The sequence below is a fragment of the Acinetobacter sp. AG3 genome (assembly GCF_022343575.1).
Taxonomy (GTDB): domain Bacteria; phylum Pseudomonadota; class Gammaproteobacteria; order Pseudomonadales; family Moraxellaceae; genus Acinetobacter; species Acinetobacter guillouiae.
This window is the reverse complement of record NZ_JAKQZD010000001.1, coordinates 2,594,092-2,824,777: the sequence shown is the minus strand read 5'-3', so window position 1 is coordinate 2,824,777 and position 230,686 is coordinate 2,594,092. Positions and strand designations below refer to the sequence as shown.

General features: G+C 37.3%; 210 protein-coding genes, 1 tRNA gene, 4 pseudogenes and 1 CRISPR repeat array (2 of these 216 running past the window's edge). Of the genes and pseudogenes, 140 read left to right on the top strand and 75 right to left on the bottom strand.

Going from position 1 to position 230,686, the window contains the following annotated elements; translation table 11 throughout:
• Window positions 1-1,014 carry the 3' portion of an MFS transporter gene (locus tag L3V46_RS13195; protein ID WP_239045935.1) on the top strand. It extends 195 nt beyond the left edge of the window, so 1,014 of the gene's 1,209 nt are visible here — the last part of the coding sequence; its start codon lies beyond the left edge, outside the window; its stop codon occupies window positions 1,012-1,014.
• Between the two features lie 25 nt (window positions 1,015-1,039).
• Here L3V46_RS13195 and L3V46_RS13190 read toward each other — a convergent pair whose 3' ends face one another.
• Complete coding sequence (locus tag L3V46_RS13190) at window positions 1,040-1,474, bottom strand: PaaI family thioesterase (protein WP_004820541.1); 435 nt, start codon at window positions 1,472-1,474, stop codon at window positions 1,040-1,042.
• A 329-nt stretch (window positions 1,475-1,803) separates the two neighbouring features.
• On the opposite strand from L3V46_RS13190, the gene L3V46_RS13185 reads away from it, so the two are divergent.
• Both L3V46_RS13185 and paaG read left to right on the top strand, forming a co-directional pair.
• Window positions 1,804-3,606, top strand: coding sequence for an acyl-CoA dehydrogenase C-terminal domain-containing protein (locus L3V46_RS13185; protein ID WP_239045934.1), 1,803 nt, complete (start codon window positions 1,804-1,806; stop codon window positions 3,604-3,606).
• Window positions 3,607-3,647: 41 nt separating this feature from the next.
• Complete coding sequence (gene paaG / locus L3V46_RS13180; protein ID WP_034614890.1) at window positions 3,648-4,436, top strand: 2-(1,2-epoxy-1,2-dihydrophenyl)acetyl-CoA isomerase PaaG; 789 nt, start codon at window positions 3,648-3,650, stop codon at window positions 4,434-4,436.
• Window positions 4,437-5,572: 1,136 nt separating this feature from the next.
• Here the strand turns inward: paaG and L3V46_RS13175 are convergent.
• From L3V46_RS13175 to L3V46_RS13165, 3 genes are all read right to left on the bottom strand, one after another.
• A complete protein-coding gene (locus L3V46_RS13175) occupies window positions 5,573-6,529 on the bottom strand; it encodes a 3-hydroxyacyl-CoA dehydrogenase NAD-binding domain-containing protein (RefSeq protein WP_234622947.1) in 957 nt (318 codons plus the stop codon).
• A 206-nt stretch (window positions 6,530-6,735) separates the two neighbouring features.
• Window positions 6,736-7,521 (bottom strand): 3-hydroxybutyrate dehydrogenase, encoded by a 786-nt coding sequence (locus tag L3V46_RS13170; protein ID WP_239045933.1) that lies wholly within the window; start codon window positions 7,519-7,521, stop codon window positions 6,736-6,738.
• A 33-nt stretch (window positions 7,522-7,554) separates the two neighbouring features.
• Window positions 7,555-8,979, bottom strand: coding sequence for a GntP family permease (locus L3V46_RS13165; protein ID WP_004820560.1), 1,425 nt, complete (start codon window positions 8,977-8,979; stop codon window positions 7,555-7,557).
• Between the two features lie 654 nt (window positions 8,980-9,633).
• Here L3V46_RS13165 and L3V46_RS13160 point away from each other — a divergent pair.
• The 4 genes from L3V46_RS13160 to L3V46_RS13145 all read left to right on the top strand — a co-directional run bounded on the left by L3V46_RS13160 (window position 9,634) and on the right by L3V46_RS13145 (window position 13,344).
• The gene (locus L3V46_RS13160; RefSeq protein WP_004820562.1) at window positions 9,634-10,515 is read left to right on the top strand and encodes a LysR family transcriptional regulator; all 882 of its coding nucleotides are present in this window, start codon (window positions 9,634-9,636) and stop codon (window positions 10,513-10,515) included.
• A 147-nt stretch (window positions 10,516-10,662) separates the two neighbouring features.
• A complete protein-coding gene (locus tag L3V46_RS13155) occupies window positions 10,663-11,364 on the top strand; it encodes a CoA transferase subunit A (protein WP_239045932.1) in 702 nt (233 codons plus the stop codon).
• Window positions 11,365-11,366: 2 nt separating this feature from the next.
• Window positions 11,367-12,014: a 3-oxoacid CoA-transferase subunit B gene (locus tag L3V46_RS13150; protein ID WP_239045931.1), complete on the top strand. Its 648-nt coding sequence runs from the start codon at window positions 11,367-11,369 to the stop codon at window positions 12,012-12,014.
• A gap of 151 nt (window positions 12,015-12,165) precedes the next feature.
• The gene (locus tag L3V46_RS13145) at window positions 12,166-13,344 is read left to right on the top strand and encodes a thiolase family protein (protein ID WP_151802693.1); all 1,179 of its coding nucleotides are present in this window, start codon (window positions 12,166-12,168) and stop codon (window positions 13,342-13,344) included.
• Between the two features lie 161 nt (window positions 13,345-13,505).
• Here L3V46_RS13145 and L3V46_RS13140 read toward each other — a convergent pair whose 3' ends face one another.
• The 9 genes from L3V46_RS13140 to sbnA all read right to left on the bottom strand — a co-directional run bounded on the left by L3V46_RS13140 (window position 13,506) and on the right by sbnA (window position 25,874).
• Window positions 13,506-13,820 carry a BrnA antitoxin family protein gene (locus L3V46_RS13140; RefSeq protein WP_004820566.1) on the bottom strand — a complete coding sequence of 105 codons (315 nt, stop codon included), beginning with the start codon at window positions 13,818-13,820 and terminating at the stop codon, window positions 13,506-13,508.
• On the bottom strand, window positions 13,783-14,094 hold the full coding sequence (locus L3V46_RS13135) for a BrnT family toxin (protein ID WP_004820567.1): 312 nt from the start codon (window positions 14,092-14,094) through the stop codon (window positions 13,783-13,785). Before L3V46_RS13135 ends, L3V46_RS13140 begins: the two co-directional genes overlap by 38 nt.
• 137 nt (window positions 14,095-14,231) lie before the next feature.
• On the bottom strand, window positions 14,232-16,460 hold the full coding sequence (locus tag L3V46_RS13130) for a TonB-dependent receptor (RefSeq protein ID WP_239045930.1): 2,229 nt from the start codon (window positions 16,458-16,460) through the stop codon (window positions 14,232-14,234).
• Between the two features lie 162 nt (window positions 16,461-16,622).
• Window positions 16,623-17,396, bottom strand: a complete 774-nt coding sequence (locus L3V46_RS13125) for an aldolase/citrate lyase family protein (protein ID WP_239045929.1) — start codon at window positions 17,394-17,396, stop codon at window positions 16,623-16,625.
• Window positions 17,389-20,916: an IucA/IucC family protein gene (locus L3V46_RS13120; protein WP_239045928.1), complete on the bottom strand. Its 3,528-nt coding sequence runs from the start codon at window positions 20,914-20,916 to the stop codon at window positions 17,389-17,391. Before L3V46_RS13120 ends, L3V46_RS13125 begins: the two co-directional genes overlap by 8 nt.
• Complete coding sequence (locus L3V46_RS13115; RefSeq protein WP_239045927.1) at window positions 20,913-22,118, bottom strand: MFS transporter; 1,206 nt, start codon at window positions 22,116-22,118, stop codon at window positions 20,913-20,915. The genes L3V46_RS13120 and L3V46_RS13115 overlap by 4 nt, the downstream gene beginning before the upstream one ends.
• Before the next feature lie 3 nt (window positions 22,119-22,121).
• Complete coding sequence (locus L3V46_RS13110) at window positions 22,122-23,816, bottom strand: IucA/IucC family protein (protein ID WP_239045926.1); 1,695 nt, start codon at window positions 23,814-23,816, stop codon at window positions 22,122-22,124.
• 17 nt (window positions 23,817-23,833) lie between these two features.
• A complete protein-coding gene (sbnB, locus tag L3V46_RS13105) occupies window positions 23,834-24,847 on the bottom strand; it encodes a 2,3-diaminopropionate biosynthesis protein SbnB (RefSeq protein WP_004820581.1) in 1,014 nt (337 codons plus the stop codon).
• Window positions 24,848-24,869: 22 nt separating this feature from the next.
• Window positions 24,870-25,874 carry a 2,3-diaminopropionate biosynthesis protein SbnA gene (gene sbnA, locus L3V46_RS13100; protein WP_239045925.1) on the bottom strand — a complete coding sequence of 335 codons (1,005 nt, stop codon included), beginning with the start codon at window positions 25,872-25,874 and terminating at the stop codon, window positions 24,870-24,872.
• A 701-nt stretch (window positions 25,875-26,575) separates the two neighbouring features.
• On the opposite strand from sbnA, the gene L3V46_RS13095 reads away from it, so the two are divergent.
• The 14 genes from L3V46_RS13095 to L3V46_RS13030 all read left to right on the top strand — a co-directional run bounded on the left by L3V46_RS13095 (window position 26,576) and on the right by L3V46_RS13030 (window position 44,219).
• Window positions 26,576-30,160, top strand: coding sequence for a type VI secretion system Vgr family protein (locus tag L3V46_RS13095; protein WP_239045924.1), 3,585 nt, complete (start codon window positions 26,576-26,578; stop codon window positions 30,158-30,160).
• A 69-nt stretch (window positions 30,161-30,229) separates the two neighbouring features.
• Window positions 30,230-35,098 carry an RHS repeat-associated core domain-containing protein gene (locus L3V46_RS13090; protein ID WP_239045923.1) on the top strand — a complete coding sequence of 1,623 codons (4,869 nt, stop codon included), beginning with the start codon at window positions 30,230-30,232 and terminating at the stop codon, window positions 35,096-35,098.
• A gap of 38 nt (window positions 35,099-35,136) precedes the next feature.
• Window positions 35,137-35,535 (top strand): hypothetical protein, encoded by a 399-nt coding sequence (locus L3V46_RS13085; protein ID WP_157762381.1) that lies wholly within the window; start codon window positions 35,137-35,139, stop codon window positions 35,533-35,535.
• Window positions 35,536-35,555: 20 nt separating this feature from the next.
• Window positions 35,556-35,930 (top strand): hypothetical protein, encoded by a 375-nt coding sequence (locus L3V46_RS13080; protein ID WP_004820590.1) that lies wholly within the window; start codon window positions 35,556-35,558, stop codon window positions 35,928-35,930.
• Window positions 35,931-36,084: 154 nt separating this feature from the next.
• Complete coding sequence (locus L3V46_RS13075; protein WP_004820591.1) at window positions 36,085-36,549, top strand: hypothetical protein; 465 nt, start codon at window positions 36,085-36,087, stop codon at window positions 36,547-36,549.
• 112 nt (window positions 36,550-36,661) lie between these two features.
• Window positions 36,662-37,813 carry a hypothetical protein gene (locus L3V46_RS13070; protein ID WP_239045922.1) on the top strand — a complete coding sequence of 384 codons (1,152 nt, stop codon included), beginning with the start codon at window positions 36,662-36,664 and terminating at the stop codon, window positions 37,811-37,813.
• A gap of 144 nt (window positions 37,814-37,957) precedes the next feature.
• Window positions 37,958-39,100: a tetratricopeptide repeat protein gene (locus tag L3V46_RS13065; protein WP_239045921.1), complete on the top strand. Its 1,143-nt coding sequence runs from the start codon at window positions 37,958-37,960 to the stop codon at window positions 39,098-39,100.
• A 350-nt stretch (window positions 39,101-39,450) separates the two neighbouring features.
• Complete coding sequence (locus L3V46_RS13060; protein ID WP_239045920.1) at window positions 39,451-39,918, top strand: hypothetical protein; 468 nt, start codon at window positions 39,451-39,453, stop codon at window positions 39,916-39,918.
• A gap of 77 nt (window positions 39,919-39,995) precedes the next feature.
• On the top strand, window positions 39,996-40,430 hold the full coding sequence (locus L3V46_RS13055) for a hypothetical protein (protein ID WP_239045919.1): 435 nt from the start codon (window positions 39,996-39,998) through the stop codon (window positions 40,428-40,430).
• Entirely contained in the window at window positions 40,427-40,924 is a 498-nt protein-coding gene (locus L3V46_RS13050; RefSeq protein WP_239045918.1) for a hypothetical protein, read from the top strand. The genes L3V46_RS13055 and L3V46_RS13050 overlap by 4 nt, the downstream gene beginning before the upstream one ends.
• A gap of 110 nt (window positions 40,925-41,034) precedes the next feature.
• Entirely contained in the window at window positions 41,035-41,511 is a 477-nt protein-coding gene (locus L3V46_RS13045; RefSeq protein ID WP_239045917.1) for a hypothetical protein, read from the top strand.
• Window positions 41,511-42,233 (top strand): tetratricopeptide repeat protein, encoded by a 723-nt coding sequence (locus tag L3V46_RS13040; protein WP_239045916.1) that lies wholly within the window; start codon window positions 41,511-41,513, stop codon window positions 42,231-42,233. Before L3V46_RS13045 ends, L3V46_RS13040 begins: the two co-directional genes overlap by 1 nt.
• An 18-nt stretch (window positions 42,234-42,251) precedes the next feature.
• Window positions 42,252-42,710: a hypothetical protein gene (locus L3V46_RS13035; protein WP_239045915.1), complete on the top strand. Its 459-nt coding sequence runs from the start codon at window positions 42,252-42,254 to the stop codon at window positions 42,708-42,710.
• 324 nt (window positions 42,711-43,034) lie between these two features.
• Window positions 43,035-44,219 (top strand): hypothetical protein, encoded by a 1,185-nt coding sequence (locus L3V46_RS13030; RefSeq protein ID WP_239045914.1) that lies wholly within the window; start codon window positions 43,035-43,037, stop codon window positions 44,217-44,219.
• Between the two features lie 112 nt (window positions 44,220-44,331).
• On the opposite strand, the gene L3V46_RS13025 is transcribed toward L3V46_RS13030, so the two are convergent.
• Together L3V46_RS13025 and L3V46_RS13020 are read right to left on the bottom strand one after the other, a co-directional pair.
• Window positions 44,332-45,165 carry a DMT family transporter gene (locus tag L3V46_RS13025; RefSeq protein WP_239045913.1) on the bottom strand — a complete coding sequence of 278 codons (834 nt, stop codon included), beginning with the start codon at window positions 45,163-45,165 and terminating at the stop codon, window positions 44,332-44,334.
• Between the two features lie 75 nt (window positions 45,166-45,240).
• Window positions 45,241-46,221 carry a LysR substrate-binding domain-containing protein gene (locus tag L3V46_RS13020; protein ID WP_151802786.1) on the bottom strand — a complete coding sequence of 327 codons (981 nt, stop codon included), beginning with the start codon at window positions 46,219-46,221 and terminating at the stop codon, window positions 45,241-45,243.
• A gap of 100 nt (window positions 46,222-46,321) precedes the next feature.
• Between L3V46_RS13020 and L3V46_RS13015 the strand changes: the two genes are divergently transcribed.
• The 6 genes from L3V46_RS13015 to cntB all read left to right on the top strand — a co-directional run bounded on the left by L3V46_RS13015 (window position 46,322) and on the right by cntB (window position 53,911).
• A complete protein-coding gene (locus L3V46_RS13015) occupies window positions 46,322-47,434 on the top strand; it encodes a tartrate dehydrogenase (RefSeq protein ID WP_004721382.1) in 1,113 nt (370 codons plus the stop codon).
• Between the two features lie 42 nt (window positions 47,435-47,476).
• Complete coding sequence (locus L3V46_RS13010) at window positions 47,477-49,132, top strand: BCCT family transporter (protein ID WP_016539053.1); 1,656 nt, start codon at window positions 47,477-47,479, stop codon at window positions 49,130-49,132.
• Window positions 49,129-50,082 (top strand): alpha/beta hydrolase, encoded by a 954-nt coding sequence (locus L3V46_RS13005; RefSeq protein WP_239045912.1) that lies wholly within the window; start codon window positions 49,129-49,131, stop codon window positions 50,080-50,082. The genes L3V46_RS13010 and L3V46_RS13005 overlap by 4 nt, the downstream gene beginning before the upstream one ends.
• A gap of 66 nt (window positions 50,083-50,148) precedes the next feature.
• Window positions 50,149-51,264 carry a carnitine monooxygenase subunit alpha gene (gene cntA / locus L3V46_RS13000; protein ID WP_004721375.1) on the top strand — a complete coding sequence of 372 codons (1,116 nt, stop codon included), beginning with the start codon at window positions 50,149-50,151 and terminating at the stop codon, window positions 51,262-51,264.
• Between the two features lie 127 nt (window positions 51,265-51,391).
• Window positions 51,392-52,843: an NAD-dependent succinate-semialdehyde dehydrogenase gene (locus L3V46_RS12995; protein ID WP_004721374.1), complete on the top strand. Its 1,452-nt coding sequence runs from the start codon at window positions 51,392-51,394 to the stop codon at window positions 52,841-52,843.
• 111 nt (window positions 52,844-52,954) lie between these two features.
• Window positions 52,955-53,911, top strand: a complete 957-nt coding sequence (gene cntB, locus L3V46_RS12990) for a carnitine monooxygenase, reductase subunit CntB (protein ID WP_239045911.1) — start codon at window positions 52,955-52,957, stop codon at window positions 53,909-53,911.
• Between the two features lie 191 nt (window positions 53,912-54,102).
• On the opposite strand, the gene L3V46_RS12985 is transcribed toward cntB, so the two are convergent.
• From L3V46_RS12985 to L3V46_RS12950, 8 genes are all read right to left on the bottom strand, one after another.
• Window positions 54,103-54,984: a transporter gene (locus tag L3V46_RS12985; protein WP_239045910.1), complete on the bottom strand. Its 882-nt coding sequence runs from the start codon at window positions 54,982-54,984 to the stop codon at window positions 54,103-54,105.
• Between the two features lie 74 nt (window positions 54,985-55,058).
• Window positions 55,059-55,979 (bottom strand): catechol 1,2-dioxygenase, encoded by a 921-nt coding sequence (gene catA / locus L3V46_RS12980; protein ID WP_239045909.1) that lies wholly within the window; start codon window positions 55,977-55,979, stop codon window positions 55,059-55,061.
• Window positions 55,980-56,103: 124 nt separating this feature from the next.
• Window positions 56,104-57,165 carry a phenol 2-monooxygenase domain-containing protein gene (locus L3V46_RS12975; RefSeq protein WP_224965292.1) on the bottom strand — a complete coding sequence of 354 codons (1,062 nt, stop codon included), beginning with the start codon at window positions 57,163-57,165 and terminating at the stop codon, window positions 56,104-56,106.
• 11 nt (window positions 57,166-57,176) lie between these two features.
• On the bottom strand, window positions 57,177-57,539 hold the full coding sequence (locus L3V46_RS12970) for a phenol hydroxylase subunit P4 (protein ID WP_004721365.1): 363 nt from the start codon (window positions 57,537-57,539) through the stop codon (window positions 57,177-57,179).
• A gap of 94 nt (window positions 57,540-57,633) precedes the next feature.
• Window positions 57,634-59,160, bottom strand: a complete 1,527-nt coding sequence (locus L3V46_RS12965; RefSeq protein ID WP_239045908.1) for an aromatic/alkene/methane monooxygenase hydroxylase/oxygenase subunit alpha — start codon at window positions 59,158-59,160, stop codon at window positions 57,634-57,636.
• A gap of 67 nt (window positions 59,161-59,227) precedes the next feature.
• Window positions 59,228-59,497, bottom strand: coding sequence for an MmoB/DmpM family protein (locus tag L3V46_RS12960; protein WP_004721361.1), 270 nt, complete (start codon window positions 59,495-59,497; stop codon window positions 59,228-59,230).
• Window positions 59,498-59,509: 12 nt separating this feature from the next.
• The gene (locus tag L3V46_RS12955) at window positions 59,510-60,511 is read right to left on the bottom strand and encodes an aromatic/alkene monooxygenase hydroxylase subunit beta (RefSeq protein WP_239045907.1); all 1,002 of its coding nucleotides are present in this window, start codon (window positions 60,509-60,511) and stop codon (window positions 59,510-59,512) included.
• 18 nt (window positions 60,512-60,529) lie between these two features.
• The gene (locus L3V46_RS12950; protein WP_056512494.1) at window positions 60,530-60,820 is read right to left on the bottom strand and encodes a phenol hydroxylase subunit; all 291 of its coding nucleotides are present in this window, start codon (window positions 60,818-60,820) and stop codon (window positions 60,530-60,532) included.
• 406 nt (window positions 60,821-61,226) lie between these two features.
• Here L3V46_RS12950 and mobR point away from each other — a divergent pair, with 406 nt between their 5' ends.
• Complete coding sequence (mobR, locus tag L3V46_RS12945; RefSeq protein WP_239045906.1) at window positions 61,227-62,909, top strand: phenol degradation transcriptional regulator MobR; 1,683 nt, start codon at window positions 61,227-61,229, stop codon at window positions 62,907-62,909.
• Between the two features lie 176 nt (window positions 62,910-63,085).
• On the opposite strand, the gene adeS is transcribed toward mobR, so the two are convergent.
• Both adeS and adeR read right to left on the bottom strand, forming a co-directional pair.
• Window positions 63,086-64,183 (bottom strand): two-component sensor histidine kinase AdeS, encoded by a 1,098-nt coding sequence (gene adeS / locus L3V46_RS12940; protein ID WP_239045905.1) that lies wholly within the window; start codon window positions 64,181-64,183, stop codon window positions 63,086-63,088.
• Complete coding sequence (adeR, locus tag L3V46_RS12935) at window positions 64,173-64,904, bottom strand: efflux system response regulator transcription factor AdeR (protein WP_004721351.1); 732 nt, start codon at window positions 64,902-64,904, stop codon at window positions 64,173-64,175. Before adeR ends, adeS begins: the two co-directional genes overlap by 11 nt.
• A 136-nt stretch (window positions 64,905-65,040) precedes the next feature.
• On the opposite strand from adeR, the gene L3V46_RS12930 reads away from it, so the two are divergent.
• The 11 genes from L3V46_RS12930 to L3V46_RS12880 all read left to right on the top strand — a co-directional run bounded on the left by L3V46_RS12930 (window position 65,041) and on the right by L3V46_RS12880 (window position 80,822).
• Window positions 65,041-66,285, top strand: coding sequence for an efflux RND transporter periplasmic adaptor subunit (locus L3V46_RS12930; RefSeq protein ID WP_081407388.1), 1,245 nt, complete (start codon window positions 65,041-65,043; stop codon window positions 66,283-66,285).
• Window positions 66,282-69,398, top strand: a complete 3,117-nt coding sequence (locus L3V46_RS12925) for an efflux RND transporter permease subunit (protein ID WP_096733836.1) — start codon at window positions 66,282-66,284, stop codon at window positions 69,396-69,398. Before L3V46_RS12930 ends, L3V46_RS12925 begins: the two co-directional genes overlap by 4 nt.
• 890 nt (window positions 69,399-70,288) lie before the next feature.
• Window positions 70,289-71,146 carry an energy transducer TonB gene (locus tag L3V46_RS12920; RefSeq protein WP_239045904.1) on the top strand — a complete coding sequence of 286 codons (858 nt, stop codon included), beginning with the start codon at window positions 70,289-70,291 and terminating at the stop codon, window positions 71,144-71,146.
• A 41-nt stretch (window positions 71,147-71,187) separates the two neighbouring features.
• On the top strand, window positions 71,188-71,784 hold the full coding sequence (locus L3V46_RS12915; RefSeq protein ID WP_239045903.1) for a biliverdin-producing heme oxygenase: 597 nt from the start codon (window positions 71,188-71,190) through the stop codon (window positions 71,782-71,784).
• A 31-nt stretch (window positions 71,785-71,815) separates the two neighbouring features.
• Window positions 71,816-72,241: a YbaN family protein gene (locus tag L3V46_RS12910; RefSeq protein ID WP_239045902.1), complete on the top strand. Its 426-nt coding sequence runs from the start codon at window positions 71,816-71,818 to the stop codon at window positions 72,239-72,241.
• Window positions 72,242-72,258: 17 nt separating this feature from the next.
• On the top strand, window positions 72,259-72,696 hold the full coding sequence (locus L3V46_RS12905) for a transcriptional repressor (RefSeq protein ID WP_004820653.1): 438 nt from the start codon (window positions 72,259-72,261) through the stop codon (window positions 72,694-72,696).
• A 276-nt stretch (window positions 72,697-72,972) separates the two neighbouring features.
• On the top strand, window positions 72,973-73,494 hold the full coding sequence (locus tag L3V46_RS12900) for a sigma-70 family RNA polymerase sigma factor (RefSeq protein WP_239045901.1): 522 nt from the start codon (window positions 72,973-72,975) through the stop codon (window positions 73,492-73,494).
• The gene (locus L3V46_RS12895; protein WP_239045900.1) at window positions 73,495-74,508 is read left to right on the top strand and encodes a FecR domain-containing protein; all 1,014 of its coding nucleotides are present in this window, start codon (window positions 73,495-73,497) and stop codon (window positions 74,506-74,508) included.
• A gap of 658 nt (window positions 74,509-75,166) precedes the next feature.
• Window positions 75,167-78,301 carry a TonB-dependent receptor gene (locus L3V46_RS12890; RefSeq protein ID WP_239045899.1) on the top strand — a complete coding sequence of 1,045 codons (3,135 nt, stop codon included), beginning with the start codon at window positions 75,167-75,169 and terminating at the stop codon, window positions 78,299-78,301.
• A gap of 202 nt (window positions 78,302-78,503) precedes the next feature.
• On the top strand, window positions 78,504-79,265 hold the full coding sequence (locus L3V46_RS12885; protein ID WP_004820661.1) for a Slam-dependent surface lipoprotein: 762 nt from the start codon (window positions 78,504-78,506) through the stop codon (window positions 79,263-79,265).
• 66 nt (window positions 79,266-79,331) lie between these two features.
• A complete protein-coding gene (locus L3V46_RS12880; protein WP_239045898.1) occupies window positions 79,332-80,822 on the top strand; it encodes a surface lipoprotein assembly modifier in 1,491 nt (496 codons plus the stop codon).
• Window positions 80,823-80,955: 133 nt separating this feature from the next.
• Here L3V46_RS12880 and L3V46_RS12875 read toward each other — a convergent pair whose 3' ends face one another.
• Entirely contained in the window at window positions 80,956-81,651 is a 696-nt protein-coding gene (locus L3V46_RS12875; RefSeq protein WP_239045897.1) for an alpha/beta hydrolase, read from the bottom strand.
• A 201-nt stretch (window positions 81,652-81,852) separates the two neighbouring features.
• Between L3V46_RS12875 and L3V46_RS12870 the strand changes: the two genes are divergently transcribed.
• On the top strand, window positions 81,853-82,749 hold the full coding sequence (locus L3V46_RS12870) for an AraC family transcriptional regulator (protein WP_239045896.1): 897 nt from the start codon (window positions 81,853-81,855) through the stop codon (window positions 82,747-82,749).
• A gap of 228 nt (window positions 82,750-82,977) precedes the next feature.
• Complete coding sequence (locus tag L3V46_RS12865; RefSeq protein WP_004820668.1) at window positions 82,978-83,355, top strand: hypothetical protein; 378 nt, start codon at window positions 82,978-82,980, stop codon at window positions 83,353-83,355.
• 98 nt (window positions 83,356-83,453) lie between these two features.
• Here the strand turns inward: L3V46_RS12865 and L3V46_RS12860 are convergent, their stop codons facing one another.
• Window positions 83,454-84,689: a pyridoxal phosphate-dependent aminotransferase gene (locus L3V46_RS12860; RefSeq protein WP_004721317.1), complete on the bottom strand. Its 1,236-nt coding sequence runs from the start codon at window positions 84,687-84,689 to the stop codon at window positions 83,454-83,456.
• 221 nt (window positions 84,690-84,910) lie between these two features.
• Here L3V46_RS12860 and L3V46_RS12855 point away from each other — a divergent pair, with 221 nt between their 5' ends.
• The gene (locus L3V46_RS12855) at window positions 84,911-85,090 is read left to right on the top strand and encodes a hypothetical protein (RefSeq protein ID WP_004721316.1); all 180 of its coding nucleotides are present in this window, start codon (window positions 84,911-84,913) and stop codon (window positions 85,088-85,090) included.
• Between the two features lie 101 nt (window positions 85,091-85,191).
• Here the strand turns inward: L3V46_RS12855 and L3V46_RS12850 are convergent, their stop codons facing one another.
• From L3V46_RS12850 to L3V46_RS12840, 3 genes are all read right to left on the bottom strand, one after another.
• A complete protein-coding gene (locus tag L3V46_RS12850) occupies window positions 85,192-86,643 on the bottom strand; it encodes a GGDEF domain-containing protein (protein WP_239045895.1) in 1,452 nt (483 codons plus the stop codon).
• A gap of 187 nt (window positions 86,644-86,830) precedes the next feature.
• A complete protein-coding gene (locus tag L3V46_RS12845) occupies window positions 86,831-88,234 on the bottom strand; it encodes a GGDEF domain-containing protein (RefSeq protein WP_239045894.1) in 1,404 nt (467 codons plus the stop codon).
• Between the two features lie 387 nt (window positions 88,235-88,621).
• The gene (locus tag L3V46_RS12840; RefSeq protein ID WP_239045893.1) at window positions 88,622-89,401 is read right to left on the bottom strand and encodes a hypothetical protein; all 780 of its coding nucleotides are present in this window, start codon (window positions 89,399-89,401) and stop codon (window positions 88,622-88,624) included.
• A 177-nt stretch (window positions 89,402-89,578) separates the two neighbouring features.
• Here L3V46_RS12840 and uvrB point away from each other — a divergent pair, with 177 nt between their 5' ends.
• The 8 genes from uvrB (at window position 89,579) to L3V46_RS12800 (ending at window position 99,195) form a co-directional block, all read left to right on the top strand.
• A complete protein-coding gene (gene uvrB, locus L3V46_RS12835) occupies window positions 89,579-91,600 on the top strand; it encodes an excinuclease ABC subunit UvrB (RefSeq protein ID WP_034613705.1) in 2,022 nt (673 codons plus the stop codon).
• A 137-nt stretch (window positions 91,601-91,737) separates the two neighbouring features.
• Window positions 91,738-92,328: a lipocalin family protein gene (locus L3V46_RS12830; RefSeq protein ID WP_239045892.1), complete on the top strand. Its 591-nt coding sequence runs from the start codon at window positions 91,738-91,740 to the stop codon at window positions 92,326-92,328.
• Window positions 92,329-92,472: 144 nt separating this feature from the next.
• Complete coding sequence (rarD, locus tag L3V46_RS12825) at window positions 92,473-93,402, top strand: EamA family transporter RarD (RefSeq protein WP_239045891.1); 930 nt, start codon at window positions 92,473-92,475, stop codon at window positions 93,400-93,402.
• Window positions 93,403-93,514: 112 nt separating this feature from the next.
• Window positions 93,515-95,215, top strand: a complete 1,701-nt coding sequence (locus L3V46_RS12820; RefSeq protein ID WP_239045890.1) for a hypothetical protein — start codon at window positions 93,515-93,517, stop codon at window positions 95,213-95,215.
• Window positions 95,216-95,569: 354 nt separating this feature from the next.
• Complete coding sequence (locus L3V46_RS12815; RefSeq protein ID WP_096733847.1) at window positions 95,570-97,027, top strand: glyceraldehyde-3-phosphate dehydrogenase; 1,458 nt, start codon at window positions 95,570-95,572, stop codon at window positions 97,025-97,027.
• A gap of 148 nt (window positions 97,028-97,175) precedes the next feature.
• Entirely contained in the window at window positions 97,176-97,637 is a 462-nt protein-coding gene (locus L3V46_RS12810; protein ID WP_239045889.1) for a hypothetical protein, read from the top strand.
• Between the two features lie 130 nt (window positions 97,638-97,767).
• A complete protein-coding gene (locus L3V46_RS12805; RefSeq protein WP_034613682.1) occupies window positions 97,768-98,502 on the top strand; it encodes a hypothetical protein in 735 nt (244 codons plus the stop codon).
• A 12-nt stretch (window positions 98,503-98,514) separates the two neighbouring features.
• A complete protein-coding gene (locus L3V46_RS12800; RefSeq protein WP_034613752.1) occupies window positions 98,515-99,195 on the top strand; it encodes a hypothetical protein in 681 nt (226 codons plus the stop codon).
• A gap of 60 nt (window positions 99,196-99,255) precedes the next feature.
• On the opposite strand, the gene L3V46_RS12795 is transcribed toward L3V46_RS12800, so the two are convergent.
• Window positions 99,256-100,107 (bottom strand): SDR family oxidoreductase, encoded by an 852-nt coding sequence (locus L3V46_RS12795; protein ID WP_239045888.1) that lies wholly within the window; start codon window positions 100,105-100,107, stop codon window positions 99,256-99,258.
• Window positions 100,108-100,233: 126 nt separating this feature from the next.
• On the opposite strand from L3V46_RS12795, the gene L3V46_RS12790 reads away from it, so the two are divergent.
• Window positions 100,234-100,608 (top strand): helix-turn-helix domain-containing protein, encoded by a 375-nt coding sequence (locus L3V46_RS12790; RefSeq protein ID WP_004721299.1) that lies wholly within the window; start codon window positions 100,234-100,236, stop codon window positions 100,606-100,608.
• 68 nt (window positions 100,609-100,676) lie between these two features.
• On the opposite strand, the gene L3V46_RS12785 is transcribed toward L3V46_RS12790, so the two are convergent.
• The 5 genes from L3V46_RS12785 to L3V46_RS12765 all read right to left on the bottom strand — a co-directional run bounded on the left by L3V46_RS12785 (window position 100,677) and on the right by L3V46_RS12765 (window position 105,256).
• Complete coding sequence (locus L3V46_RS12785) at window positions 100,677-101,321, bottom strand: DUF2238 domain-containing protein (protein WP_239045887.1); 645 nt, start codon at window positions 101,319-101,321, stop codon at window positions 100,677-100,679.
• A gap of 101 nt (window positions 101,322-101,422) precedes the next feature.
• Window positions 101,423-102,811 (bottom strand): adenylosuccinate lyase, encoded by a 1,389-nt coding sequence (gene purB, locus L3V46_RS12780; RefSeq protein ID WP_239045886.1) that lies wholly within the window; start codon window positions 102,809-102,811, stop codon window positions 101,423-101,425.
• Between the two features lie 56 nt (window positions 102,812-102,867).
• Complete coding sequence (hflD, locus tag L3V46_RS12775; protein WP_004820699.1) at window positions 102,868-103,599, bottom strand: high frequency lysogenization protein HflD; 732 nt, start codon at window positions 103,597-103,599, stop codon at window positions 102,868-102,870.
• Window positions 103,600-103,629: 30 nt separating this feature from the next.
• The gene (mnmA, locus tag L3V46_RS12770) at window positions 103,630-104,766 is read right to left on the bottom strand and encodes a tRNA 2-thiouridine(34) synthase MnmA (RefSeq protein ID WP_034613669.1); all 1,137 of its coding nucleotides are present in this window, start codon (window positions 104,764-104,766) and stop codon (window positions 103,630-103,632) included.
• A gap of 4 nt (window positions 104,767-104,770) precedes the next feature.
• Complete coding sequence (locus tag L3V46_RS12765; protein WP_004820704.1) at window positions 104,771-105,256, bottom strand: NUDIX hydrolase; 486 nt, start codon at window positions 105,254-105,256, stop codon at window positions 104,771-104,773.
• Window positions 105,257-105,863: 607 nt separating this feature from the next.
• Between L3V46_RS12765 and L3V46_RS12760 the strand changes: the two genes are divergently transcribed.
• A complete protein-coding gene (locus L3V46_RS12760; protein WP_004820707.1) occupies window positions 105,864-106,346 on the top strand; it encodes a hypothetical protein in 483 nt (160 codons plus the stop codon).
• Window positions 106,347-106,473: 127 nt separating this feature from the next.
• Here the strand turns inward: L3V46_RS12760 and L3V46_RS12755 are convergent, their stop codons facing one another.
• The 4 genes from L3V46_RS12755 to L3V46_RS12740 all read right to left on the bottom strand — a co-directional run bounded on the left by L3V46_RS12755 (window position 106,474) and on the right by L3V46_RS12740 (window position 109,364).
• A complete protein-coding gene (locus L3V46_RS12755) occupies window positions 106,474-107,016 on the bottom strand; it encodes a gamma carbonic anhydrase family protein (protein WP_239045885.1) in 543 nt (180 codons plus the stop codon).
• Between the two features lie 134 nt (window positions 107,017-107,150).
• Window positions 107,151-108,299 (bottom strand): D-alanyl-D-alanine carboxypeptidase PBP5/6, encoded by a 1,149-nt coding sequence (gene dacC / locus L3V46_RS12750; RefSeq protein WP_004820709.1) that lies wholly within the window; start codon window positions 108,297-108,299, stop codon window positions 107,151-107,153.
• A gap of 141 nt (window positions 108,300-108,440) precedes the next feature.
• Window positions 108,441-108,815 carry a hypothetical protein gene (locus tag L3V46_RS12745; RefSeq protein WP_239045884.1) on the bottom strand — a complete coding sequence of 125 codons (375 nt, stop codon included), beginning with the start codon at window positions 108,813-108,815 and terminating at the stop codon, window positions 108,441-108,443.
• 183 nt (window positions 108,816-108,998) lie between these two features.
• Entirely contained in the window at window positions 108,999-109,364 is a 366-nt protein-coding gene (locus tag L3V46_RS12740; protein WP_239045883.1) for a hypothetical protein, read from the bottom strand.
• A 116-nt stretch (window positions 109,365-109,480) separates the two neighbouring features.
• Here L3V46_RS12740 and surE point away from each other — a divergent pair, with 116 nt between their 5' ends.
• The 3 genes from surE to L3V46_RS12725 all read left to right on the top strand — a co-directional run bounded on the left by surE (window position 109,481) and on the right by L3V46_RS12725 (window position 112,237).
• Entirely contained in the window at window positions 109,481-110,266 is a 786-nt protein-coding gene (gene surE, locus L3V46_RS12735) for a 5'/3'-nucleotidase SurE (protein ID WP_239045882.1), read from the top strand.
• 106 nt (window positions 110,267-110,372) lie between these two features.
• Complete coding sequence (locus tag L3V46_RS12730; protein ID WP_004820715.1) at window positions 110,373-111,209, top strand: peptidoglycan DD-metalloendopeptidase family protein; 837 nt, start codon at window positions 110,373-110,375, stop codon at window positions 111,207-111,209.
• Window positions 111,210-111,304: 95 nt separating this feature from the next.
• Window positions 111,305-112,237, top strand: a complete 933-nt coding sequence (locus L3V46_RS12725; protein ID WP_004721269.1) for a LysR substrate-binding domain-containing protein — start codon at window positions 111,305-111,307, stop codon at window positions 112,235-112,237.
• Between the two features lie 131 nt (window positions 112,238-112,368).
• Here the strand turns inward: L3V46_RS12725 and L3V46_RS12720 are convergent, their stop codons facing one another.
• Window positions 112,369-113,580 carry an aspartate aminotransferase family protein gene (locus L3V46_RS12720; protein WP_239045881.1) on the bottom strand — a complete coding sequence of 404 codons (1,212 nt, stop codon included), beginning with the start codon at window positions 113,578-113,580 and terminating at the stop codon, window positions 112,369-112,371.
• 165 nt (window positions 113,581-113,745) lie between these two features.
• Between L3V46_RS12720 and grxD the strand changes: the two genes are divergently transcribed.
• Window positions 113,746-114,087, top strand: coding sequence for a Grx4 family monothiol glutaredoxin (gene grxD, locus L3V46_RS12715; RefSeq protein ID WP_239045880.1), 342 nt, complete (start codon window positions 113,746-113,748; stop codon window positions 114,085-114,087).
• A gap of 237 nt (window positions 114,088-114,324) precedes the next feature.
• Here grxD and L3V46_RS12710 read toward each other — a convergent pair whose 3' ends face one another.
• Entirely contained in the window at window positions 114,325-116,964 is a 2,640-nt protein-coding gene (locus tag L3V46_RS12710; RefSeq protein WP_004820722.1) for an ATP-binding protein, read from the bottom strand.
• Window positions 116,965-117,145: 181 nt separating this feature from the next.
• On the opposite strand from L3V46_RS12710, the gene L3V46_RS12705 reads away from it, so the two are divergent.
• From L3V46_RS12705 to rpmE, 4 genes are all read left to right on the top strand, one after another.
• Window positions 117,146-119,341, top strand: a complete 2,196-nt coding sequence (locus tag L3V46_RS12705) for an MFS transporter (RefSeq protein ID WP_239045879.1) — start codon at window positions 117,146-117,148, stop codon at window positions 119,339-119,341.
• 292 nt (window positions 119,342-119,633) lie between these two features.
• Window positions 119,634-120,035 carry a lactoylglutathione lyase gene (gloA, locus tag L3V46_RS12700; protein ID WP_056512413.1) on the top strand — a complete coding sequence of 134 codons (402 nt, stop codon included), beginning with the start codon at window positions 119,634-119,636 and terminating at the stop codon, window positions 120,033-120,035.
• A gap of 351 nt (window positions 120,036-120,386) precedes the next feature.
• Complete coding sequence (locus tag L3V46_RS12695) at window positions 120,387-121,367, top strand: bile acid:sodium symporter family protein (protein ID WP_239045878.1); 981 nt, start codon at window positions 120,387-120,389, stop codon at window positions 121,365-121,367.
• Window positions 121,368-121,605: 238 nt separating this feature from the next.
• The gene (gene rpmE, locus L3V46_RS12690; RefSeq protein ID WP_004721254.1) at window positions 121,606-121,830 is read left to right on the top strand and encodes a 50S ribosomal protein L31; all 225 of its coding nucleotides are present in this window, start codon (window positions 121,606-121,608) and stop codon (window positions 121,828-121,830) included.
• 146 nt (window positions 121,831-121,976) lie between these two features.
• Here the strand turns inward: rpmE and L3V46_RS12685 are convergent, their stop codons facing one another.
• The 3 genes from L3V46_RS12685 to epmB are packed head-to-tail and all read right to left on the bottom strand — an operon-like array spanning window position 121,977 to window position 126,978.
• Window positions 121,977-124,214: an EAL domain-containing protein gene (locus L3V46_RS12685; RefSeq protein ID WP_239045877.1), complete on the bottom strand. Its 2,238-nt coding sequence runs from the start codon at window positions 124,212-124,214 to the stop codon at window positions 121,977-121,979.
• Window positions 124,196-125,947, bottom strand: coding sequence for a hypothetical protein (locus L3V46_RS12680; protein WP_034612070.1), 1,752 nt, complete (start codon window positions 125,945-125,947; stop codon window positions 124,196-124,198). The genes L3V46_RS12685 and L3V46_RS12680 overlap by 19 nt, the downstream gene beginning before the upstream one ends.
• Before the next feature lie 14 nt (window positions 125,948-125,961).
• On the bottom strand, window positions 125,962-126,978 hold the full coding sequence (gene epmB, locus L3V46_RS12675) for an EF-P beta-lysylation protein EpmB (RefSeq protein ID WP_239045876.1): 1,017 nt from the start codon (window positions 126,976-126,978) through the stop codon (window positions 125,962-125,964).
• Window positions 126,979-127,318: 340 nt separating this feature from the next.
• On the opposite strand from epmB, the gene efp reads away from it, so the two are divergent.
• The 10 genes from efp to L3V46_RS12625 all read left to right on the top strand — a co-directional run bounded on the left by efp (window position 127,319) and on the right by L3V46_RS12625 (window position 138,186).
• On the top strand, window positions 127,319-127,888 hold the full coding sequence (gene efp / locus L3V46_RS12670; protein WP_004721246.1) for an elongation factor P: 570 nt from the start codon (window positions 127,319-127,321) through the stop codon (window positions 127,886-127,888).
• Between the two features lie 398 nt (window positions 127,889-128,286).
• On the top strand, window positions 128,287-130,386 hold the full coding sequence (locus L3V46_RS12665; protein WP_239045875.1) for a carbon starvation CstA family protein: 2,100 nt from the start codon (window positions 128,287-128,289) through the stop codon (window positions 130,384-130,386).
• A gap of 32 nt (window positions 130,387-130,418) precedes the next feature.
• Complete coding sequence (locus tag L3V46_RS12660; RefSeq protein WP_239045874.1) at window positions 130,419-130,721, top strand: YbdD/YjiX family protein; 303 nt, start codon at window positions 130,419-130,421, stop codon at window positions 130,719-130,721.
• 197 nt (window positions 130,722-130,918) lie between these two features.
• On the top strand, window positions 130,919-131,944 hold the full coding sequence (locus L3V46_RS12655) for a 2-dehydropantoate 2-reductase (RefSeq protein ID WP_239045873.1): 1,026 nt from the start codon (window positions 130,919-130,921) through the stop codon (window positions 131,942-131,944).
• 141 nt (window positions 131,945-132,085) lie between these two features.
• Window positions 132,086-133,045: an AAA family ATPase gene (locus L3V46_RS12650; RefSeq protein WP_004820738.1), complete on the top strand. Its 960-nt coding sequence runs from the start codon at window positions 132,086-132,088 to the stop codon at window positions 133,043-133,045.
• A gap of 12 nt (window positions 133,046-133,057) precedes the next feature.
• Window positions 133,058-133,966 (top strand): DUF58 domain-containing protein, encoded by a 909-nt coding sequence (locus L3V46_RS12645; protein WP_239045872.1) that lies wholly within the window; start codon window positions 133,058-133,060, stop codon window positions 133,964-133,966.
• A 9-nt stretch (window positions 133,967-133,975) separates the two neighbouring features.
• Window positions 133,976-135,991, top strand: a complete 2,016-nt coding sequence (locus L3V46_RS12640; RefSeq protein ID WP_239045871.1) for a DUF3488 and transglutaminase-like domain-containing protein — start codon at window positions 133,976-133,978, stop codon at window positions 135,989-135,991.
• Window positions 135,992-136,035: 44 nt separating this feature from the next.
• A tRNA-Val gene (locus tag L3V46_RS12635) sits at window positions 136,036-136,112 on the top strand.
• 219 nt (window positions 136,113-136,331) lie between these two features.
• Window positions 136,332-137,348 (top strand): site-specific integrase, encoded by a 1,017-nt coding sequence (locus L3V46_RS12630; protein ID WP_239045870.1) that lies wholly within the window; start codon window positions 136,332-136,334, stop codon window positions 137,346-137,348.
• Window positions 137,349-137,379: 31 nt separating this feature from the next.
• The gene (locus L3V46_RS12625) at window positions 137,380-138,186 is read left to right on the top strand and encodes a phospholipase D-like domain-containing protein (RefSeq protein WP_239045869.1); all 807 of its coding nucleotides are present in this window, start codon (window positions 137,380-137,382) and stop codon (window positions 138,184-138,186) included.
• A 19-nt stretch (window positions 138,187-138,205) separates the two neighbouring features.
• Here L3V46_RS12625 and L3V46_RS12620 read toward each other — a convergent pair whose 3' ends face one another.
• The 6 genes from L3V46_RS12620 to L3V46_RS12595 form a co-directional block, all read right to left on the bottom strand.
• The gene (locus L3V46_RS12620) at window positions 138,206-138,499 is read right to left on the bottom strand and encodes a hypothetical protein (RefSeq protein WP_239045868.1); all 294 of its coding nucleotides are present in this window, start codon (window positions 138,497-138,499) and stop codon (window positions 138,206-138,208) included.
• A gap of 120 nt (window positions 138,500-138,619) precedes the next feature.
• The gene (locus L3V46_RS12615) at window positions 138,620-139,696 is read right to left on the bottom strand and encodes an ATP-binding protein (protein ID WP_239045867.1); all 1,077 of its coding nucleotides are present in this window, start codon (window positions 139,694-139,696) and stop codon (window positions 138,620-138,622) included.
• A gap of 2 nt (window positions 139,697-139,698) precedes the next feature.
• Window positions 139,699-140,001 carry a hypothetical protein gene (locus L3V46_RS12610; protein ID WP_239045866.1) on the bottom strand — a complete coding sequence of 101 codons (303 nt, stop codon included), beginning with the start codon at window positions 139,999-140,001 and terminating at the stop codon, window positions 139,699-139,701.
• A complete protein-coding gene (locus L3V46_RS12605) occupies window positions 140,001-140,468 on the bottom strand; it encodes a hypothetical protein (RefSeq protein ID WP_239045865.1) in 468 nt (155 codons plus the stop codon). The genes L3V46_RS12610 and L3V46_RS12605 overlap by 1 nt, the downstream gene beginning before the upstream one ends.
• Before the next feature lie 215 nt (window positions 140,469-140,683).
• Complete coding sequence (locus tag L3V46_RS12600) at window positions 140,684-140,986, bottom strand: hypothetical protein (RefSeq protein WP_239045864.1); 303 nt, start codon at window positions 140,984-140,986, stop codon at window positions 140,684-140,686.
• Window positions 140,987-141,116: 130 nt separating this feature from the next.
• Window positions 141,117-141,842 (bottom strand): S24 family peptidase, encoded by a 726-nt coding sequence (locus tag L3V46_RS12595; protein ID WP_239045863.1) that lies wholly within the window; start codon window positions 141,840-141,842, stop codon window positions 141,117-141,119.
• A gap of 103 nt (window positions 141,843-141,945) precedes the next feature.
• Between L3V46_RS12595 and L3V46_RS12590 the strand changes: the two genes are divergently transcribed.
• From L3V46_RS12590 to L3V46_RS12515, 16 genes and pseudogenes are all read left to right on the top strand, one after another.
• Window positions 141,946-142,134, top strand: a complete 189-nt coding sequence (locus tag L3V46_RS12590; RefSeq protein ID WP_239045862.1) for a hypothetical protein — start codon at window positions 141,946-141,948, stop codon at window positions 142,132-142,134.
• Window positions 142,135-142,142: 8 nt separating this feature from the next.
• Window positions 142,143-142,415 carry a hypothetical protein gene (locus L3V46_RS12585; protein WP_105712906.1) on the top strand — a complete coding sequence of 91 codons (273 nt, stop codon included), beginning with the start codon at window positions 142,143-142,145 and terminating at the stop codon, window positions 142,413-142,415.
• A gap of 46 nt (window positions 142,416-142,461) precedes the next feature.
• Window positions 142,462-142,740 carry a hypothetical protein gene (locus L3V46_RS12580; protein WP_239045861.1) on the top strand — a complete coding sequence of 93 codons (279 nt, stop codon included), beginning with the start codon at window positions 142,462-142,464 and terminating at the stop codon, window positions 142,738-142,740.
• Window positions 142,737-143,033 (top strand): hypothetical protein, encoded by a 297-nt coding sequence (locus L3V46_RS12575; protein WP_239045860.1) that lies wholly within the window; start codon window positions 142,737-142,739, stop codon window positions 143,031-143,033. Before L3V46_RS12580 ends, L3V46_RS12575 begins: the two co-directional genes overlap by 4 nt.
• Window positions 143,030-144,004 (top strand): annotated as a pseudogene (locus L3V46_RS12570) (helix-turn-helix domain-containing protein). The gene L3V46_RS12575 and the pseudogene L3V46_RS12570 overlap by 4 nt, the downstream one beginning before the upstream one ends.
• Window positions 144,001-144,813, top strand: coding sequence for a hypothetical protein (locus L3V46_RS12565; protein WP_239045859.1), 813 nt, complete (start codon window positions 144,001-144,003; stop codon window positions 144,811-144,813). The pseudogene L3V46_RS12570 and the gene L3V46_RS12565 overlap by 4 nt, the downstream one beginning before the upstream one ends.
• Window positions 144,814-145,221: an endonuclease domain-containing protein gene (locus L3V46_RS12560; RefSeq protein ID WP_239045858.1), complete on the top strand. Its 408-nt coding sequence runs from the start codon at window positions 144,814-144,816 to the stop codon at window positions 145,219-145,221.
• Between the two features lie 4 nt (window positions 145,222-145,225).
• The gene (locus L3V46_RS12555; protein ID WP_239045857.1) at window positions 145,226-145,915 is read left to right on the top strand and encodes a hypothetical protein; all 690 of its coding nucleotides are present in this window, start codon (window positions 145,226-145,228) and stop codon (window positions 145,913-145,915) included.
• A gap of 140 nt (window positions 145,916-146,055) precedes the next feature.
• Window positions 146,056-146,763 (top strand): hypothetical protein, encoded by a 708-nt coding sequence (locus L3V46_RS12550; RefSeq protein WP_239045856.1) that lies wholly within the window; start codon window positions 146,056-146,058, stop codon window positions 146,761-146,763.
• Window positions 146,764-146,770: 7 nt separating this feature from the next.
• A complete protein-coding gene (locus tag L3V46_RS12545) occupies window positions 146,771-146,992 on the top strand; it encodes a hypothetical protein (RefSeq protein WP_239045855.1) in 222 nt (73 codons plus the stop codon).
• 461 nt (window positions 146,993-147,453) lie between these two features.
• Window positions 147,454-148,536, top strand: coding sequence for a hypothetical protein (locus L3V46_RS12540; protein ID WP_239045854.1), 1,083 nt, complete (start codon window positions 147,454-147,456; stop codon window positions 148,534-148,536).
• Between the two features lie 238 nt (window positions 148,537-148,774).
• Complete coding sequence (locus L3V46_RS12535; RefSeq protein ID WP_239045853.1) at window positions 148,775-149,272, top strand: DUF2280 domain-containing protein; 498 nt, start codon at window positions 148,775-148,777, stop codon at window positions 149,270-149,272.
• Window positions 149,269-150,927, top strand: coding sequence for a terminase (locus tag L3V46_RS12530; protein ID WP_239045852.1), 1,659 nt, complete (start codon window positions 149,269-149,271; stop codon window positions 150,925-150,927). The genes L3V46_RS12535 and L3V46_RS12530 overlap by 4 nt, the downstream gene beginning before the upstream one ends.
• A gap of 12 nt (window positions 150,928-150,939) precedes the next feature.
• A complete protein-coding gene (locus L3V46_RS12525; protein WP_239045851.1) occupies window positions 150,940-152,349 on the top strand; it encodes a DUF1073 domain-containing protein in 1,410 nt (469 codons plus the stop codon).
• A complete protein-coding gene (locus L3V46_RS12520) occupies window positions 152,321-153,019 on the top strand; it encodes a phage minor head protein (protein WP_239045850.1) in 699 nt (232 codons plus the stop codon). The genes L3V46_RS12525 and L3V46_RS12520 overlap by 29 nt, the downstream gene beginning before the upstream one ends.
• Window positions 153,020-153,067: 48 nt before the next feature.
• The gene (locus L3V46_RS12515; RefSeq protein ID WP_105712892.1) at window positions 153,068-153,256 is read left to right on the top strand and encodes a hypothetical protein; all 189 of its coding nucleotides are present in this window, start codon (window positions 153,068-153,070) and stop codon (window positions 153,254-153,256) included.
• On the opposite strand, the gene L3V46_RS12510 is transcribed toward L3V46_RS12515, so the two are convergent.
• Window positions 153,228-153,479, bottom strand: coding sequence for a WYL domain-containing protein (locus tag L3V46_RS12510; protein ID WP_239045849.1), 252 nt, complete (start codon window positions 153,477-153,479; stop codon window positions 153,228-153,230). The genes L3V46_RS12515 and L3V46_RS12510 overlap by 29 nt on opposite strands.
• 165 nt (window positions 153,480-153,644) lie before the next feature.
• Between L3V46_RS12510 and L3V46_RS12505 the strand changes: the two genes are divergently transcribed.
• From L3V46_RS12505 to L3V46_RS12450, 13 genes are all read left to right on the top strand, one after another.
• Window positions 153,645-154,964, top strand: coding sequence for a DUF2213 domain-containing protein (locus tag L3V46_RS12505; protein ID WP_239045848.1), 1,320 nt, complete (start codon window positions 153,645-153,647; stop codon window positions 154,962-154,964).
• Window positions 154,965-154,966: 2 nt separating this feature from the next.
• Complete coding sequence (locus tag L3V46_RS12500; RefSeq protein ID WP_239045847.1) at window positions 154,967-155,443, top strand: hypothetical protein; 477 nt, start codon at window positions 154,967-154,969, stop codon at window positions 155,441-155,443.
• Between the two features lie 64 nt (window positions 155,444-155,507).
• On the top strand, window positions 155,508-156,536 hold the full coding sequence (locus tag L3V46_RS12495; protein WP_239045846.1) for a DUF2184 domain-containing protein: 1,029 nt from the start codon (window positions 155,508-155,510) through the stop codon (window positions 156,534-156,536).
• A gap of 9 nt (window positions 156,537-156,545) precedes the next feature.
• Window positions 156,546-156,920 (top strand): hypothetical protein, encoded by a 375-nt coding sequence (locus tag L3V46_RS12490; protein ID WP_239045845.1) that lies wholly within the window; start codon window positions 156,546-156,548, stop codon window positions 156,918-156,920.
• 2 nt (window positions 156,921-156,922) lie between these two features.
• Complete coding sequence (locus L3V46_RS12485; protein WP_239045844.1) at window positions 156,923-157,327, top strand: DUF4054 domain-containing protein; 405 nt, start codon at window positions 156,923-156,925, stop codon at window positions 157,325-157,327.
• Window positions 157,324-157,821: a hypothetical protein gene (locus L3V46_RS12480; RefSeq protein ID WP_239045843.1), complete on the top strand. Its 498-nt coding sequence runs from the start codon at window positions 157,324-157,326 to the stop codon at window positions 157,819-157,821. Before L3V46_RS12485 ends, L3V46_RS12480 begins: the two co-directional genes overlap by 4 nt.
• On the top strand, window positions 157,814-158,182 hold the full coding sequence (locus L3V46_RS12475; protein ID WP_239045842.1) for a hypothetical protein: 369 nt from the start codon (window positions 157,814-157,816) through the stop codon (window positions 158,180-158,182). Before L3V46_RS12480 ends, L3V46_RS12475 begins: the two co-directional genes overlap by 8 nt.
• 2 nt (window positions 158,183-158,184) lie before the next feature.
• Complete coding sequence (locus L3V46_RS12470; protein WP_239045841.1) at window positions 158,185-158,721, top strand: hypothetical protein; 537 nt, start codon at window positions 158,185-158,187, stop codon at window positions 158,719-158,721.
• Between the two features lie 9 nt (window positions 158,722-158,730).
• Window positions 158,731-159,852, top strand: a complete 1,122-nt coding sequence (locus tag L3V46_RS12465) for a DUF3383 family protein (protein ID WP_239045840.1) — start codon at window positions 158,731-158,733, stop codon at window positions 159,850-159,852.
• A 9-nt stretch (window positions 159,853-159,861) separates the two neighbouring features.
• Window positions 159,862-160,305, top strand: a complete 444-nt coding sequence (locus tag L3V46_RS12460) for a phage protein (RefSeq protein WP_239045839.1) — start codon at window positions 159,862-159,864, stop codon at window positions 160,303-160,305.
• 13 nt (window positions 160,306-160,318) lie between these two features.
• The gene (locus tag L3V46_RS12455) at window positions 160,319-160,780 is read left to right on the top strand and encodes a phage tail assembly chaperone (protein ID WP_105712880.1); all 462 of its coding nucleotides are present in this window, start codon (window positions 160,319-160,321) and stop codon (window positions 160,778-160,780) included.
• 56 nt (window positions 160,781-160,836) lie between these two features.
• Entirely contained in the window at window positions 160,837-160,965 is a 129-nt protein-coding gene (locus L3V46_RS22850) for a hypothetical protein (RefSeq protein WP_265596885.1), read from the top strand.
• A gap of 16 nt (window positions 160,966-160,981) precedes the next feature.
• Window positions 160,982-163,423 carry a glucosaminidase domain-containing protein gene (locus L3V46_RS12450; protein ID WP_239045838.1) on the top strand — a complete coding sequence of 814 codons (2,442 nt, stop codon included), beginning with the start codon at window positions 160,982-160,984 and terminating at the stop codon, window positions 163,421-163,423.
• Here the strand turns inward: L3V46_RS12450 and L3V46_RS12445 are convergent.
• The 4 genes from L3V46_RS12445 to L3V46_RS12430 form a co-directional block, all read right to left on the bottom strand.
• On the bottom strand, window positions 163,420-163,773 hold the full coding sequence (locus L3V46_RS12445) for a hypothetical protein (RefSeq protein WP_239045837.1): 354 nt from the start codon (window positions 163,771-163,773) through the stop codon (window positions 163,420-163,422). The two genes, L3V46_RS12450 and L3V46_RS12445, sit on opposite strands and share 4 nt — an antisense overlap.
• Window positions 163,770-164,210 carry a hypothetical protein gene (locus L3V46_RS12440; protein WP_239045836.1) on the bottom strand — a complete coding sequence of 147 codons (441 nt, stop codon included), beginning with the start codon at window positions 164,208-164,210 and terminating at the stop codon, window positions 163,770-163,772. The genes L3V46_RS12445 and L3V46_RS12440 overlap by 4 nt, the downstream gene beginning before the upstream one ends.
• A 225-nt stretch (window positions 164,211-164,435) precedes the next feature.
• A complete protein-coding gene (locus tag L3V46_RS12435; protein WP_239045835.1) occupies window positions 164,436-164,789 on the bottom strand; it encodes a hypothetical protein in 354 nt (117 codons plus the stop codon).
• 61 nt (window positions 164,790-164,850) lie between these two features.
• Window positions 164,851-165,983 (bottom strand): IS3 family transposase gene (locus L3V46_RS12430; protein WP_223235881.1). Its coding sequence is split into 2 segments (ribosomal slippage): window positions 164,851-165,731 and window positions 165,731-165,983, totalling 1,134 coding nucleotides; the frame shifts between segments, so codons are not numbered across the junction.
• A gap of 304 nt (window positions 165,984-166,287) precedes the next feature.
• On the opposite strand from L3V46_RS12430, the gene L3V46_RS12425 reads away from it, so the two are divergent.
• The 13 genes from L3V46_RS12425 to L3V46_RS12365 all read left to right on the top strand — a co-directional run bounded on the left by L3V46_RS12425 (window position 166,288) and on the right by L3V46_RS12365 (window position 176,395).
• Window positions 166,288-167,148, top strand: coding sequence for a hypothetical protein (locus L3V46_RS12425; RefSeq protein WP_239045834.1), 861 nt, complete (start codon window positions 166,288-166,290; stop codon window positions 167,146-167,148).
• Window positions 167,106-167,516, top strand: a complete 411-nt coding sequence (locus L3V46_RS12420; protein ID WP_239045833.1) for a hypothetical protein — start codon at window positions 167,106-167,108, stop codon at window positions 167,514-167,516. The genes L3V46_RS12425 and L3V46_RS12420 overlap by 43 nt, the downstream gene beginning before the upstream one ends.
• Window positions 167,517-167,549: 33 nt before the next feature.
• Entirely contained in the window at window positions 167,550-168,179 is a 630-nt protein-coding gene (locus L3V46_RS12415; RefSeq protein ID WP_239045832.1) for a phage baseplate protein, read from the top strand.
• Window positions 168,180-168,181: 2 nt separating this feature from the next.
• Window positions 168,182-168,481 carry a hypothetical protein gene (locus tag L3V46_RS12410; protein WP_239045831.1) on the top strand — a complete coding sequence of 100 codons (300 nt, stop codon included), beginning with the start codon at window positions 168,182-168,184 and terminating at the stop codon, window positions 168,479-168,481.
• Window positions 168,478-169,473, top strand: coding sequence for a hypothetical protein (locus L3V46_RS12405; RefSeq protein ID WP_239045830.1), 996 nt, complete (start codon window positions 168,478-168,480; stop codon window positions 169,471-169,473). Before L3V46_RS12410 ends, L3V46_RS12405 begins: the two co-directional genes overlap by 4 nt.
• Before the next feature lie 3 nt (window positions 169,474-169,476).
• Window positions 169,477-170,154 (top strand): Gp138 family membrane-puncturing spike protein, encoded by a 678-nt coding sequence (locus L3V46_RS12400; protein WP_239045829.1) that lies wholly within the window; start codon window positions 169,477-169,479, stop codon window positions 170,152-170,154.
• Between the two features lie 37 nt (window positions 170,155-170,191).
• Window positions 170,192-170,548 (top strand): hypothetical protein, encoded by a 357-nt coding sequence (locus L3V46_RS12395; protein WP_004820911.1) that lies wholly within the window; start codon window positions 170,192-170,194, stop codon window positions 170,546-170,548.
• Window positions 170,548-171,729 (top strand): baseplate J/gp47 family protein, encoded by a 1,182-nt coding sequence (locus tag L3V46_RS12390; protein WP_239045828.1) that lies wholly within the window; start codon window positions 170,548-170,550, stop codon window positions 171,727-171,729. Before L3V46_RS12395 ends, L3V46_RS12390 begins: the two co-directional genes overlap by 1 nt.
• On the top strand, window positions 171,722-172,315 hold the full coding sequence (locus tag L3V46_RS12385; RefSeq protein WP_239045827.1) for a DUF2612 domain-containing protein: 594 nt from the start codon (window positions 171,722-171,724) through the stop codon (window positions 172,313-172,315). The genes L3V46_RS12390 and L3V46_RS12385 overlap by 8 nt, the downstream gene beginning before the upstream one ends.
• A 2-nt stretch (window positions 172,316-172,317) precedes the next feature.
• Window positions 172,318-175,029 carry a pyocin knob domain-containing protein gene (locus tag L3V46_RS12380; protein ID WP_239045826.1) on the top strand — a complete coding sequence of 904 codons (2,712 nt, stop codon included), beginning with the start codon at window positions 172,318-172,320 and terminating at the stop codon, window positions 175,027-175,029.
• Window positions 175,026-175,442 (top strand): hypothetical protein, encoded by a 417-nt coding sequence (locus L3V46_RS12375; protein WP_239045825.1) that lies wholly within the window; start codon window positions 175,026-175,028, stop codon window positions 175,440-175,442. The genes L3V46_RS12380 and L3V46_RS12375 overlap by 4 nt, the downstream gene beginning before the upstream one ends.
• Window positions 175,443-175,511: 69 nt before the next feature.
• Complete coding sequence (locus L3V46_RS12370) at window positions 175,512-175,883, top strand: hypothetical protein (protein WP_004820924.1); 372 nt, start codon at window positions 175,512-175,514, stop codon at window positions 175,881-175,883.
• A complete protein-coding gene (locus L3V46_RS12365; protein WP_239045824.1) occupies window positions 175,880-176,395 on the top strand; it encodes a glycosyl hydrolase 108 family protein in 516 nt (171 codons plus the stop codon). The genes L3V46_RS12370 and L3V46_RS12365 overlap by 4 nt, the downstream gene beginning before the upstream one ends.
• A gap of 181 nt (window positions 176,396-176,576) precedes the next feature.
• On the opposite strand, the gene L3V46_RS12360 is transcribed toward L3V46_RS12365, so the two are convergent.
• Window positions 176,577-176,987: a hypothetical protein gene (locus L3V46_RS12360; RefSeq protein WP_239045823.1), complete on the bottom strand. Its 411-nt coding sequence runs from the start codon at window positions 176,985-176,987 to the stop codon at window positions 176,577-176,579.
• A gap of 219 nt (window positions 176,988-177,206) precedes the next feature.
• Here L3V46_RS12360 and L3V46_RS12355 point away from each other — a divergent pair.
• Window positions 177,207-177,299: pseudogene (locus tag L3V46_RS12355) on the top strand (IS5/IS1182 family transposase); the annotation flags it as partial.
• Window positions 177,300-177,494: 195 nt separating this feature from the next.
• A protein-coding gene (locus L3V46_RS12350) for an IS3 family transposase (RefSeq protein ID WP_225367773.1) occupies window positions 177,495-178,627 on the top strand; the annotation gives its coding sequence in 2 pieces (ribosomal slippage) (window positions 177,495-177,747 and window positions 177,747-178,627; 1,134 coding nt in all).
• A 524-nt stretch (window positions 178,628-179,151) separates the two neighbouring features.
• On the opposite strand, the gene L3V46_RS12340 is transcribed toward L3V46_RS12350, so the two are convergent.
• Both L3V46_RS12340 and L3V46_RS12335 read right to left on the bottom strand, forming a co-directional pair.
• Window positions 179,152-179,595: a BLUF domain-containing protein gene (locus L3V46_RS12340; RefSeq protein WP_239045821.1), complete on the bottom strand. Its 444-nt coding sequence runs from the start codon at window positions 179,593-179,595 to the stop codon at window positions 179,152-179,154.
• A 479-nt stretch (window positions 179,596-180,074) separates the two neighbouring features.
• The gene (locus L3V46_RS12335; protein WP_239045820.1) at window positions 180,075-180,668 is read right to left on the bottom strand and encodes an NAD(P)H-dependent oxidoreductase; all 594 of its coding nucleotides are present in this window, start codon (window positions 180,666-180,668) and stop codon (window positions 180,075-180,077) included.
• Window positions 180,669-180,817: 149 nt separating this feature from the next.
• Between L3V46_RS12335 and L3V46_RS12330 the strand changes: the two genes are divergently transcribed.
• A complete protein-coding gene (locus tag L3V46_RS12330; RefSeq protein ID WP_239045819.1) occupies window positions 180,818-181,417 on the top strand; it encodes a TetR/AcrR family transcriptional regulator in 600 nt (199 codons plus the stop codon).
• A gap of 200 nt (window positions 181,418-181,617) precedes the next feature.
• Here L3V46_RS12330 and L3V46_RS12325 read toward each other — a convergent pair.
• A pseudogene (locus L3V46_RS12325) lies at window positions 181,618-181,932 on the bottom strand (transposase); the annotation flags it as partial.
• A 419-nt stretch (window positions 181,933-182,351) separates the two neighbouring features.
• Between L3V46_RS12325 and L3V46_RS12320 the strand changes: the two are divergent.
• A pseudogene (locus L3V46_RS12320) lies at window positions 182,352-183,361 on the top strand (site-specific integrase); the annotation flags it as partial.
• Window positions 183,362-184,289: 928 nt separating this feature from the next.
• Here the strand turns inward: L3V46_RS12320 and L3V46_RS12315 are convergent.
• Window positions 184,290-184,529 carry a DNA-binding protein gene (locus L3V46_RS12315; protein ID WP_239046773.1) on the bottom strand — a complete coding sequence of 80 codons (240 nt, stop codon included), beginning with the start codon at window positions 184,527-184,529 and terminating at the stop codon, window positions 184,290-184,292.
• 65 nt (window positions 184,530-184,594) lie between these two features.
• On the opposite strand from L3V46_RS12315, the gene L3V46_RS12310 reads away from it, so the two are divergent.
• Together L3V46_RS12310 and L3V46_RS12305 are read left to right on the top strand one after the other, a co-directional pair.
• A protein-coding gene (locus L3V46_RS12310; RefSeq protein WP_239045818.1) for an IS3 family transposase occupies window positions 184,595-185,673 on the top strand; the annotation gives its coding sequence in 2 pieces (ribosomal slippage) (window positions 184,595-184,847 and window positions 184,847-185,673; 1,080 coding nt in all).
• A gap of 158 nt (window positions 185,674-185,831) precedes the next feature.
• Window positions 185,832-186,092 carry a hypothetical protein gene (locus L3V46_RS12305; RefSeq protein WP_056512397.1) on the top strand — a complete coding sequence of 87 codons (261 nt, stop codon included), beginning with the start codon at window positions 185,832-185,834 and terminating at the stop codon, window positions 186,090-186,092.
• A 329-nt stretch (window positions 186,093-186,421) separates the two neighbouring features.
• On the opposite strand, the gene L3V46_RS12300 is transcribed toward L3V46_RS12305, so the two are convergent.
• Together L3V46_RS12300 and L3V46_RS12295 are read right to left on the bottom strand one after the other, a co-directional pair.
• Complete coding sequence (locus L3V46_RS12300) at window positions 186,422-186,889, bottom strand: BLUF domain-containing protein (protein ID WP_004820747.1); 468 nt, start codon at window positions 186,887-186,889, stop codon at window positions 186,422-186,424.
• 39 nt (window positions 186,890-186,928) lie between these two features.
• Window positions 186,929-187,378, bottom strand: coding sequence for a BLUF domain-containing protein (locus L3V46_RS12295; protein WP_004820748.1), 450 nt, complete (start codon window positions 187,376-187,378; stop codon window positions 186,929-186,931).
• A gap of 566 nt (window positions 187,379-187,944) precedes the next feature.
• Here L3V46_RS12295 and L3V46_RS12290 point away from each other — a divergent pair.
• The 6 genes from L3V46_RS12290 (at window position 187,945) to L3V46_RS12265 (ending at window position 191,994) form a co-directional block, all read left to right on the top strand.
• Complete coding sequence (locus L3V46_RS12290; protein WP_004820751.1) at window positions 187,945-188,289, top strand: hypothetical protein; 345 nt, start codon at window positions 187,945-187,947, stop codon at window positions 188,287-188,289.
• Window positions 188,290-188,477: 188 nt separating this feature from the next.
• Window positions 188,478-188,636 (top strand): DUF1328 domain-containing protein, encoded by a 159-nt coding sequence (locus L3V46_RS12285; protein WP_239045817.1) that lies wholly within the window; start codon window positions 188,478-188,480, stop codon window positions 188,634-188,636.
• 102 nt (window positions 188,637-188,738) lie between these two features.
• Window positions 188,739-189,008: a hypothetical protein gene (locus tag L3V46_RS12280; RefSeq protein ID WP_004721225.1), complete on the top strand. Its 270-nt coding sequence runs from the start codon at window positions 188,739-188,741 to the stop codon at window positions 189,006-189,008.
• A gap of 23 nt (window positions 189,009-189,031) precedes the next feature.
• Complete coding sequence (locus L3V46_RS12275; RefSeq protein WP_004820756.1) at window positions 189,032-189,232, top strand: hypothetical protein; 201 nt, start codon at window positions 189,032-189,034, stop codon at window positions 189,230-189,232.
• A gap of 585 nt (window positions 189,233-189,817) precedes the next feature.
• Window positions 189,818-190,429, top strand: a complete 612-nt coding sequence (locus L3V46_RS12270; RefSeq protein WP_239045816.1) for an NAD(P)-dependent oxidoreductase — start codon at window positions 189,818-189,820, stop codon at window positions 190,427-190,429.
• 1,307 nt (window positions 190,430-191,736) lie between these two features.
• A complete protein-coding gene (locus L3V46_RS12265) occupies window positions 191,737-191,994 on the top strand; it encodes a hypothetical protein (RefSeq protein ID WP_004820762.1) in 258 nt (85 codons plus the stop codon).
• 123 nt (window positions 191,995-192,117) lie between these two features.
• Here L3V46_RS12265 and L3V46_RS12260 read toward each other — a convergent pair whose 3' ends face one another.
• The gene (locus tag L3V46_RS12260; protein ID WP_239045815.1) at window positions 192,118-192,996 is read right to left on the bottom strand and encodes an ATP-grasp fold amidoligase family protein; all 879 of its coding nucleotides are present in this window, start codon (window positions 192,994-192,996) and stop codon (window positions 192,118-192,120) included.
• 1,522 nt (window positions 192,997-194,518) lie between these two features.
• Window positions 194,519-195,220 (bottom strand): IS1-like element ISPa14 family transposase, encoded by a 702-nt coding sequence (locus L3V46_RS12255; RefSeq protein ID WP_001223318.1) that lies wholly within the window; start codon window positions 195,218-195,220, stop codon window positions 194,519-194,521.
• Window positions 195,221-195,528: 308 nt separating this feature from the next.
• Between L3V46_RS12255 and L3V46_RS12250 the strand changes: the two genes are divergently transcribed.
• The 3 genes from L3V46_RS12250 (at window position 195,529) to L3V46_RS12240 (ending at window position 196,837) form a co-directional block, all read left to right on the top strand.
• Window positions 195,529-195,789: a hypothetical protein gene (locus L3V46_RS12250; RefSeq protein WP_239045814.1), complete on the top strand. Its 261-nt coding sequence runs from the start codon at window positions 195,529-195,531 to the stop codon at window positions 195,787-195,789.
• A gap of 355 nt (window positions 195,790-196,144) precedes the next feature.
• Window positions 196,145-196,348, top strand: a complete 204-nt coding sequence (locus tag L3V46_RS12245; RefSeq protein WP_035371157.1) for a hypothetical protein — start codon at window positions 196,145-196,147, stop codon at window positions 196,346-196,348.
• A 111-nt stretch (window positions 196,349-196,459) separates the two neighbouring features.
• A complete protein-coding gene (locus L3V46_RS12240; RefSeq protein ID WP_228128943.1) occupies window positions 196,460-196,837 on the top strand; it encodes a hypothetical protein in 378 nt (125 codons plus the stop codon).
• Window positions 196,838-197,072: 235 nt separating this feature from the next.
• On the opposite strand, the gene L3V46_RS12235 is transcribed toward L3V46_RS12240, so the two are convergent.
• A complete protein-coding gene (locus L3V46_RS12235) occupies window positions 197,073-197,624 on the bottom strand; it encodes a DUF2799 domain-containing protein (RefSeq protein ID WP_239045813.1) in 552 nt (183 codons plus the stop codon).
• Between the two features lie 1,129 nt (window positions 197,625-198,753).
• Here L3V46_RS12235 and L3V46_RS12230 point away from each other — a divergent pair.
• The 3 genes from L3V46_RS12230 to L3V46_RS12220 all read left to right on the top strand — a co-directional run bounded on the left by L3V46_RS12230 (window position 198,754) and on the right by L3V46_RS12220 (window position 202,114).
• On the top strand, window positions 198,754-199,110 hold the full coding sequence (locus tag L3V46_RS12230; protein ID WP_004721210.1) for a hypothetical protein: 357 nt from the start codon (window positions 198,754-198,756) through the stop codon (window positions 199,108-199,110).
• A 262-nt stretch (window positions 199,111-199,372) separates the two neighbouring features.
• A complete protein-coding gene (locus L3V46_RS12225; protein ID WP_004721206.1) occupies window positions 199,373-199,552 on the top strand; it encodes a ribbon-helix-helix protein, CopG family in 180 nt (59 codons plus the stop codon).
• Window positions 199,553-200,056: 504 nt separating this feature from the next.
• Window positions 200,057-202,114 (top strand): TonB-dependent receptor, encoded by a 2,058-nt coding sequence (locus L3V46_RS12220; RefSeq protein WP_239045812.1) that lies wholly within the window; start codon window positions 200,057-200,059, stop codon window positions 202,112-202,114.
• 328 nt (window positions 202,115-202,442) lie between these two features.
• Window positions 202,443-204,212: a CRISPR direct-repeat array (repeat unit 28 nt; unit sequence GTTCACTGCCATATAGGCAGCTTAGAAA).
• Window positions 204,213-204,555: 343 nt separating this feature from the next.
• Here L3V46_RS12220 and L3V46_RS12215 read toward each other — a convergent pair.
• The 3 genes from L3V46_RS12215 to L3V46_RS12205 form a co-directional block, all read right to left on the bottom strand.
• A complete protein-coding gene (locus tag L3V46_RS12215) occupies window positions 204,556-205,563 on the bottom strand; it encodes a hypothetical protein (RefSeq protein ID WP_051670995.1) in 1,008 nt (335 codons plus the stop codon).
• A gap of 422 nt (window positions 205,564-205,985) precedes the next feature.
• Window positions 205,986-208,202 carry a TonB-dependent siderophore receptor gene (locus tag L3V46_RS12210; RefSeq protein ID WP_034611927.1) on the bottom strand — a complete coding sequence of 739 codons (2,217 nt, stop codon included), beginning with the start codon at window positions 208,200-208,202 and terminating at the stop codon, window positions 205,986-205,988.
• Window positions 208,203-208,456: 254 nt separating this feature from the next.
• The gene (locus tag L3V46_RS12205) at window positions 208,457-208,978 is read right to left on the bottom strand and encodes an RNA polymerase sigma factor (RefSeq protein ID WP_004820783.1); all 522 of its coding nucleotides are present in this window, start codon (window positions 208,976-208,978) and stop codon (window positions 208,457-208,459) included.
• Between the two features lie 298 nt (window positions 208,979-209,276).
• Here L3V46_RS12205 and L3V46_RS12200 point away from each other — a divergent pair, with 298 nt between their 5' ends.
• The 7 genes from L3V46_RS12200 to L3V46_RS12170 all read left to right on the top strand — a co-directional run bounded on the left by L3V46_RS12200 (window position 209,277) and on the right by L3V46_RS12170 (window position 221,860).
• Window positions 209,277-210,485 (top strand): efflux RND transporter periplasmic adaptor subunit, encoded by a 1,209-nt coding sequence (locus tag L3V46_RS12200; RefSeq protein WP_239045811.1) that lies wholly within the window; start codon window positions 209,277-209,279, stop codon window positions 210,483-210,485.
• A gap of 3 nt (window positions 210,486-210,488) precedes the next feature.
• Window positions 210,489-213,602, top strand: a complete 3,114-nt coding sequence (locus L3V46_RS12195; protein WP_239045810.1) for a multidrug efflux RND transporter permease subunit — start codon at window positions 210,489-210,491, stop codon at window positions 213,600-213,602.
• A complete protein-coding gene (locus L3V46_RS12190; protein ID WP_239045809.1) occupies window positions 213,599-216,694 on the top strand; it encodes an efflux RND transporter permease subunit in 3,096 nt (1,031 codons plus the stop codon). The genes L3V46_RS12195 and L3V46_RS12190 overlap by 4 nt, the downstream gene beginning before the upstream one ends.
• Before the next feature lie 18 nt (window positions 216,695-216,712).
• Window positions 216,713-218,110, top strand: a complete 1,398-nt coding sequence (locus tag L3V46_RS12185; RefSeq protein ID WP_239045808.1) for an efflux transporter outer membrane subunit — start codon at window positions 216,713-216,715, stop codon at window positions 218,108-218,110.
• An 884-nt stretch (window positions 218,111-218,994) separates the two neighbouring features.
• Window positions 218,995-220,314, top strand: coding sequence for an NCS2 family permease (locus L3V46_RS12180; protein WP_239045807.1), 1,320 nt, complete (start codon window positions 218,995-218,997; stop codon window positions 220,312-220,314).
• A 121-nt stretch (window positions 220,315-220,435) separates the two neighbouring features.
• A complete protein-coding gene (locus L3V46_RS12175) occupies window positions 220,436-221,437 on the top strand; it encodes an adenosine deaminase (RefSeq protein ID WP_004721186.1) in 1,002 nt (333 codons plus the stop codon).
• 69 nt (window positions 221,438-221,506) lie between these two features.
• Entirely contained in the window at window positions 221,507-221,860 is a 354-nt protein-coding gene (locus L3V46_RS12170) for a hypothetical protein (protein ID WP_034611944.1), read from the top strand.
• Between the two features lie 99 nt (window positions 221,861-221,959).
• Here the strand turns inward: L3V46_RS12170 and L3V46_RS12165 are convergent, their stop codons facing one another.
• Complete coding sequence (locus L3V46_RS12165) at window positions 221,960-222,511, bottom strand: cytochrome b (RefSeq protein WP_004721181.1); 552 nt, start codon at window positions 222,509-222,511, stop codon at window positions 221,960-221,962.
• A gap of 224 nt (window positions 222,512-222,735) precedes the next feature.
• Here L3V46_RS12165 and L3V46_RS12160 point away from each other — a divergent pair, with 224 nt between their 5' ends.
• A complete protein-coding gene (locus L3V46_RS12160) occupies window positions 222,736-223,113 on the top strand; it encodes a hypothetical protein (RefSeq protein ID WP_004820799.1) in 378 nt (125 codons plus the stop codon).
• Between the two features lie 249 nt (window positions 223,114-223,362).
• Window positions 223,363-223,932, top strand: a complete 570-nt coding sequence (gene rnhB / locus L3V46_RS12155) for a ribonuclease HII (RefSeq protein WP_004820802.1) — start codon at window positions 223,363-223,365, stop codon at window positions 223,930-223,932.
• A gap of 78 nt (window positions 223,933-224,010) precedes the next feature.
• Here rnhB and csrA read toward each other — a convergent pair whose 3' ends face one another.
• From csrA to L3V46_RS12130, 5 genes are all read right to left on the bottom strand, one after another.
• Complete coding sequence (gene csrA / locus L3V46_RS12150) at window positions 224,011-224,262, bottom strand: carbon storage regulator CsrA (RefSeq protein ID WP_004721174.1); 252 nt, start codon at window positions 224,260-224,262, stop codon at window positions 224,011-224,013.
• Between the two features lie 242 nt (window positions 224,263-224,504).
• On the bottom strand, window positions 224,505-225,785 hold the full coding sequence (locus L3V46_RS12145) for an aspartate kinase (RefSeq protein ID WP_004721171.1): 1,281 nt from the start codon (window positions 225,783-225,785) through the stop codon (window positions 224,505-224,507).
• A gap of 63 nt (window positions 225,786-225,848) precedes the next feature.
• The gene (alaS, locus tag L3V46_RS12140) at window positions 225,849-228,542 is read right to left on the bottom strand and encodes an alanine--tRNA ligase (RefSeq protein WP_171500393.1); all 2,694 of its coding nucleotides are present in this window, start codon (window positions 228,540-228,542) and stop codon (window positions 225,849-225,851) included.
• Window positions 228,543-228,785: 243 nt separating this feature from the next.
• Window positions 228,786-229,562: a hypothetical protein gene (locus tag L3V46_RS12135; protein ID WP_239045806.1), complete on the bottom strand. Its 777-nt coding sequence runs from the start codon at window positions 229,560-229,562 to the stop codon at window positions 228,786-228,788.
• 29 nt (window positions 229,563-229,591) lie between these two features.
• Complete coding sequence (locus L3V46_RS12130; RefSeq protein WP_239045805.1) at window positions 229,592-230,395, bottom strand: hypothetical protein; 804 nt, start codon at window positions 230,393-230,395, stop codon at window positions 229,592-229,594.
• 136 nt (window positions 230,396-230,531) lie between these two features.
• Between L3V46_RS12130 and L3V46_RS12125 the strand changes: the two genes are divergently transcribed.
• Window positions 230,532-230,686, top strand: the start of a protein-coding gene (locus L3V46_RS12125; RefSeq protein WP_239045804.1) for a type I glyceraldehyde-3-phosphate dehydrogenase. It continues 868 nt past the right edge of the window; 155 of the gene's 1,023 nt are visible here — the first part of the coding sequence; it begins with the start codon at window positions 230,532-230,534; its stop codon lies off the right edge, out of view.

The window sequence follows — 230,686 nt, the reverse complement described above, 5'->3', positions numbered from 1 at the left end:
GTTGGTCTGTTTATCTTGGTGCCGCTCGGTGATTTTTTTGAAAAGCGTAGCTATATTTGTCTATTGATGTGCTGCACAGGTTTTGCCCAGATCGGGCTTTCTTTAAGTCAAAGTTTGCCTGTATTGTATGGTTTTACCTTTTTAGCCACCTTCTTTTCGATTACGACACAAGTCTTGGTGCCATTTGCTGCTGGTTTGGCGAGCCCTCAAAAAAGCCCGCAAATTGTCGGAACACTGATGAGTGGCTTGTTTTTAGGCATTCTCTTGGCCAGATCAATCGCAGGCTTACTTTCGACCGTTTGGTCATGGCATGCGGTGTATTTACTCAGTGGTATGGTGATTTTAGCTTTTGCAGTAGTGATGTGGCTTAAATTACCCGTTGCTCGAAAATCTCATCAATTAACAGTGCTGCAAATTTATCGTTCATTGTTTACATTGGCCGTTGATCAGCCACATTTAATTCGCCGTGGTCTGGCAGGTGGGATCGGCTTCGGTATATTGGCGTTGATCTTTACCACCATGACTTTTATTCTTGCCAATGCGCCTTATCATTTCAATGATTTCCAAATTGGTTTATTTGGCATAGTTGGTTTGGCGGGTGTTTTTGCAACCCCTTGGGCGGGAAAACAAATTGCCAAAGGATTGGAAAATAAAGTTGCACTGATTTGTATGTGGTTATTGGTACTTGCATGGATTCCACTGTTTTTTGCCCAACAGTCTTTGCTGGCTTATGCAGGAGGTGTGATTTTGGCTTATTTTGGTTTATCGGCCTTTCATGTACTTAACCAAAATCTGGTCTATCGAATTTCAGCACAAGCACGTTCTCGAATTAATTCTATTTATATGACACTGTATTTTGGTGGTGCTGCGCTGGGTTCTTTGGTTGCGGTCTACACGTGGAAACATTGGGGATGGAGTGTCTGTGTGGCTGTGGGTTTAGCCATGGCAATTCTAAGTTTTATAATTGATCGAATAGATTTTTATGCCATGAAGAAAACAGTGATAAAAGACTAAGCCGTAAAAGGGCTTAGTCTTTTTATTATTTTCGTATGATCATCAGTGTTGCCGTCGCAAACGCATAAATTTTGCCATTTTCATCCACAATTTTACCTTCTGTGGTAATGATATTACGTCCAGCATTAATCAGTTCAGCTTGCGCGTAGTAGGCGGTATCGATCTGCATTGGGCGAATCATTTTCACATTGAGATCAATCGTGCCATAACCCACGCCATGTTCCAGCAAGGTATGTGCTGCACTTCCCGTTGCAGTATCTAAAGCAGTCGCACAAAAACCGCCATGGATTGTTCCTTGTATATTTCGATGCGCTTGACTTGGCGTAACCTTATACGTCGCTTTGCCTTTAGAAACTTCGATTAACTGCATAGGAATGGTTTGCGCCATGGGCGACGCTGAAATTTCACCATTTTTTAAAGCAGTTAAGAATTCAAGACCTGTGTATTGAGGGTTATCCATAAATCATCCTTGGAGTGTTAAGCGATCTAATAACCATACTATAAAATTTAATTTTACGAAATAATATTTTGCTATACAAAATTATTTTTTAATCAAATATTATGCTTGAATTTTGATTTATTTAAATATTATTGTTCAAATACAGCTTGTTGTGTCGGTTTGTCATGTTTTTGACGGTATTTTTGAATAAATTTATCTAATAAAAATGAAAATAAATTTTGCAATAAGAAATTTATTTGATATTTTTAAGCAATCGTAAAATAAAATTGTCATCTAAGGGAAATCATCTCTATCTGCATCATCGGCAGAAGAACTGAAAGGGAAACACTATGCCTTTATACAAAGCACCACTGCGTGATATGCAATTTGTATTGCATGAAATGCTGCAAACAGAAGAAAACTACCAAAAATTACCCAAATATCAGGAAACGGTCAGTCGTGAATTGATCAATCAATATTTAGATGCCGCAGCAGACTTTTGTGAAAATGAGCTTGCACCCATCAATCAAAATGGTGATCAGGAAGGTTGTCATTTAAATCAGGGTGTTGTTACAACCCCAGCGGGATTTAAACAGGCTTATCATAAATATACTGAATTGGGTTTTACCTCACTGACGGCGGATCCTGAATATGGCGGTCAAGGTTTACCCACATTATTGCGTATTGCAATTTCAGAAATGCTGTGTGGTTCTAACTGGGCTTGGGCAATGTATCCAGGTTTATCGCATGGCGCAATGCGCACCATTGAACATCATGGCACAGCAGAACAGAAGCAACAATTTTTAAGCAAACTGATTAGTGGCGTGTGGACAGGGACAATGTGTCTAACTGAGTCACATGCAGGTTCAGATTTAGGTTTGATCCGCACCAAGGCCGAACCAAACCCAGATGGAAGTTATGCAATTACGGGCGAGAAAATCTTCATTTCTGCTGGGGAACATGACCTTTCAGAAAATATTATTCATATTGTTTTAGCCCGACTACCACAAGCACCAGCGGGGACCAAAGGGATTTCACTGTTTATCGTACCTAAATTTAACCTCGATGATGCAGGTGATTGTCAAGATCGAAATAATGTTATCTGTAGTGCGATTGAACACAAGATGGGGATTCATGGCAATGCAACCTGTGTTTTAAATTTTGATGGGGCCAAGGGCTATTTAATTGGCCCTGAAAATCGTGGGTTAAATTGTATGTTTACCTTTATGAACACAGCACGTATTGGAACAGCTGTACAAGGGTTGGCGGCTTCGGAGATTTCATTTCAAGGTGCATTGAGTTATGCCAAAGAACGTTTGGCGATGCGCGCTTTATCAGGTGCAAAATACCCAGATAAAAATGCTGATCCGATTATTGTGCATCCAGCTGTGCGTTCGATGTTAATGACGCAAAAAGCCTTTTCTGAAGGTGGTCGCGCATTGGCGTATTTTCTGGCTCAGCATGTTGATATTGTTGAAACATCCAATGATCCTGAACAACAGAAAATCTCAGATGAATTGTTGGCATTTTTAACCCCGATTGCCAAAGCTTTTTTAACTGAATCAGGCAATGAAGCTGCAAAACACGGCGTACAAATTTTTGGTGGGCATGGATTTATTGTTGAACATGGCATGGAGCAAATTGTTCGTGATGCCCGTATCTCAACCTTGTATGAGGGAACCACAGAGATTCAGTCTTTAGATTTGCTGGCACGTAAGGTGCTCAAGTCGGATGGCAAACTATTAAAAAATATGACTGATTTAATAGAACAGTTTATTGCAGCCAACCAATCAAACGCTGTATTGGCAGCTTATCTGGAAAAACTGACGGAGCTCAAGCAACAGTGGTTATCAATCACAGACAGTGTTGCCCAAAAAGCACAGCAAAACCCAGAAGAAATTGGCGCTGTTTCAGTTGATTATCTGTATTTCTCTAGCTATGTCGTGTTTGCTTATCTTTGGGCACGTATGGCGCAAGTAGCAGATGAAAAGTTAAGCCAAGCAACGCAGGACGAAAAATTTTATCAGGCTAAATTAACCACAGCGAAATTTTTCTTTCAAAAATTATTACACCGGACCCAAAGTCATGCGGCTGCTATTGCATCAGGTGCTGAAGCGGTAATGGAATTAGAACAAGATGACTTTGCTTTTTAAGCCGGGTCAGGATGTTTTTTATTTAAATGAGTAAAAAATAAATGGATTTTCAACATATTTTGATTCGTCAGGAAAATCGGGTGGGCTATTTAACCTTAAATCGTCCAGAGGTGCTGAATAGTTTTAATGAGCAAATGCATCGTGAAATTGCTGCAATTTTAGACCTGTGGGCGGTTTCTACTGAGATTAAAGCCATTGTAATCTCTGGTTCAGGCAAGGGCTTCTGTGCGGGTCAGGATTTAAGAGCCAGAAATAAAGTGGTGATAAGCGCAGCTGATTATGATGCAGGTGCTGCCTTAGAAAAATTTTATAATCCGTTAGTCGTTAAAATTTCCAATATGGCTAAACCTGTTGTGGCTGCGGTCAATGGCGTAGCGGCTGGTGCAGGGGCGAACTTGGCTTTGGCTTGCGATATTGTTGTGGCCAAGCAATCTGCTACGTTTATACAATCTTTTTGCAAAGTCGGTTTAATCCCAGATGCAGGTGGGACGTGGAATTTGCCACATCTGGTGGGGCTAGCCCGAGCCAAAGGTTTGACCATGTTCGGGGATAAGTTATCTGCCCAGAAAGCCTTGAATTGGGGGCTTATTTGGGAGGTCTATGAAGATGATGCTTTTGATCAGGGCGTAATTGAATTGGCAGAACGTTTGGCAGAGCAACCAAGCAGTTCGATTTCGCTAATTAAAAAAGCCTTAAATACTGCCTCGCAAAATACTTTGGCTGAACAGTTACAGTTGGAACGAGAGTTACAGCGTATTGCTGGACAATCAGACAATTATAAAGAGGGTGTTGCGGCCTTTATCGAAAAAAGGAAAGCTAATTTTACTTGATTGAATCTATACCTAATCATGTTTAACCAGTAAAAATTAACTCAAAAAGCACTCTCTTTAGAGAGTGCTTTATAATAAGTAATAAGAGGGTCTGTTTACAATTCGTCTATGCTTGCGACTACGTGTGTTTTTTAGGCGAGAAATACGAAATTTAGTCATTCTAAATGATGAGAAACACTGTTTCGCAAGGTAACGACGAAGCGACAAAAACACGCTAGTCCCCCCGCTGCGCCTTGCGCTGCAAACAAAGTAGTGCTTTGTTCTTGCTCAGGGTTGTGGTTAAAGTTATCTCAGCCTGCGTTATGAAACTTGAAAATAGTCTCGCTATTCTCTTCATTTCATGCCTTGCCTGCTCAATTTTAACCTACAACGCAAGCTATTTATGAAATGTCAACAGACCCTAGTTTTGATCGTTGTTTACATGATGGTTTTTAACCTTAGCAAGCTAAATAGAGCTTTTATTTTTATATATGACGTAAGTTGCGAGAAGAGAAGGAATACCAAAATTAAGTAAAAATATTAAGAATTCTTCTTTAACTGCATATCCTGCTTGTATGCCCATATACATATTCCAGCTCATTGCTACAAACCACATCAAGATGAACAGAATAAAAAATAATGTTGGATTAAAGCGACCACGTAATATTCGACTTATAAAAAGAATTACAAGGAGTAGCATTATACCGATGAGAATCGTATAGAAAGTTCGCATATTGGGTCACCATTTGAATTAGAGATTATTTATATTTTCATTCATCATATCGAAGTTGCTTTACCACATTTGTTTTAACTTTATTTTATTGTTGAGCATAATACTTCCCTTATTTGGGCGACTTAATGATTAAAGTAGCGGATAAGACAACGATAGCTGTTTTTAGTAGAACAATAATGATATGAAACTTGGCATGTCTATTCGAATTTTCGAACAATCTAAAAGCTAATGGGCATTTTTGATGTAATTCAAAAATAAGCAACAACCTTCAGTCTAAAATTGTTGCTCAATGTGCTTTGATCTATCAGTGGAATCTGGGGCGGGGAAGGCAATGATCCTGATTCCCTTGGCTAAATTTTTGAAGACTAAATTCTCCAGATGAAAATTCTGGAGAATTAATGAAGCTCACTTTTGTAAAATCCCATTAAGGCAAATCTAATTCTTTACGCATCTTTAAAGATCGCAGTAATGCCTGATCACGAAGTAATTGAAGATTCTTATCGCCTAGTTTTTTAACAAACTGCTGAGTTTCTTCATTCAGCATCTCAATTTTTTCTTCAGACAAGGTATAAGGGTGCATATCAGCCCACCATTCAGACATCGGTTCACCTAAATGATGCATAGCGGCTTTAAATCCGTGTTGATTGGCCAACTGCATATTTAAATAAGGTCCAAATATTGCCCAGCGTAATCCGGGGCCATTGGTGATGGCGATATCAATATCTTCTGCGCTACATACACCTTCAGAAACCAGATAAAACGCTTCTCTCCAAATTGCAGATTGTAAACGATTGGCGACATGGCCTTTGACTTCTTTCTGAATTAAAATCGGTTTTTTCCCCAATAATCTATAAAATTCAAAAGCATCATGGATATAGTTTGCTTGGGTTTTTTCTCCACCAATAATCTCAACCAAAGGTAATAAGTGTGGCGGATTAAAAGGATGACCCAGTACGATTCTTTCAGGATATAGACAATCATGTTGAATATCTGAGATTTTTAAGCCAGATGAACTTGAGGCGATAATGCTATCTTTGGGGCAGTTTTGAGTGAGCTGTGCATATAAGTCTTTTTTTAGATCAATTCGCTCAGGACCATTTTCTTGAATAAAATCGGCATCTTTTACCGCATCTGCTAGATTTTGATAAAAAGTAAGATTTTTTAAAGTGTCTGAAACATAATGATTAGAAGAGGTGGTTTGCTCTTCAGCCAATTCGAACAAATCAAGTAAATAGGTCTGAACTCTATTTTTTAAATTTAATTCTGCATCAGCTGCGGGATCAAAAGCACTCACCTGAAATCCTTTACTTAAATAGAATGCTGCCCAACTTGCACCAATAACACCAGTACCAATAATGGCAACTTTATTTATGGGTTTCATATATTCATTTTCCTTGAATAACCTGAGAACGTTGGATTGTCTCGTTATGACACATGACAAAGTGAGCCTTTCACTTTGATAAAAACTAAAGATAGAAAAACTAAAAAACAGTAGGGGAGAATCTCCCCTACAAATGAATGTTTAGTAAGCTTTATCGAATGATTTACATAGAGATAAATTCATGATCATTGCAATCATCAACTGTATTATTGAGCGGTATAACCACCATCCATAACCACTGCCTGACCCGTCACGCCCGCTGCTTTTTCACTCGCCAAGAAAACGGCATAATCTGCAATTTCTTCAACATTGAGTAAGCGCTTTTGTGGCACCATGGCTAAAATGACATCTTCAAGTGCACTTGTTTCGCTGACATTACGGGTTTTGGCTAAATCTTTAATTTGACCACGTACCAAAGGTGTGTCGACATAACCTGGGCATAATGCATTGACCGTGATTCCATCACGAGCAGATTCTAACGCTGCAACTTTAGTTAAACCAATCACCCCATGTTTGGCACTGTTATAACCCGCTTTTCCAGCAAAGCCGATTAAACCATTGATCGAAGCCATATTGATAATACGGCCATAGTTTTGTGCCTTCATGATTGGAAATGCATGTTTAATTCCAATAAAAGAACCCACCAGCATGACATTTAGTAGTTTTTGATAAATGGCAGTTGGAAACTCTTCGATGGCAGCAACATGCTGAAAACCAGCATTATTGATCAAAATATCCAAACGACCAAAGGTGCTATGTGCTAGACCAATAGCAGCAGCATAAGCCTCTTCATCTGAAACATCACAAGGTGCAGATAAGGCTTCAAATCCATCAGTTGTTAAGGCTAAAACTGCTTCATTACATTTGTCCGCATTCATATCCGAAATCACCACTTTTGCACCTTCAAGGGCAAATTTTTTGGCAATTTCAAGTCCAATACCACTTGCTGAACCTGTGATAAATGCAACTTTATCTTTGAGAAGTTGACTCATTATTGACTCCCTGTGTTCATTTTGAAGATAAACTTAGACGATACCAAACCATGTAAATGCAGCAATTGCGACAAATACTGCAACTGTTTTAATGATGGTAATGGCAAAAATGTCTTTATAAGATTGTTTATGTGTAAGTCCAGTGACAGCAAGTAGGGTAATTACGGCACCGTTATGCGGTAAGGTATCCATACCGCCAGATGCCATTGCAACAATACGATGCATGACTTCAGCAGGAATGCCCATTGCAGCAATAGCTGTATTGTATTGGTCAGCCATGGCACTGAGGGCAATACTCATACCGCCAGATGCTGAACCTGTAATCCCTGCCAAAACGGTTGTGGTGACTGCACCATTGACCAATGGATTGGTAAATGTATGCCCCAAAGCATGACTGATTACAGCAAAACCCGGTAAAGCGGCAATGATTGCACCAAAACCATACTCAGATGCAGTGTTCATCACAGCGAGTAGAGAACCACCTATACTTGCATTTACACCTTCTTTAAAGCTGGTTGAAACACGACGATAATCGAACATAATCGCAGTGACAATCCCAACGATTAAAGCCAAACCAACTGCCCAAATCGCTGACGTTTTTGCGACATCGACAGTGTAGTTTGCCAGTCCGAGTGCATTAAAATCAAAGCCATTTGGATACCATGTTTTAATTGCTGTAGATAAATATTTATTCATCACTGCAACTAAAATTAAGGGAACAAATGCCATGAATTGACGTAGACCAGAACCATTATCTTGTTGCTGAGATTGATTTTCGAATTGTTGAAGTTCGGCTTCTGTTAAAGTAATACCAGATGCAAAGCCATCTCCATTGCGAGCAGCAACACGACGACGCCATTCCAGATAAGTTAAACCAACACCTAAAACAAAGATTGCACCGATAATCCCTAAAAATGGCGCTGCATAAATATTGGTTCCAAAAAATGTAGTTGGAATAACGTTTTGAATCTGAGGCGTACCCGGTAAGGCATCCATGGTAAAGGAGAAAGCACCCAGTGCAATCGTGCCAGGAATCAAACGTTTAGGGATATTTGCTTGTCTAAATAATTGGTTTGCAAAAGGATAGACTGCAAAAACCACGACAAATAAACTGACGCCGCTATAGGTTAAAATTGCCCCTAGCAGAACAACGGTAAGCATTGCATTTTTAGAGCCAATTAATTTAACAATCGTTTTGGCAATGGATTCAGCAATACCAGACATTTCAACAACTTTACCAAAAATCGCACCCAGCAAAAACACCAAGAAATAATCTTTAATAAAGCCCACCATTTTTGGCATAAACACACCAGAATAAAATGGTAAAACGTTGGCAGGGTTAATCAGCAAGACGGCCAATAAGGCACAAATCGGTGCCATGAGAATTACAGAAAACCCTCTGTAGGCTGTGTACATCAACAAGCCAAGAGAAAGTAAAATTATACCCAGTTCCCACATATTTTTACTCCGTCCTTAAAGAATATATGTCAAAACCCACCTTGTTTTTATTTCAAATCACGACAAGGCTATCTCAATCATAAAAATGCATTAGTGAGTGAAACCAATAAAAATGGATATCTAGAGAAATTAATATTGATCAATAAATTTAGCTTTTATAAATCGTCCAGACTTATAAATTGGAATATCCATTTCCAAATGATGGATAAAACTATAATCCAAATTATTCGAGGCATTGTTTGAAAATATTTATGAGTCAATATGGAAAACTAATGAATAGAAATAAGTTTCATAAGATTTTTGCGCAATAGGTCATAGATAAGCAAAAGAAAAAAGCCAAATTGGAGATGCAGATGAATGAGTATATGTTGAGCATTTTAATTTTTATTTACAGCAGTGGTTTTATTGACAAGTATGTTGCTTGAAATACGTCTTATATCGATTTTGCTTTGATTTAAATGCATAGACATATTTTTTACAGATCACACAAATTAAAAACTTTCATTAAGACATCAATCTGAGCAAAAGCGAGATCAGCTAGCATGGATTGATATCTAATTCTATAAGCAAATCGATAGCTCAAATGACTCATTTTAGGATCAAAACTCGCTTGGTTTAGCGTATTATAGCGCTATAAATCAGTTAGGTTGCCGTATGACACTCAAACAGTTAAAAGCTTTTTTAGTTCTTGCTCGGACATTGAATTATGCCAATGCTGCCAATGAACTTTGCCTAAGTCAATCTGCTTTAAGCTTAAGTATCAAAAGTTTAGAGGATGAGTTGGGTGGCAAGCTGTTTAAGCGCAATACCCGCCGTGTGGATCTTACCGCTGAGGGAAATTCGTTGATTCCATTTGCTAAAAAACTTTTGGCAAATTGGGAAGACATGGAAAGAGATGTTAAACAGCGTTTTAAATTACATCGTGGCACATTGAATATTGCCTCGATGCCTTTCGCGACACATGCTGTTTTACCTGCTGTACTGCATGAATTTAATAAGAATCATCCCAATATCAATTTTTCAATCCATGATATTCCCAATGAAAAAATTATTGAAAAAGTCCAAGAGGGCATTTTTGAAATTGGGATTTGCTTTGAACCGCAACACAATGATCAATTAATATTTAAGCCATTTTTCAATGAAGATTTTTTAGCACTACTTCCCAAAGATCATCAGTTGGCGCAGCGTAAAAGTGTGACATGGCGTGAGCTGTATGCTTATCCTTTTATCACTTTACAGAAACCTTCGATCATTCGACACGTGGTGGAAGAGAAATGTTCACAAAATAATATGATCTTAGATTTAAAACTTGAGTGTCATCAGATTAGTTCATTGTCGCATTTTGTGGCTTTTGGTATGGGGGTCAGTGCGATTCCACGTCATTTTCAAAATTATATCGATAAAGAAAATAACGTCTTGGTTGAAATTGAAGAGGGCAATGTCAATCTTTCAGTTGGGATCATTTATAAAAAAGATTTTGAACTTTCTAATATTTCTTCGCAATTTATTGAAACGATATTGGCACATCAGTTTTAAGAGATTATCACCTCATCATAAAGCCCACTGTTTCAGGATGAGATCAGATTAATGAGTTTTACTCATTAGACATTTGAAAGAATCAATTTCTAAAATAATTTGCTCGATGTTAATAATAATAATTCTAAAGGACATAGAGTTAAAACGATGAACAAAGTTGTCGCGAATGCACATGAAGCTTTGGCTGATGTGGTTGCAAACAACCAGACTTTAGCAGTGGGTGGTTTTGGATTATGTGGTATTCCAGAAGCATTGATTGATGCCTTAAAAGAAATTGGCGTAACGGGTCTAACTTGTATTTCTAATAATGCAGGTGTAGACGATTTTGGTCTAGGCAAGCTTTTACAAACCAAACAAATTAAAAAAATGATTTCATCCTATGTCGGTGAAAACAAAGAATTTGAACGTCAATATTTAAATGGTGAGCTTGAAGTTGAGTTGACACCTCAAGGCACCTTGGCTGAAAAGTTACGTGCAGGTGGTGCAGGCATTCCAGCTTTCTTTACCCAAACAGGTGTAGGGACATTGATTGCCGAAGGCAAAGAAGTTCGCGAATTTGATGGTAAAGATTACATACTCGAACAAGCATTGGTTGCAGATATTGCTTTGGTAAAAGCCTATAAGGCAGATAAAGCTGGTAACTTAATTTTTCGTAAGACTGCACGAAACTTTAACCCAGAGTGTGCAATGGCTGGCAAATTGACCATTGTCGAAGTTGAAGAAATTGTTGAAATTGGTGAGTTAGATCCAGATTCAATTCATTTACCAGGCATTTATGTAAGTCGTATTGTTTTAAATGCGCAGCCTGAAAAACGAATTGAACAATTGACATTGAAGACGGAGATTTAATCATGGCTTGGACGCGTAATGAAATGGCTGAACGTGCAGCGCAAGAGCTTGAAGATGGCTTTTATGTCAATCTAGGCATTGGCTTACCCACCTTGGTTGCCAACTATATTCCTGAGAATATTAATGTCTGGCTTCAATCTGAAAATGGCTTATTGGGAATTGATGAATTTCCAACACAAGCTACTGTCGATGCAGATTTAATTAATGCGGGTAAACAAACTGTAACTGCACGTAAGGGTGCTGCGTTTTTCTCTAGTGCTGAATCTTTTGCCATGATTCGTGGTGGTAAGGTCAATATTGCCATTTTAGGATCGATGGAAGTTTCCGAAAAGGGAGATTTAGCCAACTGGATGATCCCAGGGAAAAAAGTAAAAGGCATGGGCGGTGCAATGGATTTGGTTGCTGGGGTACAAAAAGTCGTGGTGTTGATGGAACACTGTGCTAAAGATGGTAGTCCTAAAATCGTCGCTGAATGTTCATTACCGCTTACGGGTAGACTGGTCGTAAACCGTATAATTACGGATCTAGGAGTGATGGATATTACTCCCCAAGGTGTTGAGTTGATTGAATTGGCTAAAGATGTAAGCTTAGAACAAATTCAGGCGGCAACAGGGGTAGAACTGATCACCTCAAATCTCGCTGTGGCTTGATTGTGACAAAGCAAGCTTAAAATTATAATTTAACCAGCCAAGTTTAAATGCTAAGTCGCTTTGGCGGCTTAGACATGTTATCAATGGATATGCTATTTTCAAAAATACCCGCTTCAAAAGTATACGCATCTAAAATACAAGGTGAACTCGAATGGAAAAGATTGTCATCGTCGCTGCTCGTCGTACTGCAATGGGAAGTTTTCAAGGCAGTTTTGCAAGCTTATCTGCACCAGATTTGGGTGCAGTCGTCATTGAAAAAGTTGTTGAACAAGCCAATGTACCTGTTGCTGATATTGATGAAGTAATCATGGGCTGTGTATTACCTGCGGGTTTAAAACAAGGTCCAGCACGTCAAGCGATGCGAAAAGCGGGTTTACCAGATCATGTTGGCGCAACCACAATCAATAAAGTCTGTGGTTCTGGGATGAAAGCTGCAATGCAAGCCAGCGATGCCATTAAAGCAGGAAGTGCCAAAATTATTGTCGTCGGTGGTATGGAGTCTATGACCAATGCACCGTATTTATTACCTAAAGCACGTTCAGGTTATCGGATGGGGCATGGTCAAGTGATTGATCATATGTTCCTTGATGGTTTGGAAGATGCGGGTACGGGGCGTGCAATGGGAAGTTTTGCACAGGAAATGGCGGATAAAAAGGGCTATAGCCGTGAGCAAATGGATGAGTTTGCAATTCGCTCACTGACACGTGCAAAAAAAGCGATTGCAGAAGGTTATTTTAAAGACGAAATCACGCCTGTTAAAGTGGCGTTACGTCAGGGTGAGATCACTGTAGATGTGGACGAAAATCCTGAAAATGCCAAGATTGATAAAATCCCAAGCTTAAAACCTGCATTTGCTAAAGACGGTACGATTACTGCTGCAAACTCTAGTTCAATCAGTGATGGTGCATCTGCACTACTGATCACGTCGGCGTCAGAAGCGCAAAAGCGTGGTTTGACTGTGTTGGCTGAAATCAAAGGCTATACAACCAATTCCCAACATCCTGAAGAATTTACCATTGCACCCGTGGGCGCAATTGAAAAATTACTGAAAAATCTCGGTTGGTCTGTAGACGATGTTGATCTTTGGGAAATTAACGAAGCTTTTGCCATGGTCACTATGGCTGCAATTGATGCATTTAAACTTGATCCTGAAAAAGTCAATATTAATGGTGGCGCTTGTGCACTTGGTCATCCACTGGGTTCATCAGGTTCACGAATCATTGTGACCTTGATCCATGCTTTAAAACGTTTAGGTAAAACCAAAGGGATCGCAACACTTTGTATTGGTGGTGGTGAAGCTACAGCACTTGCAGTTGAATTAAGCGCGTAATTTATTGTTTATCGTAATAAATAGCTAAATAGTTTGTGATTCAAAATTAAAAAAGCCGGTCGTTTCAATACTGCCGGCTTTTTGCTGTTCTTTGTCATGTGAGTTTAGGTTGTATTTTGATTTTATTGGAATCGTTTAAAAATAAAATCTCGTTTGCATTTTCAAGGATTGTTCTTTAATTCTTGAAGCATAGCATCTCGAAGAATTTTGTTCATACGGGTCTGATAGCCCTTGCCTTGAGATTTTAGCCATTGCATAACATCTGAATCAATACGGACAGTAGTCACTTGCTTGGTGGGCTTGTAAAAGGGGTTTTGCACAGCATTTTTCCAAAATTTTTCATCAAGTTGAGGAATATCTGAAAAATCTATCTTGCTGTCTGGACGTTCAGCCAAAGTTTCAAACCTTGCTTTTTGTTCATCTGACAAGGTAGGTGGATTATTCAAATCCACTTTGTAAGTAACGGTTTTGCTCATACTGTTTCCTCTCTTTTTTCTCTGCCTGACGTGCCGAAATGATACGGATATGATCAATCCCATCATGATCCTTTACAGTATGGGCAACCAGTAAAACAGCCTGCCCATATACCAAACCTATCGCTTGCCAGCGATATTCACCATTTTCAAAGCGATCTTGATGGTATAAGGCATAAGCATCATAGAAAACCAGTACTGCGTCTTCAAAAGTTACACCATGCTTTTTTAAGTTTATTTCTGCTTTATGCTCATCCCATGAAAATTCAATTTCCATCACTGCATCGCTTTTTGTTAGTATAAAAATGTTAATACAAAAATGTAAAAAATGCAAAATTCAGCCAATTTCTTGACTAGACAATATAAAAAAACAACAAAGCCTTATAGATCTCTATAAGGCTTTATTATCAAATCTTACCATTTATGACTATAAGTCACTTTCAATGTTGCACCTGATGCAAGCAGATGGCTGGTGTTATTATTGTTACGGAGAAGTTGGCTGTATAAAGGATAGTATTTACGGTTAAACATATTCTCTAAGCCAATCGTAACGGTATCTTTTTTGTTGAGGGCAAAACTACTGATTAAATCTGCAGTTGTATATGATTTAACATCATAACGTCCAAAACTGTTGACACCGTTTAAGCGATAATCTTCTGAACCAAAATATGTCGCTTGTAAACGATTTGTCCATGTGTCTGTTGGGCTATAAGAAATGTATCCTGTTACTTTTAAAGGTGGGATACGATAACCCGTCATGTCTTGTTCTGTATTGGTGTTCTGTGGGGTTTCACGGCCTTTCATCCATGTAACACTTCCTCCAGTTCCCCATACTTTTGCATCATCAAGATAATCAAGAGTCGCTTCTACACCAGTCACTTTTTCTTTGGTACGCGTCAGTATCAAGCCATTGTTAAAGGATTGAACACCACCCAGATCTGACGTTGACTGAAACACCGCTAAGCTTGAGCTAAAATTATTAAAATGACCATTCCAACCGAGCTCGTAATTATCCACCTTAACCGGTTCAAGGAATGATGATGCTAAGTTAAATCCTGCTGTTGCATTACGGATCACCACCCCTACATCGGGCAATTGAAAACCTTGATTAAAAGATGCGTAAATCGAGTGCTGCTCTGTTGGCTTAAAGGTGATATTGGCATTATATAACCATGCATCGGCCGTCACTTTACCCCCCTTAACAGTATAAGGATTTGGTTTACCTAGTTGTGATAGTGGAACAAAGCTATCAATTTTTGCATAACTGTCTTCATAACGTGTACCAACTTCAGCAGACCATTGTTCATTAAAATTATGTTTTAATTGCGCAAAACCGCCGATACTTTGTGTGGTTAATTCAGGTAAATAGATCAGTTTTCCATTTTTAACAAATTCTAAACCACCAGATTGGTCATAAATTGTAGGATCAAACGTGTCTAGAGGCATTTCGCTTTTTTCACGGCTAAAATCGCCACCCCAAACAATTGACGTATCACCTAAAAATTCTAGTGGAGTGTTTACGGTTAGGCGACTGCCAAGAACATTATTGTTTTGATAAACCTGATCGATTTTTCCACCACGGGTACTGACTTGACGGGCATCAAATGGCGAGAAGCGAGTAAAAAAGTCTCGGTAATAGATTTGCGCGTCAACTTTGCTGCCAAATAAATCTTTATTGTTATAGGTCAAATTGTAGATTTGATTTTCATTTTTATTCTGGTCTTTTAATTTAAGTCCTTTGATTGCTTTCGCAGGTACGCTACCTGCAGGAAGTTTTGCTACACTTGGGTCAGAGGCATAGTCAGAGTCTTGTTCAGCGTTATAGTAATTTGCTGCAAATTGTAGATATTGGTTATCATCAATGTGATAGCCAAGTTTACCGCCTACGCTATATGCATCCGCATCAAATAAATCACCTTGACTTGGTTCTGGTGCAACACGATCGCCTCGGGCATCGTATGGACTACCAATACGTTGATAGCCAAAATCAAATGCATAGTCAAAGTTATTTAAGCTTCCAGAAAAATATTGATGAATATCTCCACTTAAAGCATCTGTACGAAAATTGGTCAAAGCGCTTTGTAGCCCAATCACAGTTTTTGCAGTCGGTTCACCGCCCGCCGCTTTGGTGGTGATTGAAATCGTTCCGCCAGCAGCACCACTTCCATAAATCGCATTACTGCCACGAATGACTTCTATACCTGTAATACTTTGAGGGTCGATTGATGAAAGACCTCTTGATGTATCACGTGTCAAATTCATGGGTACGCCGTCAACCAAGATCAAGGCATTACGTCCGCGTAAAGTTTGCCCATAATCGGTAATTGTACGACTTGAATCAGATAAGCCAGGCACAACTTTGGCTAAAACAGTGGCGATATTTCCAGAAGACGCATTTTTTTGAAATTCAATTTGTTTTTCATCTAATTTGGTCACTTGTTTTGCAGAAGAGGAGAATTCATCTGAGCGTGATGCGCTGACAGTAATGGTCGGAAGCACTGCAGCTTTGTTCTCTGTATCTGTAGCTTCTGTGGGTGAAATAGCAAAAGAGGATTGCGATAAAAAGATGAACCCACCAATTGATATAAGTGGAATGATTTTTTTTACATCAGACTTCTTATTAAAAATTTTGTTGCTTTTCATCTTGCTTCCTTTTATCTCACCCTGAGATTGCTTTAAATTGACGAAAGTATAATTGAGAATGATTGTAATTCACAGTAACAAATAAACAAACAATAAAACATTTATATTCAGCTTAAATTTAATTGAGTGGAATAGCTGATACACCACTCAAGGTTTAGAGATCTATACAATTTCTTTATATGAATCAATATGAATCTGATGTGCTCGACGGGTAATACTGCGATCATCACCGAGCACAAAAAGTTTTACAGACTGGTGTTTCCACAACGCAATATCTTCAGGCTGGCGCGGAATTGCGCAGAAATATTTACCCTGTTGCTGAGTTTTGCTATATATCTCTTGGATCTTTGCTTGAACTTGCGGATGGCGCGTTTCCCAAGGAACGCCCATAGACTGAGAAAGATCTGCCGCACCTTCAAGAATAATATCGATCCCATCAATAGCTAAAATTTCATCGATATTTGCTACACCAGCTAAACTTTCAATCATTGCGACGACAACTGTTTCTTTGTGTGCGTGTTGCACAAAATCAGTTAAGCTCTGCATGCCATAGCGATTTAACCGAGTTGAATTTAAGCCCCTTTCCCCTAGGGGCATGTAGTGGCAATAATTCACAGCTTCTTGGGCTTGTTGTGCATTTTCTATACGTGGTAATACAATTCCAGTCACGCCAGCATCGAGTAAAGGTAAGATCAAGTGATTGGCGGTTAAGGGGACTCGAACCAATACATCAAGCTGCATGGCTCTAGCGGCTAAAATCATGCTTTCAACTTGGGATGTACTAAATAAAGTATGTTCCAAGTCAATAATAATAAAGTCATAGCCAGCCAGCCCCAATTGCTCCACATGAATTGGCGAGGCAATAGAACAGAATATGCCATACAGTGACTCACCATTTTCCATGCGTTTTTTAAAGGGAACTGAAGTTTTATTCATATTCAATTTCCTTAATTAAACTCAACGGATTTGGGGTGGTTTGTACTCTTAATCGGATTTCAGGTAGGAAGCGACGACTTGCAAGTTGTTCAATATCGATGGTGTCATCTGTAAAGTTAAACAATTCATATCTTTGTGCAAATTCTGGATGCTTTTCTTTATGTTGATTGATGATCGATCTTAACATTGTCCAAAATTTGATTTCATCAAAATCATAATGCGTGTTTAAAAATATGGCCAATTCCGCTAGATTGACAAACCAAAGAGCATCTTGGGTAAAATCTCTTAACTCATTTGCTGCGTGTGTTTCTAAAAAAGAATTCGGGTTAATTTTGGCATGTTCTTTAGGTGCGTCTTGTAACTCGGGTAATAGCTCTGGATTTCTTAACAAATGACGACTAAAGCGAATACCATCATGGAAATCTTTTAGAGCAGCTTTAACAGGTAGACCATCTTTGTGAATTAACACCATATTTTGTGCATGAGATTCCAATGCTAAGCCGTGACACCATAAAATATGCATAATTGGCAGGTAGGCATTTTTTAATAATTTCTCTAACCAAAACTCGATCCCGTATTGTTTGATCCAGTGGTCTATCAGCGGTTTTTGGTCAGTATCAAGTTGCATTAGACCTGTAACTGGTGTTGCTGATTCACCTTCATTGAGATAATGATAAATACTTTCACGCCAAATACAGGCCAGTGCGCCATATTGAACAGCTAAGGCGATCGGCTGATTGATAGAAAGTCCAGCAATTTCTCTTAAAATAACGGGTTTACGTTGTTTTTCTAAAATATGGTCTTGCTCAACGATTTTATACAGCCAGTCACTCATTTTTGCAGCATTTTGCACAGTATGTAGTGCTAAAACACGAGAGGTCGACGTGTTAACTAAATTCATCGCTAATTTTAGTGATAACGCTGAAATATCCGTGATGTTTGATAATGTTCGGATTGATTGTTGCGGTAAATAAGTAGGTCCAGCGATTTTCAATGGAATGATCAGTTGATTGCTGATTGCATCTTGATAATACAATTCAATAATTTTATCCCATTGCCAAGGATGAATGGGGCTAAGAATATAATCATTGAAATCAACTTGATGTGCTGTCAATTCCTCACGGATTGCGTGAAGGTCTTTGTCTGAAAAATGCTGTTTATACAGTTGATTTAAGTTGATCGTTTCACTCAAAACCAATTTGCATAAGCTTTTATGAGTAGCAGCCCATTGAACAGAGAATCCTTGGGATAATTCAGGTGAGTATTTTTGATTTTCCTTAAGATCAAAGCCTATTCTAGATTTAAAACTTGGATGATAGAGATGTGCATTGTTTATACGGGCTTCTTGCTCAATATATGACAGTGTTCTTAATGGTTGGTTGGGTGATAGACCCAGTGTTTGTGCATGTTTGACATAGGTAAGATTGAGCTCATCATTAAAGCTTTGCCATTTGATTGGATCAGCATCAATAATATGTTTTAAATCAGCCAGTAATGCTTTTAAATTTGGACTGCTTGATGACTTTTGAACGGCATCATAACGGACTAAACTCGATGGATTTAATTTAATTCGGTTAAAACTAAAATGTTGTTTAGCGTCGCAGCTATAAAAAAGATCATCTGAAATAAAGAATTTAATTTGCCCATTTGATTTTTCGTAGTTAAATGCATTTTCAAAGATTAATGCTTCTAATAATTGCCCGATGACACGTCTTTCCGCTTGGACTTTATAATCAACTTGTTGCGTAGCTTGAAGTGGGGTTAGTGTTTGAGCGCCTCTGTATTTATAAATCGGATTTTCAATATCAATCCAAATCGGGTTACCACCACTGTGATATAAGGTGTTCATCATATTTGCCTTAATAGGTAAAGTGAGAGAGTTAAGCAAAAGGTTGCAGTAGTGCTGTGCTTTATCTGAGAAGTTTTCATCGATCAGGGTTTGTCTGGTGGTTTGCCAAAGTTCACTTTCTTCAATAATGCTTACTCTTGATATCGCACTAATCAGATGCGCAATATGATTGATGACTAAATAATATTGCAGAAAAATCCATGCATCCTTTTGAGAAAACCAAACAGTGCTATCTTCAGAGACTGAGGAATGATCATTGAGCATCTCAGAAACCACACTAATCCCTTCCATATCACGAATAATCAGTCGAGCAGGGAAGCCTTGTTTAAATTCCATCAAACTGTTTTGCATATGGGCTTCAACACTAATCCCTTTATTTGCAAACAATTCAATCAGTGGAACCAAGGAAACTTGAATATATTGTTTCCACCAATCAGCAAGAAAGGCTTTTGAGTGACTATTTGGAAGTCCTTGGGCTTGTGCGGCCTGATCAATAAACGCCATTAAGGGGATCTGATGATGCTCATTTTCTTCGACTAAACCACCTAGCATCCGAGTATTTTCAAGCGTTTCCGTAGCTAATCCTGCGCGATATATAATGCCAAAAGAACTTTCTAACTCAGGGATTTTGACAGTTTTGGCTGTAAGTTCTGGAAGAATAAGCATATTTTTATAGTGTTGATTGATCTGATGCTTAAGAATGATTTTACTGGCATCAATCGCTCTTTCCATTTCATCCATAGGATTGTTACGAATAAAACTAGTAATACGCACATCAATGGAGAGTTTTAAAAAAATATTAGATTGCGGTAACCAAACAGTTCGTACTGAAGATGTAGGCCAAACGGTTTGTCCTAAAGCACCTAAATATCGAACCTCATGATTTTCTAAATAGCGTTTTAAGGAAGGATGTAGGAGTAAAAAGTTTGCTTGCCACGGATGTGTAGGCAAAAGTTCATAATTTTCGAAGTCATCTTTAAGGCGCTGTCGTGCATGCTTCAAAACGTCTTCTTCAATCAGTTGATCAACATTGTTATCGCTGACAAGTTTTTGGATTAAGGATGAATGCACTGCGAAGTAGTGTAACTGAAACGTCGCACCTAGCTCTGGGCTATACTTTTTCATATCCTCTTTAGAAAAGCCTAGATTGGCTTTGGAGGTCACATGAAATGGATGTCCATATAACATGCCTTGTTCAGCAGATTGAAAACTAGAGGCCAGTTTAGGCTTTATTTGATCTACGCTGTTTTCTAAAAAGAATTTGGTATTTTCGATACTGTTTGCGATTTCTGCATAGAGATTCTGATTTTGCTTTTTATCTTTAAATCGCTGATTTAACTTTAACTCATCGGTTATCATTTTAACCAACACTTTAGGATCAGTCAGACTTTTGACAGTCTTATCCTCAGTATTGAATACACAAAAAGAGCGCTGGTAACGATGATAACCTGTGCTTGAGAAATGCTGTATCGCACCATAGATGACTGAGTTAGATGCAGTAAATGGGTATGAAAAATAGGATGAATTATTTGCGTCATGTATTGTTAAAGGTGAATCCTGTTCTGAGAGAATATGCTGTTCGAGTTGAACTTGAAGTTCACGAAAAAAAGTATTCAAGTATTGTTCAAAAAGCTTGTAAGACCATGCATCGGTGGTAATGATCGGGTTCATTCTTGTACCTCTTCTAAAATTGTATTGGTTAAAAATTTGTTTAAAGTCACGATTAATCCAGCACCAATAAAAAATAATGCAGTGCAAATTAACGCGGCAGTGATATTGAAAAATGAGTATGTGAGGGTGACCGCAATCGGCCCAAACAGTTGACCGAGAACAAAGGCACTGTTTGAAATACCAATCACTTTTCCTTGATTTCTTGCATCAGTTTTTAAAGAAATCGTATGAAAAATAGAGGGAATAAGTGCAGCGAAGCAGAAACCTTGTATGAGTCTTAAGAGCAGCACTAACCAAATATTAGTGGTCCATGTCAAAGCCAGAACCGTGATTCCACAGATCAGTGTTGCACTGACAAAATTATGAAATGAATCGCCTCTTGCATCGTTACGTTTCCCCCAATAGGTTGCAGCAAAAAATGCAGCACCCCATGAAAGTGCGTGGATTGTTCCTGTTAAACTCGCAATAGATAAGGGTGTAGTTATATTTCGACTGATTTCACTGATATATAAGATAAAACAGGACACTAAACCGAACCCGCCAGCTTGGACAAAGGTTCCCGCACTGAGCCAAGAAAAAATTGTTCGATCAAAGGATTGCAGTGTTGATGGTTTTTTATCGGGTTCAGTGACAGATGTCTGTACAGGTTGGCTCAATAAAATGGCAGCAACTAAGATTAAAACGATGACAATATATGCTGTGGCATTGAGTAAGGTTTCAACTTTCCAATGGTCCATAAATATGCCCCCGAGTACCGGACCACATAAACAGGCCAATGCGACACTGCTTTGGAGCTGTCCAAAGGCAAGACCTCTTTGTCGCTCGCTAGACAAGTAAGAGGTATAGGCATAAAGAATCACGGATAGACCGCAAAATCCTAATAGAATACGGGCAAAAATAAACACAAATAGATGCTGTGCTCCCGCCATTAAAAGTATAGAAATGCAGAAACCAGCCAAGGAAAGTAACAGTGCTTTTTTATGCCCAAATGTATCTGATAGATGACCAATAAGGGGGGCTGTAAATAGACTCCCTAGAGCTGGTGCTGACAGCGCTATACCTGCCCAAATGGCGGGTGTTGCCATTTGCGCCGTCAATTTTTCCATATATAGCGGCATGATCGGTATTAAGACCATCAAGCCAAAAGTCGAAAAAAATTGACACAGTAAAATAATCAAATGATCTAGGCGAGAGGAACGCATGATTTAGATATCCATGGTCTCATAGCAAGATTGGAATAAAGCATGGTAGGGATTTGACGTCATACCAATTTTACTTGGCATCCCTGTTGAATCACCTTGTTGGGCTAATAACGGGGTGAGTAATTGTTTGAATGGCCAATGGCTACTTTCAAAAACATATTTCTGAATACAGTTTTTTGATTGTTCAGAAAGCGCGGCATTTTCTATAAAGTTGACAATAATTTCTTGGATCATTTCCCAGAAATCAATTTCAGTATGATCGGTATATTTCAATGTTGCTAATGCGATAGGGTATAGGTTGATTTGTATCCCGAGGGTTATAAAATAATTAAATAAATCCTCATTTTTATTAAAAATAAGATTGTTTGGCGTACTGGTATCAATTTTATAGACTGGCGGAACAAAACCACTGTCCTGAATCGCAGGGGTGCATATTCTTAAGGTGTCATGGTCACGCAGAATAAAGCATTTAAATTGATTGTCTTGGTAACATACTAGGGTGTTTTGACCATGACACTCAGGCATAACACCAAAAGACCACAGTGTGAGAAAAGTGTGAATAAAATGGGTACTCAAATCTTTAAGTAAGTTCCATTTGTCACCTGTTATACCTAAAGCTTGCCATGAATCAATATAAGGACAACTTAAAGCAGACATGCTAATTGGTGCTATATTTTTTTCTTGGCAAAAATGAGGTAAATGCCTCACTTGACAGCCGATAACACCTAAATTTTGTACCAGCGGTTCTTGTTTTCCTAAGACCCACCAATGGGTTTCATTGCTTAAAAAGAGCTGATGTTTTAACGATGGTGTTTTGTCGATGACATCATTGAGAAAATCATATGCTGCATGACCGTTGGCTAAATATCGAGCAGGCATAGAGCGAATAGCACCCAAAGTTTTGGCATTGGTCGAGAGCTTTAAGTGCTGATTTGAATTTAAGTGATTGATTAAAGTTCGTAGCGAGGATGTTGGGCAACCAATTGCAGTGGCAAGGCCGAGGTCAATCCCTAGATATTTGTTTTCTTGAAATCTTAAATAGTCATGCTGTGTTTTAAGTACAGGTATTGCAAGGTATTCATTTGAGAGAGCCTGCATTTTTTCAATAATAAGATTTTTTTCCTCAGCAGGGAGAGCAAGTTCATCATGTGGAATGGATTCCATATTATTTATGACATCTGCTTTTTTAAATGCCCACCAATACACTTCAATTTCTTTTTGAGTAATGAGTGGACTGAGTTCACCTTTCGCATGTGCAAATGGATGAAATGCACGGTCAGCGACAAGCGAAAGTTGTTCACTCATTATGAGTGGCGAAGAAAAAGAAAGTGCGGATTGTAAGATTTGAGGAATTTTTTCAGCAGTAACTAAATTATCATGCCAATACGTAATGGCTTTTTGGTGGTTGATTGATGGCCACCATGAGGATTGAGTTAAATAATTGAAAACGTCAGCAATCGCGATCTCAGTGGTCTGTTGACTCAACGTGTTATGAAGTAAAACTTCTGCTTTTGTGATATAGAAAGGATTTACACTATTTACTTTTAAGCAGTTGAAATGTAGTTCCAACTCACTACTCAGATGTATTACAAGATAAGGCTTTTTATAGACAATATGGTTTCTGAACTCACCATAATTTTCCATATAGAGCGCATCTATAGTTTTCTGAAGTTGTGTTGTGTAAATCCGATCTAACATGTGCATTGTTCCTATAATTATAAAAGTGGCAAAACTGTGCCAATATTTTGTTTTTGTGCAGCATTGAAAAACCATTTCGCACAAACAATATCGTCGATCGCCATACCCATTGGGTTGAGTAAAATGATTTCATCATCATTTTCACGGCCATTTTTATGCCCAATAATGATGTCACCTAGTTCAGCATGTAGTTTTTCACGGCTAAATAAACCTTCTTCAACCAACACATTGATGACTTTCTTTTCTCTATTGGATTGATCCCAGTCGTCCACAATCACTTTGTCAACTTTGAGGAAAACTTCTGGTTCAATATCCATGATTGATATATTTGAAACGAAGCAACCTTTTTTAAGCCATTCAAACGGGATATAGGGTTTGTCAGATACTGTGCAAGTGATTAATACATCTGCCTGTTGGATCGCCGACTTGGCAGTTTCATGAATTTCGATTTGAAGATTTGGATATTCGCCAATAAATAAAGCTTTAAGTTTTTCTGCGGCTTCAGGGTTTAGATCAAATAAATGTATTTTTTTAACTTGTGGATATTGTTCTAAGACCGTTTTGATTTGCATTTGGGCAATCGGACCACAACCAATCACGCTGATATCTGAGAAGTCTTTTTTGGCGAGATATTGAATTGATACACCAGTAATTGCAGCTGTTCTCATCGCACTAATTAAACTGCCTTCCATGATTGCCACGGGGTAATTTGTTTCAGCGTCATTTAAAACAATTAAGGCACTGGCACGAGGAATATTAAATTTCTTAGGATTATGTTGGCGAGAGCCAATCCATTTGATCCCTGCAATAGGATCATTTCCAGCCAAATAACACGGCATGGCAATAATTCGGTCTGCAATATGGTCCGCACCTTGCCAACGTAAATAGGGTTTTAAGGGTTGTACAAACTGTTTATTTGCGTGAAGTGTGAGGCCTTCAGTAATTGCTTCGATAAACGAATTACTGTGATTTGCACCAAGATGGAGTAAATCTGATTGACTAAGGTAACGAAGGCTAGCCAAATTACTCATAAATATTTCCTAGAAGGTGGAGTTAAACAACGGATTGCAAAGTAAAATTTTCTTGATTGAGATGATTTTTATTGAAATATCTTCTCTTGATCATTTCGAACCATTCTTCGTCATAAACTAAATCTAAATAACGATCGCCTCTGTCTGCTAAAAGGGTTAAAACGCATGATCCAGACGGGATGGTCGGGATAAGTTTTTTTATTGCTGAAATAGATGAGCCGCTAGATCCACCCGCAAAAATGCCTTCATGTTCGAGGAGTTCTCGGCAACCTAAAGCTGACTCATAATCATCAACATAGATGACATCATCTATTTCATCTGGGGAGAGTAGGGCAGGAACGGTACTTGCGCCGATACCCGGAATTTCACGTGGGCCTGAGTGACCACCAAAGAGAACAGAACCGACGATATCGACTGCAATAACTTTTAAATGTGGGAATTTTTCTTTTAAGCGACGAGATACGCCCATGATTGTTCCAGAAGTACTTGCACCAACAACCAAGTAATCAATACTGCGATCGATTTGATTTATGATCTCTTCCGCTTCACCATAATAGTGGCTTTTCCAATTGTTGGGATTTGCATATTGGTTGATCCAAACAGCATTGGGCAATTGGCGGCAAAGTCGTTGTACTGTATCGATTCTTGTTTTTAAATAACCGCCGTTTTGATCTTTTTCAGAGACCATTTCGATATTGGCTTTATAGAGCTTCAACATTTGTAAGTTGGCTGAAGCAATTTTGGGGTCAATCACGGCAGTGAATTTTAGGCCGTAAATTTTGCATGCCATAGCAAGTGCAATTGCTAGATTTCCCGATGAACTTTCAACAATGTGGCTATCTTTATGAATGAGGCCAGATTTAAGCCCCTCTTGTAACATATACAATGCAGGTCGATCTTTGATACTGCCACCTGGATTGAGTAACTCCATTTTTGCGACAACGGTGATGGATTGATCGGTAAACATCCTTGAGAGTCTGATTAAAGGAGTTTTACCTATGCAATCGAGAATATTGTTATGGATCATCGTTAGAATTCTCTGGTTTTATCTGTTGTAAATGATAATCATTATTGGTTTTGTTATTATTAAAATTTACGTGAAATTTGTTGTGTTTTGTAATTTTATTGAAGAGTAAACTGTGAGAGTAAGTAATGATATTGTTTTATAAGTTTTTGATAAATATGGTTTATATTTAATTATTGGCTTAAATTATAGTGAAATTAGATGACCATTTGATTAAAATTGTTAATCAATCATTAGAAAAAATTTATAAAGTAGATCGCTATCACATTTATTTTTATTAAAGAGAATTGCCGCTATAAAACCATAGAGACCAAAAATCATAATAGAAAATCGTGGTTCATATTTATGATGCATTCTTAAAAAAGGGGAGATCTATTTCTAGGACTTTTGCAGATTGTAGTGGCATAAGATCAGTTCAAAGCTGTTTAGTTTACTCATACTGTTTAAAACACATTATGCCAATCGACCAAATCGAAATAAAGATAGTCAAACATCAGCTCAGTGTGATAATCGTTTTTAAGCAGGGGCGTATTTTTAAATAAATATTTGATAAAACAATGAGAAGTTTTTATCTATTATGCAGCTCAGAATAGAAATATATGTGTTTTTGTTTAAATGTTAAGCGCAATATAGACAGGTCTGTATAGACAAAGCCCTAATTTTTTTAGTACAATTGATCACAATTTAGAATTAAATAATAATGCATGTCTAACAATATTTACGCTGCTTTGGAGCAGCTTGGCTTATCAGCACAAAAACGTGCGATTCACGTACAATTTTCTAATTCGGTGTTGAGCCAGCAAGTATTCCTACAACGTATCGATGGAATACATCAAATCAATGAGGGTGTTCGGCTCCAACTCATCTGTCTTGCAACGTCAGCAACTATCCCTTTAAAAAGCTTTATTGGAACTCAAGCTGCGATTGATATCGTCACAGATAAATCTGAGTTAACCCGTATTTCAGGAATTGTGACCCAAGCCGATATTGGCGCATCTGATGGTTCTCTTACCATCTATCGTTTGACTGTAGAAGACCCAACAGCACTTTGGAAACACCGTAGAAACTCTCGAGTATTTATGAATAAGTCGGTTGTTGATGTGATCCAGACCGTATTCCAAGAATGGGCACAACGCAGTCCACTGTTTGCTTCAAGTCTGACATTGGACAAGAGTGGTTTAAGCAAAGACTATGATGTGCGCCCATTCATTATGCAGGCATCTGAAAGCGACTTTGACTTCCTGACCCGTTTGATGAGAAGTGAAGGGATTAACTGGCTGATCGATGAAGCACAACTTAAAGTGTCGAGTTCAACAGAACAAATCCAAGCACAAAAGCTTCGTTTAATTGATGATAATTCGCAATTCAGTGCTCTGGAACGCCGCAATATTCGCTTCCATAGAAGCAGCGCCGTAGAAAAAACTGATTCAATTACCAATTTTATTGGTCAGCGTTCCATTCAACCGACTTCGGTACATATCCAGCGTTGGCAAGCCGATGTATTGGATATTGATGAAGGCGCTGGCAGTGTCCAAAGTAAACACAGTCATAGTGAAAATTATGACAATGCCAGTCTAGCTTTAGAACAAGCATGGCACTTTAGCCCTGCATGGATTCAAGACTTGAATGGTGAAGATGGCGCAACGCCATCGGGCAACAGTCAGATTGAAAAATTTAACCAAAACCTCAGTAACTATTACGATTCACAAGCCAAACAATTTACAGCAACGTCAACTGTGCGCGATACACATGTTGGTTATTGGTTTGAACTAAATGAACACCCTGAGATTGACCAACACTCAGGTGCAGACAAAGAATTTTTAATCACGGCTAAAAGCTTTTATAACCAAAATAACTTACCCAAAGATCTCACTGATCAAGTCACCGCTTTAGTTCAACAAAGCAATTGGCAAACAAGTCAAATCACCAGCAACACGAGTGATGAACGTCAAGCCAGCAATTTAACCATTCAACGTCGTAACATCAGCACGGTTCCAGCCTATAACCCATTACAACACCGACCGATTGCATCACCACAACGGGCCAAAGTAGTGGGGCCAAGTGGAGAAGAAATTTATGTCGATGAATGGGGGCGTATCAAAGTTCGTTTCCTGTTTAGCCGTAATGAAGACAATACCCATGATGGCGGTGCGGGTTCCAATGACAATGACACAGATTCAGCTTGGGTCGATGTCCTGACCCCATGGGCAGGTGAAGGCTATGGTGCGCGATTCTTACCGAGAATAGGAGAGATTGTTGTTATTGATTTCTTTGATGGCAACATTGACCGTCCATTTGTGGTTGGGCGTATCCATGAAGCGCAACGTCATCCAAGCAAGTTTGATGACAAAGGCAAACTGCCTGATACCAAGAAACTGGCAGGAATCAAAAGTCGAGAGTATCAAGGCAGTGGCTACAATCAACTGAGGTTTGACGATACTACAGGCCAAATCAGCAGCCAGTTACAGAGTAGTCATGCCGCCAGCCAGCTCAACTTGGGCAAATTAAGTCATCCTAAAGACAAAGCGGAAAGTGATGATCGTGGTGAAGGCTTTGAGCTGAGAACAGACCAATGGGGAGCAGTTCGGGCAGGGCAAGGCTTACTACTTTCAACCTATAAACAAGACCAAGCTAAAGGTGATCACCTTGACTCAGAGCTTGCCAAAAAGCAACTTGAAGGCAGTCAGACCAACAGTAAAGCTTTAAGCGATATTGCCAAGAATCAAAAGACGGATGAAATTGAATCGATTGAGCAACTCAAAGCTTTTGCCGAAGAAATTGAAAAAGATGTTGCCAAGTATAAAAAAGCCATCATGTTACTCAGTTCTGTTGATGGGATTGCCTTAAGTACCCCTGAAGATATCCATCTTTCAGCCACAGGCATCATTAACCATACTGCGGGCGATAGTATTAACCTCAGTACCCAAAAGAATCTTTTGGGACAAGCTTTAGGCAAAGTGAGTCTATTTGCTGCTCAAGGTGGCATTAAAGCCATTGCAGCACAGAGTAAAGTCGAGATTCAAGCGCAGTCAGATGCTTTAGATGTATTTGCTAAACTGGGGATTACCATCTCATCTACAGAAGATCGGATAGAAATCAGTAGTCAAAAAGAAGTGTTGATTACAGGCGGTTCCTCACAGATTGCCCTAAATGGCTCAGGGATTTTCCCCAAAACAGGTGGGAAATTTGAGGTCAATGCAGGGCAGCACACATTTAAGCCAGGTGCCAGTGTGAGTAAATCAGCACAACTGCCGCCATCGAATCCACTTAAAGGCGCACTCGACTTATTAAAAAGCTATGGTGGGCAAGACTTCTTTAAACAAACCGGCTTTAAAGTGATTGATTCATTTGGCAAGCAAGTGTCTGGCAAGCTGGATGGCAATGGCTTTGCCCAAGTGACAGGTATTGCACCTGGCCCTGCCAAAGTTGAATTTGAAACTGATCCACGAAGTGCATGGGATAAAGCAAGTCATTTTAACCGTGATTATACTTGGTCAGAAGAAGTGGTCGGTGGTTCCACAAGCTTTGCACAAAATGCTTTAAATTCAGTGGGACAAAATATGATGTCTCAACTCAAAAACAATTTATTCTCTTTGAATGCTGACTCATTGAAAGATATGGGCAAAAACGCTTTAAAAGACTTAGGCACACAAAGCTTGGGACAATTTAAAGAACAATTTACTCAAAGTGCATTAGGTTCCGTCTCTTCAGCATTGAATTTAAATTTATCTCCGTCACAGATGATGAATGTGGGACAGATGATTGCCAATCCAAGTCAATCCCTACAAAACATTAAAGATCAAGGCATCGATTTCTTTAAAGACCAAGCCTCAGCATTGTTTGCTCAACAGACCAGTGGTTTAGTTTCTAATTTAACTGCTGGAACAGGATTTGGGTCGTCACTGGGTCAAGGTTTTGTTGCAGAGTCATTTGGCGCTGCTCAAAATGGGCTAGATGCCCCAGTGAAAGTAGTGGATGATTTTATTAAAAAAGATGAATATTTCTCTCGCTTCTTAACCTATAGCATTACCACTCGAAAAGGCGATGCATCAGTACCTACGATCCCACAAAATATTCCTCAACAAATCAGTCAGCCTGCGCCAATTTTGACTCAGCAGACTCCACAAGCGACAGCACCAGTCGACGTGAAAAAACCGCAGTCGATTTATGATATGGATAAGGATGTGGTACGGATGGATATGGAAGAGTCTCGTTATGTCACCAAACAAGTGACTGTGCGAAAAACGGCTGCTGAACAACCAGATGTATATAACGCGCGAAATAAATAATTGAACATTTTTTTGAATTTTAATTGATTGAAATTAAATTAAAAATTAGAACGTATTAAGGTTAAGCTTATGGCATTTATAGACAGTAAAAATCAGACCACAGGGTCAAATACACAGCAACAACCAGCCGCTAAAGAGACCAAGCCAGCGGTAGAATTGGCAGTATTTAATTTGGCCAGTCTGACGCATACAGAAGACCATAAGTTTATCGCGCATCAAATCCAAAACTATTTACAGGCTTGCGGAAATACCAGCCTAGAACAGATCAAAGCAAGCGCCAGTGTACCGACAGTCGCCAATATCTTTGCATTATCCGGCAGTGTTTTAGACCTTATTTTATTTGCCACTGAACCCAAGCAAGCCGAGGCAGGCGTACAACAATCGGCATTGTTAAGCATGAACTTAATCGGTTTATTTTTACAACCGAATACAGAAGCACATGTGCGTATGGCTTTACGTCCAATGCTGGGTTTAATGGCTGAATGTTTATACCCAGCCAATGGTAAAATCAAAGAAGCTGATTTACGTCGTATGCAGCTACACTTAAATGCGCAGATGGCAGGCGATTTAGAAAAATTCCTACAAGAAACACAAGGTAAATTATCAGGTTTATTGTCGAGTGCAACGACATTGGGGACTTCAATTCTGCAAGCCTTTAGCAGCAGCGCTGTAGCTGGATTACCCAGCGTTGCTTCAGCGGGAGCCACAGCTGAAAAACGTGATCCCAGCAAGCAGTTTAGCAACTGGGCACAGCCATTGATTGATTTGTTGGGTACACCTGCACAAGCTGACATGACCGCAAAGATGACCCCGAATATCGCAACACGATTAACAGAAGAAGTGCTTAAGGCGACACCACAACTTGCTACAGTGATTCAACAACAAAGCAATGCAGGAACTCAATATAGCCTTGCTTGGTTGATTCAAGAAACTCTAAAAGCCATCCAAACTCAAGGTAAAAAAGCCACAGCCAGTGTGCCGTTAAACCAAACAGGCGAACATGAGCAGCATATCAATGGTGATATTTTAGAGTTTGTCACTTTACAATCTGATGCACTAAATAATCCACCTTGTCCAGGGACGGATACACAAACAGGTCATAGTATCAGCTATTCAATTGGTGCAGAACGAGTTAATCATTCAGACTTTTACTTACCTAAAGTTGATTTTGCCTTTAGTCGTCAATATAACTCTCAAATGAATGAGTTTGACCACAGTATGATCGGCGCACGTTGGATGATGCCATTTTCCAATGTGATCATACAAAACCAAAATGGGTATTTATTTATTGACAGCAATGGACGTAAACATCAGCTGCCTGCTTCGATTGTGTATGCAACGTATCAGGTACCCTTTGAAGGTTTCACTGTAGCACCACATGACGATGGAGATTTATTGCTGAATTTTGGTTCAGACTGGAATTTCCATTTTCATAGTTTTAATGCTGGAAAACATTATCACCTCGTTCAACAATTTAATGATCAGACTGATGAAAAAGTAGTACTGACCTATTTATTGTTTGAACAATTTGCCTATTTACAAGCGATTGATTTTCAATTGAAGCGCGCTAAACATTTAGTTAAATTTGCTTTTAATGAACAAGCCAAAGTGATTGCCGCATTTGTCGATGAACAAACAGAAGCATTGGCACGTTATGAATACGATCAACAAGGCAATCTGATCAAAGCCATTGATCAAAATCGACATACACGCAGTTATGAATATAACCATGCACATCAATTGACCCGTTATACAGATCGTACTGGGCGTGGGCAAAATATTCGATATGACTCTACCGCACCCAAAGCCAAGGCGATTGAGGAATGGGCAGATGATGGTAGTTTTAAAACACGTTTAGAATGGCATCCACGTTTGCGTCAAGTGGCCGTCTATGATGCTTATGATGTTCCGACCTATTATTATTTTGATTTGGATGGTTTTACCTATCGTACCCGTTTAGCCGATGGTCGTGAAAAGTGGATATCACGAAATAGTCGAAAACGGATTACGCGCCAAATAGATTTTGCAGGCTTAGAAACAGAGCAAGTCTATAATGATCAAGATCAATTGGTGAAAATTGTACAGCCAAATGGTGGCATCATCCTATTTGCCTATGATGAAGCAAGGGACTTAACTGAAATCAAAGATCCTGAAGGTCATATTTGGAAAACTGAATATGATCAGGATGGTAATATCAGCAAAGAAATTAATCCTTTAGGACATACCACCCAGTATAAATATAATAATGACAATCAATTGGTTGAAGTGATTGATGCCAAAGGTGGCTTAAAGAAAATTCAATATAATGATCTTGGGCAGATGGTGTGGTATACCGACTGTTCCGGGAAAAGTAGTGCTTGGGAATATGATGAAGAAGGGACACTGACCGCACAAGCTGCTGCGGATGCACAACAAGTTCAGTATCTCTATAGTACTCAAGGTAAAGACAAGGGGCAACTTCAATCTGTTATTTATCCTGATGGATTAAAAGAACAATTTGAACATGATGAAGAAGGGCGTTTACTTAAGCATACCGATAGCAAAGGCTTAATCACCAAATATAAATACAATCAAGTTGGGCTATTAGAGGAACGGATCGATGCCAAGAGTTACCAAATCGGCTACCAGTGGGATAAACAAGGTCGTATTAAAAAGCTGATTAATCAAAACCATGCAGAATATTTATTCGACTATAACCGTTTCGGGCAATTGGTACGTGAACATACTTTTGATGGAGAAGAAAAACATTACAACTATAATGACAATGGGCAACTGTTTCACATTCGTCAACCAAATATTCTGACCCAATTTGGCTATCATACGGATGGTTCGATTGCGTCAAAAACATTTACTCATTTACAAACTCGACATCGTCAAGTTGAAGAATTTGAATACAACTTAAATAATCAACTCAGTAAAGCGACAAATACAGAAAGCCAAATTGATTTTTATCGCAATCAACTTGGACAATTGGTACGTGAGCATCAACACTATAAAATACCGAATCTAAACCCACTCACAGCAGTATTACGTTATGAGTACGATGAATTGGGTAACTTGACTCAAACCATTCGACCAGATGGACAAGTACAAGCCAATTTAAGCTATGGATCAGGGCATATTTATGGTATTGCTTTTAACCAACAAGATATGGTGGCATTCCAACGTGATGATTTACATCGTGAAACCACACGACTGCTGGCCAATGGTTTAGTGCAAACTAAGAATTATAATGTTGTGGGCTTACTCAGCTCACAAGTCATTCGCCCTGAACAAGAAATTACGGACAGGGTACAATTTCAAGTAGAACGTCATTATCACTATGATAACAACTATTTGCTGACTCAAGTCGATGATAGCCGTTTAGGTAAGTTAAATTACCAATATGATCCAATCGGGCGTCTAATCAAAACCCAAAATCCATTTAAATCGGAAAGCTTTAGTTTTGATCCTGCGGGGAACTTAATTGATCCAATAGCGACACAAGCTGCGCAAGTGAAAAATAACTTGATTAGCCAGTATCAAGGCAAACATTATAAATATGATGCGCAGGGCAATGTGATTGAAACCACTCAAGCAGGTCAGACCTTAAAGTTAACTTGGGATAACTTAAACCGCCTGATTCAAAGTGACAACAATGGTCAAATCACAGATTATGGTTATGATGTATTTGGTCGCCGATTATTTAAGAATAATCATCAAGACCAGAGTTTAACCTTATTTGGTTGGGATGGTGATCAGATGGTTTGGGAATCAGTGAAATCATCAAAAGTGCAAACTGATTATACCAAACACTATGTCTATGAACCGAATAGCTTTGTACCATTATTACAGACTGGTTATACAGGCTTTATCAAACTAATTGAAACACCTGACTATCGTCAATTCCAAAACGTACCTTATTCGATTTATAAAGATCCAGTATGGAAAACTGAAACCAGAAAGAACAAAGCTGAATTAGAACGTGTTGCCTTTTATCACTGTGACCAAGTCGGTACTCCACAAACTTTAAGTAATGAGTTAGGCGAGTGTGTTTGGGAAATCAAACAAGATACATGGGGCACAGCTTTAGAAATTAATACAACAAACCAAGACAATCCATTGCAACAAAGTAATATTCGTTTTCAGGGGCAATATTACGATAAAGAAACAGGCTTACACTATAACCGTTATCGTTATTACGATCCGTATAGTGCAAGATATATGAGTAAAGACCCCATAGATTTATACGCAGGATTGAATCACTACAGTTATGTAATTAATCCAACTTTGTGGGTAGATGCTTTGGGATTGCAAGTAACCTATGGTGGAGAATTTATCGGTTTAAGTCGTCAAGCTTCAGCAAATTTAGAATACGAAGGTTATCGAAATTATGACTGTTGGATGAAAACAGGTGATATTTGTCGGTTGCAAGGGCCTCCATTATTCGATTATGTTTATTGTTCGGGAGGGGTAGGCCCCTTTGCTTACGCAGAGATTACTAACCTACATAATGGTAAGGTATTTCAAGTAGGTGCATCATCAAGGCCAGATGTAAAAGGTGCTAAAGCGATAGGTAAGAATGCTGTGATGGTACTTGATGGAACTAAAAAACTAGGTGCTTCTGATCTTACAAAATTAAAAGGTAAGTTTTCGGCTAGTTGCATGGCAGGTTATATTTTTAATAAACCAGTAAAGGATAGTGATGCAAATAATACAGATGCATTTTTAACTGGTTTAGCAGGAAGTGCAAGTGGTGGTATATGGGGAGTACGTGCAGGTTTAGTATTACCTATTGATACAAGTTCTACATCGGTTAGTGAAAAAGTTAAAGCTTATTTTACATCTAAAACGATGAAAGGTTTTGAAATTGGGGTTGGTACTCCAGGTGCTGATTTTAATGTTGGATATGGTGTTGAAGGTCAAGGCCGCTCTCTTACAGAAAAAATTAGGGATTAAATATGAAATTTTGCAGTTTAAGTTTTTTAATATGTTCTATGATCACTTTAATAGGATGCAGTAGTAATAAAATTTATAATGAACCTTCAGATAAATACCCTTTTGATGAAAAAATGAAAACTGTTTTAGGTGAAAATTTGGACGTTATTGATTCATTACGAAGAGCAGAAGTACAAGTTTCATATTTTGATCTAAAGAGTTCTAATAATAGTCAGAAAATATTAGAAATAACAAATTTATTAGAAAAAGATGGATGGATGCTTAAAGGAAAAGGAGTAGGCGTTAATACATATTGTTTAGGTTTGAATAATCGTATCAATGTAGTAATTGTTGGGAATGGGGAACTTTATGATTTTAAAGGTGGAAAATTACCAAAAAATAATGTCGATGGTGTTTTGTATTCTTACAATAAATGGGGTGATGATCTTTGTAAATAATTACTGATTATGGTTATGATGTGTTTGGTCGCCGATTATTTAAGAATAATGCGAATGAAAATAGTCTGACATTATTTGGTTGGGATGGTGATTTAATGATATGGGAGTCATATCAAGCAAACCAAACTCAATCAAAACAGCAAGACTATACCAAACACTATGTTTATGAACCGAATAGCTTTGTACCGTTATTACAGACAGATTATGCAGGCTTTATTAAACTGATAGAAACACCTGACTATCGCCAATTCCAAAACGTACCTTATTCGATTTATAAAGATCCTGTATGGAAAACTGAAACCAGAAAGAACAAAGCTGAATTAGAACGTGTTGCCTTTTACCACTATGACCAAGTGGGCACACCACAAACTTTAAGTAATGAGTTAGGGGACTAGTAGGAACTCCACTTTTAGGAGTTGGATATAATAGAGTTAAACCTGTTGTACCGAAAGATAGTATGGTATATGGGGCTACAGCACATGAAGTTGTTGGTAGTAGTGGCATTAATGGAAATTTTGCAGGAATAGGGCTCGTATCAGGAGAAGAGTAATGGTAAAAATACTTCCTTTTTTTTTAATTATCTTATTAGTAGCTTGTGTGAAAGATAATAATATTGGTAGAGGACAAAGTAATGATCCTATAAATGAAGAGCTAAAACATGAAGCTAAAGAAATTTTTAAAAATAAGTTAGAAAATGAGGGAAGTTACAAATCATATTCTTCTAGTGATGTATTTTATGAAATCAGTTCTAATAATTTATCCATGCAACAATTCAATATTATCAAAAATAATTTGATTGAAGACAGGGGATGGGTTTTTTTAAAAAAGAAAGATCAAGCAAATATTTTTTGTCAAGGAACAAGACAATTAGAAGTTATTCCTCCACAGGAATTAGTAGGCAATAAAATTTTAGGTGGTGGAGATATAGGTAAGCAAATAGAAAATAAATGGAACATTATATTAAGTCATACAATTAATGGAACATTAAATAGATGTTATTTGCAAAGCAAATAAATTTATTATTCTTATTGGAAATAATTCATTAAAAATAATTGGGTAGGTCGAAATTTAATCTTGTTTAATTTACGGTAATCTAATTATTTGGAGTCTTTAGATAGGGCATTTGATGTATAATAGATTGATATTTAATTTTTCATTTGTGTTTTTGCTTGGCGGATGTACAAACTCAAAGATAAATACTATTGAGGATAAAAATCCAAATATAATTTCAATCCCATGTGAAATTGCAAATGAGTATGGCACGATCAAATGTGGACAGATCCCAATAAGTCTAAAAAATGAAGTCAATCAAAAATTGATACCAAATTGTCAAATAGACTTTGAAAATTTTAATGATAGTAGTAAAAAGTGCTTAGAACAGAATGATAAAAGACCTGCTGATGCCTATATCTTAGGAAATTTAAAATTTTATGGAGAGTTTTATGATAAAAATGAGGCAGAAGGATTAAAATATATCGAATATGCTGCAGAGCATCAGAATCCTCAAGCAAAATTCTGGTTAGCAAAAAAATATGAAGCAGATGGTAATATTAATTCCACAACTATATTAATAAAAGAAGCAGCTAATCTAGGAAATCCTCTGGCAATACATAGTTTAGGTGCAAGATATAGCAGAGGGATTGGTGTAAATAAAAATTTAGATCAAGCATCATTATTATTAAATCAATCGAAAGAATATATTCCTGCTTCTTTTTCAGAGATAGCTTTGATCGAATTCCAAAAAGGTAATGTTGAGGGGTTTGTTAAATATAATAATATTGCAATTGATAAAAAGTATTGGTTTTCTTATGCTGATTTAGCTGTTTTGTACTTGGGAGAAATGCCTAATCTTGAAGGTTATCGTGATTTGGATAAGGTTATTGATTTGTCAAATAAATTAATAGAACATAATGTTGCTGTAGGGTATGCATTGAAGGCTAGAGTATTACAATATAAATCAGATGGAGTTGCTAATCCTGAGATTTGTGATTTATATAAATTATCTTTTGATAAAGGTTATTTATCTGCTGGTTTAAGCGTTGGTTCTGAATATTTGTTAGGTAATAATTGTTCTAAAAATTATAAATTAGCATTAACTACTTTTAATTCACTATATAGCGAGTCCGATAAAGACATAAAAGTTGTAGCAGCCTCAAATTTAGGTTATATGTATCTAAATGGATTGGGAGTTAACCGTGATTTAAATAAATCAAAAGAATATCTAGAATATGCTAAAAACTATGGATTTCAGCCTGCTGTGGATATGTTGAAAAAATAAAATAATTTTATTATTTTTCTATTGTTTGAGATTTTTGATTTTGAACAATAGAAATTATATTTATTTAATAGGAAATTTAAAATTAGAATTTGACTAATACGATTTTGATTTCTGTAGATGAAAAATGTTTTATATAGAGGGTTTATGAAAGCTTTATTGTTAATCCAATTGTTTTTAATATTGGGAGGTTTAAATGGATGTATAAATTCTAATACTGAATCCAATCGTTTTGATGTTATAAAAGTTCCTTGTGAAATAACCAATGCAAATGGAGTAATAGGATGTGGTAAAGTACCTATTAGCATTAATGATGAGGTAAACAAAAAGCTTTATCCAAATTGCGGTATAGATTTTAATAATTTTACTGAAAATGAAAAGAAATGTTTAGAAGAAAACTATAATAGACCAGCTGATGCATATATTTTAGGGAATTTGAAATATTATGGTAAATATTTTGCTAAGAATGAAAGTGAAGGATTTAAACTTATAAAATTTTCTGCAGATAATAATAATCCTGAGGCGAATGCTTGGTTAGGAGATTATTTTTCAAAAAATGGTGATATTCAAGAGTCAATTAAATACATAAAAATAGCGGCAGATTTGGGTAGCCCTTTGGGAATGCATAATTTAGGTGCAAGGTATATTAGAGGGAGTGGTGTTGAAAAAAATACAGAAAAAGCATTATTTTTATTAAATCAATCAAAAGAATTTATTCCAGCCTCTTATTCAGAAATAGCATTACTAGATTTACAAAAAGGAGATGTTGATGGTTTTATTGAAAATAATAATATAGCAGTTGAAAAAAAATATTGGTTTGCACTTGTTGATTTAGCCTCTTTATATTTAGGTGAAATGCCAAACTTGGAAGATTATCGTGATCTAAAAAAAGCTGATTTATTGGCAAACAAACTAATTGAACATGATGTGATCGTTGGCGATTTTGTCAAAGCAAAAGTTTTTCATTATCAAAATTTAAGAATTCCTGAAATTTGTAAATTATATAAAAATTCTTTTGAAAATGGGTATATGCCTGCTGGTATAAATTTAGGTGCAGAATACTTAACAGGAGGAAATTGTGATAAAAACTATAGACAAGCTTTGGATATTTTTTTAATATTATTTAACTCTACAGATAAAGATATTAAAGTTGTTTCGGCATCAAACATAGGATATATGTATTTAAATGGTTTAGGTGTGCCAAAAAATAAAATTAAAGCTAAAGAGTTTTTGGAAATAGCTGCAAATGGAGGTTATGAGTTTGCTAAGGATATGTTAAAAGAACTATAGATCTTTTGAGATTGCTAGCTCATAAAAACCATTCTATATGTTTAGCATAATTATTGAAGTTGTGTTAGGTACATTTATATCTAATCTGAGAGCAGAGAATCATCCCTATTTTTTTAGCGGTCAATTATAATTATTTTAATGATGGTTATCTAATACGTTTTAATGAGCTAATATTTATTTTTAATAATACAAGCAATAGGAGTAAGAGTTTCATTAATTTTTCTTTTAATTTATTATTTGTTTCCTGATAAGAAAGATGAATTTTTTTTAAAATTGTTATTCTAATTAATTAGTCTATAAGCTATGATACAGGTTGTAAGTTGGAGGTTTTAAATAAAACTAGAGGTGTAATGAAAAAACTGGTTGTAATAATAATGTTGTGTACTTTATTTATTTCAGGTTGCATAATTAAAAAAAGTAATGTGCCAACTGATATCGTTTATAAAGAGGATTTTAATAAAGTTATAAATACTTATTTTGTTCAATATGAGCCAAAATCATTTAACCTTATTGATAAAGATGTCACGCAATATATGGCTATTGATATAAGTAAGAAAAAAATGGATTTTTATGAATTTCAACAAGTTCAAAAAAAATTAAATAGGAATGGATGGAAATTGGTTGATCATAATGATGGGTTGTTTAAATATTGTTTAAATGAATATCAGATTTTATCAATTCTATTTCCAAGTAAAAATAATCATTATGATTCCAAAGGTAATATATTTAAATATGATGATAAAAATAATTGGGCTCTAGAGTTATATTTTAATGCCTATGGTGTTGATTATTGTATGGGATATTATAATAAGCCATAAAATATTAGCAATATGTAGTGCTGCGTTTTTACATAAATTATTAAGGATGATGTGCTATCAAGAGGTTTATTTATCTAATGACTTTGATCTTGTTTTTGCAAGCTTGTAATGGCATACATAAAGATAGTTCTGAAAACAATGAAATTGAAGTTGAGAAAGAAGTTTTTTACTTGTTTGAAGGTCATAATTATGATTTAAAGGTAGGTATGCAACGAGGTTTTGCGAACTACTATAATGTTTTTATTCCTAAGTCTGATTTATCCTTGTCTGATTTTGAAATGATAAAAAGTAAAATAGAGAAAAAATGGAAGTTGGTTTATACATCTGAGGATCAGTATGTTTTTTGTTATAATAAGTATAATCAAATGACAATTATTTATCCAAGAAGAATGGAATACTATGATAAATTTGGTCAGAAGTTATACATAAAGTCTAGTTCTCTTGATAAGTGGGGGATAAGTATAAAGTATATAAAAGAAGGAACTTCATATTGTAAGGATGCTAAATTTTGAATGGTTTTTTATTGAGAAAACTAAAATCAACTTTGGATAAAATTTATGGATTTAAAATGTATAAAATATTCTTTTCTATACTAGGATTATTCTTTTTATTGGTGTCTTGTGTAAATAATAATCCAAATGAAAAAAGAGTTGATATTCAAGATTTTTTAAAAAATGTCTTTAAAGGATATCAATATAAATATGAGGCAGGAATAGTGAAGCCTAGTGCTGAAATTTCTAATATTGTAATATCTAAATCTGCTATGAGTCAGTCTACTTTTTTGGGTATTGAGGAAAAAATATTAAAAGAAGGATGGGTCAAGAAGTATGAGTATCAGGGATTTAATGTATATTGTTATGATATTTATAATAAGTTAGGAATTCTATATCCAGAAAGAAGTGAATATTTGGATAAGGATGGAGGTAGTATTAATATTAGTAATTTTGATAATAATTGGCTGATTTATTATGCATATAGTAGCTCTGGTGTAGATGGTTGTGAGTAATTTATACGGAGTTTTTATTTAAAATTATTTGGAGTGAATGAAAATTAAGATAGTATTTTCTTGTTTGAAGTGCTGATTAATTAATAGGGTTGAAAGTCGAAGGTTTTATAGTGTTGAAATATATATGTATTTTATTTGTTTTAATGGTGGGGTGTAGCTCAAATACAAATATGTATGAAAATAAAGATAGTTTAAATTTCTCTTTGGTAAGTGAAAAAATATTTTATGATGTTAAATATGATTTTGTTGAAGTTATAGTCAAGGATAAGGTCGAAAATTATAATGTTTTTGTTAGTAAAAAAGACATGAGTATTGACTTTTATAATAGCGCTGTAACAAAAAGAATTAAAGATATGGATTGGAAAAAAGTTAAATCAACCTATGAGAATCAAGATATATACTGTTATGATGAAAAAAATGAAATGGCAATCTTATATCCTACAAAACAAAATTATTCTTCGAAAGATGGCAAGAATGGGTTTAGTATAACAAAAAAGTACCTAGACTATTGGGTTGTATATTATAGATTTAAAGATGATGGTACGAATAATTGTAAATATTTAACACCGACATTAGGACAACGATAATGCTAAAGAAAACGCTCTTTATATTGTTAAGTAGTACAATTTTTACAGTACATGCAACTCCTGATTTTTTAAGCTATAAAAATTGCAGTCCACTAAATTTAAGTGATGCAAATTTTAGTCTTTCATCGAAAGAAGCCTTTCCTGAATATTCATACATTACTAAAAAATATAACTTTTTGACGTTACCGATTTCAGATCATGATCAACGTTACTGTTTAATTATCAATAATAAAAATAAAGTGATTGTTGATGCTATTCCGACAATGTTAAGTGGTATGTGTGCTGGAAAGTGGGATAAGCAAAAAGATCTACCTATTTGGGAGGCTGATGTAGGTGGGGGAAGAGGCGCAGTTGTTTATATGAATTATTCAACAAGCCAAAATTTAAAGAAATTGGAAAAGTCTGAGAAATTACAAATAGATGAAATAATCAAAAGCATAAATTGCCAATTGCCTGTATATAGCAAAAATGATGTTCTAGAGCTTAATGATTCTGCATTTTATTTATATAAATTAGGCTATTATAATGAATCTTTAAACATTTTAAACCATGTTGTAAAACTAGATCCAAGTAGAGCAGTAGTTTACTTAAATATAGCCGATATTTATGTCGCACAAAAAAATGAACCGCTCGCTAGGAAAAACTACGCTCTATATTATGCAGAGATGAAAAAATTAGGTCTTTTAAGCAAAGTGCCAAATAGAATTAAAAAATACTTATAATTAGGTTTTAGGATCGTTATGAAAAAAAATATTAAGTCTATCGTAACCTCATTTCTAGTGTTTTGGCTGGCCGCATGTTCAAATACAGATAAAGCAGAAATTATTCCTGATCGATTTAAGAATTTTATGAATATATATTTTCATGGTTATATTTATGAATATGAGGATATTAATGCTCGTGGTAATCATAATTATGGTGAGCAATATGCACTGTTTGAAATTAAAAAAATTGACTTAGATCAGGGTGAAATGAAAATGATATTTAATCAATTGGCTCAAAATGGCTGGCGTGTAATTGAATCTAATGATAAAAATTTTATAAGTTTTTGTTATGGCAATAATTTTAGTTTGGATATTTTATTTCCATTAAAAAAATATGAGGTAACACCTTCTGGAGTTCCAATTAAATTTAATGAGATGGATAATTGGAACATTTTTCTTTATAAAAGCACAACAACAATTGCAGCATGTAGTTAGATTTAAAGAATGAAATTAAACAGAACATCTACCATTGATTGCGTGCTTTATCATTATTATAAGTGAAAATTTATTTTAAGTTATTGATATTTATTTTTATATGAAACCCAGCCATTCTCTATAATAAATTTAAAAATTGATTTTAATTCCTCAATAAGCAAGCTTTTTCAATAAAACCTAAAAATCACAGTTTTTTACCTCCTTATCGTGATTGAATCAATCCGCATTAAACACAGTCTGTAAATTCCGACTTTATAGTTTGCCCATTGTTTGTTGTACATAAATTCTTCATTTTTATATGAGGTTAAACAAGGATGTACAACAATGAAGAAGTTATTTCTATTTATAGGTTCAATGGGGCTTTTGGTCAGCATGCCTAGTTTTGCAGCAGATTTAAGTATAGGTGACCCTAAAACAGAATCAGGTGAACTTAAACTTTCCGGCGCAATCCGTACCCGATATATGTACAAAGATTATATCGTTGAGGCAAATGAAGGTTCTAAAAATAAGGACTGGCAGCTTGCAGATATTAAAACAGTATTGAGTTATGAAAATCCAAATTGGATTGCCTCATTAGATCTACGCTGTTACCAATACAGCCGTTTATGTGATGGATTATTTTTAAAAGATGCTTGGGCTGGATATAAAATTTCAGACCAACAACGCTTTACCGTGGGCTTTCAGTCAGTTGATTTTGGATTTGGTCGACTGTGGGGCAACAGCTATTATGAAACCTTGCTAAATACCGTTGGCTTAGAAGATATTCAAAATCTAGGTGCGAAGTATCAGTTTAAAAATGATCAATACAATTTTATTTTAGGTTTTTATCCAACAGATGGTGGTAATTATACAGGAACGTCTAAAGACGCCAGCCGCTATAGTGGTAACTTTGTTCAAGCCGATGATTTAAGCCAAGGTACAGATATCGATGAAAAAAATATGTGGGTGACGCGCTTATCTAGAAAATTTGAGCTAGACCCAGCGCAAAAGTTTTCAACTGAGATAGGTGGTTCATTCTGGTACTCAGATCTGGAAAATAATCGCACGCAGCAAGATGGTCATCGAAGTACATGGAGTGTATTTAGCACAACCAATTATCAAGCATGGCAATGGCTCTTCCTTGCAGGTGAACAGAACATTAAAAATGCCGATAATCTTCTGCCAAATAGCTCAACCATCGGAGCATTTGATTATCCCTACCAAGTGGCCAATAAAGGCAAATTTATAGCCAATGAAATTAATTACACCTTGGCTCAACCCTTTTATCAGTTGGAAAATATTAAACCTTATCTGTCCTATAGCCGTTTCTTTAAAGATCAGAAGGGCTATCAAGATTCAGATCGTTTAATTGCTGGGGTGTATTTTAATTATAAAGCAGTAGGGATTCAGGGCGAATATATTTGGAGTCGTAATGATCCAATGACAGGCGGCAGTGCCAACGGTCTTGCACAAGGCGACAGTAATCAGTGGAATAAATTATTTTACTTATCACTTGGTTATTACTTCTAAAATTAACATTGAAGATCAACCAGCCTATTTTAAATAGACTGGTTTTTTCGATTCTGCCTACGCCAGCCATTCTTAGGAATAGTTGGTACTTAGGAATAAACGGCTGTTAGGGTTAGGCAGCTCTTAGGACCAATGCCCCGATTAAAATAATACATGACGAGACAATACGTATAACATTAACTTGTTCTTTAAGAATAAAAATCGAAATTAGCGTAGCAAATAAAATCGAGGTTTCACGCAGTGCGGCAACAATAGCAACTGGTGCAAGTGTCATCGCCCACAATGCGAGTCCATAAGAGAAAAATGAGCCAATCCCACCAATTAAACCGAAATGCCAATTATGACGAAAATAATCACCCATCTGTTGATATTGCATTTTCAAGGCAAACATAAAAAAGATCAGACCCGAGAGCACAAAGCTCCATAAGATATAAGAAATGGGTGATCCGGAGAGACGAATACCATGACCATCCACCAAGGTATAGCCAGCAATTAAAACTGCATTGAGCAAGGCTAAGCCAATTCCTTTTCGTCCTGTTTGAGAGGTTGCGAAGATCATAGATAAAATGCCGATGGAAATGGTAATGATCCCAAGCCAAGCATTGAGTTCTAATGTTTCATGCAGCAAGAATGTCCCTAAAACTGCCACAATAAGCGGTGCAGTACCACGCATAAGAGGATAGCTTAGTCCCATGTCCGCGACGCGATAAATTTTGGCAACCATGCCAAAATAGAGAATCTGTATTCCCGTTGAGGCTAAAATATAAGGCCAACTAGCGCGATGTGGTATCGGGAAAAAGGGCAGTAGTAGCGCTGCTAAAACTGCTGCTGATGCAGTCACCAGTACAGTGGTTAAAAATTTATTTGAGCCTGCTTTGACAATAGCATTCCATGTGGCGTGAAATGCCGCTGCGATTAAAATAAGGCCAAATATTGCCGTGCTCATATGCTGCCTGCATGTTCATGATTGAATTAATGTGCATGATGTTGTTAAAAAAAGAAAGCAGGCAGCTCATCTCGATTATAAAAATACCTTTTCAGTGTGTTGTGTTACCGATTCTACCGGTTGAATCAGTTGTCCACGTGATAGGTTCTGAACATGCTGCAATCGATTCTGTAATTCATTTTGGATAAACAGGATACAGGTCTGTAATTTAGACGAGCTTTTTAAACGTGACGGGTAGACTGCCCATACATCGGCATCTTGCCAGTATTCAGGCAAAATATGCTGTAACTGACCGCTAATCAACTCATCTGCAACATCCCAAATTGAACGTAAGATAATGCCATGACCTTCGACTGCCAATTGGTGAATAATTTCACCATTATTGGAAATAAAACGTGGGGTGACATGTACCGACATATCTTCTGAAGCGTGGCGTAATTTCCATAATACCGAGGATTGATCACGTTCACTGATGGTTAAGCAATCATGACTACGCAAATCGTCTAAACTTTCAGGCATTCCATTTTTTAGTAAATAGCTTGGTGCAGCACAAAAAATTCGGAAATTAGAAACCATTTTTTTGGCAATCATATTGGGTGCAATTTCATTACCAATCCGAATATCCAGATCAATACTGTGTTGAATTAAATCTTTCGTATTATCAATTGTATCAAACTGAATTTCTAATTTTGGATACATGGTCAGCAGTTTAGACAGGATCGGTGCAACATGTTTCCGTCCAAAACCAAAGCTACTGACAATATCCAGATGGCCTGTGGGGGTACTTAAAGGGTTATTGACCAACTCACTGATTTCATCAAATTCATCCAAAATATGAGCAACTCGCTCCAAAATCAGTTTGCCATCTTCAGTCAAACTGACATGACGGGTACTGCGATGAAACAATTTACAGTTTAAATTGTTTTCTAAAATGTTGATGCGTTTACTAATAAACGCAGGCGAAACACCCAGTTCCTCAGCAGAATCAACAAAACTTTTACGTTTTGCGACTGTGCAAAAAACCTTTAAATCCGATAGGTTAGGTAGATTATTCACGATCCGTGTCCATTGGGGTGATAGTTTTATTATTGATCATTTTTGCTGAAAATAGCATGTTTACAGCTAAGGATATTAACCAAAGGTGTAAGGGAGCGTTATGGCAAAAAAGTATAAAGTTGCGACGATTGCAGGCGATGGAATCGGGTTAGAAGTTCTACCAGAAGGGATCAAGGTTGTAAAGGCAGCTGCAGACAAATATGGCATAGCGCTACAGTTCGATGCGTTTGAGTGGGCAAGTTGTGATTACTATCTTGAACACGGAAAAATGATGCCCGACAACTGGTTTGAAATTTTACAGCAATACGATGCGATTTTCTTTGGTGCAGTGGGTTGGCCTGAAAAAGTGCCAGATCATATTTCTCTTTGGGGGTCATTGCTACAGTTCCGTCGTCGTTTTGACCAATATGTGAATTTACGTCCAGTACGTTTAATGCCAGGGGTGAAATGCCCACTTGCAGGTAAAAAACCGGGGGATATTGATTTCTACGTGGTACGTGAAAATAGCGAAGGTGAATACTCTGCGATTGGTGGTAAGGCTTTTGAAGGTACTGAGCGTGAGTTTGTTTTACAAGAAGCTGTGTTTACCCGTCATGGTGTAGACCGCATTTTGAAATATGCTTTTGAGTTTGCCAATCAACGCGATGCTAAAAAAGTTACCGCAGCAACCAAATCAAATGGTATTGCAGTCAGTATGCCGTACTGGGATGAACGTGTTGATGAGATGGCAAAACAATATCCGCAAATCAAGGCAGACAAACAGCATGTCGATATTTTGGCCGCGCGTTTTGTGTTACAGCCTGAACGTTTTGATGTCGTGGTTGCTTCAAACTTATTTGGTGATATTTTGTCGGATTTGGGACCTGCATGTACAGGAACGATTGGTTTAGCTGCTTCTGCAAACTTAAATCCAGAACGTAATTTCCCATCGTTGTTTGAACCTGTACATGGTTCTGCACCCGATATTTATGGTCAAAAAATTGCCAATCCAATTGCTGCAATCTGGTCTGGCGCAATGATGTTGGATTTCTTGGCAGATGGCGACGAACAGGTGGTTCAAGCAGGCCAAGAGATTATGCAGGCGATTGAACATGTATTGCTACATGGCCCGAAAACACCAGATGTGGGTGGAACAGCCAAAACGGACGATGTTGGAGATGCGATTGCAGCATTTGTAACACATCAAAAAATGGACTTATTCGCGATGGAGTAATCGCCCTTAGGGAATAAACAATCAGGATCCAAGATGGATTGAATGGATATGGATAATCAAAATACAAAACTTTATACAGATAAGACACTTGCAATAACCAGTCTTGCCGTTGTGTTTATTTCGGTGGCTGGTTTGGCAATTTACTCGACTGAATCTATACAGCTTGCTGCTCAATGGATGAAGTGGACAACATCTGTTTTTACTACACCAGTGCTTTTATTTGCATTTTTATCAATTATTTTTACCTTTGCTTTGGCGTTCAGTAAATATGGAAAAATCAAATTAGGTGAAGGCAAACCGCAATACAGTACCATGTCATGGATTTTCATGTTCATTTTATCGGGTATTGGTTCTTCGACCTTATATTGGGGCTTCTTAGACTGGGCTTATTATTATCAAACACCGGGTCTAAATTTAACTCCTGAATCTGCGGAAGCATTGAAATATAGCGTTGCTTACTCATTCTTTCATTCGGGATTGAGTGCTTGGTCGATCTATGCGCTGGCTTCAATTTCACTGTGTTATAGCTACCATGTCAGAAAGAATAAAGGCTTAAGTTTGGCGTCAATGATTGAAGCGGTCACTGGCTTTAAAGCAACTGGACCTGTTGGGCGCCTTGTCGATCTGATGTTCTTGTTGTGTATGTTCGGTGCTTTAACGATTTCTTTGGTGCTGACTGCGGTGACTTTTACCAATATTTTGTCGCAGCTGACAGGTATCCCCAATACCTTTATGACCAAAGTGGTGATTATTTTTGCAGTATCGATTTTATTCGCCCTGAGTTCTTATGTGGGGATGGATAAGGGCATGCAACGTCTCAGCCATATGGTGTGTTTAGGTGTGGTGTTGTTTGCGATTTATGTGCTGTGCTTTGGGCCGACCCAATTCATTATGAATAACTCGCTGATGAGCTTTGGCTTAATGGCAACCAATTTTGTCGATATGAGTTTATTTACCGACCCAATGGGCGATGGAAAGTTCACCCGTGAATGGACCGTATTTTATTGGTTATGGTGGATTTCTTATGCACCGGGTGTGGCGTTATTTGTAACGCGTGTTTCAAAGGGACGTACCATCAAAGAAGTGATTCTTGCCATGGTCATCGGCGGTAGCGTTGGTTTATGGTTCATCTTTGGGGTGTTTGAAAACTACAGTGTCTATAACTTTATTCACGGTATGGTCAATGTGCCACAAGTTTTAAGCCAACAAGGTGGTGAAGTTGCGATTAGCCAACTGCTTGGTTTATTGCCTGCTGGCAAGCTGATGATGTGGATTTTCCTTGGGATTATGGTGATTTTTCTTGCAGCACATATGGATGCTGTGGGCTATGCAGTGTCGGCAACTTGTACCCGTGGTTTACGTGAGGGGCAAGACCCATCACCAAATGCCCGTTTGTTCTGGTGTGTGATGCTAACCCTTGTCCCGATTGCGATGATTTTCTCTAAAGCACCTTTGGACACCATGAAGACCGCGACCATTGTGACTGCATTGCCATTCATTGTGATTATTTTGATACAGACCTATGGCTTGGTGAAATGGTTGATAGAGGATTATTCAAAGGTTCCATCCCATCTGATAGAGCAAATGAGTTTTAGTGAGTTGGAATCTTTAGATCAAACAGACGCAAATAAACATATGCACATTGATGTTGCAATTGAACCCACTGCGGATAAAACCAGTCAAAAGGAATTGTCATGACACAACAATCGAGCATGCACTATAGATTGAGTGAAGAAATGCAAAGTCTGGTGTATTGGAGCAGCATTTATTCACCTGCGGATGATGATATCGATTCTATTCGGGCTGCGTATGATGCGATGTGCTTACATTACACCTTACCACGTGATGGTACGGTCAATATTGAAGATAAAACTGTGCCGCAGCTCAATCATCCAGTCAATGTTCGGTTGTATTCACCATTGGGTGAAGCACCAGCGACAGGTTGGCCATGTATTTTATATCTTCATGGTGGTGGTTGGATGGTGGGGAATCTTGATTCGCATGAATTTATCACCCGCTATTTATGTCGTGATTTAAATGTTGCTGTGCTGAGTGTGGATTATCGCTTAACACCAGAACACCATTTTCCAGCTGCATATGAAGACTGTGAAACGGTATATCACTGGCTCTATCAACATGGCCTGCAATGGAAGATTAATCCAAATCAAATTGTTTTGATGGGGGACAGTGCGGGCGGTAATTTAGCGGCTGCACTTGCAGTGCAATTACAACATACAGGGGCTCAAGCCTGTGGTCTGGCAATGATTTATCCATGTTTGAGTAGTGGTTTTGATACGGCATCTTGTCAGCAGCAAGCAGATGCACCGTTACTGTCGCTAGCGGATATGCATGATTACTTGCAAGCCTATGCGCCAAATGCAAGTGACTGGCAGGACTTACGTTTATCACCACTGTTGGCACAGGATTTTTCTGATATGCCCCGTAGTTTTATTGCCGTTGCTGAGTATGACCCACTCAGTGATGATGGGCGTATTTTTGCTGACAAGTTAAAACAGGCCAATATTGCAACCGAATTTTATCTCGGTAAAGGATTACTACATGGCAGTTTACGTTTAGTACGTGACTGTCCTGTGGTGCAAGATTTATATCAGCGCATGCTGAGTTCGTTAAAGCCAATGTTCAATTGATTTGAACATCAGCCAATTTTAAACAAACGGTCGTTAGGACAAAAAAGAGTTTAATGGAGTAAAAACATGAATGCAGTTGAAAAATTACCAGAAGATTTCTGTTCAAACCCAGACGTTGCTTGGACATTTCCCAAAGTGTTCTATACATCGTCTCAAGTTTTCGAGCGTGAAAAAGAAGAAATTTTTGCAAAAAGCTGGATTTGCGTTGCACACGGCAGTGAAGTGGCACAAGCCAATGACTATATTACCCGTAAGGTCATTGGTGAAAATATTATTGTGATTCGCGGTAAAGACAGCGTCTTACGGGCTTTTTATAATGTCTGTCCGCATCGTGGGCATGAGTTGTTAAGTGGTAGTGGTAAAGCGAAAAATGTGATTACCTGTCCTTATCATGCATGGACATTTAAGCTAGACGGAAGTTTGGCGCTGGCACGTAACTGTGATCATGTTGAATCCTTTGATAAACAAAACTCAAGTATGGTGCCTGTAAAAGTTGAAGAGTATGCCGGTTTTATCTTTATCAATATGGATGAAAATGCCACTTGTGTTGAAGATCAATTGCCTGAGTTTGCACAAAAGCTCAATGAAACTTGTGCGGTCATCAAAGATTTAAAACTTGCAGCACGCTTTGTGACGGAAACACCAGCGAACTGGAAAGTGATTGTAGATAACTATATGGAATGTTATCACTGTGGTCCTGCGCATCCGGGCTTTGCTGATTCTGTTCAGGTGGATAAATATTGGCATACCACACATCAAAACTGGACCTTGCAATATGGTTATGCACGTTCTTCAGAAAAATCCTTCAAGCTGGATCCATCGGTACAAGATCCAACCTTTAGTGGTTTTTGGACATGGCCTTGCACCATGTTTAATGTGCCACCAGGCGGTAATTTTATGACCGTAATTTATGAGTTTCCTGTAGATGCTGAAACGACATTACAACATTATGATATTTACTTTACCAATGAAGAACTGACTCAAGACCAAAAAGATTTGATTGAATGGTATCGTAATGTCTTCCGCCCAGAAGATTTAAATCTGGTTGAAAGTGTGCAACGTGGCTTAAAGTCACGTGGTTATCGCGGTCAAGGGCGAATCATGACGGATAAGCAACGTTCGGGGATTAGTGAACACGGCATTGCTTATTTCCAAAACCTCGTTGCGCAATATCACAAATAATCATTTAAGGGAGCCTCTCAAAACATCACTGGGGTAAACAGCTCGATCATGTTTTTTTAGAGAAGCGCTCAAGTTAAAGGTACGGCAAATAAAGTCGTACCTTGCTTTCAAACCATAGGATCATGACATGTCAAGTTTGCAAGGTAGTCCGCTATTTCAACAACGCGGATGGGTAAATGGTCAGTGGATCAATGCACAATCCAATGCCACTGTACCCGTCACCAACCCAGCAACAGGTGAAGAGATTGGGCTTATTCCCAATATGGGGGCAGCAGAAGCAAGCCTCGCTGTTGATGCTGCATATCAAGCCTTAGCAACGTGGAAAGCCTTAACTGCACAAAAACGCGCAGATTTATTATTGGCTTGGTATCAGTTGGTATTGGCACATGCTGACGAACTGGCTCGTATCATGACCATTGAACAAGGCAAGCCTTTGGCTGAAGCCTTAGGTGAAGTGAAATATGCTGCTTCATTTATTCAATGGTTCGCAGAAGAAGGCAAGCGAGTTTATGGTGATGTGATTCCTACCACCAACAATCAACAGCGTTTTATCATTACCAAGGAACCTGTAGGTGTGGTTGCAGCGATCACGCCTTGGAATTTCCCAATTGCCATGATTACCCGTAAGGCTGCGCCAGCTTTAGCTGCGGGTTGTACGATTGTGATTAAACCTGCCAATGAAACGCCTTATTGCGCCTTGGCCATTGCCAAACTTGCAGAAATGGCAGGGATTCCTGCTGGGGTGATCAATGTTGTAACAGGTCAATCACAAGAAATTGGTGCGGTATTTACCAGTCATGAAAAAGTCAAAAAACTGACTTTTACTGGCTCAACACCTGTTGGTCGTTTATTGATGCAGCAATGTTCAGACACGATTAAAAAACTTGCGCTCGAACTCGGTGGAAATGCGCCATTGATTATTTTTGATGATGCAGATTTAGATAAAGCAGTACAAGGTGCAATTTTTGCCAAATTCCGTAATGCAGGGCAAACCTGTGTTTGTGCCAACCGTATTTATGTACATGACAAGGTTTATCAGGCATTTACTGAGAAGTTTGTGCAAGAAGTTGAAAAGTTTAAGATTGGCAATGGCCTTGAAGAAAATGTACAGATAGGGCCTTTAATCAATGAAAAAGCCGTCCTTAAGGCTCAACAGCTAATCGATGATGCACGTAAAAAAGGTGCACAAGTGGCTTGTGGTGGTAAACAGCATGCACTTGGACAGACTTTCTTTGAACCGACCGTGCTTACTGATGTGGATCAAAGCATGGAAATTGTCAAAGAAGAAATCTTTGGGCCAGTGGCACCGCTGATTCGATTTAGTGATGAAGCAGATGTGGTTGCTCAGGCCAATGACACCATCTTTGGTTTGGCAGCCTATGTGTATAGCGAAAGCATTTCACGGATCTGGCGTGTCGCAGAACAACTTGAATATGGCATGGTGGGGATGAACTCAACTGCAATTTCAAATGAAGTGGTCCCGTTTGGTGGCGTGAAGCAATCTGGGGTAGGCCGTGAAGGTTCTAAGTATGGCTTAGAAGAATTCATGACCATTAAATATATGTGTTTAGGGCTATAGGATAAAGGCGTGTTGGACATTCATTGATGATCATCCAACACGCTGCCCTCCAATGAGAAAGCGCTTGAATAAGTACTTAAAAAAGCAACATGTGGTAAAGAGGATTTAGACATGGCAAGTCATTATGAAATGTTTGCATCAGTGGTCACAGGGGTAGAGCAACTTACACCATTGATCAAACGGTTTACATTTAAACGTCAGGATGGACAAAATTTTCCTCAGTTTAATGGGGGCAGTCATATCATTGTTAAAATGAATGATCAGCTTTCCAATGCCTATTCACTGATGAGCTGTGCTCAGGATCTTAGCACTTACCAAGTATGCGTACGCAAAGATGTAGAAGGTAAAGGTGGCTCGGTCTATATGCATGAGCAATGCAATGAAGGCTGTGAAATTCTGATTTCAGAACCTAAAAATTTATTTCCACTGGCTGAAAATGGCGCAAAACATATTTTAATTGCAGGTGGGATTGGGATTACGCCTTTTGTGCCGCAAATGGATGAGTTGGCTGCACGTGGGGCAGATTACGAATTGCATTATGCCTATCGTTCGCCAGAGCATGCTGCACTGTTGCAAGAGCTTAAACAAAAACATGTTGAACATATTTTTAGTTATGTCGATTCAGATGGGAAATGCCTTGATCTCGATCAATTAATTTCCGCACAGCCAAAGGGCACACACGTTTATGTCTGTGGGCCAAAGCCAATGATTGATGCGGTGATTGATCGTTGTAATTTTCATCGTTATCGAGATGAATATATTCATTGGGAACAATTTGCTTCAACCGTACCTGAAGATGGTGAAGCATTTACTGTGGTTTTGGCGAAATCCAATCAGCAAGTCGAAGTTCAAGGCAACCAGACTATTTTACAGGCAATTGAAGCATTGAATATTGATGTTGAGTGTTTGTGTCGTGAAGGGGTGTGTGGTACTTGTGAAACTGCAATTCTAGACGGTGAGGCAGAGCACTTTGATCAGTATTTGAGTGATGATGAAAAGGCATCACAGCAATCGATGATGATCTGTGTATCTCGTGCCAAAGGCAAAAAATTGGTATTAGATTTATAAATAATCATTGGCGTAAACCGAAGTGATTTATGTTGATATATTGCAGCTTTACTTTAACCCGAATTGACAGTTTCTAAATTAACGCCGAATGAGTCTCATTCGGCGTTAATGACTGGTTAAGAGTATGATTTAACAACTACATTTGAGCATCAGCACAAAAACCAAATACTGTTGAATGCAAAGCATAGCCACTAAAAAGCCCAAACAAATTTTAATACACTGGTATGGCCTTCAGGGCGATTTTCAACATGAGTTTCTTTTAAATACTTTGCTTCAATTGACCAGTTTTTATCTTGATATTGTATGGCAGGACCAATTGCCAAAACTTGTCCACGCATCGCAATATTTTCACCCTGTTGCTTATCTGACTTGGTTTGCTTAAAAGCGTAGCCTTCAACAGCCACTTTAACCTGATCAGTAAGTTTATATCCAAGACTATAATCACCAGCAAAATATTCGCCAGATTTGTATTGGGTATCATCATTTTCAGTGTTAAAGCTATAAGAAATTTTAGTTGAAATATCTAAACCATTTTTTGACGCATAGCTGTAAGCAAAAATCGGTCGAACAGTATTGTAGTTTTTGCCAATATTGGCGACCAAAGGCTGTTGTGCTGTGGCCTTATCATATTGACCTGTGGCGAGTACTGTTTCTATCGCAGCAATCCAGTGATGATCTCCTTGATGCCAACCTAACATTGACCCCAACATTAAATCACCTAAGCCACTGTTATGATCTGACATCCCCGCTGCAGATAATCTGAGATCAACCATAGGCTGTATGGCATAGAAACCCAGTTGACCGCCGAGATAGTTTTGTTCTGTCATCCAGACCAAACGGGGGATAAAGGCATTTACATCTAAATGAAAATTCGCTGGGCCGTTGTCAAAACTTCCAGCATGGTAATTTTGATAATAGCTTAATAGATACACGCCAGCGGGTGGTAGTGCGCCCGCCATCATACCTTCTGCACCGAGGGCAAATGAGTCAGCCCCATTTTCTGTGGCACAGGCAATGCTACTGGTTAAACCGAGCATCAATGGAACTGAAAGTTTGAACATCAATTGTTTCATAGAAATTCCTTTTCAATGATATTTTTATTGTAGCTAGCTTTAGCTAAACGGGTTAAGCATCACTACATTTTTGATTAAGCGGCTACCCGACGACGATCAACCTTTGTAGAGGGGAGTTGATCAGCGTCCTTGACCAATTGGAAATTAAACTTGATGTGTTTAAAGGCTTTATCTAAATTGTATTGTTTAATTTTCGCGAGATCCGTTACATCCAGTGCAGTAGCAATCAGTCCATCACGAGTAGCAAAGGCAAAGTCATCCCAAAGGTATTTGTCACCTTCAATATTAAATTGGGTGGTCAGTTTGCGATAACCCGGCGCAGAGACAAAATAGTGAACATGCGAAGGGCGGTTACCATGTCGCCCCAACAAATTGAGTAAAGCTTGTGTTGTACCTTCAGGTGGGCAGCCATAACCGACAGGCATGGTGGTTTGAGCGATATATTGACCTTGTGTATCGGTGAAAATACTGCGGCGTAAATTAAATGCAGACTGAGATTTATCAAAGAATGAATAGTTGCCTAAACTGTTGGCGTGCCAGATTTCTACTTTTGCATTGGGAATAATCTGTCCAGCAGTGTCTGTGACAATGCCTTCAATGATTAAGGCATCGACATGCCCAGATTCAGAGCCATCATCCATACGAGCAAAGCCAACGGACTCAGGCGCACCTGCAACATAAAGCGGTCCTTCAATTGTTCGTGGTGTTCCACCTGTAATACCGGCTTTAGCATCTGCTTCATCTGCACGTAAATCTAAGTAATGTTCTAGCCCTAGACCTGCTGCCAAAAGTCCCAGTTCATTGGCTTGACCTGCATCTGTCAAATATTCTAAGCCTTTCCAAAGCTCGGTTTGAGACATATCTAAGTCTTCAATGGCTTGGAATAAATCACCAAGTAAACGAACAACGATTTGCTGAACACGCAGATTGACTTCACCTGTTGCTGTCGCGACATTCATTTGCTGAACGAGGCTATCGATTTGTTGTCTATTCATCATCATCTTCCTTTGATTGATATGAGTATTTGGCATGAGTATCTTGAGAGCGATCTGGAATCAGTGCAGATCACTCAAGCTGGTGTTGCTATATTGGATAATTTAAGGGTTCAACCACTCAACTTTAGATGTGTCTAAAAAGTGCCGAACGTGATTGCCCATTTGCACCATCTGCAGCACTTAAAAAGCGTTCGGTATGGATGTCTTTTTCAAATAAACGGCTTTGCATCAAGGTGGAGATGGCGGCATCAATCATCGGTGGCGGGCCACATAAATATGCCTTGTGCCCACTGCATTTATTTTCAAAATAATTGGCAACCGCTTCATGTACATAACCTGTAAACCCTGTCCATTGGTCTTCTGGTTTAGGCGCATTTAAAGCTGGGATGTATCTGAAATTTGGATATTCTTTGACAAGCTGTTCGAATTTTTCACGGTTATATAATTCAGCAACATCCCGTGCACCTTGGAACAAATAAATGATACGGGTGTCACCTTGTTCTAAAAGATCCAGAATCATCGATTGAGGGCTTGAAAGCCCTGAACCACCTGCAATGAAAATGACATTTTGCTGATCAGACTTACGCACAAAAAATTGTCCATAAGGTCCTGAAAGCACCATTTCTTCACCAACACTCAGTTCATCATGCACATAGCGTGTTGCTGCACCACCTTGCACTTTACGAATATGTAATTCGATCAGATTTGCTTCGCTCGGTGTATTGGCGATTGAAAATGCCCGAGTTCCTTCAATATTAGGGAGTTGGATATTGATGTATTGGCCTGCTTGAAACTGCATTGGTCGATCAAGTTGAAGTCGGACACCTTTAATCGTTGGCGATAAATCCGTTATTTCAATGACTTTGGCTTGGTAGTCTTGGACTAAATAGCCTAAGAAATCCTCGTCTTCATCCACGTCCGCTTCGATGACCATGTCAGATTCGGGCTTGCAACAACAAGCCAACACTTTATTTTCTTCACGTTCAATGTCCATAAGTGCAAAAGGCGAGGCTTCACCTACATCATAAAAACCGTCTGTGACTTGAACTTTACATGTACCACAAGTGCCATGTCCGCAAGCAAAGGGCAACCAAACACCTTGACGCAATGCTGCATCTAAAATGGTTTGATCCTCTTCAACTTGAATGATGGTTCCTGCTGGTTCAATCGTGACTTGATAGCTCATCTGTGTTCTCCTTAAACATGTGTACCTTGGTAACCTGCTAAATCAGGCGTTACAAAGCGCAGGAGAGATTTATGATCAAAACCCAAATCTTCTAGGGACTTAGAAAAATCAGCCTGTAAAAGATTGCGGTTTAAACGGAATTCAACTTTAGACCAATCAATATGTTTAAAATCGGGATGTTGCTCAAAACCCGCCTGAATTTGCCCATCAATCAAGGCTTGTAAGCTTTGTTTTGGTGAAACCACAAAAGCATGTGCCGAACAAAATAAGGTGTGATGATCCCAACCAATAAACAACAACATGTTTTCGCCGTAATTTTGTTGTAGATCTAGTGGTTCAAATTGATATTTTTCAACAATCGCTTGTACAGTCATGGTGTATTTCCTTAAACTTTTGAATAAATCCTTGAGCGGATGCTGTCGAGTTAGACAACATCCATTGCTTATTTTTTAATTTTTGGATGAGGGTTTAAGCTGCGTTGCCTTTCCATTTTTTCCAGCGCTGTTGGTCAGGTGAACCTTCAATATCGAGATTGTCTGCACCGACATTAAAGTTGTAGTAATCCCTTAAAATACTTTCTAAATCTGGACCACCACAGTTACCCTGCAAAATTTGATGTACAGGCAACCACGCTTGGATGTATTTCTCAGGTTCGCGTTCAAAAATGTCATGACAACCATCAGAGCAAGTGTGATAACGCTCATCTTTGTAAATTGAATCACGATAGCTAAATAGTGTTGGGTCGCCATCCATTTCTGTAAAGGTCATTGGAATTTGGCACACTTGGCACAATTGAGGTAAACCCGCGCTATAGAAGCGTTTACCTTCAGCTTCCATTTTTCGAGCAAGTTCCCAACGTGGGCGGTAGTATTTATCAAACGTGTCAGGGTATTTTTCTGAGAGCCAATCCATTTCCTCATCTGTTGGAATCCACGTATGGAAGCCTGCTGCATGACCGAAGTTATAGAAAATCCACCATGCTTGATGCGAAGCATGTTCTTTCTCTTTGCTAATCACTTCACTATATTTCGGCATACGAATCCCGTAGCGACTTAAGTCTTTAAACAACGCGCCACCTGCTTCTTCAAAATAAGTTTCCCAAGCTTCTTTCCATGACATGACTTTATTTGGCAACATGTAATCCATCATCATGCCGACGATGGACAGCAGGCGAGTTCCTCGCCAGAACCATTTATCAATCCATTCTTGTACGATTGGCACATTATCTTCGTGCTGTTCCAGTAAGAATTTTACGATTTCCAGTCCTAGCGTCATGTGGCGTGCTTCGTCTGATTGTGCACTAAAGCCAAATGTTACGGTCGCCATATCACCGTTGTAAGCTGCTCCCGACATGAAAGGAACGAACAATAAGTTAGTAAGGACATATTCAAAGGCAAAGCTGATTGCCAATAAAAACTCAAAAGGCCCCGCTGAACGTGCATCTTCAAAGAATGATTTAGGTACAGACAAGTACCAGACACGGTCATGCATATGTGCCCAGTCTTGGAAGCCATCAAAGAACTTGTTGTAATGGCTCATTGCATGAATCTGGGTTTGTACATGACGTAATTCATCAATGGATTGCATTTGCGAGGCGATACGTGCACCAATGCCACTGAACTGACGTCCAACATGGGCATAGCCTTGGTATGCTTGATACTCAAGCGGGGTTACCGCGGTTAAAAACAATTTAATCGCGTTGACATAACGTTCATTTGAAACATTCATTTGCCCATTGTTTTGTGCAAAAGCATCAAAAATGGCATATAGCTTCTTTTCTTTTTCTGCTTGGTATTTCCAATAGTTATCCATGGTTAAACGGAAAGGATCTTCCCATTTCGACCAGTCGGTAATTTTGATGCCTTCAAACTCTTCATACGGAAAGGCATCTTTACGATCTGCATAGGAAAAGTCCCAATCTAGATCACGGGTGAGTATCCGATAACGTTCTTTGGCATTGAGCTTTTTATTGTTTACTTTGGCTTGGCTATTCATTTTGATCATCCTTTAACTTACATGCAGCTGCCTGCTATTTATGCTTTAAATCTAGGGGAAGTGCGGCTTAGTTCCACTTCAAGGTAAAACTGTCATCATCTTCATCAACATTGCCACCCAAGGTAATCATGTTGAGTTGTAGTTCTTGGATATCCCAGTTTTGCCCAAGTTTTTCTGATACTGTTTCTGCACGTACCACCAGCTCGCCAGTGCTTTCGACCCGGATCATCGCGGGAAGATATTGAATTGTTGCTTCAGGATTGTCCTGTTCAATCGCTTCAATGATGTAGCGTGAGGTGTCATTGTCTTGCAATGCTAAATAAACTTTAGAGGTCATGATGGCAAATCCTTATGCTGCTAAATCGAGTAAAATGTTGCCGGCTTTTTTGCTACGTTCAGAGATCTTATTTAGACCTGAATCAATCCCAGAATCCGTCAGTGCAGTTTGTGCCCAAGCACTAAATGCTTGCTTAACTTGTGGTAGTAATTCCGTGATCCATGATTGAATCAGGGTTTTATTGTCTTCAGATTCTGAAATAGCAGTTTTTAAAACACTGTCTGACCACTTCGCTAAATCAGTTAAACAGTCCTTCATAAATTCAGTAAGAATGGCAATATCACGCCCGCCATTTTCAACCAGCCATTCATCCAGCTGTGCAAAAACCAGCTCTTGTAACATGCTGTCAATCAACAGATTTTGCAGAATGTAAAGTTTGAACCAGTCTTGTTCGGTTAGGCTTTGTTCACAAAGTTTACGTAAGGGTTGCCAAGTTTCATCATTTAGCCAAGCGTGTTTGGCTTGCTGTAATGATTCACCTGTATTGCCATCGAGGATTAAGCCAATACGTGAAATGTATTGCGCCATACCGAGACGATCCATTGCTGCAAAAATACATGCTTGGGTGATGACAGTGCCATAACCATAGGCACTGCCTGACATCATATGTAAGTTGGCCGTTTGTTCGACATAGCGAAAAGGTAATAAACACTGGATGATTTTTTGTTTCACTTCATCACTGAGATTATTGACCAACTGACGTTTTTCAAAAAAAGCATAATGACTTTCAGCGGTATCTTGCAGACGTGCACGATGTTGCACATAAGCACCGTAATAAAATTGGCGAGGGTCTTTAAATGCATACCAATCTTGCATTTGCAAAGCCGTATGGGTTTTATCATTTAAGGTTTTGTCTGGCTTCCACAAGGGGCGATAGTGAAAGTTTGTCGAAGCTTGAATATCAAAGCTGACTTCTTGGTAGCGTGTTGCGGGCTTGGCTCCAAAACGGCGTTCGATATACGCATAAGTCTGACGAATCGGTTGCAAATTGGATGTTTTAATTTCTAAAGTCATTAGCTTCTCCTTGTAGAATTAAGCCTGATCTTCTTGATCAGAATGTTGGCGAGCATGATTTAAAACAGTCGGTTCAATGCCATAACGCCATTTATCTTCCTGCGCATCGTTCCAAGCTTGTTGTTCTGCGGTCATTTCAATGACATGATTAATTTCACAAAAATGCTGGAAAGCCTGTTGGGGGAGAATCAGTTCAACAAAAAGCGTAGGATCTTGAATGGCAAAATCGAACTCGACAAATTTGGCATTCCGCTCACCAGTAATACGGATATATTTGACCAATGCGGTAGGCTGTTTAGCGTCAATCATGTGCTTATCCTTTTATCAACATCAAAACAATTTCGATGTAGAGCTTCATGCTCATGTGCTAGGTTTGCTCTAGATATTCCAAAAGTCGTGCCAACTTTAAAATTTAATTAAAATTCAATTATTTATTATTTTTTGCTCATGAGGATATGAAGTACGACAGCATTATTTTCATCAAATAATGAACCTAAAGAGATGCTGATTTCATCAAAAGATGAAACAGTGATTTTGATGGGGGAAGGTCGAGTTAATGTTTATAAAAACCAATAACGACTTGATATCGATTAAAATAAGAACAATATACCTTAAAGGTATGAAAATATAAGAAAAGGTAGTGAAGCTTTTGGGTCAGAATTAGGTAATATCAAGATTGCATTCACAAAGACATATAGCCAAGGATGGATATATCATGCCCCCAGCCAAAGATGTGAAGGTATATAAAAAAATACTGGAACAGAACAAAGATATTCAAGATTTACTCGATAAAATCGTTTTTGATGCTCAACACGGACAAATCTGGTTTGATGAAAATCGGATGTTATTAATGCATACCAGTATTCTGGGCTTTTTAAGAAAAGATCTCTATCAAATGCTGGGGCTTGAACGCACTAAACGCTTTTTTATTCGTTGTGGTTACCAAGCTGGCATGCGCGATGCAGAAGTAACCTCAAAACTACGACCAAATTTAAATGAAGCAGAAGCTTTTATGGCTGGACCGCAAATGCATGGCATCCGTGGCATGGTACAGGTTGACGTCAATGAGCTGCATTTAAGTCATGATTTAAAACAGTTTTATGCTGACTTTAATTGGCTTAATTCATTTGAGGCAGAGGTGCATTTAAGTGAATTTGGTGCTTCAGATCAACCTGCTTGTTGGATGTTATTGGGCTATGCCTGTGGCTATAGCAGCTTTGTCATGGGGCAGACCATTATCTATCAAGAGACACATTGCGTTGCTCAGGGTGATGAGCATTGTCGAATCATTGGAAAGCCGTTGAGTGAATGGGAAAATGCCGATGAGTTGATTCGCTTTATGTCACCCGATGCTGTCTCGGATGAAATCATTGCCTTACAGGCGGAACTCAATCAATTAAAGAAAAATATCTATACTGATGCTGAAAGTGATTACACCATGTTTAATGCGGTAGGCGAGTCGGTCGCCTATCGCAAAGTCTGTGATCTACTTAAAAAAGCAGCAGGGAGTAAAGTCGCAGTTTTATTACAAGGTGAAACAGGCGTTGGCAAAGAAGCATTTGCACGTGGTATTCATAATGGCAGTCAGCGCCAAGCGCAACCATTTGTGGCAGTGAATTGTGCCTGTATTCCTCCTGATCTGATTGAGTCAGAACTGTTTGGGGTGGAAAAAGGCGCATTTACTGGTGCGGTTCAATCTCGAATGGGAAAATTTGAACGTGCTCATGGCGGAACAATTTTTCTAGATGAAGTGGTTGAGCTTTCACCGCGTGCACAAGCTGCGTTATTACGAATGCTGCAAGAAGGTGAATTTGAACGGGTAGGAGATAGTCGCACCCGCCAAGTCGATGTCAGACTTGTTGCTGCGACCAATGAGGATTTAGAGCAGGCCGTTAAAGATGGAAAATTCCGTGCAGATTTATATTATCGCTTAAATATTTTTCCTGTGATTATTCCGCCGTTACGTGAGCGAAGAGAAGATATTCCCTTGCTGATTAATCACTTTTTGGCACGTTTTGAAAATATGTATAACAAAACTCTAAAAGGGCTTAGTGATAAAGCAAAAAACTTTATGATGAAATATGATTGGCCTGGCAATATTCGTGAGCTGGAAAACTTGTTGGAAAGAGCCACCTTACTGACCGATCATCAACAGGAAATTAAATTGGACAGTTTGTTTCCTCAACATAAAGATTTAGAAGCAGTGAGTGAAACGGCACAACCGGTGATCAATGTAGAAGATTTATTTAGCGAGAACTTCTCTTTAGATCAACTTGAACAAAATATTATTCGTAGCGCAATGGATAAAAGCCAGCAGAATGTCTCAGAAGCTGCCCGTATGCTTGGAATTAGTCGAGCAACATTGGATTACCGTTTAAAGAAAATTACGTTAGGTTAAAATCAAATTGGTCCCAATAAGCATAGACCAATAGCCATAGAAATGTGCTTGGATAGCGCTTTGATCAGCTTCAGGCCGCTATGTTATCTGTCTATAGTTGTTGATAGCTATCAATTTAAAACAGATGAGTTGAATGCTTGTTTCAATGAAGTCAATTTTATACTTGGATGTTGATCTCATATTTTATTTAAATTTAAATCGTCGGGCTTAAATAAAATACTAAAACAACTTCCTCCTAAAGCTTGTGACTTGGAATATTCAATCCGACCTTCATGTGCGATCATAATTGCATTGACAACAGATAGACCTAAACCACTGCCACCATTCTTTTTGCCTCTGGATTCTTCAAGTCGATAAAACGCATCAAATATAAAGGGAATATGCTGATCTGCGATACCGGGTCCTTGATCTTCAATGGTTAAAACCAAACCTTCTGATTTTTTTTGGGTGCTAATCCGTAAAATCCCTGCCTGTGCATAACGAATTTCATTTTCAAATAACGCAATTAAAATCTGTTCAAGCCGTTGTCGGTCAAAAAAGCAGGCTTGATCTGATAGATCGGTTTCGATGATTAATTTTGCTTGATCAAAACGGTCTTGAAGTAAATTTACAGATTGTGTAATGACGTCAGATAGACAAACTGACTCTAGGTTAAGTCGAAGTTGTTGATTATCCGCAAGACTTAGGGTTCTTAGATCTTCGATTAAAAATGACAGTTGCTCAACTTGATTGAGCAAGTTTTTTAATAGGGCTTTATCTGGGGTGAATATATCGTCAAGCACGCCTTGTAAGCGACCTTGTAAGATAGTCACAGGTGTTCTTAATTCATGTGCAATTGCGGCATTCCAAATAGATGCATTGTTGACTGAGATTTCTAGTTTTTCTGCCATACGATTAAAGTCATTGATCATCTTTGTGATTTCAGCGACAGAAGAGGGATTGTCCAATTGTGCTCTTACGGAAAGATTGTCCAAACTAATTTCTCTTGCTGCAATGGCTAAAGAATTTAGCGGGGCGATAAAGCGTTGCGCTAATTTTAATCCTAAATAAACAGAAGTTAGTGAACCGAATAAAGTCACCAATAAAATCCAAGTGAGATCAACAAAATTAAATGACCAGTCTTCGGAATTTAATTGTTCAAGTGAGACCAATTTAAACTCAATGGCGACAAAATAAGTTAAATAGCCAAAAATCAAGGAAAAACAAGTGGTCAATAAGCTCACTTTGGCCATGGTGATAATCAGCTGGCGGCTAATTCCGATATTATTTTTCATCATTTTGCCTTAAACGATAGCCAACACCACGGACATTGATCAGTAAGTCAGTTTGATGATGATCTTCCAGTTTTTTACGTAATTTACTGATGTGACTGTCTACAGTACGCTCTAAGGCATCACCATCAGGCAAGCAATGGTTCATTAATTCTGATCGGGTAAAAACCTTGTAGGGCGCTTGCGACATCAACGCAAGAATCTTAAATTCCGTTAAGGTAAGGTTTAACAGTGCTTTCGAATGTTCTTTGATAATGTATACACAAAGTGTTTCTGTATTAATTTCAATTGATTTAAAGCTAATGATTTGGGCTTTCGCCTGAGATGACATTGCACTTCTTCTCAATACTGCCTCAACTCTGGCAATAATTTCATTTGGATTAAATGGTTTTACCACAAAGTCATCAGCGCCGATTCTAAGTGCTGTGACTTTATCCACCTCTTGATCTAATGCGGTCAGCATAATCACAGGCGTTTGTTTGGATTGACGAATATGATTTAAAACTTCCCAACCATTTAAGATCGGCAATTTCACGTCAAGAATCACCAGATCAATCTGTTGTTGCGCATGTATTTCGATGGCTTGCTGTCCATTAAGTGCTCTAAGCACATTGAAGCCATTTTTTTTCAGATAATGCTCCACAATATCACCGATATCATAATCATCTTCAACGACTAAAATTTGTTTACTGGCTGGATCAGACGCAAAAGAAATATTGCCCATCGCTGGATACTTTAAAATGGATACAGCACCATCATAATTTATTTTTAGTGGTTATATCCACACAATCTCCACACTTTAGTGACGCTAAGTACACAAATATTGCCAATAATCGTCATATCTAGAACTCTGGGTGCAGATGATGCCTAAGCCTTATTTTTTTATTATTTTATTGGTTGTTTTAAGTGGGAGTGCGTTAACTGGATGTAATCGCTCAGGAAATGCTGAAGCAGAACAAGCACAGCAGGCTGCACCAGCCAAAGTCAGTATTTATACCGTTCAACAGCAAGATATTCATTTGATTGAAAACTTACCTGCACGTGTACAAGCCTATCGAATTTCAGAAATTCGCCCACAAGTTGGCGGAATTATTGAAAAGGTGCTGTTTACCCAAGGCAGTGAAGTTAAGGCTGGACAACCCTTATTTAAGATTAATTCGGAAATTCTTCAAGCCGATGTCAATAGTAATCAGGCTTTATTGGCAAAAGCACAGGCCGAAGTGGTGCGTTTAAAAACGCAACAGGAGCGATATCGACAACTGCTTCCTTCCAATGCCATTAGTAAACAGGAATTTAATAATACGGAAGCTGCTTATCAACAGGCTTTGGCCGAAGTTGCTCAAACCAAGGCAGCATTGGCACGACAAAATTTAAACTTACGCTATGCGACTGTACGCGCCCCGATTTCAGGTCAAATTGGTAAGTTGCTGGTAACCGAAGGTGCATTGGTCAGTACCAGCGATACCAATCCAATGGCTTTGGTGCATCAGTTAGATAAAGTCTATGTGGATGTTAAACAATCAATTTCTGAATATGAGCAATTGCAAGATCGTTTGAATGATGGTTCGTTATTACAACGTGGTGGTGCTGAGGTTAGCATATCCAATAGTCAGGGTAAATTGTATCCAGTCACAGGAAAGATTTTATTCTCAGATACCAGCGTGGATCCCAATACCGGTGACGTGACTATCCGTGTGGAAGTAAATAATCCTCAACGGAAATTATTGCCAGGGATGTATGTCAGAGTTGGTTTAAACAGAGCATCACAACCCAATGCCTTACTTGTACCTGAGCAAGCCGTGCAAAGAGATATTTCAGGTCAAGCACAACTGTTGATTGTAAAAGCAAATCAGACTGCAGAAACACGTCCAGTGAGTTTAGGACAGTTATATAAAGGTTTCTATGTGGTGAATAGTGGAATTAAAGCAGGTGAAAAAGTCATTGTTGAGGGGCATGATCGAATTCAACAGCCAGAACAGCCTTTAAAAATAACCCAGTGGAAGTCGCAATACACAACCGGTGTTGGGACTTTACAAACGCAAAATAAGGGCAGTGATCAAAGCACTGCAGGTCAGTCTTCTCCGAATACAGGAGAAAAATTATGATATCGCAGTTCTTTATTAAACGACCAATCTTTGCTTGGGTAATTGCACTCTTTATTATTCTGTTTGGTGTCTTAAGTATTCCAAAGTTGCCGATTTCTCGTTTTCCTTCAGTTGCACCACCTTCGATTAGTATCTATGCAACCTATCCGGGAGCAACACCAGAAACCTTGAATGATAGTGTTGTCACCTTGATTGAGAGAGAGTTATCGGGAGTAAAGAATTTACTTTATTACAGCGCCACCTCAGATGCCAGTGGTCAAGCGAGTATCACCGCCACATTTAAACCGGGGACTGATCCAGAGTTGGCTCAGGTAGATGTGCAAAATAAACTAAAGTCTATCGAACCGAGATTGCCACAATCGGTTAGACAGCAAGGCCTGATTGTTGAAGCGGCATCTTCTGGATTTCTGATGATGGTCGGAATCAACTCACCAAATGATCAATTTAAAGAAATTGATTTAAGTGATTATTTGGTTCGAAATGTGGTTGAAGAATTAAAACGGGTTGAAGGGGTAGGACGTATCCAATCCTTTGGATCTGAAAAGGCCATGCGTATTTGGATAGATCCAAACAAACTGGTGTCTTATCAGTTGTCGATTAAAGATGTCACAAATGCCATTCAAGCACAAAATACGCCGATATCTCCGGGAAGTGTCGGGAGTTTGCCTGCGGTCCAAGGACAGATGATTACACTGCCATTAACGGCTGAAGGGCAGTTAAGTACAGTTGAAGAATTTCAAAATATTACTTTGCGTGCCAACCAGAGTGGCGCACAAGTCACACTGAAAGATGTTGCACGAGTGGAGCTTGGGGCGCAAACCTATAGTTTTTCTATTTTAGAAAATGGAAAGCCAGCAACCGCTTTGGCGATTCAAATGAGCCCAGGCGGGAATGCAGTCAAGACCTCTGAAGCGGTCAAAGCAAAAGTTGAGGAGCTCAGTAAAGTTTTACCAAAGGGAATGCAATATTCGATTCCTTATGATACTGCACCGTTTGTTAAGATTTCGATTGAAAAAGTAATCATGACATTGCTGGAAGCAATGGTGTTGGTTTTCCTTGTTATGTATTTATTTTTACATAACATTCGTTACACCTTGATTCCTTCAATTGTTGCACCGATTGCACTTCTAGGCACATTTGCGGTGATGTTGATCAGTGGTTTTTCGGTCAATGTTTTAACCATGTTTGGTATGGTTTTAGCCATCGGTATTATTGTCGATGATGCGATTGTGGTGATTGAAAATGTGGAACGTATCATGGCAACGGAGGGTTTATCACCTGTTGATGCCACTTCTAAAGCAATGCAAGAAATTACCAGTCCAATCATCGGGATAACCTTGGTACTGGTGGCGGTATTTTTACCAATGGCCTTTGCCAGTGGTTCGGTCGGGATTATTTATAGACAATTTACCGTGACCATGGCGGTATCCATTGCATTCTCAGCATTTTTAGCACTGACCTTAACTCCTGCACTTTGTGCAACCTTGTTAAAACCGATTGAAGCCGATCATCAGAAAAAGGGCTTTTTTGCATGGTTTGATCGCTTTTTTGACCGCGTCAATAAAAAGTATGAAGCAATTTTAGTGAAATTGTTGAAACACATTTTTACTGTGATGATTGTATTTGTTGTTCTGACAGGTTTCTTATTATTTGCGTTTAAATCGATCCCAACCGCTTTTTTACCTGAAGAAGACCAAGGCTCATTTATCACCTCATTTCAATTGCCTGCAGATGCCAGTCAAGAGCGTACATTGACCATTGTAAAATCATTTGAGGAACATTTAAAAAGCAGAGAAAGTATTAAAGAAAATGTCTCTGTACTCGGGTTTGGCTTTAGTGGTTCTGGTAATAACACAGCCATTGCCTTTACAAATTTAAAAGATTTTAAAGACAGAAATACCTCAGCTGCAGATGAAGTTAACGCTGTAAATGCGGCCATGGCAGACAGTGCAGAAGGTACGATTATGTCTGTTTTACCGCCTGCAATTGAAGAAATGGGAACAACTTCGGGCTTTACTTTACGTTTACAAGATCGCGGTAATCTTGGAATGCAAGCTTTGAATGAGGCACAAGCACAGTTAATAGGTCTTGCAGCAACCAGTAAAAAACTGGCTTATGTTTATCCAGAGGGTTTACCGCCAGGTAGTAATGTCGATTTAAAAATTGATCGGAATAAGGCAGAAGCTTTAGGTGTGAATTTTGCTGATGTGACAGACACCATTTCATCTTCAATGGGCTCAATGTATGTCAATGATTTTCCAAATCAGGGACGAATGCAGCAAGTGATTGTTCAAGTCGATGCCGATTCACGGATGAAAGTTACTGATATTCTAAATTTGAATGTGGTTAATAAGACTGGAGCACTGGTTAAACTGTCTGAGATTGTAACACCTGTGTGGACACAGTCTCCGCAGCAATACAATCGCTATAATGGACGACCATCATTGAGTATTGCAGGGGCAGGCGCAGAAGGGGTTTCTTCAGGAGTAGTGATGAAGGAAATGGAGCGATTGATTGAGCAATTACCAAAAGGAATTGGTTATGAGTGGACAGGGCAATCCTTGGAGGAAAAACAGTCCGAAGCACAAACCAATTTTTTATTGGCATTGTCAATGTTAGTGGTTTTCCTCGTCCTTGCTGCCCTTTATGAAAGTTGGTCGATTCCATTGTCGGTGATGTTGGTTGTACCTTTAGGTATGATTGGTGCAGTGGTTGCGGTATGGATCCGAGGGATTCCCAATGATATTTTCTTTAAAGTGGGTTTAATTACCATCATTGGATTATCTGCAAAAAATGCCATTTTGATTGTTGAATTTGCCAAAATGCTAAAAGAAGAAGGAATGACTCTGATTGAAGCCACTGTTGCGGCTGCCAAACTTCGTTTAAGACCGATCTTGATGACATCCTTGGCTTTTACCGCTGGTGTGATTCCATTGGTGATTGCTACAGGCGCAAGTTCTGAAACTCAACATGCGATTGGTACAGGGGTTTTTGGTGGTATGGTCAGTGCGACGATACTTGCAATCTTTTTTGTGCCAGTATTTTTTGTGTTTATCCTCAGTGCTGTTGAGAAATTACGTGGCAAAGCTTTACCTGTACGTAAACTGCCTTAAGCGCTCTGCGTTAAGCTTTTAATTTTAAGTCTTGTGTTTTGTAGAGGATAAAGCATTTGTCCTCTACAATATTTCTAAGCCATCCATTGCATTCATTTATAGTCAACCTATCAAAAATCCGACCAAGAATATAATTTTTCTGAATTGATATATTTAATTAAATCAATTACATGTGAAACTAACTATATGATTATAAAAAAGCTTGCAATGCCGCAGCCTACATTCAAAGTTTAAATTACTTTGCGTAGGCGATGCCTCACTTTTCAGAGATGAAAAGATGACAAAAATCTTCCGTTGGGCGAGGGGTACGTCCTGTACCCCCGCCCAACAGCGACATCCATGTCGCCCCACGGTAGGATCACCATCTATGATTCAAAAACACAAAAATGAATTGATAACCAACAGTTTCTAAGAGTTCATACAAAAACATAAGCTTCATTTATGATCAATGACTTGATAGAAGTCACTTGTATGAATAATTAGGTGGTGTGACAATAAATGCCCTAATTATTCTTCCCATTATTTTTATCTCGTATTGTTTTCTTTAGATATACAGTTCAGTTGTTTTAACTGCATTATTTATATAAGTTTATTTTTTACATTTAAATAAATACGTTCAGTAGCCCACTGTTTTATCGTCAAATTATCCCCTCTAAACCATTCTTATTTACATTTAATTACATTTCTCATTAGGCATTTTTGCCTTCTCATTCGTCTATATAGATAAAGGCAGTGTTTTTTAAATTCACGGCAATTGATCTGATAGACGAAGCAGGAAGGATTCATGAACAGTACAACGCAATACAATAGATTGAGCAGGCAGGAAAAACACAGGATTTTATTCTGCACTCAGCAAATGCACTACATTTATTTGCGCTGTATCTAAGTCTATGTCTGCTGTAATTCTCGCTTCAAATGATAAGCAAAAATACTCTACGCTTTGTGGGGTAGTGATCAGTCATATATTGTTGTTATGGTCTTTGTCTTATTTAAAAACAGATGTTCGTATTGAATCACATTCACCTGAAAATGCGATTCAAATTCGTTTTATCAGCTTGAACAAAACCGATGTTGTACAACAAAGCAGTACAAAGCTGCAGACGGCATCAGAGCAAGCTGCAACGCAATCAAAAGCACAGCCTCAATCTACAGTAGCAACAGCGGTACAACATCAACAACAGGTCAAAGTGATACACAGTACTGAGTCAAAAAAGTTGAAGATGGATCAAACAACACAACAGACAACAAAAGCACAAGAAAAAAAACCAACCGATCAACAGACGGAAAGTAAATCTGAATCAAATCGTCAGTCAACGCAAACATTCACTGAAACAAAATCATCTACGAATACTGAACAGACTGCTACAGGTCAGTCAAATGAGATAGCCAAACGTGCAGGCGGTGAAGCAGGCAAAGACAATAAAAAAGAACAAAACGCTGCCTCTGCTTCTCAACCACAGCAACCGCTTCCCGTGAGTCGGGTCGATGTACTCAGCTTTGGCAAGTTTAATTACGATGATCGCGAATTGCAAAACCAGCAGCGCTTGTTGGTTCTCACCATCAAAATTAATCCACAAGGGCAGCCGATAGATGTCAGAGTAAAGCAAAGCTCAGGCATGAGTAGTTTGGATGAAAGAGCTATACAAGCTGCACAAAAAGCAAAATTTAAACCACATATTGTCAATGGTGAAGCATTGGCAATCGTGGTGGATTTTCCCATTCAGCTTAAGCTTGGTCGTAATCGCTGATTGGATCATTAAACAATGAAAGGGTTTATTTAGGAGTTTTTATGAACGCATCAACAGAAAAAGTGATCAGCAGTAGTTTAATGCAACGCTTGAAACAAGAAACACTGGCAGAGCATGAACGTATGGAAATCTTGATGCAGCAATCAGGCGCGTTTGAGAGTAAAGAAAATTATGCGCAATTCACCCTGTCGCAATATTATTTTCAGAAAGATGTTGAACATCTTTATCAAGATTCACAGGTTGAACAATTGATTCCCGATTTAGATGTGCGTGGGCGTTCCGATGCAGCTTTACAGGATTTAACTGATTTAGGTTTAACGCCTCAGCAGCAGGGTATTGCGACCGATGAAATTAGTTTTCCACAATCTTTGGGGTGGATTTATGTTTCAGAAGGTTCAACCTTAGGCGCAGCATTTTTACTCAAAGAGGCTCAGGTTAGATTCGGCTTTAATGCTGATTTTGCTGCACGTAACTTAGCGGCATATCCAGAGGGTCGTGGATTAGTATGGAAGCGTTTCAAGCAAACCCTAGATGATGCAAATTTTAGTTTAGAGGAACAGCAATTGATTATTGAGGGGGCTATGCAAGGCTTTCATCGTTTTGGTGAACTTTTAGCACAATTAAAAACACTGAAATAAATAATTGATGATGGATAAAGGAAATCAAGCAATGAAGCAAACAGGGTCAGAGACCAATCTAAATACCAGTATTTCTATGTCGGAGCCGAGACTGGCGAAGTCATGGTTGGTTCGCTGGATCTGTATTGCACTGGCAGGGTTATGTCTCGTCTTAGGGACGATCGGTTTGGTGGTTCCTGGTTTGCCTACGTTTGATTTTTATTTTCTTGCGACGTTATTTGCTGCAAAGGGTTCGCAGCGAATGCATCAGTGGATTGTCAATAATAAAGTCATTGCCCCAATTTTACAGCAATGGCAACTCAAACGAACTTTGCCCGTAAAAGTAAAACTGTTTTCTTTGGCCAGTATGAGTGTGGCTGCTGGCATTTTAATTTGGACTGTGCCTCATCCATGGGCAGTAGGGACCATTATTATAATGATGGTTTGTGTGCAATTATGGATGTGGTTAAAAGCATAAATGAGGATAATCTTAGGATGGAAATCTTTGAATATTATAAAAATACTGAAGAACTTAAACGCTTGCTGTTGCAAGCAAATTTAAAAGTAACTACAACACGATTAACTGTACTGAATATTTTAAGAAATGCACAACGAGAGCTGACAGCAGCCGAAATTTTGTATAGTCCAGATTTAAAAGTGAAAAAGTTATCTTTTGCTGGTGTCTATCAAACCCTGAAACAGCTTGTTAAAGCAGGATTGTTGGTTAAATTTAAGCTGGGCAGTGAACAAGCATTATATTCATTCAAGGGAAGTCAAACCAATATGAGAATATATTGTAAAAAGTGTAGTCAGTTGCAACAAATTAATGATGAGGCTTTAGAACAGCAAATTCGAGGACTTATTTTAGAACATGGTGCAAGTTCATACCATCTGGTTATAGAAAAACCCTCTTGTCCTTATTGTAGTCATTAAAACAACATGCAAAAGGGTAGATTATTTTATGATAAAAATATCCATAAATAATAAATCGGAATTTAAACTGAATGATAACCAAGATATTGAGGTTCAATGGGCATTAACTATTGATAATTTAGCTTTATTTTTAAGTATATTAAATGATCAAATAGAGCATAAGAATGTACATGAACTAAAAAATAATCATATATACGGGGATTTTCTCTCAGGGTGCCTTGACATTTAAATGATAATTATTATCATTTAATAGACCATCAAAGAGTTGATCCTATTGTGAACAAAAATCCTGCATTTGTAGATCAATTGTACCGTAATCACCAATCTTGGTTGCATCAATGGCTTAGAAAAAAAGTAGGCAATAGTGAGCAAGCCGCAGATTTGGTACAAGATACGTTTATTAAAATTCTGCAAACGCGTGATGAACTTTTTGGAGTAAAAGAACCTCGTGCATATCTGGTGACTATTGCCAGAAATTTAATGATTGATCAGGTGCGCCGTAAGCGCATAGAGCAAGCCTATCTGAATGAATTAAGTCAGATGGAATATATTCTGGATACAATTCCTTCACCAGAAGATCAGCTTCAGGTTGTTCAAGCGATTGACCAGATTTGTCAGGCTTTGATACGCGTCTCTGAAAAAGCACAACAAGCTTTTGTGCTCCATTATTTTGAAGGTTTAACCCATAAAGAAATTGCAGAAATCATTGGTGTTTCAACCAAGATGATTCAAAAATATCTAGCAACGTGCCTTGTGCAATGCTACGCATTGAAACAAGAGAAGGATTTGTTTGAGTAAATGATTGAAGAAGAGAAGAGTAAGCAAAAATTAATCGAAGAAGCAGCGGAATGGATTGTGCTGCTGAGTACCGATGATGACTTACTCAAAAGAACAGCGCAAACAGATTTTGATGCTTGGAAAAGCAAGAGTCCACAACGCCAAAAAATTGCTCAAGATATCGAGCAATACATTACTTCGATTCAAAAACTGGTGCAGAATCCACAACAACAGAAAATGACCCAATCTGTATTAAAAACAGGTTTGCATAGTGCCCGCAAGCAAAAAAATATGCGCTATGGTGGAATTTTGACGGTGATATTGTGTTGTGTAGGGGGTATTTATAGTTATTTTATTTATCATCCAGTGTCATATCTAACCGCTGATATTAAAAATCATGCGGGAGAATGGAAAACCCAAACCTTAGCAGATGGTTCACAACTTAAACTCAGTGGTCAGAGTGCGGTTAATCTAGACTTCTCAGCAAATCAGCGTGTTGTGGAGTTGGTTCAAGGGGAAATATTTGTAGACGTAGCCAAAGACAAAGCCCGTCCTTTTATTGTCAAAACCCAACATGGTCAAATTGAAGCATTGGGAACTGCATTTAGTGTTCAATATCAGCCAGACGCGACTGGGCTTAAAATGCTACATTCCAAAGTGAAAGTGCAGTCCTCGAAACAAGAGTTAGATCAAACCAAAGCATCTTCTGTGATTGTGACAGCAGGGCAAGAAGTCATACTTGATCGAAATGGTATACAACCTATACATACTTTTAATTTATACAATGAACAGCAGAAATGGAATCAACGGCATTTGATTGTTGAAAATATGTCTTTGTCAAAAGTGCTAAATGAGTTGAATCGAAACAGCAAAGAAAAAATTATATTTAACGCTGCAAAGTTAGAAAAAATTAAGGTCAATGCTGTATTGCCTTTAGATCATACCGAAAGTGCATTGCAATTATTAAGCAGTGTATTCCCTCAGCTAAATGTCTATCAAATCACCCCATATTTCACAGTTGTGACTTTGCAATAAACAGCATGATTTAAGCACTTGGTTTGAATCATGATGTTTAGCTTTAAATTAGGCCTAAATTTTAGGATAAAATATGATCAAACTGTCTAATTATTCATACAAGTGATTTGCATCAAGTCATTTATCCGAAATGAAGCTTATGTTTTGTATGAACTTTTAGAAACTGTTGGTTAACAATTCATTTTTTGTGCTTTTGAATCCTAGATGGTGATCTTACCGTGGGGCGACATGGATGTCGCCGTTTGGCGGGGGTATAGGACGTACCCCTCGCCAAACAAAAGATTTTTGTCATCTTTTCATCTCTGAAAAGTGAGGCATCGCCTACGCAAAGCTATTTAAACTTTGAATGTAAGTTGTGGCATTGCAAACAATTTATTTTTCCATGCAATTGATTTAATTAAAAATATTAATTAAGAGGAATTATATTCTTGTGTCTGACCTTTTGAAAGGTTGACTATATATATCGTTTTTAAAAATGATTGATAAATATGACAAATAATAATTTTGTTAAAATAAAAGATAGATCATTTAAATTTATTTTGAATAAACGGTTCCACTTTTTCATTTCTTGTACGTCATAGTAAGTAGAAGCAAATATTAAGAATACATTTAATTTAATATATTGAATGATTCTTATTTACATTTACTGGGGCGTAAAATGAGTGAAGCTGTTTGCGGTCAAAAGCATCCAAAATATTCTTTCAAAGTGACATCATTGGCATTGGCGATTCATCTCGTTTGTGTGGGTGTGGCAACAACAGTCGCGACACAAAGCAGTTATGCGCTCAGTACAGAAACGCAGTCATATCATATTCCAGCGGGTTCACTTGCCAGTGTTTTAAATACCTTTGCTGAGCAAGCGGGGACCTCGATTGCAATTGATGCAAATCAGCTCAAAGGTAAAAGTAGCTTAGGTTTAAGCGGACAATATAATTTAGAAAACGGCTTTCAACATATTTTAGCAGCAACCGAGTTTACTGTGGTGAAAGTAGGAAATGGCTATATATTGAAGCATGTGGATAAAGCTGAAATTAGACCCATACCAGTACAATCTCAGCCTATGACATCAGATCAAGAAAATGTCGTACAACTTAGCCCAATGACTGTTTTTGGTACAGTCAGTCGCGATACAAAAGGGCAGAATGATGTTTATGATCAAGATATTTCTAGCGTCTATGCCAGCAAAGAGCAAATAGAACGATATAAAGGTGCTCAGCCAGCAGACTTATTTAAGGGAATGGTCGGCGTATACAGTGGTGATGCCCGAAACAGTGGTGCTTTAGATCCAAGTATCCGTGGTGTTCAAGGACCAGGACGTGTTCCTGTCCTTATTGATGGGACAGAACAGGCACTCACTGTATGGCGTGGCTATAACGGTGCGAATAATCGGAGTTATATTGACCCTAATTTAATCGGTGGGCTACAAGTCATTAAGGGGCCTTCCATCACACGCAATGTAAATACAGGTGTGGGTGGTGCGGTCGTTATTCATACTCTAGCTGTAGATGATGTTTTAAAGGAAGGTAAAAATTTTGGTGGGGAGATAAAAGTAGAAACCAGCAGCAATGCAGTGAAACCTAGAGAACCACAACTATTAACTGGTCAAAGCATTTACGATAATCCAAATTATCCAGCTACAGGAACAGACTGGCAAGGCAATCCAGTGTTCGAGCCTTATTATGATCCATCCTTATTTAAAGTAGCACGACAAAATAAAGAAAATAATATTTATTCAGGCGATGATGTTGCAACACGTATTGCTTTGGCAGGACGTAGTGATAATTTTGAAGTTTTGGCTGCTTATGCTTATCGTAATAAAGGCAATCACTTTGCAGGGAAAAATGGCAGTGATTTTTATGATAAACCTGCCACAGGACGATTTAATTACGTTCCATACCTTGCCAAAGTTTACCCGGGAGGTACAGAAGTTCCCAATACATCCCTTGAAACAGAATCTTATTTGTTAAAAGCGGCGTGGAAACCCACAGATGAACAGCGTTTAGAGTTCGGTTATCGGGACAGTTCAATCATCAATGGAGAAATTTTACCTTCACGAATTGCTTGGGGTGAAGTCGTCAAAAATAAAGCAGGGGTACCACAATGGCCTTTAAGTCATATCGACTCTAAAGCCTATAACATGGAATACAAATATCAACCTCAAAACAATAATTTAGTCGATTTCTACGGCAATATTTGGCGGACTGATACTAAGAGTCATACCTATAGTTCAGGTGGATTTCCCAATGATACCAATGCAAACTTGGGTGTTTTTGTGAACAGTGCTACCGCAAACTCAGACAATACTCGCCAAGGAATGACCTTAAGTAATAAGTTTAAATTGCTGTCTAATCTGGGTTTAACTGTTGGGGGGAGTTTTCAAAAAGAAAAACTTAGTTCGGATGATATTTATAAAGACCCGAATATTAACGGAACAAATTCGGGTTATAGGATGTTACCGAGAGCAGGTCGTCGAGAAGAAAAAGAATTTAATTTTAACTTTGACTATCAACCTATCTCATGGCTGAATTTAAACGCAGGTGCAAGATATCAAAACTATTGGGCCTTTGATGATTTTCTTAATGAACGAGTCAATGCGGGTGATCCCCAGTTTAGCCTGATTAAAAAAGCCACGGCATTAAGTATGACTTATTTTACTAAACGCCCAAATATGACACCAGAACTTGAACAGCAAACACGAGAAAGTATTGAGGCTCTTGCTTTAGCGGAAGGTTGGACTGAGGAGCGCAAGCAGGCTCGAATTTTAAGTCGAATTTATCAGAAATCTAATAAAATTGATTACAAAATGGATAACCGTGGAAAATTAACCATTGCCAATAATCCCTTTTTAAATGGGACTTTAGTACAAGGTCGGGATTATGGATATTATTCTGGTAGTGGCATTCCTAGCGGTTATGAAGATATTGATTTAACCAAAACAGGTGTGCAAAAAAGCAAAGATCATGGTTGGACACCGACAGCGTCAGCAACGGTTAATTTTAGCCCCAATAGTCGAATGTATTTACGTTATAGCGAAGCTTATAGAATGCCAAGTATGTTTGAAAGCACGATTGGGTTTTCTGGAACCTTAAGTGGTTATAAGTTACAACCAGAGCATGCATCAAATTATGAACTTGCCTATGTTCATAATCTATCTGAGTTATTTAAAAACAGCAGTTATGCAGATATTAAATTGGCTTATTACTATAACAAAACTAAGAATGCGATTGAGCGTAGTCCAACTTTGGCATTTAGTAATGTCGATAGTCTTACTACAGAAGGGTTGGAACTGCAAAGTCGCTTTGACAATGGGCGTTTCTTTACTGACTTAAGTGCCAATTATCGTTTTAAAAATAAAGTTTGTGATGAAAACTCAGCGATGCTTTTAGGGGCGAGCCACCAGTTTTTATTAAATCGTTGTGTTGATGATGGATTTGTAGGCGGATATTTAGTCAGTATGGCAACCCCAAAATATTCAGTTAATTTAACACTTGGTGGACGATTCTTTGATCAAAAACTTGAAGTCGGAACTCGTGCGAGTTATCACCATAAGTATGAAAATCCTGAAACGAAAAACTATAACGATATAGAGATGAGTTATTACGCCAATACCCCTTTGGCATGGAACTCAATGACCATTGTGGATGCTTATATCAATTATCGACTTAAACAAGACACCTTATTTGAACTGGTGGGGACTAATCTCACTGACGAATTCTATATTGATCCATTAACTCGTTCGGCAATTGCAGCACCAGGTCGAACATTTAAGCTAAGCATTACCCATAAGTTTTAAGGAACTTAGAGGTAATTAACTAAATTTATTGCACTTGGTGTGCAATAAATGTGTGGAAAATAAGACACGTACTCCTTGATTTTACACTTGAATTTAAAAATTAAAATCAGTGCAGCACATGTTTTATTTTTAATGATAATCATTAAGACTTTTATTTTATTCTTAATGATAAAACTTTAAAACTCATATCGAGGAACTTAAAATGAAACTTCAATCTATCTCATTGGCTATTTTACTATCTGTTGGTTTAGTGGGTGTTGCACAAGCAGCTGTTGTAGGTGAATCAAGTGATATTGGTAACATTGTAGTTGGTTCTACAGGTTCACTTGGACCGACTCATCCAAACTCAGGTGTTGGTTTTGGTGTTAACACTCTTTATAACGGTGCAATTGTTGCATTCTCAGGTTTTAACGGCTATGCAGATGGGAATGGCGTTGTACGTCTAAGCCCGTACTTACCTGGGCTTCCAGCGTCTCATGCTGGGATTGGTTATGCTAACTATAAACAAGTGCCTACACAAGACGTTTGGTTTGGTGAGTGGAATGCCGAAGCCAAAGATGCCAGCGGTAAGCGTTTAGGTACGGTTGATCCAGCAACACACACTGTTTATTACAATGGTAAAGATGCGGATACCAGCGTACCGTCTACAGGTACTGCAAATTATAGTGTTCAAGGTGTCAATAATTATAATGGCTCTAATTTATTGTCAGGTACTTTTACTGCTAACTTTGCAACCAAACAGTTAACGGGTTCATTGAGCGATAGTTCACGTACCTTTAATTTGGGTACTGCAACAATTAATAACGACGCAACGATTAGTGGTTCAAATGCATCTTGGACGACTAATCCGTCAGCTGGTGCAGGGACAGTTTCAGGTCAATTCTATAATAGCCAAAGCAGCTTAGCTGGAATTGCAACATTTAACAATAATGTGCATGACGTTGCTTTTGGTGGAAAAAAATAATGTTTTAAATGAGAAAGGCTTACTTCGGTAAGTCTTTCTTTTTTATTCTATCTGGTGAGTTTATAGATGAAAAAAATAGTATTGCTTGGTGCCGTATTGCAGTGTGGACAATGTGTTTATGCAGCGGATGATACCAGTATCAGGTTAAATCAGGAAATTAGCCAACAGCAATATCAAAATGATAAGAAACTACTCAAATCAGAAGACCCTAAGAACACACAAGCATTACCGAATCTGATCATACAAGGTCAAGAATATGTGGTTAAGGATGAACCCGCAGAAGTTGCATATGCACTTTACTTGGCAGTGATGCAAAAACAATGGCAAGTGGCTTTAAGTTATCTTGAAAAATATAAAAAATTTCCAAATTATGATCAGGCTTTGACTGAGTTCGCTGAGGGTGTCATGGCACGAACACAGGGGAACTTAAGTTTAGCTGAGAGTAAACTTAAACATAGCCTAGAGATTCAATCCAATAATTTAATGACCCAACTTGAGCTGGCTCGTGTCTACACCGAACAACAAAAAAATCAGCAAGGTCAACAGTTATTTCAGCAGATTCAATCTCAACTTGCTCTGTCTACAGATCCCGCTGCCCACGGTATTGGTCAAACCGTAGAGATGTATCTCAAAGGGCTTAAACAACGAGATGAATGGCATGGTTCATTGGCGTTTGGTTCACGTTATGCCAGTAATGTTAATAATGCTTCCGATAAATACGACATCATTACGTATTATGGCATTGACCCTGAGACTAAGAAGGTCGTTCCTATTGAACAAGTAAAGCGTGGCACACCTGACGCGATCAGTGCGCAAGGTTTGGATTATGAAGCCACCTTAACTAAACGATGGTCGCTTTCTGGACAACATGGCATTGCATTGCGTGGATTATTCTATGGTCAAGTTTATCCAGAGCAGACTGATTATAATGAATTAACTTTTAATTTAAATGCGGGTTATAGTTATTACAACGAACGTAATCAAGTCTTGATTGCACCCGTATTTGAACATAAATACTATGCCCACGACCCGCTGTATAGTGCCTATGGGCTAAGGGGTGAGTGGATGCGTTTTATCTCCAACGACAAAGCTGTCAAGTTAGAAGCCGAAATGAAGGATATAAATTATTCCCAGTATAAAGGCCAAGATGGTTTGGAATATTCTGTCTATTCAACCTTTTGGAAAATTTTACCGAAAAACTGGACGCTATTTGGCGGGCTGGATTTTGTCGACCATAATACCCAAGAACAATATTTTACGGCTTATCAACAACAAGGCGTGCGTTTAGGCCTTTCCAAAAACTTTGACTCAGGTTTTAACGCAAATTTATTTAGTTCTTTCCGTTGGCGTCAATTTGATAAATTTACTCCAGTGTTGGAGGCTAGACGACATGATTTTGAACAAAATTATACTTTAATTCTAAGTGCACCACGCTGGGCTTTTTATGGTTTAACACCTAATCTCACTTATCAATATAATCAAAATAACAGCAATGTAGAGTGGCTATATTCTTATGATAAACACAATGTCAGTTTAAAGCTGGAGCATCGGTTTTAAAATATTGTAGAGGTTTTATTACTGAATTCTAATTTAGGCATTTATATAGCCAAGTTGAATTTCAATAAATCTAAGTTTTAAATGGGTCTAAGATATAGAGGAAATCCTTTGATTCCCTCTATTCATTCATCATTTATTGAGCCAGAAAACTGACAGCTTCCTCAATCAAGTCTGAAATTTCTTTTGGATGTGATGCCAAAGAAGCATGGCTTGCATCTAACGAAATCACTTTTTTTGCATTTAAGCGTGCCGACATGACTTTTTGATTTTCAGGGTGGATCATTCGATCTTGAGTCGAGATTTGATACCAAGATGGTTTCGTTTTCCATGCTGGCGTGGAAATCGTATCGGCAAATGTGCTTGCTACTGGCGCTTTTTGGGTGACACCCATTGCAAACCCTTCATCTTTGGTTAAATCCTGACAGAAACTTTCATGGAATTTATCTGCTTTAAGCCAGAGATAACCATCACTGTCTGGTTCTAAGTTTGGTGCAGCCTCAGGTAAATGTTGTTGAGTAATGCCACCAGGGCTTTCGTTTGAGTCCGGTGCAAAAGCAGCAATATAAACCAGACCTACGACATTTGCTTGATTGCCAACTTCAGTAATTACAGCACCACCATATGAGTGACCAACCAGAAGCACATCTCCTTTAACTTGCGCAATCATTTTTCTTGTTCGTTCAACATCTTCAGCCAGTGAGCTAAGCGGGAGTTCTACTGCACGTAATGATTCATATCCTCGGTGAGCCAGCTCAGTTACCACTTTACTCCAATGAGCAGCGCCTCCCCAAAATCCGTGTACGAATATAATTGTCGGTTTATTACTCATGTGTGTCTCCTAGCTAAATGCTATTGTATTTGTTGAGCTAAATGATTGAAGACTTTCTGTATAAAGATTGGATAGATATAGGATGTAATTTTTATACTCAAAAAAGCTTCTATAAACGATTATTCATGTTTAAATTCACTTTAACAATAACAGAAACACCAATGTTTTTGCAGAAACACTTTTTAGGAATTGTGACAAAAAATGAGAGATGAATATGCTGAAAAAAGTGCTTTAACGGATATATTCTTTGATATTTATCAGTTTGCAAAAATATCTGGTGAGATCTATGACTTCGCACGATTTACAGATCAACAACAGTTAAGCTTTAAACAGGATTACGCATATATCCATATCGTTCAGCAGGCGACATGCAGACTTAAAGTTGCATGCACTAATCTAGATCTGGTTTTAAAAGCAGGGGATATTATTGTTCTACCTTCGGCTGGAGAACACACGATTGAATTGCTGGATGCTGAAAACCAAGCAGCCGCTGTGATTAGCTGTATTTTTAAACTTAGTGGAATTTATGGCGAAGCCATAATCGAGGGGTTGCCTCACTATATCCATGTCCCATCGCACAATGATACTGATAAAATTGCAGAATGGGTGCCAATGACTGTTGCTGCGATAAAGCTTGAGCTTGAACATCCTAGCCTTGGTAGTCAAGTGATGCTTTCACGTATCATTGATCTTCTATTGGTGTGGTCAATACGGTTTTGGTTGGCAAAGGCAACCATTGAACATAAAAGCTGGATTGTTGCTTTACGTGATCCCACGATTAGTAAAGCATTATCTTTGCTGCATGATCGTCCTGCTTATGCATGGGATGTAGAAAATTTGGCTCAATCCACCCATCAATCACGTTCAAGTTTTGCTAAAAAATTTGTAGAACTGGTGGGAGTTTCACCAATTCAATATTTAAAAAATTGGCGGATGAGACTGGCAGGTCAGTTTCTAAAAGAGACAGACAAAAATATCTTTCAAATTGCTGAATTAGTAGGGTATAGCTCACAAGCAGCATTCACTCGTGCTTTTACACAAACATATGGATGCGCACCAAAAGTATTTAGAGCGTCATTGATACAAAGTGATCAATAAATACAAATGATCAAATTTAGTTTTTATGCTTTAAACGTGTTTTAACACTGAATCGTACTTAGCCAAACTGATCTGGAACAGCAATAAAATTTAAAGATTTAGGCTAGATTTCAGATTTTTATTAAAGACTTGCTTAGATTGGTTAATGTCATAAATGTAATTCCCAAGACCGTGAATTGTATAGTTTCGGCCTCTAGAATGAAATGATATCTCAATGGGAAGAATGACATGAAAACTTTAATCAGATTAGCTGTTATTGGTCTTTGTAGTGTTTCAAGTTTAAGTTTTGCATCACATCAAAATACGCAAGAAATACGCATTGATCACTTTGGTACAGGTAGCGATGGAGATAATACGTCAGGTCTTTTATTGAAAGAGCCAATAAAACTGGTGCCTTATTCAAAACTTGATCAAAATAAGGAGCCGAGAATTGAACATTATGGCACAGGCAATGATGGAGACAATACCACAGGATTATTATTAGTCGATCATGAAAAGTACTATGCGGCAAACACATCTACTGTGCAAGTTGATACTGTACGTATAGATCATTACGGTACTGGAAATGATGGAGACAATACCACGGGCTTGCTCCTCAAAGATTGATTTACAAAAAATATAGAAGCTTGTTGATAAGTAAGATCAACAAAGATAAAAAATGGGTGTAATTAATACACCCATTTTTTATTTAAACCAATCTCGTCTTATTGCGCTGCTTTTTCAGCTGCGATTGAAGCAATTGCTGCATCAACACCGTCAATAGAATCTGCAGCTTTTTTAATACGAGCAAGTGCATCAACAAGTACTTCATCAGCAGTTGCATAAGAAATACGCATATAGCCGCCTAAACCAAAAGCATCACCAGGAACAACAGCAACACCAGTTTCTTCCAACAACCATTCTGAGAATTCTGTGCAAGATTTTAAACCTTTTGCACGAATCAAAGGACGAATGTTGGCATAAGCATAGAATGCGCCATCAGCAGGTAAGCAGCTAATCCCTTGAATTTCATTCAAACCATTCACAACTAAATCATGACGACGTTTGAATGCCTCAATCATCGGTTGAAGTACATCCTGAGGACCATTCAATGCAGCTTCAGCAGCAACTTGTGAAATCGAAGTTGGATTTGAAGTTGATTGTGATTGGATTTTTTTCATTGCGCCAATCAATTTTGCAGGTCCTGCTGCATAGCCGATACGCCATCCAGTCATTGCATATGCTTTAGATACACCGTTAAGCACGATAACACGCTCATAAAGATCAGGCGCTACAGTCGCAATATTGTAGAACTCATCATCCCAACGGATCGGCTCATACATATCATCAGAAGCAACATAAACTTGAGGATATTTACGGAGCACTTCTGCTAAAGCTTCAAGCTCAGCTTTGCTGTAGATCATGCCTGTTGGGTTTGAAGGGCTATTTAAAACCACCAAACGTGTTTTGTCTGTAATCGCAGCTTCTAGTTGAGCAGGTGTAATCTTGAAACGTTGTTCTTCACCACATTTCACGATGACAGGAACACCTTCAGCAATGATCACCATATCTGGATAGCTTACCCAATATGGTGCTGGAATAATGACTTCATCACCTTTGTTTAACAAAGCAAGTGCTAAGTTAAAGAAAGACTGTTTACCACCACAAGACACTAAAATCTGATTTGCAGCATAGTCAAGATTGTTATCACGTTTTAGTTTCGCAATAATTGCTTTTTTAAGGCCTGGTGTACCATCAACAGCGGTATATTTGGTAAAACCGTTGTTAATCGCTGTAATAGCAGCATCTTTGATGTGTTGTGGGGTGTCAAAATCTGGTTCGCCAGCGCCCAATCCGATTACATTTTTACCCGCAGCTTTTAATTCAGCAGCTTTGTTGGTAACAGCAAGCGTTGGAGACGGTTTGATGGCATTTACACGATCAGAGAGACGTACGTCCACGGCATTATTCCTTCTTATAGGGATTAAAAAAATAAAAAGCACATTATCATAGCCTAATTTTTCATGTTTGGTCGTCTAATATCTATGCAAATTCAATAAATATTCATCAAAAGCAGAAATTAATGTATCAAGAGAATACAAATAAAAGCGAAAGTTTAAGAGCACTCGCATCAAAGCTGAAATTTACGTACAATATAGCCAGTTAAAATTGAGTGAATCACATGAGCACCCAAAATACTCCCAAAAAGAAGCCATTGGTGAATTTACCATTTCCAATGCCATCATCTTTAGAAAATGATGATGATGTTGCCCACAACAACGTCCGTCCTAAACCTGAGCAATATGCAGATCGTACTTGGATGCCACCTCGTGGTACACGCCGTTCGATGGGAAAACGCTAAGTGTTTGAGATATAAAAATAGGTGCTTGATGCACCTATTTTTATAATAAGAATTAAAAAGAATATTTTTATTAAGGTTATAACATTTATCCTTGTGGAATATTAAGCACTACCATTTAACATTTCCGTGACATATTCATAATAATTTTTTTTCTTTTGATACATCAATAAATCTGCACGTTTCAACATATTGTCTATACTTTCATTTGCAGATGTTGTTGCATAACCAATGGCAATACTAATAGGCTGTGACGAATAATATTGATTGTCGATATTGAGTAATTCTTCAATGGTCATAATCATTGATTCGACGGTCTGTTCATTTGCCGCTGGCATAAGAATCACAAACTCATCTCCACCAATACGGGAAGCAGTATAACTTGTATTGGCAATGGTACGAGTCAGGATATTGCCCATTCGTCGCAATAATTCATCACCAACATCATGACCTAACTGATCATTGATGGCTTTTAAACCGTTCATATCAATAAAAATGGCTGAAGTCGGACGCAATACACCACGTTCTAAACGATTAATTTCCTCTGTATAGAACGAACGATTGAATAATTTAGTCAGAACATCATGTTTACCCAGATATTCCAAATACGTTTCTGCTTTTTTCCGTGCAGTAATATCAGTCAATGCAACTTGCACTAGACTCCAGTCATGTTCATAGCCCGGGAAAACAGTAAATTGAAGTAATACATTTCGTACTGAACCATCCAGTGCATAATTTACAGCTTCACGTTGATGATGAATTTTACCATTCCAGAGTTCAATCAGTTGCTCACGGAAAGTTTGATACATCTCTTTTGCAAATACTTTGTTTAAGTTTTTAAACAGGGTTTCTTTGTCTTTGGCTTTAAATAAATCAAGGGTTGCTTGATTGACATCCAATAAGATGATGTCTTCTATACACTGGTTTACAAAGTCGGTATGCACATCTAAAAAGGTGCGAAAATCTTCGATACCAATTTCACGGAGTTGATCTATACGGAGTCTTACACGGCTAAAATCTTCAACCCACAATGAAGTCGGCGAGTAAATAAAGCGAGATTCTGCCAGTTGGCGATTTTTTTCTTCTAAACGGCGCGCATTCTGATAGTCAGTAATATCTTCAGTGGTGATTAAAACCCGGTCTAAACTGATTTCTGAACCTGGCATGATGATACCACGTAATTTGATATCTAATTTTTTCCCTGAAATCGTGTAATTGACTGTGGTATTTGAAAACTCAGCTTCTCCATTCCAAAGCGCTACCAGCTCTTTGATATGTGAGTGCAGCATTTCTTTCTGAAAAATAATATTTAAGTTCTGATACAGGTGTTGCTGATTTCTGGCTTCAAATAAATCTAAGGTTTTTTTATTGACATGAAGAATCTTAATTTTATGTGCGCAAGCCGTAATCTGATCTGGATTTTCTTCTAAAAAGCTTTGAAGATTTGTGATTCCTTGGCCTTTCCACTGATTAAATTGTTCTCTTACTTCGCTATAGTCCTCTATCCACATCGGGGTAGGTGATATATCAAAAATAGAAGAATCAGAAAATTCCATTATAAGATTCTCGTGTGTTGAGCGGTGATCTAGAATGTTTGAAATATATCCTAAAAAAGAGCGATATAAAATAATAAAATCTAAGTTATTTATTACTTATTGTATTTTATGATCGCTGGTTATCCTTTCATTGGATTTACTTTGATGTTGTTTATTTTTAATTAATTTCTTTAATTCTTAAAAGGCATTAATCCGTATTTAATAAATAATATGCTTGCTTATCTTGATACATAATTTGATCTGCTTTTTTTAATAACTCATCAATATTTTTATAATGGCTTGTTGTCGCATAACCAATCGCCACATGAATTGGATGTTGAGGATTGTTCACTCGATCTATCTCTAATTCTTGTTGAATGATCTTCAGTAATGTTTCTATATGCAGATGATTTGATTCAGGCATAAGAATCACAAATTCATCACCCCCAATGCGTGAAACAGAATAAGGTGTTTTGATGGTGGATTTTTTTAACAGGTGTGCAAAACGTTGAATCAATAAATCACCAACATGATGTCCCTGTAAATCATTCACTCTTTTTAAGCCATTGATATCTAGGTATATGCATGAAAGTGAATTAAATTTTTGAGATTGTAAACGTTGAATTTCACCGATAAAAAATGTTCGATTATATAACTGCGTTAATTGATCATGTTTACTGGCATGTTGCAGGTGATCTTCTAATTTTTTTCGTTCAGTTAAATCGGTAAAGGCAATTTGCACGGTATCCCAGTTATGTTTTGAATCTGGAAAAATAACAAACTGTTCGTGTACATGCAGCAAATCTCCATTGATTGACTGGTATTCACATTCTCGTTTAAGTTGATGATGATCATTCCATAAGTGTAATAATTGTTTATGAAAATTTTGTTGATAATTCTCTCTAAAAATATGATTTAAATGCTGATAAAAATGTTGTTCATTGTCGGCATTAAATAAGTCCAGTAAAGCTTGATTTACACCCACTGATCGGATGCTTTCAAAACAAAGAAATAGAAAATCTGGATTTTGCTGAATATATTGATCTAAGTCCGTGACATTATTCGCTACTAATTGATTAAATAATGATTTTATTTTGCTGTAGTCTTTGACCCAGAGGGCAGTGGGCGAATGCAAAAATAGGGATTCTGCAATCCGACGTGCATTTTGACACTGAGAGATATCTTCCGTGGTTAATAAAACTCGATCCCAGCTTTGTTTCGCATCCGTTAAAATATTGGCTCTGAGTTGGATATCAATTTTTTTGCCTTTGCAGCTAAGGTTGACCACTTGAATTGAGCAATCTGTTTCTTTATTCCAAAGCGCTGAAAAAAATTGGATATGTAATAGTTCAGTATTTTCTGTATGCATTTCTGGAAATTTTTCTAAAATCTCCGCTAAATCATGCGCTTCATATAAAACCAGTGTGCTTTTATTGATATGAATGGTACGAATCGCCGCCAAACAGGGTTTTAAACGGTTGGTATCTTCCAATAGATGTTGCTTAATATCGGAAATACCTTGCGCAGTCCATTCATCAAATATTTTTTTTATACCACTAAAATCTTGTAGCCACATGGCAATTGGAGACAAATCAAATATTGTTAAATCCATTTGCTCCATATATTTTCCAATTTCTCTTTTATTAATTTAGGGGCTGTTGACATTTCATAAATGGCTTGCGTTGTAGGCTAAAATTGAGCAGACAAGGCATGAAACGATGAGAATAGCGAGACTATTTTCGAGTGTCATAACGTAGGCTGAGATAATTTTAGCCACAACCCTTCGGGACTTGTGTGTTTTTTGCCGCTACGTGTTACCTTGCGAAACGATGTTTCTCATCATTTAGAATGACTAAATTTCGTATTTCGTGCCTAGTGTCGCCTAAAAAACACACGTAGTCGCAAACATAGACGAATTGTTAACAACCCCTGTTTAACTATATAACATAAGCAAAAACTTAACATAAATAGTTGTTCAATTAAAAATAATCAAAGCATTTTACTTTTTAGCCCGATGTTCTGCTTTTGGTGCAGCAATGGTACGCTGACCAGTCCATACTGCAATAAAGTCTGTTTCATTTAAATTATAAAGTTCTAAAAGCGCTAAAATAGCCCCTCCAAAAATCATTGAACCTTCTGAATTAGACTGAAATTCAAATATTTTTCCATTTAAATTGTGCAGTATATCTTGTATTTCAAAAATACGATCTCGACCATTACTGTCGTTAGGATACATTGGCGTATTGAGAATAATCGTAGCAAGGCTTTTTTCAGCTTCAGTTAAATCCAAGCTTTGAATCTTTTGCTCTATATCTGAACTAAAAATGACCTCATCAGTTAAAAAACTATGCAGTAATTTTTGCGTGAGCTTAGGCAAGGTTTTTTCTACAAATGGACGGAATGAAGCAGGGAAGATCACATTGCGTGAAATACCTTTAAACATCGGCGCGATTTCTTCGACTTTATAGCCTGCAACACCACAACCTACTGAAGTAATGAAATATTTCAACTTCGGGTGATTTTTTGTATAGATTTTAAAATCATCAATATAGTGTTGAATTTGTGAAAGTGGCATTTGTTGTAAATGTTCATTCATGGTCGGTATAGCAAAACTTTGTCCTGCCCAGCCACGTCCAACACCTTTGGTTGCGCCAAAATGTAAATGTGCTGTTTTTGCCGCACCGCCTTGATGAGTGCCCGCCATATTACTACCAAAAACAAACACAGTATCTTCTGGCAAAGTTTTGATTATGCTTTCATCATGATAGTGATATGTCATGTTTTTCAATCTTTTAATTGGCTTGTTTCCATGTTGCTATTGAAATAAAAAAGGGTCAAGGTATTTGTTGAATATTGTGTAAAAAGCCCCATCTAGAATAGGTGTCAATGTATGGGTTTAATTGGTTTCTGTTAAACTACTGTGGCTTCTTCCCGATTGGTTAAAGAGTGAATTATTGTGAGTGAACATCAACCTTTTGAACTTGTTACAAATTATCAACCTGCTGGGGATCAACCACAGGCAATAGCAAAATTAGTCGAAGGCATAAATAAAGGTTTTCACGACCAACTTCTACTCGGTGTAACGGGTTCAGGGAAAACCTATACCATGGCAAATGTGATTGCACAAACGCAACGTCCAACCATTGTCATGGCACATAACAAGACCCTCGCTGCACAATTATATGGCGAATTTAAAGCATTTTTTCCAAACAATGCAGTTGAATACTTCGTCAGTTATTATGACTATTATCAACCTGAAGCTTATGTACCATCTTCAGATACTTTTATTGAAAAAGATTCAGCAATCAATGATCACATTGACCAGATGCGTCTCTCCGCTACGCGTGCTTTATTAGAACGCCGTGATGCGATTATTGTCGCTTCAGTATCCGCGATCTATGGTTTGGGTGATCCCAATGCTTATATGAGTATGTTATTGCATATTGTACAAGGGGATAGAATTAGTCGTGATGACATTATTCGTAGACTTGTTGAAATGCAATATACCCGTAATGAGCTGGAATTTTTACGCGGTACCTATCGTATTCGTGGCGAAATTATCGATATTTTCCCTGCTGAATCGGACCAACATGCAGTTCGGGTTGAGTTGTTTGATGATGAAGTTGATTCAATTCGATGGTTTGATCCAATTACTGGGAAAATGGTCCGTAAAGCACCTCGTATAACAATCTACCCCAAAAGTCATTATGTAACGCCAAAAGACAATTTGCAGCGTGCAATTGGAACGATTCGTGATGAATTGGCTGATCGTTTAGTGTTCTTTAAAGAACATGAAAAACTCCTTGAAGCACAGCGGATCGAACAACGAACCCGTTATGATTTAGAAATGATGCAACAATTGGGTTATACCAATGGTATTGAAAATTACTCACGGCATTTATCTGGTCGTCCAGCGGGTGAAGCACCTCCGACATTATTTGACTATATCCCAGATGATGCGTTACTGATTATTGATGAATCGCATGTGACTGTTCCACAAATTGGGGCAATGTATAAAGGTGACCGTTCACGTAAAGAAAACTTGGTCAATTATGGTTTCCGTTTACCTAGTGCATTGGATAACCGTCCGATGAAATTTGAGGAATGGGAGCGTATTGTTCCAACCACCATTTATGTCAGTGCAACACCTGCGAAATACGAACTGGAAAAATCTGAACAAGTTGCAGAGCAGGTAGTACGTCCAACTGGATTAGTCGATCCAGAAATTGAAATACGTCCTGTATTGACTCAAGTGGATGATGTGCTTTCAGAAATTAATATCCGTAAAGAACTCGATGAACGTGTTTTAGTCACCACCTTAACCAAACGTATGGCAGAGGACTTAACTTCATATTTAAAAGAATATGGGGTGAAGGTGGCTTATTTACATTCAGATATTGATACCGTTGAGCGTGTCAAAATTATTCACGAATTACGAACAGGGGTACATGATGTTCTGGTCGGGATTAACTTGTTGCGTGAAGGTCTGGATATGCCAGAAGTATCGTTGGTTGCCATTCTTGACGCAGATAAAGAAGGTTTTCTTCGTTCTGAACGCTCATTGATCCAAACCATTGGTCGTGCTGCTCGTCATTTAAAAGGTAAGGCGATTCTATATGCTGACCGTATAACTGATTCGATGCAGAAAGCCATAGATGAAACTGATCGTCGTCGGGCCAAACAAATTCAATTTAATGAAGAGCATGGCATTATTCCGCGCAGTGCTGTACGTCAAGCAATTAAAGAAATTGATACTGGTGAAGTGATCAGTGATGATGAAATTGAAGCAGGTATAAGTGACCAGCATCAGGCGTTAACTGCGGATGAACGTCACATTTTATCTGATCCAAAACTCTTTACGAAGCACATTAGCAAGCTTGAAAAAGAAATGCTAAAAGCATCTAAAGAGTTACAATTTGAACAAGCTGCGCGATTACGTGACGAAATTGTGCGTTTAAAAACCAGAATGTTAAAGTAATTGTCTCTTTGTGGGATGATTACACTTTGGTACTTGCTGTAGCTTTAGTTTGAACAAGGATACATAAAGCTACAGTCTAAGTTTAAATTTCTGATTATTTTATAATAAATAGTAAAAAGTAATGCTGAGGGTATAAGGTGCAATTATTCAAAATATTACCCAATTCTTATGACTTTAAAAAATTAATAATCGTATTCGGGGTGGTTTTTTCCAGCTTTTTTTATCCAAAAGTCTATGCGGAAAATTCGACTTTAGCTGCGATTCCAAAATTGGAATTGGGTCAATATTTAGGGCTATGGTATGAAATCGCCCGTAAACCAATGTATTTTCAAAAAGATTGTAAGTCAGATGTGACTGCACGATATACCGTGAATGAATATGGCAATGTTGCAGTTGATAATCGATGTGTAGATCAAAATGGACAAGAATTACGTTCATTGGGTGAAGCATTTATCAGTAATGAGCCATTTAATTCAAAATTTAAAGTGAGTTTTATTCCAGAAGCGATTCGTTGGATGCCCGTGGGCCGTGGTGATTATTGGGTATTAAAAATTGATTCAAACTATCAAATGGCTTTGGTGGGAGAACCGAAGCGAAAATATTTGTGGTTGCTGTCTAGAGACCCTCATCCAGATGAAACAAAAGTAACTGAATTTCTTCGTTATGCACAGACTGTTGGTTTTAACTTAAAAGATCTGATACGAACCAAGCAGAACGCGCAAGAATAATCAGAAATTTAAGCCGATATATTTTGAATATTTCGATATTTGCAAATCTTGAGTTTGGAAAAATAATTGAATATTCAAATTAATTTTGGGTGAAGATGTTTATAATGCCTAAGAATTTATTTGAAAATCACCGTGAGGCGACAGATGTTTAAGGGCGTCGTATTGTCTGTATTGGCATCTGTAACATTTGGGGTTTTATACTTTTATACCAAATTGCTGGGCGATCTAGATAGTCAACAAACCTTTGGTTGGCGGATTATTGCCACTTTACCGTTCCTGACCTTATTTATGTTATTGAGCGGTGATTTTGTTCATGTCAAAACCATTTACCGTCGAATGGTCAAACAACCTGCTTTATTACTTTTATTGATCATCACTTCTATCTTGACCTGTTTCCAACTCTGGCTTTTCCTTTGGGGGCCGATGAATGGGCGGGGCTTACAAGTATCGCTTGGATATTTTCTTTTACCCTTGGTTCTCGTCCTTGCTGGTAGCATTTTTTATAAAGAGAAATTATCAAAATTTCAGATGGTTGCCGTTGCTTTTGCTGTTCTTGGGGTAGGGCACGAATTATGGCGTTTGGGCAGTATTGCATGGGAAACCCTCAGTGTTGCATTGGGCTATTCGCTTTATTTTCTGGTTCGAAAAACCATTAAAACCGATAATTTAGGTGGCTTTTGGTGGGATATTTTAATTTGTATTCCCATCGCAATTTATTTCACTCAAACCGGATTGGATGCATATAGCAAATTTGCTGATTCACCCGTTTTAATCGTTGTGGTTGCAGGGCTTGGAATACTGAGTGCGATTGGTTTAGGAAGCTATATTTTAGCGAGTCGTCATTTACCGATGGTTTTATTTGGATTGTTAAGTTATTTAGAACCTGTTTTGTTGGCCTTAGCGTCCTTGGCGTTGGGTGAATCTATTTCAGCAGATGAATGGTTTACCTATATTCCAATTTGGTGTGCTGTGGGGGTTTTGGTATTGGAAGGGATTTGGCATCTCTATCAACAAAACAATAAACGGAAAAACTTAGCCTTGAATATCGAGAAATTAGACGAAAGAATCGGTTAATCAAAAGAAAATAAATTGATAATTGTTGGACTATAATTTTTAAAAGTGTTAAATTTATCTCATTAATCCATGTTTTAATTTGGTTTTTAAGTAGAAAAACGCTGAATATATTATGAACACAACAATAATTCCCTATCAAACACGGGCAACCTTATTGCAATTAGAGCCTAGTACCGATTTAAACTGGGAACAGGTTTTGTGTGATGTTTTTGATGAAGCCAATATCGAAGTACGTGAAGAAATTGAACGTCAAATTTTAAGACCGAAAGAAATTCAATGGAACAAAGGCAATAACAGCTTCGAATTTAAAATCACAAATTCATTAGAAAATTTAAAATATAGCTTTGAAAATGAGCGAATGCGTTCCATTGCAACCAAATTGAGCAACTCAATCAATTGGTTAAAAAATATTACAGATAGTATTCAGATCGCAGACTATTTAGAAAATGCGTTGTATCAAATTGATTTGATTTCGGTGGATGATCATCTAAATTTGCAGCGAGAAAAATTACTGATTCGCCGTGTTTTTTTACAAGATGTGGCGAAATTGATCCGCACAATAAATATTGAAGCACCAGTAGGTATCCGCAACTTAACTTCTGATCAAATTAAATGTTTTATTATTGAAGTGTTTATTAAACAACAATTACTGGGCTATTGGTTTAAGCCATTATTGACCAAATCATCTGAATTAATGAAACGTCCTTTTTTTAAGTATTTTATTTTAAGAGAACAACGGATTCGTAAGTTTGATATTGTTAAAACCTCTGAATTTATCTATTTAATTGCACCGATTGAAAATTTTGAACAGAATCCTTATTCAATTCGACGCTTTCTGTTTGAAGAAAATATTGAATATAAAAATCAGGTCTATGTAACGGGTTTGGTACTCGATACCGATCAAATGAGTGAAAGTGAATATCGAGATAGCACGGATCTTTTAATTCAAAAAATGGTCACAATTCAGCATCAAGTTCATAGAGATGTGATTGAAATTGTACAAGAATTTGAGGATTTTACAGAAAATAAACTCTTGCCATTTTTAATGGAACCACTTGGAATGGTGGGGAAAAATAGTGATACTGTTGCACAAAATCATATCAAAACCATTGAACAGTTGCTCACGGCCAATATATTGATGCCGTTAAGAAATGCGGTTAAAAGCGATTTATCACATATTGAAGAATTTGAATATTTGTTTATGAGTGTGCATCGAATATTTTCTGAAATTTTATCGCATTATCGTGACTTTAAAGAACAACCCGCATTATTTTTTAATTCTCATGTTCAACTGTTTGAATATCGTTTGCTGGCTTATCTAAAGCTATTGGAAAAGCGTAAAGATGAAATTTTTATTCCAATGAGCCCGCGAGAATGGCAAGTGATGCATGAACGCTCTCAACAACCGATTAGAAAACTTCAAGAAATTATCGCTGAGCAAGTGAAAGATTATAGGGCTTTAGACAGCTATGTTAAGCAATTAAAGAATGAACAACATGAAGTAGAAGGCTCACTGTTAAAAAAAATGATCAAAGGCGGGAAAGTTGAAAAGGATATTGTTCAAGCAAACCATGCCGCAATGTTGATAAAAAAACAAACCTATTTAGAGGTATTAACTGTTCCTAAAGGTTTAGCAAAGTATAGTGTATTTATTGAGTTTGAAAGCCTGACTTCAATGAGTGAATTGGAGCGCCATTATGCATTTCCTTCAGGGGACAATGGCATTATTCGCTTTCCTTATTTAATGAAGCTGCCTGAAAATTTAGCTGATTTTGATTTGGAAGAATTTAATGCGTCGATTAATGATGATTAAAGCGCGTGTTAGGGGCTGAGTAGAAAGCTCAGACTGAGCGCGATAATGGGGTACTTAACGATGCAACATCAGCTTTATTTTTGTTTTTGTCTGGTTTAACTTTGTACTTATCTACTTTATTTTTCCTCTTCCTCTGGTAAAGTCAATATCAATACTAAAATTCTACATAGATGCAAAAAACTAAAATGGCTGAAATATTGTTTAGAGATCAAGGCATAATTTAAAATAAAATACCCAGTATGACAAAATATTATAAAAATGTATCACGATTTGATTTCAACTAAATGAGAATTACATTACAATTATGGGGTTTAAAAATCCATGTCTAGATATACATAAATAGAGGACGTATCTGTGAGCAAAGACACTATCATCGCCCTACATGCAGAGCACCAAGGTCGCTGGAAAAACCGTGAAGAAATCGCGGAACGTATGATTGCATTAATCGGTCAATTATACCGTGAAAAAAACATTGTGACTTCTGTGTACGGTCGTTCTTTAGTGAACCGTTCAGTAATTCAAATCCTTAAAGCGCACCGTCGTACACGTATGATGGATGTTGAGCTTTCTGTTGTACATACTTTCCCTATTTTAGAAGCTTTAGCGAAATTAGATAATATCGGTTCTGCTGAAGTTGATTTAGGTAAACTTGCAGTTGAATATAAAGAAAAGGGTGGCGATATTGATGCATTTGTTGCTCAAGCTGTTCAATCTTTAGATGGTCGTCCTGCGCAAGTTGAGCCTAAAGATGTTGTTCTTTATGGTTTTGGTCGTATTGGCCGTATTTTAGCGCGTTTAATCATTAGCCAATCAGGTCTTGGCCGTGGTTTAAGCCTTAAAGCGATCGTTGTACGTAAATCATCTGATGGTGATTTAGAAAAACGTGCTTCATTGTTACGTCGTGACTCAATTCATGGTCCATTTGCAGGAACAATTTCTGTTGATGAGCAAAATGAAGCAATCATTGCAAATGGTAACTTTATCAAAGTGATCTATGCGTCTAGCCCTGCTGAAGTTGATTACACAGCTTATGGTATCGACAATGCACTAGTGATTGATAACACAGGTAAATGGCGTGATATCGATGGTTTATCTCAACATCTTAAATGCCCTGGCGTAAGTCGTGTTGTGCTTACAGCGCCTGGTAAAGGTGACATGAAGAATGTCGTGTTTGGTGTTAACCAAGCGGACATCATTGATTCAGACAAAATCATTTCTGCTGCAAGCTGTACCACTAACGCGATCACACCAGTTTTAAAAGTGTTAGAAGACAAATATAAAGTGATCAATGGTCATGTGGAAACTGTTCACTCATTTACAAATGACCAGAACTTGATCGATAACTATCACAAAGCAGATCGTCGTGGCCGTGCTGCAACACTGAATATGGTTATTACAGAAACAGGTGCTGCAAAAGCTGTTGCGAAAGCATTACCTCAGTTACAAGGTAAATTAACAGGTAATTCAGTACGTGTTCCAACACCAAACGTTTCACTTGCTATTCTTAACTTAACACTTGAGAAAGAAGTAGATCGTGAAGAAGTGAACGAATATATTCGTCAAATCTCGATCAACTCTAACCTTCAAGGTCAAATTGGCTATACCAACTCTACAGAAGTTGTATCGTCTGACTTTATTGGTTCGCGTACAGCGGGTGTATTTGATGCACAAGCAACAATTACTTCTGGTAACCGTTTAACAGCTTACGTTTGGTACGATAACGAAGTTGGTTATAGCTGCCAAGTATTGCGTATTGCTGAGCAAGTATGTGGCGTAAGCTATCCGAAAGTACCGGCTGAAACAAATGCATAATTTGTAAGAGTCGTCGAAAAGGAGCTTCAAATGAAGCTCCTTTTTTTATATTCAAAATTGATGATATATGGTTAAATTCAAATGAAAATTACTATTTGTCTCAGCAATTGGACTAAAAACATTTGATTAAGAAATTAGAGAAAATAAAATGAAAACAAAAATCTTATGCATCATGATGTTATTTACTTGTTTTGCTACACATGCAAAATCCTTAGAATTACGTCCTTTATTAAAAGATCGTTTTGAACAAAACTGTGCAATTCGGCAGCAATATGATTTTCATAATGAAAATACAGAACTGATTGCACCACTTGAACACTATACGATTGATGTAAAATATGTGGATAAACAGGTTTATGACTCAACCACTTATAAATTAAAAAATGTCACTTATGCTGGCATTCCTATTCGCAAAATAGAATTTAGTTTTGGTCGTCCAGCGCAACAATACAATGAATATTTATATTTTGATCTGAGCACTACAGCAGCAAAGCAGCGATTTAAAACTCTAAAATTCAATCAAAATCATGAAAAAGGCGATGTGAGTGTTGAGTATAAAAATAATACAGCAATTGTGCAGTGCTATTGGTTAGCTGATTTTTCGAAATAATCCGTAGATTAGATATCAATTGTTTATTAATTAAACAAAATTCTTCGACTTTTATACATAAAAACGCATATTAATTCACATAAGTATTTAAAATAAAAAATAATTAAGGATAAAAATTAAGGACAGGATTTTGCAGTTGAAGCAAGTTATGGCAGGAGTTGCCTTTATTCTTATTGCTACAGTGTGTGGTGTATTGATTGCAATCTGGGTATTTAAACATTTTAATATTTATATTCCACTTGAAAATCAAGCTGTACGTATCGATTTAAAAGAGCCTTTACAAGCCAAAGTACAAATTCATGACGCATTAGATGTGGATGTCAAAGGAAAAGTGAAAGCTGAAATTCCTATTCATGAAAAGCTAAACTTACCGATTACACAAACCTTAACCCCACATGTGTATTTTGATAATGAAGTCCCAATTCAAACCACAATTCCTGTGAATGAAGTGATCAAAATCAATCAGGATATGCCGATTGATACCAAGGTTAAAGTCACTGTTTTAGGCAAAGATATTACTTTACCGTTAAAAGGGAACATCCCGATTCATATGGATGTGCCGATTAATTTACAAGTACCACTCAACCAAAATATTCATTTAAAGTTTGATGCCCCTGTAAAGGTCTTACTTAAAGAAAATTTACATGTGCCACTTGATGCGACATTAAAAACCAATATTCCAATTCAAGGCCACCTCAATGTTCCAATTAAATCAGCACTTCAAGCAACAGTAGATGTTCAAAACACATTACCAGTAAAAATTGAAAAAGGGCAGCTTAAAATTCCGCTCAATAGTTTAAGGCTATCACGTCGCGATCATCTGCCTGTAGAACCACAACAACCACAGTCCGAAGCTTTAAAATAGGGTGGTATGGAAATGTGGATCTTTAAATCTATACGAAATTTGTTGTTCACTTTTATCAGCGTCGTATTGCTCATTGCGCTGTGCGTTTGGTTATATTTGAATATTCATGCCTCAATGCAGGTTTCTGCACAAAGCGCACAAATTCAATTGTCGAAATCTTTACCGACAAAAATCCATGTGGGGAATTATTTACAAACACATGCACAAGGTGCTTTAGATACTGAGTTGACGATTGACCGTGAATTGGCTTTACCTTTAAAAGGCAAATATTTGGCTAATTTAAGTTTTGTTGTGACAACGCCGATTGAGGTTGAGCTTGATTATGAGACTGATATTCAGATTGAAACGCTAATGCCATTAGAAACAACTACGGACTTGGTTTATCAAAATAAACTGTTGCCTCAATTTCCTTTAAAAGTGGATATTCCGATTAAACTTTCGGTGCCATTTAAGTTAAAACGACGATATCAAGTCCCGATCAAGATTATGTTTGATGGACCGGTTTATTTAGAATTTGATGAAGTGATTCATTTATATGTTAAGCATAAACTTAAGCCAATACTGAATATTAATGATCCAATGACGATGAAAAAAATTGCGGTGTTCCGTGCAACCATGTACAACACAGAAAGGCAGTCCCTCGCAGATCTAGAGATGAATATCGATTTCCCTATCAAAAATATTCATCCTTAATTACTCAGTATAGCATGGGCTTAAATTTTGTATTTAAGCCCATGCTCATCTTTAAAATACCTAAAATAAAGCTTTAACCTGATCCTGAATATGCGTTGTTTTACGACCAATCAAATGTTCCAAGTCTTTACTTTCACTATACATTGCACCATTTACAGTCTGTACATCTGCATCAACAATAACCGTTACAAGTGCTTGGGGTAATCCTGCTGTGAGAAGCGCCTGAGTATAATCTTCTGGGCTGATATCTTGATACTGTACAGTTTTACCTGATGCCAAAGCGATATAAGAGGCTAAATCTGCAAGGGTAAAATGATTTGAACCTGCAAGCTCATAGGTTTTATTTTCATGTCCTGAGGAAGCAAGGACTTTGGCTGCAGCTTCAGCATAATCTAAACGAGAAGCTGAACTGATTTTTCCATTTTGAGCACTGCCGTAAAGCGTTCCTGTTTCCGCAGTATGCTTAACGTTACCAAGATAATTTTCGCTATACCAATTGTTGCGTAAAAACGTATATTTCAAACCACTTTGCAGAATAAGTTCTTCTGTTTCACGATGTTCTTGCGCTAAACCGAGTAGGTTATCTGTTGCATTGAGTAAGCTGGTATAGGCAATGTGTTCAACTTTGGCTGCGACTGCGGCATCTATAACTGCTTTATGTTGTGGGGTACGACGACCAATTTCATTGGCTGAAATTAAAAGTAATTTATCTACATTGTGTAAAGCAGGTATTAATGTTTCAGGTTGATCATAGTTAAATAGGCGAAGTTCAATCCCTTGTTGTTTGAGCGACTGTGCTTTATCTATATTTCGAACCAGCGCCACAATATTTTCAGCAGCAGTATGTTGAAGTAAGGCTTGGATCACCAATTGTCCAAGTTGACCCGTTGCGCCTGTAATTGCGATTTTCATAAATTCACCTTTAAATATGATTTAAATTGGATGTTTTTTAAACTTGATGTTATTATCATAATCATTAAACTTACTATATGTAAGTACGTACCTAAAAGTAAGCTAATTACTGTGTAGAGAGAATTTATGAGCATCTATGCTTCAAGTGATTTAATTGGTCAAGTTTTATCCAGTCAGTGCCCATCTAGAGAAATATTGGAGCATTTAACCAGCAAATGGTCTGTATTGGTTTTACGTTGTTTAAATGATGGTGTGCAACGTTTTAGTGAACTGCGCAATCGAATTGAGGGGATCAGCGAAAAAATGCTGGCACAGACATTAAAAGTGCTTGAGCAAGATGGCTTTATATTGAGAACGGTTTACCCTGAAGTACCACCGAAAGTAGAGTATCAATTGACGATTTTAGGTGCACAAGCGGCTGAAAAATTAAACTATTTGATTGGTTGGATCGAGCGCAGTTTGCCCGATATCTTAGAGAATAAACAAAGATTGCAAAAGTAAAACTCAGTTGATTTTATACTCACCAAGAACTTGATCGCTAAGTGAGTATATTGGAAGGGAGGAAGGTCTTATTGTTGAGGATGATTCCCTTTTGCCGCAGCTTTTAAAGAGACTAGTCCTGTCATGATTGCACCAATGGTGGCTAAGAACATATCCTTATGTGCATCCCATATATCACCTTGTTGCCCATTGTAGTTTTCAGCTTCTTCTGGAGATAGGCCAATGGCAATCCACCATTCAATCCATTCATAAAATAAACTGGTTGCCATAACAAATTGAATGACCAATAAAAATAAGGTTTTAGGCTTTAAGCTTGGTAACCAGACTTGGAAAATTCGGTAGAAAAATGGGTAAAGGAGTAAACCATAGAACAAGTGTACAAAGCGGTCAAACATGTTACGTGTCCAACCCATTGCTTGATTGAGATCAAAATGTAAGTATTTGATTGACCAATCATTATAAGGCACATAAGAATAAAGATAATGTGCTGCAATGACATGAATCACCAAGAAGAGGATATACAATAAAAATGATGAAAATGTCAGCCCTATTTTCTTTAGACAGAAAAACAGGGTAATCAGCATGAGCAAGGTGCCAATCTGATGCAGCATGTAGGATGGATATTCTAAAGGATTGATACTGGCAAGAATGATTGCGATTGCAAGAATAGCAAGAACAAGCCAATGTTTTTTTGTTAAGGCATGATAAATCATTATGATATTTTCTAAAAATTATTACTGCGCATTGTAATCAAAAAGCAAAAAAATGCGAAGCATTGGCTTCGCATTTTTAGGTCTTTTAGAAGATTAAAAGCTTAGATTTTATCAATCAAATCTTTAATTTGTTTGGCTTGATCCGCAGCATTACCCGTGTAAGTTGCAGGGGTCATTTCAGCCAAACGTGCACGATCAGCAGCAGGTACAGCTTCAAGTTCAGTGCCATTGACAAAATCAACCATCATGTCACGTGTCATCGCTTGACCACGAGTCAATGCTTTTAATTTTTCATATGGTTTTTCAACTGCATAACGGCGCATTACAGTTTGGATTGGTTCAGCCAATACTTCTTGAGCATGATCAAGGTCTTCAAGAATACGTGCTGCATTAAGTTCAAGTTTACCAATACCTTTTGAACATGCTTCAAAAGCAATTAAACTTTGTGCCAAGCCAACACCCATGTTACGTAATACAGTCGAGTCGGTAAGATCACGCTGCCAACGAGAAATTGGTAATTTTTCGCCTAAGTGCGCTAATACTGCATTGGCAATGCCCAAGTTACCTTCAGAGTTTTCAAAATCAATTGGATTGACTTTGTGAGGCATTGTAGAAGAACCGACTTCACCTTCTTTTAAACGTTGTTTAAAGAAGCCTAAAGAGATATAGCCCCAAACGTCACGGTTAAAGTCGATCAGAATTGTGTTAAAACGACGTAAAGCATCGAACAATTCAGCAATGTAATCGTGTGGTTCGATTTGAGTTGTGTAAGGGTTGAAGGTTAAACCGAGTGATTCAACAAATGCTTGCGAGTGAGCAGGCCAGTTGATTTCAGGATAAGCAGAGTAGTGCGCGTTGTAGTTACCTACCGCACCATTAATTTTGCCTAATAATTCAACTTGTTTAAACTGTTTGATTTGACGCGCTAAACGATATGCAACGTTGGCCATTTCTTTACCCAAAGTAGTTGGGCTCGCAGTTTGACCATGGGTGCGTGATAGCATTGGTTGTTCTGCATGTGTTTCAGCTAAAGCCACAATAGAATCAACAATTTGTTGCATAGCAACAACTAACACTTCACGACCATTTTTCAACATCAAAGCGTGAGAAAGGTTGTTGATGTCTTCTGAAGTACAAGCAAAGTGAATAAATTCGCCTGCATTTTTAAGCTCATCAATATGTGCAATTTTTTCTTTTAAGAAATATTCAACCGCTTTTACATCATGGTTAGTGGTGCGTTCAATCTCTTTAATGCGGTTGGCATCATCTTCAGAAAATTGAGTAACAATCGTATCTAAAGCGGTATTGGTTGCAGCAGAAAAAGCTGGAACTTCTGTGATTTCAGGACGATTTGCAAGCGCTTGTAACCAACGCACTTCAACAGTCACACGAGCATGGATTAGACCAAACTCAGAGAGGTAGGGGCGTAATGCATCACATTTGCTTGCATAGCGTCCATCTAGTGGAGAAAGTGCGGTTAAAGCGTTCATAAAGATTCCTTAAATTTTGGAATTAGAGCGAATGGCGTAACTCGAACAGTATCAAATTAAACAACCTGATATTGTAATCGAGCAAGATCTTGAATATCTTGAAGAAGTTTGCGTTTGCTAAAGATCATATTCCATGAGCTTCCACCTAATTGACGCCATAGGTGAGCCATTTGTAAGCCTGTGAATAAACTGGCACGGATACGATTGGTATGTGCAGAGTCTTTGAAGGCTTCTGCATTACCACGGACTAGAATTCGGGGGTTAATTTGACCAGCAGTGTCGACATAGGTCTGTGCTAAATTGGCAATGATACTTGGATGTAAGTAGTTATTATCAAAAAAAGACAGCTGTTTTAATATTTTTTGTTGAGATTGTTCAATAATTTCAACAAACTTTGGATTGCTATAAACTTTTTTTTCCAAGGCCAATAATGACATGGCATAAGTCATTGGCAGTTTTGCATTGGCAATTTTAGGAATTCTAGATTTCGGTGATGCTGAGAAAGGTTGTGTAATGCTACTTTCTAAAGTTTTTAAACCTAAGGAAATGTCTGCCAATTGATTGAAGAAGTCTAAAGTTTGACCTGATGAATTGGCAGTGGCGCGTATATTGAGGCTGGCTTTGATGAGCTGTTCAAAATAGAAATTACCACTTTCACCAATACTTTGACGCCCTGACATTGCAGTCATATGCGTCAGCTGTGTTGCTTGAAACACAGCTGCTAACGCCAAAGCTCGGTTTTGGCGTTGATTCAAAGTTTGAGGCTGTTGAAAGGGCAACTCAACCATGCCTAAATTCCTTTAAATAATTTTTAATCATTACTCAATAAAATCTGGTTTTGGTGCATTGGTATGATGAATCACACCCCCACCTAAACAGACTTCATCGACATAGAAAACAACACTTTGTCCCGGTGTTACGGCACGCTGTGCTTCATCAAATTCGACACGAACACCATTTGGCGTGTTTGCATCTTTATAAATTGTACATGCTTGATCAGGCTGACGGTAACGAGTTTTTGCCGTGCATCGGAAACCTGTGTCTGGAATTGCTTGTTCACCCGCAACCCAGTCAATTGTTTCAGACCATAAAATGGTACTCTGCATCAGTGGATGTTCATGACCTTGTCCAACCACAAGACGATTACCTTCAATGTCTTTATGTAGAACAAACCAAGCACCTTCTTCTGCGCCTTTGAGTCCACCTAAACCAATACCACCACGCTGACCGAGCGTATAGTACATTAAGCCGTGATGATCACCAACCTCTTTTCCTGTATCTAAGACAATTTTCCCAGGTTGAGCAGGTAAATATTGTTTTAAGAAGTCATTAAAACGGCGTTCACCAATAAAGCAAATCCCAGTGGAATCTTTTTTCTTGGCAGTGGCTAAACCCAGTTCTTCCGCAATTTTACGTACTTGTGGTTTTTCAATCTCACCAACAGGGAACAAGGTCTTATTGATTTCACGACCATGAACCGCGTGAAGAAAATAAGTTTGATCTTTGTTATTGTCTACACCACGTAATAAAGGCGCATATTGATCACCTTTTGAATTGGTGGTTGTTTCGCCACGACGACAATAATGTCCAGTTGCAATAAAATCCGCGCCTAAATTGACAGCATGATCTAAGAATGCACGGAATTTAATTTCTTTATTACACAAAATATCTGGGTTTGGTGTACGACCAGCGGCATATTCTGCTAAGAAATGTTCAAAAACGCGATCCCAATATTCCATTGCAAAATTTGCAGTATGGAGTTTGATCCCAATTTTGTCACACACCGCTTGTGCGTCAGCAAGGTCATCCATTGCGGTACAATATTCCGTGCCATCATCTTCTTCCCAGTTTTTCATGAAAAGCCCTTCAACTTGATATCCTTGTTGAAGTAAAAGTGCAGCAGAAACAGATGAATCTACACCACCCGACATACCGACGATGACACGTTGTTGCATAGGATTAGGCATCCAAATTTGAAATTAAAGGAGAGTTTTGGTGCTCATAGATGAGCGAAAGTGGGTATTTTTGCCCAGAAAGTGCATCTTGTACAGCTTTAATGACCAAAGGACTTCTGGCGCGAGCAGATTCAAGCAGTTCTTCAAGCGTCATCCATTGTGGACCAATGATATCTGTATCCAGTTGTGCGTCTGGAAAGTATTCAGTCACATGTGCTAAAAAGCAAAATCTAAAATAAGTGCGGTCTGGAAACATGGGTGGGGTATAGGTATAGATCCCCAGTAATGAATTGATTTCTACTGCATATCCTGTCTCTTCCATGGTTTCACGTAACGCAGCTTGAATAATAGTTTCACCACATTCAACATGCCCAGCGGGTTGATTGAACACAGTATGGCTTACACCTTCAGTATATTCTTCTACAAAAAGAAATTTTCCATCTTTTTCTACAACTGTCGCAACAGTAACGTGGGGTGTCCAAGCGGTCATGACCAGCACCAAGGGAGATAAAGCATTATTCTACAAAATTTAGCACGTGGTGGCTATGTTCATGCGGATTTTCTTTGATCATCCTAAGCGGACATGTATCGACAATATGCTCAAAATACTTCTGGGCAAGTTTGCTTATCTTGCATTTGGAGTTGAAATCTCAGCGCTTTAACTGATTAATCTATTATTTTATATCAGCTTGTTGTAGGTCAGAATATTTCACATAAAAATTACCATATAAACTGATGTATTTGGCTCTATCGATGCAGCTCAATATACTACTGGAATATTCATGTGCAGATGTGTTAAGTGTTATATGCGATATGTTTGTATGATTATTGGACTTAATATCCAACACAGAATTAAATACATTCGCTATTTACAGGTGTACACCACTCAAACATAAAAGACTTTATTTGTTTGAATCTACTGTATCGTCGAATGTTTTTTGGATAGAATTAAAAGACATTGGCTATAAAAGATAGTCAAATCAAAAAAGCTTGAATTGGGGCTTGATCAAGCAACGTTTTATACAGGTAAAGCCAGTTCTTGTTTTAAGATCGCTTAGCCATTCCAATTCTTGGGCATACAATAGGATTTAAAAAGTATGATAAAGAAATTATTATGTATACCTTTAGGTGTATTGCTGATCACTGGGTGTGCTTCAAATCCTAATGACGCCACTTCCAATGTAGGTACACAGGGATTATTAATTTGCCAGCCAAGTGAACTTTGTCCAATCGTCACTGTGGTGTGGAATGAGACACATAAAGACTTTTTAAAGGTAAAACTTAGCTTAAATAGCGCCTATACCAAATATAATATTGAAAAAGTTGTATTTAGTGATGGTGCAAAAAGTCACTCATTTAATGTGATTGGGCCAACTGAAATTGATTTTGCATTTAAAGCAAATCGTTCTCGTAACAGTGTGCTTATTCCAGTCAACCTAATGGGGGACTTCAAAGGCTCGCAAAATATCTTTATGGAAATACATACAGATCAAGGTGTGATTACCCGCTATATTTTAAAAGACAATGTCAAAGCACCAGTATTTGAAGAATTAACCAAATACTACAAGGTCTCTGAATAGCGGTTTGATCCAAAATGTAATGCCTAATTCCACTGTAGTTCAGTGGAATTAGATTTAGTTGAGCAACATGTATTCAAATAACAAATACGCTTTTAAGCATGCCTAGGTATTTGCTTTAATCCTATGGTTAATCGTTCGCTTCTAAATAATGATTTGCTACTTTGACATAGTGTCTTGCTGAATAAGGCAAAAATTCCTTTTCTTTGTCAGTTAAAGGGCGAACCTTTTGCACTGGGCTTCCTACATAGAGATAACCACTTTCTAAGCGCTTACGCGGTGGAACCAGTGAGCCTGCACCAATCATGACATCATCTTCAATCACCACATCATCTAGAACAATTGTATTAATTCCCACTAAAACCCGGTTGCCAATGGTACAACCATGTAAGGTGACATGATGTCCAATGGTCACATCTTCTCCAATCACTAAAGGTGAGCCATTGGGTTTAGCATCATTTTTATGACTGACATGTAAGATGCAATGGTCTTGTACATTAGAATAACGGCCAATTTTAATGTGATTGACATCCGCACGAATCACCGCAAAAGGCCAAACCGATACATTCTCCGCCAAAGTTACTTCACCGATTACAACCGAGAGATCATCGATATAACAGGTTGAATCAATTTTAGGATGATGGCCTAAATACGAACGAATATTTTTTTTCATGTTGGCTTCCATGTCAAAAGCAAAATTTAACCAGTGTATTTTTACCGAGTATAAATTAAAAAGGCATCCAAATCTGTGATCAGGATGCCTGTGCTTTAGTCTAATAAATTCAATATTAGGTTTAAGCGAATAACTTAGAACAAGTTGCTAAAGAACATTTTGATATGGTCGATCAAACGAGAGAAGAAGCCTGCTTCTTCTACAGCTTTTAACGCCACTAATGGTTTTTCAGCAATCACTTTACCATCTAAAGTTGCTGTTAATTTACCAACAACTTGACCTTGTTTTAATGGTGCATTTAAGTTGGGTTGAACAGTGACTTGTGTTTTGATGGCATTGGCTTGACCTTTAGGCATGGTCACATTGAAGTTTTCAGCTAAACCAATTTGTACATCATTTTCTTTACCAAAATAAACTTTTGCTTTAGCAAGCACTTGATTTGCAGGTTGAACACTGACTGTTTCAAAGTTTGAATAACCCCAAGCTAACAATGAGCGTGTTTGGCTGGCACGTTCATTCATCGATGGTGCACCAAAAATCACAGAAATCAAACGCATTGGGCCGCGTTTTGAAGATGTGGTTAAGCAATAACCTGCTTCATCGGTATGACCTGTTTTTAAGCCATCAACACTTGGGTCGGTATACAGTAAGGCATTACGGTTACCTTGTTTAATCCCGTTGAAGGTAAATTCTTTTTCAGAATAAATAGGATAATATTTTGAACTGTCATGAATGATATGTTTAGCAAGTACCGCCATATCTTTTGCAGTTGAGTAATGACCCTCAGCAGGCATACCCGTTGCATTGATAAAGTGTGTATTGACCATACCTACACGTTTGGCTTCTTGGTTCATTGCATAGGCAAATGAACCCTCATTACCTGAAATATGTTCAGCCATTGCTTTAGATGCATCATTACCCGACTGGATAATAATGCCTCGTAACATTTCTAAAACTGTTGCAGTACCATTTAACGGCACATACATACAAGATTCAGTACTGCTACCACGACACCATGCAGACTCATTCATACGAACTTTTTCACTTTCGGTCAGTTCGCCTTTAAGAAGTTTTTGCTCAATGATGTAACTCGTCATCATTTTCGTCATCGAAGCAGGTGCTAATTTTTCATTTTCATTCTTCGATGCAAGAATTTGACCTGTCTCATAGTCCATTAAGACATACGATTTATTATTTAATTCTGGCGGAGTGGTTAAGACGGTTGCTGCATAAGAAAATGAAGGTAAAAGTAATAATGCAGCAATGGCGCTTTTTCGAGTCATTCTAGGTCGTTCCAATCGTTATATGAGCACAAACAGGCTAGCATTTTAGGGCAAAGCAAAGCCGACTTCTATAAGGAAAGTCGGCTTATTTCTTACTTATTGTAACTAATTCAATATTTGTTGGATAAATTGCAGAAATCGTTATGACTGATAGTTACTAATGTCATTACAAATTGCTGTGTTTTCAGTATCACCCGCTTTTTTAGCATCACTTTTTGCTTCTTTTAAAGCTCTTTGGAAATCTTTTTGCTTGGAAAGTGATTTTAAGGTTGCTTTAGGATCTTTGTCATTTGGCATATAGTCTTTAAGCAAGTGATCAAAACCTTTATTAAATGCAGCATCTGTTTTGATTAGACTTGGGCAGATATCCGACAATACATAAATTGCAGCCAATTCTTCTTTAGAGACTTGTTGCTGGGTGACTTCGATTTTGTCAGATGCGGCAAAAGCATGGCTCATAAATAAACCACTTGCTGAAACAAGGCTTAATGTAAGCATTTTTAACGTCATACGCATAAATAACCTAATCAATTTTTAATTTGAGAATCTGCATAGATTAAACGTAAAAACTGTGAAAAATATAGAGAAAGTGTATCGATGTTGTAGATTTATTTGAAATTTTCGCACACTGAACAATGCAAAAGATGTCAAAAAAGGATTTTTTAACATCGCATTGGGGGGAGGTTTTTTTATTTTATTTTAGTGTGGAAGTTCAAGTACATCTGCACATACTGCTTTGTGTTCAGCTTGATCAACTTCTTTGGCACTGGTTTGTGCTTCTTTGAGTACAGTTTGGTATTCTGGATCTTGTTGAAGCTGAGTCAATGTTGTAGGTTTGGACAAATCCTTTAATAAGGTTTGGGTTAAACTTGCAATTTTAGTTTGAAATGCAGGGTTGTTTCCAATTAACGCTGGGCAAACATCGGCAAGCACCTGTGTTGCGGCAATATCTTCTTTCGCAATTCGATCAGATTCTTGTGAAGTTAATGTTTCTGAAAATGCAGATTGTGCACAAAGTGTGATGAGTGCGATAGAAATAGTATGAGTAAGAGAACGTGTAATCATCTTTATAGTCACAAATTAGATTTAAAATTGAGTAAGTAACTATATATAATTGTTCAATAAATTTGAATTAAATTACTCAGTAGTCATTTAATAATTTTTAGTCAGAGAACCTTTTAGTGAATATTTTAATTGCCAATGATGATGGTGTTTTTGCACCAGGTATTCAAGCTTTAGCAAAAGCATTACGACCTCTAGGTCGAGTTGTTATTGTTGCGCCAGAAAGTGAGCGCAGTGGTTATTCAAGTGCATTAACCCTAGATCGGCCACTTCGACCGATTCAAGTTGCACCAGATATGTGGGCAGTCAATGGGACACCTGCTGATTGTGTTTATTTGTCCATGAATGGTTTATTTGATTTTGAGTTTGATTTAGTTGTCAGTGGAATCAATAGTGGGGCGAATTTAGGTGACGATGTCCTTTATTCTGGAACCGTAGGGGCGGCATTTGAAGGACGTTTGATGAAACAGCCTGCAATCGCAGTTTCATTGGCAGGCAGTAATGTACGTTCCTATGACAACCCTGAAGATTATGCGCAAGCCGCAAATTGGGTTTACAGCTTTATTGCCAAAGGCCTACCCGAGCTGCCTCCACGACATATCTTAAATATCAATATCCCCGATGTCGCAGAAATTTTAGGGGCTCAAATTACATACCAGGGGCGTCGAATACAATCAAAACCGATGACCAGTCAGGTTGACCCGCGTGGTCGTCAAGTCTATTGGATTGGTTTGGCGGGTGAGGCGGTGACAGTTCCGCAAAAAAACGCACAAAACCTGCAATCTGACTTTTTTGCCATTGCCAATGGTTGCGTCAGTATTACCCCAATTCAGATGGATGCAACCAATTACACAATTCTTGAAACACTACAATCACAACTCTCACATAGTCATTTTGATGTATGAGTGTTATAACTTTGTGAAAAAGCACTGTTAAACAGTGAAATGCGTGTGTATTTTGCTAATCTTAAGCAAATATTTTTAAATTTTAAGATTGTAGAGAGGGAAATCAATGCTTTTGGCTCGATCAACACTTCCAATTCAAATGCCTAAGCGATGGATGAAAATCATTTTGTCCACAATAGCAATCACCTCTACCATAGTGGTGACTGGGTGTGCATCGAAGCCTCAAATTAATAACCCTACACGTTATGCTGTTGCGCCTGACTATTACACAGTTCGTTCTGGTGATACCTTAAGTGCAATCTCTATGCGTTATGGTTTGAGTTATCTCAGTGTTGCTGAAATGAATGATATTGCTGCGCCTTATCGAATTTATGTAGGCCAGTCATTACGTTTGAAAAAAGGTGGGGGCAATGTCACTCGATCTACAACGAAACCGTTGACGAGCAATGAACCGCAAATTCAACGCCAAACGATTAAGTTACCAACACAGCAGCCGACGTCGCCAACTGGCACAACGACGGCTCAGCCAGTAACGCCGCCGCCTGTACAAACGACGACGACAGTACAATCAACCCAATTGAGATGGGTAAAACCATCAAATGGATCTGTTATTGCAAATTATAATATTGCGAATAATATTAAAGGAATACGTTTTGGAGGGAATCAAGGTGATCCAATTTTTGCCGCAGCGGATGGACAGGTGGTTTATGCTGCAGATGGATTAAAAGAATATGGTAATCTTGTCTTAGTAAAACATATCGATGGTTACATTACTGCATATGCTCATAACAGCAAAATGTTGGTGAAAAGTGGTCAAACTGTGACAGCAGGACAGAAGATTGCAGAGATGGGATCTTCAGGTGCTAGCAGTACCATGTTGGAGTTTCAGGTACGTTTAGATGGAAAACCGATAAACCCAGCAAATATTTTACCAATAAATTAAATATTTTAATGCAAAGTGTAATTTTCTTCGTATAATACAATGAGTTGTTTTGAACAAAAAAGTGTGAAACAGCTCATAATTTCAGAGGGAAATTTATGTTAGATCAACTTCGGGCAATGGGTGTATTTGCTTGTGTTGTTGAAAAAAGCTCTTTTAGTGGTGCCGCGCGTGACCTTGGCATTACGACTAGTGCGGTTAGTCAGCAAATTAGATCTCTAGAACATGAAATGGAAGTGACACTTCTACATCGTTCTACGCGAAAGCTGAGTTTAACTGAGGCTGGTCAAGCTTTTTTCCACAGTTGTCAAGAAATGCTCGCTGCCGCAGAGCGTGGAAAAATCCGCATTAATGAGTTGCGCGATGATTTAGTTGGGGATTTGCGTATTGCGACAACCCCGGAAATAGGGGCAACACATGTTGTTCCTGCTTTATCGCATTGGATGTCTGCACATAGAGGTTTGATGGTTCATTTTGAAGCAGATAACCAATATATCGACTTGATTCAAGAGCGTATAGATATTGCTATTCGCATGTCTTCAAAAATTGAAGATGCGAATAACTTGAGCTGTATGCCACTTGCACGAGTCGATCAGATCTTAGTTGCATCGCCAAGTTATTTAAATCAAACAGCGCCTATTTCACGTCCTGAAGATTTACAGAATCATGATTTGATTCCGATAAATATCATGAAAAATTCTCAACATTTTTCATTTCAGCATGGTGCAACAGGTGAAGTTGTTAATTTAGAAATGAAGCATCGCCTTCAGACAAATAACGTATTTGTTGCAAAATCATTGTGCCAACATGGGCATGGTATTGCGCGAATCCTTTATTTAGATGTGCAAAAAGAATTAATGAACGGAACATTGGTTGAAGTGCTTCCAGAGTGGAAATTACCAACTTTCACTTTAAGTGCTGTGACCTTAAAGCGTGAACAGCAGCCGATGAAAATTCATCGTTGTTTGGATGCTTTGAAACAATATTTTAGCCAGTTGCCTGGTGGTAGAATTTTCCAAGAAGCTTCATAAAGTTCTAATTCTAATAAGTTCTAATAAAAAAGCCGCTTTAAAGCGGCTTTTCTATATCTGCAATTTGATAAGCATTCATGACAAAACCAAAAGAGATTAACGGGTTAATCTCTTAAAGCATTTATTCACAATTAGGCAAGGAACTCTTTAATTGCAGGTACTAAGCGTTTTAATAGATCATCTGCTTGCTCATGATTCATATTCAAGGCAGGCAGTAAACGCACCACATTGCCTGAAGTAACGTTAATAATTAAATGATGCTTATCACGTGCAATGTTTACTAATTCGGCACAGTCTTTAGGTAATTCGATACCAATCATCATGCCGAAACCGCGCACAATCACATTTTGCTCCACAAGTTGAGCACGGAACTGATCAACCAGATATGCTCCAATTTCAGCAGCATTTGCAACGATATTTTCTTTTTGGATCAAGTCAATCACTGTGTAGACAACACGAGAGCCTAAATGCGTACCACTATAAGTAGAGCCATGATTTCCCGCAGCCAGTACTCCAACACCACGACCTTGTGTCATCACAGCACCGATTGGAAAACCATTTCCGAGGCCTTTTGCTGTGGTTAAAACATCTGGAATAATATTGGTATGTTGATAAGCAAAGTATTTACCGGTACGGCCATTACCTGTTTGAACTTCATCTAGCATCATTAACCAATTATGTTGGTTGCAAATACGACGAATATCTTCAAGGTAGCTAAAGCCTTGAGGTGCGGTATTGACACCACCTTCACCTTGGATCGGTTCAACCAAAATTGCCACAATGTCAGGATGCTGAATAGCGGCTTCTTCAATGGCTTCTACATCGCCAAAAGGCACACGAATAAAGCCTTCAACCAGTGGTGCAAAGCCTTCTTGAACCTTTTTATTGCCCGTAGCTGAAAGCGTTGCAAGGGTACGACCATGGAATGATTGATCCGCAACAATGATTTTTGGGTTGGAAACACCTTGTAAGTGACCAAATTTACGTGCAATTTTAATTGCACCTTCATTTGATTCTGCACCACTGTTTGAGAAAAAGATTTCTTCCATACCCGAAACTTCAGCCAGCTTTTGCGCTGCTGCAGTTTGCCAAGAGACTTCGTAAATATTGCTGGTATGGATTAATGTAGCCGCTTGTTCTGCTATAGCCTCTGCCAGCACAGGATGAGCATGTCCCAAGCCACACACGGCAATACCTGTCAATGCATCTAAATACTCTGTACCATTTTCAGTATAAAGATAAGAACCTCGTCCTCGGACAAAGCTGATCGGTTGACGGCTGAATACAGGCATCAAATGTGAAGGTTGATCAGTTTGTACCGGAGCGAGGGTGATGTTATTCATAACTAACTCTTATCTGTTAGGAGTGGAAAGGGTAAAGGATTATCTAACCAAAATATGCACAAGATTTAAAGCTTTAATATAAATAAAATTGGAAATAATCGTCTAGACATATTCTTTATTGTGGATTTAGGTATAATGCAGGCAGATGAGTTGAGGATTTAATCAATGACTGAACAAGCGCGTGATACAGAAGCGTTAATTCGCGATCAAATAGCTAAACATGCAGTACTTCTTTATATGAAAGGTACACCGCAATTTCCACAATGTGGTTTCTCTGCACGTGCAGTTGAAGCACTTAGCCAAATTGGTCGTCCATTTGCTTATGTAAATATCTTGGAAAATCCAGATATTCGTGCAACTTTGCCACAAATTGCAAATTGGCCTACATTCCCGCAATTGTGGATTCATGGCGAATTGATTGGCGGTAGCGACATTATGCTAGAAATGTTCCAAAATGGTGAATTAAAGCCATTGATTGAACAATATAGCCCAGCACCAGATGCTTAATAAGTTGATGATGTAGAAAAAGCACCGGAAGGTGCTTTTTTATTGGCTAAGATTATTTTGTTTTCGCTTGGCTATGCTGATCTGCAGCCTAGACGAGATTACGTCATGACTGATGCGCTGTTTCAATGTTTGTTTTTTGCATATTGGGTTTTGATATTTAGTAAACCACCCAAATACATAAGACAAAGCTTTGAATATTCAAAGCTTTGTCTATTTAAGGTCTAACCAAGAAGCAATTTAAGCTGACTTGCGCTTATTTTGCTTTGCTGCAACTTCAGCTTGGTTTTCGTCAGTAATGATGCTTGTTGATTCAGCTTCTGCCTTTTTCGGTTTTTTCCCTTTGTTCTTTTTTTTCTTTTTCTTTGGCTTGTGCTCTATTTCAACACCATCTTCCAAGGCTTGCCAATATTCAAGCTGTGCCATCACTGCTGCATAGATTGAACCTTTGGTATAACGACCTTTTTTATCTAATGCCCCAACAGGTCGAGCCATTAAGATTTCTAAAGCTTGATCAATGGTGTCTATTGCATGTATATGGAATTGACCCTCATTGACAGCCTCAATCACATCATGGCGAAGCATTAAATGCTGCATATTTTGACGTGGAATAATCACCCCTTGTTTGCCTGTCAATCCTTGGAGTTTGCACGCATCGAAGAATCCTTCAATTTTTGCATTGACCCCACCAATAGGTTGAACTTGACCCAATTGGTTCATCGAACCTGTGATCGCCCACGATTGATCAATAGGTAATTGGCAGATTGCGGAAATCAATGCAGATAGCTCTGCAACCGTGGCACTGTCACCATCCACTTGACCATAACTTTGTTCAAAGGCGAGGGCAGCAGAGAAATGCAAAATCTGTTCACGACCAAAATGAGCTTTTAAGAAACTCGACATCAGCAAGACACCTTTGGCATGTAATGAACCACCAAGTTCTACACTGCGCTCAATATCTAGAATGTCACCACCACCTTGGTATACAGAAGCGGTTAAGCGTGACGGTAGACCAAACTCAACATCAGCATAGTGGATCACGGATAAAGCATTGATCTGACCTAAACGATGGCCGCGTGTCTCAATCAGTTGCGTACCACGTGACAAGTCTTGCCAATAAAGCTCTCTTAAATAGCCTAAGCGATATTGACGATGTTTTAGGGCAGTGTTGATATGATGAGAGGTGACTAACTTTTCATCTGATTGTGCAGCGTGATGATGAGATTCACGGATCAAGTCACCTAGGGTCAAAGCATGTAAAGACAATGAACTCTGGTCTTCAGCTTGGCGACTTGAATCTGTTAGTAATGCCGCCAATGCTGAGCGATCAAAAGGCAGTAATTTGTCTTGTTGAACATAGTCTGCAATCAGTTGCATATAGGCTTGTTCATTATCATCATTACGTTGCAGGGTATCGGTAAAATCAGCACGAATTTTAAAAACACTGCCTAATTCTGGCTCTAGTTCTAAAATTTCATAATAAATTTCAGGTTCTGCCAATAAAACCACTTTTAAGTTGAGTGGCACAGATGCAGGCTCAATTGAAATACTGCCAGTTAAAGTCAGCATGTGCTCAAGAGAAGATAGCTTTAATTGTCCTGATTTTAATGCACGTTTTAGCCCTTGCCATGCATAAGGCTGTTCTAACAGCTGTTCTGCTTCTAAAATTAAAAAACCACCATTGGCTTGATGCAATGAGCCTGGGCGAATCAGAGTAAAGTCGGTGGTGATGGTGCCGTTTTGCGTCAGCTGTTCAACATGTCCCAGTAAATTATAGTGTGTTGGGAAGTCTTCAAAAATAACTGGTGCACCAGAGTTTGGCTTATTGCTCACGACGACATTGGCTTGGTAACGTGAAGGAACTCGATTAAATAAAGCAGGAGAGAACTCTTCACCTTCTTGATCTAAAATCGTTTCAACATTTTCAATGATATCTGCTGCAAAATGTTTTAAGTATTGATCGAGTCCGTGTACGGTTTTAAATTTACTTAAAATCAAATCTATACGAGGAATCACCACTTGTTTGGCGATATCACGATTCAGTTCAGAAACTTGATCACGAGCATCATCTTCCAAATCACCTAACTGAAGGCCAAGCCGTTCAAGCTTTTTATCCATATAACGCATATTGGAATTAATTTCTGCGCGTTGTTTACTGTCGAGCGCATTAATATCTTCCTGTGACATTTCCAATACTTTGTCATCTTTGACATGGATTGGCACAAAAATATGTTCATCGTTACGATTAATCAGTTTTAGGTCAAGGTCTTCGCCTTCTTTGGTCAGTTCAACTAAAGCGAGTTGTTGCTCATTTCCCGTGATTTGACGAATACGTTCAATACGATTGTGATAGGTTTCAGCACTAAAGCGACGTTCAAGTTGCTTGAGAATGGTTTGCCATGCTTGGTGGATTAAGGCTTGAAACTTACTACCTTGGCCTGCTTGAAAACGCAGTGCAATCGGTTGTCGCGCATTTTTAAAATTATAAACATAGACCCAATCATCAGGCGTTTGCATGGTTTTGGCATGCTGCTGTAATAAACGCTTGATCATGGTTCTTTTGCCAAGACCTGCCGTCCCCACAGCAAAAATGTTGTAGCCTGAATAAGGTAAAGCAATCCCTGCTTCTACAGAGGCTCTGGCGCGATCTTGCCCTAAGAAATTATTTAAGGGCTTGATTCTCTTAGTTGACGTAGGAATCTTGCTTAGATTCGGGATATGCGTCAGTTGTTCTGATTTTAGTGCGGTTTGTGTCAACGTGTTTTGAATTTCCGTTTGATCAAAAGCAGATGGAAAAATCGTTTCAGTTTTTTGTATTGGGGTTGCAGTCGTCGTAATTGAAACAGTAGTAGAGCTTAATTGATCGTGTCTTTGGGTCACAGGTGAAATCCAAAACTTATATGGGTTGAAAAGTTAAAGGTATACAGGATTGGGGGTAAAGATCAAGCGCCAAAAGCGGAAATATCTGTAAAAGCGCTCATCAGTTGCATAAAAGTGATTGAAACTCTAAGCATTAAGCGGTTGAATAGCACTATTTCATTTTTCAGAAAATAACAACGCAATGACAACGCAACTATCTCAGCAATCAACTGAGCAGAATTCCACAGCAAAAAATGGGTGGAAATCTGCTTTTGCCGCTTTTATCGATCGGCGTGCTGCAATTATGCTCTTTCTTGGGTTTTCAGCAGGTATTCCTATTCTGCTCATTTTTTCAAGTTTATCTTTATGGTTAGGTGAGGCCGGAATTGAAAAAAGTGCAGTGACTTTTTTTAGTTGGGCCGCGCTGGGCTATTCTTTTAAATTTGTATGGGCACCGCTGATTGATGAATTACCCGTCCCGATACTCACCAAAAAATTGGGTCGGCGCCGTGCTTGGTTGTTGATTGCACAAGTACTGATTATCTGTGCGATCTGTATTATGGCGTTTTCTGATCCTGCTTTGGGCCAAAGTTATATTTACCAAATGGCTGTGGGAGCGGTATTACTGGGGTTTTCCGCAGCAACACAAGATATTGTGATTGATGCCTATCGAATCGAGCTGGCTGAAACCGAGATGCAAACGGTGTTGGCATCGACCTATAACGCAGGCTATCGTTTAGGGATGATTCTCGCTGGTGCGGGGGCTTTATTTCTTGCTGCTTCTTTGGGGACTGCAAAAGGGAACTATATTTATGAAGCGTGGAAATATACTTATTTAACGATGGCGCTGGTGATGCTAGTGGGTATTATCACCACTTTAGTGATCCGAGAACCTTTGGTTAATCGAGTTGATAAACACTATAAAAATATTGATTACTATCGTTTAGTTTTGGTCTTTATCTTGGCTGTGGCGAGTTTTGTTTGTTTATATATTTACTCCGATGACATGGTTCAATATCTGCAAGCGAGTTGGAAAGTCGAAGACAATTTGCTGAAGTTTTTAATGGAAGCGGTACGCTTTTTAGGCTCAGGCCTCGGTGCAATTCTTGTTGCAACATCGTTGATTCGTTTTGGTGTCGTCAATAAAAAGATGGCCTATGAGACTTGGGTTAACCCGATTGCTGATTTTTTTAAGCGTTATGGGGTAAAGCTGGCATTGGTTCTGCTGTTATTGATCGGTTTCTATCGAATTTCAGACATTATTGCGGGTGTTATTTCGAATGTTTTCTATCAAGATTTAAACTTCACCAAAGAACAAATTGCAGAAGCCGTTAAAATTTACGGAGTTATTTTTAGCCTATTGGGTGGTTTTTTAGGTGGCTTACTTGCACAACGCATGAACATTATGAAATTGATGTTTGTCGGTGCTGTTTTGGCAAGTTCAACCAATTTGATCTTTATTGGATTGGTGAAATCTGGTGCACCGATGCAAGCTGTATCTGTACAGATTGGCGATAAGAAATTTCAAGCTCAACCTGATGAAGTAGGCTATTGGAAAGTTTCTGTGCCTGGTCAGGACTTGTTAGGGGAAAATACCATTCATATCAAAGCAGCATTGGTTGATCAGGCTGTCGCGAATGAATATACGGTGCCCTATTTAAAAGAAAATGCCAAGCCCCAAATTCAATTGTTGCCTATTACCAGTGACAATCAATTGTCTGAAACAGAAGCAAAGCAAAGTATTGTGGTTAAGGGGCAGATTGCAGGAATATCTGTATCTGAGCTTAATCCAGATCAGCCGATTACCCTTAAACTCGATGGCAAAACATATCCTGCAAAATTAGATAAAGATGGTTTGTTTAGTGGTGCGATTGACGGTAAAGCCTTATATGCTTCTGGCTCAAAAAACGTGATCGCCGTGGTAAATTATCAACACGCACAAGCAGTATTAAGTACTCAACAAAGCTATCAATTAACAACGATAAAAAGTGATATCGATGTGGATATTCAACCACTTCCAGTGATTAAAGCCGATTCCTCTGCAGCCGTTGAAATTAAGGGTAAAGTGATTGAAAAATATAGTTCTGGTTGGCTGTATTTTGCCATTGTTGTCGATAATTTAGCTTCAGGTTTAGCTGGTGCAGCATTTATTGCGTTCTTGTCTAGTTTGACCAGTGTGTCATTTACAGCAGTTCAATATGCGATCTTTAGCTCATTGATGACGCTTACACCTAAAATTTTAGGTGGTTATTCTGGAACAATTGTCACCCACATTGGTTATCCTAAATTCTTTTTAATGACCACTTTAATTGGTATTCCGATTCTATTGCTTGTGTTATGGGTTGGAAGATTATTGCGAGAACATCAAGCACAAAAGGTGAGTCAATCCATCGAGTAAGCGACTGAATTACTCAAGATAGATTTATGATGATCACAAGAAGCCTATTTTATCTTATAGATAAAGTAGGCTTTTTTTATCAGAAGGTGGTTTGAATCATTGGATTGCTAACACATTCAAACAGCTTGCTCGAAAGATAAAGCTGTAGTGTTCAGCTAAAAATAAGCGGTTGTTGCTTAAAAAAAATCCAAAAGACGGCATCAATTGAGCAGCTGAAATATAGATAAATTGAAATATTGAACTGTATTGCCTATATTGGCAGATGATATCTGATCAAACAGGAAAATAAATCATGCGCATGTTGCATACCATGTTACGAGTAGGCAATTTAGAACAATCTTTAGCGTTCTATACTGAAGTTCTCGGTATGACATTACTTCGTAAACGTGATTATGAAGAAGGGCGGTTTACTTTAGCATTTGTGGGTTATGGTGATGAAGAACACCATACCGTGTTAGAACTTACCCATAACTGGGATACTGCAAGTTATGAATTAGGTAATGCTTATGGACATATTGCGATTGGTGTTGATGATGCCTATAAAGCCTGTGAAGAGATCAAAGCACGTGGTGGTAATGTGGTACGTGAAGCAGGTCCTATGAAAGGTGGTGTCACAGTCATTGCTTTTGTTGAAGATCCAGATGGTTATAAAATTGAATTGATCCAACAAGATCAAGATGCACGAAATAATTGATGATTTAAAAATGATGCAGGTCTAGTGTTTATTTGGCAAAGACATATCAATAAAGATCTTTCATAAATCAAAAAATGATCATGTAGAGTGAATTATATTGGTATTGAAAGTTCTTCCTCCCTCTGGGAGAAGGTTAGGATGAGGGTGCTTTTATGTTGATTTATGGTTTTAAAAAGCACTTATGAAAGAAGTCTAATAGACCTTAAATTAACTTGATATGTGTCGTAAATAAATAGTGAACATTTAGCCAAATGAGTAGCTTTATTTATTTCGCTCAGTAAGATTGAATTTTACCCGATAGTAAAATTTAACTACTGGGCTTTTTCATGTTTAAAATACAGGACGTTGCTTATGAAAATGTTGAAATTATTAGCATTGGATCGCTTTACGATACTTTTAATCGCGATGGTGGTTTTAGCTTCTATTTTACCGATTTCAGGTCAGGCAGCGCTTATCTTTGGAAAAATCACCACAATTGCGATTGCAATTTTATTTTTCCTACATGGCGCAAAATTATCACGTGAAGCCGTGATTGAGGGGATTTTGCATTGGAAATTGCATGGATTGGTTTTTGCTTTTACCTTTTTAGTTTTTCCTTTATTGGGACTAATGGCAAAACCTGTGCTTGAACCTTTGTTGGGTCAACAGTTGTATTGGGGTTTTCTGTTTATGTGCTTTTTGCCATCGACAGTACAATCGTCAATTGCATTTACCTCTGTTGCAAAAGGGAGCGTGGCAGCAGCTGTATGCAGTGCCTCATTTTCAAACCTGATCGGTATGTTTATTACTCCGATTTTGGTGAGCATATTTATTTTCGGTCAATCTAAGCATAATTACGATCCAACTTCTTCTATTATCGAAATCACCTTGTTGTTGTTGGTTCCATTTGTTCTAGGGCAGGTATTACGCCCTTATGTATTTCCATTGATGCAGAAAATGCCAAAGATCGTCAAAGTTTTTGATCAAGGCTCGATTTTGATGGTGGTCTATGGTGCATTTAGTGGGGCTGTGGTGGCAGGTTTATGGCATCAGGTCAGCTTATCTACATTGATTTATCTCACCTTGGCATGTTCGATTCTACTTACGGTGATTATGCTATTGGCGTTGTATGTTCCAAAATGGCTTGGATTTAGCAAGGCAGATCAGATTTCAATCTTCTTCTGTGGATCGAAGAAAACCCTTGCCAGTGGTGTGCCTATGGCGCAGATTTTATTTATTGGGCAGCCTTTAGGTATGATTGTGTTACCGATTATGATTTTCCATCAAATCCAGTTAATGGTTTGTGGGGTGATTGCAAACTACTGGTCTAAGCAAAAGCATTCTGACGAATAAATTAGTATCGATTGTTAATTGATTGGCTCGCAATTTATAAATATTTCGAGTATAATCTTGCCCACTTGTTGTGCTTAGCTCTGACGCTTATAGTCTCGGTGGGCCAAAAGAAATGGTCTGTTGTGGTGTTAACCTGCTGGTTTTTAATTTAAATCTGCTTTCCTCAAAGTTTTATTAGATTTTGAGAGTGGTTAATTGCGATGACAGCTAAACCTTTCTTAACTTAGGAGAATCGACCATGCGTGCCGATATTCACCCAAAATACGAAAAATTAGTTGCTACTTGTTCATGTGGTAACGTTATCGAAACTCGTTCAGCTTTAGGTAAAGAAACACTTTATCTAGACGTATGTTCAGCTTGCCACCCATTCTATACTGGTAAACAGAAGAATGTTGATACTGGCGGCCGTATCGATAAATTCAAACAACGTTTTGCTGGTATGTCACGTTCTGTTAAGCGTTAATACGACAAAACATAAAAAACGGGCTCTAGCCCGTTTTTTTGTTGCTGAATTTTATCTCGTGTTGATCTATTTCAGGATCCGACAAAGTGATAGATTTAAAAAAAGGTTGAGCATTTTAAATGCTCAACCTTTTTTAGTATTAGACTTTATTGATCTTGAACATCAGTCAAGTGATCCAGTTTCTTTTGGAAATATTCACCTTGCAAGAATCTGACATCTACATTCCACGCATTTGCAAAAGAGTTCATATCATTTAGATTTTTCAGTAGCAATTCAATTGGCTTGATTGCATGATATTTTTCAAGGGTATGCTGGAATTGCGTCATAGTCGCATCACTATTGAGCTGCTTTGTAAACTTCTCATCCAGCGTTACTAAGCTCACATCCAATTGTTTTAAGATTGCTTCACTTGAAATGCTCGAACCAAAACGTCGAATTGAAATTTCGGCACCATGATCACGTAAAACGCCAATTTGCTTTTGAGTTTCTAAGATATTTTTTGCAATATCTTCCTCATCAAATTGTAAAATCAGTGGATGAGATTGGCGGCTTCCAACAATGGTCAATAGTTTAGAAATAAGCTCAGGGAACTGTTTGTCATGGAACAGCACATGACGATTTAAATTGACGATTAATTTTGCTTCTGGATATTGAGTGATAAAGTTATGTAATTGCTTACATGCTTCAACTAAAATCCAGCGATCTAATTTAATTGAAAGCTCAATATCATCATCTAAATCAATTAAATTACTTACTTTTTTCCACTGATTTTCAAAAATAAAACCGCTACTGACTTCATAAGTATTTAAATTGCTATCTTGTTTGTCATAAAGCTGTTGGTATTTTAGCTGAATCTCACCTTTTTCAAGCGATTGGGCAATTTGACCAAGAATCGCGGAGGTTTTAAAGATATGTGGCGCTGGCGTTTCTTGAATTTGAACTGGTTTCTCTACAGCTGTATTTTCAACTTGAGGTTTTGGGGAAAATTCAATGGAGTTACTTTGTATTTGCAGCGGTTCTGCTTGATCTAATTTGGGTTCAAGCAATGACAATTCAATTTTAGTGTCTTGTAAAGTCGCCGTTAATTGTTGCTCGGATACAGAGTCTTTTTTTGCCAGACGATGATTATAAGCTTGTTCTAAAACGTCGTTAAAACTTGCTTCTGTAAAGCTGTTTTGCTGTATGTTTGAATAGCCAATCTTAATATTCAGTGGGTAGGTATGACCATCAATTTCCAATAATTGAGGTTTTTCTAAAGCATGTAGCCCATGAATACGAGATTCTAAAATGGTGTCAGACTCAGCTTGTAAAATCACTGCATACAACAACATATCAATTTGATATACCGTGGTATTGGTTTGTTCTTGAATAAAGTTTTTAAAGCCTTCTAAGTATTGAACGGCTGTTTTCCAAGGAGAAGTTAAAATATTCTCAGGACAAGCGGCAAAGCTAAACAGTACCAATGCATTCGATTTGGCAGGTTGGTTAATTAAAGCGTACTGAATTTTTTGCAGACTAGTTGCGACAGCACTGATGCTTTTCTTATTCGATTCGGATGATTGTGCTTGCGGTTTTTGACTTGTAGAATTGATCTCGATGGTGATTTGAATACAGTCTTCTTCATCTGAAGGCAGAAATTCAATTTTTAATGGATTTTCTGATTTAGCATTGCTATTCAGTGTATCAATTTCAAAACGTGCTAAATCAAAATTACCTTGAGAAATCTTTTTAAAACGTTGTTTAAAATCATTGATATTCTTCGGTTTTAAAATATCTAATACAGGCAATCCGATAATTTCTGCTTCATCTTTTAGACCAAACAGTTTTAAATATTCAGCATTGGCTTGAGTATGGATACCTTCCTGAATTAAGGCAATCGCTTTATGTTGTTCTTCAACCAAGGCTTGAGCTTGATTTTTTGCACTTTCAAGATCGTTTAAAAGGTGCTTTTTCGCTTGTAAGGTACGGCTATAAGACAACGCACGGATTAAGCTAATATAAAAACGATCGGTATATTCTAAATTAACAACATCATAGATGCCTTTTTGAATATAGGACTGATATTGGTTGGTTTGATAATCTTCAGGTTTTAAGAACAAAACAGGCAGATCAATATCAGCAGAGGCTTGAATTAAGGTAATGGCTTGCTCAATTTTGATGTCATAAGCACGACCAAAAATAATCAAGTCCCATGAGGTATTGAGTTGTTTTTCAAAACTTTTTAAATCATCTAATAAAAGCGCTTGTACTTGATGATTCTTACTTTGAAAAAGATCAATAATTTGATTATAACGAATCTGGTTATCATCAATAATGAGTAATCTAGTTTCAGAGAGTTTTAATTTTTTCGATAATAATAAATTTCTCACTTTAAAGCTTCCCATACATCTTGATTATTCAAATTGGCAGATTGGTGTTGAATGAATTGATCAATGCGGTCATTTTCTTCATCATTGATCAATTCAAATTCGTACTGAATAAAGCTCTGGGTAATTAACAATGTTTTTGTTAAATACACCTTAATTTCTTCAGTGTCTAAACGTAGATAAATTGCTTGCTGTTCTTTGAAGAACGGTAAATTTGGCAAAATAATGGAAACATTGGATTCATTTAAATTTTGCACTTGAACCATAAGGCAAGGGTGGTAGTTAATCGTCGAACGATCCGCTGGAACTTTTACCGCACATGGGTAGATGTCTTGAGCTAAAACCTCTAAACCCACTTCATAGGTTTTTTTAACAGATTGTTTGATCCAACGAATGATCGCACCTTTCCATTTGTCATTGAGGCTTTCATTGACCAAGATAAATTCACCCGTGCGTAAATTTCGTGGGGTTTCATCTGACCAGCGAATACGATAACCGTTTACACTGATATCCAGTACTTGGGTCTGATAGATCTGTTTTGCTTCACGGTCTAAAGTTTTGATTTGTCCTAAGTTCGATGCTGTGCTTGAACCTGTTGAAATCGATGAATGAATATTGGACTCAGACTGAAATGCATAATTATTATTTAAATTAAGTGTTTCATAAAAATTCTTAGCTTTGGATAAATAGAAGTGTGCGGTTTGTAAGCTAAAACAAATTTGAAGTTGTGCAGAGTATTCATAACGCTCATGTTGACGTTCAGTTGTGGTACCCAAGACATTTTGCACATGAAATTTTAATGCAGCAGATAAATAGATTTGTTCATTTTTAGACAGATATTCGTCTTTATGAATTGTTGAATTAATATGTTCAAGCAGATTCTGTGTAGAAATATACAAAGAAGTACGGAAATTCGCATGTTGTTTGCGATTATAAATTGGTGGAACGTCTTTAGAGCCATCAATCACATAACGCGATAAGCTGGTTTCTCTTGGTAAAATTTGGATCAGTTTGACCCAATCAAAAGTACATTGATAAAGTGCTTGTGTTTCTGAAGGGCGAATTTGGTGCGTATTAAAAATATCCAAAAGCAGCACTTGTGCATAGGCCTGCTGGATATTTTGAATGGTAAAGTGTGTACCTTGTAATTGGTTGATATTAATATTAAATTCTTGGTTCTTAACTGCAAGCTCGTAAAGATGATGTGTGGTGAGCCATTGATGGGTCAATGGACCACTGTAGAGCATTTGCTGTTGAACCAACAATAAACCAAGTTGTTCTAAAGCATAAAAGGTTGCAAGTGTACGCGCTGTTTGTAAATTTCGTTTTTGTTTGAAATTAAAAAATGAGAATTTATTTGAAACCAGTGTCTGATGACTTCTTCGCACAATATTGATATAGACGTTGGCAAAATAGGTGCGAATTCTAGAGGATAAATCAATAATATGTTCAATACGTGCATTTTGAGAAAGACCTTGATTTAAGATGTTTTTTTCAAGGCTTGATAAAATGCTTTCGGTAATTGGGTGTAAAACTTGAATTAAATCAAAGCGTAGCATTTCGCTACAATCCAGTTCGCTGATTTCACAAATGGCTTTTAAGACCGACTCTGAGGTATCGCCAAGTTGCATAATAGACAGTGTGGCGACCCATGCATTGACAGATGCCACCGAATTTTCTGCAAAACTTAGACTTTCTCGTTGTAGAACCGTGATATTTTGAAAAATTTCTGAAATTTCTTTATTTATCATGAGCATTTCAACTCTTAAAAGGTTGTGACTCCAAACAGCGGTGTTTTATTATTTTCTCCCGCGACTTCTCGAACCAATTTAGGAACTAGATAACCCGGTAAACTGGCCAATACATCCTTATAAATCTGATCAATTTTTTCCGCCCCTAAATCGAAATGATGCGCACCTTTTACTTTATCTAAAACATGAAGATAATACGGTAAAATTTGTGCTTCAAAAAGTCGTTGACTTAAATTAACGAGAGTTTGTGCAGAATCATTCACACCTTTAAGTAAAACGGCTTGATTCAACACAAGAATATTTTGTTTTGCTAAATGAGATAACTTTGCACAGGTCAAATTATCTAATTCTGCAGGATGGTTCGAGTGTACCACTAGAATTACACGTAGCCTACTGTTTTTCAATAAAGAAACTAGCTCTTCATCGATTCTTTCTGGAATTACAATTGGAACGCGTGAATGAATTCTCAAGATCTTAATCTGACTGAGAGATTCTAGACGTTCTATCCAAGTGGCTAATTTTCGGTTAGATAAAGTTAATGGATCACCACCACTTAAAATCACTTCATTGATTTCAGGATGAGCTTCTAAATAGCTTTTAATGTTCAACCAGTCTTCATTTTTAGGTAAATTTTCTTGGTATGGAAAATGACGACGGAAGCAATAACGGCAGTGCACGGCACATGCACCAGTGAGGGTCAGTAAAAAACGTGATTTATACTTATGTAAAACCCCAGGAATTTGATTGGCTTGTTCTTCATCAAGTGGATCTGTGACAAAGCCTTCGTGTTCTTCCATTTCCAGATGATGTGGTAAAACTTGCAATAAAAGTGGATCTAGGGGATTGCCAACTTCCATCTTTCTGACAAATGCACGGGGCACACGTAGTTTAAATTGTCCAGACGCAAGGATTGCACCAGACAATAACTGTGCTTTAGAAAGTTCGAGTATTTCTAACAGTTCTAATGGATCAGTAATTAAATCACTGAGTTGAGATTGCCAATTTTGCTCTTGATATAAGTAATTTAACATGCCACGTGCGATAAATAGTTGAAGATAGGGGAAAGCGGATGGTATTGCTTGTTCAGATTGAATCTGTCAGGCCCAATCTGAAATGTTTCACTGGAAAAATGCTTTCAGTACAGCTGATTTGTATTGAACAGCTGTGAATCACCAATGAATCGAAGATTTTACCCTCAATCTGACCGAACATGGGTAATTTTTCATTGCTTCACGATGTATTGCTCATTTAGAATACGAAAAATGTAAAATACATTCTTTGCTGTTTGGAATGATCACTGTCACAAATCGGGTGATTTGCTGATAGCATCGCAGTAGAGATTTAAATTAGTAAGTTCGGAGTGTGCCTTTCATGGCCTATTATTCTACAAATGATTTCAAAGCTGGCCTAAAGGTTATGCTTGATGGTAACCCATGTTCAATCATGGAAAACGAATATGTAAAACCAGGTAAAGGTCAAGCGTTTAACCGTGTAAAACTACGTAACCTAAGATCTGGCAAAGTATTAGAAAAAACTTTTAAATCAGGTGAATCTTTAGAAGCAGCTGATATTGTAGAAGTAGAAATGGATTATCTCTACAACGATGGCGAATTGTGGAACTTCATGGATCCAGTATCTTTCGAACAAATTGCTGCTGATAAAGTTGCAATGGGCGATGCTGCAAAATGGTTAAAAGACGATTCAAACGAAAAATGCACAATTATGCTATTTAATGGTATTCCATTAAACGTTAGTGCACCAAACTTCGTTGTATTGAAAATCGTTGAAACTGATCCAGGTGTTCGTGGTGATACTTCAGGTGGTGGTGGTAAACCAGCTAAACTTGAAACGGGTGCAGTTGTACGTGTTCCATTATTTGTACAGCAAGAAGAAAGCGTTCGTGTAGACACCCGTACTGGTGATTACTTAGAGCGTGCTTAATCATTTTATTGAAAAATGATGACGCTGAGGGATGATGAAAATCATCCCTTTTTTATTGTGCATAGATTGAGTTGGTATACGGCTTTTTAAAAGTACAAGCCTTTATAAAAATAGAGGGTATCGGCTAAATTTTCGACTAAAGTCGTAGATCGACAGCCTATAATTAATAGTAGAGTCAGAGAGTCAGATGATTACATTGATGATAAAAATAACAAAGTCGCGATTTAAGTCACTGTGATGTCATGCTAATAGTACATATTCAGACCAGTTTTAATGCCAAAGTCTTAGATGAAAACAAAAAAATGAGGAGTAGAGTCACCAAGGAATGAGTCACGGAAATGCATTACGCTTTATAAAAACAATGGAACTGCTTTTTGTAATCAAGATGTGAGGTTTTAATGGAAAATATTCAAACAAAATCATCACCCTTATCAAAATTGATCTGGGTGATTGTCGCCATAATTGGTGCTGTATCTTTTGGAATACTTGCAGTCAGTAAGGGTGAGCATGTCAATGCGGTTTGGCTAGTGCTTGCAGCGATATGTGTCTATAGCATCGCTTATCGTTTTTATAGTTTATTTATTGCGACCAATGTTTTTGAACTGAATCCTCGGCGATTAACACCAGCACATCGTTTAGCAGATGGCTTGGATTATGTCCCGACCAATAAATATGTACTTTTTGGTCACCATTTTGCTGCTATTGCAGGAGCGGGGCCATTGGTTGGGCCTATTCTTGCTGCCCAAATGGGTTATTTACCAGGAACAATTTGGCTTTTGGTTGGGGTTGTTCTTGCTGGTGCAGTTCAGGATTTCTTGGTTTTATTTATCTCTACACGTCGAGACGGGCGCTCACTTGGTGAAATGGCAAAGCAAGAGCTGGGTTCATTTGCTGGTGTGGTGGTGATGCTTGGTGCATTAGGTGTGATGATTATCATCCTTGCTGTATTGGCATTGGTGGTGGTGAAAGCACTGGCACATAGTCCATGGGGAGTGTTTAGTATCGCAGCGACGATACCAATTGCCTTATTTATGGGCATTTATATGCGTTATATCCGTCCGGGCAAGATTGCAGAAGTTTCTATCATTGGTTTTGTGTTGATGATGGCTGCCATTGTTTATGGTGGAAATGTTGCTGCGGATCCTTATTGGGGACCATTTTTCACATTAACTGGAACACAACTTACATGGGCACTCATCATTTATGGATTCGTGGCTTCGGTTCTACCTGTTTGGCTGTTATTAGCACCACGTGATTATTTATCAACATTCTTGAAAATTGGTGTAATTGCGGGTTTAGCAGTGGGTATTATTGTTGCAATGCCAATGTTAAAAATGCCGGCTGTTACGCATTTTGTTGATGGTACTGGTCCTGTATTTGCTGGATCTATGTTCCCATTCTTATTTATTACCATTGCTTGTGGTGCGATTTCTGGTTTCCATGCCTTAGTCTCGTCTGGAACTACACCTAAACTGATTGATAACGAAGTCAATATTCGTGTCATTGGTTATGGCGGTATGTTGATGGAATCATTTGTTGCAATCATGGCAATGATTTGTGCAACAGTGCTTGAACCAGGTGTTTATTTTGCGATTAATGCACCAGCGGCAGTATTGGGTACTACAGTAGAGAGCGCAGCAGAAGCAGTACGTACACTTGGTTTTGTGGTTACACCTGAAACTTTGAGCTTGCTGGCAAAAGAAGTGGGTGAAAGTACGATTCTTTCGCGTACTGGTGGTGCGCCAACATTTGCAATTGGTATGGCTCACATCATCACGGATATTTTTAATAATCGTTCAATGATGGCGTTCTGGTATCATTTTGCGATCTTATTTGAAGCGCTGTTTATCTTAACTGCTGTCGATGCAGGAACACGCGCATGCCGTTTTATGGTACAGGATACGGTGGGTATCGTTGTTCCAGCACTTAAAAACTCACACAACTTTGTGGGGAATATGATCGGTACAGCGGTTGCTGTCGCTGGATGGGGCTTCTTTGTTTATCAAGGTGTAGTCGACCCACTTGGTGGTATTAATAGCTTATGGCCTTTGTTTGGTATCGGTAACCAAATGCTTGCGGCAATGGCTTTGATCTTGGGCACAGTGATTTTATTTAAAATGAAGAAAGAGAAATATGTATGGGTCACCATTATCCCAACAATTTTCTTATTCATTACCTGTATGACTGCGGGTTGGCAAAAAATCTTCCATACCAATCCTAAGATTGGATTCTTGGCTCAGGCGGATAAATTCTCAACCGCAATTGCCAATGGTGAAATTTTAAAACCAGCTAAAACACTTGAAGAAATGCAAACCATTGTATTGTCCAATCAAATCAATGCTGCACTGTGTGCATTCTTTATGATTGTTGCGATTGTGATGTTGTTTGCTGCTATTGGCGCAATTCGTCGTGCACTGGCAAGTCCTACCCCAACAGTAAATGAAGCTCCAGCGGTGTATGCAGATCCTGAAGAGGTGTCTGTTTCTAAATCACACTAAGTTGATATTGCAGATAGAGTGAGAGGTGAGTGATGAAGCTTAAATTTGCTCAAGGTGGTAAAACGGTGATTTATAAAATCATCAAGATGACCATCATGTCGCAAAAGGAGCTAATTTTTAATCCTAAAAATTGGTCTAGAATTGCAACATTATGGACACGCTTACAACAAAGTTTCCGTTTGATGGTGGGTGTTCCAGATTATCAAAATTATCTGGAACATATGAAAAAGCATCATCCCGATATGGATGCAATGGATGAAAAGACTTTTCATCGCTATTGTGTAGATGCCCGCTATCCATCGTCAGGTGGAACAATGAAGAAGTGTCCATGTTGATGGAAGGGATAAGTTGATTTAAAGCTTAAATAGAAACGGCACTTGGGTGCCGTTTTTTATTGAAGATGAGCGAAGTGATTTATCGGTTTAACGTAATAACAGCACACTTCATGATTAGACTTGTCGGATAACTGACAGTTGGCAAAGTCTAACTCCGCTAGAATCATGTAATACATATAAATGAAAAGGAGACTGCTATGAAAATCTGTATTTATGGTGCTGGTAGTATTGGATGTTATATTGGCGGTCGATTAGCAGCTGTAGGTGCTGATGTGAGCTTTATTACACGTCCTCGTGTATATGAAGAATTAAGGACGTCTGGTTTAAAACTGACAGATTACACTGGTAAAACGATAAAAATCGCGGCAAATGATTTACAGCTTAGTGTTGATCCTCAAATAGTCACAGATGCTGACATTATTTTTGTATGTGTAAAATCTGCTGCGACTGAGCAAGTGGCCAAGGAACTTTATGACAATTTAGGCGCACACAGCCCCTATATTGTGAGTTTTCAAAACGGGTTGAGTAATGTTCCAATTTTAAAGCGGATTTTAAAACATCATTCGATTTTAGAAGGCATGGTGCCTTTTAATGTTGCAGTTCAAGCAGTTGGGCATTTTCATCAAGGGACATCTGGTGCGTTGCATGTAAAAGCGTATGCACAGCAACAGGATTTAGCCAAGCTTTTTAAACAAGCAGAATTAGAAATTGTTTTTGATCAGGATATGCTTGCAGTGCAATGGGCAAAAATTTTGCTGAATTTAAATAATTCAATCAATGCTTTGTCAAAGTTACCATTAAAACAACAATTGTCTAATTATCAATATCGACAATGCCTTGCTATGGCGCAACAAGAAACGTTATATCTCTTAGATTTAGCACAAATTAAGCCAGCAAAACTCACAGCAATTTCGGCACATCTATTGCCTAAAATAATCAGTTTGCCAAATTTCATTTTTAAAATATTAAGCCGTAAAATGTTGGCAATCGATCCCTTGGCGCGTTCATCTATGCAAGATGATTTAATGGCAGGGCGAACAACAGAAGTGGACTGGATCAATGGGGAAGTTGTTCAGCTCGCCCAACAGCTAGGTAAACAAGCGCCTATCAATAAAACCTTAATCGAATTGATTAAACAGGCTGAAATTTCAGGAAGTGAATTTTCAATTGGTGCGCAAGATTTAAAAACAAAGTTAGAACATGCCGCAAAATTAAAAGTTTAAAATTTTGGTTGATGGGGGAAGCTATAAATTTTGAAGTGTATTCAGCAAATGAAAATATGGATTTATCGCAGTCAAGATTGAGTATTCCTTAAAACCGTGTATGTTAAGGAAGTTACAATAATTTTATTGGGGAAATAAAAGGTGATTTGGGGAACAACACAAGTAAAAGCATCAGAACAACATAGCACTGTATCAAATTTAGACCTCACTCAGTTTTACCCAAAAATTGATGATTTTTTAAGTCAAATCAACCAAATTATTTTAGATAAAAGTCATCAGACTAAACTGGCACTCTGTAGTCTATTGGCTGGTGGACATTTACTTTTTGAAGACTTACCCGGACTTGGAAAAACCACCTTAGCCAGCAGCTTGTCTCGTCTTGCAGGTCTCGATTTTCAACGGATTCAGTTTACCAATGATATGCTGGCAAGTGATGTGATTGGGATCAATATGTTTAATCAAAAAGAGCATCAATTTGAGTTTAAACATGGTCCAATCTTTACCCAAATTCTGCTCGCAGATGAAATTAACCGCTGTAGCCCTAAAACCCAAAGTGCTTTGCTTGAAGCAATGGAGGAGGGTAATGTCACTATAGATGGTACACGTTACCCTTTACCACAACCATTTTGGGTGATTGCAACGCAGAACCCACTTTTTCAAAGTGGAACCTATAGTTTGCCTGAATCACAACTTGACCGTTTCTTGATGCGACTGTCTTTAGGCTACCCATCACGCGCAGCAGAAAAACTATTATTGCAGCAAAACTCACGCCATGATTTGATTGAAAAGTTGCAAGCGATTTTCCAACATCAGGAAATTTTGCAATTACAATGTGTGGTAAATCAAATTACATTGAACGATGTTGTTTTTGAATATATGCTTGATCTAGCAGAAGAAACACGTAAAGGTCGTCATGGCTTATCTCCACGTGGGTTATTGGCATTAAAAAAATCAGCACAAGCCTATGCTTTGATTGAAAAAAGACAATTTGTAATTGCAGATGATGTACAGGCAGTGTTTGTTGCTGTGGTTTCGCATCGTATAGGATTAGGTGAGTCTGAGACACGAGCACTTATGCAAAAAGTTCCTGTAAAGGGCTAATTGGAAACGCTTATGTTAGGTCAACGATTTGTTAAATGGCTGCATCTTCGGTTTCGCTATACAGGAACTCGTACACTGAAACAAAACCAAGTGTTGGTGTTTATGTACCAGCAGGGTTTTCTGTATCTGGTCCTTATTCTGATTACTTTTATCGCTGGGATTAATTATGCCAACAATTTAATTCTTGGTTTTTGTTTTTTAATCAGTGCGATTTTATGTATTAGTTTCTATCTCAGTTTTAAACAATTACATGCGATTACATTAGATGTGGTTGTCGATGAAGTGGGTAAGGTCAATGAAGCTTTTAAGGTGAGAATTAACCTACAACAAGATCGTGCTACGCCTAAGTTTTTAAACTTTAAAATTGATGAACAATTACAATCTTTTCTATTTGAAGAAAAACAACAAAGTTTTGAATTGAATTTTATTCCGCAACAACGAGGGGAATTTTCAGTTCCCCCAATTCAAATTTACTCCACATATCCACTCGGTTTAGTGCGAGCATGGACCTATATTTATTTAACTGAAAGTTACTGGATTGCTCCTGAAGCGAAGTCTTTAGAGCATCAATCACAGAATTATTCCAATACAGGTGAGCCTGATTTAGATGAATTTAAAGAGTTAAGGACTTTTAAATCAGGTGATTCATTGCAAAGCATTTCTTGGAAACAGGCCGCGCGTGGACAAGGATTATTTGTAAAGCAATTCGATGATTTGGTTGATACCCATGCGATGCAAATTGAATATAGCAAAATGCCAAGCGCAGACCATGAAGAGAAGCTAAGTTTTATGATGGAGTTGGTCGATCGATGTCATCAGACGGAAACGCTGTACAGCATCATTTTACCGCATGCACAAACTGAAAATGGGATTGGAGAACAGCACTATATTCATATCAAAACCTTATTGGCGCAAGCGTGAGGATGAACAATGAATAAATCGATACAAATTTCAATTTTAGTTGTGCTGAGTTTGATTTGGCTGGCACAGCTGGCTTATATGCCTGTGGCATTGTCTATTTTATTCCTCATGAATATAGTGGCTTTGGCACTGTATTATGACAAAACCAATAAACATCAAGTCTATAATCTGCCTCGATTATTTGCACAAACCCCAAAATTAGTTTTTGCACTTTTAGCTTTGCTCATCATTTATTTTGATTCCCGCACATTTTTAGGCGTAGAAGCAGGTACAGCGGTTCTCTCCACATTTTTATTTGCGAAAACGCTAGAAACCAAATCAAAGCGTGACTTTATTATTCTGTTTAACTTTGCTCTGTTCGTCAGTGCCAGTTTGTTTTTACACAGCCAAGCCTTTTGGATGGCACTGTTAGTTTTGTGCTGTTTAATCAGTTGTTTGGTTGGACTGTATCGTGTACAAATCGCTAATTTTGAAATAGAGCAACCGATTTTTCAGTCACTTAAAAGTGATTCATTGCATATTCTTAAATTTATTGCTTTGGCTTTGCCATTCTTTATTTTACTGTTTATGTTTTTCCCGCGTTTGCCACCACTTTGGCAAATCCCCATTCCCAATAATAAAGCGGTAACGGGATTGAGTGATCGCATGTCACCGGGTGATATCGCTGAGCTTTCACAGTCAAGTGCATTGGCATTTCGAGTTATTGGCAATATGAAGCAATTGCCAAATCGTAATGAGCTGTATTGGCGAGCGATGGTGCTTGATCGTTATGATGGTACAACGTGGACAAGTGAGTTTGCCAATAAACAGGTAAAAGCTTATTCCAAGATCGCAGGGCAGATTGATGGATTTCATTATCAATATCTTGCCAGTGATCCAAGTCAGCAATGGATTACCGGTTTGGAAAAGTCCATTCCAATAGAACAACGTTTTGAGTTACACCAAGATTGGTCGATTACACCTAAACGACTGGTACAGCGTACCCAGCCAATTGAATTACAGTGGGTGGGGAGTCAGGTTAGAGATATTCAGGATGCACATTTTGAACAGATGATGCTGAAAAATAACCTCAGTTATCCGAAAAAGAGTGATCTACAGGCCCAGAAGTTTGCTTTAAATCTGTATCAGCAGAGTCAGTCTAATTCTGAAGCTTATATTCAGAATGTATTGAACTGGTACAAGAAAGAAAAGTTTGTTTATACACTTGCACCAGGAAGGTTGGGGAATAACCGCGTTGATGAGTTCTTGTTTCAATCTCGGCAGGGGTTTTGTGAACATTATGCCTCAAGCTTTGTCTTGCTTATGCGTTATGTTGGAATTCCAGCGCGTGTAGTCACAGGCTACCAAGGTGGTGAGCTGTCTCCTGATGGTCAAAGTTGGGAAGTACGCCAGTTAGATGCACATGCTTGGGCTGAGGTTTATCAACACGGGCAATGGCAACGCATTGATCCAACGGCCATCATTGCACCGATGCGTATTGATCGTGGTATGCAAAATGTGATGAATGACGATCGTTCGATTTTTGGTGATGCGGGTTATTCAAATTTGCGTTTTCAGCATTCATCGCTGCTTAGAACGCTGCGTGTTTGGAGTGACTATGCTAGTTTTCAATGGCAGAGTAAGGTTGTCGGTTACGATGCAGAGAAGCAAAGCGGCTGGATGAAGAAGCTTGGCTTAACATCGGCTTATAGTTATGGTTTGGTTTTAATTTTTGGAATTCTTGGATTACTGTTGATCTATTGGGGTGTGACGCAATTTTGGCGCACTCGTCAAATGTCAGCGCTTGAGCGAATCATTGCTCAATTTAATCATCAATTATCTGAGGTTGATCAAAAAGCAGAGTCAGAAACCTTTCAACAATGGATGCAGCGTTTAGCCTTGCAGACTGAACAAAACCATCTGTTTGAACAAGTGAATCAGATTTTTCAAAAAATTGTCTATTTAGGTAATGAAAATCAACAGGATATTCAAAATATCAAGAAATTGCTTAAAGAGTGTGCGAATGCATTAAAAGTGAAGAAATAAGGCTTGTCATCTTATTAAAAAATGAATAATATTCTCAGCACTTCAGGTGTATAGCTCAGTTGGTTAGAGCGCTACGTTGACATCGTAGAGGTCTCCAGTTCGAGTCTGGATATACCTACCAAGATTTTTATTGTTATTAATCAATAAATTAGGGGTGGAATTGTAATGATTTCGCCCTGTTTTTTATGTCAAATAGGTCAGCTTTGAGTAATCAAAATACTCAAAATTTGCATTAAAAACTGCTTTATATTTCGCTTTCGGGCGCCATTTTTGACTTGCGTATGCATCTCACTATGAATTGGCGCCTGAATTACGGCCCCAAATATTGAGAGTTATTAATATGCAAAAACCTGTCAAACGTGGCAATGCTTGGCGTATTCAAGTCAAGTTCAAACATCTCCGTGATGCTGCAACTCGTGATACTTCTGAAGAATGCACCCAATGGGCTCATAAGCGTCTAATGGAATTGCAACTTGAGTATGAAAAACAACTCAAGAATCTAGAAAAGCCTCAAATAACATTAAAACAGCTTTTTGAGCTTTACTATGAAAAAGTTGGCCAATTCACTAAATCCAAAACATATATCAAAAACCATATCAAATGGCTAGATCGTTATTATGGCGATTTAACGCATTTTTCAATCCACGATCTTACACCTAAATTAATAACAGAAAATCGTGAAAGACGCCTGAAATTTGTTAAGCCAGGTACTTTGCACAAAGAAATGAGTTTAGGGTCTTCAGTCTTTACCTTTGCCGTTCGTGAAGTGTTCCTGATTCAATCTAACCCATTTAACTTGGTCAAGAAGCCTACTAAGCCACAATCAAGGCAGAATCGTATTAATCAAGCTCAAATTGATAGAGTCCTATTTGGCTTGGATCACTACAATGAAAACATGGTTCCAAGTTCGCCTGCACACTATATCGCATGGTCATTCCTATTTGCATTAGAAACGGCTATGCGTAAAGGTGAGATTCTAGAGATCCGTAAAGAACATATTCATGATGACTATGTGCATTTGCCTGAGACAAAGAACGGTACATCAAGAGACGTACCTTTATCTCATAAAGCCCGAAAGCTTTTAGATCTAATGGAAAATAGAGAGGATTATTTGATTCCTCACAATTCCAATTCATTTAGGCTTTTATGGCAAAGGAATCTCAAAAGAACAGGATTAAGCGGGCAATTTACATTTCATGATTCACGCCATGAAGCAATCACAAGAATGGTGAACAATCAGAAACTACCAGTTGAAATACTTGCAAAAGTTACAGGGCATAAAACAATTAATGTTTTAGTGAATACTTATTACAATCCAACAGCTTCAGAGATAGCAAAAATGCTAAATGCTGCTTAAAATATGCCCCATTACTAGGGGCTTTTACTACATGAAATTATCTACATTATCTTTAAGTGAATTAGTCCAACATATTACTGACGATTCTGGAGAGGACCGATTAACAGGAAAAGAAATAGTTGAGCTTTTCAATATTTTTGGATCAAGGGATGATTACGATCTTCTAATTGAACAAGCAAATTTTGTTTCTAGAAAGGCGTATACCAAGCGTAAATTGATGGATTTAAATAGTACTCCGCATTTGAAACCACTAATTGAGAGTTTAGTAGATGATAGGAGATGCAAAAACCCTCAAACTAAAGCTGAAAAAATTAACAAAATATTGAAGCATGACCAATACCAATTAGAAATGGATGCTGATGGCGTTTATAAATTAAAAGGTAAAGATTTTAAAGATGATATACAACTTATACCAATATTTGAAAACATAGAAAATCAGGTTATTGAGCAAATTAATTCCGCAAAATATTTAATTTGGGTAGCTGTTGCATGGATTACATCTAGACCTATTGCTGCAGCTCTCTACAAACAATATAAAAATGGTGTAAATATAAGAATTGTTGTGAATGATGATGAATTAACCAATAGTAGGGGGATCAAGTTTGAACAATCAAATATTGAATATTATAAAGTTTCCCCTTTAAATGATTATTATAAAAATATTATGCATCATAAATTTTGCATCATAGACCTAAGCACAGTTATAACAGGATCTTTTAATTGGACGAATAAAGCTAATTTTAATAATGAAAACATTAATATTATTTGTCAAAGGGATCAGGCAGAAACATATGCTAATGAGTTTTTAAAACTTATTAAAGATATAGAAAGAAAGTAAAAGGGCAATAAGCCCTTTTCTAATTTTTACGTCTAGCACCACGTTTCGATGAGGTAATATGTAAATTCTCAAGTAAGGGCATTACTTCTTTAGGGTCGTACAAATGCTTGTTTTGATCTCCTTTATTGAGGGGGCCAACTTTCTCAATAATAGTTTTACGAGAGAGATTAAATCGTTGAGCAAGCCAAGCCGCTGTTACACGATGTGGTAATTCTTCAGCTTTTAGTTCAACTATTTTACCGCCTGCAAAATTATCACCTAGAAAGATTTGTGGAGGTTTCTCAGACTCAATCACTACAATATATTTGCCCATATTATATTTTTCCAATCATTTATAATCTGGATCGCAGAGGGTCAGCTATACGATCCATGATACTTTAATTGACTGTTTGATCTCCTTTAAAAGTGTGGATTCTATTTAAGTAATTTGTTTTTATGCGGTCCATCCCTCCATGTCTGCTTTAGCCTGACATGCATTATTAATTTGCATTTCAAATTTGCTTCCTGAAAAATAATTAGCTGGATAGTGAAGATCATTAGGACTTTGAGCATTTTGGATATCAATCAAAGCTTTCTGAAAATCGGCTTGGAACATTGAATCTTGTTCTTGCTGTAATTGATTTTCAGATTCTTTACTTGATTGCAATTTCTGTTCAATAATTTTTCTAATACTTTTACAAGTTTCTTCAAATACTTGTTGGCGAACGTCTTGAAGGCTGTTTAGCTTGCGTTTACTACAATATCTTTCGATATCTACACCAGCTTGAAGCATAAGCTCTTCAAGCTCGAGGTATTGATTTCCATTAATTGTAGAGTCAGCTGATCCTGAGGAAAGCCATTGATTAAGCTTGATTCCAGTCTGTTCAGTAATTTGCTCAGGCTGTAAAAACAAACCTGTTCGGTCTTTAGTTGCGACAGCAAAATAATCACCGTGCGTGATATCTAAAACAGTTGTGAATTCATATTCAATGCCATCACGTTGTTCAGCTTTTAGACCTAACTTTTCAACTTTCTTTTTGCCTCCGCCTGCATCGACTTGGACTGTGTCCATCTTACTGCGCATGGTCACAATAATATTAATACTGGAGTGAAGCATTGCATCAATGAATTTACGGTGTTCAGGTGTGACCTCACTCCAAGCACCCCATGTATTACCCTTGAATTTCCCTTTACCTAAAGCGTCCACCATTTCAAGACAACCACCAACGCCAGACCACTCGTGTGTAATACTGTCTAGAATGACCGTTGTATATCCAGCTTTCTCTGCAGCTTGAATTGCCGTAATGAATTTTTTAGGTGAATAAGGAGGTTGAATATTCGCAGTATCAAATTCCATCACATTGGCATATAGCTCAGCACTGCTATTCTCTGTATCTACTACAGCAACTTTTCCACCAATACCTTTAGCTATTAGCAGAGCGCCAAGTGTTTTACCTGAGCCAGTTGGGCCAGCAAGAGCAAGACGTAATTTTGCATTTTTACGTTCAGCTTTTTTAAAAAATACTGTCATGATTATGCTCCAGTCCATCCCATACGTTTTTTATACGCACGACGTTCGTAAGAGGGGATATTTGAATTTTGAAGCCCAATAGCCAATGCTTTGCGCTTCTGAAACTTGCGCTCACGTTCAAAATTAAGGCTAATCCAAGGTTTCTCTAAGTGCTCTGCGAATTCGATAAGGTACAAATAGCCTGATTTACTAACTCGGTAGATTTCACCATTTTTCTGAGTGTATTCAGACGAATAAATACGCATGCGGAATTCACCGTTTTCATCGCTTATAAATTCTGATTTTTTTGTAGTTGATTTATTCATTAGACAGCCTCCACCAAACGGTTACGCTCGATATAACCGATAATTATCTGATTGATATTTCGGTGATCGTTGTAATCCGTGAAGTCGTTATATTCCTTGCCGTTAATGTCTTGGATCTCGTCAATTGCTAAGTTGGTGATATCAACTGCAGTAAATTCAGAACCTGGTACGCCGTAGTTATCGGCATGAGATTCAAAATCAAAGCTAACTTTAAGTAAGAAGCTATCAAGTTTTATCACGGCCATGCCTGATGAATCAGAAATGATCTTTAAAGCTTGGATGCTATATGAAGAAGTGGCAGTGTTAGGAACTACTACTGCAGGTTTATATTCAGTAGATTTTTGATCATATGTAAGACCGATAGCACCTACTGTGAATAAACCACTTATTGCTGCTACTTTGATAAAGCTGAATGGCTGCACACGATGTGTAACAATGGTATTGATTGAATGCGGTTTTGTGTTCATAATTCACCTGTTGTAAGGAAAAGCGCATTAGATTTGACGGTCGATGCGCTTTTTTGTAATCTGGTGTTTGTATATTCGTATAACCGAACAATTATGTCAATATTTAATTCGGTTTTATTCGGTTTTTTGTATTGTTATCCGAATTTATATTTCAAAAGACAAAAGAAAACCCTACATATAGTAGGGTAAGATAGGTTAAAACTTATTATAACTATTTATATATCCGAATAATTTTCTAAAAATTCGTCTATCCATCCTTGTGCTAGTTCAAGATTTGTTATGTCATTTAACTTTAGATTGGTTTCTTCTGCCTCGTTAAAGCCTTCAATTATAGCTTCAAATATATTTGCTTCAGTAATGACCTCGCGCGCAATTTCAGCTGCATCATAGCTTTGTTTGGCTTTTTTAAGAAAGGCTATTTGTTTATCAATTCCTGCACCAATTTTAGCTAATGCCATCTTAAATTCTTGACGATTAATTGTTAATGCTGTTTTGGATTTATTAAGTGTTGCGATCATAATATTCTCTTTTATTTAGGAAATTTTAATTACCCAGATCACCAATTGACGCACTCCTATCTTTTTAATACAGCCCTATCAACTAAATTTATTTCGTAGTCTGATTTCTAGATATGAGAGCAACTAGGAATTATCTCCTAATACGTCGTGTATCTATCTTCATCCAATACTGACCAATGATTTGGATATTTTCACTTTCAATTTTAGCTGGTGAGTAATATTCATCTGGATATCTGTTTTTATCAGGATTAGCTGAAACTGCTTTAAACCCTCCGACACCTTGTTCATTCCAAGTGGATAAATACTTGATTTTAGTATCATCAGCAACTTGAAAGGCGTAGATTTCACCATCAAATATTTTTTTCGCTGAAGTATCAATTGATACTGGCTGACCATCCCAAAGAACTGGTTGCATACTTTCACCACGTACATGGATAATTTTTGCTTCATCAGAATGAACGTTACATTTATTCACCAATGCTGTTTCAAAAAGCATTTTTTTAGGACTTGGGTAGTCGATATTCAAGTAACCATTACCTGCACTAACGTATACGTCATCATAATAATCAATAGCTACATATCCCTCCGGAATAGGGTCGCCAGGACTATATACGTCAACTTCAATGTTTGTCATAGAGCCATTGCTTGTTTCAGATGGACCTATTCCATCTAACAACCATTGAGGTGTTGTCTTCAAAGCTGCACATACAGCACCAATATGTTTAGCGCTAGGTTTATTTGTTCCTGTAACCCACCCATGAACTGTCGCGCGTCCAGCTCCAGTACTTCTAATTAGGTCTGCTTGTGACAACCCTAGTTCGCTCATTCTTAAATTTATGCGATCAGATGTGTCCATAGAATATTCCTCTTAATATGTTCGGAATTGTGAACGAATTAATTGACGATTAAACGAATATGTGCTTCACTTAACCGAACAGAAATAATTCGGTTAAAAGAACATGAATGTTGCTCAGTTGCGAGTTTTTTATGGAGTGAAAAACAACACTCTATTAGCCAAAGAAATCAAACGTGGAAGAACAACTATCTGGGAGTGGGAAAAGTTTGGCATCCCACCCCGCACGCAAGCCACCTTTGAAGTTCTCACTAAAGGAGAGCTTAAGGCGGATTTACAAGCACTAAGTTCATAGGAGCAATCATGAGCCTTGAAAAAGAAGACCTTCGCACTAAGCACGATCCTGAAATTATGGACAAACTTCGAGATATTTCTGCGTATTACGGTATGGAAATGAGTAGACAAGCTTCGATCCTCTTCGAAAAAGCCATTGTTGGTGAATGGCATATCGTCAATTTAGGGCTTGAGCGAATCAAAAGAAATGAGCGGATGCGGGAGATTGTGGTCGGTGACGGGAATGACGGGGATAGTCAGGTCAAATTTCCACTTCAAGTTTTAGACAATAAAAAAGCCTGATCTCGCGAATCAGGCTTCTAATTCATCAATTATGGGACCAATGAATATGAAATCAAATTTAGCACAACACCAAAACACAAACAACATTAATGCTGATTTTCTGCTGGGTGATGTTGTGGTTCTCAAAAAGCCACACTACACGACAGATTCAGAGGAATTATTCAGTGTTGAGGAGTTTCACTCAAATCTTGATATGTACGAAATTGAGTCTAAAAGTTATTTGCTGCATGTTTTTGCAAATGAAATTCGCACAGCATCAATTGCAGAAATCCAAGCCAATCGCCGTTTAACCGAAGTTGAACAAGCACTCGCGGAGGTTTCATGAATAGCCATTTTCAAATTAAACCTGAGCATAAACAGACTCAAGAAATCCAATCATTTTATGAACCAACTTTGCTTTTGTTGGACCACATCCATGACATCAAAAAAGGCAATCTAAGAATGCGTGGTTACAACGAAGAGAATGCAGCTGTAACCAAAGAAGAATTGGCCCAAAAGATGGCTTATCGATTCAAGATCACAATTTGGTTATCACATCAGGTTATTACGAGCTTGACCAAGGCTGAACAGGCCATTTCATTTGGTGGGTACGTAAAGCCTAAGGTCGGTGAATTATGAGCTTAGATGCAACCATTTGGGCATGGAAAATTAGACAAAAACAAAAGAAAGGCGGCAGTATAAAACCTTTAAAAAAATTGGTTTTACTGTCACTTGCGGATCGTGCAAGTGAGGATCATAGCGCTTATCCCAGTGTGGCCAGATTGGTTGAAGATACCGAAATGGATCGCAAAACCGTTTTAAAAATCATCGATGAATTGGTTGAAGATGGATTAATTATTGATACTGGGGAGCGGAAAGGGCGTACAAAACAGGTAAAAGTTTATCAATTGATGGGGGTATGTGGTCGTGAAACAGTGCCAATAACGGTACTGTTAAGTGATGAAAATCAAGACTTAAACAATACCAACAATGGTACTATTAAAGGGTTTAAAGAGTCCCAACAATGGAACAGTTCCAATAATGGAACAGTTCCAACAATTCCATTAAACAGTCCCAACAATTCCGTTAAAGAGTCCCAACGTTGGGACACGGAATCTTTCAAAGAATCTATTAATGAATCTAAAAATAAAAATGGGTGGCTTTGTTTTAATAAACTTCGTTTGGAATTAGATCAAGCTGATTCTTCTGTAGTACCAAAAGACATTATCGAAGCAAGTTGGTTTGAGCGAGAAAAGAAAACGTTCGAATTATTCAATGCTGGAAATAATCTTTGTGATGACTTGATGATTTACCACTTTGCAGACTGGCTTTTAAAAAATCGCCATAAATACGGAAATAAATCTAAATCTGAGAAAATTAATTTAGATCCTGATTTCCTAGTTTTTGCTTCACCAAGTCAGATGTACATGTTTGCAAACAAACTTGCTCGCCATCCAGAAGTTATCAGCAAGTACAGCACTGCAGGTGAATCATACGAAAATCTTGCTGGTCGCATAGCTGCAAAACTTGCTGATCCGACTGAACGCCAGAATTGGAAATCATATCTTGCTGACGTTGGTTTTAAACCTAAGAGTAGAGGAGCAGCATGAAAGTAAAACGAATTGTTTGCTGGTTCAGCTGTGGTGCAGCATCGGCTGTGGCAACGAAAATTATGCTTGAAAAGGCAGCTAAGATTTTTCCTAAAGTACCAGTAGTAATTGCGAATAGCCCAATTATAGAAGAGCACTCTGATAACGAACGTTTTTTTAATGAATGTGAGCAATGGTTTGGTCAACAAATTATTCGAATTTTTAATCCACGTTATCCTCAAGGCTTGAATTCAATATACGAAGTTTTTAAGAAAGGTTACTTAAAAGGTGTAAAGGGTGCGCCATGTACAACTCAGCTTAAAAGAATCCCACGTGGAATGTTCCAAAAAGAAGGCGATTTGCACGTATTTGGGTATGACATTGCTGAAATAGATCGTGCTCAAGATTTTGAAGAAAGAAATCCAAGTCTTAATTCATATTTTCCACTTATTGAATCAGATCTAAGCAAGGCGGATTGTCTTGGAATGCTTCAAGACGCAGGCATACGCATACCGAAAATGTATGAGCTTGGTTATTTGAACAATAACTGCATTGGTTGTGTGAAAGGTGGAGCAGGTTACTGGAACAAGATTCGCAAAGATTTCCCTGACACATTTGATCGCATGGCGAAAGTTGAACGTCAAATCGGGCATTCAATTTTAAAAAATGAAGATGGTCCAATCTTTTTAGATGAATTAAATCCCAAAATGGGTAGATACAAAGATGAGCCTGATATTGATTGTTCATTTAGCTGCTTAATCGCCAAAGAAGATAACAATTGGGAATTAGTTAATTTTTATGATGTCGAAAAAGTGGGAGATTTAGCTTAAGTGGAAAGCATCTCAATTACTGAATACCAAAAACTTCACGGTGGTAGATCCAGAAAGAAAACTAACTTGAAACGCAGTAATTCATTAAAAAAAGAACGTGTTGTAAGTGATGGTGAAGCAACATTTATTCAGCATTTGAGAGCTTACGGTATCGAATTTAAACAAGAGTATCAGTTCAATGAGAATCGTAAATGGAGAGCTGATTTTCATATTACTGGTACCAAAATTTTAATTGAGGTTGAAGGAGGTATTTGGAGCAATGGCAGACATACAAGGGGGAAAGGCTACATAGCAGATATGGAGAAATATAACTCAGCTCAGGTACTGGGTTATTTAGTATTTAGGTATAGCACTGAACAGGTGAAAAGTGGCAAGGCGATTGAAGAAATTAGACGGTTAATAGGGTGATTTTATGACAGCAACAGCAAAATTTGAGAAACATCGAAACGAGACTATAGTTCACGATTTACGCCGTTTATTATTTACTCCAAGTCGCTCAAAAGTCGATTTTACATTGCTCGACTTAGCACAAAAAACAATGGATGGTTTTAAGGATGGTGTAGGTGGACCATCAACATTTGGAAGTAAGGCAAATAGCGCTGCTCTAATGATGCAGGATATGAGTCCAGAAGTTTATTCAATGTTGTGGGCGTTAGTTCGTTCTATCAATCCTACAGATCGTCACTTTGCCTTAATTCACAATCTGTTAACTTCAGAAATTCGCTTAAAGTTTAAAGAAGATGGTTTTAAAACTAAACAGATAACCACTAAAGAAGCTGCAAAAGGTGTGGCTCGTTCTGCATTGATTCAATTTTTATTTAAACGAGGTATATGCATCAAATGTAATGGAAAAGGGTTTGTATTTTCAAAAACTGATAAAAAGCATGTTGAGTGCAGTAAATGCGAAGGGAAAAAAGAAAATGCTTACAATCAATCAGAGCGACATCGAATTTCTTGTATGAGCATTGATCGAAAAGCTTATTTAAGAACTTATGATAAATACGAAAAGGTAGCATTAGACATTTTAGGGGATTGGAGAGTCGATCTTGATTCCCACTTAAGAGGATATTTTCATTATGTGGCTGAAGAATATAATTTATGATTGCTTAGTCCCAAAATAAAGGGTATATTTTTCTATACTGGTCGTATTACGGTTTGTTCAAGACCAAGAAATAAAAGCCCATCAAATAGATGGGTTTTTTTAAATAATATTCTTTATAAGTTCGTTGGTAAGGGGGGGCTATGGCTTTAAGAAGTTTCTTCAAACTGATAAAATGTGAAAGCCAAATTATTAAAATGCCGCTTGAGGATAAGATTGAAACTTCAAACATCGAAAGGCAGGAAGTGGAAGTTATTTGGTTGAATTCCTGCACAAGTTGGTTTGAATGTAAAGAGCTTTATAAAATAGTCGATAATAAATTAAATTTAATTAATTATATTACATTTAGTTTTCCCATTGCTATTACATCAATTATGCTTTTTTCTAAACAAACTAATATTGACCTAATAAAAAATCTATACCAGTATTTTGAGCTGGCATCTATTGTAGGTTCTCTTCTAATTTTATTATTTGGATTGTACTCTATAATATTTAGTAAAAATGAAATTAAAAAAGAATTGTATGCAACATCATTTAGAAATAATTTACAAATTTCTGAATTAGCAAAGTCTATGGTTGAAAAATCGAACTTTGATGATTTAGATATTTTACGTAAATTTGTAAGAATGCAAGATCAAATAGATATACTAAATTCTCCTAGAATTCCTAAGAAAATTACTCAAGAAGCTTTTAGATACTGGTTGAGAGAATCTAATCAACTATGCCCTACATGTAGAAATTCTCCTTTAAAAAAGGCTCCAAATTTAATTGAAAGATTTTTTCATAAAGATCAGTTGTGTATACTATGTGGGACTGTTACTCTAAATATTAATAATTTGGATGAGAAGTGAGTTAATTATGAAAAGTTTTAAGTTGTTGTTAGGTATTTCAGAAGTTGATAAAATTTTTGATGGTTTAGATAATAAAGATAAAATAGAGCTTTTTGATCATATAGTAGATAAGTACCAAGATGCATTAATTGAAAGTGAGGTTATGTGCGAATCTTTTAAGAATTATTCTGTTGCACATTTAAATAGACATAATCCTGATATTTGTCCAACTTGTAAAAGAAAATTATAAAATTATCCCTATCGTTGATGTTTATTTTAAAACCTGCTCTTAGGCAGGTTTTTAATGCTTTGAGATAAGTGAAAATACAAAACCGACACAAGAAAATCAAAGTTAATTGTGATCTAACTCTAACAGGCATCATGAATTTGGTTCGTGCAGTAGGTAAATAATCAACTTTACATATCATTTTTGCCGAAAGGATTCTGGCAATAAGACTTGTTCCTGTAATGCGATGTATTGGACAAAGAATTACTTTAATTCTTGAATCAAACTTAACTCAACACTCACTAAGTCATAAGACTATGTGAGATTTTGCCGAACGGATTACGGCACAAGGAACCCCGCTGAATTTTAGATTTTGGCGGGGTTTAATTTTTTTAAAGCTCATCCGATGTAGGTCTTTTTATCGTATTCTAAAAAAAATCAAAAAGAATGGTAAAATTTATGAAACAAGTACTTTTGACTGACTTATGAAAAATATTTACTATTTTGCATTACCATTATCTGTATATTTGATATTTACTGTTTTTCCTGAATATTATGGATGTTTACTTCCAAAGAATATCTGTCTTGAGAGCATAACTAAATCTAGTGATTTTTTAACTGTATCAATTTCCTTAATCCCCATTTTTGTAATTATTGGTGCCTATCAAGTATGGAGAAAGCAAAAAACTGCAGAACTATTAGCTGTTGATGCTAGGTCATTGTATGGATCACTTAAAGAGTTAAAGGAAAGTAGCATTGGAGACAATAATACATCACATACCTGTTTTGCTGCGGGCACTACGGTACATACTGAGCAAGGGCTTATCGCTATTGAACAACTTAAGGTTGGTGATAAAGTTTTATCTAAAGCTGCAGATGGTAGTGGTGAACTGGTTTATAAACGAATTCGTAAAACCACGACTACAGATAATGTTCCAATATTCCTTATGGAGTTTGATCACTACGTTGATCCGAAGCTAACGATTAAAGAGCGTTTTAAATTAAGAAGAACTTTAGATCAACAGGCAATACCATCTTCATTATTTGTTACAGCTTGTCACCCATTTTGGACAATTAATCAAGGCTGGTTACCAGCAGAAAATTTAACTCCTCAAGATCCTATGGTGATTAAAGATGGTAACAAATTTATTAGCTATGGTGGAGGCGGTTATGATGGTAAATATAAAGGCATAACTCCGTTATTAAAAACGAATAAAGCCGGTTTTGGTTATATTGTTGACTATAGTGATGAGACTGGGCAATCAGGAGGACGCTTTATTGATTTAATCACAGGTGAGAGAGACTACAGTGACCCAGCCTATAGACCAATAATGGATAAACTCTGGATAAATGATCATGAATGGAAACAACGTTTAATTGATCAGACTCCAGAAGAGCATCGAGAAGGTGCTGAATTTTATGGATTTAGACAGGGTCATTGGCGCGACCCAGATACAGTAGAATGGAGTGAAGGTGAAGGCCATCTCACCATGACGGTTTATAATATTGAAGTTGAGGACACTCATACTTACTTTGTCGGTGATGCGGGAATTTGGGTGCACAACTGAGGAGGATAGGAAACATTTTTCGAAAAGTCTAACTGTTGAAAACTTTCAGAAATTGTTACCTGCCGTAATGAAATATTGGATAAATGATAGCTTTAGAATTGATGAAACTTAATAAAATCAACATTGACACCTGATCATTTTTTGACTTTTGTAAGAGGTCTATTATTTATCAAGCATCCCCTTAATAGGGGATTTTTTTTGGCTATTTTGCTATACGTAGCTATACGAAGGTGAGTTTATGGCAGCATTAAAAGAGCCTGTGAAAATCTTTATAGTTCAGTCTCTTGCTTGCTTTGAAACCCCTTTACAAGTAGTCGAAGCTGTAAAGCAAGATTTTAATATTGAGATAACCCGGCAACAGGTTGCAGTTTACGACCCAACCAAAGTGGCTGGACGTAATCTAAGCAAAAAATTAAAAGAGTTGTTTGAGCGTACACGCAAGGACTTCCGAGAAAATATTGAAGATATTGCAATTGCGAATAAAGCTTTTCGTTTGCGTGAACTTCAAAAGATGTATGACGACTCAGGGCGAAATAAGCGTGCTAAACAGAATCTATTGAAACAAGCATTTCAAGAAACCGATGGCCGTGTAACTCGACAAGAGGTAACAGGGGCAAATGGTGGGGCAATTAAAACGGAGACTCAACAGAAAAATCAACAAATCTTAAGCCCTGAAGAACTTGCAAAAATGACCCCGCAAGAACTTTCACGTTTAGCAATTACAGGTAAGTTATGACTTATGCACTGGATGAAATTGCACCCTTAATCAAAACATGGACAATCAATACACGCTTGCCTGATGTGATAGGGGAAATGAGCCGCCGTTATTATTATAAAGCGGTGACAGAGCAAAACGAATTAAGCAAACAGGCTGAACTATATAAATGCCGAACTGATCCAGTGCATTGGTTTAACCATTGGATCTGGACTTATGATCCTCGTGGTATGTCATTCGGGTTACCCGCAAATCTTCCTTTTGTATTACGGCCAAAACAGGTTGAACTTGTAGATTGGTTGCTTGAACGTGAAAACACTCAAACACATGGTTTGATTGAAAAATCACGTGATGAGGGAATGTCTTATGTCGTTCTAGGATTTTTCTTACATCGGTGGCTATTTGTTGAGGGTTTTGCTGGCGGTGTAGGAAGTCGCAAGGAAGAGTTGGTTGATAAAAAGGGCGACCCTAAAACGCTGTTTCATAAAATCCGAGATATGTTCAGTAAAATGCCTGATTGGATGAAGCCTAAGGGCTTTGTTGAAAAAGTGCATGACAATTACATGCGTATCATCAATCCTGATAATGGTGCAACCATCACGGGTGAGGCGGGTGACAACATTGGCCGTGGTGGACGTACCACAATGTACTTTCTTGATGAATGGGCGTTTGTAGAGCGTCAAGAAGCGGTAGATGCGGCAATATCGCAAAATACCAACGTTCATATCAAAGGATCAACACCCAACGGTATTGGTGATAGATTCCATCAAGATCGCTTCAGTGGACGATATTCAGTCTTTACCATGCCGTGGCGTGAAAACCCTGATAAAAATTGGACAGTCATTTACAACGGCAAAGAAATCTATCCTTGGTATGAAAAGCAATTGGCCACATTGGATGATGTTGTATTAGCGCAAGAGGTCGATATTAACTATGCCGCGTCTGTTGAGGGTGTATTAATTCCATCCGCATGGGTTCAGCTTTCTATTGATGCACATCTCAAATTAGGGATTGATCCTACTGGCGATCGTATAGGTGGGTTAGATGTTGCAGATGAGGGCAAGGATAAAAACTCTTTAGTGTGCCGTCATGGTGTTGTGATGGACTATCTCGATACTTGGAGTGGTAAGGGTGACGATATATTCGGAACTACTCAAAGAGCAATGGACATAAGCATAGAAAGGTCAATTGATACGCTTTTCTATGATGCTGATGGTTTAGGGGCTGGATGCCGTGGAGATTCGCGCGTCATTAATGAGCTACAGCGTGAAAAGGGATTGCCTGAAGTTGATGTACAACCGTTTAGAGGTTCAGGCGCGGTACATGATCCAGACGGGCAGATGGTAGAAAGTCGTTTAAATAAGGATTTCTTTGCCAACCTCAAAGCCCAATCGTGGTGGTCTTTACGTTTGAGATTTCAGGAAACTTTTAGAGCACTTGAAGGGCGTGAATATGATCCCGATATGATCATTTCTTTATCCAGTAAAGACATAGATCCAAAAGAGTTGGCATTACTTACCACTGAATTATCACAGCCGACTTATACAAAAAATGGCGTGGGCAAGATCTTAGTCAATAAACAACCAGACGGTACAGCATCACCCAACAGGGCTGATGGAGTCATGATCTGTTTTAATCCGCAAGTTTCATTCCTTAGCGTTTGGGGCAAGCTTTAATTCGAGAAAGATATGGGATTACTTAAATTTACTGCGGATAGTTTTCAAAACTTCGCGGCTCGGGTTGGCTTGGGTGCTGGAAGTCAACACGATCAATCAACCTACAGCGCAAATTACTTAAGTCGCAATCGATTGCTAGTTGAATCAATGTATCGATCGTCTTGGGTGGTCGGTCAAGTTGTTGATGTTGTAGCCGATGATATGACCCGAGAAGGCATTAACATGCGAGGCTTGCAGTCTCCAGAAGACGCAGAGGAAATCAATCAGGAATTAGATCGCTTACAAGTCTGGGATAAACTTAATAAAACTATTAAGTGGTCTCGGCTTTATGGTGGTGCAATTGCTGTCATGATGATTGATGGACAAAATGTCTCAACGCCGTTGAATATCAATACAGTGGCTAAAGATCAATTCAAAGGCTTAATCGTTCTTGATCGTTGGATGGTTGTACCGACTCTAGAAGATCTGGTCACTGAATATGGACCATATTATGGAATGCCTAAGTATTACGATGTGATTACCGATTCCGTCGGTTTGTGTAATCAAAAGATTCACTATTCACGAGTGATACGTATGGATGGTGTAGAACTCCCATATTGGCAAGCAATTGCTGAAAATTTATGGGGACAATCAGTTATTGAGCGCTTAGAGGATCGTTTAACAATTTTTGATAGTGCAACTTTAGGTGCTGGCCAGTTAGTCTATAAGGCACATTTACGCACATATAAAGTCAAAGGGTTACGCGAGATAATCGCTAAGGGCGGACGGCTTTATGATGCTTTAGTTAAGCAGATTCAACAGATTCGGCAGTGGCAATCTAATGAAGGCATGACCTTGATGGATGCCGAAGATACATTCGAAACACATCAATATAGTTTTACTGGCTTAGATAATTTGTTGATGCAGTTTGGACAACAAATTGCTGGTGCAACTGGTATCCCTTTGGTTCGTTTGTTTGGTCAATCCCCCGCAGGCTTTAGTGCAACAGGTGAAAGTGACTTATCTAACTATTACGATAATATTAATCAACAGCAAGAAGGCCGTATGCGTACGCCGTTGCAAACGCTTCTAGCTGTTGTGTCATTATCTAAATTAGGTAAAGCCTTACCTAATTCGTTTAAATTTGATTTTGCTTCTCTGTGGCAGATTGATGAAAAGGTTAAAGCTGAAGTGGCTAACACGGTCGCTCAAGCGGTTACTACTGTTGAAGAAAGCGGATTAATCAGCCGTAAAACCGCTTTGAAAGAATTGCGCCAATCTTCAGAAGTGACTGGAATTTTTTCTCATATCACAGATGAAGAAATAGAAGCTGCAGTCGATGACCCACCACCACCTAAGGGTGAATATGATGAAGAATCAAATCAACCGACTGACGCCCCATCGGGCAAGAAAGATGGAGATTCGGTACAGTCAGCAGCTTAGAAAAATTGCAGGTTATATTGATACGATCGTCAAAGGCTTTAACGTAAATGATCCAAGATCACATGCTCTTATTGTTTCTGCATTAAATGAGTATGCAAATACTTTAGATTTTTGGGCAAAAAATGCTGCAGGCAGAATTATCTCAGATGTAGCTTTACGTGATGAGAAAACTTGGTTGATTTATGCACAAGATTTATCGCGAGGTCTCAAAGATCAAATACGTAATACAGATATTGGTGCGGTGTACCAACAATTACTTAATGAGCAAATCCGCTTAATTAAATCCTTGCCACTCGATGCAGCACAAAGAATAAGTGATCTGTCTACACGTGCCTTGATTGAAGGTAGCCGAGCCAGTGAAATATCTAGCCTGATTATGGCCACTGGCCATGTGACCAAGTCACGTGCAAATACTATTGCACGAACGGAAGTAAGCAGAGCACAAAGTATATTTACACAAGTTCGGGCAGAAAATTTAGGATCTGAGGGGTACATTTGGCGTGATTCGGATGATGAGGATGTACGTAAAAGGCATGCTTGGTTGAATGGGAAATTCATTTACTGGAATGAGCCCCCAATTGTTGATGTTAAGTCTGGTCGAAGAGCGCATGCGGGCTGTGATATTAATTGCCGATGTTATCCTGAACCAGTGATACCAAATGATTATTAATTGAGATCAAATAAAAAGTTTTATTAATGTGTTTTAAGAGGAAAAAATATGTGGACTAGACATGAATTAATCGAAATACGCGAGCGAGCTGAATTGGAGGCTTTAAAAGAAAATAATGAAAAATGGCGACATGCCTGTTTAAATTTGGCTGTCGCCGCAGATCGTTTAGAAGCAATTACTATTCGAGTTGAAAATGGCGATGAAGTAGTTAAACTTCAACATCCCAACGAGGAGTAAACTTATTGTTTGTTTCTTCTACAGAGATAATATTGGATACGTGAAAGTTTCTAATTCCGCCACGTTCAATATCGTAACAGAAAAATTTTTCTGTTCCTCCTTTAATTCGATAGCTATAAGGCTCGGCTTCTCTTGTTTCTGTCGGCCCACCATCTTCTCTTGCTGTGATAATAATTGTGTGCAAATTACGGCCAGCAGATGAAATAATATCTTTTATGCTCATTTTTCTCTCCATTCAATTTTAATATTGAAAGTTTTTGAATTAAAGTTATTAAAATTAGCTAGTTTTATTTGTGATGAAGTAAAACTAACCACATGTAATTAAGCATATTAATTGTAAAAAAACCACCAATATGGTGGTTTTTTATTGCCTATTTAATGGTGAAGCATGTTTAAGCCAAAAAAGACAAAAGACCAAAAGACAGTTGATCGCTCAAACTTTTACACGACTGGTCAGATTGGTCGCACACGGGAAACTACACCTGAAGGTTATTTACTTTGCCGTGATGTTCCAATTGCGCGTATAGGAAAGCTGATGTATGGCAATGGTGAGGTACCAGTCACAGCGGATAAGTCAGGCTTGATTATTATTGAGCGTGATGAGGATGTACTTTTTGATCCACGTACGATCGCTAGTTTTGAAGGTAAACCGGTCACGGATGATCATCCTGACGATTGGGTGAATCCTGAGAACTGGAAAGAATTATCTAAAGGCTCTGGGAACAATATCCGCCGTGGAGAGGATATAGATTCTGATTGTTTGGTTGCAGATCTACTTATTACTGATAAAGAAACTATTGATGCTGTAATGGCTGGAAAGGTTGAAATTTCATTAGGTTATGATGCTGATTATACTGAAATTAGTGTCGGTAAAGGGTTTCAAACTAATATTTTTGGAAATCACATTGTCTTGGTTCCTAAAGGGCGTTGTGGGTCACGTTGTAAAATTGGAGATAGCTTTATGGCTAAGAAGAAAATTAGTTTTGCTGATCGTATCCGCAATCTAGTTAAAACAAAGGATGCTGACGAGGCTGAGAAATTAGCCAAAGCAGTTGAAGATGAAGCGCCTGATATAAAAACTGAGGATGAAGATCCTGAGGATGAATCTGGTACTCAAACTGGTGATGCTGCAGTAAATCGCGAAATTCTTAAAACCCTTAAAACAATGGATGCGCGTCTAGTTGCTTTGGAGAAGAAAAAAACCAAAGACTCTGATGATCCTGAAAAGAAAACAGAGGATGACGATAATCCAGATGATGATCCAGAAAAAACTAAAGATGATATTTTAAAGGCTGAAGAAGCTGCAAAATTATCAGAACAAGGCGTTCAAAATCATACTGGTGACTCGTTAAAACAAGTATTGTCACGCGCTGAAATATTGGTACCAGGCATTAAGTTGCCCACTATGGATAGTGCGAATAATGGCAAGGCTGTATTAAATGCTAAACGATCAGCCTTAAAACAAGCCTATGCAACCACAGATGGTCAAAAAGCCATTTCACCATTTATTGGTGGCAATACAGATTTTGATGCAATGTCAGTTGCAACGATTGATGCTGCATTCATTGGTGCATCTGAGTTAATGAAACAGCAAAATAATTTAGCTGGTGTTCGTTCAGGTATTTCTACCCGTGACTTTGGTCGTGCTCCAGCATCGCCTGCAGATATTAACGCCCGTAACCGTGAATTTTGGAATAAAGGAAAATAAGCATGAGTAATGCATTTTTATATCGTATGCCGTCAGGCATTCCGGGGGATGTGAGCCGAAAATCACATTCAGCAATTGAAGCGCATCTTGCGGTCGGTAGTTTTGGTGCGTTTGGTGTATTTGGAAAATTAACGGCAGATGGAATTGTTCCTTTAACCGCTGCAGATACTGACGTTTATGGCTTAATTGTTCGCTCATACCCAACACAATCAGCCTTAAACGGCATGGGTGCTGCAACTCCCCAATCAGGAATTATCCAAGATGTATTGCGCCGTGGTTATATGACTGTCAAATGTAATGTAGGAAATGCCAAAAAAGCAGGTGCTGTATTTGTTCGTGTTGCTGCTGGTACCGAACTTAAACCTATTGGCGGTATTGAAGCAGGTGCGGATGCCACAAATACAATTGAATTGAAAAATGCCATGTTCATGCACGATGCAGATGCGCAAGGCAATGTTGAAATCTCATTTAATATCTAAAGCTTAGTTGATGTAAAACAGGACGCTATAAGCGTCTATTTTTATGTCTGGAGAAAATAAAAATATGAGTAAATTACTCTTAGCCACTACCATGGCGCAGGCGGTAGCAATGGGCAATCCTATTCGTGCTCGTACACGTGACAATGGAATGGGAATGCGTACCTTTGATGCTCAAACAGTGGATAGCACTGGTGCTTTCTTATTGGGTGAATTAGAACGCTTAGACCAAACCATGCACGATCCATTGGTGAGCGTAACATGGGGGCGTGATGTTGACTTGCGCTCTGATGTATCAATTGCTGATGAAACCTCATCATTTACCAACTCTAGTTTTGCAGCTGCAGGCGGTGCTTCACCGAATGGTAAGTCGTGGGTAGGTAAAAATACAGATGCGATTGCTGGTATCGCACTAGATATTGGTAAGACTGCACAACCATTGACTTTATGGGCAATGCAGGTTGGTTGGACTATCCCAGAACTTGAGTCGGCACGTGCTGTTGGTCGTCCTGTAGATTCTCAAAAATTGTCAGGATTACAGCTTAAGCATCAAATGGATATTGACGAGCAAGTCTATATCGGTGATGAAATGATAGGCGTGGAAGGTTTACTTAACTCTTCAAAAGTGGGTGCTACCAACGTCAACAAAAGCTGGAAAACATCAACACCTCAAGAAATCTTGGATGATGTAAACCTCATTTTAAATAACGCATGGTTGGCATCTGGTTTTGCTGTATGCCCTGACAAATTATTGTTACCGCCTAATCAGTTTAGCTTACTGACATCTCGAATTGTGAGTGATGCTGGTAATATCTCAATCCTTGAATTCTTAAAGCTCAATAGCTTGTCGAATAACGTTAACGGTCGACCTTTAGACATTCAACCATCAAAGTGGTGTGTTAAACGTGGAGTGGGTGGTACAGATCGTATGATGACTTATACGCAATCTGAAAATCGTGTTCGTTTCCCTCTGGTACCGTTACAACGTACTCCGATTGAATATCGTGATTTACGTCAATTGACCACTTATTTTGGTCGTTTGGGTGCGATCGAGTGGGTTTATCCTGAAACCGCTTACTATGCTGATGGGCTATAAGGAGTCACTATGTCAAAGTTAGTTCAGATCCTTTTGTCAAAGCAGCTCACTGTAAACCTTGGTCGTGATGACCAAGGGGAAGCAAAAACTATAGTACTGCAACCCGGCTTGCAAGAAGTTGAGCAAGATATTGCAGAACATTGGTTTGTTAGGGCACATGCGCAGGCAATTACTCCGAGTGATGCACTCTCAAGCGAGCTACAGGTTGCGCTTGATGCTGCAAATGCTGCAATTGAATCATTAACAGCACAGTCCACTGCAGCGGACGCAATGATCGATGAATTAGAAAAGGTGAGTAAAGCCAAGGATAAAGAAATTGCAGATTTAAAAGTGCAATTAACTAAGGCTCAACAATCCACTGCAGCGGACGCGAAAGGTAAATAATCATGATTACTGAATCATCCTTTCGTGAATCTATGCCGATGTTTGCCGATGTGAATGAATATCCATCCTTTCAGTTCAATTTCTACTTGAACCTTGGAAAAAAGCTATTGCCTGTTTCACGTTGGGGTGATCCTAATGATCCTGATGGTTTGATTGATTATGGTCTGACTCTTTTTATCGCTCACTATCTCACGCTTTACAAGCGTGGGATGGATGCTTCAAGTATTGGCGGTGATGCAGGAAAAGTCATAGGCAATGAAACGTCCAAATCAGTAGATAGTGTATCTAAATCAATGGATGTATCAGGTGTATTAATCACAAATGCAGGGCATTGGAATATGACGACCTTTGGTATTCAGTTTTATGAGCTCTTGATGATGGCTGGTGCAGGTGGTATTCAACTATGAGTGTAACTTCAACAGGAAACGGATTACTCGATATTCTCAATGCTGTATCTGAGTTATCGAAAACTGATGTTTTGGTGGGGGTACCACATGGTGAGGCCAGAACAGATGGAGACGGTATGACCAATGCAGCTATTGGTTATTTACTCGAAACTGGTTCCCCAGCTATGAACTTACCCCCACGACCGCATTTAGTACCTGGTATTGAAGAGGTTCAAGATGTTATCGCTGAAAAGCTAACATGGGCTGTTGATGCTGCATTAACTGGTAACACCAAGCGCATGTATTTCTATCTTGAATCTGCGGGCATGAAAGCCACCATGAATGTTAAACGATTTATTAATGCGGGTGATTTTGCCCCATTAGCACCATTGACAATCAAAGGCCGTAAAGCTCGAGGGCGAAAATCTGAAAAGCCATTAGTAGATACAGCTCAATACCGTAATTCGCATACTTATGTTGTGATGCGTGGTGAGGAGGAAATTAAACGTGCCTAATCTTGATGTATCAGACGTTCTTCAAGATCCTGACTTTATGACGAAGGACCTTATTTGTAAGCGGATTGAGGTTGAAGTCGGGGATAATGGGCGACCAGTTAAAACTGAAAACAGTTTTAAATTTAGTGGCGTTGTGACAACAAATAGCGGTCAAAACATGGATCGTCGAGAAGATGGCACACTGATTAAAGGCGCAATAAATATTCACACCAAAACCCCATTAATTGCGGGAAGTAAAGATCACCAAGCAGATGAGATTACATGGAAAGGTAAAACTTACTATGTTGTTCAGGTATTTGACAATTTGCATTATGGGCGTGGATTCAATAAAGCAATCTGTGATTTAAAACCTTTGGGGTAAAAATGGGTGACTCTGCAACAGGTGGTTATATTCCACCAAGCCAAACAGTCGCCTATGACCGAGAATTAGAAGATATTTTTCAAGCTTTCATTGTGGGGATTACATCTCTACAAGGTCAGTTCGTGCGCCCTCGATGGCAAGAAGATCCACCACCTATGCCCGCCGTTGGCGTGGATTGGTGTGGTTTTGCAGTAAAGGCGCTCACCTCAGATGATGGTCCTATGTTTGAACAGCATGACGAGGATATGGATTCTATACGCCACGAAACCTTAAAACTGTTTTTATCCTTTTATGGCCAACGTGGTCAGGCATTTGCAAATATCTTTAAAGATGGTCTAGGCATTCCGCAAAACATCGCTCAATTACGTGAGCACAAAATCAAATATGTTGGGTGCGATGAAATTATCACCGCACCCGACTTCCTAAACCAACAATATGTGCATCGTTATGACTTGGTCGCTACTTTTAGACGTAAGACCAAACGGACGTATGCGGTCAAAACATTCAAAAGTTTTCAAATTAAAACTCATCGAAATTAGGAGTCTTAAATGACATTACCTGTTTCTAATGTCGTCAATGTCAGCATTAGTCTTGCTGCATTAGCGGCAGGGCCTCGTTCGTTTGGCTCTTTACTGATTCTAGGTTCAACTAGTGGTGTGATCGATAATATTGAGCGTATGCGCCAATATTCAAGCATCAAAGAGGTTGGCCAAGACTATGGCGTTGATGATCCAGAATATAAAGCGGCATTGACGTATTTTGGCCAATCACCAAAGCCTCGAACTTTATATATTGGCTATTGGCACAAAGATGGACAAACACCTGAAACTATTCAAGCTGCAATTACAGCATGTTTGGATTCACTTAAATGGTACGGTTTGGTTGTGGCATCTGACTTAACCGATGAGCAAGTTTTATCTGTTGCCTCTCTGATTGAAGCGGCTGATCCTGTACGCGTGTTTGGTTATACGACTCAGGTAGATGATTCAACAAGTGCAACAAGCAAAACCGATATTGCTTATAAATTGTCCAATGCTAAGTACCGCCGTACCTTCTGTATTTTTTCAAGCACCAATGCTTATGCTGCAGCTTCAGTTTTTGGTCGTGCATTTAGCGTGAATTTTAACGGTACTAATACCACAATCACCCTTAAGTTTAAGCAATTGCCGGGCATTCCACCTGAAGATTTAAAAATCTCAGAAGCGAATGCATTGACGGCTAAGAACTGTAATGTTTTTGCAGGTTACGACAATGACACAGCCATTCTACAAGAGGGTGTGATGTGTGATGGAACATTCATTGATGAAATCCACGGCTTAGATTGGCTTAAAAATCATTTAGAAAATTCGCTTTGGAATCTGTACTACGCCAACACAACCAAAATTCCCCAAACTGCTGCAGGCGTAAATCGTCAGTGTGGTGTACTTGAGCGCGCATGCGAGCAGGGAATGAATAATGGTTTGATGGGTGAGGGGCAATGGAATGGTGATAGCTTTGGGGCCTTAAATACTGGTGATTATCTACCAAAAGGCTTTTATGTATTTGCCAATAGCTTAGATGATCAAGCTCAGTCGGAACGTGAAGCACGTAAAGCCCCAGTATTTCAAATTGCGGCAAAGTTGGCAGGTGCAACACACTCTGCCGATGTTCTAGTCGCAGTCAATCGCTAAGGAGTCATTATGAGTACATATAGCTTTATGGATACCCAGTGCTCTTTAACGAGCGCTGACGGTGTCATCGATCTTGGCTATGGTGCAGGTATTGCAGAGGAAGGTATTACATTTGCAATGGCTGGCGATAAAAACACCATGACGATTGGTGCAGATGGTGAGGGCATGCATTCCTTACATGCTGATAACTCAGGTCAGGTCACGATACGTCTACTTAAAACATCGTCAGCAAATGCCAAGCTGATGAACATTTATAACGCTCAGAAAGGCGTTACCCGTAAATGGGGCAAAAATACCATCACTTTGAACCATTCAGGCTCAGGTGATAACCATACTGCGTCCAAATGTGCATTTAAGAAAGTCCCTGATTATACCAATGCAAAGACAGGGGCAATGGTTGAGTGGGTTTTTGATTCAATCAAAGTCGATATGAAATACGGCACTTACGAATAAGGTTTAATTATCAATGAATGAACTCATCACAATTGGTGAGCATGATTACACGATCGGGCGCTTAAATGCGCTCGATCAGTTTCATGTATCACGAAAAATCGCACCGATCGTTCCTACACTTATGCCAATCATTTCTGAGGTGGCCAAAGCGGATCTTGATGCCATTATCGATTCTATCAAGGAAGGTAATAATGATGACCTTGATGATTTAGAGCCTTTAGCACAAGCCTTAGAGCCATTAATGGATGCATTCTCCAAAATGCCTGAAGAGGATGTAAATTACATCATTCACAAATGCTTATCTGTTGTGAAACGTGGTTCTTCGGTCGTGTGTCGTGGTCAATCGATTATGTTTGATGATCTCGACATGGTGCAGATCCTGCCGCTTGTTGTTGCTGTGATTCGTGTCAGTCTAGGAAATTTTATTCAAGGACTGCTTATGAAGGCATCGACCATTCAGGAACAGTCCACATAGATTTTAAAAGTCTTCCAGATAAAGAAGATTGGCTCTTACGTCCTGTAATAAAAGGCATGTGCAAGTTTGAATCTTTAAAAAATGGCAAGGTTGATTTGGCAGATATTGCATTGATGAATGATGCTCTTGATGTTGTTGCTGACAATGAATATTTGATCATTGAAGAGCGTGAAAAAGAAAAGTAAATAATTAGGTGGTTTCATGGCTGAAGAAGGTGTAATTCGCAACTTCATGGTTGCATTAGGTTTTAAAACTGATAATACCGGTTTAGGTCAAATGCAGGATGCAATGGGGCGTGTAGAGCTAAAATCAGCATCGCTTAAAGTTGCCCTTTTGACTTTGGCCACTGGCGCAGTGATTGCAGTGCGGCAAACTGCAAGCGAGCTAGATAAGCTTTATTTTTCTTCTCAGCGCATAGGTGCAAGCGCAACCAATATCTCCGCATTTGGTAATGCTATAAGCCAAATGGGTGGTAATGCTGAAAGCGCCATCGGCACATTAGAATCTTTAGCTGAAAAAATGCGTAATTCCCCCGGATATGAGGGAATGATTAATAGCCTTGGCGTGAATACAAAACAAGCCAATGGTGAGATGCGTGATCGTGTTGATGTAATGAAAGATCTAAGTGGTGTGCTTGCTCAAATGCCAGCATATCAAGCTAATGCTTATGCCAATTCATTAGGTATTGATCAAAATACCTTATTGGCCATGCGTGATGGTAAATTTGTATCGAACATGGAGAAATACCAAAAGATACAAGAACAGCTTGGCATGAATGATGATTTGACCAAATCAGGTAATGATTTCATGACTGAATACCGTGACTTAACGATGGTCACGAAAACAGGTTTTCAAGTCATTGTGATGCAAGCGGGCAAGGCTTTAATACCAATTCTGCGTTTGCTTAATCAGTTAATACAAGCGGGGATTTCAGCATTTAGCCAGTTGAATCCCGAAATTAAGCAGATGCTTGGTGTAGGTTTACGCTTTGGCATGTTGGCCTTAGTTTTTGGTGGATTCATCAAAACGTTTGGGATGATCTTTAAATTTATTCCAATGATCAAAAGCTTTATTGGCGTATTAAAACTATTCCGTTTGGCTTTCCTTGCTTCACCGATTGGCATTATTTTAGCTTTAGCTGCAGCATTGGCCTTACTCTATGATGACTATAAAACATGGCGTGATGGTGGCAAGTCGTTATTTGATTGGTCTAAATGGACAAATGGCATTGATACCATTATCAATAAGATCAAAGACTTTTTAGATTTGCTTGATAAGATTAAAGATAAAGTTATTAACTTTGTTCAAAAGATTATTTCAGATCCAGTCGGCGCTGTTCAGGAAGTTGTCGAAACTACAAAAGATATTTTATCTAATGTAGGCAATGAGCTGACTAATCCCACTCCAGATGAAAATGGGGAAGTTTCTGCCCCACGTGATGCTATTGCTAATGGGATGGATGCAGGTTTTGGATTAGTTGATAAAGGGTTGGCTTTCTTTGGTGATAAAGATGCTCAAACTCGGGTAGATCAACGTGAACGTGGTGAAATCGGTTATCAATCACAACCAAAGATCGAAACGCCTAAGAATGCTAAAGAATTAGCTAAATTCGCCGAAACTGCACAACAGCCAAATAAACCTCAGAATATAAAACCTAGTACTTCTGAAGCTTCACAAAATAGCATCCCTCAGATTCCTAAACCCACTAAAATTGAACAACCACTGAATCAAGATAAATCATCTTTTATTGATGGTTTACAAGGCAATATTCAAAAAGGAATTAATGCTGTAGTGGGTGTGGCCACTTTGGCACAGAATGTAGTATCAGAGGCAGTATTTAATAACTCAAACTCAAGTTCATTCAATAGAGTGGCTCCGATAAAAAGCGGTGCAACAGGAACTAAGCAAGTTGAGTTTATCCAAAAGTATTGGGGTATGGCTGTAAAAATAGCTGAAGCTTTAAATACCAAACCAGATTTAGTTATTTCTCAATTTGCTGCGGAAACAGGTTGGGGGAAGAGTATTATTAAGGGAACGAATAATCTGGGAAATATCAAAGCTGGTAAAAATTGGAAAGGAGATACAGTTAAGGCATATGATAGTATTGAAAAATCATATGATCCATACAAAGTGTATAAGACACCTGAAGATTTTGCAGAAGATTATATACAATTGGTTGGTAAGAGTAAGCGTTATCAGAATGTTAAGAATTCTAAAACCGCAAATGAATTTTATTCCAGTTTAAAAAAAGCAGGTTATGCAACGGATGTTAAATATGTAGATAAGGGCATTAAGATGCATAAAAGTGTTGTGTCTAGACTTGATGAGGATAGGATATCTCTACCAAGTAGGAAACAGATTTCAATTAGTAAAAATTCACCAAGCACAGTTGCAAATTCAATCCCCCAAAAAATGCTCATTATTAACTCTTACGCTCCACCTTCAGGAAATCCTGACAAGACAAATATCAATAATTTAATTTCAAAAATGAATGCATCAAATGTCAATATTCATCAAGAATTTAAAACTGATATGACTATTAATGGAGCTAAAGAACCCATCGAATCAGCTAATGCCGTAAAGCGTCACCAAGAAAATTCAATGGCTGTCATGGCTAGAAATGCTAAGAGCATACTTGCTTAATCAATTGGACTGATGCGACCAGATATTTTTAAGTCTTTTTCTTTGATCCAGCCTGAAGTATCTGTTCCATCGTTTGCAATATACATTACATAAATCCAATTTTGCTTTTCATTTAAAAATTCTTGATAGCCAATAACTGAATCTTTAGGAATTAAAAATGTTTTAGCATACTTACATTTATTTGATGGGGCAGAATGAAAGTATGCTCTGTAACCCTTTTCACCCTTAACAGTGAATGCGTATTTTGTTCCATAATGTATGCCATCTTCATCAGCTGATTTATTTAAATCTTCACAATCAGCCCAAGCCCCGCTACTGATTAAGATTGAAAGAAATACTAATTTTTTCATTGATTGGACTCTCTAATTGTAGTTTTAATGCTTAAAGTATCGTTTTGATCTGTGCTGTTTTCAATACTGTCTTGATCTTGCTTTGATGATTCTTTTTCAAAAGGATCTTGTATCGAACTACGAGAAGTTTCAACTTCAACAGGCTTCGACTGTTTCTCTTGTTTTGTGGTAGTAGAGGTATTTTTATTTGGAGAAAAAATAGCTGCATATACGAAAAATGCAATTATTGCTAAAAGAATCCATCCGCATAGTTTTGTAAAAAAACCAAGAGGCTTGGGAGGTCTTACTACAAAATCATTACCACATTTTTTACAATCATAACCTTTTTGCCATTCTTGTAATGCAATAGGATCTAATGGTCGTGGATATTTTTTTGGTTGATTTGACATTGCTTTAACTTGAACACTACCACAGTACGGACAACGGACTTGGCTCATAGTTTCGACCCCTTCATATACAATTTTAAAAAGTTTTTGAATGTTGTGCATTGATTGTAACTTTAAGTAATTTAAAATGCGATCAAACCATTTCATTAATAAGAGTTTTGAAAAGCAAATTTTTCAATAGTTTAATTTTCTCATGGTAGTTTTTGTGCTGAAAATTTTAGCAGGAACATACTATAGTAGTTAAAGACTAGCAATGATTAAAGGGTGCTTATTTGCTTACTCAATAGGGCTTATACGACCAGATATTTTTAAGTCATCTTCTTTAAGCCATCCAGAAGTATAAACTCTATCTTTAGAACCATACATCACATAAATCCAGTTGTGATTATCATTCGAAAACTCTTGATAACCAATCACTGAATCATATGGAATTATGTAAGTTTTGGAATATTTACATTTATTCGACGGTGCAGAATGAAAGTATGCTCTATGTCCTTTCGGTCCCTTAACTTCGAAACTGTATTTAGTTCTATAATGTATGCCTTTTTTTTCAGCTATTCTGTTCAAATCCTTACAATTTGCCCAAGCCCCACCACTTATAAGGATTGTTAATAGAAGTAATTTTTTCATAGAGGTGGTCCCACATGTTTGAACAACTAAAAGCTTATTTATAAGTGATACTCTGCTCTAGTTAAGCTACCTTATTTTGTTGTGGTAGCTGGTCATAGTAAAACTCATCTGGAGTCATTTTGTCCAGACTCGAATGAGGTCGTTTCAAATTATAAAATTCAAAATATGCGTTTAATTGCTTCTTCGCATCCAAAACATTGCTGTAGGCTTTGAGATACACCTCTTCATATTTAACGCTCCGCCATAATCGTTCAACCATCACATTATCAACCCATCGACCTTTACCATCCATACTGATTTGAATGCCATTTGATTTCAATACATCAATAAATGCATCACTGGTAAACTGACTGCCTTGGTCTGTATTAAATATTTCAGGTCGACCATATTTTTCAATAGCTTCATTTAATGTTTCTATGCAAAATGTAACCTCCATACTAATCGATACTCTATGCGCAAGTACCTTGCGGCTATGCCAATCAATCACAGCACATAAATAAACAAAGCCTTTTGCCATAGGGATATACGTTATATCCGTAGACCACACTTGATTACTGCGCTGAATAGCCAATCCTTTGAGCAGATATGGATATTTGCGGTGAGCTTGATTAGCCTGGCTTAAATTTGGTTTGCAATATAACGCATTAATGCCCATTTTCTTCATTAAAGTACGTGTATGACGTCGTCCTATATGATGTCCTTGACGATTCAACAAATCACGCATCATACGGCTACCTGCAAAAGGGTATTGCATATGTAACTCATCCATACACCGCATCAGCTTCAGATCTGATGCACTCACAGGTTTTGGGCGATAGTAATAACAACCACGGGAGACTTTCAGCAGCTGAGCTTGCTTAGATACTGAAATCTGAAGTGAGTCATCGATTAACTTTTGTGGTTGAAGCGGCCCAGTTTCTTCAACACACCTTCTAAAAAATCAATTTCTAATGCCTGCTCACCGATTTTTGCATGTAGTTTTTTTAGATCGATGGGTGGTTCTGTTGGAGCTTTTGATTGATCGAAAGCTTGCGAGGAAGCTGAAATCAGTTGATTTTTCCAGTCGATAATTTGGTTTTGATGAACATCAAATTCAGCACTCAATTCAGCAAGTGTTTTTTCTGCTTTAATCGCAGCAAGTGCTACCTTAGCTTTAAAATCATTTGAATGATTTCTTCTTGGTCTACGTGCCATAAAATACTCCATATATTGATGTTTATAACATCATTTGGGGAGCAAAATATCACTTATAAGTGTTGTTCAAATTTCCTGATCCACCTCTTCATAAAGTTGTATCTATGGTATCAGTTGTTAAACCCTTTAAGGTTTTGAACCTTAAACCCTTTAACTAAGTTGATCTTTTAAGGTCTTAATTCTTAAAACCTTTAACAAAACTTAATAACGGTTTAACGGTATTGTAAATTAAAACCATATACCGCATTTTTAAAATGATGTTATTATTGTATCGTACGATATAACACTCAAAATGGTGAGATGGGTGAATAAAATTTCTAAAACTTCTAATAGAGAGTCTAAATCTAAAATTAAGACTAATCTTGATATTGGTATACAAGGGTATAGTACTGTAAATTTTTTACCAATGACATTGAATGCTGAAGAACTTTCACAACAATTTCAAAGCTTGATTGATGTAAATTCAAACAACACAGCAAATATAAACCCCACCACATTGGTTACTAGATGGTTGACGGAATCAAGAGCTGAAGCAAATTTTACAACTACTTCGGGGTTATTAACCGAAATAGTTGTAAGTGCATGCTTTGATTCATATAAAGAAATTTGGATTGCTAAATGTGATGAATTAAATCTAATGGAGCAAGCCGATACTATTGACTTGGCAATTTCATCAATTGAAAATATTTTAAATGAGCATAAATTAGTAAATAATGAATATCATCTATCTATAAGAATAGATAAATTTAATATAAAAAATAAATATTTATATGAAAGACATCTGAATATTAGGTATTGTGATTTACATAATTATAGTGATAATGCTAATTCAATTAGATTTGTTGACTCGAGTCAACCTTTAGGTTCTATTGGCGCTCCTGCTTTAAGTGCTATTTCATGGAGACATGTACCGATGTTTCCAGTTATCGAAAATGAATTATCCAATCAAATGCAAGAATACTTTAATTGGATAGATAACTTTAATAGATTATTTGAAGCTAAATTTAATGTAACTAGCCAAATGACTGAATTTCCAATTTTTGATGTTAAAAATCTATCTAGATTAGCAGAAGAAGAATCGTATACAATGCCAAAAGGGCTAACACGTGAGCAGAAATTAGAGTGGGCGAAAGAACATCAAAAAAGACTCAGAGCTATGAAGTAGACTTTGGTAAGACATTATTATCAGTATTTAGTGACTATTCTCTAATTATTCAACAACTTGTTTTGGATTTTGTAGAGTATTTTGAAAAAAAAGGGCTCTTAGGTTGGAAAGGTAAATGTACTTCATCTGAAAATGTACCATATTATTTTGAAAATAAAGATGAAATTAAAAAGTGCGCTCAAAAATATAACTTGTGGCATGTTCATATTGGTTATCCAACATGGTTAAAGTCTCCATTTAAAAATATTCTAGTATCTAATTTTGTTTTGCATTTTAAAAAAATTAATGAATGTAAAATAGTCTTGCTTAGTATCGGAATGCATGACCCTATGAAAATACCTTCCGAAGAATTATGTAATGAACAGTAACCACCTCAGGGTGGTTTTTTTTATGGGTGAAATATGTCAATTAACACGATTTTAAATACAGCATTAGGCACTGTTGCTGCGTCACCTTTAACCGAAATTGCAGGTTCATTATTACTAGCAGGGCGTGGTCGAACAATTATGGGGCTTTTCGCTGATGTGACGATTGAAGAAAAGCACAAAGATGAATTAGTGATTACTGAGCATCCGACAGAGGTTGGATCTCCTATGGCTGATCATGCTTATAAAGAGCCGCCTGAGGTAATAATTAAAGTTGGTTGGTCAGAAAGTGCAGGCAAGTTAAATGGATTAGTAGGTGATTCGCTTTTATCTGAAACCACTGGCCTTGTTGCTGTATATGAAACCTTGCAACAGCTTCAAAACTTAAAGCAACTTTTGGTAATTTCTACAGGTAAACGTCTGTATTCAAACATGCTGATTAAATCTCTTGGATGCACAACGGATCTTCAAACTGAGAATGTCTTAATGATTGAATTGACATTGAAAAAAGTATTCTTAGTTCAATCCTCTGAAACAATTGTTTTACTTGATAACCAAACTAATCCAGCGACTACTGCAGGCGTATCCAATGGTGGTACGGTTCAAGCGACACCAGTAAATGAATCAACTTTGAGCAAGATTGCTACTGGTATTTTTGGGAGTTAATTATGGGCTTATATAAAATCCCTTTAGGTATTGGAAATCAAAAGTTCGCTGTTCAGCTCAATAAAATTACCTATAAATTGCAACTCATTTATCGATTAAATTGTTGGTACTTGGATGTAATGGACGGTTCAGAAAATCCGATTATTTCGGGTTTGGCCATGAATCCAAATCTAGATTTACTTGAGCAACATCAACACTTAATCAAAGGCTCACTCTTTGTAACCAATTCAAATAAAGATGAGTCACAAGGGTTTTATGATTTGGGTTCAAAAATCCAGTTGTATTGGAGTGATCCATCATGACATTACTATGGGACCGTAAGTGTAAATTAACTGTTCAAATTAATAATGGTCAACCTGAAGCGCTGGATCTATCCGACTTTAAAATTGTATTTCACATTGGACAGGCGACCACTTCAACACAAAAAGCTGCGGAATTTTATATTTACAATCTAAGTGAATCTACAATGAATCGCTTGGCTGGAATGAACAATGAACGTATTGAAACTACTTTAATTTTTGAAAGTGGATACATGCTTGGTCCTTTAGAAATCGTTTTCAAAGGTCGGGTTTTTCAATATCGCCGTGGACGAGATAATCCTACTGATACTTGGCTATGTATTCTCGCCCAAAGCGGTGACAGATTAAAAAATGCTGCCTTAGTGAATCAATGCGTACCTGCAGGTACCACGATTGATGACACTGGAAAAATTTTAATCGCTGAGGCAAATAAACAAGGAATTGAAAATGGTGATTTAGTGGATCTTCGCCAACAACAATATCCACGTGGCCGTGTATTTTTTGGATCGTTAGAACAGAATTTACGTCAGTTCTATGAAGAAAATAACATGCTTATAGACTTCTCAGATGACACTTTAAGCATTGCGCCAGTGATTGGATATACACCAGTACCTGTTCAAGTGCTTACGCCTACAACGGGGATGGTAGGGATGCCACAATTAACAAGTGAGGGGCTTAAAGTTTCTTGCTTGTTGAATCCTAAAATGAAGTGGGGCGGACGTGTTCAAGTCGATATGACCAATCTACAAACTGAGGGGTACGATATTTCCTATGGTGGCCAAGAAGTAGATCAAGCCCAAAAGGATCCGAGAATGGCCACCAATGCAGGTGGCCTTTTTCTTATTAGATCAGTTGAGCATCACGGAGATACTCGCGGCACTGAGTGGTACACGGATTTAGTTTGTATTGGTATTGATGCAATCGTACCTAAAACAGGGATTACCATTGAGGCGGTTGATGATAATTATCGGCCATCTGACACTGCAGGGGGATAGCCAATGGCTTTAAGTTTTAATGAGCTTTCACCTGATCAATTAACAATTATGCAAGATGCCATTAAATCTGAATTGGCAAACTTCTGGACGGCCTTGCCTTGCGAAATTGATAGTTATGACTCTGAAGCAGTAACGGTAAATGTTCAGCCTTTGATTAAGATCCCAGTAATGAGCACCAGTGGTGATATTGAAACGGTTGAATTACCCGTTATTCAAGATGTGCCGGTGATGTTTCCATGTGCTGGTGGCTTTACGATCACACACCCTATTAAGAAAGGTGATGAGTGCTTAGTTTCATTTGCTGATCGTAATATAGATTTGTGGTGGCAGTCAGGCGGGATTCAAAATCCCTTTGATATGCGAAAACATGATTTATCAGATGGATTCGCTTTTTTCAGGCCACAATCACAAACAAAAAAAATCAGTGATATTTCTACAGATAATCTAGAGATCCGTAATGATGAGAATAGTTGCAAGATTCAAATCACACCAGGTGGAGAAATTCATTTTATCGGTTCAAAGGCAATTTTTCATTGTGATGTAGAAATGAAAAAAACTTTGACTGTAACGGGCATTATCAAATCACTTGCAGATGTTGTGGCCAAGACAGTGAGTTTAATAAGCCACGTTACAACAGGGGTTAAATCAGGCACTGATAATTCAGGACCACCAAAACAATAGATACATCAAAATGAGGGGCGCGAAAGCGTCTTTTTTTATGCGTTATAGAAAACAAGATGAACAGGGTGATTACAGCTTTGGGTCTGGTCTAAATAACTTTCATATTGATAGTGCAGAGGCTGTTGCTCAGGCAATTGAAACAAGGCTCAAGCTATGGATTGGTGAGTGGTTTGCTGATACGTCAGATGGCACAGGTTGGTCTCAAGCAATTCTCGGAAAACAGTCTAAGAATTTATATGAACTCACATTACGCCAGCGAGTACTAGAAACCTTTGGAGTAACGAGTATTGAGTCTTTCCAAAGTTCACTTGATTCAGATACTCGCCGTTTAACAGTATCGATGACTGTGAATACTATTTATGGCCAAACTACAGTAACAGGGGCTTATGATTAATGGCAATTACAACAGTTGCACCAATCATTAATGAAAATGGGATTAGTGCACCCACGTATGATCTAATACTTGCTTACTTCAAACAGCAATATAAAAACATTTATGGGAATGATGTTTACTTAGAAAATGATAGCTTAGATGGTCAGTTTTTAGGAGTAGTATCTTTAGCCATTGCAGATGTGAATGCAGCATGTGTTAAAACATATAATTCATTTAGCCCCAAAACCGCTGATACTGAAGCTTTAACACGCAATGTCAAAATTAATGGCATTTCTCGCGCATTAGCAACGTACTCAACCGTTGATGTGACAATCACCGGTACTTCAGGAACGCTAATACGTGCGGGTGTAGTAGCGGACACCAATAACAATAAATGGATCTTGCCGTTAAATATTACGATTCCGCAATCTGGTTCTATTGTCGTTTCTGCTACAGCAGAAAATGCGGGTGCAGTTCTAGCTACAGCGAATGCCATTAAAATTATTTTAAATCCAACTCGAGGTTGGCAAAGCGTAAATAATCAGAACTCATCTTCTATTGGCCAAGATGCAGAAACCAATGCCAAGTTACGTCAAAGACAGACTTTGTCGGTCGCAATTCCATCTCAATCCTTACCTGATGGATTGCGAGGGGCAATTCTAAAATTGCCTAATGTCACGCGCTGTAAATTTTTTGAAAATAAAAAAACAGTAGCTGATGCCAATGGATTACCGCCTAAATCGATTTGTGTCATTGCGTATGGTGGTGATTCACAAGCGATCGGAAAATTGATCCACAAATATAAATCTATGGGATGTGATTTATATGGAAATACCAGTGTGATTGTCGTCAATGTATATGGTGATGCAGAAACAATAGAGCTGTATAGGCCAGATGTTGTAAACATTAGTTTTAAGATCCAAATCACAACAAATGATTCATACAGTGCTGATACTGAAGAATCAATTAAAAAGCTACTTGCTGAATATGTAAATGCATTAGACATTAGCGACAAGATCACGCAAAACAAGCTTATAGGTGCAGCCAATTTATATGGATCTGAGCAGAGCCAGACTTATGAAGTTTCCTCAATAATTATTGTGGCCAACAATGTCGAATATTCCACTGATTATATTTTACCGTTTGGCTGCGTTGCTTTTTGTGATCCTTCATCGATCAAAATCGAGGTGACCAGTGGATGATAAAAAGATTGGTGATTATAGAAAATTAATTACTAGTCAGCATCGTTTGAAACCTAAATATATTGCAATGATTGAAGCAGTCAATTCCCCGTTAGTTGACTGCTTTAATTTTCTGAATAATTTACACAGCCACTATGATGTTGACACCGCAACAGATCCTTATCTAGAAACTTTAGCCCGTTGGACGGGAACACCATTAATTATCCCCGGTGCAGCACAGCTTGAATATTTTGGTTTTATCGATCAAGAAAATGCACTGACATTTGGCGAAACAGATAATCCCGATGTGGGGGGATTCTTTCGTGAGTCTGGTCAATCAGGTACTGGTGGATTGATCCCCAAAGGGCAATTTTTAAGAAATCTGATCAAGGCCAAGATTCTAAAAAATACGAGTACTGGAAATATTAACCAGACCAAAGAAATTTTTAGATTAGTCCTGAATCACGACAAATTTAAAGTGATTGACAATAAAGATATGTCAGTAACTTTCAAGTTTTTAACTCGAGAGTCTTACTCGGACAAAATTCTTGTTCAATTATTTTTCCCATTGCCTGCGGGTGTATCACTTAATATTGAGAGCATGTAAAAATGGCAGTTGAAAAATTACCTGAATTTGCCAAAGATGGGCAAAAAAACACCGAAAATTTAAATCAAGAAGAAGGCTTTCCAGTCAATTTAAAACCTGCTCGACAATGGTTTAATTTTCTGTTTAATAAACTTTCTCTATCTATTAATCAAATCATTGATGAAGATTATATTCGTCATAATGAGCTTGTAGACAATCTCGTTACCGATGTTTCAAATAAACCACTGTCAGCAAGACAAGGTAAATACTTACAAGACTATAAGCTAAATCGTGCGGTAAGAATTCCAGATAATGCCGACTTGAATAGCTATCAGAGCCAAGGTAGCTATTTTGTTGATTTAGATCTAAGCGCTCAAACCATCAAAAATAGTCCGACTAAATTATCGTTCACGCTTCAAGTTGATGTGACTGCAGGTGTGATCCAACGGTTAACTACATACAATGGTGCAGGTACTCAACAATTCATTCGTTCATATTATGTTGAGTGGTCAGGCTGGCAGAAGATATATAGCGAATTAAACCCGCAACCGACTGTAGACTCTATTGATAATTTAACCTCTAGTGATGCTAAAAGACCATTGTCAGCAAATCAAGGTCGTCTATTAAACATAGCTAAATTCGATAAATCTGGTGGAATATTAACTGGTGAAATTAATATTAATACTGGTGAAAGTTCTCCAATTAAAACCGTAATTAACAAAGCCGGTGCAATTACTACAAATGCTCCAGAGAATTTAGCATCTATCATTCACGCCATGTCATTTGGATGGTATGAGTCAGAATGGCAAATTGGTAATGTAAGAAGTGGATCTCAAGAAACTGCAGGCTTTGGTATTACCCTAAGTAATTCAAATTTACGCTTTTTAATTAATGCAAATGGCGCAAGTAATTACGGTACATTTTATTCTGTAGGAAAAGTGACTGCGCCAGAATTTTCTGGACTCTTAGATGGTTCTATTAAAGCAAAAGATCAAAGGAATGTTTCTCCAGCTCAAGTTGGAAATGCTCGGATGGGTTGCTATTTTGCGAGTTATTCTGGTATTCGGTATGGGAATAACAATGATTCATTATATGGCGATTTTCTAGCTTTCAATGGTTATCACGATGTTTCTGGTGGCCGAGCGAATGGTTTGTTCTTAGATAAAACAACACATCGTATTTTCCATTTTCAAAATAATTTTGGTGCAGATAATTGGGGCACACCTAGAGAAATTGCATATACAGATAATCAAAATTTTACTGGCCAGAATAGTTTTGAACATGGAATTCGAGTTACACCTTTTTCACTTGGTTTCAAATATCTCGCCAAAGGTATAGCTGGTGATAATGATACTGGTTGGATTGGTATTGGTGCAGATCAAATAAATTCTGGATTCTTAGAACTTGGAACAGGTGATGACGGTACAGAACCTATTTTTGTTCGACAATACAATTCAGGCGGTTTAGGTGATGAGGTTGCAAGGGCAACAGTTAAAAATGAATTAATTCTTTTGGATGCCAATGGTGATACTCAAGTACCCAATGGGCTGTATGCAAAAGCATTTTCTTCAAAAGGTGGGGAAGCAATCCTTCAAAACACAACTGGAAGATATTTATTTGTTAATGCAGGGAATTGGGGATGTTTTGATGTATCAAGAGGTGCAGTACCCTTATCTGTACAATATGGTGGAACAGGTAATGGTCAAGGTATCGCACCGTCTGCATCAAAACTTCAAGTTCCACGATCCATTAATAATGTGCCCTTTGATGGCTCTCAAGATATTACAGTCCGTGACGATCAAAAATTCTATGCAGTAGGCATATCAGGTGAATCAACCAGTTATCCCGCTTGGAATTCAAAAAGTGGCGTATACCAGAAAACAAATGATGGTGATTCATCTCAAGTTATCCATTTTTATGGTGGCGGTTCTAATCCTGCATTACAAATCATGTCTCGTTATTCAAATGGTGGACTTTTTTATAGAACAGCAAGAGATGGACTTGGGTTTGAAAAAGATTTTGATCGGATCGTGACTGAAACAGGGGGTACAGCACCACTTGCAGCTAAATTACAAGTTCGTCGCAGAATCAATGATGGTTATTTCGACGGATCAGATGACATTAATATTTCTGCGCCTATGCGATTTTTGGGAACTGTTAGTGGTATTACTATCAATGATGCTTTGAGTGATGGCTTTTATTATGTAGCAAGTGAAGGTATAGCTAACTTATATGGATATGGAGTTTTAGAGGTTAGAGGGCAAGGGAGTGTAATTCATCAAACCTATTATGCACATCAAAAAAATGCATACGGCTCTGTAGCAGTTAGACAGTCATGGGGTGGTGCAGGTAATTTCACAGCATGGCGTTCACTTGATCCCCAAGGTGCATTAACTCTTACTGGTGCAATTACAGGTAGCGCAACTTTTGATGAATCTGGAAATATTAGTATCCCAACCAATTTACAAACTGGGATTGGTATTAATCAATATTATTATGATGTAACTGGAGCGAAATATTCAGGTGTTGTTTATACAAATAACACAGGAAATACAATTACTGTGATTATTACTGCTTCAGGCAGTAATAACACTGCATTAACACATCAAGTCAATGGTGTTCAGTTTATAAACACAAATGAATCTTTATCGAGAACGATTACATATCCAGTTCCAAATGGGGCTTCTTATATGGTTACTGCAGCAACAATTCATAAATGGTCAGAATTAAGATGAAATATTACAGAAATATCACTACCAACTTAATTCACGGGTTTGAAAGTGATGGTTCACAAGATGAACTTATAACAGATGAATTTAAGCCTTTAACAAAAGCTGAAAAAGAACGCCTTTTAAATCCACAGAAATTTCTAACAGTGGAGGAAAAAAGGGACATCTTCTTAAGTACGCTTAAACCGCTAACTCGTCGGCAATTTAAGCTTGCATTGTTAGAAAATGACTTACTCGATCGTGTTGAATCAACTATAGACAACATTCCAGATTTACTACTTCGTAAACGATTGCAAATCGAATATTCAGAGTCAGATGAATTTCAACGTCAATCAGAATCAGTTATTGCAATGTGTAATTTGCTTGAGCTTAAAGAGGAAGAAGTGGATTCTCTTTGGCAGAAAGCCATGAAGCTTTAAGTCTAAATATCAATTGTTATCAATAGCACCGAAAGGTGTTTTTTTATTGCCAAAAATCAGGGGAACACTGTGAACGATCCAATTTCTATCAAAGGCTTACCATGGCTTTTTAAAATTATGGCTGCGGTAATTGGGGCTATTTTTGCACTTACCTTATCGGGGGATATCGACACACAAGGGCGTATCAAAATCACCATGGGCGTAATTATGAAGTTCACTTTTAGTGTGGCCATTAGCTTATATGGTGGATCTGCATTTATTGAGTATTACGACTTAACGCATTACACGCACATGGCGCAGGGATTTGTCATGTTGATTTTTGCCATTTTTGGAATGCTTTGTATTGGTATTGCTTACCAGTCCGTACAGCTTCTAAAAGGCAAATCTTTTAATGAAATCATCTCGGAAGTTAAAGAGGCATTTGGAGCGATATTTAAATGAATTTTGAAAAAGCATTTGATCGATTAATTGGCCATGAAGGTGGTTATTCTACAGATCGAAATGATCCTGGTAATTGGACGGGTGGAAAAGTTGGAAAGGGGATTTTTAAAGGCACTAAATACGGTATTGCTGCAAATACATACCCAAATTTAGACATCAAAAACCTAACCATTGAACAAGCCAAAGCAATCTATAAAAAGGATTGGTGGGAGAAATTAGGTGCTGATCAATTACACCCAGCAATTGTTTTTCAGTTGTGGGACTTTGCTGTAAATGCTGGGAAAAGCCGAGCAATTAAGGAATTGCAACAAGCGGTTGGTGTTCCAGATGATGGAATTATAGGACCTAAAACAATTGCTGCAGTAAAAGCTAAAGAAGTGAATGATGTTCTATTGCTATTGGCTTCTGAGCGTTTAAGTTTTTATACATCATTAAAAACTTGGACAACTTATGGCAAAGGGTGGACTAATCGAGTCGCTGAGAATCTAAAATATGCAGCTCAAGATAATTAGTTTAATAATCTCAGGTTGTACAGCCCACACTATCAACACGAACGTGAGTGTGGGTATTTGTGTGAAAGCCCTCTGAGTGAGGGCTAATTCGCATTATGTACAATTGAATTTTCAATGTATTTGAAATAGATATAAATAATAAAGTATTTAAGTCTGATGTTTTGTCAGATTTAATTTTTCATTAATATTCTATATATTCTACCAGAACAATTTGGGGGTGTTTTGAGTTATAACTCAAAGCATGCTCAAACGATTCTAACTCAACTGATAATTTATATTTATCATTTGTAGCATCTGTAAAATAATAAACACCAGGTTTATTAACTTTGACTTTTAGTTTGTATGAGTACCATAAATTCCCATCGTCATTTAATAAATATTCCATAACATGTGTCTTGTTAACAGTATCTGAATCACATTTAATAAATTTATTACTGCCTTTTATTACCTGCCAATCAACAGTATGTTGAATGGCAGATAGTGAAGAATTCAATAAATCTTCATGTTTTTCATCTCTACATACTTCTACATAATAGGCATTATTATTTTCTGATAATAGAGATCCAATAGGTTTTAAGTCTTTGTTTTGCATAATATTTTCCAGTAATTGTCGTAAGGTTTTTCGGATGTATCCCGTTTGAAATGGATTCAGGGCTCTATAAATATAAAATTAGCTTTTATGATGATAAAAATCTAAAAAGCATTATTAATATAACAAAAGGTAATTTTTTTCATATACCTAATTTCAGGTATTTTAGGCTTAGTTGCACAAACGTAGCATAGAATTCATATTAAGCAATATAATTCCAATATTAATAAACTTAACTATAAAATCTACCTTATAACCAGTTGGTCTTTCTATAATCGAGTCTTAATTAACCGAAGCAATATTTCCATCTGGTATAATCAAAATAAAAGAAGCGAATGTAAAAAATTAAAAATCTAAGTCATTGAAATTTATCAATAATAATAAATTAAGCTGTATTAAATATTTAAATGGTGTATATTGTAAGAGGTGGATCAGGAAATTTGAACAACACTTATAAGTGATATTTTGCTCCCCAAATGATGTTATAAACATCAATATATGGAGTATTTTATGGCACGTAGACCAAGAAGAAATCATTCAAATGATTTTAAAGCTAAGGTAGCACTTGCTGCGATTAAAGCAGAAAAAACACTTGCTGAATTGAGTGCTGAATTTGATGTTCATCAAAACCAAATTATCGACTGGAAAAATCAACTGATTTCAGCTTCCTCGCAAGCTTTCGATCAATCAAAAGCTCCAACAGAACCACCCATCGATCTAAAAAAACTACATGCAAAAATCGGTGAGCAGGCATTAGAAATTGATTTTTTAGAAGGTGTGTTGAAGAAACTGGGCCGCTTCAACCACAAAAGTTAATCGATGACTCACTTCAGATTTCAGTATCTAAGCAAGCTCAGCTGCTGAAAGTCTCCCGTGGTTGTTATTACTATCGCCCAAAACCTGTGAGTGCATCAGATCTGAAGCTGATGCGGTGTATGGATGAGTTACATATGCAATACCCTTTTGCAGGTAGCCGTATGATGCGTGATTTGTTGAATCGTCAAGGACATCATATAGGACGACGTCATACACGTACTTTAATGAAGAAAATGGGCATTAATGCGTTATATTGCAAACCAAATTTAAGCCAGGCTAATCAAGCTCACCGCAAATATCCATATCTGCTCAAAGGATTGGCTATTCAGCGCAGTAATCAAGTGTGGTCTACGGATATAACGTATATCCCTATGGCAAAAGGCTTTGTTTATTTATGTGCTGTGATTGATTGGCATAGCCGCAAGGTACTTGCGCATAGAGTATCGATTAGTATGGAGGTTACATTTTGCATAGAAACATTAAATGAAGCTATTGAAAAATATGGTCGACCTGAAATATTTAATACAGACCAAGGCAGTCAGTTTACCAGTGATGCATTTATTGATGTATTGAAATCAAATGACATCCAAATCAGCATGGATGGTAAAGGTCGATGGGTTGATAATGTGATGGTTGAACGATTATGGCGGAGCGTTAAATATGAAGAGGTGTATCTCAAAGCCTACAGCAATGTTTTGGATGCGAAGAAGCAATTAAACGCATATTTTGAATTTTATAATTTGAAACGACCTCATTCGAGTCTGGACAAAATGACTCCAGATGAGTTTTACTATGACCAGCTACCACAACAAAATAAGGTAGCTTAACTAGAGCAGAGTATCACTTATAAATAAGCTTTTAGTTGTTCAAACATGTGGGACCACTTCTGTATTTTGAATCTAAAAGGCAGTATCTTTTGAATATATATCAATTGGTTCTACAGGATGCGGAATTTAAATTACATAAAATTGTTAAGAAAAAAGATATAATCTTCAATTCTTTTACAAAGGAGATAAATGAATTTTCGGTTTGGATCTACTCAGAAACATCTGAATTTTTTTTCTTTGAGTTGTGGGATGAGCTTGATAATGTCTCAATCAATCAAAAAATAAATTATAAAGAATTTGTGTTTATGGTGGTAAGTATCAATGATAATGATAAAATTTATTATTCATAGATACAGCATAATATTGGTTTATAAAATAAAGTGTCAAAAATGAAAAATTAATATCTTACATTTAACAGCTTGAGAAAAATAAATTCAATCAGAATAAATTTTTCTCAACTCATACTCCGAGTTAGATTTTCGAATATATATAGCCCTCTGAGTGAGCACTTTATAAGTTAAATCTTATTCAGAATATTCATTTATATCTATCTCTGGTTCGCCAGCTAATAACGAAACAAAATCTACTGTAGTCTCAGCAGTTAAGAGATATGGATTAAATTCGTCTAAATGGTTTGTCATAAAAAATTCTGTAATTTTCTTATTAACAGGTAAAAATTTCATACTCCATTGGCTGAAAAAGTTAATATCACATTGAATATAATAAAGTATCTCACAATTTACATGGCGACTATCTTTTAAAATCTTATTATAAAACAAGTTATCAATAACAGATTTTTTACCTTCCAAACATTGAACAAAGTATCCATGACCATAGTATAAAACACCTTTAACTTCGTGCTTGTAATTGAAATCAATAGCCTCGTTGAGTATGTTCATCAAAGTTTTTTTAAGGTCAGTGTTTTGACTAACTAACTTACTGACATAAAACAATCTTAAAGATTCCATTAGGAAGCTCAGCTTAAGTGAAGGAATTTCTTTATACGGGTAAATTAAACTATTGTATATGACTAAAATTATTTAAAAAATGCCTGCAGGATACAGGCAAATCTTGTATTTCTTTATTGTAATTGACCACTCTCTCCAATGGTCAAGTTCAATATATCTTGTTTTATTTTGATTGAAAACGCACCGAAATGGTTGGTTATTTACCAATCCTATCATGGTTGAATGCCAGTACCATGAATTATAGATACAATTGCAAAATATAATGATTGTAAGACTAAGCATAGCTCAATTGTAAAAGCCCTCGGTTGAGGGCTTTAGCATTGTTAAGCATCCTGATTTGGGAAGCTATGTCTATCAGAACATAAAAACTGCCCAGTCAATTATGAGTATCGCCTATCAACTGCAACAGCCAATGCAATTTCCTCAACTGGTTTTTATTTAAATGGCTTTTTAAATGCCCTTGATTTGTATGAGATGACTTATGATTTAATTTTGCGATTATCCTGCGCTGCCCACTTAGCGACCTGCTGCAACCAATTTTCACGTTGCTTTTCGGTTGATCCTCGTACTGTACCCACGTAATTGACTTTTACTTTCTGAATACCGCAAAACTGCAAAGTTGCCTTTTTAAGCTGACGGGTACTTGGTTCGCCATAGTACCAACGATAAAACCAACCTGGTTGATCTAAGGTGGTAATAATACGTGCCGACTTGCTCTGCAAATGTCCTATTACACGACTGCTATTTTCACGATAGCTAAAGGCTTGACTCGGTAAAAACAGACGGTCTATAAATCCTTTTGCGAACGCAGGTAACCCACCCCACCACACTGGAAAAATCCAAACTAGATGATCAGCAGATTGTATCTTTTCCCAAGCCGCTAATAAATCTGGCTCAATTGTCATTCTTTTCTGATAGCCATATCTCAGATTAGGATCAAAATTTAGTTGCCCAATTTCAATGATATCTACTGAGCCTCCTAATGCGATGGCCTGCTCAACGTAACGCTGCGTTAAGGCTTGATTAAAGCTGGTAGCTGAAGGGTGCGCATTTATTACTAAGATTTTTTTCAAAATTGAATCCATATTTTCACTCTGCCTACAAATTCAGATATCAAATGATATTTGAAATATTATTCGCAAAATAACCCAATTAAAACTAAGATATCAAGTGATATTTGAAATTATCATTGATAGATATTTAGGACAGGGTTCAAAGCGTTATGCCTTTATCAAGAGATGAAAAACAGACTCAAACACGACAACATTTAATTGATGCAGCGTTTACTTTAATTTCTGAACAAGGTTATAACGCCGTATCGATCCGACACATCGCAAAATTTGCGGGTTATAGCCAAGGTGCGTTCTACTCGAATTTTGAGAGTAAGGAACAACTTTTATTAGAACTGATGCGAATTCAGTTTGCTCAAGAAAACCAACAATTACAGCACTTATTAGCCGAGTCATCCGAGTCAAAACTGCAACTCACAGCAACGTTACGAAACTGGCTAGCCACATTTTTTAGTCATGACCAATGGTTAAAAGTATCCATAGAGTTACAACTCTATGCTACACGTGATCAAGATTTTGCAGCGCAGTATCAACAACTTTGGCATCAGCACTATAGAGAAGTAAGCATAATTTTAGAAAAACTGGCGCCTATCCATACAATCTCACAAGTAGGTCAATTAGAAAGGATTGTCTTAGAGCTAATGTCTTTGAGCTATGGACTAGCCTTGCAGTATTTAATGTTCAAAGATGATGTCAATAAATACATTGATATCTTTATGGAAACTTTAATTAGACGGCTAGAGATTGATTAAAAAAATCAAATAACATGCATTATTTAATGTTTGCTAAGCGCTAGTAGTCTTTTAAAAATGAGCGCTATAAACTAATCCTAGATGGCATCTGTACATCAATGCCATTTAGTACTTATGTAATTCAACATTAAAATAACATATTGATTAATAAAATATATTATCATGCCAATCTCAACTTTATTTTATAATTTACGCGAATCTCAACTTACAATAAGTTTTTCAAGCTGTATTGGCGAGTGCCCCAAGCTTTTATTTAAAACAACAGCTATCGTATGCGATAAAATTTTACGTGTTACACGATGTGATAAATGCCATAGATCTTTTGCTCTAACGCTTTAAATGTGGAACCGATCTGTCAATTGACCAATCACAGTTTCAATCTTTCGTCGAGCTTTCATCAACAATCCCATGGCTTCTTTAGAACGATGATCTTTCATGTTCTTCCTAAGTGGTGTCTGTAAATCAATACCTAGTTGCTTGGAATACTGTTTTAACTCTGGTCTTAAATATCCTTTATACACACCATAGCCTTTATATTTCTTGAAAGGTACACCAATTTGTAAAACGTGTTTAATGTAGAAGTAAAGCCAGTCTTTCATTTTATTTCTTTCCAACTATCAACAAAATCAGTCTGAAAATTTTCGAAAAAAAGAGAAAGATTTGTATTTAAAGGAATAGTTTTTTGTAACAAAAATAATGGGCGAAACAAGGGCGCCAATTAGATATAAGTAATTGAATTACATGAAGTGTACTTACGTTGACATCGTAGAGGTCTCCAGTTCGAGTCTGGATATACCTACCAAGATTTTTAAAGACTTATAAGCGATTCAAAAGCTTATAGGTCTTTTTTTTGCCTATTTGTCGCATTTAATAGTTGGCAGAGTTGGAATTATTGGTAAAAAATGGCAATATTTCAATGCCATTTGCGACAAAAATGAAGCTCCCAACGCCAAGAAAACGTGGTGAAACGTATACTATTACGGTTTCATATGAAAATAAAAGATACTACTGCACAAGAGACACTGTGAAAGAATGTGAGCAATGGGCAGCATTAAAATTATTAGAATTAAATTCTCAATCTAGAATTGAGTCTGGCGAAGTGAAACCAAAGTTTCTATTTCGGGACCTCAATACAAAATATTATAAAGATGTTGGCCAGCACAATAAATCAAATAGTTCACGGGCTTGGATTGCAGGTCAATATAAGAATTTTGAAAATAAATTTGGAGCTTTGGCCCAAAAATCAATATATGACATAACTCCTAAAGATTTGACAGCTTGGCGAAATAAGCAAATGAAGGAGGTTGATGAAAATACAATTCTTAAAGAAATCTCACATTACAGTACAATATTTTCTTACGCTCAAAAGGAATTATTTCTTCTGGAAGAAAACCCTTGGTTTTTGATTAGTAAACCATCTAAGCCAGCCGCACGAAATCGCAAAATACATCCATCCGAAATTGACTTAATTCTAAATGTTATGGAATACGAAAGGGGTTGTGAGCCAGTATATCCACATCATTACGTTGCTTGGGGTTTCTTATTTGCGATAGAAACAGCAATGAGACGTGGGAAAATTCTGGCAATGAATAAGATAGACATAAAACTGGGTTATGTTCATCTGCCAGCTACTAAAAATGGTGAAGCTAGAAATGTTCCGCTTTCTGAAGAAGCTAGGGCATTGCTGGATCTGATTAAGCATGATGGTCATCGTGTCATTCCCCAGTCAGAGAATGCATTTCGTTTAATGTGGGAAAACGCAAGGCAGAAGTAGGGTTGAATAATCTTCATTTCCATGATACACGTCATGAAGCCATTACTCGCATGGTTCGTATTAGAAAGTTGCCAGTGCAAGTACTTGCAAAAATTACTGGCCATAAGAAAATTGATGTCTTGGTGAATACTTATTACAACCCGGATGCAAAAGATTTGGTTGATGCATTTAAATCTGTAGAAAGATTGTGTTATAATTTTTACTCACATAACTTTATGAAAATAAATTACTTAGCAAGGTGTGGTATGAGTACTATTGATGAGAAAATTGAAGTAATTGAAAAAAAGAAATGTCCGTTATGTAAAAATGACGTTGATATTCTTGAAGATAGCCATATTTTACCTAAGCAGCTTTATAAGTTTTTGCATCAAAAAAAAATGAATATGATTCAACATGATAAAAAAACAGATAAGTTGATTATTAGTAATAAACAATGGAAAGAATATCTATTGTGCGGTAAGTGTGAGGATTTATTTCAGGTAAAAGAACGTGATTTTAACCTTTTTCTAAGAAAAATTGATCAGCTTGACAGTAGAGAAATTAATAAATTAAGTTGTCGATATAGTGATTCTAGTAATGACTTTAAAGTAAATTTATCGGGTGGCTTATTAGAAAAAGTCGATTTAGATACAGTCAAATACTTCGTTTTGAGTATTATGATTCGTCAGCATTATCTATCACCAGTTGATTTTAGTGATGATCTAATTCTCCGGATTGAGAACTATTTAAAGAACCCTGATCAAAAGTTTCCAGTTGATATGGTAATTTTCTTCCATTCGGGTAATCATGAGTTTCCTGCATTTTCTGCTCCAGTAATTTTAGACAAAATAGATAATAAACATATTTCTTTTTTATGTATCAATATGTTTGTACATATCACTTTTACAGATAAAGTAAAACAAACTTTTGAAACCATCAGTTGTTTACCTGAAGATTTCTATAATCCTCATTCTCAAAACTTACCATTTAACCAAATGATAACGGATGTACGTAAGCTTTTTAAAGAAACAGAGCAAACTCCTAAAGTTAAAAAATTTTTCGAGAGCTTGTAGTTAAAGTATATAAACTAGTTTAATGCCCGCTTAAAGCGGGCATTTTTCAATTGATGCATTTAGGTCCATGTCGTCGAGTTTGCTTTTTAAGTAGAGCATCGGCCACTTCGGGATCGTACATATGCTTGCGGTTGGTGCCTTGATTAATTACAGCAAGCTTATTGCGTATGGTTTCGTCAGAGAAGCCATATTTAGTTACTAGATCTGACACTGATACCAGTTTTCGCTTTTCAAGCTTTAGTGCGGTTACAGTGCCGCCAAATAACTTTTGACCAAGTATGGTAATCCCCCCCTAAAAATAATTGAAGTTAAAAGTAGAAAATCGAATAATCTTGTTGAAGGAGATTTTCTATGAAAACATCTAAATATTCAGACAGCCTAATCATGAGTATTTTGAAGCAAGCCGAATCAGGAACCCCTGTTCCTAATCTGTGTCGTGAACATGGCATGAGTTCCGCTACATTTTATAAATGGAAAGCGAAATATGGCGGTATGGATATTTCCATGATGACGCGACTTAAAGAATTAGAAGCTGAAAATGCTCGTCTGAAGCGTATGTATGCTGACGAACGCCTTAAAGCAGATATTCTTCAGGATGCACTGTCAAAAAAGTTATAAGGTCAACACAACGTAAAGCTCTTGCTCAGCGAGCCGTTGAGCAATTTAAGATCTCAGTAAGTAAGGCCTGTCTCATATTCCAAGTCAGTCAAACCTGCTATCGATATACAGCTCAATTAGACGAGCAAAATAAGATCATCGCAGAATGGCTGCTTAAGCTCACCAATGAGAATAAGACTTGGGGCTTCCAGCTTTGCTTTTTGTACCTACGTAATGTCAAAGGCTATCTATGGAACCACAAACGTGTTTATCGAATTTATAAGGAGCTTGAGCTTAACCTACGAATTAAACCAAACAAACGCATTAAGCGAATAAAGCCTGAATCACTCGCAGTGCCATCAACACCGAATGAATCGTGGTCAATGGACTTTATGCATGACCAACTCAGTGATGGTCGCAGTTACCGAATTCACAATGTTATTGATGACTATAACCGTGAGTCACTAGATATATTGGTTGATTTTTCTTTGCCAGCTCAACGAGTACTCAGGGGACTAGATCAATTAATCGCATGGCGAGGTAAGCCAAAGCGTATACGTAGTGATAATGGGCCAGAGTACATTAGTGATTTAATGCAGGCCTGGTGTACTCAACATGAAATTGAACATGTATTTACCCAACCTGGTAATCCACAGCAGAATGCTTATGTAGAACGCTTCAATCGGACAGTTCGATATGAATGTTTGAATCAATATTTATTTCGAGAACTTGAAGATGTCCAAGACTATACAACTGCATGGCAACACTTTTATAATCATGAACGACCACATATGTCAGTTGATGGTAAACCACCTAAATTTAAACAACTATAAGGACTTTGGTTTTCTACTCATTAAATCAATTAAAAATGGGGGTATTACTGAAACATTTACATTTAATCATTAAATTACATTTTTAAAAAAATCATAATAAAAAAAGAAATAAAAATGAGTTATAGTCTAAATGATTTTAAATTGCAGGAATCACACTATTGAGTATTCATGAAATAGTACTTCAAGATGATAAATTTCATTTACATAAACTTGTCAAAGTTAAAGATAGTATTTATGATCCAGTCAAAAAAGATGAATCTACTTTGTGGTTTTGGATTTACTCAGACACATCTGAATTTTTTTACTTTGAATTATGGGATGAACTTGATCATGCAAGAATAAACGAAAATATTAATTATAAAAATTGTAACTTTAAAGTAGTTAGTATTAATAATAACAATAAAATGAATTACTCATAAAACTTAATTATATTAAAGATAAATAATTTTCATAATAATTTAAAACATGTGCCTAATGTAAAAAACGATTTAATTTTATCTATTTAGGGATGGTAACAATACATCTCTATAGGTATAGGAAATTAAAAGTGAAAACTTAACAAGCGGCCATCAAGAGATTAATCCATTCATTAATTAGTCTCGGTTTGTAATGGCGCTGGGAAGCTTGTCGCTTTTTTAAATTAGTGAAAGCATCTATATCTGGTGAATCAGAGCAACTGGGTGCGAGTCAATCGGTCAAACTCTAAAATTCTTTAAAAGAGAGGGTCCATAACCCTCTCATTTGATATTTAAAGAAAAGAGGAGATTCCTCGCTGATTTAAACCGACCTTTTTACGCACTCGAGTTTGCTTTTCTTTCAAAAGCTCATTTAATAAGCTATTTAAATGAGCATTATTGAGGGCAGCTGGCGTAAATGAGTCATAGCCAAGCTGATTAAAAAATAAATCAACTTTTGAGCACTTTTGCACGTATTTCATTGACCAGTTTTTAAAACTAATTTTGTCAATATCCATGATTTCAAATTCAATAATGCTATTATGCCTAGCGTCATTTTTTATACTTTGAAATAACGCTTGAACTATAGACTTTTCACCTTCAAGACATTGAAAAAAATGATTATTGGCATAGTATAGAACACCAAAAATTTTATTTTTCCCATTAAAATCACGCGCAGTATTTAAGATAGCATTTAAATCTTCAATAAGGTCATTGGCTAATTCATTTCGAGTACTCGCATAGCACAATCGAATTAGCATACATCTTTCCTCAAGTTGCGTAGATTTGTATAAAAAACCTTATTCATTGATATCAAAATTATATGGCTCAATAGCGTATTCCCCAGCTAAAAGGTCGATAAAAGAAGGGATCGTCTCACTAGAAAGAAGAAATGGATTGAAATCATCACGATGATTTTCTAGGAAAAAGTCACCAAGTCTTTTATTGACAGGGGCAAATTTCATATTCCAATGCTTAAACAAACCTATGTCACATTTTTCGTAATATAAAATTTCACAGTTTTGATGACGTTGATCTTTTAAAATTTGATTATAGAACAGATCATCAACCTTACTTTTATGCCCTTCAAGACATTGAACAAAATATCCATGTCCATAGTAAAGAACACCTGTGATTTCATTGCGAGAGTTGAAATCAACAGCTGTGTTAAGAATTTCTATCAAATCATTCTTAAGATCTGGATGAGTACTCGTAGCTTTACTTGCATATAAAACTCTTACAAATTCCATTAGAAGGCTTCCACGATAAATAATTACTTCGAACTAGTGCTAACGCTTTAATTTTATTAATAAGCTTTATGTATTCACATAGAAAGATTAGTAACGATGACTACAATACATTGATAATTAATCAAAAGCTAACAAATCGTACCAATGGGTCGAAACAGGAAATGTAAAGTTTTTTAACACTGTTTGAGTGTTTTGTTACTTTATAAAATAAATTTAGCCTATTGTTAAAATTAAATATTTGAAAATAATAGATTTAATAAATATATTTTTAATTTCGTGTGGTTAAAAAACGTACAAATGTACGAAATTTCTCACAATCATGTAAGCCATGGATTATATCGCTAAATTTCATATTATTTATACTGCCTAGATACACCACAAGTGCTCATCATTATTATAAATCTGAATATTAATTTAAGGTGATTGTCGCTAACGCTTAAATTAAAATAATTCATTATAAAAATGATGTGTTGAATAAAAAGTGTTGTGTATTGGGGGAGTCTTCCCCCTTAGTTGGACAACTAAGGGGGGAGCATTTTTATAAATATGAAATGAGAGAGGATGAAATGCAAATTTTAAAAAATATTGTTATTTTTATTGTCTCTGTTTTAAGTATTTCATTGCTTATTATTATTTTTGATCAATTGGGGATGAATAAAAAACTCAACTTGTTTTTATCAGCTTTACTGTATGGGGTATTCATCACAATTTATTTGCAAAAGGTATTCCTAAGTCTATCTTACTTCTTAGGATTCTATAGCCTTTTATTCATGATAAGTTATTCTGTTGAAGTCATCGTCATGCTTTTTATTTCTTGCACTGTTTTAATGATTATAAAAATGATTATGCCGAAATTAAAGGATACACGTGTCGATCGATTTTTTATTTTTAATAAATTATATAAAAAGTAAGTTTTAATGATTACTTTTTATTTTTTTATTCAAAGTTGATCTTAATTGGTGGATTTAAGTGTTAATGTTATTTTGAGTTGTAAATATTATAAACTAGAACATTTTAATCACATAAAATAACACTTGGATTAAAATATTAATTTATAGTGTTATTTTAAATCAGAATATATTTTAGGGAGTAATATAGTATGTTTCGTTGGGCGATTATCTTTGCTGTAATAGCACTTATAGCGAGTCTTTTAGGATTTGGTGGTGTAGCAGGTCTTTCAAAAGATTTTGCAGTTATTCTATTGGTTGTCGCTGTTATTCTTACAGTGATTGGTTTTATTTCTCGTGGAAGGGTATAGTCACTATAAATCATCTAACGATAGAATTTAGTCATTCTATCGTTAGATATAATTACTTTGAAAGTACTTAAATCATTTAAATAAATTTGAACTGAGCACATTATGAAAAATATTAACTATGATTTTGTTTTAGAACAAATTTATAATTTTTTACTTTTAAGACCTGACTTTAATAGTAAAACAAATTTTGAGAAGATCGCTGAATATTTCAGAGCTTTAAATGAGGGCACAGATGATGAGTTCAATTTTGAGAAACCAAACAAAATCTCGGGTAAATTTGGCAGTAAAAAAAATATAGTAATAGTCAACGCACCTGAAATAAATAATAAAAATAAATTTTTGGAATGGGTTGATCGGCAAATAAATCTATAAGTTTTTTGATTAAGGGTATCTATATGCATCATAGACATAAGCGAAAAAAAGCAGCATTGATTTCAGAATGGTCAACTGATCAAGACTGCTATTTGATTGAAAATAGTTCATTACCTATTGAAATATTAAAAGATTCTTTATCATTCTCTGAAGAAGAAATACTTGAGAGAAAGATGCAGCTAGGATTAGTTCGCCAGCAACGACAAATGATGAGAAGCAGTTGAATCAAATATTCTAAGCTTCCCAATTCATTTTTATAATTTTAGCCTTAATTTAATCGGTCTAAAGTGATTAAGAGTCACCTCATAAAATAACTTAACTAATCAAAACTACATCCTGAATATAAGATGCTACACTCATGGTAGTTTTTAAAGATGCAAAAATTTAGGGCTGCGTGTTTAGCTCCCCGAAGTGAATAATCATAACGTTTTTCTGTTTCTTGACCACCTTTAATGGGGGAAGCTAAGGCAACTCAGCCATCTTAATAGGTATATTTTAAAATAAGGCATAAACTTTATTCAAGTGAAACCCAGTTACTAAAATCATTATACTTAAAATAAATACCTATACATGAGAGCTATTAAAAAGTGACAATGTTTACATGATTTTGACAGAAAATAAACTTAACTAATGATTTATAATAAAACTATTTAGGTGATAATGGATTATTAATCTTAATCTATAAATTGTTAATTATTTCATGTGTAAATTATTTATAAAATTTTAAACATTATAAGTTTTATATTTAATGGTTTATAAAGCTATTTGATTAAGATTTTTGAATTATCTTAAATAAGTGAGGAACGATTATGAAGATTGCTTTAATTGGTGCAACAGGTATGGCGGGTTCACGTATTTTAGAAGAGCTTGTTTCACGTGGTCATTACGTTAAAGCCATCGCACGTAATACACATAAAGTACCAGATACAGAGCGTGTCTTATCCGTAGATGTGGACTTAAATGATCATGAAGCGCTTGTAGAAGCACTAAAAGGGCAAGATGTTGTGATAAGTGCTGTTCCTTTTCATGGCTTAGACGCGAATGCATTGATTAACACAATTTGGGATTCTAAAGTTAAGCGTTATTTGGTTGTTGGTGGTGCTGGTGGACTGACTATTCCCAACAAAAATGTACGCTTATTGGATACAGATGACTTTCCTGCTGCGTATAAACCTGAAGCAGAAGCTGCTGTAAATTTCCTTGAAAAACTTAAACAAGTCGATGATATTGAATGGACTTTTATATCACCTTCGGCAGAGTTTGGTCCAGGAAAACGTACAGGAGAATTTCGTTTAGGCAAAGATGAACTTATAATTGGTAAAGACGGCAGTAAAATTTCAGCTGAAGATTTTGCAATAGCATTATCTGATGAAATTGAAAATAACAACCATATTAATCAACGTTTTACTGTTGGATACTAAGAAGAAGTGTATAAGAGCCCTCATTTGAGGGTTTTTTTCTATAAAAATTAAATTGACGATTTTAGCATTTCCTAAACTTATTTGTACTTATAAGTATTTTATTTTAAATATTTTGGTCATTGCTGTATGTCATTTTATTTATCTATATTGAATAAATATAACTATATAGTTTAAATGAATTAAGGATTGCAAATTTTAAAGATTGTGTTTAAAAGTTGAATGGACAATACATGTAATATTTTTATGATGATAAAACAGTTAATTATGGTTAATAAGGTGTCTGAAAAGTCATTGTGGATTACATTAGTGGTCATAATTGATATAAATAAGACCAAAATTAAAATATAGAACTTGCTATTGATATATGGATTTGTCATGAAAAGCTCTTTTTTGAATTGTTATACTATAACACTTTTATGGATAGACTTATATGCTGGAAATGTTATGAAACAAAAAGTATTCATTTAAAAAACTTTAAAAAACTTTAAAAAATGTCTATCAGTTTCTTAATTTAATCAGTAATTTTTATTTAAGTGTCTATTGGTTATAAGAATTTTAAGATATTGTTATAATCGTCTCTAAATGAGTCTTGTATGAAAATAGATGAACGCATGATGATAAATGATTTATTGTCATTGGTTTTAAAATCACTATTCTGAGTTTTCTAAATATTAATTCATTTAAATCAATAACATTTTTGATTTTGTTGTCATTTGAAGATAAAATATTTTCATGTTTATTCATCAAACTTAGATTAGGTTGTACTTAAATTAGGTCATACATGGACTGGCTCGCACTTAGATTAAGGCTAAGTAAAATAATATGAACAGTTGCAACCATTGTAGATATGACTTTTAGTTTTATACTTTAGACATCTGAATAAGTCCTTTTTAAAACCATAGATCAACATAAAATCCTCCTCATCCTAGCTTTCTCCCAAAGCGAGAAGGAACTTTCAATATCAATCTGATTCACTCAACATGATCACTTTTTTGATTTATGAAAGATCTTTTTTAAGAACTACATGGGTATAAATATACTAGGAAATATAAGAATAGAAGGGGGAAATAACTTAAAATTGTTTTTTTATTGGCATTAAATCTCAAAATAGTAGAAATTTCAAAAGAATAGTAGTTGATTTTCAACCTAAGATTGAATTAGTATATCTATAAAATACGATATAGTGAATCGTAACTTAAGCACCAACGTCTGGATAACTGGTCTTTCTGATAAGTTAAAGAGTATTTGATTGGGGAGATACGAGATTCTTTATCTGGTTATGACTAGTGATTTAGGAAAGAGGGGATATGCACAAATTTTCAAAAATTGAGCTGGTAACAAATCATTTAACTAAAACACTAGAGGATTATCTAAAATTAAAAATGAGTTGTGATGGCGTATATACACATACTACAAAAAAAGAAGATGAAAATTATAAAATTGAAGTCGTTATTGATCCACCAAGTGATGTTTTAGAAACCTTTAAGAATATAGCACATGACATCAAAGATTATTTAGATACTATTGATTATAAAGGAAAATTTGAGTTTAAATTTATTGTGTAGCGATACAAAGACTACATGCAATAAGTCATAGTTTATTAAACTAAACTTCGTGTGTGTTTTACTCATTTTTTATGATTTATATACCCACAAGTCCAGCTCTTTGTGGGTATTTTTTACATTATTTTAAAATAAATGCCAATAACTACCAAGTTTCATATCCCACTCTTTGGGCTCAATGACCATTCTTCCAGCATTAGGTGTTAGGGTTATTTCACTGAAATAGATATTATTTTTTGATATCAAAAAATCTATTCGGCTATAACCATATTTCAGGCAGAGCGTTTGTGATAACTCAATTAAAATACCTAGCCGAGCTGGTTTCTTTAAATATGCAGGGCTATTGCTTTTTAAATCAACTGTAAATGGTTGGAGTGTCCACGATGTATCGTAAATATTTGAATATTCATTTTTGAGACTATCTTGTACATCGACTTCGATAAATTTGGGTTGACCTTCAAAGCAATGGACTCTACATGTGGTAATGGTTAATTTAGTTTCTTGGTCAATCAATAATTCAACATATTGCTCAGCTAAAATTGATGGCTTAATATTTTTGTAATGCCATTCTCTTTTCCTGAAATACATATTTTGCTTTAAATGATGCGTTAATTTGTTTTGCGCATTTCTTTGATCAAATTGACACTTATCATTGCAGACGATTGCGCTGCCGCTATCATGATTGCATTTCAAAACAAATCTATCGGGCAGTCGATTAAAGTCAATTTCATTGAAAGATTGGTATACACCGATCAATGGAACTAGATGAGAGGAACAAATTTTATTGCTGATCACTTCTCTTACAGCCAATTTATCAGCCAATAAGGTATGTAATGGATCTCTTTCAAAAATCATTCTTGCTGTAACTTTTTCATTAAAACTTTTGGGTTGATCAAAATTGGGAATATAACCAAGTTTATTAATAAAACGTTTGGTTAAATATTGCTTATCTGAGACAAAATATGCTCTTATAACTTTTGCAAAATAGGTGAGATTGTCAATCATTTGTCAAAACCCAATTAATGATCGTATAAGTATAAATAACCAAAGCTTAAAAAAATTTTAAAAAGCGAATGACTTTATGTATGAGTATTATAGTAATAGGCTTATTCCTCTAAAAATTTCATATTTACTTTCACTTACGGAGCGGTTGGAAAATTTATCGGGCTACGTTTTTGAATTATAAATTATTATATTTAATCAATATGTTGAATCCAGTTTTTATATGTGTGATATGACATATTTGAATCAAGCGCGTGGTTATTGTAATCCATGAAAATTTAAGCTTTAGATCGCTTAGACCGATAATCCTTAAGCGATTTGCTAAGTATTTAAGCAGCCTGTTACATAAAATTTACGATACATATATCAAGCTTTACCAAAAGGTAAAATATTTTCTTGAATCTTAATATGAATTGTGTAAAATTTAACCAGTGAAGAAGGTTGTGCTTTTCACTTTGACTTGGTATTTAAGTCTTTAATAAACCCACCTACTTTTTAGGTGGGTTTATTAATTTTAGCCTAATCAATAAATGATAAGTATCTGGCTTCTATCTAAAAGCATAAAACGATTTGAAAAATGAATATTAGTATCGATGGAAAGCTGAATAGTTAAGCTTTATTGAAAGAATATTGAGGATTTAATGTGATTTTAAGCACACTTTTAATAAATATGAATGAATTCATATTTGGAATAGCTACTGTAAACGGATGTTCTGCTTTCTAACTTGACATCATTGGAGTTCAAATAATGCGCTATTTGATCCAATGATGTGGCCTATTATTGTTTTGCTTAAAATTTATACGAAGGTATGGGTTGTTTATTTATAGATTTGATGTAAATTCAGAACAACATCTTTAAAATTAATTCTTATGAATATTTGTATAGGCGGTCCCTGGCATGGAAGTAAGTTGCTAGGAAATGATAATAAAAAGTCTTTTAAAGTAAAAGGCAAATTACCCAATTCAACAACAAACTATTTTAAAAGAAAGATTCAGTTTAAAAACGTATTTTATATTTTTTGGGTATCTGATGAACTGATGTTATTAGATGAGAATGAAATTATTAAAAATTTTTTACTTAAAAAATTAAATATTATTGTTTAAATAAACTTCATATAAATGAAAGATGCTAAGGCGTCTTTTTTTATATTTTTTAATTTTGCCTTGCTGCATTTGGGTTACAGTGAAATGGTGATCATTTTGGATTATCCATGAATTTTTCATTTTGATTATTTGATAAAATATTTTAATAAATGGTAAAAAATATATTTTAAGTTGCTTAAATTGTTTGATATTTTACATAATTTATTGTATAAAAAAGAAACAACAATAAAATGAGGGTGAAATCATGATAGACAAATCAATAAACATCGTTTTTTTCTTTTCCGTATTTATTGCCTTAACTTTACTGGTACACCTGTTGGGAAATGTGCCAACTGGCGTATGGTTTCCAAAATAAAACTGCTCAATGGAAAAGCTCATCTTGAGATGGGCTTTTGGTGGTGTTTCAAAAAGTATGCTGACATTAAATGAAGCCATTATTGATGTAAAAAAAGGTTAAGTCGAAAGCTTTAAAATGGTTTTCAATCTTTTTTGAAAAATTACAACTCCTTCTAAAACCGCGCCTAATTCGATGCCTTATTTTGCAATTATTACCTTCAATACCTACAGTAAAAAATTTACCAATACTTTGCTTGCAGTTTTTAAAAGCAGTTATGAAACTGTCCCAATGATCACTTGCAATTCGGGTGTAGTGAATACCTAATTGTTTAAGCTTTGTCTTCAATCGTTGAACTGTAGCTAAGTCTCTTTTACCCCAAACATAAGCAACAATCTCACCTGTTTCTCGATGGTAGGCGTAAATAAGCCATTGTTTATTATTTTTATTTCCCACAAAAGTCCAAAACTCATCAACTTCAAGAGACTCATAATGACTTTGTTTAGGCTGAATTTGGTAGGTCGATTCGGTTAAAGTACGTAAAACTTTACCGATACTGATTCGCTCAACTTCAGCGATATCTCGTATACCACTACCTCTGACCATCAACTGTAATATTTTTCGAGTAATGCCTGAATTACATCCTAGATAGCTCAGAGCATGGTCACCAATAAACTGACGTTTACAGTCTTTGCACTGATAGTTTTGTTTCCCATCTACTTTGATGCCATTTTTCTTTATACTGTCACTGAGGCAGGTTGGACATTTGATTTCTAGAGTTATTCGCATTTCTCTATTTTATCAAAATTCAACCTGCTTTGTTTCAGCATACTTTTTGAAACACCACCGGGCTTTTTACTTTATGGAGGGATAGATTTTGATCCAGTTATTAAAATGTATGTTTGGCTTTCATCGTGTGATTGATACGCATTATTGTAAAGACGGAGAGTTGGCGGTGTGTCATCATTGTCTAAAAGTTGTTAAAAAATAATCATGTAAATGAAATGACATGGAATACATGATATTTCAATTTTTATACTCAATTCAAAGTTAAGCTGTTCATAATATTTTTTTACTTTGCGAGTGTGAGTTTTTAAATGTCAATACCTAAAATGAATGAGACTAAAACAGATTCCAATCAAGCGCCATATTTTTCAATTGAGCAGCTTAAAAGATTTTTGAAAACACAAATTAGATTAAAAGCCGATGAAGGAGAGTTATTTGTAAGTGAATATATCACTACAGATTTCGCACAACATGACATCGTTAATCTGGGTGAAGAATTTAAGAAAGCGGGCTACAAGGTGAGTATCAAAAATGCAGGTAAAGAAAAAATATTTTCTGTTTTTTGGAATTAAAACACTGTAAGTTTTAATGTCTCCTGAAGGAAATAACCACAACTTTATTCCATCACCTAAACGATCCAAATTTTACTTTTTGCTAGGGTTTAATTTTTCAATCAAGACAGTCCCAACGATGAAAATCATTTCAATAGTCTGTCTCGTTTTATTGTGGGTTGAAGCATATGTCGAAAATAAGATACATATCAACAAGATCAATCTAAGACTCTGCACTTGCAGAATTAAGTCACTGAATAGATGTCAGCTATTGGCCGCGTAGTGGCAATATGGCATAGTTCTGCTATTGTGTGATGTAGTCGATAGCCCCTGAATTCACTGTGGAATTCTTATGCGAGGCTTATGGAAGAACAAAGTGAATAATTTAGAAAATCAAGATTTAGAACAGCAATCTCAACCAGAGCAAAAAGATTCTAGCGTAATGAATGATATCGTGAATTCGATCAATCCTTTGGATGCCGTTGATCTGATCTTGGAAACAGGTCGGTTGATTGTGAATACGAGTAAAGATATTGTTTCTGATATTGCTGACAACATTGATATTGATATAAGTCTTTAAAATTAATTCGCAAATGTACCCATCAAAAGTTGGGGTTTTAATTTATGTGATTGAACTTTTTTGCAGATGACACTTAAATCAATGATGAAAAAAATTCTCTTGGCATTTCTTATGTTGAATTCGAAATTTAGCTTTGCTGATCCAATAAAACCAACTTTTCTTGAAGAAAAATTAGATATTGAAAAGTTTAAAAAAGAGCTAGATGATAAACATACATCTAAAATAAAAAAGTCGCTTTTTCTTGTAAAAAGAGAGCCGAAATTGGACCAGCCTAGATATAAAGCAGTTATGCTAAGAGTCGCTAAGGATAGGCAGGATAATTCTTTTAAATATATGAAAATGATCAATTATGTAGACTGTGATAAAAATAGAACTTATACATTTTTGTCATTTTATGATGAAAATGGCATTACACATGGTATTGGTTCATCTAATGACGATCTTGCAGGAGATAGTCCCTTAAGAAAACAAGTCTGTATCATTGAATGATGGTGAATAGTTGAAAAAGTATGCTTATTTTATGATTTAAAATTGACACATTTCACGTTATTTAGTAAAACTGTGATTGTTAATTCATTATAGTGAATAAACATACAATAATCCTTAATCAGCGCAAAATTAAGGGGAAGCCTCACAGTGATGTGAGGCTTTTTTATCCCAACAACTTATTCCAAAGCAGTGTTCGAAATCGCTCGTGAGTCGTTGTTTGTGACTTTGTTTAAAACTAATAGAGATCATGCTCAGCTTTAAAGCGTTCCAGATTCCGAAGTGCGTCTTGATAACGTGAGCGTACTTGACTGCTATTGCTACGAAGATCAGATAATTTCTTTTTATAGTCGTCGCGATCTTTGGCAGATAGATCTTTGCTGTCTAATTTTCCAAGATAGTAATCTAGATTGTTTTGTGAAGTATTAAATTCTGAATTCGCATGATAAAAGTTACTGGCCACTTGATAATAATGACGTAAGGATTCACGTTTCTCTGCAGGGCAAACTCTAAAATTACCGCGACCTTCTAAAGCTTCATAAAAGATATTTTCAGGTTGACAGTAAGCCCCTATACCTTTTAGGTAACCCATTTCATAAAGATTTTGACTAGGAATAATATTGGCTTTTTTACAAGAGGAATAGTATTTATCTATGTGGGATTTATTTCCAGCAGCGCCATCTTTTTCACCAACGTTAAACCAATTTGCAGTTTTACATTGTTCAACACTCATTGCAGCACAACCGGAAAGTAAAACCGTAAAAGTAGATAAAATTACTATAAGTTTCATAAAAAATTCTTCCAAACGATTTTTGACTTACTTTAAAAAAATGATTTTATCATGACAAGATCAATAATTTCCTGATCATTAATACGGTTTCACATGAAAAGTGCATCTAAAATTTGAGATAAAAAAGTGTTTTTATCATGTTTCTGCAGCTATTGCCGATATCGTATTTTAACTTTGGCGTATCTTCAGCTTGTGCATAATGTTTGTATTGCAGCTGATAGATATAAACCGAAGGATCCATCTTCAAAAGAACAGAACTGCTAAATTCTTAACTTCATTTAATTTAAAAATAACGGATGGGCAGTTAAATTTAATAGATTGATAATTTATTCAGATTTTTTCTAAAAATAGGATTTTTCATCTAACGCTATAAAAATAAAGTGGATTAAAGCAAGACTACAAATCCAAAACATAGACAATCATTGAGCTCAGTGCAGTGACGATTACACAGAAATTTATAGTTACTTATTTAATTTCATAAAACTTATATACTATGATTTTATAGTTAAATTTACATTGATCTTTAAAGTGGCTTAATTCTAATGTTTGGGAAGATCGTTTTTGCTGTATCGGTAGTCTTATCCATAGTTTTTTTTGTTCTCGGTTTAGCGGAAGCTATTGTTGAGTTTATCGTTATTGGATGCCTTGGTTTTATCGCATCGGGCTTGGTTTTTAAACAAATGAAAATATCATTCAAGCAGAGTGACGACTAATTTTGTGGTTTTAACCAAAAGTACTTTTGGCTATTTTTTATTGTCAAAAAATGCTATGCAATCATGGTGTTGAATTTAAAAATTAATCAGATATTTTTTAACCGTAATTATTTTTACAGATTTCTTACTTACTTTTGCCAGTGAAAAACAGAACAAACAAAAATTATAAAAGTCGCTAAAAAAGAAAGATCTAATTTTCTATAGGAATGTAAGCACTGAGCTAAAAAGTAAAAAAGGTTGATAGAGCCCTCATTGGAGGGCTTTTTTGTGTCAAGGTGCTGAAAAATATTAAAAAAAATCACATATTATTATAATAATATAATATTTTATTATCATTTTATGATATTTTTATGTTGTTATATAGCGTTATAAATCTATATAAATCATCTTATATTGAATAAAAGGGGTAAAAAATAATGGCTAAAATTGACTTAAATCCATTGGCTGAAATTGATGGCTTCACAGCAGCAGCACTTGTCGACTATACAAGCGGATTATCACTTGCCGCTCAAGGAACGGGGATCGATTTAGAGCTTGCTGCTGCTGGAAATACGGAAGTTTTAAGAGCAAAAATTAAAACAGCAAAAGCACTAGATTTGAAAGATACGATTGATGATGTTTTGATCACACTCGGGAAGCAGTACCATTTATTACGTCCACTTGAAAAGAATAGCGATTTATTTTTATATCTGGTATTGGATCGCCAAAAATCGAACTTAGCGATGGCAAGACATGAGCTTCGAATTTTTGAAAAAGAGTTAGATTTTTCTTAAAAGCAGCAATTGGCTATTATATTGGATACGATGTAATAGCCATTTTAAATCATCAATACTAAGAAAATAGAATGCATATTTAGCATATAAATACAGCCCGAATATAGACTGTATAAAGATGTTAAAACTTGAGTGAAATAGTCGACTTAAGTCTATGAATGTAAAGTTATAAATATGAATACCATAAAATAAAAAAATATCATTGAAAATCTCATAAATGTTATTAGAATTCTATTTCTAAATAAATTAAGAGATTGGGGATATGGAAAATAAAACAGCAAGATTAACTATTTTGATAGACCCGAACAAAAAGGAAGCTTTTGAAGAATTGTGCAACCGTCAGGATCTAAAGCCTTCACAAGTGGTTCGCCAACTGATTCGTGAGTATTTAGAAAAGCATGGTGTCGATTACGCGACTAAACCGACTTTACCGAAAAAGTAATATTTAAATTATCAATTTTATCAAGAAATAGGACTGTGCTTTTTAGGGGGAAAAGCGGGTCTTATTTATATTGAATCAGAGAAAACTGAGTAAGATTGATCAAAAATGTTGTATTAATTATTGATGATTTTGATATTTATAAATTTTTAATATATTTGATTCTGTAAAGCTGATCAATTTGAGCTTGATGATATTGAGTAAATAAGCAAAAGAGAGCTTACAGGCCGTTTTATGGCTTGTAAGCTCTTTTTGAAAATAAAGCCTAGAAACAATACGATAAATAGATTTTTTGAATTCTTTTTTGACAAAACTTCAGCTTAGTTTTGACCTTTATAGCATTGTTTTTCATATGATTATGATTAAGTGTTTTTCTGTTAATTGACCATAAATTAAAATTAAATAAATGATAATTATTATTATTAGTAATTGCATTTGATGTTTTGCTCAAATACAATGCGCAACAATTCTTTCACAATTCCTCCTTAATTTAAGTTGCGTATTAACATGAATAAACAATTAAGATTTCAAACGCTGTCAATTTCTATACTCACCGCAATGTCAATTTCAGCATATGCAAAAGATACTTCTGAAGATGCGACAAAGTTAAAAACAATTGTAGTGACTGCGAGTAGTCAGGCAGTAGATGTTAAAGAAGCACCAGCAAGTATTAGTGTTATTACAAGCGAAGATATCGAAAAACAGCCTGTGGGTAGTCTTGGAGAGTTATTGAGTAAAGTTCCTGGGGTAACCGGTGGAATTAGTCCTTCGAAGGAAGGTTCTAAGATTAAATTGCGTGGTTTACCAGACAATTACACATTGATTTTAGTTGATGGTAAACGCATCGGGTCTTCAAGAGATGTAAGTTATCGTCCAGATTTAGGTCGTCAGGATTTAAACTGGATTACACCCGATATGATTGAAAGAATTGAAGTCGTTCGTGGTCCAATGTCTTCCTTATATGGTTCAGATGCCATGGGAGGTGTAATTAATATTATTACTAAGAAGATTCCCAATGCTTGGGGCGGTAATGTCACTTTAAATTATACTCAGCCAACAACTTCGTCTGATTTAGGCACTTCTTTACAAACAGGTGTCATGGCTGCTGGTCCATTAACGGATACCTTAGGTCTGCGCTTGACTGCAGGGATGACTGAACGAGAGGCAGATAAGAAATATTCAGCAGGTAACGGAACCACAGGTTCTCAAGATCAAAACTACAATGCGATGTTGCACTATCAGGCAACAGATAAACAGTCATTCAGTTTTGAAGCAGGGCACAGTATCCAAAAGAATGAAAAGGGTTCTCAAATTAACGCCACAACAGGTGCAGAACAGGAGACCAGTTGGGGAGCTAAAAAATTAGAACATAATTCATATAGCGTATCTCATGATGGTGAGTGGGCAATTGGTAAATCTAAGTTAAGCGCATACTACAATGATTATGATTCAAGTATTAATAAGGTTACGAGTAAATCAAATGAATTGATTGTTGAAGGTAGCTTAACCATGCCATTAGAGGCAATGTTTAAGCAAGTCTTAACTGTTGGTGGTCAATGGAAAAAACAAGAATTAACCAATACTGACACAATTGGCACTCTACCAGGTGGTAGTTGGGATGGGAAAAGCTATACCGATCCTACAGTAAACAATAAGAATTGGGCATTATTTCTTGAAGACAATATTTCACTGCTCGATAATTTGACATTAACCGTAGGGAATCGTTTAGATCATGATGATAAATATGGTGATCACCATAGTCCACGCGGTTATTTAGTTTATAGTCCAACGGATGATCTTGTGATTAAAGGGGGGATCGCAAAAGGTTTCCGTGCACCAACTGTGAAAGAATCATCTCCTGGTGGGGCAACTGAATCTGGTGGGAATGGTTGCAATGGGTTAAGAGGTAAAATTTGGTATGACAGTAAGCAAAAGCCAGATACCTATACGGGTGGTAGCTGCTTTATGACAGGTAATCCAAACCTTAAGCCTGAGGAAAGCACAAACTATGAAATTGGTGTAAATTATACTGGTTTTGGTACAGATTTAGGTTTGACATTCTTCCATACAGATTTTAAAAATAAAATCACTTATTCGCCGTTAGGTCACGAAGGTGGTATTTGGTTTACTCGAAATGAAAATATTCAAAATGCAGTAACGCGTGGTCTAGAAATGGTTGTAAATTTCCCAGTTTTAGACAATCTAAAATGGAATAATAATGCAACGTATTTCTTAAAAGCAAAAAATGAAGATACTGGTGCCACCTTACTGACCACTTCAAAATTAACGGTAAATTCAGCCCTAAATTGGCAACCGATAGATCCACTCAATGTAGAATTGTCTGCGCAATATTTAGGTAAGCAATATTTAACTGATAAAAGCGCTACTCCTACGATGCAAAAACCGCATACGATTGTAAATCTAGCAAGCAATTATCAAGTCAATGATAAGCTCACTGTACGTGGTGGCTTTACTAATTTACTTGATAAAAAATTGTCAAATGGTGCAGATACATACTTCGTTGAGCGTCAAAAAGTATTTGTAGGTGCAACCTTTAAATTTTAATCAATTATATTGAAATGAAGATTGACTTCACTTCAATTAATAAATCATGCGTTAGAAAAACCATCTTTGGATGGTTTTTTTGTTATGTATTTTTATTAGGAAGTGATTTTATTTCGATGAATCAAGTGCTGTATATAAAATAGTAAAGCAATGATCTTCAGAATTTAGGAATTTTTTGTTCGCACCAAAAATTTCCCCCAATATTTTTTTGATAATTCTATAGTTTAATAAAATCAGTAGGTTATATATGTTCTAAATAACTTTGGGTATTTTATGGTTTTTATATTTAACTTGCTGTTATCAGAATGTTTTTTGATTTAAAATTATAGTTCACTGCCATATAGGCAGCTTAGAAATCAAAAGGTAGAAGGAAATATTATTGGTTATGGTTCACTGCCATATAGGCAGCTTAGAAATATAACTCCAAGTTGCACACAGTTACTAGAGAGTTCACTGCCATATAGGCAGCTTAGAAAACGCTCAAGTAATGCTAAGAAAGATTTAATTCGTTCACTGCCATATAGGCAGCTTAGAAACTGACATTATATTTCACAATATGCATGATTTAGTTCACTGCCATATAGGCAGCTTAGAAAAATACCGAAAAAGCATTTGATCTATTCATGAAGTTCACTGCCATATAGGCAGCTTAGAAAATTTGAGCATCGATTAGTGCATTGGCATCTAAGTTCACTGCCATATAGGCAGCTTAGAAATGCTCGATAATCGAGTTCGATCTTTTCCCAATGTTCACTGCCATATAGGCAGCTTAGAAATTGTGGGTATTCCATCGTGTTGCGCCATTCTGGTTCACTGCCATATAGGCAGCTTAGAAAGTAATCGAGCATTATTTTTATTGTCGAGTAGCGTTCACTGCCATATAGGCAGCTTAGAAAGTTCAAATGAGTAAAGGTAGCGGTGGTGTTACGTTCACTGCCATATAGGCAGCTTAGAAAACGCTTTGGTAATTGTGCGTCTTTGTGGTTTAGTTCACTGCCATATAGGCAGCTTAGAAAACTTTTCTCCCTGTCTTTTAGCTTCCTCATGCCGTTCACTGCCATATAGGCAGCTTAGAAACTTTTGATATCTCAGCACTTACAGAATCTAGCGTTCACTGCCATATAGGCAGCTTAGAAAAATTAAATACTGAATATCTTCTTTGGGCATTTGTTCACTGCCATATAGGCAGCTTAGAAAAATGTACTTTAACTTTCACTCTACGCCTGTGCGTTCACTGCCATATAGGCAGCTTAGAAATTATCTCGAATGAAAAACGATAAGAAATCCAAGTTCACTGCCATATAGGCAGCTTAGAAAAATGTAAGTGCAATCCTCATCAATCAACATTAGTTCACTGCCATATAGGCAGCTTAGAAATCTAAGGGGTTTACCATCCCACCAACATATCTGTTCACTGCCATATAGGCAGCTTAGAAACAAAAACCATACTCATATTCACAAAAAGGCTTGTTCACTGCCATATAGGCAGCTTAGAAATATAAATCAGAGATTAATTCCCGTCTTGTCTTGTTCACTGCCATATAGGCAGCTTAGAAATATGGGGTTGCATATTTACAAGGTGGTGTTAAGTTCACTGCCATATAGGCAGCTTAGAAATGAATGCATGGTTCAATTAAGTCAATTGGGAAGTTCACTGCCATATAGGCAGCTTAGAAAAAGACAATTTTGCTACTCAGCAAAAATTTAAAGTTCACTGCCATATAGGCAGCTTAGAAATGAATGCATGGTTCAATTAAGTCAATTGGGAAGTTCACTGCCATATAGGCAGCTTAGAAAAAGACAATTTTGCTACTCAGCAAAAATTTAAAGTTCACTGCCATATAGGCAGCTTAGAAATTGCTCCTCTAAAGCGCTCTGTGTATCTTTTGGTTCACTGCCATATAGGCAGCTTAGAAATGAAATCGGCGATCTTCCTATTGACCGAATTAGTTCACTGCCATATAGGCAGCTTAGAAATAATTGATATTGAATCAATGATTGTATTAGCGGGTTCACTGCCATATAGGCAGCTTAGAAAGTGAAAAGAATGATGATTACACAAAGAATGTCGTTCACTGCCAAACAGGCAGCTTAGAAATAATTTATATCAAGTCCTGAACTTCAGCATAAAATTATTGATTTTGTACTAAAGCGAGCCCTTGATAATTATGGTGGGGGCGGGTGCAACGCGTTGGGTATTCAAATAATCTCAATTCATCTAATAAGTGATCTGCGCCTAATTAACCAAGTCAGAATAAGTACACTGCAAGTGTTTTAAACAGGATGATGACGGAGGGACGTAATAAAATTCTGTTACGACTCCACAGGTGAATTTAACAGTGCAAAATACTAACTACGCCAATACTGTAACAACAACTAAAGTCACGACAGCTCAAGGCATTAAAATAAAACATAATGCCCCGGGTGTTATGAATTAGGTTTTAATGTTCCATATTATCTGATGGATTTGCATTATTTAATTCATTATTTACTTCATTAGAAAGAGAGTTATTTTTATTATCAGTACTTTGAGTTGGGGTAATTCTTGTTTCGTTATCTCTTTCATCTGAGTTAATAGTAACGATCTTTTGTGATGTAACTGTGTAATTTGGATTATTGGAGGGTGAAGTAGTAGGTTTTGCTGGTAGATATTTTGTGCTTCCTGTAATTCTTTGATGTTGTTCCTGATCTATACCATGAATCTGACAATCATCCAGTATTGGGAATCCCATTATCATGGTTCCACCAGTACAGATAAGTTGCACAATATCACCTTTAACTAATTTGGATGCTGTTTGTAGTTCGGTTGGCAAGAGGTTTGCATGTATTCGATCTATACCATAATAATTGTTTGAGCCAAGTATACTAAGGTAAATTTGATCACTGTAATCTTTGTTTATACCAAAGACCATACCTTGCAACAGTAAGGTATTTCCTTTGTATTTTTGATCTGCGGAAACTTCATTTTGTTGGTAATCCGCATAATATTTTAGAGCTGAAACCTGAATATTTGTTTTACTTTTTTGATGGGCTGTAGTTTGAATGGGGTGGTTTTCCACTGTTTCTGCAGGTGTTTTTTCTTGATTATAAGCTGGATAGGGAGTTTCAGTTGGTTCAATATTTGGTTGATTTTCAATTCCAAATGGTTTAACAAAAAAAATAAAGAAAATGACACTTATTGCTAAATATATGAAACCAATTTTTTTATCCTTCGGGGAATAATTACGATCAAGCAAAAGCCACACAAATAAGATTGGGCATAAAACGATAAGAAGAGCTATAAAAAATGGTACTTTCTTATATTCTGTAGAAATTGCATTTTCTTCAAATGGGGTATCTAAGGGAGAATAAGTTCTAAAATTATTTTTAGAAGGCGCACCACAATGTGGACATGAATTCGCAGAATTTGAAATTGTTTTATTACACTCATAGCATGAAATTAGAGCCATAAAATATTCCTATATAAATTTTAATTTGTATAAATAATATTCATTATTGACAAAGATTTCAGTATAAATTTAAAAATAGGTATAGTTAGTCTAACAATCAACGGAAAAACAATAGATGAGGTTTACTGCTAGACCAGCAGAGGAGTTAATTTTAGTTATATTGATAACATTTGAATTTGTAGAGAAAATCACTTTTAAGCTAATTTCTTCTACATCTAACTCATTGGTTTATTTAAAGCTAAATCAATAAAGATCTTTCATAAATCAAAAAATGATTATATGGCGTAAATCATATTGCTATTGAAAGTCCCTTCTCCCACTGGGAGAAGGCTAGGAAGAGGGGGATTTTATCTTGATCTATGTTTTAAAATAGGCTTATGAAAGAAGTCTAATGTTTAGCTAATCATAAATAGATTTTAGAATTACCAATCGTATTTTAACCCCACTCTAAAATTAATCGGTGCGCCGTAGTAGCTATTACCTGTTGTTAAATAATACTTTTTATCAAAAAGATTATTTATATTGAGATTGGCTGTTAATTTATTGTTTATTTTATAACGTGCCATTAAATCAACAACACTGTATTCACTCTGGGTAAATTTCTGATCTGCTGATTGAATTTCACTTTGCCAACGAACACCTCCGCCAACGGTTAGTGCTTCATTAAGATAAGGAAGTTTATAGGTTGTATAAAGTTTGGCAGTATTACTTGGAATATTAGAGTTTAATAGCTTGCCATTACGGTCTCGGCTTAAATTTCGGGCAAAGCTTGAGGAGATTTGCCAAGCATCTGTGAGTTTTCCTGTGGCTTCTAATTCAATACCACGACTTTTGGTTCCAGATTCTGCTATATATGCCTGAGATCCATCAGGAGCTAAATGCGAGCCATCTGGCTGTTCAGGAATCGCGACCGCAAAATTATCTTCTTTATTTTCATAGATTGCTGCACTTAGATTAAGTTGATTGTCAAAAAAAGCACCCTTGATTCCAAGTTCTGTACTATTTCCCTCTAATGGGTCTATATAATCCCCAGCTTTTGTTTTTAGATCTTGTGGAGAAAATATATTTGTATAACTCGCATAAGCAGACCAATTGGGAGTGAGATCATAAACTACGCCAATATAAGGAATGAGTTTATTTTCTTCTTTTCGATTGGTTATTGTAATTTTATTTTCTTTATAGTCGTTATCTTCTTTTTTTAACTTCCAATTTTCTAAGCGTGATCCCAACAACAGTGCTAAATCATCACTTAATTTAAACCGAGCTGCGGTATAAAATGATGAACTTGTATTATTTTCTTTGGTCCATCCTACGGCAGGATTATTTGGACGTGCAGGCGTATTCCCATCCCATTTATATATATTATCAATATTTCCACTCCAACCCTCAATCCACCAATTGGTAAAGTACGGCTGGCTATTTTCACTTCTGGTTAATGTTGAACCAAAGATCACATCATGGGTTTGATTAAATAAATCAAATGAGCCGTTTAAGCTGACATTAAACAAGTCTTGAATTGGTTTATAAGCCCAGTGAGTAGAATAAATCGAAACCCCACTACCAGTTTCTTTGTTGGGTGTTCCACCACTTGCATAGCCAACTAATTCATCTGAGTCCGTAATGATACGTGCTAATGAAGCCTTTAATTTCCAGTTATCATTAAATTGATGATTGACATCGGCAAAGAGTGAAGTGGTTGTTCGATCTGAGTAAGACCAACTGGGTGCTGCTGAATCTGATCGAGACCAGTTTGTTCGTGTCCCATCACTATAAAAAGCAGGCAAACCACCACGAGCTTGTCCAGTAATATAAATTTGTTGATAGCTTAAGCCTAGACTTGCTTGAGTCTTATCTGACAAATCAGTGTCAACAACCGCATAGGCCACTTTGCGTTCTTCATTGAAGCGGTCTATGTATGAGTCCGAGTTCTGATAAGCAACGACAGCACGTCCACGAAGCGTACCCGATTGATTAAGAGGTGTTGAGATATCGCCATCGAAACGGTATGAATCCCATGAGCTAAGATCTGTGCTGATTGATGCTTTAAAATCTTGTAATGGTTTTTTCCGAACCATATTAATACTAGCGCTGGCGGAACCTGCACCAGTCATTAAACCTGTCGCTCCTCGTACCACTTCAATTCTATCGAAAAGTGCAGTGTCTTGGCTTTGAAAAATAGAAGAGTAAGTACTTAGGAGTTTTACACCATCAAGTAAATAGCTATCTACACTTTTACCGCGTGAGTAAATTGGTGAAGTATCGGAACCTACATTTCCAGACTGGCTAACGGTTAATCCTGCAACTTGGTTTGCAACATCAGTCAATTGTGTAAGGTTTTGATCTTGCATTCTTTGCTGAGTCATGACACTAACTGATTGCGGTGTTTCTTTTAGGCTGAGTGCCAAGCCTGTTGATGCGGTAGTAGCTTTAGCGGTATATAAACCAGAGCCTTCGGTTGTAAGGCTATTGGTATTATTGGCAGATACAGTGATGGTAGGAAGCTGAGTAGAGTTTTGTTCTTGGCCATCAGATGGGTTCGGTGCTGCAAATACAGATCCATGTATTAAACAAATAGATCCGCCCCAAATTGCAGTTCGAATTGCAATTGCTAATGCATGTTTGCTTTGATGTTCCTTCATTAAATTCTCGTATGAGTCATATTCATCTACTTAGTCGTTTTTATTTTAAAAAAAGCTCATTTTTTTATGATTTAAATGAGGGATATCGTTGGATGTAACAACAATAGCGAGCAGGCGCGAATAGGGAAGAGGGTTATAACTATTTGTATTATCAATAGATTGATGTCATGAAAGTTCGAGATGGATTTTTAAATATACCTAATCGGCTTTATCTACTTATTTTTATTGAATCATTTGTTTTATAAGTAAAAAAACTATGAGTTAAATGTCGTAGTATAAATACTAGAACAGGCTAAAAAAGCTTGTTTCATATCTCGTTTTACTGTGGCTTCAGAAATATTAAGTTTTTCACCGATTGCGCGGTAAGTCATATCTTCCATTTGTGATAATAAAAAAACCTGTGCGACGCGTTCGGGTAGCTTTTCTAGCGTTTGTTGAACTTGATAGACACTTTCTCGAATACATATTTCATGTTCTACAGATGGATAGCCATCCTGTGGTGTATGTATTAGTGCATCTAGATATAAGTGTTCAACTTGTTGGTGGCGCCAATGATCAATAATCACGTGTTTCGCAATTCCCAATAACCATGCTTTGGGTTCTTTAATATTTTCAAAACAGTAGTTACTTTTTAATGCACGATAAAAAACTTCCTGACTAAGATCTTCAGAGTGGTGATGGTTGTGAAGTTTATGTTTGAACCACAAAAGTAAAGTATTTTGATGGTCTTGATAAATATGATCAAACCATTGCTGCTTTTGTACGTTCAAATTCATAAGCGTTGCCTGTTTGAAAAGCCAACAACATGGAGTTTTATTGGTTAAAGGATGTGTTGAAAATAATGATAGTGATAATGATTATTAAATGCAATAATAAGAATTACAAAATGCAACATGATAATTAGCGAGCTAAAAGACTATTTCTTCTTGATTATTAATGAGATGGGTGGTTAGTAATTGTGAAATTTCACATTATTATCTAATTGATAAATGATGAATAACTTTGAAATTTCACTTTATTTATTTCGCAATTGTAAATTTTGATCGTTCTGCGACTGTATGAATAAGAGTTTTTATGAGTAAGCCATCTGTAAATGTAAACCCAAAAAAAAGTTTTATTGACCGTAAGTTTAAATATTTAATTGGATTTATGCTGCTGATTATTTTCGGACTAGCAGGCTTCTATTGGAAAAAAACCTCATCCAAACCCGCAGAGGAATATAGCCAATGGAGTAAACCTGTACCCGTGCGAACTGTGCCAGTACAACGACAAGATTTACAGGTTGAAATCAAAGCAATTGGTACAGTCATTCCTACGCATACTGTGAATGTACAAAGTCAGGTTGCTGGGGTTTTACAGCAGATTTATTTTAAAGAAGGGCAAACCGTAAAAAAAGGACAGCTCCTTGCACAAATTGATCCAGCGCCATTTCAGGTCGCACTTGCACAGGCTGAAGGAACACGGCAGCAGAATTTAGCACAGTTGCACAATGCTGAAACAGAGTTGCAGCGCTATCAATTGCTGTTTAAACAAGATTCGATTGCGAAACAACAAGTAGAACAGCAATTGGCGCTGGTCAACCAGCTTAAAGGTCAGATACAGGCGAACAAGGCGCAAGTAGATGCTGCAAAACTACAGCTGTCTTATACTAAAATTTATGCACCTATTGAGGGGCGGGTTGGATTTAGACAGAAAGATGCTGGCAACCTTATTCAAGCCAATGAAAGTGCTGGTTTAGTCAGTATCACTCAAGTGCATCCAATTTTTGTGCAATTTGCAGTGGCAGAAAACCATTTAGTAAATCTGCGTCAATCCTTAAAAAATGGCGATAATGTGTTGGCAAGTGCTTGGGATAAAACAGAACAAAAACAACTTGCGCTAGGGCATGTACAAGCAATAGATAATCAGATTGATATCAGTACTGGAACTTTAAAAATAAAAGCAATTTTTACAAATCAGGATGATGCTTTATTTCCAAATCAGTTTGTCAATGTGCGTTTAAAGACTCAAACCATTCAAAATGCAATCAGTATCCCAAGTGATGCCGTACAACATGGTGCAAAAGGCAGCTATGTTTATATTATCAATCCGCAAAACAAAGCCGAAATTCGCATGTTAAAACTGGGGATGACCTCAAATGGTCAAATTGAAGTTTTAGACGGATTAAAGGGGAGCGAAAAAGTAGTACTTGAAGGAATTGATCGTCTTTCGGAAGGCAAAGAAGTTCAAATTGTTGCAGAAAATCAACAGCCAATTTCTACGGCCAAGCCAACTGCTGGATAAATCATGAATATTTCACGATTCTTTATTTTACGTCCAGTCGCAACCACATTATTGATGTTAGCACTGCTGTTGAGTGGTTTCTTGGTTTGGCGATTGCTACCTGTCTCTGCCTTGCCACAGGTCGATTATCCAATTATTCAAGTCTATACTTTTCAACCTGGTGCTAATCCCGATACGGTACAACGCACAATCACCGCACCACTCGAACGAGAAATGGGCAAAATTGCTGGTTTAAAGCAAATGTCTTCCAGTAGTTCAGTGGGCGCATCTGTTATTACCTTGCAGTTTGAACTGAGCGCAGAGCTTGGTGTCGTTGAACAGGAAGTACAGTCAGCACTCAGTACCGCCAGCAGTAAATTACCCAATGATCTACCAGCACCACCGATTTACCGTAAAGTAAATCCTGCTGATGTTCCTGTGATTACCCTTGCCATCAGTTCAGAAACTTTACCTTTAACAACAGTCTATGACATGGTGGACACCCGAGTTGCACAAAAGCTTTCTCAGCTTTCAGGTGTCGGGATGGTTAGCCTTGCGGGTGGGCAACGTCCAGCAATACGCGTGCAAATGAATGCTGCGGCACTCGCTGCCTATAAAATGAGTGCTGAGGATGTACGATCCGCAATTAATTCTGCCAATGCAAATCAACCCAAAGGCAGCTTTGATGGACCATATCGCACCACCATGTTGGATGCCAATGATCAAATTCGTTCGATTGCAGATTATGAAAATCTAATTTTACGCTGGAACAATGGCGCACCGATACGTCTTAGAGATGTGGCAAAAGTCATAGAAGGGAGCGAAGATCGCTATATGGCGGCTTGGGCAGGCAGTCAAGCTGCAATCTTGGTCAATGTACAGCGCCAACCGAATGCCAATGTGATTCAAGTTGCAGATCAGATTAAGCAAATCTTGCCTGAGCTACAAAAAAATCTGCCTGAAAATGTCAAAATTCGAGTGTTAACCGATCGAACTGAGAGTATTCGCAGCTCCATTGATGATGTGCAAAAAGAATTGGTTTTTGCCGTGTGCTTGGTGGTGATGGTGACTTTTTTATTTTTAAGAAATTTATCCGCTACGATTATTCCCAGCATTGCCGTACCACTGTCGATTATTGGTACTTTTGTCGTCATGTATTTTTTAGGCTTTTCTGTCAATAATCTGACTTTAATGGCACTCACCATTGCGACAGGTTTTGTAGTCGATGATGCAATTGTGATGTTGGAAAATATTGCACGACATCGAGAGGCCGGCGAAAGCTTATTGCAAGCCGCGCTTAAAGGGTCTAAAGAAATCGGCTTTACCTTAATTTCCCTGACGATTTCCCTAATCGCAGTATTAATCCCATTACTGTTTATGGGGGATGTGGTTGGGCGTCTGTTCCATGAATTTGCTGTCACTTTAGCAGCAGCAATCGCAATTTCATTGGTGGTATCACTCACATTGACGCCAATGATGTGCGCATATTTATTAAAAAATGCCGAACATCCCAGTTCACACAGTCGCTGGAGTCTAGACCGAATTATCCAGCAATACGGTAAAGCTTTACAGTGGGTTTTTCGGCATCAAGTACTGACTCTTGCGGTGATGTTGAGTAGCGTCATTTTAGCAGGTCTGCTGTATTGGATGATTCCCAAAGGCTTTTTCCCTGTACAGGACAGTGGGGTCATACAGGTGGTGACTGAAGCGCCTGATGATATTTCATTCCAAGCCATGAGTGAGCGTCAACAAGCACTCGCGGGGCAGATATTAAAAGATCCTGCTGTGGAAAGTTTGTCTTCATTTATTGGTATAGATACCAATAATCCAAAACTGAGTAATGGGCGTATTTTAATTAATCTAAAGCCGCATGCTGAAAGAGATCCTGTAGATCAAATTATGGCACGACTTAGAGAACAGTTCGCTCAAGTTGAAGGGATTCAAGGCTGGATGCAACCAGTACAAGAGTTGAGTATTGAAGATAAAATTAGTCGTACTCAATATCAACTAAGTATAAGCGCTGCTAAAACGACAGATTTAGCCGAATGGACCCCTATATTTGTTGATGCTTTACGACAACAACCTGAATTTGCCCAAGTCACCAGTGAAGAGGGTGGACAAGGCTTACAAGCATTTATTGATGTCAATCGAGATGCTGCAGCACGTTTGGGTTTAAACATTGAAGATATCAGTTTAGCTTTACAAAATTTATTTGCGCAGCGCCAGATTGCAACTTTATACACGCAATCTAATCAATATCGTATTGTTTTAGAACTTGACCCAACATTCACTCAAGGTATAGATGCTTTAGGGCAAACTTATATTCACAATAAGCAAGGAGAACCGATATTACTCAGTTCTGTTGCCAATATTGTGCAAAAACGCGTGCCTATTATTCTGCAACAGCAATCACAATTTCCAGCCAATGGGGTATCTTTTAATCTTGCATCAGGGGTCGCGCTCGGGGATGCGATCAAAGCGATTGATCGCGTACAACAGCGTCTAAATCTACCAACAGAAGTCAAAGTAAAACTGCAAGGTGCAGCCGCTGCCTATGAGAACTCGCAACAACATACTTTTTGGTTGGTGATTGCAGCAATACTGACCATGTACATTGTGTTAGGCATTCTGTACGAAAGTTTTATTCACCCGATAACCATTCTTTCTACCTTGCCCTCTGCTGCAATTGGTGCTTTGTTGGCATTGTTTATGGTCAATCGACCATTGGACATGATTGCCTTGATTGGAATCATTTTATTGATTGGTCTGGTCAAGAAAAATGGCATCATGATGGTGGATTTTGCTTTGGCTGCACAACGTCATGACGGATTGTCAGCACAGCAAGCGATTTATCAAGCTGCACTAATGCGTTTTCGCCCAATTTTAATGACCACACTTGCGGCACTGGTTGGGGCAATTCCGTTGATGCTTGCATCGGGTTCAGGGGCAGAATTACGTCAGCCTCTCGGGATCGTCATGGTCGGTGGTTTGATTTTAAGCCAAGTCCTTACTTTATTTACTACACCAGTGGTTTATTTATTTTTTGATCGTCTGCAATATTCATTGCAACACTCCAATTCAGATATATCTGTAGATGATTTATCCGCAGAGCAGGATACGACAAGGAGAGAGTTTTGACCTTTCTCTCGACCTTTATTCACCGACCTGTTGCGAGTATTTTACTGGGAATCGCAATTGTATTATTAGGTATATTGGCCTATTTTCGCTTACCTGTAGCCGCTTTACCACAGGCAGATATTCCAACGATTGTGGTGCGAGCAAATTTACCGGGTGCAAGTCCTGAAAGCATGTCTGCCACCGTGGCGACGCCGTTAGAGCGTGCCATGATGGGCGTTTCAGGGGTAAAAGCGATTAATTCTTCAAGTAATCAAAGCGCAACCCAAGTGGTTTTGCATTTTGATTTAAACACTGACATCAATGAAGCCGCCAGAGAGGTCCAAGCTGCAATCAATGCTGCGATGTCACAGCTGCCTTCTGGAATGCCAAGCCCTCCTGAATATTTCAAGATCAATCCAAGCCAGAGTCCAATTTTTTATTTGGCTTTGAGTTCAGAACATCTTTCTGCGGGCAAACTCTATGAAATTGCCAGCAATCAGCTGCAGCCAAATCTTGCGCAAATTAATGGGGTTGGGGAAGTTGTCATTGACGGGGCATCTATGCCTGCTGTGCGAATTCAACTCAATCCAAATGCGTTGATTTCACAAGGGGTATCTTTGGAGCAAGTTCGTGAAGCGATTGTAAAAAGTAATACAGTACAAGCCTTAGGGGTAATTGAAACTGAACAGTTGCGTTGGCAAGTTGAGCTTCCAAGTCATTTAAAAAAAGCGAGTGATTTTGCCAATTTGATCGTAAATCAAAATGGTCAGACAGTTGTTCGTTTAAAAGATGTGGCTGAGGTACAGGATTCGGTCGAAAACCGTTATGTAAGTGGTTTTCACAATGGTAAACCCGCGGTCATTATCAAAATCAGCCGTCAGCCCAATGCAAATACCGTTGCCACAATTGAAAAGATCAAAGAAAAACTACCAGAGTTAAGCAGATTAATTCCAGCAGATTCACAACTGACCACAGTGATGGATGGATCGGAAATTATTCGGGCAGGCTTAAATGAGGCAAGGGATACTTTATTATTTTCCATGCTTTTGGTGATTATTGTGGTCGCTCTGATGTTAGGTCGTCTGCAAAGTGCTCTTGTACCAAGTATTGCTTTGCTGGTGACTTTGATTGGCGCATGCAGTCTGGTTTATCTCGCTGGATTTTCATTGAATAACTTGTCGATTATGGCGGTGATTGTTGCGATTGGACTTGTGGTTGATGATGCAATTGTGGTTTTGGAAAACATAGAACGTCATATAGAACAAGGTGAACAGCCTATACAAGCTGCCTTAAATGGTATTCGAGAAGTTGGTCTGACCTTGCTGGCAATGAATTTGGCTTTGGTGGTGATCTTTATTTCCGTGCTATTTATGGGTGGTGTAATCGAACGATTATTTAGGGAGTTTTCTTTAACACTGATTTTTATCATTATTTTATCTGTATTTGTCTCCCTAGTCCTTACGCCAAGCTTATCTGCACGCTGTTTAAAACCATTGGAGCGTTATCAACACCAGGCTTTATATCGCTATAGCCATCGTTTGATGCAAGGCTTGAGTCAGCTTTATTTACATTCACTGAAATGGATGATTAAACATGGTTATTTGGTCATTCTGCTATGGGGCGGTGCAATCGCTGCTTCTGTATATGTCTATCAAACATTACCCAAACGGGTATTACCTGAGCAAGATACTGGACGGGTTGAAGCTTTTATTCGGGGGGATGATGGCTTCTCCTTTCAAATTATGCAGCCTAAAATCGCCACCTTTAGCGAAAGTCTATTAAAGGATCCCGCAGTCAAAGATGTGATTGGTACGTCTGGTGGTGCTGGCGGAATCACCAATTCTTTTTTAATGGTGAGTTTAAAACCCAAAGCTGAGCGAGATGGCAAATCTTCACATGAAATTGTAGACAGAATTAAAAAAAATGCCCCATGGCTGGCAGGTGCGATTTTTTCTGCACAAGTCAAACAGGAACTAGAATTGGATGATCCATTTTCAAGTGGAAGTGGGCAAGATTATTTGTTGTTACTGCAATCTGATGATGTTGCGTTGTTACGTCAGTGGGTGCCTAAAGTTGCTCAGGCAATGCAGAAGCTTCCAGAGTTAGAAGAAGTTGAAACCATGGGCGATGAAGGTGCCCAGCATGTGACTTTAGACATAGACCGTGAAGCAGCACGTCGTTTGGGTGTGGATATAGACAATATTTCAAGCGTACTCAATAACTCATTTTCGCAGCGCCAAATTTCGACTATTTATGATCAAACCCAACAGTTTTATGTGGTGATGGAAGTCGATAAACACTTTACTGAACACCCTGAAGCGCTGGCAAATGTACGCATTCCAAACCAACAAGGTATTGCTGTACCACTCAGTAATTTTGCCACATGGTCTTATGGCATCACCAATGATCGGGTTTATCGACGCAACCAATATGCCGCAATGGGGATTGGTTATGTGGTTAAACAAGGCTATAGCTATGAACAAGCGGATGCAGCTATTCGTAGTGTCTTGCCCGAAGTCATGTTACCCAATGAAATTTTTATCATGACAGATAAAGATGTCGAGGCGGAAAGTTTGCAGGCTGGTTTATCGACGCCGTTACTTGTCTTTGTGGTGATCTTACTTATTTATATCGTTCTCGGGGTTACCTATGAAAGTCTGCTTCATCCATTGACAATTTTATCGACAGTACCCGCAGTGGCTTTGGGGGCTTTGTTGACCTTATGGTTATTTAATTTCCAATTCACCTTAATTGCACTCTTGGGCATGTTTTTATTGATCGGAATTGTTGTAAAAAATGCCATTCTTTTAATTGATTTTACTTTATTAGAAAGAAGAGCAGGCAAGACTGCATATCAGGCTATTTTATCTGCCGCAGCACTTCGTTTCCGTCCAATTCTGATGACCAATACTGCCGCGTTACTGGGTGCAATTCCACTGGCACTTAGCTGGGGAGAAGGGGCTGAGCTACGTCAGCCTTTGGGGGTAGTCATTGTAGGTGGTTTAGCCTTGGGTCAATTGTTGACATTGTATACAACGCCTGTCTTGTATTTGGTGTTGGAAAAATGTGCTGAATCTTGTTTGAAATTAAAAAATAAATACGCACTTCATTGAGGTAAATAGGAAAATATAATGCAGAGTTTAATCGTTAAAAATGTCATGTGCCTTAGTGTGTTCTTGATATTGACTGCATGCAATTCTACTGTTGTGTTGCATCCGCCTGAATATAAAGTGCCAGTCCTTCAAACGGATGATCATTATAAATATGCTGTTTTAAATTGGAAAAAAACCTCAAGCTTAGACGTCAATGCCAACACTTGGTGGGAAATCTTTCAAGATCCTATTCTCAGTCAATTGATGCAGCAATTGAATCAAGAAAATTTGAGTCTGAAACAAGCTGAAGCACGTTATCAACAAGCCAATGCCTTACTTGAGCAGCAACGCGCTAACCGTTTGCCAAGTTTAAAGTTAAATGGTTCTGCACAACGTAGTGGAACAAAGGACAGTACGCCAAACAACCAATTTACGACGGGTGTTCAGGTCAGTTGGATTCCTGATTTATGGGGCAGAGTCGCTAAAGCGATTGAAGGGCAACAGGCAAATTTAGAGGCTTCACAGGCTGACTTAGCCGCAATTAAACTCAATCAACAATTATTGGGCACAGAAACCTATTGGAATATCCGAATACTGGATGCACAGTTGGATGTTTTACGACAAACTCAACACAGTTATCAGCGTTCCGTCAAAATTTTAAATAACCAATATGTTGCTGGAATGATTGCGCGCGCGGATGTGATACAGGCTGAAACACAGCTCAAGCAAGTGCAAATCCAGCAGATAGAAACCCAGCGGGAACGTGATTTACAAGAAAATATTTTAGCTGTGGTACAAGGTAAAACAGTTGCTCAATTTCAATTGGCCAAACAGGAACAGCACTTTCAAGTTCCAACATTACCAACTCAGCTACCAAGTCGGATGCTGATCCAGCGTCCTGATGTAATCCATGCTGAACGTGAATTGGCGGCAACACATGCCCAATTGGGCTTGGCTCAAACAGCATGGTTACCTGATCTCAGTATTGGTTTAACCGGTGAATTAAATAGCCGCGTGTTGAGTCAACTGTTTCAAGCACCACAGTATTTATGGTCGACGGGCTTACAAACAACGACATTGATATTTGACGGTGGAAAACGTAAGGCTGAGATTGCACAAGCACAAGCGAGTTATGCTGAAAAAGCAGCAGCGTATAGACAGGCTGTTTTAACGGGTTGGAAAGAGGTGGAAGACGCGCTTTTACAGTCATCCAGTTTTAAACAGCAACAATCTGAGCAGGCTCAACTATTTAAACTTGCTTTAGAAAATGAACAAGTTGTAACTCGTCGCTATAATGCCGGCTTAGTCAGTTATTTAGAGGTGGTTACAGCACAGAATTTAACCTTACAGGCGGAACAGGCAACTTTACAGCTCAAGCAGTTGCAGTTAAAAAATACAGCCCAACTGATTGCAGCCTTAGGTGGCAATATAAGTTGAAGGCACGATGTAAAAACTTAAGTGACTTGGCTTAAATCTTTGAATAGCGTATTTAAACATTACTGATTTAAAAGCTTACACACTTTAAAAGCTTACATGCATTTTAAAGTGTGCAAGATAAGCCGTCTAAGCTATTGTTATTGAAAACCTTATTTATTTAAAAGCTGTGTTTGATTGATTAAGTTTAATGTTGTTTTTTAATCATTATTTAAAATAAATAGCACCATTTTAGATGTATATCAGGCTCTAAAATTTAGCATGCACTATGAAAGCGCAAGTTAATACTTGTGATTTGTCAGACAATTTTATTGTTAAAGTGTTATTTATGTCACGTTTATGTGTATAATCAGCGAAATTTATACCTTGATTTGATTTTGAAATGGTAAAGCTTGTAACTTTTTTCGTGTTGAGTAGTGTGATATTTCTAGGCTATTTCTCTTATGTCGATTCGCAACAAAAAAAACAACAAGAAATGCAAGATATTATCAAAGATGCGAATTTAACTATTCGGAAAATTGAGTCTAATCCTAATAATCACAATCATCTCAAACTAAGTAATACTGTGATTTGATTTAGGCACTGTATATCCTTAAAGCATTAAACTTCTGAGTTCACATGAATTGGATGACTAAAAGCGTCAGATTGATAAAATTATTTAAACTGTATGTTATAATTTGTAATATGTAATCGATAACGACCGTTAAATCTTCTAGAAAACGAAAGCTGCTAATCTGCAGCTTTTTTAATTCAAGTTTTTTATCGGAAATGTCATTTTGGTATGTTTATTGAATGCTGAATTATGGCCTTAATTGACGGCATTTAGCATTTTTTTAAATGAACTCGATTTTATCAACGAATAGCTCAAACTTAACAGGGGCTCAACAATGACGAATCCAAATCCTTCAGCGGGTTTGCTTGAACGCTTATTTAAACTGAGCGAAAACAAAACAACGTTTAGAACCGAAATACTGGCAGGTTTAACGACATTTTTAACAATGTGCTACATCATCATTGTTAACCCATTGATTCTTTCAGAAACAGGTATGGATCATGGCGCCGTATTTGTGGCAACGTGTTTGGCCGCTGCGATTGGTTGTTTGGTCATGGGGGTTGTTGCAAACTATCCGATTGCACTTGCACCAGGTATGGGGCTGAATGCTTATTTTACCTATTCCGTTTGTTTAGGTATGGGCGTTGAATGGCAAACCGCTTTGGCTGCTGTATTTGTTTCCGGACTTGTCTTCATCGCAATTAGCATGTTTAAAATCCGTGAAGCCATTGTCAATGCGATTCCAATGTCATTGAAATTTGCAATCGGTGGTGGTATTGGATTATTCCTTGCACTGGTTGCATTGAAAAACTCAGGCATTATTGTTGCAAATCAAGCAACTTTGGTGGGTTTGGGCGATTTAAAACAACCTACAGTTTTACTGACATTACTGGGTTTTTTCCTGATCGTGATTATGCACCACTATAAAATTCGTGGCGCAATTATTATCAGTATTTTAGCGGTCACTGGTATTTCAACAGCTTTAGGTTTAAATGAATTTAAAGGGGTTGTTGGTTCAATCCCTTCTATTGCACCAACATTCATGCAAATGAATTTTGAAAACTTATTTACGGTAAGTTTAGTGGGTGTGATTTTCGTATTTTTCTTGGTTGATTTATTTGACTCAACTGGAACATTGGTCGGGGTTTCACATCGTGCTGGTTTATTGAAAGACGGTAAATTACCACGTTTGAAAAAAGCGCTATTTGCTGATTCAACTGCGATTGTTGCCGGTGCTGCTTTGGGGACATCATCAACAACGCCTTATATTGAGTCATCGGCGGGTGTTGCTGCAGGCGGTCGTACAGGTTTAACTGCAGTTGTTGTCGGTATTTTATTTTTAGCGTGTTTATTTTTAGCACCACTGGCACAATCTGTTCCTGGATTTGCGACTGCTCCAGCATTATTATTCGTTGGTGTGTTGATGATTCAAGGCATCATCAATATTGAATGGGATGATATTACCGAGGCAGTTCCAGCATTTTTAACCATTGTATTTATGCCATTTGCTTATTCTATTGCGGACGGTATTGCAATGGGCTTTATCAGCTATGCATTGGTTAAATTATTTACAGGTAAAGCAAAAACAGTTCCATATATGGTTTGGATCATTGCTGTGCTCTGGGTAATTAAATTCGTTGCATTTGGTGGTTAATAAATTTAAATAAGAAAAGGGTGTAAACTCAAGTTTGCACCCTTTTTTGTTTTAATCAGATTGAAATGAATCCAAGCGATTTGGATGATTGAAATTTAATTTAATAAGTTTGAGGAAAAACGTGAATAGATTAGAACTTATTCGTGCCTTACCCAAGGCAGAACTCCATGTACATATCGAAGGCACGTTTGAGCCTGAGCTGATGTTTGCGATAGCTCAGCGTAATCAAATTGATATCCCGTATAAATCTGTAGAAGAAGTCAAACAAGCATATAACTTTCATAATCTACAGTCTTTCCTTGATATTTATTATGCAGGTGCCAATGTACTGATCAATGAACAAGACTTTTATGATTTAGCCTGGGCATATTTTGAAAAATGTGCAGAGGATAAAGTTGTACATACAGAAATGTTCTTTGATCCACAAACACATACCGACCGTGGTGTTGCCTTTGAAACGGTGATCAATGGCTTACAGCGTGCATGCGATGATGCTCAAACAAAGTTGGGTATAAGCTCTCATTTGATCATGTGTTTCCTACGTCACTTAAGTGAAGAAGCAGCATTTGAAACGTTAAAGCAAGCCTTGCCATATAAAGATCAAATTATTGCTGTAGGTTTAGATTCAAGCGAAGTTGGGCATCCACCAGCTAAGTTTGAACGAGTTTTTGCTCAAGCACGTAAAGAAGGTTTCTTGGTGGTTGCACATGCGGGAGAAGAAGGGCCTGCTGAATATGTCTGGGAAGCTTTAGATTTATTAAAAGTAAACCGTATTGACCACGGGGTGCGTTCAGAAGAAGACCCAGCACTGATGCAACGTTTAATTGCAGAAAAGATGCCTTTGACTGTTTGCCCACTGAGCAATTTAAAATTATGTGTGGTGGATGATATGGCACAACATAATATTCACCGTTTATTGCAAAAAGGTGTACATGTGACTGTCAATTCAGATGACCCATCTTATTTTGGTGGCTATATGAATGATAATTTTATTTCGATTGCTGAAGCGCTAGATCTTTCCAATACAGAGTTAAAGCAATTGGCAAAAAATTCATTTGAAGCATCATTTATTTCAAATGAAGAAAAGCAAAAATGGAACAATCAAATTGATCAATTGGCTTAAATCAAGCTATATTCTTTAAGCCTATAAAAGCAGTGTGTGAACACTGCTTTTTTTCATGAGGAAAATAGAATGAAATTTTTAACAAGTTTAACCTTATTCATTATTTTACCTGTGACTGTTGCATGTGCTGATTCAAGTACAGAAACGATTACGCATAAGATGTTAAAACCTTTAATCGAACAGCAGTGTGCCAGTGAATTAAAAGCGTCAAAGATTTGGCAAGTATCCTCATTTTTATGGACAGCTGCACAACAGCAACATGCACAGCAAAAAATCTGTGGCTGTGTCAGTGAGAATGCTTTGAATGATGTCCCTGCTAAACAGCTGGTTATGGCAACGTTTAATGAAGCTGCAAAAAATAAGTTGATTCAACAAGCGGTGATGAATAGTTTAAAAGGTTGTGCAAAGGAAGCATTAAAGTAAAGATCTAGAATTTAAGCAGCATAAATTTAAACCACAATAAAAATATAAAAAAGCACACCGTTTTGATGTGCTTTGCTAGATTTTTTAATTTATATTCGACTAACCTTGTCGTGTCATACTTTTCAATACATTGTCTTTATCAATGAAATGGTGTTTGAGCGCAGCCAGAACATGTCCGACAAGAAGTAAGCCTGCAGCCCATGAAATATAAATATGCAAAGGTTTTACAATCGCTGTTAAATCGGGGTTATCTTGTACAAGTCTTGGAATCTCAAATAAGTACAATACAGGCACGGGATGACCAGCACTCCAGCTAAATAAACACCCTGTGATTGGCAATGCCAATAACATGAAATATAAACCCAAGTGACCTAAATGAGCCAAAGTTTTCATCAATGGTGACATGGTTTCAGGTAGTTCAGGTGCAGGGTGAGTGTAACGCCAAAAGATACGGATAATCACCAAAAAGATAATCACCGATGCAATATTCTTATGTAAGGTAATGACATCACCTTTAAACGGCCCATCGACATCATAGCTTAAAAAATTGCCACTATAAAAACCAATGACCCAAGCGGTAATAAAGATGATTGCCATAATCCAATGCAACCATTGTGCTGTCCTTGTATAGTATTGTGATTTTTGTTGCATGACACAGATTCCGATTTAATTTAGTGCTTATAATATGGATTTTATTAAAAGAAATCAGTTCTAAAAATTCAACGTATTGTTTTAAATTTGCAACGCTTAAAGCAATAATTGTGAAATATTTATCCATTTAGCGTCTAATGATGTGATTATTCAAATTTTTAGTTTAATCCAAGTATAAGTTTAGGCAAAATAGCCCAGCTTTATCTCATAAAAAGGAAAAAATTGTGAAAAAACGCGTTGTCTTTCTTGCTTCAATCGCTTTAGCTCTATCGGCTTGCGCGACCAATGACCCAACAGGTGCTGCAGCAGCGTCAACAACTCAGCAGTTAGGTGGTGTTGCGCTTAAAATTGCGATCAATGCGAAATGCACAACTGAACTGAATAATTTACCTGCTTGGAAGACTGCAACAAAAGTCATGACTGCAGATCAGAAAAACAATGTACAAAGTGAAATTTGTGGTTGTGTCAGTGAAAAAGCACCACAAAGTGTCAGCACGGTAGATTTGGCAACAGCTGCTTTAGACCCTCAAGCGCGTGCTACGATTGTTTCAAATGTGGTGACAAAAACAATTAATGCATGTGTTGCGGAAGCGATGAGATAATTGCATTAAAGCATCAAAGGCATATGAATTTATTGATACAGATTTTTCTATATTGATAAATTCATGGTCTTAGGAGTGATGCTGTTTTCTTTATATGGCGTCATTCACGCGAAGCAAAATATTCTAAATTTTGATCAGCCGATTGAATTTATGTACAAAGAAAAAGGCTTTCAATCTGTCATCATCTCAAGATGATGATGTATAAACTCAGATAAAACCTGTTGAGCTTCTTTTATGATAGGAAAGAAAATGTTAGTTGCTGGTGTAGATGAAGCAGGACGAGGTCCATTGGTTGGCTCTGTGGTCGCGGCTGCAGTAATTTTAGATCCAAACAAGCCAATTCAAGGCTTAAATGATTCTAAAAAATTAACTGAAAAAAAACGTGAAAAGTTATTCATTGAAATTCAGGAAAAAGCGATTGCTTGGGCAATTGCTGAAGCAACACATCAAGAAATTGATGAGCTGAATATTTTACAAGCTTCATTATTGGCGATGCGACGTGCTGTAGAGGCACTTAAAACTGTACCAGAACATGTGCTTGTAGATGGCAATAAAGTTCCTAAAGGCTTAAGCATGAGCTGTGATGCTGTTGTAGGCGGGGATGCTTTACATGCTGAGATCAGTGCGGCAAGTATTTTGGCCAAAGTAACGCGTGATCATGAAATGGTTGAATTAGACAAGCAATATCCGCAATTTGGTTTTGCAAAACATAAAGGTTATCCAACCAAAGCACACTTTGAAGCCATTGCTGAACATGGTGTGATTGATCAACATCGTCGTAGCTATTCACCAGTCAGAAAAGCACTAGGTCTTGAATAAAACGGATGATGTTTTTACTGATCAATAAAAATTTAAAGCGGCTTAAAAGCCGCTTTAGTTTCCAAAACCACTATAATCTTAACGATTATAGGTGTTTTGCGAATTATCATCTTCAAAAGAAGGTTGATAATCTTGATCAATATGTTGCAAATGCTCGTGCATAGCACGCTCATGTTGAATACGTTGATAAATTTCTTCGCGATGTACAGAAACTTCTTTTGGGGCATTTACACCAATACGAACTTGGTTGCCTTTAACACCAAGCACAGTAACACTGACTTGATCCCCAATCATCAAAGTTTCTCCGACACGGCGGGTCAGAATCAGCATGTTTATCTCCTTGCTTAAACGCTAAACCTGCGATGAATTTCTAAAAACTAGAAAACACAACTTTAAATAGCACCGATAATTTTAACAGAATAATGTGACAAGTTTTTCATTTTCACATTGCTCTATTGAAATTTCTCTAAAACCTCAAAACTAATATAACAGAGCCACTATAGAAAACACTATAGTGGCTCTGATTTTTTCTTGGTCAAAACAGCGAATAAGTAGCTATATTTGATCAAAAATTATGCACGCGCACTCGATTCGCCATGTTCACGGTCTAAACCGAAGGCTGTATGGAGTGAACGAACTGCAAGTTCTAAGTAATTTTCTTCAATAATCACAGAAATTTTGATTTCAGAAGTCGAGATCATCAGGATATTAATCCCTTCATCTGCAAGTGCAGTAAACATTTTACTTGCAACACCTGCATGAGAACGCATACCTACGCCAACAATTGACACTTTAACAATGTCATCACGCGTAGCAACTTCACGCGCACCAATCGCTGTAGCCGTTTCTTCTAGGATTGCTTTGGCTTTTTTAAGTTCACCACGATTCACGGTAAAAGTGAAGTCAGTTGTGCCATCTTCTTCAACGTTTTGGATGATCATATCCACTTCAACGTTTGCAGCACCAATAGGCGATAAGATTTTAGATGCAATACCTGGTTCATCAGGTACACCTAAAATTGTTAATTTAGCTTCGTCACGGTTAAATGCGATACCAGAAATAATTGGCTGTTCCATATTGTCTTCCGCTTCAGTAGTGATTAGTGTTCCGACATTGTTTTTGAAATCTTCGTCGAATGCGCCATCATTGTCATTATCAAAACTTGATAATACGCGTAAAGGCACTTGGTATTTTCCTGCAAATTCAACAGAACGAATTTGCAATACTTTAGAACCGAGAGATGCCATTTCAAGCATTTCTTCAAATGAAATGCGATCAACTTTTTTTGCTTTAGGTGCAACACGAGGATCAGTGGTATAAACCCCATCCACATCTGTATAAATCTGACATTCATCTGCTTTTAATGCTGCAGCAAGTGCAACACCAGAAGTATCAGAACCGCCACGGCCTAAAGTTGTTGTATTGCCATCAATGTCGAAACCTTGGAAGCCTGCAACTACAATGACACGACCTGCATCCAAATGATTTGTCATCACATCTGTATCAATAGATTCGATACGGGCTTTGGTAAACGCGCTGTCAGTTTTGATACCAACTTGGCGACCTGTGAGTGACTTAGCTTCAACACCAATTGAATTGAGCGCCATTGCTAACATTGAAATCGTTACCTGTTCACCCGTAGACACCATTTGGTCTAGTTCACGAGGATCAGGGGTTTCGGTAATGGCTTTCGCTAAAGCCAATAAGCGGTTTGTTTCACCACTCATTGCGGATACAACCACTACAACCTTGTGGCCGTGGTCATGCCAACGCTTTACACGACGAGCAACATTTAAAATGCGCTCGGGAGTACCCATAGAAGTACCGCCATATTTTTGAACGATTAATGCCATAGTTGTTCCATATAAGCCATGACCCTAATCGGCATTAGGGTCAGTTACACAAAAGGTGAAGTATTATTTTTGAGCAAGCCAAGCAGTTAAATCTGCCATCACTTGTTCAAACTTCTCGTTTAGTGGCGCGCCACCTTGTGCTAAGTCAGGTTTACCACCACCTTTACCACCAAGCTCAGTTGCTAAGTGTTTGATGATGTCACCCGCTTTTAGATTTGCAGTGAAATCTTTAGCTACAGATGCGATAAGACTAACTTTGTCACCTTCTACAGCCGCAAGCACAATCACTGCATTATCTAATTTTGATTTGACACTGTCATGAAGATGACGAACAGACTTCGCATCTTGTCCTTGAACTGTGGCAATAAGTGTTTGGCGACCCGCAATTTCCGTCACTTGACTGATTAAATCAGAGGCTTGGAAATTCGCCAATTTTTGATTCAATTGCTCAATTTGTTTTTGCAATTGATGTGCTGTTTCTAGCGTTGATTGAACTTTTTCAACAGTTTGATCTTTCTGTGCTTTTAATAAATCGTTGATATGCAAAATGTCTGCATCAAATTTTTGAACGATTTCAAGCGCTTTGGTACCCGTAACAGCTTCAATACGACGAACACCTGCTGCAACACCACTTTCAGAGGTGATTTTAAACAGACCAATATCGCCAGTACGTTTTACATGGATACCACCACAAAGTTCGATAGAGAAATTTTTCTCATCTTGGATTGAACCCATAGAAAGTACACGAACTTCATCACCATATTTTTCACCGAACAACATCATTGCGCCTTTTTCTTTTGCAGCATCAATGTCTAAAAGTTCAGTAGAAACGGCGGTGTTTGCAATTACTTCGCGGTTTACAATACGTTCAACCTGTTGAATTTGTTCAAATGTCACCGGTTGGTCATTGGCAAAGTCAAAACGTAAAATGTCAGAAGCGACCAAAGAACCTTTTTGTTGTACGTGCTCGCCCAATACTTGACGTAGAGCAGCATGTAAAAGGTGAGTTGCAGAGTGGTTGCGTGCAGTTGCTTCACGAAGATCTGCTTTTACAATTGCTTCAACATTTTGAGTCGCTTTTAGGCTTCCCATTGTCACGATACCTTGATGGACAAAAGCGCCACCAGATTTTTTAGTATCTTGAACTTCAAAAATACCAGTATCGTTTTTGAACAGACCTGTATCACCAATCTGACCACCGCTTTCTGCATAGAACGGTGTTTGGTTCAATACGATTAGTGCTTCATCGCCTTCAACGACTTCATCAACTTGTACGCCATCTTTATAGATCGCAATAATTTGACCTTGACCTTGAGTTGCTTCATAGCCATCAAACTGAGTTTCGCTATCTACTTTCACAATGCTGTTATAGTCAACAGCAAACTTGCCTGCATCGCGTGCACGTTGACGTTGTGCTGCCATTTCAACTTCAAAACCAGCTTCGTCAATTTCCAGTTCGCGTTCACGTGCGATATCTGCGGTTAAATCAGCAGGGAAGCCATAAGTGTCGTAAAGTTTAAAGACGGTTTCGCCTGGAATGGTTTTACCTTTGAGGTTGGCTAATTCACCTTCAAGCAGTTTTAAACCTTGTTCAAGCGTTTTGGCAAACAATTCTTCTTCACGAATCAAAGCTGCTTCAATCACATTACGACGTTGTTCAAGCTCAGGATAAGCAGTGCCCATAGCATCGATTAATGGTTGCAACATCTTGTAGAAGAATGTACCCGTTGCGCCCATTTTATTACCATGACGTACTGCGCGACGAATAATACGACGCAATACATAACCACGACCTTCATTTGAAGGGTTAACGCCATCTGCGATCAGGAAGCAGCATGAGCGTGCATGGTCTGCGACCACTTTAAGTGAAGCAGGGTATTCAATAGGTTTATTGTTTGCTTGTGCAGTTGCAACCGCTTCAGATGTATCAACACCAATAATTTCAGCAGCAGACTTTAATAGGTCTTGGAACAGGTCAATTTCATAGTTTGAATTGACATGTTGTAAAACAGCAGAAATACGTTCCAAGCCCATGCCTGTATCTACAGATGGTGCAGGAAGATTATGCAGTACGCCATCAGCAGTACGGTTAAACTGCATGAAAACGTTGTTCCAGATTTCAATAAAACGGTCGCCATCTTCTTCTGGTGTGCCCGGTAAGCCACCCCAAATATGATCGCCATGGTCAAAGAAAATTTCAGAACAAGGACCACATGGGCCAGTATCACCCATTGCCCAGAAGTTATCAGAAGCGTATTTTTCGCCTTTATTGTCACCAATACGGATAATACGATCTGCAGCTAAGCCAATTTCTTTGTTCCAAATGTCAAACGCTTCATCATCTGTATGATAAACAGTGGCATATAATTTATCTTTAGGGAGTGCTAACCATTCTTCACCAGTAAGGAAATCCCAAGCAAAACGAATCGCGTCACGCTTAAAATAATCACCAAAAGAGAAGTTACCTAACATTTCAAAGAATGTATGGTGACGTGCTGTATAACCGACATTATCTAAGTCGTTGTGCTTACCGCCTGCACGGACACATTTTTGCGACGTCGTTGCACGAACATAGTCACGTTTTTCTAATCCAAGGAAACAGTCTTTAAACTGGTTCATCCCTGCGTTGGTAAAAAGCAGAGTAGGGTCATTGGCAGGTACAAGTGAACTTGACGCGACACGTGTATGTCCTTGCGATTCAAAGTAGCGCAAAAATGCTTCACGTATTTCAGCAGTTGTCATAAAACGAGTACTCACAACCAAGTCACTCCTTAATTTTCGTATTGGCTAAAAGTGTGTTGCTGAGTCTGATTTTGGCGCTCAGTCACCACACGGGCTTATTTTTAAAAACGCCAAAGTATAACGGAAAATGTAGTGTCCACCAATGATTTTAAGGTGAATTATTGGTATTTCTATACATTTTCAACTTTCGTCTGGGGTAAATTTTGGTTGTATAAATTTAAAACATAGCCACATTGCCATTATCGGATTTAAGCTTGCTTAAAAAGGATCAATACTTAAAAAGTTATGATGCTGAAATTTATATACTTGACCATTAAATTTAAGCGTTTGTTGTTGCTTATATTGTTTTTTCACCGAAGTGCAGGTTTTATAGTTGGTTTTGGTCTGGTTTTTGGTTTCTTTTAAAATCATGTCCTGTAAGCCATGTGTCGTTTTATTTGATAAAATGAGAATACTTCTGACCTCTGAATTACTATTCTCTGGACAGTTTCCAATTCGTTCATCGCCGCTATCATTCATACTGATACCGCCAATTTCTTTGATGGGTTGTCTAGGATTAACTTTAAATAAAGTTAAATTACTGTGACTATAAGTGAAACCACCTTGATGCGACGATGAAGTTTCAATACCCACGACATCAATATCAGTTAATGTTGAAAAACGGGTCGTATGGAGTTTTGCTCCATCATAATGATCTGCATCTGAGTAAAAAGTTTCTGGTGCTTTATACTTTTGCAGAATTTTATGCTGAGAAGAGTCAATTAAGTATAAATTTAGATCATGTTCCATTTCATCATAAGATTTATAAGCAATCGGTTGGCTAATGGCAATCAACTGAATTTTTTGTTGATTGTCTAAATGGATACAGCTTTGATATGTTTTGGCTTCAGTATTGGCAAAACGTGGGTTGGTTAGTTTAAATTTTTGAATTAAAGAATCTTGTAATTGTTCTGAGCAAGTTTGATAAGGTGCTGCAAAACTATTTCCAGCAATCAAAAGCAATGCAGTGTTGAATACAATTTGTAATGTTTTCATGATCTAACCTTTTTTATTGCAAAATTTAATCAAATTCCAAAGTCTAAAAAACTAAGATGTTCAAAACGATATTTTTTCCCATCGAATTTCATAATATGGTTTTGTTTTTTGACGATACGGTGTGTTTTACAGTTTTTCTCATCAAGCGTTATACGTTCAGTTTTTTCCGTTAATTGAATATCTGCTAAACCATGACTTTGCTGTTTTAAGGGGTGAAGTAAAATTTGAGTCTCAGTTTGTGCATTATTTTCACATAGAGATGGTCTTTCGCCAGCTGAGTAATTCGTCCTAAATTTATCTAAAACCAATAGCATTCGTTGATTGCTGATTTTGAATAACTTTATTTCACGTATTGTATAGTCAATTCTACCTAAATGCCCATAGGTTAAGGCCAATCCAATAACATGAGTACGGGGAGTTTTAGAGTAAGGATTGATATCAAATTTTAAATTTTCAAACTGACTGGCATCTGAAGAGACGGTTTTCGGATAAGTATAATGATTTAAAATTTTTGAAGATGCGGTATCGATCAAATATAAATTTAAATCATAATCCGCAAAGTCAGATTGCATAGCAACAGGATTGCTGATTGCAATAATCTGTTGGTGTTTACTGATCGTTAAGCAGGTTTGGAATACAGGATAACGTGCATCTAAATTTTGTTGTGTGTTTAAGTTGAATTTTTGAATGAGTTGTTGAGTCAGTGTTTCTGAGCAGTTTGAATAGAGATTTTGTGCATGTGTTGGTTGTGTGTATAGAAAGGCTAGTAAAATCATGTAGTAAAGATAAAATAATTGATTTAGTTTAAAAATATTTTTAATGGATGGATACATTTATTTTTATCCTAGCTGAATCAAAAAATTATTTTTGAGAAATTTTTATGACTAAATAAAGCATATTCTAACAGTAGTCACGCTAAATCTTATAACATATAGCGCATAAAGTAGTTTGGCTGTAAAAGGACATCTGATGCAACGTGTGGCAATAAACGGATTCGGGCGAATTGGACGGAATGTATTACGCGCTTGGTTTGAAAATCCGAAAAACTTCCATTTTGAAATTGTTGCCATTAACGATATTGCAGATGTTGAAACGCTGGTTCATTTATTTAAATACGATACTAC

What these genes read in the sequence shown, in the direction of transcription:
- L3V46_RS12925 (WP_096733836.1), top strand. Translation starts at nt 66,282, where the DNA reads ATGATATCGCAGTTCTTTATTAAACGACCAATCTTTGCTTGGGTAATT.
- L3V46_RS12455 (WP_105712880.1), top strand. Translation starts at nt 160,319, where the DNA reads ATGAATGAACTCATCACAATTGGTGAGCATGATTACACGATCGGGCGC.
- L3V46_RS13145 (WP_151802693.1), top strand. Translation starts at nt 12,166, where the DNA reads ATGGAAAAGATTGTCATCGTCGCTGCTCGTCGTACTGCAATGGGAAGT.
- L3V46_RS12855 (WP_004721316.1), top strand. Translation starts at nt 84,911, where the DNA reads ATGAGCACCCAAAATACTCCCAAAAAGAAGCCATTGGTGAATTTACCA.
- L3V46_RS12630 (WP_239045870.1), top strand. Translation starts at nt 136,332, where the DNA reads ATGCAAAAACCTGTCAAACGTGGCAATGCTTGGCGTATTCAAGTCAAG.
- L3V46_RS12645 (WP_239045872.1), top strand. Translation starts at nt 133,058, where the DNA reads ATGTTAGGTCAACGATTTGTTAAATGGCTGCATCTTCGGTTTCGCTAT.
- L3V46_RS12250 (WP_239045814.1), top strand. Translation starts at nt 195,529, where the DNA reads ATGTCAATACCTAAAATGAATGAGACTAAAACAGATTCCAATCAAGCG.
- L3V46_RS12500 (WP_239045847.1), top strand. Translation starts at nt 154,967, where the DNA reads ATGAGTAATGCATTTTTATATCGTATGCCGTCAGGCATTCCGGGGGAT.
- L3V46_RS12255 (WP_001223318.1), bottom strand. Translation starts at nt 195,220, where the DNA reads ATGCGAATAACTCTAGAAATCAAATGTCCAACCTGCCTCAGTGACAGT.
- mobR (WP_239045906.1), top strand. Translation starts at nt 61,227, where the DNA reads ATGCCCCCAGCCAAAGATGTGAAGGTATATAAAAAAATACTGGAACAG.
- L3V46_RS13090 (WP_239045923.1), top strand. Translation starts at nt 30,230, where the DNA reads ATGGCATTTATAGACAGTAAAAATCAGACCACAGGGTCAAATACACAG.
- L3V46_RS12440 (WP_239045836.1), bottom strand. Translation starts at nt 164,210, where the DNA reads ATGAGCCAAGTCCGTTGTCCGTACTGTGGTAGTGTTCAAGTTAAAGCA.
- L3V46_RS12960 (WP_004721361.1), bottom strand. Translation starts at nt 59,497, where the DNA reads ATGACCTCTAAAGTTTATTTAGCATTGCAAGACAATGACACCTCACGC.
- L3V46_RS12495 (WP_239045846.1), top strand. Translation starts at nt 155,508, where the DNA reads ATGAGTAAATTACTCTTAGCCACTACCATGGCGCAGGCGGTAGCAATG.
- L3V46_RS12200 (WP_239045811.1), top strand. Translation starts at nt 209,277, where the DNA reads ATGAGTAAGCCATCTGTAAATGTAAACCCAAAAAAAAGTTTTATTGAC.
- L3V46_RS12240 (WP_228128943.1), top strand. Translation starts at nt 196,460, where the DNA reads ATGTTGAATTCGAAATTTAGCTTTGCTGATCCAATAAAACCAACTTTT.
- L3V46_RS12725 (WP_004721269.1), top strand. Translation starts at nt 111,305, where the DNA reads ATGTTAGATCAACTTCGGGCAATGGGTGTATTTGCTTGTGTTGTTGAA.
- L3V46_RS12685 (WP_239045877.1), bottom strand. Translation starts at nt 124,214, where the DNA reads ATGGGAAGCTTTAAAGTGAGAAATTTATTATTATCGAAAAAATTAAAA.
- gloA (WP_056512413.1), top strand. Translation starts at nt 119,634, where the DNA reads ATGCGCATGTTGCATACCATGTTACGAGTAGGCAATTTAGAACAATCT.
- L3V46_RS12590 (WP_239045862.1), top strand. Translation starts at nt 141,946, where the DNA reads ATGAATGTTGCTCAGTTGCGAGTTTTTTATGGAGTGAAAAACAACACT.
- L3V46_RS12810 (WP_239045889.1), top strand. Translation starts at nt 97,176, where the DNA reads ATGAAAACAAAAATCTTATGCATCATGATGTTATTTACTTGTTTTGCT.
- L3V46_RS12665 (WP_239045875.1), top strand. Translation starts at nt 128,287, where the DNA reads ATGGAAAATATTCAAACAAAATCATCACCCTTATCAAAATTGATCTGG.
- L3V46_RS22850 (WP_265596885.1), top strand. Translation starts at nt 160,837, where the DNA reads ATGTGCAAGTTTGAATCTTTAAAAAATGGCAAGGTTGATTTGGCAGAT.
- L3V46_RS12790 (WP_004721299.1), top strand. Translation starts at nt 100,234, where the DNA reads ATGAGCATCTATGCTTCAAGTGATTTAATTGGTCAAGTTTTATCCAGT.
- L3V46_RS12365 (WP_239045824.1), top strand. Translation starts at nt 175,880, where the DNA reads ATGAATTTTGAAAAAGCATTTGATCGATTAATTGGCCATGAAGGTGGT.
- L3V46_RS13175 (WP_234622947.1), bottom strand. Translation starts at nt 6,529, where the DNA reads ATGAAACCCATAAATAAAGTTGCCATTATTGGTACTGGTGTTATTGGT.
- L3V46_RS12625 (WP_239045869.1), top strand. Translation starts at nt 137,380, where the DNA reads ATGAAATTATCTACATTATCTTTAAGTGAATTAGTCCAACATATTACT.
- L3V46_RS12865 (WP_004820668.1), top strand. Translation starts at nt 82,978, where the DNA reads ATGAAAACTTTAATCAGATTAGCTGTTATTGGTCTTTGTAGTGTTTCA.
- csrA (WP_004721174.1), bottom strand. Translation starts at nt 224,262, where the DNA reads ATGCTGATTCTGACCCGCCGTGTCGGAGAAACTTTGATGATTGGGGAT.
- L3V46_RS12515 (WP_105712892.1), top strand. Translation starts at nt 153,068, where the DNA reads ATGTGGACTAGACATGAATTAATCGAAATACGCGAGCGAGCTGAATTG.
- L3V46_RS13115 (WP_239045927.1), bottom strand. Translation starts at nt 22,118, where the DNA reads ATGCGTTCCTCTCGCCTAGATCATTTGATTATTTTACTGTGTCAATTT.
- L3V46_RS12230 (WP_004721210.1), top strand. Translation starts at nt 198,754, where the DNA reads ATGGCTAAAATTGACTTAAATCCATTGGCTGAAATTGATGGCTTCACA.
- L3V46_RS12410 (WP_239045831.1), top strand. Translation starts at nt 168,182, where the DNA reads ATGGGCTTATATAAAATCCCTTTAGGTATTGGAAATCAAAAGTTCGCT.
- L3V46_RS13120 (WP_239045928.1), bottom strand. Translation starts at nt 20,916, where the DNA reads ATGAACCCGATCATTACCACCGATGCATGGTCTTACAAGCTTTTTGAA.
- L3V46_RS12540 (WP_239045854.1), top strand. Translation starts at nt 147,454, where the DNA reads ATGAAAAATATTTACTATTTTGCATTACCATTATCTGTATATTTGATA.
- rarD (WP_239045891.1), top strand. Translation starts at nt 92,473, where the DNA reads ATGTTTAAGGGCGTCGTATTGTCTGTATTGGCATCTGTAACATTTGGG.
- L3V46_RS12950 (WP_056512494.1), bottom strand. Translation starts at nt 60,820, where the DNA reads ATGATTGACGCTAAACAGCCTACCGCATTGGTCAAATATATCCGTATT.
- L3V46_RS13140 (WP_004820566.1), bottom strand. Translation starts at nt 13,820, where the DNA reads ATGAGCAAAACCGTTACTTACAAAGTGGATTTGAATAATCCACCTACC.
- L3V46_RS13170 (WP_239045933.1), bottom strand. Translation starts at nt 7,521, where the DNA reads ATGAGTCAACTTCTCAAAGATAAAGTTGCATTTATCACAGGTTCAGCA.
- L3V46_RS12985 (WP_239045910.1), bottom strand. Translation starts at nt 54,984, where the DNA reads ATGAAACAATTGATGTTCAAACTTTCAGTTCCATTGATGCTCGGTTTA.
- L3V46_RS13155 (WP_239045932.1), top strand. Translation starts at nt 10,663, where the DNA reads ATGAACAAAGTTGTCGCGAATGCACATGAAGCTTTGGCTGATGTGGTT.
- cntB (WP_239045911.1), top strand. Translation starts at nt 52,955, where the DNA reads ATGGCAAGTCATTATGAAATGTTTGCATCAGTGGTCACAGGGGTAGAG.
- L3V46_RS12585 (WP_105712906.1), top strand. Translation starts at nt 142,143, where the DNA reads ATGAGCCTTGAAAAAGAAGACCTTCGCACTAAGCACGATCCTGAAATT.
- L3V46_RS13060 (WP_239045920.1), top strand. Translation starts at nt 39,451, where the DNA reads ATGAAAAAACTGGTTGTAATAATAATGTTGTGTACTTTATTTATTTCA.
- L3V46_RS12580 (WP_239045861.1), top strand. Translation starts at nt 142,462, where the DNA reads ATGAAATCAAATTTAGCACAACACCAAAACACAAACAACATTAATGCT.
- catA (WP_239045909.1), bottom strand. Translation starts at nt 55,979, where the DNA reads ATGAATAGACAACAAATCGATAGCCTCGTTCAGCAAATGAATGTCGCG.
- L3V46_RS12845 (WP_239045894.1), bottom strand. Translation starts at nt 88,234, where the DNA reads ATGGATTTAACAATATTTGATTTGTCTCCAATTGCCATGTGGCTACAA.
- L3V46_RS12800 (WP_034613752.1), top strand. Translation starts at nt 98,515, where the DNA reads ATGTGGATCTTTAAATCTATACGAAATTTGTTGTTCACTTTTATCAGC.
- L3V46_RS12525 (WP_239045851.1), top strand. Translation starts at nt 150,940, where the DNA reads ATGGGATTACTTAAATTTACTGCGGATAGTTTTCAAAACTTCGCGGCT.
- efp (WP_004721246.1), top strand. Translation starts at nt 127,319, where the DNA reads ATGGCCTATTATTCTACAAATGATTTCAAAGCTGGCCTAAAGGTTATG.
- L3V46_RS12905 (WP_004820653.1), top strand. Translation starts at nt 72,259, where the DNA reads ATGGAAATCTTTGAATATTATAAAAATACTGAAGAACTTAAACGCTTG.
- L3V46_RS13055 (WP_239045919.1), top strand. Translation starts at nt 39,996, where the DNA reads ATGACTTTGATCTTGTTTTTGCAAGCTTGTAATGGCATACATAAAGAT.
- L3V46_RS12785 (WP_239045887.1), bottom strand. Translation starts at nt 101,321, where the DNA reads ATGATTTATCATGCCTTAACAAAAAAACATTGGCTTGTTCTTGCTATT.
- L3V46_RS12295 (WP_004820748.1), bottom strand. Translation starts at nt 187,378, where the DNA reads ATGGAATTTGTAAGAGTTTTATATGCAAGTAAAGCTACGAGTACTCAT.
- L3V46_RS13015 (WP_004721382.1), top strand. Translation starts at nt 46,322, where the DNA reads ATGGCAAAAAAGTATAAAGTTGCGACGATTGCAGGCGATGGAATCGGG.
- L3V46_RS12680 (WP_034612070.1), bottom strand. Translation starts at nt 125,947, where the DNA reads ATGATAAATAAAGAAATTTCAGAAATTTTTCAAAATATCACGGTTCTA.
- L3V46_RS12360 (WP_239045823.1), bottom strand. Translation starts at nt 176,987, where the DNA reads ATGCAAAACAAAGACTTAAAACCTATTGGATCTCTATTATCAGAAAAT.
- L3V46_RS13095 (WP_239045924.1), top strand. Translation starts at nt 26,576, where the DNA reads ATGTCTAACAATATTTACGCTGCTTTGGAGCAGCTTGGCTTATCAGCA.
- L3V46_RS12870 (WP_239045896.1), top strand. Translation starts at nt 81,853, where the DNA reads ATGAGAGATGAATATGCTGAAAAAAGTGCTTTAACGGATATATTCTTT.
- L3V46_RS12290 (WP_004820751.1), top strand. Translation starts at nt 187,945, where the DNA reads ATGCAAATTTTAAAAAATATTGTTATTTTTATTGTCTCTGTTTTAAGT.
- L3V46_RS12265 (WP_004820762.1), top strand. Translation starts at nt 191,737, where the DNA reads ATGCACAAATTTTCAAAAATTGAGCTGGTAACAAATCATTTAACTAAA.
- L3V46_RS12285 (WP_239045817.1), top strand. Translation starts at nt 188,478, where the DNA reads ATGTTTCGTTGGGCGATTATCTTTGCTGTAATAGCACTTATAGCGAGT.
- L3V46_RS12490 (WP_239045845.1), top strand. Translation starts at nt 156,546, where the DNA reads ATGTCAAAGTTAGTTCAGATCCTTTTGTCAAAGCAGCTCACTGTAAAC.
- L3V46_RS12720 (WP_239045881.1), bottom strand. Translation starts at nt 113,580, where the DNA reads ATGAATAACATCACCCTCGCTCCGGTACAAACTGATCAACCTTCACAT.
- L3V46_RS12730 (WP_004820715.1), top strand. Translation starts at nt 110,373, where the DNA reads ATGCTTTTGGCTCGATCAACACTTCCAATTCAAATGCCTAAGCGATGG.
- L3V46_RS12970 (WP_004721365.1), bottom strand. Translation starts at nt 57,539, where the DNA reads ATGACTGTACAAGCGATTGTTGAAAAATATCAATTTGAACCACTAGAT.
- L3V46_RS12300 (WP_004820747.1), bottom strand. Translation starts at nt 186,889, where the DNA reads ATGCTAATTCGATTGTGCTATGCGAGTACTCGAAATGAATTAGCCAAT.
- L3V46_RS12375 (WP_239045825.1), top strand. Translation starts at nt 175,026, where the DNA reads ATGAAATATTACAGAAATATCACTACCAACTTAATTCACGGGTTTGAA.
- L3V46_RS12130 (WP_239045805.1), bottom strand. Translation starts at nt 230,395, where the DNA reads ATGTATCCATCCATTAAAAATATTTTTAAACTAAATCAATTATTTTAT.
- L3V46_RS13125 (WP_239045929.1), bottom strand. Translation starts at nt 17,396, where the DNA reads ATGAATAAAACTTCAGTTCCCTTTAAAAAACGCATGGAAAATGGTGAG.
- L3V46_RS13160 (WP_004820562.1), top strand. Translation starts at nt 9,634, where the DNA reads ATGACACTCAAACAGTTAAAAGCTTTTTTAGTTCTTGCTCGGACATTG.
- L3V46_RS12575 (WP_239045860.1), top strand. Translation starts at nt 142,737, where the DNA reads ATGAATAGCCATTTTCAAATTAAACCTGAGCATAAACAGACTCAAGAA.
- L3V46_RS12205 (WP_004820783.1), bottom strand. Translation starts at nt 208,978, where the DNA reads ATGAATTTGAACGTACAAAAGCAGCAATGGTTTGATCATATTTATCAA.
- L3V46_RS12660 (WP_239045874.1), top strand. Translation starts at nt 130,419, where the DNA reads ATGAAGCTTAAATTTGCTCAAGGTGGTAAAACGGTGATTTATAAAATC.
- L3V46_RS13030 (WP_239045914.1), top strand. Translation starts at nt 43,035, where the DNA reads ATGAAGAAGTTATTTCTATTTATAGGTTCAATGGGGCTTTTGGTCAGC.
- L3V46_RS13165 (WP_004820560.1), bottom strand. Translation starts at nt 8,979, where the DNA reads ATGTGGGAACTGGGTATAATTTTACTTTCTCTTGGCTTGTTGATGTAC.
- purB (WP_239045886.1), bottom strand. Translation starts at nt 102,811, where the DNA reads ATGAACGCTTTAACCGCACTTTCTCCACTAGATGGACGCTATGCAAGC.
- L3V46_RS12880 (WP_239045898.1), top strand. Translation starts at nt 79,332, where the DNA reads ATGAAAAAAATAGTATTGCTTGGTGCCGTATTGCAGTGTGGACAATGT.
- L3V46_RS12210 (WP_034611927.1), bottom strand. Translation starts at nt 208,202, where the DNA reads ATGAAGGAACATCAAAGCAAACATGCATTAGCAATTGCAATTCGAACT.
- L3V46_RS12400 (WP_239045829.1), top strand. Translation starts at nt 169,477, where the DNA reads ATGGCTTTAAGTTTTAATGAGCTTTCACCTGATCAATTAACAATTATG.
- L3V46_RS12215 (WP_051670995.1), bottom strand. Translation starts at nt 205,563, where the DNA reads ATGGCTCTAATTTCATGCTATGAGTGTAATAAAACAATTTCAAATTCT.
- L3V46_RS13035 (WP_239045915.1), top strand. Translation starts at nt 42,252, where the DNA reads ATGAAAAAAAATATTAAGTCTATCGTAACCTCATTTCTAGTGTTTTGG.
- L3V46_RS12220 (WP_239045812.1), top strand. Translation starts at nt 200,057, where the DNA reads ATGAATAAACAATTAAGATTTCAAACGCTGTCAATTTCTATACTCACC.
- L3V46_RS12485 (WP_239045844.1), top strand. Translation starts at nt 156,923, where the DNA reads ATGATTACTGAATCATCCTTTCGTGAATCTATGCCGATGTTTGCCGAT.
- L3V46_RS12390 (WP_239045828.1), top strand. Translation starts at nt 170,548, where the DNA reads ATGGCAATTACAACAGTTGCACCAATCATTAATGAAAATGGGATTAGT.
- L3V46_RS12520 (WP_239045850.1), top strand. Translation starts at nt 152,321, where the DNA reads ATGGAGATTCGGTACAGTCAGCAGCTTAGAAAAATTGCAGGTTATATT.
- L3V46_RS12760 (WP_004820707.1), top strand. Translation starts at nt 105,864, where the DNA reads ATGATAAAGAAATTATTATGTATACCTTTAGGTGTATTGCTGATCACT.
- grxD (WP_239045880.1), top strand. Translation starts at nt 113,746, where the DNA reads ATGACTGAACAAGCGCGTGATACAGAAGCGTTAATTCGCGATCAAATA.
- hflD (WP_004820699.1), bottom strand. Translation starts at nt 103,599, where the DNA reads ATGGTTGAGTTGCCCTTTCAACAGCCTCAAACTTTGAATCAACGCCAA.
- L3V46_RS12450 (WP_239045838.1), top strand. Translation starts at nt 160,982, where the DNA reads ATGGCTGAAGAAGGTGTAATTCGCAACTTCATGGTTGCATTAGGTTTT.
- L3V46_RS12465 (WP_239045840.1), top strand. Translation starts at nt 158,731, where the DNA reads ATGACATTACCTGTTTCTAATGTCGTCAATGTCAGCATTAGTCTTGCT.
- adeS (WP_239045905.1), bottom strand. Translation starts at nt 64,183, where the DNA reads ATGAAAAATAATATCGGAATTAGCCGCCAGCTGATTATCACCATGGCC.
- rnhB (WP_004820802.1), top strand. Translation starts at nt 223,363, where the DNA reads ATGTTAGTTGCTGGTGTAGATGAAGCAGGACGAGGTCCATTGGTTGGC.
- L3V46_RS12330 (WP_239045819.1), top strand. Translation starts at nt 180,818, where the DNA reads ATGCCTTTATCAAGAGATGAAAAACAGACTCAAACACGACAACATTTA.
- L3V46_RS12840 (WP_239045893.1), bottom strand. Translation starts at nt 89,401, where the DNA reads ATGACATATCACTATCATGATGAAAGCATAATCAAAACTTTGCCAGAA.
- L3V46_RS13085 (WP_157762381.1), top strand. Translation starts at nt 35,137, where the DNA reads ATGATCACTTTAATAGGATGCAGTAGTAATAAAATTTATAATGAACCT.
- L3V46_RS12510 (WP_239045849.1), bottom strand. Translation starts at nt 153,479, where the DNA reads ATGAGCATAAAAGATATTATTTCATCTGCTGGCCGTAATTTGCACACA.
- L3V46_RS12225 (WP_004721206.1), top strand. Translation starts at nt 199,373, where the DNA reads ATGGAAAATAAAACAGCAAGATTAACTATTTTGATAGACCCGAACAAA.
- L3V46_RS12745 (WP_239045884.1), bottom strand. Translation starts at nt 108,815, where the DNA reads ATGCGTATGACGTTAAAAATGCTTACATTAAGCCTTGTTTCAGCAAGT.
- L3V46_RS12545 (WP_239045855.1), top strand. Translation starts at nt 146,771, where the DNA reads ATGAAAAGTTTTAAGTTGTTGTTAGGTATTTCAGAAGTTGATAAAATT.
- L3V46_RS12600 (WP_239045864.1), bottom strand. Translation starts at nt 140,986, where the DNA reads ATGATCGCAACACTTAATAAATCCAAAACAGCATTAACAATTAATCGT.
- L3V46_RS12135 (WP_239045806.1), bottom strand. Translation starts at nt 229,562, where the DNA reads ATGAAAACATTACAAATTGTATTCAACACTGCATTGCTTTTGATTGCT.
- L3V46_RS13075 (WP_004820591.1), top strand. Translation starts at nt 36,085, where the DNA reads ATGGTAAAAATACTTCCTTTTTTTTTAATTATCTTATTAGTAGCTTGT.
- L3V46_RS12910 (WP_239045902.1), top strand. Translation starts at nt 71,816, where the DNA reads ATGAAGCAAACAGGGTCAGAGACCAATCTAAATACCAGTATTTCTATG.
- L3V46_RS13065 (WP_239045921.1), top strand. Translation starts at nt 37,958, where the DNA reads ATGAAAGCTTTATTGTTAATCCAATTGTTTTTAATATTGGGAGGTTTA.
- L3V46_RS12640 (WP_239045871.1), top strand. Translation starts at nt 133,976, where the DNA reads ATGAATAAATCGATACAAATTTCAATTTTAGTTGTGCTGAGTTTGATT.
- L3V46_RS12180 (WP_239045807.1), top strand. Translation starts at nt 218,995, where the DNA reads ATGACGAATCCAAATCCTTCAGCGGGTTTGCTTGAACGCTTATTTAAA.
- L3V46_RS13130 (WP_239045930.1), bottom strand. Translation starts at nt 16,460, where the DNA reads ATGAAAAGCAACAAAATTTTTAATAAGAAGTCTGATGTAAAAAAAATC.
- L3V46_RS13070 (WP_239045922.1), top strand. Translation starts at nt 36,662, where the DNA reads ATGTATAATAGATTGATATTTAATTTTTCATTTGTGTTTTTGCTTGGC.
- paaG (WP_034614890.1), top strand. Translation starts at nt 3,648, where the DNA reads ATGGATTTTCAACATATTTTGATTCGTCAGGAAAATCGGGTGGGCTAT.
- L3V46_RS12610 (WP_239045866.1), bottom strand. Translation starts at nt 140,001, where the DNA reads ATGAATAAATCAACTACAAAAAAATCAGAATTTATAAGCGATGAAAAC.
- L3V46_RS12615 (WP_239045867.1), bottom strand. Translation starts at nt 139,696, where the DNA reads ATGACAGTATTTTTTAAAAAAGCTGAACGTAAAAATGCAAAATTACGT.
- L3V46_RS13005 (WP_239045912.1), top strand. Translation starts at nt 49,129, where the DNA reads ATGACACAACAATCGAGCATGCACTATAGATTGAGTGAAGAAATGCAA.
- L3V46_RS12620 (WP_239045868.1), bottom strand. Translation starts at nt 138,499, where the DNA reads ATGGGCAAATATATTGTAGTGATTGAGTCTGAGAAACCTCCACAAATC.
- L3V46_RS12850 (WP_239045895.1), bottom strand. Translation starts at nt 86,643, where the DNA reads ATGGAATTTTCTGATTCTTCTATTTTTGATATATCACCTACCCCGATG.
- epmB (WP_239045876.1), bottom strand. Translation starts at nt 126,978, where the DNA reads ATGTTAAATTACTTATATCAAGAGCAAAATTGGCAATCTCAACTCAGT.
- rpmE (WP_004721254.1), top strand. Translation starts at nt 121,606, where the DNA reads ATGCGTGCCGATATTCACCCAAAATACGAAAAATTAGTTGCTACTTGT.
- cntA (WP_004721375.1), top strand. Translation starts at nt 50,149, where the DNA reads ATGAATGCAGTTGAAAAATTACCAGAAGATTTCTGTTCAAACCCAGAC.
- L3V46_RS12445 (WP_239045837.1), bottom strand. Translation starts at nt 163,773, where the DNA reads ATGAAAAAATTAGTATTTCTTTCAATCTTAATCAGTAGCGGGGCTTGG.
- adeR (WP_004721351.1), bottom strand. Translation starts at nt 64,904, where the DNA reads ATGGGCAATATTTCTTTTGCGTCTGATCCAGCCAGTAAACAAATTTTA.
- L3V46_RS12755 (WP_239045885.1), bottom strand. Translation starts at nt 107,016, where the DNA reads ATGAAAAAAAATATTCGTTCGTATTTAGGCCATCATCCTAAAATTGAT.
- L3V46_RS13135 (WP_004820567.1), bottom strand. Translation starts at nt 14,094, where the DNA reads ATGGAAATTGAATTTTCATGGGATGAGCATAAAGCAGAAATAAACTTA.
- L3V46_RS12565 (WP_239045859.1), top strand. Translation starts at nt 144,001, where the DNA reads ATGAAAGTAAAACGAATTGTTTGCTGGTTCAGCTGTGGTGCAGCATCG.
- L3V46_RS12505 (WP_239045848.1), top strand. Translation starts at nt 153,645, where the DNA reads ATGTTTAAGCCAAAAAAGACAAAAGACCAAAAGACAGTTGATCGCTCA.
- L3V46_RS12920 (WP_239045904.1), top strand. Translation starts at nt 70,289, where the DNA reads ATGTCTGCTGTAATTCTCGCTTCAAATGATAAGCAAAAATACTCTACG.
- L3V46_RS12415 (WP_239045832.1), top strand. Translation starts at nt 167,550, where the DNA reads ATGTCAATTAACACGATTTTAAATACAGCATTAGGCACTGTTGCTGCG.
- L3V46_RS12460 (WP_239045839.1), top strand. Translation starts at nt 159,862, where the DNA reads ATGAGTACATATAGCTTTATGGATACCCAGTGCTCTTTAACGAGCGCT.
- mnmA (WP_034613669.1), bottom strand. Translation starts at nt 104,766, where the DNA reads ATGCAACAACGTGTCATCGTCGGTATGTCGGGTGGTGTAGATTCATCT.
- L3V46_RS12395 (WP_004820911.1), top strand. Translation starts at nt 170,192, where the DNA reads ATGCGTTATAGAAAACAAGATGAACAGGGTGATTACAGCTTTGGGTCT.
- L3V46_RS12280 (WP_004721225.1), top strand. Translation starts at nt 188,739, where the DNA reads ATGAAAAATATTAACTATGATTTTGTTTTAGAACAAATTTATAATTTT.
- L3V46_RS12480 (WP_239045843.1), top strand. Translation starts at nt 157,324, where the DNA reads ATGAGTGTAACTTCAACAGGAAACGGATTACTCGATATTCTCAATGCT.
- L3V46_RS12165 (WP_004721181.1), bottom strand. Translation starts at nt 222,511, where the DNA reads ATGCAACAAAAATCACAATACTATACAAGGACAGCACAATGGTTGCAT.
- L3V46_RS12885 (WP_004820661.1), top strand. Translation starts at nt 78,504, where the DNA reads ATGAAACTTCAATCTATCTCATTGGCTATTTTACTATCTGTTGGTTTA.
- L3V46_RS12705 (WP_239045879.1), top strand. Translation starts at nt 117,146, where the DNA reads ATGACAACGCAACTATCTCAGCAATCAACTGAGCAGAATTCCACAGCA.
- L3V46_RS12955 (WP_239045907.1), bottom strand. Translation starts at nt 60,511, where the DNA reads ATGACTTTAGAAATTAAAACATCCAATTTGCAACCGATTCGTCAGACT.
- L3V46_RS12380 (WP_239045826.1), top strand. Translation starts at nt 172,318, where the DNA reads ATGGCAGTTGAAAAATTACCTGAATTTGCCAAAGATGGGCAAAAAAAC.
- L3V46_RS12605 (WP_239045865.1), bottom strand. Translation starts at nt 140,468, where the DNA reads ATGAACACAAAACCGCATTCAATCAATACCATTGTTACACATCGTGTG.
- L3V46_RS12530 (WP_239045852.1), top strand. Translation starts at nt 149,269, where the DNA reads ATGACTTATGCACTGGATGAAATTGCACCCTTAATCAAAACATGGACA.
- L3V46_RS12195 (WP_239045810.1), top strand. Translation starts at nt 210,489, where the DNA reads ATGAATATTTCACGATTCTTTATTTTACGTCCAGTCGCAACCACATTA.
- L3V46_RS12340 (WP_239045821.1), bottom strand. Translation starts at nt 179,595, where the DNA reads ATGGAATCTTTAAGATTGTTTTATGTCAGTAAGTTAGTTAGTCAAAAC.
- sbnB (WP_004820581.1), bottom strand. Translation starts at nt 24,847, where the DNA reads ATGAGTAATTTGGCTAGCCTTCGTTACCTTAGTCAATCAGATTTACTC.
- L3V46_RS12895 (WP_239045900.1), top strand. Translation starts at nt 73,495, where the DNA reads ATGATTGAAGAAGAGAAGAGTAAGCAAAAATTAATCGAAGAAGCAGCG.
- L3V46_RS12435 (WP_239045835.1), bottom strand. Translation starts at nt 164,789, where the DNA reads ATGAAAAAATTACTTCTATTAACAATCCTTATAAGTGGTGGGGCTTGG.
- L3V46_RS12915 (WP_239045903.1), top strand. Translation starts at nt 71,188, where the DNA reads ATGAACGCATCAACAGAAAAAGTGATCAGCAGTAGTTTAATGCAACGC.
- dacC (WP_004820709.1), bottom strand. Translation starts at nt 108,299, where the DNA reads ATGACTCGAAAAAGCGCCATTGCTGCATTATTACTTTTACCTTCATTT.
- L3V46_RS12260 (WP_239045815.1), bottom strand. Translation starts at nt 192,996, where the DNA reads ATGATTGACAATCTCACCTATTTTGCAAAAGTTATAAGAGCATATTTT.
- L3V46_RS12740 (WP_239045883.1), bottom strand. Translation starts at nt 109,364, where the DNA reads ATGATTACACGTTCTCTTACTCATACTATTTCTATCGCACTCATCACA.
- L3V46_RS13185 (WP_239045934.1), top strand. Translation starts at nt 1,804, where the DNA reads ATGCCTTTATACAAAGCACCACTGCGTGATATGCAATTTGTATTGCAT.
- sbnA (WP_239045925.1), bottom strand. Translation starts at nt 25,874, where the DNA reads ATGATCCATAACAATATTCTCGATTGCATAGGTAAAACTCCTTTAATC.
- L3V46_RS12795 (WP_239045888.1), bottom strand. Translation starts at nt 100,107, where the DNA reads ATGAAAATCGCAATTACAGGCGCAACGGGTCAACTTGGACAATTGGTG.
- L3V46_RS12890 (WP_239045899.1), top strand. Translation starts at nt 75,167, where the DNA reads ATGAGTGAAGCTGTTTGCGGTCAAAAGCATCCAAAATATTCTTTCAAA.
- L3V46_RS12695 (WP_239045878.1), top strand. Translation starts at nt 120,387, where the DNA reads ATGAAAATGTTGAAATTATTAGCATTGGATCGCTTTACGATACTTTTA.
- L3V46_RS13025 (WP_239045913.1), bottom strand. Translation starts at nt 45,165, where the DNA reads ATGAGCACGGCAATATTTGGCCTTATTTTAATCGCAGCGGCATTTCAC.
- L3V46_RS12185 (WP_239045808.1), top strand. Translation starts at nt 216,713, where the DNA reads ATGCAGAGTTTAATCGTTAAAAATGTCATGTGCCTTAGTGTGTTCTTG.
- L3V46_RS12595 (WP_239045863.1), bottom strand. Translation starts at nt 141,842, where the DNA reads ATGGACACATCTGATCGCATAAATTTAAGAATGAGCGAACTAGGGTTG.
- L3V46_RS12405 (WP_239045830.1), top strand. Translation starts at nt 168,478, where the DNA reads ATGACATTACTATGGGACCGTAAGTGTAAATTAACTGTTCAAATTAAT.
- L3V46_RS12765 (WP_004820704.1), bottom strand. Translation starts at nt 105,256, where the DNA reads ATGACCGCTTGGACACCCCACGTTACTGTTGCGACAGTTGTAGAAAAA.
- L3V46_RS12820 (WP_239045890.1), top strand. Translation starts at nt 93,515, where the DNA reads ATGAACACAACAATAATTCCCTATCAAACACGGGCAACCTTATTGCAA.
- L3V46_RS12270 (WP_239045816.1), top strand. Translation starts at nt 189,818, where the DNA reads ATGAAGATTGCTTTAATTGGTGCAACAGGTATGGCGGGTTCACGTATT.
- L3V46_RS13190 (WP_004820541.1), bottom strand. Translation starts at nt 1,474, where the DNA reads ATGGATAACCCTCAATACACAGGTCTTGAATTCTTAACTGCTTTAAAA.
- L3V46_RS12655 (WP_239045873.1), top strand. Translation starts at nt 130,919, where the DNA reads ATGAAAATCTGTATTTATGGTGCTGGTAGTATTGGATGTTATATTGGC.
- L3V46_RS12875 (WP_239045897.1), bottom strand. Translation starts at nt 81,651, where the DNA reads ATGAGTAATAAACCGACAATTATATTCGTACACGGATTTTGGGGAGGC.
- L3V46_RS12170 (WP_034611944.1), top strand. Translation starts at nt 221,507, where the DNA reads ATGAAATTTTTAACAAGTTTAACCTTATTCATTATTTTACCTGTGACT.
- L3V46_RS13110 (WP_239045926.1), bottom strand. Translation starts at nt 23,816, where the DNA reads ATGTTAGATCGGATTTACACAACACAACTTCAGAAAACTATAGATGCG.
- L3V46_RS12975 (WP_224965292.1), bottom strand. Translation starts at nt 57,165, where the DNA reads ATGAGCTATCAAGTCACGATTGAACCAGCAGGAACCATCATTCAAGTT.
- L3V46_RS12995 (WP_004721374.1), top strand. Translation starts at nt 51,392, where the DNA reads ATGTCAAGTTTGCAAGGTAGTCCGCTATTTCAACAACGCGGATGGGTA.
- L3V46_RS12550 (WP_239045856.1), top strand. Translation starts at nt 146,056, where the DNA reads ATGGCTTTAAGAAGTTTCTTCAAACTGATAAAATGTGAAAGCCAAATT.
- L3V46_RS13010 (WP_016539053.1), top strand. Translation starts at nt 47,477, where the DNA reads ATGGATATGGATAATCAAAATACAAAACTTTATACAGATAAGACACTT.
- L3V46_RS12145 (WP_004721171.1), bottom strand. Translation starts at nt 225,785, where the DNA reads ATGGCATTAATCGTTCAAAAATATGGCGGTACTTCTATGGGTACTCCC.
- L3V46_RS13150 (WP_239045931.1), top strand. Translation starts at nt 11,367, where the DNA reads ATGGCTTGGACGCGTAATGAAATGGCTGAACGTGCAGCGCAAGAGCTT.
- L3V46_RS12930 (WP_081407388.1), top strand. Translation starts at nt 65,041, where the DNA reads ATGATGCCTAAGCCTTATTTTTTTATTATTTTATTGGTTGTTTTAAGT.
- L3V46_RS12235 (WP_239045813.1), bottom strand. Translation starts at nt 197,624, where the DNA reads ATGAAACTTATAGTAATTTTATCTACTTTTACGGTTTTACTTTCCGGT.
- L3V46_RS13040 (WP_239045916.1), top strand. Translation starts at nt 41,511, where the DNA reads ATGCTAAAGAAAACGCTCTTTATATTGTTAAGTAGTACAATTTTTACA.
- L3V46_RS12555 (WP_239045857.1), top strand. Translation starts at nt 145,226, where the DNA reads ATGACAGCAACAGCAAAATTTGAGAAACATCGAAACGAGACTATAGTT.
- L3V46_RS12275 (WP_004820756.1), top strand. Translation starts at nt 189,032, where the DNA reads ATGCATCATAGACATAAGCGAAAAAAAGCAGCATTGATTTCAGAATGG.
- L3V46_RS12470 (WP_239045841.1), top strand. Translation starts at nt 158,185, where the DNA reads ATGGGTGACTCTGCAACAGGTGGTTATATTCCACCAAGCCAAACAGTC.
- L3V46_RS12535 (WP_239045853.1), top strand. Translation starts at nt 148,775, where the DNA reads ATGGCAGCATTAAAAGAGCCTGTGAAAATCTTTATAGTTCAGTCTCTT.
- L3V46_RS12965 (WP_239045908.1), bottom strand. Translation starts at nt 59,160, where the DNA reads ATGAATAGCCAAGCCAAAGTAAACAATAAAAAGCTCAATGCCAAAGAA.